At 62.5% G+C, this 226,007-nt stretch carries 206 protein-coding genes and 8 tRNA genes (1 of these 214 cut by a window edge); 127 read left to right on the forward strand and 87 right to left on the reverse strand.

Annotated features, from left to right (window positions below):
• Positions 1 to 86 precede the first annotated feature (86 nt).
• The 7 genes from fabD (at position 87) to gmk (ending at position 7,259) form a co-directional block, all read left to right on the forward strand.
• A complete protein-coding gene (gene fabD, locus CN933_RS08950) occupies positions 87 to 1,031 on the forward strand; it encodes an ACP S-malonyltransferase (protein ID WP_018094660.1) in 945 nt (314 codons plus the stop codon).
• A gap of 24 nt (positions 1,032 to 1,055) precedes the next feature.
• Positions 1,056 to 1,793, forward strand: a complete 738-nt coding sequence (gene fabG, locus CN933_RS08955) for a 3-oxoacyl-[acyl-carrier-protein] reductase (protein WP_018094661.1) — start codon at positions 1,056 to 1,058, stop codon at positions 1,791 to 1,793.
• A 336-nt stretch (positions 1,794 to 2,129) separates the two neighbouring features.
• A complete protein-coding gene (locus tag CN933_RS08960; protein WP_003531676.1) occupies positions 2,130 to 2,366 on the forward strand; it encodes an acyl carrier protein in 237 nt (78 codons plus the stop codon).
• 305 nt (positions 2,367 to 2,671) lie between these two features.
• Positions 2,672 to 3,937, forward strand: a complete 1,266-nt coding sequence (gene fabF / locus CN933_RS08965) for a beta-ketoacyl-ACP synthase II (protein WP_102761408.1) — start codon at positions 2,672 to 2,674, stop codon at positions 3,935 to 3,937.
• A gap of 324 nt (positions 3,938 to 4,261) precedes the next feature.
• On the forward strand, positions 4,262 to 5,461 hold the full coding sequence (gene mltG, locus CN933_RS08970) for an endolytic transglycosylase MltG (RefSeq protein WP_018094663.1): 1,200 nt from the start codon (positions 4,262 to 4,264) through the stop codon (positions 5,459 to 5,461).
• 244 nt (positions 5,462 to 5,705) lie between these two features.
• A complete protein-coding gene (locus CN933_RS08975) occupies positions 5,706 to 6,596 on the forward strand; it encodes a YicC/YloC family endoribonuclease (protein WP_018094664.1) in 891 nt (296 codons plus the stop codon).
• A 3-nt stretch (positions 6,597 to 6,599) separates the two neighbouring features.
• The gene (gene gmk, locus CN933_RS08980) at positions 6,600 to 7,259 is read left to right on the forward strand and encodes a guanylate kinase (protein WP_018094665.1); all 660 of its coding nucleotides are present in this window, start codon (positions 6,600 to 6,602) and stop codon (positions 7,257 to 7,259) included.
• Between the two features lie 114 nt (positions 7,260 to 7,373).
• On the opposite strand, the gene rsmA is transcribed toward gmk, so the two are convergent.
• From rsmA to lptF, 6 genes are all read right to left on the reverse strand, one after another.
• Entirely contained in the window at positions 7,374 to 8,198 is an 825-nt protein-coding gene (gene rsmA, locus CN933_RS08985) for a 16S rRNA (adenine(1518)-N(6)/adenine(1519)-N(6))-dimethyltransferase RsmA (protein WP_018094666.1), read from the reverse strand.
• Positions 8,198 to 9,226, reverse strand: coding sequence for a 4-hydroxythreonine-4-phosphate dehydrogenase PdxA (gene pdxA / locus CN933_RS08990; RefSeq protein ID WP_018094667.1), 1,029 nt, complete (start codon positions 9,224 to 9,226; stop codon positions 8,198 to 8,200). The genes rsmA and pdxA overlap by 1 nt, the downstream gene beginning before the upstream one ends.
• A gap of 9 nt (positions 9,227 to 9,235) precedes the next feature.
• Entirely contained in the window at positions 9,236 to 10,186 is a 951-nt protein-coding gene (locus CN933_RS08995; RefSeq protein ID WP_018094668.1) for a SurA N-terminal domain-containing protein, read from the reverse strand.
• Positions 10,187 to 10,542: 356 nt separating this feature from the next.
• Complete coding sequence (locus CN933_RS09000) at positions 10,543 to 12,888, reverse strand: LPS-assembly protein LptD (RefSeq protein WP_018094669.1); 2,346 nt, start codon at positions 12,886 to 12,888, stop codon at positions 10,543 to 10,545.
• Complete coding sequence (gene lptG, locus CN933_RS09005) at positions 12,888 to 13,970, reverse strand: LPS export ABC transporter permease LptG (protein ID WP_018094670.1); 1,083 nt, start codon at positions 13,968 to 13,970, stop codon at positions 12,888 to 12,890. Before lptG ends, CN933_RS09000 begins: the two co-directional genes overlap by 1 nt.
• On the reverse strand, positions 13,967 to 15,139 hold the full coding sequence (lptF, locus tag CN933_RS09010; protein WP_018094671.1) for an LPS export ABC transporter permease LptF: 1,173 nt from the start codon (positions 15,137 to 15,139) through the stop codon (positions 13,967 to 13,969). The genes lptG and lptF overlap by 4 nt, the downstream gene beginning before the upstream one ends.
• A 313-nt stretch (positions 15,140 to 15,452) precedes the next feature.
• On the opposite strand from lptF, the gene CN933_RS09020 reads away from it, so the two are divergent.
• Together CN933_RS09020 and CN933_RS09025 are read left to right on the forward strand one after the other, a co-directional pair.
• A complete protein-coding gene (locus CN933_RS09020; protein WP_018094673.1) occupies positions 15,453 to 16,946 on the forward strand; it encodes a leucyl aminopeptidase in 1,494 nt (497 codons plus the stop codon).
• A gap of 19 nt (positions 16,947 to 16,965) precedes the next feature.
• Positions 16,966 to 17,415 carry a DNA polymerase III subunit chi gene (locus tag CN933_RS09025; protein ID WP_018094674.1) on the forward strand — a complete coding sequence of 150 codons (450 nt, stop codon included), beginning with the start codon at positions 16,966 to 16,968 and terminating at the stop codon, positions 17,413 to 17,415.
• A 170-nt stretch (positions 17,416 to 17,585) separates the two neighbouring features.
• Here CN933_RS09025 and CN933_RS09030 read toward each other — a convergent pair whose 3' ends face one another.
• Positions 17,586 to 18,512, reverse strand: coding sequence for a Gfo/Idh/MocA family protein (locus tag CN933_RS09030; RefSeq protein ID WP_018094675.1), 927 nt, complete (start codon positions 18,510 to 18,512; stop codon positions 17,586 to 17,588).
• 181 nt (positions 18,513 to 18,693) lie between these two features.
• On the opposite strand from CN933_RS09030, the gene CN933_RS09035 reads away from it, so the two are divergent.
• The gene (locus tag CN933_RS09035) at positions 18,694 to 19,533 is read left to right on the forward strand and encodes a GNAT family N-acetyltransferase (protein ID WP_018094676.1); all 840 of its coding nucleotides are present in this window, start codon (positions 18,694 to 18,696) and stop codon (positions 19,531 to 19,533) included.
• Positions 19,534 to 19,621: 88 nt separating this feature from the next.
• Here CN933_RS09035 and CN933_RS09040 read toward each other — a convergent pair whose 3' ends face one another.
• Entirely contained in the window at positions 19,622 to 21,511 is a 1,890-nt protein-coding gene (locus CN933_RS09040) for an ABC-F family ATP-binding cassette domain-containing protein (RefSeq protein ID WP_018094677.1), read from the reverse strand.
• A 310-nt stretch (positions 21,512 to 21,821) separates the two neighbouring features.
• Between CN933_RS09040 and CN933_RS09045 the strand changes: the two genes are divergently transcribed.
• Together CN933_RS09045 and CN933_RS09050 are read left to right on the forward strand one after the other, a co-directional pair.
• Positions 21,822 to 22,103, forward strand: a complete 282-nt coding sequence (locus CN933_RS09045) for a hypothetical protein (RefSeq protein ID WP_003531620.1) — start codon at positions 21,822 to 21,824, stop codon at positions 22,101 to 22,103.
• A gap of 233 nt (positions 22,104 to 22,336) precedes the next feature.
• Complete coding sequence (locus tag CN933_RS09050) at positions 22,337 to 24,988, forward strand: non-ribosomal peptide synthetase (RefSeq protein ID WP_018094679.1); 2,652 nt, start codon at positions 22,337 to 22,339, stop codon at positions 24,986 to 24,988.
• Here the strand turns inward: CN933_RS09050 and CN933_RS09055 are convergent.
• Positions 24,929 to 25,441 (reverse strand): DinB family protein, encoded by a 513-nt coding sequence (locus CN933_RS09055; protein WP_018094680.1) that lies wholly within the window; start codon positions 25,439 to 25,441, stop codon positions 24,929 to 24,931. The two genes, CN933_RS09050 and CN933_RS09055, sit on opposite strands and share 60 nt — an antisense overlap.
• Positions 25,442 to 25,593: 152 nt before the next feature.
• Between CN933_RS09055 and CN933_RS09060 the strand changes: the two genes are divergently transcribed.
• Positions 25,594 to 26,283 (forward strand): glutathione S-transferase family protein, encoded by a 690-nt coding sequence (locus CN933_RS09060; protein WP_018094681.1) that lies wholly within the window; start codon positions 25,594 to 25,596, stop codon positions 26,281 to 26,283.
• Positions 26,284 to 26,385: 102 nt separating this feature from the next.
• The gene (gene ndk, locus CN933_RS09065; protein WP_003531616.1) at positions 26,386 to 26,808 is read left to right on the forward strand and encodes a nucleoside-diphosphate kinase; all 423 of its coding nucleotides are present in this window, start codon (positions 26,386 to 26,388) and stop codon (positions 26,806 to 26,808) included.
• Positions 26,809 to 26,860: 52 nt separating this feature from the next.
• On the opposite strand, the gene CN933_RS09070 is transcribed toward ndk, so the two are convergent.
• Positions 26,861 to 27,364 (reverse strand): hypothetical protein, encoded by a 504-nt coding sequence (locus tag CN933_RS09070; protein WP_018094682.1) that lies wholly within the window; start codon positions 27,362 to 27,364, stop codon positions 26,861 to 26,863.
• Positions 27,361 to 27,921 (reverse strand): CGNR zinc finger domain-containing protein, encoded by a 561-nt coding sequence (locus CN933_RS09075; protein WP_018094683.1) that lies wholly within the window; start codon positions 27,919 to 27,921, stop codon positions 27,361 to 27,363. The genes CN933_RS09070 and CN933_RS09075 overlap by 4 nt, the downstream gene beginning before the upstream one ends.
• A 68-nt stretch (positions 27,922 to 27,989) precedes the next feature.
• Between CN933_RS09075 and CN933_RS09080 the strand changes: the two genes are divergently transcribed.
• Complete coding sequence (locus CN933_RS09080; protein ID WP_018094684.1) at positions 27,990 to 28,886, forward strand: branched-chain amino acid ABC transporter permease; 897 nt, start codon at positions 27,990 to 27,992, stop codon at positions 28,884 to 28,886.
• A gap of 18 nt (positions 28,887 to 28,904) precedes the next feature.
• Here CN933_RS09080 and CN933_RS09085 read toward each other — a convergent pair whose 3' ends face one another.
• The 5 genes from CN933_RS09085 to CN933_RS09105 all read right to left on the reverse strand — a co-directional run bounded on the left by CN933_RS09085 (position 28,905) and on the right by CN933_RS09105 (position 33,241).
• Positions 28,905 to 29,372, reverse strand: coding sequence for a molybdenum cofactor biosynthesis protein MoaE (locus tag CN933_RS09085; RefSeq protein ID WP_018094685.1), 468 nt, complete (start codon positions 29,370 to 29,372; stop codon positions 28,905 to 28,907).
• 4 nt (positions 29,373 to 29,376) lie between these two features.
• On the reverse strand, positions 29,377 to 29,637 hold the full coding sequence (moaD, locus tag CN933_RS09090; protein WP_018094686.1) for a molybdopterin converting factor subunit 1: 261 nt from the start codon (positions 29,635 to 29,637) through the stop codon (positions 29,377 to 29,379).
• The gene (pgsA, locus tag CN933_RS09095; RefSeq protein WP_003531610.1) at positions 29,634 to 30,221 is read right to left on the reverse strand and encodes a CDP-diacylglycerol--glycerol-3-phosphate 3-phosphatidyltransferase; all 588 of its coding nucleotides are present in this window, start codon (positions 30,219 to 30,221) and stop codon (positions 29,634 to 29,636) included. The genes moaD and pgsA overlap by 4 nt, the downstream gene beginning before the upstream one ends.
• A gap of 234 nt (positions 30,222 to 30,455) precedes the next feature.
• A complete protein-coding gene (gene uvrC / locus CN933_RS09100) occupies positions 30,456 to 32,480 on the reverse strand; it encodes an excinuclease ABC subunit UvrC (RefSeq protein WP_018094687.1) in 2,025 nt (674 codons plus the stop codon).
• Complete coding sequence (locus CN933_RS09105) at positions 32,477 to 33,241, reverse strand: SDR family oxidoreductase (RefSeq protein ID WP_018094688.1); 765 nt, start codon at positions 33,239 to 33,241, stop codon at positions 32,477 to 32,479. Before CN933_RS09105 ends, uvrC begins: the two co-directional genes overlap by 4 nt.
• Positions 33,242 to 33,603: 362 nt before the next feature.
• Between CN933_RS09105 and CN933_RS09110 the strand changes: the two genes are divergently transcribed.
• Positions 33,604 to 34,242, forward strand: a complete 639-nt coding sequence (locus CN933_RS09110) for an outer membrane protein (protein ID WP_018094689.1) — start codon at positions 33,604 to 33,606, stop codon at positions 34,240 to 34,242.
• A gap of 163 nt (positions 34,243 to 34,405) precedes the next feature.
• Here the strand turns inward: CN933_RS09110 and CN933_RS09115 are convergent, their stop codons facing one another.
• Genes CN933_RS09115 through CN933_RS09130 form a run of 4 tightly spaced genes read right to left on the reverse strand, consistent with a single transcriptional unit; the run spans position 34,406 to position 37,189 of the window.
• The gene (locus CN933_RS09115; RefSeq protein WP_018094690.1) at positions 34,406 to 34,996 is read right to left on the reverse strand and encodes a glutathione S-transferase; all 591 of its coding nucleotides are present in this window, start codon (positions 34,994 to 34,996) and stop codon (positions 34,406 to 34,408) included.
• A 14-nt stretch (positions 34,997 to 35,010) separates the two neighbouring features.
• Positions 35,011 to 35,769, reverse strand: coding sequence for a ribonuclease T2 family protein (locus tag CN933_RS09120; protein WP_080636456.1), 759 nt, complete (start codon positions 35,767 to 35,769; stop codon positions 35,011 to 35,013).
• Between the two features lie 55 nt (positions 35,770 to 35,824).
• Positions 35,825 to 36,268 carry a hypothetical protein gene (locus CN933_RS09125; RefSeq protein ID WP_018094692.1) on the reverse strand — a complete coding sequence of 148 codons (444 nt, stop codon included), beginning with the start codon at positions 36,266 to 36,268 and terminating at the stop codon, positions 35,825 to 35,827.
• Positions 36,269 to 36,319: 51 nt separating this feature from the next.
• On the reverse strand, positions 36,320 to 37,189 hold the full coding sequence (locus CN933_RS09130) for a 23S rRNA (adenine(2030)-N(6))-methyltransferase RlmJ (RefSeq protein ID WP_018094693.1): 870 nt from the start codon (positions 37,187 to 37,189) through the stop codon (positions 36,320 to 36,322).
• Positions 37,190 to 37,257: 68 nt separating this feature from the next.
• Here CN933_RS09130 and CN933_RS09135 point away from each other — a divergent pair, with 68 nt between their 5' ends.
• The 4 genes from CN933_RS09135 (at position 37,258) to CN933_RS09150 (ending at position 44,206) form a co-directional block, all read left to right on the forward strand.
• On the forward strand, positions 37,258 to 39,390 hold the full coding sequence (locus CN933_RS09135) for a molybdopterin-containing oxidoreductase family protein (protein WP_018094694.1): 2,133 nt from the start codon (positions 37,258 to 37,260) through the stop codon (positions 39,388 to 39,390).
• A 129-nt stretch (positions 39,391 to 39,519) separates the two neighbouring features.
• Complete coding sequence (locus CN933_RS09140; protein ID WP_018094695.1) at positions 39,520 to 40,116, forward strand: NUDIX domain-containing protein; 597 nt, start codon at positions 39,520 to 39,522, stop codon at positions 40,114 to 40,116.
• A 104-nt stretch (positions 40,117 to 40,220) separates the two neighbouring features.
• A complete protein-coding gene (mprF, locus tag CN933_RS09145; protein WP_018094696.1) occupies positions 40,221 to 42,827 on the forward strand; it encodes a bifunctional lysylphosphatidylglycerol flippase/synthetase MprF in 2,607 nt (868 codons plus the stop codon).
• Entirely contained in the window at positions 42,824 to 44,206 is a 1,383-nt protein-coding gene (locus CN933_RS09150) for a virulence factor (protein WP_018094697.1), read from the forward strand. Before mprF ends, CN933_RS09150 begins: the two co-directional genes overlap by 4 nt.
• A 10-nt stretch (positions 44,207 to 44,216) precedes the next feature.
• Here the strand turns inward: CN933_RS09150 and purN are convergent, their stop codons facing one another.
• A complete protein-coding gene (gene purN / locus CN933_RS09155) occupies positions 44,217 to 44,879 on the reverse strand; it encodes a phosphoribosylglycinamide formyltransferase (protein ID WP_018094698.1) in 663 nt (220 codons plus the stop codon).
• Positions 44,876 to 45,946, reverse strand: coding sequence for a phosphoribosylformylglycinamidine cyclo-ligase (gene purM / locus CN933_RS09160; protein ID WP_018094699.1), 1,071 nt, complete (start codon positions 45,944 to 45,946; stop codon positions 44,876 to 44,878). Before purM ends, purN begins: the two co-directional genes overlap by 4 nt.
• Positions 45,947 to 46,191: 245 nt before the next feature.
• Between purM and CN933_RS09165 the strand changes: the two genes are divergently transcribed.
• The 4 genes from CN933_RS09165 to ppx all read left to right on the forward strand — a co-directional run bounded on the left by CN933_RS09165 (position 46,192) and on the right by ppx (position 51,879).
• Positions 46,192 to 47,307, forward strand: a complete 1,116-nt coding sequence (locus CN933_RS09165) for an AI-2E family transporter (RefSeq protein ID WP_033047220.1) — start codon at positions 46,192 to 46,194, stop codon at positions 47,305 to 47,307.
• A gap of 73 nt (positions 47,308 to 47,380) precedes the next feature.
• Positions 47,381 to 48,070 carry a DnaA regulatory inactivator HdaA gene (hdaA, locus tag CN933_RS09170; protein ID WP_018094701.1) on the forward strand — a complete coding sequence of 230 codons (690 nt, stop codon included), beginning with the start codon at positions 47,381 to 47,383 and terminating at the stop codon, positions 48,068 to 48,070.
• A 63-nt stretch (positions 48,071 to 48,133) separates the two neighbouring features.
• Positions 48,134 to 50,344, forward strand: coding sequence for an RNA degradosome polyphosphate kinase (locus tag CN933_RS09175; RefSeq protein WP_018094702.1), 2,211 nt, complete (start codon positions 48,134 to 48,136; stop codon positions 50,342 to 50,344).
• A gap of 11 nt (positions 50,345 to 50,355) precedes the next feature.
• Complete coding sequence (gene ppx, locus CN933_RS09180; RefSeq protein WP_018094703.1) at positions 50,356 to 51,879, forward strand: exopolyphosphatase; 1,524 nt, start codon at positions 50,356 to 50,358, stop codon at positions 51,877 to 51,879.
• A 67-nt stretch (positions 51,880 to 51,946) separates the two neighbouring features.
• Here the strand turns inward: ppx and CN933_RS09185 are convergent, their stop codons facing one another.
• The 5 genes from CN933_RS09185 to CN933_RS09205 form a co-directional block, all read right to left on the reverse strand.
• The gene (locus tag CN933_RS09185) at positions 51,947 to 53,305 is read right to left on the reverse strand and encodes an esterase-like activity of phytase family protein (protein ID WP_018094704.1); all 1,359 of its coding nucleotides are present in this window, start codon (positions 53,303 to 53,305) and stop codon (positions 51,947 to 51,949) included.
• A gap of 70 nt (positions 53,306 to 53,375) precedes the next feature.
• Positions 53,376 to 54,467, reverse strand: coding sequence for an adenylate cyclase Cya2 (cya2, locus tag CN933_RS09190; RefSeq protein ID WP_018094705.1), 1,092 nt, complete (start codon positions 54,465 to 54,467; stop codon positions 53,376 to 53,378).
• Between the two features lie 245 nt (positions 54,468 to 54,712).
• Positions 54,713 to 55,864 carry a ribonuclease D gene (rnd, locus tag CN933_RS09195; protein ID WP_018094706.1) on the reverse strand — a complete coding sequence of 384 codons (1,152 nt, stop codon included), beginning with the start codon at positions 55,862 to 55,864 and terminating at the stop codon, positions 54,713 to 54,715.
• 81 nt (positions 55,865 to 55,945) lie between these two features.
• On the reverse strand, positions 55,946 to 57,394 hold the full coding sequence (locus tag CN933_RS09200; RefSeq protein ID WP_018094707.1) for a multicopper oxidase family protein: 1,449 nt from the start codon (positions 57,392 to 57,394) through the stop codon (positions 55,946 to 55,948).
• Positions 57,395 to 57,527: 133 nt separating this feature from the next.
• Complete coding sequence (locus CN933_RS09205) at positions 57,528 to 58,763, reverse strand: MFS transporter (RefSeq protein ID WP_018094708.1); 1,236 nt, start codon at positions 58,761 to 58,763, stop codon at positions 57,528 to 57,530.
• A gap of 302 nt (positions 58,764 to 59,065) precedes the next feature.
• Between CN933_RS09205 and aspS the strand changes: the two genes are divergently transcribed.
• On the forward strand, positions 59,066 to 60,853 hold the full coding sequence (gene aspS, locus CN933_RS09210; protein WP_018094709.1) for an aspartate--tRNA ligase: 1,788 nt from the start codon (positions 59,066 to 59,068) through the stop codon (positions 60,851 to 60,853).
• A gap of 175 nt (positions 60,854 to 61,028) precedes the next feature.
• The gene (locus CN933_RS09215) at positions 61,029 to 61,409 is read left to right on the forward strand and encodes a rhodanese-like domain-containing protein (protein WP_018094711.1); all 381 of its coding nucleotides are present in this window, start codon (positions 61,029 to 61,031) and stop codon (positions 61,407 to 61,409) included.
• A gap of 124 nt (positions 61,410 to 61,533) precedes the next feature.
• On the opposite strand, the gene groL is transcribed toward CN933_RS09215, so the two are convergent.
• The 3 genes from groL to CN933_RS09230 all read right to left on the reverse strand — a co-directional run bounded on the left by groL (position 61,534) and on the right by CN933_RS09230 (position 64,872).
• Positions 61,534 to 63,162, reverse strand: coding sequence for a chaperonin GroEL (gene groL / locus CN933_RS09220; RefSeq protein WP_018094712.1), 1,629 nt, complete (start codon positions 63,160 to 63,162; stop codon positions 61,534 to 61,536).
• 127 nt (positions 63,163 to 63,289) lie between these two features.
• Positions 63,290 to 63,508, reverse strand: coding sequence for a hypothetical protein (locus CN933_RS09225; protein WP_018094713.1), 219 nt, complete (start codon positions 63,506 to 63,508; stop codon positions 63,290 to 63,292).
• A 173-nt stretch (positions 63,509 to 63,681) separates the two neighbouring features.
• Entirely contained in the window at positions 63,682 to 64,872 is a 1,191-nt protein-coding gene (locus CN933_RS09230) for an aq_1923 C-terminal domain (protein WP_018094714.1), read from the reverse strand.
• Positions 64,873 to 65,055: 183 nt separating this feature from the next.
• Between CN933_RS09230 and parC the strand changes: the two genes are divergently transcribed.
• Positions 65,056 to 67,332, forward strand: a complete 2,277-nt coding sequence (gene parC, locus CN933_RS09235) for a DNA topoisomerase IV subunit A (RefSeq protein WP_018094715.1) — start codon at positions 65,056 to 65,058, stop codon at positions 67,330 to 67,332.
• Positions 67,333 to 67,490: 158 nt separating this feature from the next.
• Positions 67,491 to 67,829 (forward strand): ArsR/SmtB family transcription factor, encoded by a 339-nt coding sequence (locus tag CN933_RS09240; RefSeq protein WP_018094716.1) that lies wholly within the window; start codon positions 67,491 to 67,493, stop codon positions 67,827 to 67,829.
• 83 nt (positions 67,830 to 67,912) lie between these two features.
• On the opposite strand, the gene CN933_RS09245 is transcribed toward CN933_RS09240, so the two are convergent.
• From CN933_RS09245 to hemB, 4 genes are all read right to left on the reverse strand, one after another.
• Positions 67,913 to 68,818, reverse strand: a complete 906-nt coding sequence (locus CN933_RS09245) for a DMT family transporter (protein ID WP_018094717.1) — start codon at positions 68,816 to 68,818, stop codon at positions 67,913 to 67,915.
• Between the two features lie 3 nt (positions 68,819 to 68,821).
• Entirely contained in the window at positions 68,822 to 69,601 is a 780-nt protein-coding gene (locus CN933_RS09250) for an arginyltransferase (protein ID WP_018094718.1), read from the reverse strand.
• Between the two features lie 95 nt (positions 69,602 to 69,696).
• Positions 69,697 to 70,161 (reverse strand): RDD family protein, encoded by a 465-nt coding sequence (locus CN933_RS09255; protein ID WP_003529322.1) that lies wholly within the window; start codon positions 70,159 to 70,161, stop codon positions 69,697 to 69,699.
• 83 nt (positions 70,162 to 70,244) lie between these two features.
• Complete coding sequence (gene hemB, locus CN933_RS09260; protein ID WP_026168572.1) at positions 70,245 to 71,258, reverse strand: porphobilinogen synthase; 1,014 nt, start codon at positions 71,256 to 71,258, stop codon at positions 70,245 to 70,247.
• A 180-nt stretch (positions 71,259 to 71,438) separates the two neighbouring features.
• On the opposite strand from hemB, the gene CN933_RS09265 reads away from it, so the two are divergent.
• From CN933_RS09265 to CN933_RS09300, 7 genes are all read left to right on the forward strand, one after another.
• On the forward strand, positions 71,439 to 71,876 hold the full coding sequence (locus tag CN933_RS09265; protein WP_033047253.1) for a DUF6163 family protein: 438 nt from the start codon (positions 71,439 to 71,441) through the stop codon (positions 71,874 to 71,876).
• Positions 71,877 to 72,006: 130 nt separating this feature from the next.
• Positions 72,007 to 72,519, forward strand: a complete 513-nt coding sequence (gene ldtR / locus CN933_RS09270) for a transcriptional regulator LdtR (RefSeq protein ID WP_018094721.1) — start codon at positions 72,007 to 72,009, stop codon at positions 72,517 to 72,519.
• Positions 72,520 to 72,942: 423 nt separating this feature from the next.
• Positions 72,943 to 74,274, forward strand: coding sequence for a L,D-transpeptidase family protein (locus CN933_RS09275; RefSeq protein WP_018094722.1), 1,332 nt, complete (start codon positions 72,943 to 72,945; stop codon positions 74,272 to 74,274).
• Between the two features lie 184 nt (positions 74,275 to 74,458).
• Positions 74,459 to 75,754 (forward strand): serine hydroxymethyltransferase, encoded by a 1,296-nt coding sequence (gene glyA, locus CN933_RS09285; protein ID WP_018094723.1) that lies wholly within the window; start codon positions 74,459 to 74,461, stop codon positions 75,752 to 75,754.
• Between the two features lie 12 nt (positions 75,755 to 75,766).
• Complete coding sequence (gene nrdR / locus CN933_RS09290; protein ID WP_003529310.1) at positions 75,767 to 76,240, forward strand: transcriptional regulator NrdR; 474 nt, start codon at positions 75,767 to 75,769, stop codon at positions 76,238 to 76,240.
• Positions 76,241 to 76,257: 17 nt separating this feature from the next.
• Entirely contained in the window at positions 76,258 to 77,442 is a 1,185-nt protein-coding gene (ribD, locus tag CN933_RS09295) for a bifunctional diaminohydroxyphosphoribosylaminopyrimidine deaminase/5-amino-6-(5-phosphoribosylamino)uracil reductase RibD (RefSeq protein WP_018094724.1), read from the forward strand.
• On the forward strand, positions 77,443 to 78,063 hold the full coding sequence (locus tag CN933_RS09300) for a riboflavin synthase (protein ID WP_018094725.1): 621 nt from the start codon (positions 77,443 to 77,445) through the stop codon (positions 78,061 to 78,063). It abuts the gene before it with no gap.
• A gap of 85 nt (positions 78,064 to 78,148) precedes the next feature.
• On the opposite strand, the gene CN933_RS09305 is transcribed toward CN933_RS09300, so the two are convergent.
• From CN933_RS09305 to CN933_RS09315, 3 genes are all read right to left on the reverse strand, one after another.
• The gene (locus tag CN933_RS09305) at positions 78,149 to 78,499 is read right to left on the reverse strand and encodes a hypothetical protein (RefSeq protein WP_018094726.1); all 351 of its coding nucleotides are present in this window, start codon (positions 78,497 to 78,499) and stop codon (positions 78,149 to 78,151) included.
• A gap of 559 nt (positions 78,500 to 79,058) precedes the next feature.
• The gene (locus CN933_RS09310) at positions 79,059 to 79,598 is read right to left on the reverse strand and encodes a GNAT family N-acetyltransferase (RefSeq protein ID WP_018094727.1); all 540 of its coding nucleotides are present in this window, start codon (positions 79,596 to 79,598) and stop codon (positions 79,059 to 79,061) included.
• A gap of 40 nt (positions 79,599 to 79,638) precedes the next feature.
• Positions 79,639 to 80,142: a cupin domain-containing protein gene (locus CN933_RS09315; RefSeq protein ID WP_018094728.1), complete on the reverse strand. Its 504-nt coding sequence runs from the start codon at positions 80,140 to 80,142 to the stop codon at positions 79,639 to 79,641.
• A gap of 250 nt (positions 80,143 to 80,392) precedes the next feature.
• On the opposite strand from CN933_RS09315, the gene ribH reads away from it, so the two are divergent.
• The 4 genes from ribH to CN933_RS09335 all read left to right on the forward strand — a co-directional run bounded on the left by ribH (position 80,393) and on the right by CN933_RS09335 (position 84,898).
• Complete coding sequence (ribH, locus tag CN933_RS09320) at positions 80,393 to 80,854, forward strand: 6,7-dimethyl-8-ribityllumazine synthase (RefSeq protein WP_018094729.1); 462 nt, start codon at positions 80,393 to 80,395, stop codon at positions 80,852 to 80,854.
• Positions 80,851 to 81,333: a transcription antitermination factor NusB gene (gene nusB / locus CN933_RS09325; RefSeq protein ID WP_003529296.1), complete on the forward strand. Its 483-nt coding sequence runs from the start codon at positions 80,851 to 80,853 to the stop codon at positions 81,331 to 81,333. The genes ribH and nusB overlap by 4 nt, the downstream gene beginning before the upstream one ends.
• A 4-nt stretch (positions 81,334 to 81,337) precedes the next feature.
• Positions 81,338 to 82,564: an MFS transporter gene (locus tag CN933_RS09330; RefSeq protein ID WP_102761410.1), complete on the forward strand. Its 1,227-nt coding sequence runs from the start codon at positions 81,338 to 81,340 to the stop codon at positions 82,562 to 82,564.
• Between the two features lie 198 nt (positions 82,565 to 82,762).
• Entirely contained in the window at positions 82,763 to 84,898 is a 2,136-nt protein-coding gene (locus tag CN933_RS09335) for a sodium-translocating pyrophosphatase (RefSeq protein ID WP_018094731.1), read from the forward strand.
• A 73-nt stretch (positions 84,899 to 84,971) separates the two neighbouring features.
• On the opposite strand, the gene CN933_RS09340 is transcribed toward CN933_RS09335, so the two are convergent.
• Positions 84,972 to 85,478 (reverse strand): outer membrane protein assembly factor BamE, encoded by a 507-nt coding sequence (locus CN933_RS09340; protein ID WP_018094732.1) that lies wholly within the window; start codon positions 85,476 to 85,478, stop codon positions 84,972 to 84,974.
• Between the two features lie 137 nt (positions 85,479 to 85,615).
• Here CN933_RS09340 and CN933_RS09345 point away from each other — a divergent pair, with 137 nt between their 5' ends.
• The 6 genes from CN933_RS09345 to CN933_RS09370 all read left to right on the forward strand — a co-directional run bounded on the left by CN933_RS09345 (position 85,616) and on the right by CN933_RS09370 (position 90,313).
• Positions 85,616 to 86,152 carry a ubiquinol-cytochrome C chaperone family protein gene (locus tag CN933_RS09345; protein ID WP_018094733.1) on the forward strand — a complete coding sequence of 179 codons (537 nt, stop codon included), beginning with the start codon at positions 85,616 to 85,618 and terminating at the stop codon, positions 86,150 to 86,152.
• Positions 86,153 to 86,235: 83 nt separating this feature from the next.
• Complete coding sequence (locus CN933_RS09350; protein WP_018094734.1) at positions 86,236 to 86,787, forward strand: YceD family protein; 552 nt, start codon at positions 86,236 to 86,238, stop codon at positions 86,785 to 86,787.
• A 194-nt stretch (positions 86,788 to 86,981) separates the two neighbouring features.
• Positions 86,982 to 88,025, forward strand: coding sequence for a phosphate acyltransferase PlsX (gene plsX, locus CN933_RS09355; RefSeq protein WP_018094735.1), 1,044 nt, complete (start codon positions 86,982 to 86,984; stop codon positions 88,023 to 88,025).
• An 18-nt stretch (positions 88,026 to 88,043) separates the two neighbouring features.
• Entirely contained in the window at positions 88,044 to 89,015 is a 972-nt protein-coding gene (locus CN933_RS09360; RefSeq protein WP_018094736.1) for a beta-ketoacyl-ACP synthase III, read from the forward strand.
• 93 nt (positions 89,016 to 89,108) lie between these two features.
• Positions 89,109 to 89,447 (forward strand): integration host factor subunit alpha, encoded by a 339-nt coding sequence (locus CN933_RS09365; RefSeq protein ID WP_003529278.1) that lies wholly within the window; start codon positions 89,109 to 89,111, stop codon positions 89,445 to 89,447.
• A 335-nt stretch (positions 89,448 to 89,782) separates the two neighbouring features.
• Positions 89,783 to 90,313, forward strand: coding sequence for a MerR family transcriptional regulator (locus CN933_RS09370; protein WP_018094737.1), 531 nt, complete (start codon positions 89,783 to 89,785; stop codon positions 90,311 to 90,313).
• A 63-nt stretch (positions 90,314 to 90,376) separates the two neighbouring features.
• On the opposite strand, the gene CN933_RS09375 is transcribed toward CN933_RS09370, so the two are convergent.
• Positions 90,377 to 90,592: a hypothetical protein gene (locus tag CN933_RS09375; protein WP_018094738.1), complete on the reverse strand. Its 216-nt coding sequence runs from the start codon at positions 90,590 to 90,592 to the stop codon at positions 90,377 to 90,379.
• Between the two features lie 183 nt (positions 90,593 to 90,775).
• On the opposite strand from CN933_RS09375, the gene CN933_RS09385 reads away from it, so the two are divergent.
• Positions 90,776 to 90,852: transfer RNA gene (locus tag CN933_RS09385), tRNA-Pro, on the forward strand.
• A 354-nt stretch (positions 90,853 to 91,206) separates the two neighbouring features.
• Here the strand turns inward: CN933_RS09385 and CN933_RS32525 are convergent.
• The 9 genes from CN933_RS32525 to CN933_RS09430 all read right to left on the reverse strand — a co-directional run bounded on the left by CN933_RS32525 (position 91,207) and on the right by CN933_RS09430 (position 98,690).
• Positions 91,207 to 91,392 carry a hypothetical protein gene (locus tag CN933_RS32525; RefSeq protein ID WP_020487472.1) on the reverse strand — a complete coding sequence of 62 codons (186 nt, stop codon included), beginning with the start codon at positions 91,390 to 91,392 and terminating at the stop codon, positions 91,207 to 91,209.
• Between the two features lie 403 nt (positions 91,393 to 91,795).
• Positions 91,796 to 92,104 (reverse strand): hypothetical protein, encoded by a 309-nt coding sequence (locus CN933_RS09395; RefSeq protein WP_127709325.1) that lies wholly within the window; start codon positions 92,102 to 92,104, stop codon positions 91,796 to 91,798.
• A 23-nt stretch (positions 92,105 to 92,127) separates the two neighbouring features.
• A complete protein-coding gene (locus CN933_RS31800) occupies positions 92,128 to 92,406 on the reverse strand; it encodes a hypothetical protein (protein ID WP_018094812.1) in 279 nt (92 codons plus the stop codon).
• A gap of 193 nt (positions 92,407 to 92,599) precedes the next feature.
• Complete coding sequence (locus CN933_RS31805; RefSeq protein WP_018094813.1) at positions 92,600 to 92,809, reverse strand: hypothetical protein; 210 nt, start codon at positions 92,807 to 92,809, stop codon at positions 92,600 to 92,602.
• A 96-nt stretch (positions 92,810 to 92,905) separates the two neighbouring features.
• The gene (locus CN933_RS09410; protein WP_018094814.1) at positions 92,906 to 94,081 is read right to left on the reverse strand and encodes a glycosyltransferase family 4 protein; all 1,176 of its coding nucleotides are present in this window, start codon (positions 94,079 to 94,081) and stop codon (positions 92,906 to 92,908) included.
• Positions 94,078 to 95,322 (reverse strand): O-antigen ligase family protein, encoded by a 1,245-nt coding sequence (locus CN933_RS09415; protein WP_018094815.1) that lies wholly within the window; start codon positions 95,320 to 95,322, stop codon positions 94,078 to 94,080. Before CN933_RS09415 ends, CN933_RS09410 begins: the two co-directional genes overlap by 4 nt.
• Positions 95,319 to 96,881 (reverse strand): undecaprenyl-phosphate glucose phosphotransferase, encoded by a 1,563-nt coding sequence (locus tag CN933_RS09420; RefSeq protein WP_018094816.1) that lies wholly within the window; start codon positions 96,879 to 96,881, stop codon positions 95,319 to 95,321. The genes CN933_RS09415 and CN933_RS09420 overlap by 4 nt, the downstream gene beginning before the upstream one ends.
• A gap of 58 nt (positions 96,882 to 96,939) precedes the next feature.
• A complete protein-coding gene (locus CN933_RS09425; protein WP_018094817.1) occupies positions 96,940 to 98,109 on the reverse strand; it encodes a glycosyltransferase family 4 protein in 1,170 nt (389 codons plus the stop codon).
• A gap of 5 nt (positions 98,110 to 98,114) precedes the next feature.
• The gene (locus tag CN933_RS09430) at positions 98,115 to 98,690 is read right to left on the reverse strand and encodes a polysaccharide biosynthesis/export family protein (RefSeq protein ID WP_018094818.1); all 576 of its coding nucleotides are present in this window, start codon (positions 98,688 to 98,690) and stop codon (positions 98,115 to 98,117) included.
• Between the two features lie 208 nt (positions 98,691 to 98,898).
• On the opposite strand from CN933_RS09430, the gene CN933_RS09435 reads away from it, so the two are divergent.
• Entirely contained in the window at positions 98,899 to 101,037 is a 2,139-nt protein-coding gene (locus CN933_RS09435; protein ID WP_102761411.1) for a GumC family protein, read from the forward strand.
• A gap of 2 nt (positions 101,038 to 101,039) precedes the next feature.
• Here the strand turns inward: CN933_RS09435 and CN933_RS09440 are convergent, their stop codons facing one another.
• The 3 genes from CN933_RS09440 to CN933_RS09450 form a co-directional block, all read right to left on the reverse strand.
• Positions 101,040 to 102,287: a GNAT family N-acetyltransferase gene (locus CN933_RS09440; RefSeq protein WP_018094820.1), complete on the reverse strand. Its 1,248-nt coding sequence runs from the start codon at positions 102,285 to 102,287 to the stop codon at positions 101,040 to 101,042.
• A gap of 157 nt (positions 102,288 to 102,444) precedes the next feature.
• Positions 102,445 to 103,185 carry a metallophosphoesterase family protein gene (locus tag CN933_RS09445; protein WP_018094821.1) on the reverse strand — a complete coding sequence of 247 codons (741 nt, stop codon included), beginning with the start codon at positions 103,183 to 103,185 and terminating at the stop codon, positions 102,445 to 102,447.
• Between the two features lie 11 nt (positions 103,186 to 103,196).
• Positions 103,197 to 103,409, reverse strand: coding sequence for a DUF2842 domain-containing protein (locus CN933_RS09450; RefSeq protein WP_003529239.1), 213 nt, complete (start codon positions 103,407 to 103,409; stop codon positions 103,197 to 103,199).
• A 174-nt stretch (positions 103,410 to 103,583) separates the two neighbouring features.
• Between CN933_RS09450 and CN933_RS09455 the strand changes: the two genes are divergently transcribed.
• A complete protein-coding gene (locus CN933_RS09455; protein WP_018094822.1) occupies positions 103,584 to 104,687 on the forward strand; it encodes a COX15/CtaA family protein in 1,104 nt (367 codons plus the stop codon).
• Between the two features lie 70 nt (positions 104,688 to 104,757).
• On the opposite strand, the gene argC is transcribed toward CN933_RS09455, so the two are convergent.
• The 5 genes from argC to CN933_RS09485 all read right to left on the reverse strand — a co-directional run bounded on the left by argC (position 104,758) and on the right by CN933_RS09485 (position 108,475).
• Complete coding sequence (gene argC / locus CN933_RS09460; protein ID WP_018094823.1) at positions 104,758 to 105,690, reverse strand: N-acetyl-gamma-glutamyl-phosphate reductase; 933 nt, start codon at positions 105,688 to 105,690, stop codon at positions 104,758 to 104,760.
• 91 nt (positions 105,691 to 105,781) lie between these two features.
• Positions 105,782 to 106,738, reverse strand: coding sequence for an agmatinase (gene speB / locus CN933_RS09465; protein ID WP_102761412.1), 957 nt, complete (start codon positions 106,736 to 106,738; stop codon positions 105,782 to 105,784).
• Between the two features lie 151 nt (positions 106,739 to 106,889).
• Positions 106,890 to 107,357 carry a 30S ribosomal protein S9 gene (rpsI, locus tag CN933_RS09470; protein WP_003529231.1) on the reverse strand — a complete coding sequence of 156 codons (468 nt, stop codon included), beginning with the start codon at positions 107,355 to 107,357 and terminating at the stop codon, positions 106,890 to 106,892.
• Positions 107,358 to 107,359: 2 nt separating this feature from the next.
• Entirely contained in the window at positions 107,360 to 107,824 is a 465-nt protein-coding gene (gene rplM / locus CN933_RS09475; RefSeq protein ID WP_018094825.1) for a 50S ribosomal protein L13, read from the reverse strand.
• Positions 107,825 to 108,043: 219 nt separating this feature from the next.
• Positions 108,044 to 108,475, reverse strand: coding sequence for a PaaI family thioesterase (locus CN933_RS09485; RefSeq protein WP_018094826.1), 432 nt, complete (start codon positions 108,473 to 108,475; stop codon positions 108,044 to 108,046).
• Positions 108,476 to 108,647: 172 nt separating this feature from the next.
• On the opposite strand from CN933_RS09485, the gene CN933_RS09490 reads away from it, so the two are divergent.
• Complete coding sequence (locus CN933_RS09490; RefSeq protein WP_018094827.1) at positions 108,648 to 109,469, forward strand: enoyl-CoA hydratase; 822 nt, start codon at positions 108,648 to 108,650, stop codon at positions 109,467 to 109,469.
• Between the two features lie 82 nt (positions 109,470 to 109,551).
• On the opposite strand, the gene CN933_RS09495 is transcribed toward CN933_RS09490, so the two are convergent.
• Positions 109,552 to 110,388 carry an EamA family transporter gene (locus CN933_RS09495; RefSeq protein WP_018094828.1) on the reverse strand — a complete coding sequence of 279 codons (837 nt, stop codon included), beginning with the start codon at positions 110,386 to 110,388 and terminating at the stop codon, positions 109,552 to 109,554.
• Positions 110,389 to 110,578: 190 nt separating this feature from the next.
• Here CN933_RS09495 and CN933_RS09500 point away from each other — a divergent pair, with 190 nt between their 5' ends.
• Genes CN933_RS09500 through CN933_RS09510 form a run of 3 tightly spaced genes read left to right on the forward strand, consistent with a single transcriptional unit; the run spans position 110,579 to position 112,685 of the window.
• Positions 110,579 to 111,007, forward strand: a complete 429-nt coding sequence (locus tag CN933_RS09500; protein WP_018094829.1) for a CoA-binding protein — start codon at positions 110,579 to 110,581, stop codon at positions 111,005 to 111,007.
• 27 nt (positions 111,008 to 111,034) lie between these two features.
• On the forward strand, positions 111,035 to 112,315 hold the full coding sequence (locus CN933_RS09505; protein WP_018094830.1) for an O-acetylhomoserine aminocarboxypropyltransferase: 1,281 nt from the start codon (positions 111,035 to 111,037) through the stop codon (positions 112,313 to 112,315).
• Between the two features lie 28 nt (positions 112,316 to 112,343).
• A complete protein-coding gene (locus tag CN933_RS09510; RefSeq protein ID WP_018094831.1) occupies positions 112,344 to 112,685 on the forward strand; it encodes a cupin domain-containing protein in 342 nt (113 codons plus the stop codon).
• A 6-nt stretch (positions 112,686 to 112,691) separates the two neighbouring features.
• On the opposite strand, the gene CN933_RS09515 is transcribed toward CN933_RS09510, so the two are convergent.
• Entirely contained in the window at positions 112,692 to 113,939 is a 1,248-nt protein-coding gene (locus tag CN933_RS09515) for a cytochrome P450 (RefSeq protein WP_018094832.1), read from the reverse strand.
• A gap of 172 nt (positions 113,940 to 114,111) precedes the next feature.
• Between CN933_RS09515 and CN933_RS09520 the strand changes: the two genes are divergently transcribed.
• The 7 genes from CN933_RS09520 (at position 114,112) to CN933_RS09555 (ending at position 124,918) form a co-directional block, all read left to right on the forward strand.
• On the forward strand, positions 114,112 to 114,969 hold the full coding sequence (locus CN933_RS09520) for an endonuclease/exonuclease/phosphatase family protein (protein ID WP_018094833.1): 858 nt from the start codon (positions 114,112 to 114,114) through the stop codon (positions 114,967 to 114,969).
• 107 nt (positions 114,970 to 115,076) lie between these two features.
• Positions 115,077 to 116,633, forward strand: coding sequence for a phospholipase D family protein (locus tag CN933_RS09525; protein WP_018094834.1), 1,557 nt, complete (start codon positions 115,077 to 115,079; stop codon positions 116,631 to 116,633).
• Between the two features lie 276 nt (positions 116,634 to 116,909).
• Positions 116,910 to 117,536: an ATP-dependent Clp endopeptidase proteolytic subunit ClpP gene (clpP, locus tag CN933_RS09535; protein WP_003531805.1), complete on the forward strand. Its 627-nt coding sequence runs from the start codon at positions 116,910 to 116,912 to the stop codon at positions 117,534 to 117,536.
• 294 nt (positions 117,537 to 117,830) lie between these two features.
• On the forward strand, positions 117,831 to 119,108 hold the full coding sequence (clpX, locus tag CN933_RS09540) for an ATP-dependent Clp protease ATP-binding subunit ClpX (protein ID WP_003531807.1): 1,278 nt from the start codon (positions 117,831 to 117,833) through the stop codon (positions 119,106 to 119,108).
• Between the two features lie 471 nt (positions 119,109 to 119,579).
• A complete protein-coding gene (gene lon, locus CN933_RS09545; protein ID WP_018094835.1) occupies positions 119,580 to 122,000 on the forward strand; it encodes an endopeptidase La in 2,421 nt (806 codons plus the stop codon).
• A gap of 221 nt (positions 122,001 to 122,221) precedes the next feature.
• Positions 122,222 to 122,494 (forward strand): DNA-binding protein HupB, encoded by a 273-nt coding sequence (gene hupB, locus CN933_RS09550; protein ID WP_003531811.1) that lies wholly within the window; start codon positions 122,222 to 122,224, stop codon positions 122,492 to 122,494.
• A 231-nt stretch (positions 122,495 to 122,725) separates the two neighbouring features.
• Positions 122,726 to 124,918, forward strand: coding sequence for an esterase-like activity of phytase family protein (locus CN933_RS09555; RefSeq protein WP_018094836.1), 2,193 nt, complete (start codon positions 122,726 to 122,728; stop codon positions 124,916 to 124,918).
• Between the two features lie 69 nt (positions 124,919 to 124,987).
• On the opposite strand, the gene CN933_RS09560 is transcribed toward CN933_RS09555, so the two are convergent.
• Positions 124,988 to 125,461, reverse strand: coding sequence for a MarR family winged helix-turn-helix transcriptional regulator (locus tag CN933_RS09560; protein ID WP_018094837.1), 474 nt, complete (start codon positions 125,459 to 125,461; stop codon positions 124,988 to 124,990).
• A 252-nt stretch (positions 125,462 to 125,713) separates the two neighbouring features.
• Between CN933_RS09560 and CN933_RS09565 the strand changes: the two genes are divergently transcribed.
• From CN933_RS09565 to CN933_RS09575, 3 genes are all read left to right on the forward strand, one after another.
• Complete coding sequence (locus CN933_RS09565; protein ID WP_018094839.1) at positions 125,714 to 127,006, forward strand: metallophosphoesterase family protein; 1,293 nt, start codon at positions 125,714 to 125,716, stop codon at positions 127,004 to 127,006.
• Complete coding sequence (locus CN933_RS09570; RefSeq protein ID WP_018094840.1) at positions 127,006 to 130,467, forward strand: ATP-binding protein; 3,462 nt, start codon at positions 127,006 to 127,008, stop codon at positions 130,465 to 130,467. Before CN933_RS09565 ends, CN933_RS09570 begins: the two co-directional genes overlap by 1 nt.
• A gap of 88 nt (positions 130,468 to 130,555) precedes the next feature.
• Positions 130,556 to 130,954: a (R)-mandelonitrile lyase gene (locus tag CN933_RS09575; RefSeq protein WP_018094841.1), complete on the forward strand. Its 399-nt coding sequence runs from the start codon at positions 130,556 to 130,558 to the stop codon at positions 130,952 to 130,954.
• Between the two features lie 296 nt (positions 130,955 to 131,250).
• On the opposite strand, the gene CN933_RS09580 is transcribed toward CN933_RS09575, so the two are convergent.
• A tRNA-Val gene (locus CN933_RS09580) sits at positions 131,251 to 131,326 on the reverse strand.
• Between the two features lie 441 nt (positions 131,327 to 131,767).
• On the opposite strand from CN933_RS09580, the gene CN933_RS09585 reads away from it, so the two are divergent.
• From CN933_RS09585 to dnaE, 32 genes are all read left to right on the forward strand, one after another.
• A tRNA-Asp gene (locus CN933_RS09585) sits at positions 131,768 to 131,844 on the forward strand.
• Between the two features lie 69 nt (positions 131,845 to 131,913).
• Positions 131,914 to 131,990, forward strand: a tRNA-Asp gene (locus CN933_RS09590).
• 301 nt (positions 131,991 to 132,291) lie between these two features.
• Positions 132,292 to 132,657, forward strand: coding sequence for an NADH-quinone oxidoreductase subunit A (locus CN933_RS09595; RefSeq protein ID WP_018094842.1), 366 nt, complete (start codon positions 132,292 to 132,294; stop codon positions 132,655 to 132,657).
• Positions 132,648 to 133,226, forward strand: coding sequence for a NuoB/complex I 20 kDa subunit family protein (locus tag CN933_RS09600; protein WP_003531828.1), 579 nt, complete (start codon positions 132,648 to 132,650; stop codon positions 133,224 to 133,226). Before CN933_RS09595 ends, CN933_RS09600 begins: the two co-directional genes overlap by 10 nt.
• Positions 133,227 to 133,243: 17 nt before the next feature.
• Positions 133,244 to 133,849, forward strand: coding sequence for an NADH-quinone oxidoreductase subunit C (locus CN933_RS09605; RefSeq protein ID WP_018094843.1), 606 nt, complete (start codon positions 133,244 to 133,246; stop codon positions 133,847 to 133,849).
• Positions 133,850 to 133,905: 56 nt separating this feature from the next.
• The gene (locus CN933_RS09610) at positions 133,906 to 135,096 is read left to right on the forward strand and encodes an NADH-quinone oxidoreductase subunit D (RefSeq protein WP_018094844.1); all 1,191 of its coding nucleotides are present in this window, start codon (positions 133,906 to 133,908) and stop codon (positions 135,094 to 135,096) included.
• Positions 135,096 to 135,350 carry a hypothetical protein gene (locus tag CN933_RS09615; protein WP_018094845.1) on the forward strand — a complete coding sequence of 85 codons (255 nt, stop codon included), beginning with the start codon at positions 135,096 to 135,098 and terminating at the stop codon, positions 135,348 to 135,350. The genes CN933_RS09610 and CN933_RS09615 overlap by 1 nt, the downstream gene beginning before the upstream one ends.
• A gap of 16 nt (positions 135,351 to 135,366) precedes the next feature.
• Positions 135,367 to 136,185, forward strand: coding sequence for an NADH-quinone oxidoreductase subunit NuoE (gene nuoE / locus CN933_RS09620; RefSeq protein WP_018094846.1), 819 nt, complete (start codon positions 135,367 to 135,369; stop codon positions 136,183 to 136,185).
• Positions 136,186 to 136,199: 14 nt separating this feature from the next.
• The gene (nuoF, locus tag CN933_RS09625) at positions 136,200 to 137,504 is read left to right on the forward strand and encodes an NADH-quinone oxidoreductase subunit NuoF (RefSeq protein WP_018094847.1); all 1,305 of its coding nucleotides are present in this window, start codon (positions 136,200 to 136,202) and stop codon (positions 137,502 to 137,504) included.
• A 6-nt stretch (positions 137,505 to 137,510) separates the two neighbouring features.
• Entirely contained in the window at positions 137,511 to 138,152 is a 642-nt protein-coding gene (locus CN933_RS09630; RefSeq protein WP_018094848.1) for a helix-hairpin-helix domain-containing protein, read from the forward strand.
• Positions 138,153 to 138,352: 200 nt separating this feature from the next.
• A complete protein-coding gene (gene nuoG / locus CN933_RS09635; protein WP_018094849.1) occupies positions 138,353 to 140,434 on the forward strand; it encodes an NADH-quinone oxidoreductase subunit NuoG in 2,082 nt (693 codons plus the stop codon).
• A 20-nt stretch (positions 140,435 to 140,454) separates the two neighbouring features.
• Positions 140,455 to 141,498 (forward strand): NADH-quinone oxidoreductase subunit NuoH, encoded by a 1,044-nt coding sequence (gene nuoH, locus CN933_RS09640; protein ID WP_018094850.1) that lies wholly within the window; start codon positions 140,455 to 140,457, stop codon positions 141,496 to 141,498.
• 64 nt (positions 141,499 to 141,562) lie between these two features.
• On the forward strand, positions 141,563 to 142,054 hold the full coding sequence (gene nuoI, locus CN933_RS09645; RefSeq protein WP_003531850.1) for an NADH-quinone oxidoreductase subunit NuoI: 492 nt from the start codon (positions 141,563 to 141,565) through the stop codon (positions 142,052 to 142,054).
• 151 nt (positions 142,055 to 142,205) lie between these two features.
• Positions 142,206 to 142,820: an NADH-quinone oxidoreductase subunit J gene (locus tag CN933_RS09650; RefSeq protein ID WP_102761413.1), complete on the forward strand. Its 615-nt coding sequence runs from the start codon at positions 142,206 to 142,208 to the stop codon at positions 142,818 to 142,820.
• Positions 142,821 to 142,848: 28 nt separating this feature from the next.
• Positions 142,849 to 143,157: an NADH-quinone oxidoreductase subunit NuoK gene (gene nuoK, locus CN933_RS09655; RefSeq protein WP_003531854.1), complete on the forward strand. Its 309-nt coding sequence runs from the start codon at positions 142,849 to 142,851 to the stop codon at positions 143,155 to 143,157.
• Positions 143,158 to 143,164: 7 nt separating this feature from the next.
• Positions 143,165 to 145,159 carry an NADH-quinone oxidoreductase subunit L gene (gene nuoL / locus CN933_RS09660; RefSeq protein ID WP_018094852.1) on the forward strand — a complete coding sequence of 665 codons (1,995 nt, stop codon included), beginning with the start codon at positions 143,165 to 143,167 and terminating at the stop codon, positions 145,157 to 145,159.
• On the forward strand, positions 145,159 to 146,670 hold the full coding sequence (locus CN933_RS09665; RefSeq protein ID WP_018094853.1) for an NADH-quinone oxidoreductase subunit M: 1,512 nt from the start codon (positions 145,159 to 145,161) through the stop codon (positions 146,668 to 146,670). The genes nuoL and CN933_RS09665 overlap by 1 nt, the downstream gene beginning before the upstream one ends.
• Before the next feature lie 19 nt (positions 146,671 to 146,689).
• The gene (gene nuoN / locus CN933_RS09670) at positions 146,690 to 148,132 is read left to right on the forward strand and encodes an NADH-quinone oxidoreductase subunit NuoN (protein ID WP_003531859.1); all 1,443 of its coding nucleotides are present in this window, start codon (positions 146,690 to 146,692) and stop codon (positions 148,130 to 148,132) included.
• The gene (locus tag CN933_RS09675; protein ID WP_018094854.1) at positions 148,129 to 148,896 is read left to right on the forward strand and encodes a biotin--[acetyl-CoA-carboxylase] ligase; all 768 of its coding nucleotides are present in this window, start codon (positions 148,129 to 148,131) and stop codon (positions 148,894 to 148,896) included. The genes nuoN and CN933_RS09675 overlap by 4 nt, the downstream gene beginning before the upstream one ends.
• A 27-nt stretch (positions 148,897 to 148,923) precedes the next feature.
• Positions 148,924 to 150,591, forward strand: a complete 1,668-nt coding sequence (locus CN933_RS09680; RefSeq protein WP_018094855.1) for a ribonuclease J — start codon at positions 148,924 to 148,926, stop codon at positions 150,589 to 150,591.
• Positions 150,592 to 150,644: 53 nt separating this feature from the next.
• A complete protein-coding gene (gene mce, locus CN933_RS09685; RefSeq protein ID WP_018094856.1) occupies positions 150,645 to 151,049 on the forward strand; it encodes a methylmalonyl-CoA epimerase in 405 nt (134 codons plus the stop codon).
• An 82-nt stretch (positions 151,050 to 151,131) separates the two neighbouring features.
• Positions 151,132 to 151,401, forward strand: a complete 270-nt coding sequence (locus CN933_RS09690; RefSeq protein ID WP_018094857.1) for a DUF1467 family protein — start codon at positions 151,132 to 151,134, stop codon at positions 151,399 to 151,401.
• Positions 151,402 to 151,470: 69 nt separating this feature from the next.
• A complete protein-coding gene (locus CN933_RS09695; protein ID WP_146032661.1) occupies positions 151,471 to 151,845 on the forward strand; it encodes a hypothetical protein in 375 nt (124 codons plus the stop codon).
• A gap of 218 nt (positions 151,846 to 152,063) precedes the next feature.
• Entirely contained in the window at positions 152,064 to 152,984 is a 921-nt protein-coding gene (locus tag CN933_RS09700) for a WD40/YVTN/BNR-like repeat-containing protein (RefSeq protein WP_018094859.1), read from the forward strand.
• Between the two features lie 12 nt (positions 152,985 to 152,996).
• A complete protein-coding gene (locus CN933_RS09705; protein ID WP_018094860.1) occupies positions 152,997 to 153,419 on the forward strand; it encodes a DUF411 domain-containing protein in 423 nt (140 codons plus the stop codon).
• Between the two features lie 36 nt (positions 153,420 to 153,455).
• Entirely contained in the window at positions 153,456 to 153,944 is a 489-nt protein-coding gene (locus CN933_RS09710) for a c-type cytochrome (RefSeq protein WP_201446024.1), read from the forward strand.
• Complete coding sequence (locus tag CN933_RS09715) at positions 153,937 to 154,200, forward strand: hypothetical protein (protein WP_201446023.1); 264 nt, start codon at positions 153,937 to 153,939, stop codon at positions 154,198 to 154,200. Before CN933_RS09710 ends, CN933_RS09715 begins: the two co-directional genes overlap by 8 nt.
• A gap of 21 nt (positions 154,201 to 154,221) precedes the next feature.
• Positions 154,222 to 154,518, forward strand: coding sequence for a hypothetical protein (locus tag CN933_RS09720; RefSeq protein ID WP_018094863.1), 297 nt, complete (start codon positions 154,222 to 154,224; stop codon positions 154,516 to 154,518).
• 741 nt (positions 154,519 to 155,259) lie between these two features.
• On the forward strand, positions 155,260 to 156,588 hold the full coding sequence (gene proS / locus CN933_RS09730; protein WP_018094864.1) for a proline--tRNA ligase: 1,329 nt from the start codon (positions 155,260 to 155,262) through the stop codon (positions 156,586 to 156,588).
• A 15-nt stretch (positions 156,589 to 156,603) separates the two neighbouring features.
• Positions 156,604 to 157,917 carry a lipoprotein-releasing ABC transporter permease subunit gene (locus tag CN933_RS09735; protein ID WP_018094865.1) on the forward strand — a complete coding sequence of 438 codons (1,314 nt, stop codon included), beginning with the start codon at positions 156,604 to 156,606 and terminating at the stop codon, positions 157,915 to 157,917.
• Positions 157,918 to 157,934: 17 nt separating this feature from the next.
• Entirely contained in the window at positions 157,935 to 158,621 is a 687-nt protein-coding gene (locus CN933_RS09740) for an ABC transporter ATP-binding protein (RefSeq protein ID WP_010969157.1), read from the forward strand.
• 478 nt (positions 158,622 to 159,099) lie between these two features.
• Entirely contained in the window at positions 159,100 to 162,609 is a 3,510-nt protein-coding gene (gene dnaE / locus CN933_RS09745) for a DNA polymerase III subunit alpha (RefSeq protein ID WP_018094866.1), read from the forward strand.
• Positions 162,610 to 163,070: 461 nt separating this feature from the next.
• On the opposite strand, the gene CN933_RS09750 is transcribed toward dnaE, so the two are convergent.
• The 3 genes from CN933_RS09750 to CN933_RS09760 form a co-directional block, all read right to left on the reverse strand.
• Positions 163,071 to 164,288 (reverse strand): L,D-transpeptidase family protein, encoded by a 1,218-nt coding sequence (locus CN933_RS09750; RefSeq protein ID WP_018094867.1) that lies wholly within the window; start codon positions 164,286 to 164,288, stop codon positions 163,071 to 163,073.
• 129 nt (positions 164,289 to 164,417) lie between these two features.
• On the reverse strand, positions 164,418 to 165,710 hold the full coding sequence (locus tag CN933_RS09755) for a DNA polymerase IV (RefSeq protein WP_018094868.1): 1,293 nt from the start codon (positions 165,708 to 165,710) through the stop codon (positions 164,418 to 164,420).
• A gap of 206 nt (positions 165,711 to 165,916) precedes the next feature.
• The gene (locus CN933_RS09760; protein WP_026168581.1) at positions 165,917 to 166,189 is read right to left on the reverse strand and encodes a DUF3572 domain-containing protein; all 273 of its coding nucleotides are present in this window, start codon (positions 166,187 to 166,189) and stop codon (positions 165,917 to 165,919) included.
• A gap of 156 nt (positions 166,190 to 166,345) precedes the next feature.
• On the opposite strand from CN933_RS09760, the gene CN933_RS09765 reads away from it, so the two are divergent.
• Complete coding sequence (locus tag CN933_RS09765) at positions 166,346 to 166,717, forward strand: response regulator (protein ID WP_003537642.1); 372 nt, start codon at positions 166,346 to 166,348, stop codon at positions 166,715 to 166,717.
• Positions 166,718 to 166,734: 17 nt separating this feature from the next.
• Entirely contained in the window at positions 166,735 to 168,102 is a 1,368-nt protein-coding gene (locus CN933_RS09770) for a PleD family two-component system response regulator (RefSeq protein ID WP_018094870.1), read from the forward strand.
• 444 nt (positions 168,103 to 168,546) lie between these two features.
• On the opposite strand, the gene rpmG is transcribed toward CN933_RS09770, so the two are convergent.
• The 10 genes from rpmG to CN933_RS09820 form a co-directional block, all read right to left on the reverse strand.
• On the reverse strand, positions 168,547 to 168,714 hold the full coding sequence (gene rpmG, locus CN933_RS09775) for a 50S ribosomal protein L33 (RefSeq protein WP_003537640.1): 168 nt from the start codon (positions 168,712 to 168,714) through the stop codon (positions 168,547 to 168,549).
• A gap of 94 nt (positions 168,715 to 168,808) precedes the next feature.
• A complete protein-coding gene (locus tag CN933_RS09780) occupies positions 168,809 to 169,993 on the reverse strand; it encodes an MFS transporter (protein WP_018094871.1) in 1,185 nt (394 codons plus the stop codon).
• 12 nt (positions 169,994 to 170,005) lie between these two features.
• Positions 170,006 to 170,722: an NUDIX hydrolase gene (locus tag CN933_RS09785; protein ID WP_018094872.1), complete on the reverse strand. Its 717-nt coding sequence runs from the start codon at positions 170,720 to 170,722 to the stop codon at positions 170,006 to 170,008.
• Entirely contained in the window at positions 170,719 to 171,174 is a 456-nt protein-coding gene (locus CN933_RS09790) for a DUF983 domain-containing protein (RefSeq protein ID WP_018094873.1), read from the reverse strand. Before CN933_RS09790 ends, CN933_RS09785 begins: the two co-directional genes overlap by 4 nt.
• A gap of 36 nt (positions 171,175 to 171,210) precedes the next feature.
• Complete coding sequence (gene rnr / locus CN933_RS09795) at positions 171,211 to 173,580, reverse strand: ribonuclease R (protein ID WP_018094874.1); 2,370 nt, start codon at positions 173,578 to 173,580, stop codon at positions 171,211 to 171,213.
• A 2-nt stretch (positions 173,581 to 173,582) separates the two neighbouring features.
• Positions 173,583 to 176,267 carry a type I DNA topoisomerase gene (gene topA, locus CN933_RS09800; RefSeq protein WP_020487473.1) on the reverse strand — a complete coding sequence of 895 codons (2,685 nt, stop codon included), beginning with the start codon at positions 176,265 to 176,267 and terminating at the stop codon, positions 173,583 to 173,585.
• Between the two features lie 210 nt (positions 176,268 to 176,477).
• Positions 176,478 to 177,626 carry a DNA-processing protein DprA gene (gene dprA, locus CN933_RS09805; protein ID WP_018094876.1) on the reverse strand — a complete coding sequence of 383 codons (1,149 nt, stop codon included), beginning with the start codon at positions 177,624 to 177,626 and terminating at the stop codon, positions 176,478 to 176,480.
• A complete protein-coding gene (gene plsY / locus CN933_RS09810) occupies positions 177,626 to 178,237 on the reverse strand; it encodes a glycerol-3-phosphate 1-O-acyltransferase PlsY (protein ID WP_080636427.1) in 612 nt (203 codons plus the stop codon). Before plsY ends, dprA begins: the two co-directional genes overlap by 1 nt.
• A 29-nt stretch (positions 178,238 to 178,266) precedes the next feature.
• Positions 178,267 to 179,559: a dihydroorotase gene (locus CN933_RS09815; RefSeq protein ID WP_018094878.1), complete on the reverse strand. Its 1,293-nt coding sequence runs from the start codon at positions 179,557 to 179,559 to the stop codon at positions 178,267 to 178,269.
• On the reverse strand, positions 179,556 to 180,497 hold the full coding sequence (locus tag CN933_RS09820) for an aspartate carbamoyltransferase catalytic subunit (RefSeq protein WP_003533035.1): 942 nt from the start codon (positions 180,495 to 180,497) through the stop codon (positions 179,556 to 179,558). Before CN933_RS09820 ends, CN933_RS09815 begins: the two co-directional genes overlap by 4 nt.
• Positions 180,498 to 180,639: 142 nt before the next feature.
• On the opposite strand from CN933_RS09820, the gene CN933_RS09825 reads away from it, so the two are divergent.
• On the forward strand, positions 180,640 to 182,292 hold the full coding sequence (locus CN933_RS09825; RefSeq protein WP_018094879.1) for an acyl-CoA dehydrogenase family protein: 1,653 nt from the start codon (positions 180,640 to 180,642) through the stop codon (positions 182,290 to 182,292).
• Here the strand turns inward: CN933_RS09825 and CN933_RS09830 are convergent.
• Complete coding sequence (locus tag CN933_RS09830) at positions 182,274 to 183,209, reverse strand: AEC family transporter (RefSeq protein WP_026168582.1); 936 nt, start codon at positions 183,207 to 183,209, stop codon at positions 182,274 to 182,276. The genes CN933_RS09825 and CN933_RS09830 overlap by 19 nt on opposite strands.
• Positions 183,210 to 183,410: 201 nt before the next feature.
• On the opposite strand from CN933_RS09830, the gene CN933_RS09840 reads away from it, so the two are divergent.
• Together CN933_RS09840 and CN933_RS09845 are read left to right on the forward strand one after the other, a co-directional pair.
• Positions 183,411 to 183,566, forward strand: coding sequence for a hypothetical protein (locus tag CN933_RS09840; protein ID WP_080636428.1), 156 nt, complete (start codon positions 183,411 to 183,413; stop codon positions 183,564 to 183,566).
• A complete protein-coding gene (locus CN933_RS09845) occupies positions 183,563 to 183,898 on the forward strand; it encodes a DUF6105 family protein (RefSeq protein ID WP_018094880.1) in 336 nt (111 codons plus the stop codon). The genes CN933_RS09840 and CN933_RS09845 overlap by 4 nt, the downstream gene beginning before the upstream one ends.
• Here the strand turns inward: CN933_RS09845 and ruvX are convergent.
• Positions 183,832 to 184,329, reverse strand: coding sequence for a Holliday junction resolvase RuvX (gene ruvX, locus CN933_RS09850; protein ID WP_018094881.1), 498 nt, complete (start codon positions 184,327 to 184,329; stop codon positions 183,832 to 183,834). The genes CN933_RS09845 and ruvX overlap by 67 nt on opposite strands.
• 123 nt (positions 184,330 to 184,452) lie before the next feature.
• Here ruvX and CN933_RS09855 point away from each other — a divergent pair, with 123 nt between their 5' ends.
• From CN933_RS09855 to gatA, 3 genes are all read left to right on the forward strand, one after another.
• Positions 184,453 to 185,157: a metal-dependent hydrolase gene (locus tag CN933_RS09855; protein ID WP_018094882.1), complete on the forward strand. Its 705-nt coding sequence runs from the start codon at positions 184,453 to 184,455 to the stop codon at positions 185,155 to 185,157.
• 104 nt (positions 185,158 to 185,261) lie between these two features.
• Positions 185,262 to 185,549 (forward strand): Asp-tRNA(Asn)/Glu-tRNA(Gln) amidotransferase subunit GatC, encoded by a 288-nt coding sequence (gene gatC, locus CN933_RS09860; protein ID WP_003533050.1) that lies wholly within the window; start codon positions 185,262 to 185,264, stop codon positions 185,547 to 185,549.
• Positions 185,550 to 185,598: 49 nt separating this feature from the next.
• Positions 185,599 to 187,080 carry an Asp-tRNA(Asn)/Glu-tRNA(Gln) amidotransferase subunit GatA gene (gene gatA, locus CN933_RS09865; RefSeq protein ID WP_026168584.1) on the forward strand — a complete coding sequence of 494 codons (1,482 nt, stop codon included), beginning with the start codon at positions 185,599 to 185,601 and terminating at the stop codon, positions 187,078 to 187,080.
• Positions 187,081 to 187,182: 102 nt separating this feature from the next.
• On the opposite strand, the gene CN933_RS09870 is transcribed toward gatA, so the two are convergent.
• On the reverse strand, positions 187,183 to 187,437 hold the full coding sequence (locus CN933_RS09870; protein ID WP_018094884.1) for a YjhX family toxin: 255 nt from the start codon (positions 187,435 to 187,437) through the stop codon (positions 187,183 to 187,185).
• Between the two features lie 331 nt (positions 187,438 to 187,768).
• Between CN933_RS09870 and gatB the strand changes: the two genes are divergently transcribed.
• The 4 genes from gatB (at position 187,769) to CN933_RS09890 (ending at position 190,911) form a co-directional block, all read left to right on the forward strand.
• On the forward strand, positions 187,769 to 189,271 hold the full coding sequence (gatB, locus tag CN933_RS09875) for an Asp-tRNA(Asn)/Glu-tRNA(Gln) amidotransferase subunit GatB (RefSeq protein ID WP_018094885.1): 1,503 nt from the start codon (positions 187,769 to 187,771) through the stop codon (positions 189,269 to 189,271).
• Positions 189,272 to 189,273: 2 nt separating this feature from the next.
• Positions 189,274 to 189,771 (forward strand): GNAT family N-acetyltransferase, encoded by a 498-nt coding sequence (locus tag CN933_RS09880; RefSeq protein ID WP_018094886.1) that lies wholly within the window; start codon positions 189,274 to 189,276, stop codon positions 189,769 to 189,771.
• A 172-nt stretch (positions 189,772 to 189,943) separates the two neighbouring features.
• Positions 189,944 to 190,339 carry an NADH:ubiquinone oxidoreductase subunit NDUFA12 gene (locus CN933_RS09885; protein WP_018094887.1) on the forward strand — a complete coding sequence of 132 codons (396 nt, stop codon included), beginning with the start codon at positions 189,944 to 189,946 and terminating at the stop codon, positions 190,337 to 190,339.
• A 119-nt stretch (positions 190,340 to 190,458) separates the two neighbouring features.
• Positions 190,459 to 190,911: a DUF2155 domain-containing protein gene (locus CN933_RS09890; RefSeq protein WP_018094888.1), complete on the forward strand. Its 453-nt coding sequence runs from the start codon at positions 190,459 to 190,461 to the stop codon at positions 190,909 to 190,911.
• 97 nt (positions 190,912 to 191,008) lie between these two features.
• Here CN933_RS09890 and aat read toward each other — a convergent pair whose 3' ends face one another.
• The 5 genes from aat to CN933_RS09915 all read right to left on the reverse strand — a co-directional run bounded on the left by aat (position 191,009) and on the right by CN933_RS09915 (position 194,832).
• The gene (aat, locus tag CN933_RS09895; protein WP_018094889.1) at positions 191,009 to 191,623 is read right to left on the reverse strand and encodes a leucyl/phenylalanyl-tRNA--protein transferase; all 615 of its coding nucleotides are present in this window, start codon (positions 191,621 to 191,623) and stop codon (positions 191,009 to 191,011) included.
• A 9-nt stretch (positions 191,624 to 191,632) separates the two neighbouring features.
• Complete coding sequence (accC, locus tag CN933_RS09900) at positions 191,633 to 192,976, reverse strand: acetyl-CoA carboxylase biotin carboxylase subunit (RefSeq protein WP_018094890.1); 1,344 nt, start codon at positions 192,974 to 192,976, stop codon at positions 191,633 to 191,635.
• A gap of 12 nt (positions 192,977 to 192,988) precedes the next feature.
• The gene (gene accB / locus CN933_RS09905) at positions 192,989 to 193,465 is read right to left on the reverse strand and encodes an acetyl-CoA carboxylase biotin carboxyl carrier protein (protein WP_003533074.1); all 477 of its coding nucleotides are present in this window, start codon (positions 193,463 to 193,465) and stop codon (positions 192,989 to 192,991) included.
• 23 nt (positions 193,466 to 193,488) lie between these two features.
• Positions 193,489 to 193,935: a type II 3-dehydroquinate dehydratase gene (gene aroQ, locus CN933_RS09910; protein ID WP_018094891.1), complete on the reverse strand. Its 447-nt coding sequence runs from the start codon at positions 193,933 to 193,935 to the stop codon at positions 193,489 to 193,491.
• Between the two features lie 129 nt (positions 193,936 to 194,064).
• Complete coding sequence (locus CN933_RS09915) at positions 194,065 to 194,832, reverse strand: DsbA family protein (protein WP_018094892.1); 768 nt, start codon at positions 194,830 to 194,832, stop codon at positions 194,065 to 194,067.
• A gap of 228 nt (positions 194,833 to 195,060) precedes the next feature.
• Here CN933_RS09915 and CN933_RS09925 point away from each other — a divergent pair, with 228 nt between their 5' ends.
• On the forward strand, positions 195,061 to 196,218 hold the full coding sequence (locus CN933_RS09925) for a pyridoxal phosphate-dependent aminotransferase (protein WP_018094894.1): 1,158 nt from the start codon (positions 195,061 to 195,063) through the stop codon (positions 196,216 to 196,218).
• 34 nt (positions 196,219 to 196,252) lie between these two features.
• Here the strand turns inward: CN933_RS09925 and CN933_RS09930 are convergent, their stop codons facing one another.
• Together CN933_RS09930 and CN933_RS09935 are read right to left on the reverse strand one after the other, a co-directional pair.
• Complete coding sequence (locus tag CN933_RS09930) at positions 196,253 to 196,468, reverse strand: hypothetical protein (RefSeq protein ID WP_018094895.1); 216 nt, start codon at positions 196,466 to 196,468, stop codon at positions 196,253 to 196,255.
• 163 nt (positions 196,469 to 196,631) lie between these two features.
• Positions 196,632 to 199,415: an Rne/Rng family ribonuclease gene (locus CN933_RS09935; RefSeq protein WP_018094896.1), complete on the reverse strand. Its 2,784-nt coding sequence runs from the start codon at positions 199,413 to 199,415 to the stop codon at positions 196,632 to 196,634.
• A gap of 759 nt (positions 199,416 to 200,174) precedes the next feature.
• On the opposite strand from CN933_RS09935, the gene CN933_RS09945 reads away from it, so the two are divergent.
• The 3 genes from CN933_RS09945 to prfB all read left to right on the forward strand — a co-directional run bounded on the left by CN933_RS09945 (position 200,175) and on the right by prfB (position 205,454).
• Positions 200,175 to 201,407 (forward strand): N-acetylmuramoyl-L-alanine amidase, encoded by a 1,233-nt coding sequence (locus tag CN933_RS09945; protein WP_018094897.1) that lies wholly within the window; start codon positions 200,175 to 200,177, stop codon positions 201,405 to 201,407.
• 364 nt (positions 201,408 to 201,771) lie between these two features.
• Positions 201,772 to 204,225: a penicillin-binding protein 1A gene (locus tag CN933_RS09950; RefSeq protein ID WP_102761415.1), complete on the forward strand. Its 2,454-nt coding sequence runs from the start codon at positions 201,772 to 201,774 to the stop codon at positions 204,223 to 204,225.
• Positions 204,226 to 204,322: 97 nt separating this feature from the next.
• A protein-coding gene (prfB, locus tag CN933_RS09955; RefSeq protein ID WP_100672234.1) for a peptide chain release factor 2 occupies positions 204,323 to 205,454 on the forward strand; the annotation gives its coding sequence in 2 pieces (ribosomal slippage) (positions 204,323 to 204,391 and positions 204,393 to 205,454; 1,131 coding nt in all).
• 244 nt (positions 205,455 to 205,698) lie between these two features.
• Here prfB and CN933_RS09960 read toward each other — a convergent pair.
• Positions 205,699 to 206,199: a hypothetical protein gene (locus CN933_RS09960; RefSeq protein WP_018094899.1), complete on the reverse strand. Its 501-nt coding sequence runs from the start codon at positions 206,197 to 206,199 to the stop codon at positions 205,699 to 205,701.
• An 87-nt stretch (positions 206,200 to 206,286) separates the two neighbouring features.
• The gene (locus CN933_RS09965; protein ID WP_018094900.1) at positions 206,287 to 207,060 is read right to left on the reverse strand and encodes an NAD kinase; all 774 of its coding nucleotides are present in this window, start codon (positions 207,058 to 207,060) and stop codon (positions 206,287 to 206,289) included.
• A gap of 194 nt (positions 207,061 to 207,254) precedes the next feature.
• Between CN933_RS09965 and CN933_RS09970 the strand changes: the two genes are divergently transcribed.
• Positions 207,255 to 207,330 (forward strand) — tRNA-Thr (locus CN933_RS09970).
• 105 nt (positions 207,331 to 207,435) lie between these two features.
• On the opposite strand, the gene CN933_RS09975 is transcribed toward CN933_RS09970, so the two are convergent.
• The gene (locus CN933_RS09975) at positions 207,436 to 208,377 is read right to left on the reverse strand and encodes a LysR family transcriptional regulator (protein ID WP_018094901.1); all 942 of its coding nucleotides are present in this window, start codon (positions 208,375 to 208,377) and stop codon (positions 207,436 to 207,438) included.
• Between the two features lie 206 nt (positions 208,378 to 208,583).
• Between CN933_RS09975 and CN933_RS09980 the strand changes: the two genes are divergently transcribed.
• Positions 208,584 to 209,204, forward strand: coding sequence for an FMN-dependent NADH-azoreductase (locus CN933_RS09980; protein ID WP_018094902.1), 621 nt, complete (start codon positions 208,584 to 208,586; stop codon positions 209,202 to 209,204).
• 107 nt (positions 209,205 to 209,311) lie between these two features.
• A complete protein-coding gene (locus tag CN933_RS09985; protein ID WP_018094903.1) occupies positions 209,312 to 209,596 on the forward strand; it encodes a hypothetical protein in 285 nt (94 codons plus the stop codon).
• Here CN933_RS09985 and CN933_RS09990 read toward each other — a convergent pair.
• On the reverse strand, positions 209,586 to 210,461 hold the full coding sequence (locus CN933_RS09990; protein ID WP_018094904.1) for a TrmH family RNA methyltransferase: 876 nt from the start codon (positions 210,459 to 210,461) through the stop codon (positions 209,586 to 209,588). The two genes, CN933_RS09985 and CN933_RS09990, sit on opposite strands and share 11 nt — an antisense overlap.
• Before the next feature lie 215 nt (positions 210,462 to 210,676).
• Between CN933_RS09990 and CN933_RS09995 the strand changes: the two genes are divergently transcribed.
• The 14 genes from CN933_RS09995 to rpoC all read left to right on the forward strand — a co-directional run.
• Positions 210,677 to 210,761, forward strand: a tRNA-Tyr gene (locus CN933_RS09995).
• A 23-nt stretch (positions 210,762 to 210,784) separates the two neighbouring features.
• Positions 210,785 to 210,858 (forward strand) — tRNA-Gly (locus CN933_RS10000).
• Between the two features lie 260 nt (positions 210,859 to 211,118).
• Positions 211,119 to 212,294: an elongation factor Tu gene (gene tuf, locus CN933_RS10005; RefSeq protein ID WP_102761416.1), complete on the forward strand. Its 1,176-nt coding sequence runs from the start codon at positions 211,119 to 211,121 to the stop codon at positions 212,292 to 212,294.
• A 326-nt stretch (positions 212,295 to 212,620) separates the two neighbouring features.
• Positions 212,621 to 213,286, forward strand: coding sequence for a hypothetical protein (locus tag CN933_RS10010; protein ID WP_020487529.1), 666 nt, complete (start codon positions 212,621 to 212,623; stop codon positions 213,284 to 213,286).
• A 124-nt stretch (positions 213,287 to 213,410) separates the two neighbouring features.
• The gene (locus tag CN933_RS10015) at positions 213,411 to 214,304 is read left to right on the forward strand and encodes an NAD-dependent epimerase/dehydratase family protein (RefSeq protein WP_018099702.1); all 894 of its coding nucleotides are present in this window, start codon (positions 213,411 to 213,413) and stop codon (positions 214,302 to 214,304) included.
• A 224-nt stretch (positions 214,305 to 214,528) separates the two neighbouring features.
• Positions 214,529 to 214,604 (forward strand) — tRNA-Trp (locus CN933_RS10020).
• A 183-nt stretch (positions 214,605 to 214,787) separates the two neighbouring features.
• The gene (secE, locus tag CN933_RS10025; protein WP_003536180.1) at positions 214,788 to 214,988 is read left to right on the forward strand and encodes a preprotein translocase subunit SecE; all 201 of its coding nucleotides are present in this window, start codon (positions 214,788 to 214,790) and stop codon (positions 214,986 to 214,988) included.
• A gap of 16 nt (positions 214,989 to 215,004) precedes the next feature.
• A complete protein-coding gene (gene nusG, locus CN933_RS10030) occupies positions 215,005 to 215,535 on the forward strand; it encodes a transcription termination/antitermination protein NusG (RefSeq protein WP_003536182.1) in 531 nt (176 codons plus the stop codon).
• 215 nt (positions 215,536 to 215,750) lie between these two features.
• Complete coding sequence (gene rplK / locus CN933_RS10035; RefSeq protein WP_018099703.1) at positions 215,751 to 216,179, forward strand: 50S ribosomal protein L11; 429 nt, start codon at positions 215,751 to 215,753, stop codon at positions 216,177 to 216,179.
• A 4-nt stretch (positions 216,180 to 216,183) separates the two neighbouring features.
• The gene (gene rplA, locus CN933_RS10040) at positions 216,184 to 216,882 is read left to right on the forward strand and encodes a 50S ribosomal protein L1 (RefSeq protein ID WP_018099704.1); all 699 of its coding nucleotides are present in this window, start codon (positions 216,184 to 216,186) and stop codon (positions 216,880 to 216,882) included.
• 332 nt (positions 216,883 to 217,214) lie between these two features.
• Entirely contained in the window at positions 217,215 to 217,733 is a 519-nt protein-coding gene (rplJ, locus tag CN933_RS10045) for a 50S ribosomal protein L10 (RefSeq protein WP_026169172.1), read from the forward strand.
• 58 nt (positions 217,734 to 217,791) lie between these two features.
• Complete coding sequence (rplL, locus tag CN933_RS10050; protein WP_014328058.1) at positions 217,792 to 218,172, forward strand: 50S ribosomal protein L7/L12; 381 nt, start codon at positions 217,792 to 217,794, stop codon at positions 218,170 to 218,172.
• A gap of 265 nt (positions 218,173 to 218,437) precedes the next feature.
• The gene (rpoB, locus tag CN933_RS10055; protein WP_018099706.1) at positions 218,438 to 222,580 is read left to right on the forward strand and encodes a DNA-directed RNA polymerase subunit beta; all 4,143 of its coding nucleotides are present in this window, start codon (positions 218,438 to 218,440) and stop codon (positions 222,578 to 222,580) included.
• Between the two features lie 184 nt (positions 222,581 to 222,764).
• Positions 222,765 to 226,007: the 5' portion of a DNA-directed RNA polymerase subunit beta' gene (rpoC, locus tag CN933_RS10060; protein WP_018099707.1), read on the forward strand. Its footprint extends 963 nt past the window's final position; only the first 3,243 of its 4,206 coding nucleotides appear in the window; it begins with the start codon at positions 222,765 to 222,767; its stop codon lies beyond the right edge, outside the window.

Consider the following 226,007-nt stretch of genomic DNA (forward strand, 5'->3'; position numbering starts at 1 on the left):
TCATCTGCACCCGCCCGCGCAACTGAAACGGTCACGGTTATTGGCTTGCTCCGAATCAGCCGCGACCCATGAAAGGGGCACTCTTGATGAGCACCGCATTCACGTTCCCCGGTCAGGGCAGCCAGGCCGTCGGCATGGGCAAGGATCTGGCCGAGGCCTTTCCGGAGGCTGCCGCCGTCTTCGCCGAAGTCGACGAGGCGCTCGGCGAAAAGCTTTCCGACATCATGTGGAACGGCCCTGAGGACACGCTGACGCTGACGGCGAATGCGCAACCGGCGCTGATGGCGGTGTCCATGGCGGTCATCCGCGTGCTCGAGGCCAAGGGCGTCGATCTAAAGGGCAAGGTTTCCTTCGTTGCGGGCCACTCGCTCGGGGAGTATTCGGCGCTCTGTGCGGCCGGTACCTTCTCGCTCGCCGACACGGCGCGTCTTCTGCGCATTCGCGGCGATGCCATGCAGGCGGCCGTGCCCGTCGGCAAGGGCGCGATGGCGGCGATCATCGGTCTGGAGCATGACGATGTCGAAGCGATCTGCCGCGACGCCGCATCGCTCGGCTCGTGCCAGATCGCCAACGACAACGGCGGCGGCCAGCTGGTGATCTCGGGCGAGAAGCCGGCTGTGGAGAAGGCCGCGGCTCTTGCATCGCAGAAGGGTGCCAAACGCGCGCTGATGCTGCCCGTGTCCGCCCCCTTCCATTCCGCGTTGATGACACCGGCGGCAGAAGCCATGCGCCAGGCGCTCGCAACGGTCGAGAAGCGCGATCCCGTGGTCCCGGTCGTCGCGAACGTGCTTGCCACGCCGGTAAGCGATGCGGGCGACATCGCACGCCTGCTTGTAGAGCAGGTGACCGGGCAGGTGCGCTGGCGCGAGACGGTCGAGTGGTTTGCGTCCCATGACGTAACGACGCTTTACGAGATCGGCTCGGGCAAGGTCCTGACGGGACTTGCCCGGAGGATCGACAAGACCGTCACCGGCATCGCCGTCAATTCGCCCGCCGATATCGATGCGGCGCTTGCCGTCCTCTTGGCCTGAGCGCCCTACTATAAGGAGAAATCCATGTTCGATCTTTCAGGCCGCAAGGCTCTCGTTACCGGCGCTTCCGGTGGTATCGGCGAGGAAATCGCCCGCATGCTGCATGCTCAGGGCGCCGTCGTCGGACTGCATGGTACCCGCGTCGAGAAGCTCGAAGCTCTTGCCAACACCCTCGGCGAACGGGTTCAGATATTCCCGGCAAATCTCTCCGACCGGGCGGAAGTCAAGGCGCTCGGTGAAAAGGCGGAAGCCGATCTCGGCGGCGTCGACATCCTCGTCAACAATGCCGGCATTACCAAGGACGGGCTCTTCGTCCGCATGAGCGACGAAGACTGGGACAACGTCATCGAAGTCAATCTCACGGCCGTCTTCCGGCTGACGCGCGAGCTCACGCATCCGATGATGCGCCGTCGCTTCGGCCGCATCGTGAACATAACCTCGGTGGTCGGCGTCACCGGCAATCCGGGGCAGGCGAATTACTGTGCCTCGAAGGCCGGCATGATCGGCTTCTCCAAGTCGCTTGCACAGGAAATCGCCACCCGCAACGTCACGGTCAACTGCGTCGCGCCGGGCTTCATCGAAAGCGCGATGACCGGCAAGCTGAACGACAAGCAAAAGGAAGGGATCATGTCTGCGATCCCGATGCGGCGGATGGGAAGCGGAGCCGAGGTCGCCTCCGCCGTCGCCTATCTCGCTTCGAACGAAGCGGGATACGTCACCGGTCAGACGATCCACGTCAACGGCGGCATGGCGATGATCTGACGAGGCGATGGAGTGTGCGGTACCTTGGTCTTCGGCCTGTGCCGCGAGCTCCGATCTGCCTCTTCGTTTGTTTGTGCCAAATGCCTGAAAATCAATGTTGACCAAGGGAATATCGGGCATTTTCGCACTTTGCGGCAGGCATAAACCGTGTTAATCGGGCCATGACTGCGCGCAGTCGACCGTTCCGGCCAGGTGTCCGGCAGCTCTTGTTGCCCTAGGTTTCCGCGGTTTCGGTTGGATGGATTGCCCGTTGGACCAACTTGGTCTATCAGGCGTGATAGAGTGCCGGTGCCGGTAACAGCGCCGTAGAGAAACATAAGGTCGAGGAACTCCGACATGAGCGATATCGCAGAACGCGTGAAGAAAATTGTTATTGATCATCTTGGCGTCGACGCCGAAAAGGTCAGCGAAGGCGCAAGCTTTATCGATGACCTCGGCGCGGACTCGCTCGACACCGTCGAACTGGTCATGGCATTCGAAGAAGAATTCGGTGTCGAAATCCCGGACGACGCTGCAGATTCGATCCTCACCGTCGGCGACGCCGTCAAGTTCATCGAGAAGGCCCAGGCCTGACCTTCTGGCTTGAGTCATTGGCGGGCCGCACTCGCGGCCCGTTCAGCCCTGGGGCAGTGGGCTGGCCTGCATTCACTGCGGGTTGCGATCGGTAAAGCGTCCCGCCTTTCCCTCTGGTCGTCACTACTGCATGTCTCCTGATTGGAGTCCGTCCAGGGACAAGAACATGCAAGGAACCATAAGGTCACAGCGACCTTTGCGCGTCTTCACGACGCTGTAACGAGATTTGCAATGCATGCGCGGGTCGCGATCGTCGCGTGGTCCGGTCCGGCGGTTGAATTGAACAGTCAGGGTGGGTCACGGGTATGAGACGTGTCGTTATCACCGGTACCGGCATGGTATCTCCTCTGGGTTGCGGAACCGAAGTCAGCTGGGCGCGTCTTCTGGCCGGCGACAACGCAGCCCGCAAGGTCACCGAGTTCGAGGTCGAGGACCTTCCCGCCAAGATTGCCTGCCGCATTCCCTTCGGCGATGGCAGCAACGGCACGTTCAATGCCGACGACTGGATGGAGCCCAAGGAACAGCGCAAGGTCGATCCCTTCATCGTCTATGCGATGGCCGCTGCCGATATGGCGCTGGCGGATGCCGGCTGGAAACCCGAAAGCGACGAAGACCAGATTTCGACCGGCGTCCTGATCGGCTCCGGCATCGGCGGACTGGAAGGTATCGTCGATGCGGGTTACACCCTGCGCGACAGGGGTCCGCGGCGTATTTCCCCGTTCTTCATTCCCGGCCGGCTGATCAATCTCGCAGCCGGTCAGGTTTCCATCCGCCACAAGCTGCGCGGTCCCAACCATTCCGTCGTGACGGCCTGCTCGACCGGCGCGCATGCGATCGGCGACGCCAGCCGGCTGATCGCGCTCGGGGATGCGGACGTGATGGTTGCCGGTGGTACGGAATCTCCGATCTGTCGGATATCGCTCGCAGGCTTCGCCGCCTGCAAGGCGCTTTCGACCCAGCACAACGACAATCCTGAGAAGGCCTCGCGGCCCTATGACGCCGATCGTGACGGCTTCGTCATGGGCGAGGGTGCGGGCGTCGTCGTTCTGGAAGAACTGGAGCACGCAAAGGCGCGCGGTGCCAAGATCTACGCCGAAGTGATCGGATACGGCCTGTCCGGCGACGCCTTCCACATCACCGCTCCGTCCGAAGACGGCGAAGGCGCTTACCGCTGCATGCAGATGGCGTTGAAGCGCGCGGGCGTCACGGCTGCGGACATCGACTATATCAACGCCCACGGAACATCGACGATGGCCGACACGATCGAGCTCGGCGCGGTCGAACGGCTGGTCGGAGACAGTGCTTCGAGGATCTCCATGTCCTCGACGAAATCGGCCATCGGGCATCTGCTCGGAGCGGCCGGCGCGGTCGAGGCCATCTTCTCGGCGCTCGCAATTCGCGACAATGTCGCCCCGCCGACGCTCAACCTCGACAATCCTTCCGTCGAGACGAAGATCGATCTGGTGCCGCATGTCGCGCGCAAGCGCGAGATCAATGTGGCCCTGTCGAACTCGTTCGGTTTCGGCGGCACCAACGCGTCGCTGATTCTGCGCCGTTACACCGGCCATTGATCCCTCGAGCGGGCGTGTTGCGAAACGGGTTGCCAGGGTAAGCGGAATTCGGGCAGATCTTCCGATCTGCATCGACCCGCGATCCCGCTTTTTGCCGCAATGCTCGCTACAAGCTGTCGCTGGAGTGGCGACGACTCGGGGCCGCCGCCAAGGGCTATGTTCGCGCAAGCCACATCTGGTAATTGTAGGATATTCATCGCAGGGCAGGCCGCTCTTTCACCAGAGCCGCAGAGGCCGCCGTAACATTCACTGGTCGCCGGTCTAATCCGAAATTCGCACCGGCGGCGGTTTGAAAAGGTTGCGAATTTCGGAATCGGGACAATCGTGAGCGACTCAAACGATAACAGCGCGGTGCAATTCGGCCGCAATGAAACCGGGAGCAACGGGCCGATCATTCCGAAGTCGGCCAACGAAGCGCTGCGTCCCGAAAGAGTTCCCCACCCGCCGAAGCGTTCACGCAAGGCGCGCAGCCAAGTCGTCATCTTTCTCAACTTCGTCATGACCGTGGTCGTCTTCGTGGCACTCGCGGCCGCCGGGGCCGTCTATTATGCCATGCACGAATATGAGAAGCCGGGTCCCTTGGAGGCGAACAAGAACTTCATCGTTCGCAGCGGCGCGGGCATCAGCGAGATTGCCAGCAACCTGGAGCGCAACGAGATCATTACCGACAGCCGCGTATTCCGGTTCGTTTCGGAAGCCTATCTGAGCAATGACACGCTCAAGGCCGGCGAGTATGAAATCAAGGCGCATGCATCGATGCAGGAGATCATGGAGCTTCTGAAATCCGGCAAGTCGATCCTCTACTCCGTCTCGCTGCCCGAGGGTTTGACCGTGAAGCAGATGTTCCACAGGCTTGCCGACGATCCGGTTCTTGTCGGCGATCTGCCGGCGGAGCTGCCGCCTGAAGGCTCCCTGAAGCCGGACACCTACAAGTTCACCCGCGGAACCGACCGTAACGAGATCATCAAGCAGATGACCGCTGCCCAGAAGGCGCTGGTGCAGCAGATCTGGGAGAAGCGGGATCCGGATCTTCCCGTGTCGACCATAGAGGAATTCGTAACTCTTGCGTCGATCGTGGAGAAGGAGACCGGCCGCGCGGACGAGCGACCGCGGGTCGCTTCCGTGTTCATCAATCGCCTGGAAAAGGGCATGAGGCTGCAGTCGGATCCGACGATCATCTACGGCATCTTCGGGGGCGAAGGCAAACCCGCCGACCGGGCGATCCTGAGGTCCGACCTCGACAAGCAGACGCCGTACAACACCTATCTCATCAAAGGTCTGCCGCCGACGCCGATCGCAAATCCGGGCCGGGCGGCGCTCGAAGCCGTCGCCAATCCGTCGCGCACGCCCGAACTCTACTTCGTCGCCGACGGCACCGGTGGACACGTCTTTGCGGAGACGCTCGACGAGCACAATGCCAATGTGCGGCGCTGGCGCAAGATCGAGGCGGAGAGGGCAGCGGAGGCGGCGAAGGCCACCGAGGCGGCACAGGATGCCGTCACGCAGACCGGGACCCAGCAATAATACACGTCGCCAAAGCCGCGCAGCGGTTTGGGATAACGACATGCACGAAAGCAAAACCTGAGGCGCGCCGCATGAAATAAATGCGGCGCGCCTCAGCCTCATGTGGACGGGCTCGCCGCCGCGCGGATATTTCTTGCGGAGTTCGGCGCTGTCGCCATAGTGCTTCCCTCAACGACAATGTCGTGCCTCCCTCGGAGGTACAGAAATCGTTGTCACTAACGAATCACTGCCAACGGAGGAAACGATGCCGCTCCAATCGATGACCGGCTTTGCCAGGAGAGAAGGGAGCACCGGACGGTATCGCTGGGCCTGGGAACTCCGTTCGGTCAACGGCAAAGGTCTCGTCGACATGCGGCTTCGCCTGCCGCCGGGACTGGAACGTATCGAACCCGACTGCCGACGTCTCGCCTCGCAATATTTCTCGCGAGGGAACCTGCAGGTCGGCCTTTCGCTGAGCGGTACTGAAGTTTCGGCGGAGGCAGTTCTCAACGAGGAAGCGCTCGCCGCTGTCCTGAAGCTTCGCGAACGATTGGGCGATGTCGTCGATCCGGCGCCGCTCAAACTCGATACGCTGCTTTCCATTCGCGGCATCGTCGACTTCCGCGAGCCGGAGGAGAGCGAGAACGAGCGCGCGGAACGCGACGCGGAGATACTCGCCGGCCTGGAAGGCGCGCTCGCCGATCTGCGGACGATGCGGGAAGACGAGGGCAAGGCGCTCGGGCAGGTGCTGCTCGCCCAGGTGGAGCGCATCGAGAAGCTGACCGCGGTAGTCGAAAACGATCCGTCCCGCAGCCTGCAGGCGATCGCCGACAGGCTGGCGCAGCAGGTTTCGGTGATCATGGCCAACGCGTCCGGCATCGACCGCGAAAGGCTGCATGCGGAGGTCGCGCTGCTTGCGACGAAGGCCGATCTTCGGGAGGAACTCGATCGGCTGAGTTCCCATATCGGCGCTGCCCGCGACCTCCTGACAAAGGGCGGGCCGGTCGGACGCAAGCTCGATTTCCTTGCACAGGAATTTAACCGAGAATCGAATACCATCTGTTCGAAATCGAATGCCGCTGCCGTGTCTGCCGCCGGTATCGAATTGAAGGTCGTGATCGACCAGTTCCGCGAACAGGTTCAGAATCTGGAGTAGGATATGAAACCGGCGACCGTTTCGCCCATCAAGATCGCTCGCCGCGGGCTGATGCTCGTGATTTCATCGCCCTCAGGTGCGGGGAAGTCTACGATCGCGCGCAATCTGCTCGAAGCCGATCCGGACTTGAGCATTTCAGTTAGCGTGACGACGCGTTCGCGGCGGCCGAGCGAGATCGAGGGGCGGCACTATTTTTTCAAGTCGATCCGAGAGTTCGAGGCACTGAGGGCAACGGACTCGCTGCTCGAATGGGCCGAAGTGCACGGCAACTACTACGGCACGCCGCGTGACGCCGTCGAGAAGGCGATGGGCGAAGGGCGAGACATGCTCTTCGACATCGACTGGCAGGGCGCCCAGCAGCTGCAGGAAAAAATGGCGGGCGACGTGGTATCGATCTTCATCCTGCCGCCGTCCATGGCGGAGCTGCAGTCGCGGCTCCATCGGCGCGCCGAGGATAGTGAAGAGGTCATCGCGACGCGGCTGGCCAATTCGCGCGCCGAAATCGAGCACTGGCGCGAATACGACTACATCGTGGTCAACGACGATCTCGACCGGGCCTTCTCCGCCGTCAGGGCGATCGTCGAAGCCGAGCGCCTTCGCCGCGACCGGCGCCCCGGCCTCTTCGAATTCGTCAACGGACTGCTGACGGAAAATCCACTCTGAGCGCGCCGCTTGTCCCTTCGCCCGCCTCGCGGGAAGAGGGGGCCGGCAGGCGTATGAGGGGGAAGACAACCGGCGGCTGCGGGCTCGTTCCTGCGCTGTCGCAAGCGCCCGACTCTACAGACAATTGGCCAGTCGGCAAAATTCTTCCACAGTCAGGGTTTCCGCGCGACGTTGCGGATCGATGCCCGCCTTTGCAAGCAGCGCCTCGCCACCGAGGGGTTTCAGGCTCTGGCGGAGCATCTTGCGCCGTTGGCCGAAGGCTGCCTGGGTGACCTTCTCCAGGACCGCGGGCGAGCAGGGGATCGGAGCTTCGACAGGCTCGAGATGGACGACCGTCGACGTCACTTTGGGCGGCGGTGTGAAGGCCTGCGGCGGCACGTCGAATGCCAGACGCGCCTTTGTGCGCCAGCCGCAGAGGACGCCGAGCCTGCCGTAGTGATCGTCATCGGCGCCGGCGACGATCCTCAGGCCGACCTCGCGCTGGAACATCAGTGTCAGGGATTGCCAGAAGGGCGGCCAGTGCCCTGGCAGCAGCCAATTGACGAGAAGCTGTGTGCCGACGTTGTAGGGTAGATTGGCGATGATGCGCACCGGGCCGTCGGCAAGCGATTCGAAGTCCACCTTCAATGCGTCGCCCTCGATGATGTCGAGCCGCCCCGGATAATGGGCGCCGATCTCGGCGAGTGCCGGCAGGCAGCGCGAATCGCGCTCGATCGCAACGACCTTCTTGGCCCCCAGAGCGAGGATCGCCCGTGTAAGGCCGCCGGGACCCGGACCGACTTCGATCACCGTCGCGTCCTCAAGCGGACCGGCGGTGCGCGCGATCTTCTGGGTAAGGTTGAGATCGAGGAGGAAATTCTGACCGAGCGCCTTCTTCGCGTCGAGACCGTGGCGCTGGATGACGTCGCGTAGCGGCGGCAGACCGTCGAGAGCCGCCATCAGCGCTTCGTCCTGCCGGCGTTGCGGGCAAGTTCTTCTGCAAGCCGCAGTGCCGCAAGAAGGCTTTCCTCGCGCGCGATCCCTTTCCCCGCGAGACTGAAGGCGGTTCCGTGATCCGGAGAGGTTCTGATGAAGGGCAGGCCCAGCGTGACATTGACGCTGTCGTCGAAACCGAGCGCCTTGGCCGGGATCAATGCCTGATCGTGATACATGCAGATGGCGACGTCGTAGCTTTCTCTCGCGCGATCGTGAAACATGGTGTCTGCCGGCAGGGGGCCGACGACGTCCAGCCCCTCGGCGCGCAGCCGATCGATGACGGGGCGGATGACGGCATCGTCCTCGCGGCCGAGCGCGCCGCCTTCGCCCGCATGCGGATTGAGACCGGCAATCGCCAGGCGCGGCGCCGGCAGACCGAAACGGCTCCTGAGGTCGGCCGCGGTGATCGTGCAGGTCTCGTAAATCAAGTCCGGCGTCAGCGCGGCTGGAACGTCCTTGAGCGGAATATGGATCGTGACCGGGACCGCGCGCAGCTTTGGCCCGGCGAGCATCATCACCGGCAGGGCGGCAACGCCCGTTGCACGCGCGGCGAGATCCGCGAGATATTCGGTGTGGCCCGGGAAGCGGAACCCCGCCTCGTAGAGCACTGCCTTGGCAATCGGATTGGTGGCGATGGCGGACGCCTCTCCCGCCAGCACGAGCCGGACGGCGGTGTCGATCGCATCGGTTACGGCGGAAGCATTCGCCGCATCGGGATTACCGGGAACGACGGGGGCAGGGGAGCGGACCGGCCAAACGGGGAGCGCCTGCCGGAAAGCGGCGACGGCCCCGTGACAATCGGTCTCGCATATCGGCACGGTCAGACCCAGGAGCTTGGCACGGGCGGCGAGTACCGCCGGATCGCCCACATAAAGAAACGGCGGTGTCGCCCGATCGGCCCGCTTCGCCCATACGGAGAGGCTGATGTCCGGGCCGATCCCGGCCGGATCGCCCATGGTCAGGGCGACCGGCCCGATGCTCGTCTCGCTCATACCGGCTCGTTACTTGTTGGCGATCTGCGCCTTCGAGCGCAGTTCTTCAAGATATTTGGCGCTGTTCGGGTCTTCCCCCTCGGCCCTCTTCTTACCGAGATCCTCGGCGCGGAAGACGATCTCGGCGGCGGCGTCGTCGTTGACCTGACGCTTCTTGCAGATTGCCAGATATTCGACGCCTTTTTCGGTAACGCGCGTACCCGTCGTCATGCCGTCGCCGGCCTTTTCGACGAGCGGCTTCCAATCTTCGGGCAGCTGCTGTGCCAGAATCCGGCCGAGGCTGCGGATCGAAACGTCGCGATAGTTCGCCGCGAAGGCCTTTGAGGTGTCGCAACCTGGAAACTGCGAGCGCGAGGCATTGGCTTCAGCCTGCCGCTTCGCCGTAATGGCGCCGCGCTTCGATTCGGGAATGACGAAGATGACCTGCTGCAGGAAATATTCCGTCGTGACCGGCTTGTTGCCGCCGCCCTGCATCATGCGCTTGACGAGGTCGCCGCCGGAAAGGCGGCTGGCACTGCCGTAGCGGAAGTTGACGACACGCGGCCAGCTCATCTGGACTGCGATATACTGCTTGAAATGGTCGATGCCGACGCCGGCCTGGTCAAGGATCTTGCCGAGCTGCTCCGGCGAAAGCTTGTTCCCGGCGGCGAAACGCGCGAAGGCGGCATCGACCTCCTCCGTGCTGACGGACTGCTGAACGCGCGCGATCTCGGCGCGCTTCAGTACCTCGTCGACGAGCTGCTGCTTGGCTTCGGCCGCGCCGCCGCTTTGCCGCTGAAGCCGAAGGAAAGCGACCCGCTTGGCTACGTCGCCTGAGGTGATCACGGTGCCGTTGACGACCACCTCGACGGTACTCGCCGCCATTACCGTGGTAGCCGTACCCGCTGCGACACTCAGCGCACCCGCCAGTGCAACCGCCGAAAGCAACCTCACGATCGCGTTTTTCCCGCCCATCATCATTCCCCTGTTCGTTCTGCCTCCCGTTGCCGGCGGCTTCAGTTGCCACACTGCCGACCTTGCTACGGCGAGCTCTGCGCGCTCCGCAAGTCGCGGGGCGTCATAGGTGTCAATGCGAGGGAAATGCATAATACATGCGGCCAAACAATGACAAGACCGCATGATCGATTCACGCCGGAGCGCCGTGCGTCCGAGCGGACGCCGGAAGGACGCTTCAACTTATGGAACCGACGCATCGTCCTTTGCGAAAGTCGATTCCGATCGGGCCGATGCGGCAAGGGCGGAACATGGCCACTTCAGAGCACTTCCAGGAAAAACGTGGAACGGTTTCCATCCGGAAGTGCGCCGTTTCAAACGCTCTAGAAGTAGTCCAGCTCGTCGAACTTGGTGTCGCCGACATAGACGTCACCGAGCGTGCGGAAGCTGATGCGGGCGCCGATCGACCAATCGTTCGCAAGCGAACTGTCGGTGTCCCGCTCCTGCTTGTAGACGATCGAGAACAGCGTGTCCTGGTCGTCATAGGTGATGCCGAGGCCGTTGCGGGAGACGACGCCCGCGTCGATATCGTAGGTCACCGCGCCGAAAACGGACCAATATTCGTGGAACCGGTAGGCGGCAGCGGTCTGGATTTCGTCCTGATCGAACGGTGAGCCATAGGTCGGCTGCGCTTCGATCCGCGTATAGGTGAGAGCGGCCTGCCAGTTCAGCCCGAGATAGCCGACCGTTGCATCGGCCCGGCGCAGCGAGAAGTCGCTTTCGTCCAGCCGTCCGGAGAGGCTCGCCATCAGACCCGACGGGGCATCGATACCCAACATGGCGACATAGTCGGAACTGTCGGTTTCCAGGCCCGAATCCGCCCCGGCTTTGACGAGATCGTCCGTCGCGAAGGAATTCAGGCCACCAAGGTGAAACGACTGGCCGGCTATGGCGCGCAGGCCGAAGCCGCTGTCGAAGCTTCCAGTATAGCGCAGACCGATATTCGCGCGCGTGCCGCCCTCGATGCGATCGTAACCGGAGAATTTGTCGCGATCGAAGAGGTTGGTCGCATCGAAGACGAAACTCTGCGCGTCTTCGTTCGGCAGTCCGCCCGCATATTGCTCGTCCGGACGCGCATATAGCTGCCCGATCGGCTCGAGAACGTGGGTGCTCGTCTCTCCAGCGAAGAGGATCGGATAGCGCGCCTCGAGACCGGCGGTCAACATTCTACGGGTCTCGGCATCGCTGCTGCTGAAGTTGCCGGTATAACCGACCGGGTCATCCACATTCATGCCGAGGGCATCGCCGCGTGCCGCGAGCAGCGGTGTCAGCACAAGTCCGCCGGGCGCAATGAAGGTCCGCTTCCATTCGAGTTCGCCGGTGAGCCTGTGCGAGGTACCCTCGAGGCCGCGGAAGCGCTCGACCCCCAACACGTTTATCCTGTCGAGCCGGTTGCGCTTGATGTTGGTAAGGTTGAAATCGGCGTTGAGTTCGCCGCCCAGGATCGGCTCCGGTGCAGTGTAGGAATAGTCGAGGACCTGCGCGATAGGCTGCTTGTTTTCGTCGAGGCTGTTTGGGTCGGCATCCTGGATGTCGAAATAGAAGGCCCGCAGGTCGAAATAATTGCGTTTTCCAAGGCCCGTGAGATAGGCCTGGTTCACATAGGTCGTGCCGTCGAAGGTCGACAGATCGTAGGTCTTGGCGAAGTTGTTGTCCGACTGGACGAGGACGTTCCAGCCGAAGCTCCAGCGCGGATTGATCTCGAACTTGCCCCGCGAAGCGATCATGCCGCGATTGGTTTCCAGCGCGTCCACGGTTCCCGGTGTGAATTGCTCCCTGTCCAGCTGGCTGATGCCGGCGACGTTCAGCGTATGCAGGCCGTTGTGGAACTGCTGCCGGAACTCACCTTCAAGGAGAAAACCCTGGCGGGTCAGCCCGGTGCCGGTGATCGTCGCGTCCATGTAGGGCGAGATCGCCCAGTAGTAGGGCACTCCTACGCCGGCGCCGAGCTTTTGCGTGTAGCGGAACTGCGGGAACAGGAAGCCACTCTTGCGCTTGACCGTATGGTCCGGGATTTCCATCACCGGAATGTAGGCGATCGGCTTGCCGAAGAGCTCGAAATAGGCGTGCTCGAGCCGAATGGTACGGGTGCGTCCGTTCTGAATGATTCGCTGGGCCTTGATGTGCCACAGAGAGCGATGTTCCGGCTTGGTGTTGCACGGCGTGCATGCGGTGTAGACAGCCTTGTTGAGGATGAATTCCTCGCCATTGCGTCTCTCGCCGGTTTCCGCCGCCAGGCGCGTCAGATCCGTCGTTTCGATCCTGAGGGCCTGGACGAAGCCGTTGCCGAAGTCGTCGGTGACGTCCATTCTGTCGGCATAAACGATGTTGCCGCCCGGCTCGATGAGCTGGATGTCGCCGGTCGCGAGGATGCGGCCGGATTTCTGGTCGTAATCGACCTGCCGGGCCACCATCTTGTAGCCGCCGTATTCGATCTGCACATTGCCGCGTACGGTCACCTTTTCCGTGTCGCGATTGTAGACGAGCTCATTGGCGGTCAGCAGCAGCTTGGCGTCGGCAGGAATATTCGGCTGCAGTTCGTCGATTCGCGTCCCTGCGTCCTGCGCCTTGGCTGGCGCATTCATTCCGATGGCAAGCATATGCAGCGCCACGCCTGCAAGCAGGGCAGCGTTGGTAAGCTTCATGCGTTTGCGGTTGCCTGCCGCCACTAGCCATCCTCCTGATGCAGTAGAATCGTCGAGCCCAGCGCCATTGCTACAACAACCGGCAGCCAGGCTGCAACGAACGGAGGCACAATGCCGCTGCTCCCGAATGCTTTGACAAGCACGGTGACGACATAAAGCACGAAGCCCGACAGGATTCCACCGAGAATCACCGATCGAGATTGGTTGAACCGGCTAAATTTTAACGAGACGCAGGCGGCGATCAGCGTCATGGCGACGAGCAGCAGCGGCAGCGACATGAGAGAGTGAAATTGCGTTTCCAGGCCGTTGGTGGAAAAGCCGAAGGACCGCGCCACTTCGATTTTCCGCGGAAGGTCAAAAAACTGAATGGAATCAGCCTTCGCCAGACGTTCCTGGACGAAATCCGGCTTCAGATTGGTGCGGAGCTGTGCCGTTTCCATACGACGCGGCAGGCGCCCGACCTCCGTCTCGACGACGCCGTTAAGAAGCCAGTAACCATCTTCGAGTTTCGCCGACTTCGCATCCTGCCGGAGCGTGATTGCGCCCTGTGGATCGAAGTGGATAACGGTCACGTTGATCAGCTCGGTGCCGCCGTTCTGGACGGAGCGTGCGCCGATGATCGTGTCGGTGCCGTCGTAGATCTGCCGGAGCCAGGGAATCGAGTTCGCGGCGGCCGAACGGGTGGAGCCCCACTCCGCCTCCAGCGCTTCCGCCTTCTTGGTTCCCCAGGCGGCAAGCGGGTTGATCACGACCACTGCAAGCACGCCGAAGAGCAGGGCGCCGACGACGAACGGACGCAGGAATTGCCAGACCGAAATGCCCGCCGCCCGGGTTACGACGAGTTCATAGCGCCGGTTAAGGGAGATCAACGCAGCCATCGCCGCGAAAAGCGCGACGAAGGGCACCGTTTGCTGCAGAATCGTCGGAATGCGGAACGCAGTCATCAGCAGCGCGCCCGATACCGTGTAATGTGGCAGGTTCGACATGCGGCTGGTCAGTTCGCTGAAGTCGATGATGAAGATCAGCGCGAAAATGCCGACGAGGAACCAAAACGTGGTGCGTGCATAACGTTTGAAGAAATAGCGTCCGAGCGTGTTGAAAATCATGAGGGCTGCTCCCCGTCGGCGCCCGCCGGCCGCACGAGCCGTAGCCTGACCATGAGGTCCGTGAGCTTTTCCTGCCAGGTCATGGGGATGTCGAGGCGCCGGTTGCTGGCAAGCTGCTGTATGGCAAGCGCTCCCGTCACCAGCGGGATCAGATACATGAGCGGCACGAACCATACCGAATCTTCGGCGCTGTTGGCCGCGTAGAACGTCATCCACCGGATGACCAGAGCCGCTCCAAGGGCGCTGACCATCGGGTGCACGCGTGCTTCGCGATGCGACCGGGCATCGCTGCTGACGACCAGTGCAATGAGGCCGAAGAGCAGCGGAAAGGTCCATTCGGTGAAGCGCCGGTGCAGCTCCGCCGCAAAGGCGCGCGGAGCTCTCTTGTAGGCTTCGTCGTCGGGATCGGGGTCAAGCAGATAGAAGAGATCGCGGTCCTTGGCGCGGATATTGGCCTCTCCCGCCATCCTGGTCAGGTCGGTCAGATCGAAGGCGTAGGAGTCGAACTTGATGATGGAAACGTCGCCGTCCGGCAGTTTGCGGTGGACCTCTCCGTCCTTCATCACCAGCGCGGAGCGTTCCTCGTCGACGGCTCCTTCGCGCGCATAGTAGACGAGTTCGAAATTCGGATCGCGCGCATCGGCGACGAAGATGCCCTGCAGCACGCCGCCGCTGCGGCGGGCGCCGACCTGAACGTAAAGCCCGTCGGCAATCTTGCGGAATGCGTTCTCCTGGACGACGGAGGCAAGCAGATCCGCATGGGCCGTCGCGATCATCTTGCGTACCGCAACGCGCGAATAAGGCTCGACGAAATTGTCGATGGCGAAGGAGAGGACGCTCAGTCCTGCCGCGAGAAACATCACCGGCCGGATGATGGACATGCGCGAACTGCCGGCGGCACTGAGCACCGTAAGCTCTGAATCGGTGTTCATCGCGCTCAGCGTCTGCGTCACGCCGATCACCAAGGCAAAGGGCAGGATGATCGGCACGACCGACGGCAGAATCAGCGTCGCGAGCTTCAGGAAAGCGATGATCGACTGACCGCTGTCGGTAACGAGGTTGACATTGGTGAGCGCCTGCGTGGTCCACACGATGCCCATCAACGGCAGGAGCGTCGCCAGGAACATGATCGTGGCGCGCCGGAATATGTAGCGTTCGATGAGCTTCATAGCCGTATCCGGTCCAAGGTCCTGCTCAATTTCGTATGCCGTTCGGTTGCGGACGAGCGCGCAATTTCTTGCCGGCCGAGGTGGCCGTCTTCGTCCCCGTGCCGCGAATCGGAATATGCGACAACAGGGAAAATATAAGCCGAAGAATTTCGGTTAACCGCATGTAAACATGTGCGAGCATCTTGCCAAGCGCCTGAAAAGCGAGAAGGGTGCGGCCCACAGCTTCGATCACCGCCGACGTCGCGAATGTCGGTCACTGTAGCCGTCCGGTAACAGGCCGGGCGCCACCGTCAGAAAGTGCCTGGAGTCCTGCATGCCGATGAAATTCGAGTTTTCTTTCAGCAAATCCCACCGCCCGGCCGGCGGCGTCGCGATACTCCTGCAGGTTGCGGGAGCCAAGGAAGCGGCCGGGGCGGCTGTCGTCGATCCGGAGGGCGTCCTGCCGAAGGCGGCGAAGATCGGGAAGTTCACGGGCAAGGCGCTCTCGACTCTCGACGTCATTGCGCCGCACGGCTCGCCGGCCGATCGGATTGTCCTGCTCGGCCTCGGGGACGCGGGCGGCGTCGGCGATCACGACTGGCTGAAGGCCGGTGGCGCCGCGGCTGCGAAATCGCGGTCTGCCGAAAAGATCACGGTTTTCCTCGATGCGCCGGGGCTCGAAGTCACCGGCAAGGCAGCTGCGGATTTCGCCCTTGGCATGGAAATGAATGCCTACGGCTTCGAGAGCTACAAGACCCGGAAATCGGATGACGAGCCGAAGGCGGCGCAGAAACCGGTCAAGGTCACCATCGTCACCGGCACGGTGATCGCAGCGAAAAAGGCCTTTATGACGGCGCAGGCGGTCGGTGAAGGCGTGTTTCTGGCGCGCGATCTCGTCAACGAGCCCGCCAACGTGCTGGGCCCCGTCGAGTTCGCGGCGCGCGCGAAGGAACTGGAAAAACTCGGCGTGGATGTCGAGATCCTGACCGAGCGGGAGATGAAGAAGCTCGGCATGGGCGCACTCCTCGGCGTGGCGCAAGGCTCGTCCCGTCCGCCGCGGCTGGTGGTCATGCAGTGGAAGGGCGGAAAGGCCAAGGAAAGGCCGGTCGCCTTCATCGGCAAGGGGGTCGTCTTCGACACCGGCGGCATTTCGATCAAGCCCGCTTCCGGCATGGAGGAAATGAAGGGCGATATGGGCGGAGCGGCGGCAGTGACCGGCCTCATGCATGTCCTTGCCGCGCGCAAGGCAGCCGTCAATGCCATAGGTATCATCGGGCTCGTGGAGAACATGCCGGACGGAAGTGCCCAGCGGCCGGGCGACATCGTGACGTCCATGTCCGGGCAGACGATCGAGGTGATCAACACCGACGCCGAAGGCAGGCTCGTCCTCGGCGATGCCCTCTGGTACTGCAATGATCGCTTCAAGCCGCAGCTGATGATCGATCTGGCAACGCTGACCGGCGCGATCATGGTAGCGCTCAGCAATCATTACGCGGGGCTGTTTTCGAACGACGACCGGCTGGCAGAGCAGTTGCTCGCCGCCGGTTTGGCGACGCAGGAACGACTGTGGCGGATGCCGCTCGGCAAGGAATACGACAAGATGATCGACAGCAAGTTCGCCGATATGAAGAACACCGGCGGCCGGCACGGCGGCTCTGTCACCGCGGCGCAGTTCCTGAAACGCTTCGTCAAGGACACCCCCTGGGCGCATCTCGACATCGCCGGCACCGCCATGGGCTCGCCGACCGACGAGATCAATCAGTCATGGGGCTCGGGCTTCGGCGTTCGTCTCCTCGACCAGTTGGTGCGCGCGAACTACGAATCGTGACCGTTGGCCCGAGATCGGAATGACCGAGATCCTTTTTTACCACCTGACGGAATCGAAGCTCGAAGACGCCCTGCCTCCGCTGCTCGACAAGAGCATCGAGCGCGGCTGGCGGGTGGTCGTGCAGACGATCGGCGCCGAAAGGCGTGATGCGCTGGATACGCATCTATGGGTCTATCGGGACGACAGCTTCCTGCCGCACGGGACGGACGCCGGCGATTTCGCGGCGGAGCAACCGATTCTCGTCGTCGCCGATGAAGGCAACCGGAATGCCGCGACTGTGCGCTTTGTCGTCGACGGCGCCGAGCCGCCGCCGGTTTCGGAATATGAGCGGGTTGTTTTCATGTTCGACGGCTACGACCAGCAGCAGCTCGAGGCGGCGCGCGATCAGTGGAAGCGGCTAAAGGGCGAGGGGCACAATCTCACCTACTGGCAGCAGAACCGTGACGGAAGATGGGAAAAGAAGGCGTGATCGACGCGAATCAGGCCGGAACCGGTTGCCCCGCATCCGGCCTGCCTTCCACCTTCTCCCCGCAGGCGGTGCGAAAGAGACTCGCGGCAGCGTCGTACTCGTCCCCTCGGGTTTAACCGGGGAGAGGGGCATCAGCGGCGGCGACAGCAGCATGTCCGCACACGCCACACTTAGTCGTGGAATGCCTCGACGAATTTGCGGCGGCCGAGCATGAAGGCGTCGGCCACGTGCCGGAGCGGCGCCAGGTCGACATCCGATCTGCCGGCTTTGATGATCTCGGCGAAACGCCGATAGAGCATGGGGTACTCCTGCTCGGGCTCCTCGTGGACGATCTTGCCGTCGATCGCGAGTTTGGCGCCGCCCTCGGAGAGGACCATTTCGCCCGCATCGGATTCAGCGACGATGTCCCAGCTCTGCTTGCCTGTCTGGCGCCAATCGAACTCGGCAGCGACATCGAGCTTTTCGGCATCGCTGAAGGCGATCGTGGCGGCGATCGGCGCGTCGCGGTTTTCGGGAAATTCGAGCGTCGCGGAGGTGATGAAGACCGGCCGGGGCAGGATGTGGGTCATGATCGAGAGCGCATTGATGCCGGGGTCGAAGACGCCCAGACCGCCGGCTGCCCAGATCCACTCCTGATTCGGATGCCAGTGGCGAACATCTTCCTTCCAGATGATCCGGACGTTGCGGATCGCGGTCGACGCCAGAAACGTCTTTGCCGCCTCCACCGCCGGCGCATAGCGCGAGTGCCAGCTCGCGAAAAGCGAAACGCCTTTCTCGTCCGCCAGCGCCTCCAGGTCCGCGACCTCGCTCAAAGTCGCGCCCGGCGGCTTTTCGAGGAAGACATGCTTGCCGGCGGCAAGTGCGGTACGCGCCGCCTCGTAGCGGTATTGCGGCGGCATGCAAAGCGAAACCGCCTCGACCCCCGGCACGGCCTCGAGCATGGCCTCGATCGACTTGAAATTGTCGATGCCGTCCACCGTTCCATGGCGGCTCGCGGCTGCGATCAGGCGGTAGTCCGCGTTCTTCGCAAGCGCCGGCAGATGTTGATCGCGCACGATCTTGCCGACGCCAACGATGGCAATGTTGATTGGGGACATGGTGTTTTCCGCCCTGATTAGTATGATTTATTCCGCACCCTTTTAGCAGATTGGGAAATGCCGACAAGCCGGCATCCAGTTGCAAAAATTAGCCTAGCCGCTTGGGTGGACAAGATGGAACCCAAATCTATCTTGTCCGTCTTCTTGCCTCTCGAGGGGGTCTCCGAAGTCAGGATTTCAGATGCCACATATTCGTCTTGCGACACGGGCCGAGCTCGACACGATCATCGACTGGGCCGCCAGGGAGGGATGGAATCCCGGTACTGACGACGGCAATGCTTTCTGGGCCGCCGATCCAGAAGGCTACTGGGTCGCGGTCGAGGAAGAGCGGCTTGCCGCTGCCATTTCGCTCGTGCGCTATGGCAGCGGTTACGCGTTTCTCGGCTTTTTCATCGCCGACGAGGCGTATCGGGGCAGGGGCATCGGCCTCGATCTCTGGAAGTGGGCGATTGCAAGGGCCGAGGGGCGGACCATCGGCCTCGACGGGGTCGTGGGCCAGCAGGGAAACTATCGGAAATCGGGTTTCGGCTGGGCGCACGCGAACATACGCTACGGCGGCGTGGTGAACGTGACCGAGCCGCCCGGCACCGAGCTTGTCGACGTGGCGCCGGTGCATTCGGCGACGCTGATCGATTATGACATGAGGTTCAATCCAACGCGGCGCGAGGCGTTTCTGCGCGAATGGACCAAGCAGTTGCAGACGCGCAGAAGCGTGGTCCTGCTGCGAGACGGCGCAATCACCGGGTACGGAACGATCCGCAAGTGCCGCGAAGGCTACAAGATCGGTCCGCTGCTCGCCGACAGCGAGACCGGTGCGGATCTCCTGTTTCGCAAGCTCGCAACCGGCACCGGCGGGGAACGGATCTATTTGGACGTTCCCGAGCCGAATGCGTCCGCCCGAGCACTTTGCACGCGCTACAACATGAAGCCGGTTTTCGAGACCGCCCGCATGTATCGCGGACCGGCACCGGATCTGCCGCTTGCACGGATTTACGGGATCACGACCTTCGAGCTCGGTTAGAGCGGGATGAGGAAAACTGTGCCATTTCCGCCGATATCTTTAGGTCGACCCGACCTAAAAACATCGTGATCGAGAGCAGCCGGGCTGATTATCCCGCCATCGCTTCCTCGTATTCCGCCGACAGCTCCAGCCATTGCTCTTCCGCAGCAGCAAGTTTCTCGACGGCATCGGCGCGCTCCTTGGCGCGCTGAGCCGCTTTTGCCGGGGCCTTCTCGTAAAGCGCGGGATCTGCAAGCTCCGTATCAAGGGCCTGAATCACTTTCTCCAGTTTGGCCGTCAAGGACTCGATCTCATTGATCTTTTTCCTGAGCGGTGCCAGTGAGGCTCGCCTGTCCGCATTGGCCTTTCGCTGGTCTGCCTTGGAGAGCGCCTCATCCGATCCGTTCACCCTGGGCTTGTCGTCCCTGGGCTTCGGCCCGCCGACGATCAGCCCGCGATAGTCCTCGAGGTCGCCGTCGTAGTTCGTGACGGTTCCTTCGCGCACCAGCCACAGCCGGTCGGCCGTCGCTTCGATCAGGTGACGATCATGCGAAATGAGGATGACCGCGCCGGAGAAGTCGTTGAGGGCGGCGATCAGTGCATTGCGGCTGTCGATGTCGAGATGGTTGGTGGGCTCGTCAAGGATAAGCAGACTTGGCGCCTCGAAGGCGGCAAGGCCCATAAGAAGCCGCGCCTTTTCGCCACCGGAGAGATCCTTGGCCGCGGTGTCCATCTTCTCGGTTGCAAGTCCCATCTGCGCCACGCGGGAGCGCACCTTCGCTTCCGGCGCTTCCGGCATGCGGCGGCGGACGTGCTCCACGGCACTCTGCGTCGGCACGAGGTCGTCGAGCTGGTGCTGGGCGAAGAAGCCCACCTTCAGCCCCGGGGCGATCCGCACCTCGCCGCTTTGCGCCGGGAGGCGCCCGGCGATGAACTTCGCAAAAGTGGACTTGCCGTTGCCGTTGGACCCGAGAAGCGCGATCCGGTCGTCCGCATCGATGCGCAGATTGAGCCTCTTCAGGATAGGCTTGCCCGGTTCGTAGCCGACCGCGCCGCCCTGGATGGCGACGATGGGCGAGGCCACCTGCTTCTCCGGGTCCGGAAAGGTGAAGCCCTGGACATGGTCTTCGATCACGGCTGCAACGGTGCCCATCCGCTCCAATGCCTTGATGCGGCTCTGGGCCTGACGGGCCTTGGAAGCCTTGGCCTTGAAGCGATCGATGAAGCTCTGCAGATGCTTGCGGGCCGCCTCGTTCTTGGCTTTCGCCTTCATCTGCAGTTCGTCCGCTTCCGCCTTCTGCCGCTCGAACTGATCGTAGGAGCCGCGGTAGAAGGTGAGCTTCTTCTGATCGAGGTGAACGATCGCGTTCACCGCGGTGTTCAGGAGGTCGCGATCGTGGCTGATGATGATCACCGTGTGCGGATAACGGCGAATATAGTCCTCGAGCCACAGCGTTCCTTCGAGGTCGAGATAGTTGGTCGGCTCGTCGAGGAGCAGCAGATCGGGCTCCGAAAAAAGGACCGCGGCAAGCGCCACGCGCATGCGCCAGCCACCGGAAAAGGAGGAGGCGGGGCGTTTCTGCGCCTCGTGGTCGAAGCCGAGACCGGCGAGAATGCTTGCCGCGCGCGCTTCCGCCGAATGGGCGCCGATGTCGGCGAGCCGCGTCTGGATCTCGGCGATCCTGTGCGGGTCGATCGCCGTCTCCGACTCCGCGATGAGCGCGGTGCGTTCCCTGTCGGCGTTGAGCACGATTTCGATCAGAGGCTCTTCCGTCCCCGGCGCTTCCTGTGCGACCTGCCCGATCCGCGCGTTCTTCGGCAAGAAAACACCGCCGGCTTCCGCCGCAAGCTCGCCGGTGATGACCCGAAACAGTGTGGACTTGCCGGCGCCGTTGCGCCCGACGAGCCCGGCCTTCGTGCCCGCCGGGAGCGTCACGGAAGCGTTGTCGATAAGCAGACGGCCCGCAATGCGGGCGGAGAGGCCGGATATCTGGATCATCCGGGCCTTTTGCCCGGACTTTTTCGGGAAGGCAAGAGGCTCGCGCCACTGCTCTCGCGATCGCTCGAATAAGGATGCCGAAGGCATTTTCAAGTAAGGATTGTTATGGATTCATGGACAACGTGTTCCGATAATCAATACTTCCCATCCTCATCATGAGGCCCCACATCTTCGGACGGAGAGCACGAGAATGCTCTTCTGACCCTTTGATCGGACCGGGCGCCATCGGCGAGGCCACCGCGTCCGGAATGGTGCCGATCAAGGCGGTCGCGACGAAACCTTCGTTCAAGCGAACGACCGATCAGGAGTGATGATCATGAGGAACGCAATCCATACTGCTCTCGCCGCCACCCTCGTTGCCACAGCCGTTCTCGGCGGTGCATCCGCAGCCTTTGCCGGCGGCAGCTATTATCAGGGTGTCAGCGACAAGCCGCTCTACACCGAACGCGCAGCGCGAGCCGGTGACCAGACGGCCGTTCGCCGTGCCGACGGCTCCCTCGACCGTACGTCCACCGGTTCGGTCGGCTATGCTCCGCAGCCGAAGGTCGTTTCCGGCGGTGAAGGCGAATATTACCAGGGCCTCAGCCGCTAAGGCCACAGCCGACGAGTCATGGAGCGGGCGCGGCCTCCCACGCGCCTCTGGCTCCGCCCGAACGAAAGGCCCGGTTCCCCCGAACCGGGTCTTTCGTGCTCCGGGGTGGCCTTTTCAAACGGCGCACTCCGCGCGCAAAACCGTTTCGCACAACGTCCTCTCTCCGCTTCGCCCTTTATACTTGACGATGGGAGTCAGCAATAATATGCCGCCGTGCTAAAATGGAGGTGGTTTTGGGCGGCTCAGGCGAAGTTTCGGTGTCCCCGTTCGGTGTTGCAAGTCTTGCTGCGCGGGGCGACCGGCCGGCGCTGCTTTTGCGCGGCGGGCGGATCGTGAGTTACAGCGAACTTGCCGAGCGCATCGACCGGCTCGCTTCTCGGTGGCGCGGCGATCGCGGCCTGGTCATAATCGAGGCCGATCTTTCCGAACACGCTATCGTCGCTTATCTCGCAGCACTCGAGGCGGGCCACGCGGTCGCCCTGTGCGGCACCGCTTCCATGGCCGAGGATCGCGACGTCTTCAAGCCGGAATATTGCTACCGCCGCTTCGGCGGTCGCTGGCGCATGGAGCGGCTGGCGGGAGATGCGATCACACCGCATCCCGAACTTGCCGTCCTGCTCTCGACGTCCGGCAGCACCGGGCAAGGAAAATGGGTGCGGCTGTCGCACATGAATATCCAGTCCAATGCGCGGTCAATCGCGGAATATCTCGGTTTGACGGCAGCGGACCGAGGCTGCCTCATCCTGCCGCTTCACTATTCCTACGGGCTTTCCGTCCTTAACGCCCACCTCGCCGTGGGCGCGAGCGTCTACATGCCGGGCTGTTCCATCCTCGACGAGGGCTTCCTCGATGAACTTGCGCAGAGCGGCAGCTCCAATTTTGCCGGAGTCCCCTATTCCTACGACCTCCTGGAAATGGCGGGATTCCGGGAGCGGGACTTTCCGGCGCTGCGCTTCATGACTGTGGCCGGCGGACGTTTGGCGCCGGAACTCGTTCGCCGCTACAATGAGCATCTCTCCGCGCGCAACGCGTGCCTTTTCGTGATGTACGGCCAGACAGAGGCAACCGCTCGCATGGCCTATATGCCGCCGGACCGTCTCCGGGGCAGGGAAGACCGGATCGGCATCGCCATCCCGGGCGGCAGCCTGACGCTAGAGGACGACGGTGGAAGGATAATCTCCAGCGCCGATCAGCCCGGCGAGCTTGTCTATCGCGGGCCGAATGTGATGATGGGCTACGCTTCGTCACGCGCCGATCTCGCGCGAGGGGCCGAGTTGTCGGAATTGCGGACCGGCGATCTGGCCGTAAGAGATGCGGACGGGCTCTTCCGGATCGTCGGACGAACAAAGCGGATATCGAAGATTGCCGGCCTCCGAATAGGTCACGACGGTCTGGAGGCGGCCCTGGAGCGGCACGGAGTCGCCGCGGCCGTGGTCGGCAGCGACACCGAAATCCATGCCTATTATGTGGGAAACCGCGATCCGGATGAAGTTCGCCGCCTGCTCGTCGAGGCGAGCGGCTTGACCTTGATGCATGTAGGGGCTTCCCGCCTCGACAAGTTGCCGAGATTGACATCCGGCAAGATCGATTACCCGGCCCTTCGCAAGCGGCCGGCCGCGGCAACGTGCGGCAGTTCGGAAGAGGGGGACGTCGAGGCGCTTTTTGCCCAGCTCTTCTATCCGAAGAAGGTTCGACGGGAGGACAGCTTTCTGTCGCTCGGTGGCGATTCGCTCCGTTTCGTCCAGCTTTCGATCGGCCTCGAGAGGAGGCTCGGAGAACTGCCGGAGGCCTGGGAAAAGCTCTCGATCGGCGAACTCGCCGCCCTCGGCAGCCGCGAGCGAAAGAGCCGCCGGATCGGCGCGGATCTCCTGATCCGGGCGCTGGCGATCCTGCTGGTCGTGGTCCACCACGAGACGCTTTGGCCGATTCCGGGAGGATCGGCTGCCATGGTCATTCTCGCCGGCTTCGGTCTAGCGCGCTTCCAGAGCGGCGCACTGCTCTCCGGCGCGATAGACAAGCTGCTGCGGCCGCTCGTCCAGATTCTCGTCCCCTATTATCTGATCGTGGCGGGCTACACGCTCGCCTGGGGCCAGATACCCTGGGCGTCGGTCTTTCTCGTCGGGAATTTCGGCTTTGCCGACCCCGGGCGCCACGGCATGGTGCCCTATCTCTACTGGTTCATCGAAGCCTATTGTCAGATGCTGCTGGTGTTTGGCGCTCTGTTTGCCGTTCCGGTCGTCCGGCGCGCCGCGGCCAGAAGACCTCTTGCCGTGGGCATGGCGTTGTTTGCCGCGGCCTTCGCTGCGCGGATGGCGTTTCCGCTTCTCGTCGATATCGGCAACCGCCAGATATTCACCCTTCCATGGATCTTCTACATGGCGGTGCTCGGCTGGTGTGCGGCAGTTGCCGAAACGTGGAAAGAACGCTCGATGGTAATGCTGGCAGGAACAGGCGTTTTCCTGTTCCTCGGACTTTATGAGGGCGTCTGGATCGGGACGAAAGTCAAATATCTGCTGCAGATCGCCGTCCTGGCGGCGCTGCTCTTCCTGCCGCGCATTCGCATGCCGCAATGGGGTACGCGGCTGATCCTGCCGCTTTCCGCAGCGGGCTTTCATATCTACATCCTGCACCGCTTCGTGCCGGAGTTGCTGTTGCTGCCGATCCGGCCGTTGCTGTCGCCGCTGGCGTTTGCCTTCTGCTCAATCCTGGGGGGCATCGCGCTCGGCATTGCCGCCTGGCTGGGGCAGGGTCGACTTATCGCGTGGCTCGCCGGTGCCCGAGACAGGCGCATCTCGCTTGCAACGGAGGGCGGCTCCGGCCTCGCTTCAATCGGCCCACTTCTTGCCCTCGGTCCGCAGGAAGAAAACCAGGTCCAGCGTCAGTGAGGGCTGCCTAAGCGCGGTCAAGGTCGCATGCGCCTGGCCGCGATGATGGGTCTGATGGTTGAAGAAGTGAGCGAGCGTCCGTGCGAGCCGTTCCGTGACCTCGACCGGATTGGTGAGCGGAGAGTAGGTGAAGTGCCCGGCAAGGCGCGCCTCGTCGAGGCTGTCGACCCAGGCAATGATGCGGTCGTCCTCGGCCGCCCGCGCCGCCGCCAGTCCGGTGAAATCTTCGTGTAGAATGGCGTCGAGTTGCGACGGCGCCTCGCCCTCTTTCGTAAACCGCTTCATCCAGATCCGGTCCGCCGCGAGGATATGGTTCAGCGTCCCGTGCAGCGAGCCGAAGAAGGCTCCCTTGTCCTCCCGGTATTCCGAATCCGATAGTTCCGAGACGGCAGCGTAGACACGCCGGTTCGCCCAGCGATTGTAGTCGGCAAACATCCGGTAGTGGTCGAGCATCGGCAATCTCCTCGTGTGGTCGGCTCCTCGTGTGGTCGGCAACCTATCGCGAATCCGTATCAGGGTGTCGAATGCTACTGATGAAATTAAGTGATTTGATCCGCAAGCGGTGCTCCCCTTATGTGCCTCAGTAGCGAAATACAGGAGCCTGAATGACACGCAAACTCTATGCACTCTCCGGAACCGACAGGAGCCGCCCCTTTTCGCCGCATGTGTGGAAGACGAAGCTATCGCTCGCGCACAAGGGCCTAGCCTTCGACATCGCGCCCGTCGGCTTCACCGAGATTCCGAGGCTGGAGCAGGGGGCGACGAAGATCGTTCCCCTGCTGCGCGACGGGGAGAAACTCGTCAGCGACAGCTTCGATATCGCTCTCTATCTCGAAGAGGCCTATCCCGATCGTCCCCCGCTGTTTTCCGGCGAAGGCGGAAAGGCCATGGCTCGCTTCGTCGAGGGCTGGTCGCAAACGGTTTTGCATCCCGCGATCGGACGTATCGCGATCATGGACATTCATGACAGCCTCGACCCGATCAACCGGGCTTATTTCCGGGCGAGCCGCGAGGAGCGCTTCGGAAGGCCGCTGGAGGCGGTTGCCGAGGCCGGGCGTGGAGACCTCGAAAGCTTCTCGGCGAAGCTCGAACCGCTCCGCCACATGCTGAAGTTTCAGCCGTTCCTCGGCGGCGACGGGCCGCTATTTGCCGATTATATCGTCTTTGGCGCGCTGCAATGGGCGCGTATCGCTTCGCCACGCCGCCTGCTTGCCGCAGGCGACGTCGTCACCGACTGGTTCGAGCGCTGCCTCGACCTTCACGACGGCTTGGGCCGCAGCGTGACAGCGGCGTGAAACTACAGCGCGAGGGGGCGAATCATCGCCGCGCCCCCTTGTTTTGCGCGGAATTGGCGGCTAATGAACCGCCACTTCTCAAGAGCAAGGGAAATTGAGCCAATGGCGATTGAACGTACCTTTTCGATGATCAAGCCGGATGCGACGAAGCGCAACCTGACCGGCGCCATCACCAAGATGCTGGAGGATGCCGGCCTTCGCGTCGTCGCCTCGAAGCGCGTCTGGATGAGCCGCCGCGAAGCCGAAGGCTTCTATGCCGTCCACAAGGAGCGCCCGTTCTTCGGCGAGCTCGTCGAATTCATGTCCTCCGGCCCGACCGTGGTCCAGGTTCTCGAAGGCGAGAACGCCATTGCCAAGAACCGTGAAGTCATGGGCGCTACCAACCCGGCTAACGCCGCCGAGGGCACGATCCGCAAGGTCCACGCTCTTTCGATCGGCGAAAACTCGGTTCACGGTTCCGATGCCCCGGAGACGGCTGCCGAGGAAATCGCCTACTGGTTCTCCGGCACCGAGATCGTCGGCTGAGCGATAAAGCAGAGACGTGATTTTCGAGCCGGGGCGGCGACGCTCCGGCTTTTTACGTCGGGCAACTGGCGGTCTCGAAGCGCGCCGGCGCCTTGCCGTCCTTGAAGACCTCCGGGTTCTTGTCGTAGGCCGGACCTTCGACAAGGGGTTTCGCCGGCATCACGTCCTGATCGATGTCCGAAATGACAGTCGTCTCCAATCTCTGAAGCGATGTCCCGTCCGGCCCTTTGACCTCGATGGTCACGGCATAGGGTCTCTGCTTCTTCACGCAGGTGATGTCCGGACTTTCCAGCACCACCTTGTTCAGCTTCGGGAAAAGCCGCCGTTCAAGGGTCAGCGGATTGCCGCCGGCAGGGTTTTCGAAGGTTGCGACGACAGTGCTCCCATCCGGAACCGGCTCCGTCTTGTTGAGGGTGACCATATAGGTCGCATAGGCCAGCCGATAGTTGAACACGAACATCTTGCCGGTCAGTTCGAGCGGATCCCTGCCGCTTTCGCGTTGACAGCCGGCAGCGACCGCTGCGGCGAGCAGAGCGGATATCATGGCTCTCTTCATGGCTTCGGTTCCTCCCTGCTGCGGCGATAATGACGCCTGGCCTTCGTGCGGTTGCCGCAAACCGCCATGTCGCACCACGTCCGGCTTCGGTTGCGGCTGCGGTCGAGAAACAGCCACGCGCAGTTGGGGCAGATTTTGAGGCGTTCCCTCTCCGGTCCGGCAATGAGACCAAGTGCCGAATGCGCCGTGGCCACATCGAGCGGCGTGCCTTTGCCCGTGTCCGCGGGTTGACGCAGGACGGTGGCGATCGCCTCGAGCAGATCGGCCAGGAGGTCCGGCCGATCCTCAGTCCGCACCAGCGCGCGGAAATGGCGGTCGGTCGCCTCGCGCAGTCCAATGAATGCGTTTCGGCGCACTGATTTTGCCGGGACGAGCGTGCCGAAACGGCTCCGTTCGGCGCCGTAGAGATTTGCGGCCTCGGCGAAGCTGTCGATCGCCGCCGGATCGTCGAAGCGATCGATCCGGCGCTCCGCGTCGAAGCGCAGGACCACGGAATTGGCGACGTCCAGTGCGAGCGCGCCGCCGGAGAATCGATGTGCGGTCCAGGTGAAGCTCATGCGAAAAGTCCTAACTGGTAAAAGCTATTTTACCAGTTATAGTACGCTTGTCATCACGCGGATGTGCCATGGCCTATTTCCTGCAGCAGATCGCCAATGCCGTGCCCGTGGCCGCGCTTTATGCGGCGCTCGCCTTCGGATACGCCATCGCCTTTGCCGTCACACGCCGGGCGGATCTGACCTATGGCGCACTCTTCGCCTTTGCAGGGCAAATCTTCGTGCTCTTCGCCGATGTCGGCTGGAGCCGGCTGTGGCTGGTACTGCCGGCGGCGCTCGCGCTGGGGGCGGCAGCGGCGCTCGCATTCGGGCTCGGCGCCGGCCTTGTTGCCGGCCGCTACGTCATGAGGCCCCTGGCTTTTTCCTCCGCCAACGCGGTGGTCGTCGCCTCGCTCGGAAGCCTGCTGGTGTTGATGGAAACAGCCCGGCTCGCCTCCGACACCAGAAGCCTCTGGCTGCCGCCCTTCCTGAACGACGTGGTGGTGTTCTGGCCCAATCCCGCCTTTCCGGTCGCGCTGACGGTCGTACAACTCGTCAATACCGCGCTCATGGTGGCCCTTGTCGGCGGCGGCCATTGGCTGTTGACCCGTTCCTACGCCGGCCGCTACTGGCGTGCCGTTTCCGAGGATCGCAAGGCCGCCGCGCTTTGCGGTATCGATCCCGGCGTGGTCTATGTCGCCGCCTACGGCGTGGCGTCGCTGATCGCTGCGTTCTGCGGGATTCTCGCTGCTTCCTATTACGGCAACATGGATTTCGGCACCGGCCTGACCTTCGGGGTCAAGGTCCTGTTCATCGCGGCCATCGGCGGGCAGGCTTCGCCGCTATTCGCGGCACTGGGCGCAGCCGGCATCGGCCTCATGGAGACCTTGTGGAGCGCCTATGGACCCATCCTCTGGCGGGACTTCGCCATATTCGGCTTTCTGGTGATCGTGCTCGTGATCACGCGCCGGGAAAAGATCATTCCATGAACCGCAGGCGGTGTGAGATCAGCGACGCGTCCAGCGATCGCGCGCCGCGTCGTCCGCATCCTTCGCGCTGACCCAATCGCCTGCGCTGCCGTCGGTGCGATGTTCCTTCTTCCAGAAGGGGGCCGAGGTCTTCAGGAAATCCATGATGAAATTCGCGCCATCGAATGCCGCCTGCCGGTGCGGCGAGGCGGTTACCACCAGGACGATGTTCGCTCCCGGCTCCATGCGGCCGAAGCGATGGATGGCGGTTGCGGCCTGCAGGCCGAAGCGCTCGACCGCTTCCTGGCATATCCGTTCGATCTCCGCCTCCGCCATGCCGGGATAGTGCTCGAGCTCGAGGGCGCCGAGGGCTCCGGCCTCGTCCCGGCACAGCCCCGAAAACGTGACCACCGCACCGATGTCAGTCCGCCCACGGCAAAGCGCCGAGACTTCGGCGGCGATGTCGAAGTCGTCGCGCTGGACGCGCACGGTGACCGGGGCAGCCATGATCTCAGCCGCCCGTCATCGGTGGGAAGAGGGCGATCTCGCGGGCGCCGGCGATCGGCTCGCCGTGCTCCACATGTTCCTGGTTGATCGCCGCGCGGATGACGTTCGCGTGCTCGAACACCGCGGCATACTCCTCGCCGCGGGTCCTCAGATGGCCAAGCAGATCGGCGATCGTGACGACATCCTCCGGCAGGTCCAGTGTTTCTTCAGGCCTGCCGATGCGTTCGCGAACCCAGGAGAAATAGACGAGGTTTACCGTGCTCATTCGTTGACAACATGTTTCAGGCCGGCGCGGAAATAGTCGTAGCCGGTATAGAGTGTGATGGCCGCGGCGATCCACAGAAGCAGGATACCGGCTTCCGTCACATAGGGCACGATCTTGTCGCCGGCCGGACCGGCGAGCAGGAACGCGATCGCCACCATCTGGATCGTCGTCTTCCATTTGGCAACCCGCGTCACCGGAACGCTGACCTTGAGAGCTGCAAGATATTCGCGCAGACCGGAAACCAGTATCTCGCGGCAGAGGATGATGATGGCAGCCCAGATCGACCAGCCGGCGATCGTCCCGTCGGCGGCCACGAGCAGCAGGATCGAGGCGACCAGCAGCTTGTCCGCGATCGGGTCGAGCATGCGGCCGATATTGGAGGTCTGCTTCCATATGCGGGCGAGATAGCCGTCGAAAAAGTCGGTGATCGAAGCCGCGACAAAGAGAATAAGCGCGGTCCAGCGCGCGAAGTCCGAGCTGTGAAGCCGGCCCTCGATGAAGAAGCAGAAGACGATCAGCGGCACGATCAGGATGCGGAAATAGGTCAGCAGATTCGGGATGCTATAGGCTATGGGCGTTGGCATGGATTCGGTTTCTCTGGACACGACAGTCCTCATTTCCCGCCATCTGGGGTCTCGGCGCGATCGATTCTAGTGGTCGAAGCGGGATGCGGGCGGAAACGCCGAATGCCTTTCCTCATCCCCTCCGGGTTCAGCTGTACAGAATGACTTTGCGACCATAAGGTCAACAGATCATTGCGTGACGCCTGTCATAATTGGCGGATTTCGCCTGAATGCAGGCTGAACCGCGCCGCGCCGTCATTTGGCGGCGTCTTCGTGGAAATGCTCGTAGACGATACGGGCGACCGTTTCGGAAATGCCGTTTACCGACATCAGGTCGTTGATGCCGGCGCGGGAGACTGCCTTGGCGGTTCCGAAATGGGTGAGGAGCGCGCGTTTGCGTGTCGGGCCGATTCCGGCGATCTCGTCGAGCGGATTCTTGACCATTTCCTTTTTCCGGCGAGCCCGATGCGAGCCGATCGCGAAGCGGTGCGCTTCGTCGCGCAGGCGCTGGATGAAATAGAGGACCGGGTCGCGCGGCGGCAGAGTAAAGCTTTCCCGGCCTTCGGCGAAGAAACGTTCGCGGCCGGCGTCGCGGTCGACGCCCTTGGCCACGCCGATCGCCGTCACGCTATCCTCTATGCCGAGTTCCTTGAGAATCGCACGAACCGCCGTCATCTGCCCTTGGCCGCCATCGATCAGGATGACGTCGGGCCACGCGGGGAAACCGGCATCCTCACCCGGCTCTGCGGACCGATCCGGCTTGCCCTCCTCTTTCAGGAGTCGGGAGAAGCGCCGCGTCATGACCTCGCGCATCATGCCGAAATCGTCGCCCGGCGTGATGTCGGTCGATTTGATGTTGAACTTTCGGTACTGGCCTTTGACGAAGCCCTCCGGGCCGGCGACCACCATGCCGCCCACCGCATTGGTGCCCATGATATGCGAGTTGTCGTAGATCTCGATGCGGCGCGGCACGTAAGGGAGTTGGAAGGTTGCGGCAAAACCTTCGAGCAGGCGCCCCTGCGAAGCGGTTTCGGCGAGCTTGCGGCCATGCGCCTCGCGGGCGTTTGCGAGCGCATGCTCGACGAGATCCTTCTTCTCTCCGCGCTGCGGCACGAGGATCGAGACCTTGTAGCCGGATTTCTCGCTGAGCGCCTGTGCAAGCAGTTCCTGTTCCTCCACGGGGGCGCAGAGCAGGACCTGCCGCGGACAGGGCTTGTCGTCATAGAACTGTGCAAGAAACGCGCTGAGCACCTCGGCGGGGGGAATCGAAGGGTCGGCTTTCGGAAAATAGGCGCGATTGCCCCAGTTCTGCCCCGTCCGGAAGAAGAACACCTGGATGCAGGAGATGCCGCCTTCGTGATGAATGGCGAAGACGTCCGCTTCCTCGACGCCGGCCGGATTGATGCCCTGGTGGCTCTGGACGTGGCTCAGCGCGGCCAGCCGGTCGCGGTAAAGCGCGGCACGTTCGAAATCCAGGTTTTCCGAAGCCTCGGCCATGGCGGAGGCAATGGTCGCCTTCACCGCCTGGCTCTTGCCGGAGAGAAAGTCCTTGGCTTCGCTGACCAGTTCCGCGTAGTCCGCATCGCTGATCTCGTTCGTGCACGGCGCGGAACAACGCTTGATCTGGTAAAGCAGACAGGGGCGCGTGCGTGTTTCGAAGACACTGTCCGTGCAGGTTCTGAGAAGAAAGGCGCGTTGCAGCGAATTGATCGTGCGTCCGACTGCTCCGGCCGAGGCGAAGGGGCCGAAATAGTCGCCTTTGCGGCTGCGCGCGCCGCGATGCTTGTAGAGCGCCGGCGCACGCGTATCGCCGGTGACGACGATATAGGGGAAGGACTTGTCGTCGCGCAGAAGCACGTTGAAGCGCGGGCGCAGGCGCTTGATGAGGTTCGCTTCGAGCAGCAGCGCCTCGATCTCCGTCCGCGTCGTCACGAATTCCATATGTGCGGTCTCGCGAACCATGCGCGCGATGCGGTTGGAGTGGCCGCGCCCCTGCGCATAGTTGCTCACCCGCTTCTTCAGGCTGCGGGCCTTGCCGACATAGAGCACGTCGCCGGCCTCGTTGAGCATCCGGTAGACGCCGGGCCCGTTCGGCAGGCGCTTGACGAAGGCCTGGATGAGTTCGGCTCCCTTGAGGCCTGCCGCTTCCGGCAGGCTCTCCGCCCATCCTATTGCCGGCGCCAGCCGTTCGGGCTCGGTCACTTCGACCAGATCGTCTTCGTCGTCCGTCTCCGTGGCGTCGTAAAGGATGCCGCCATCGGTGGGCGTCTGCCCGTTCATTCCACTATCTCCCGAATATCCGGCGTCTCCCAGGCAAGGTGCTGGCCGCCGTCGAGTGCAATCATCTGTCCGGTAACCGACGGCGTGTCGAAAAGGAAGCGGATCGCACGTCCGAATTCATCGAGCGCCGGACCGCGCCTGAGAATCAGCGCCTCGACCTGCGCCTCGAAATCACGCGGATCCTGTCGCTCGTTCGGCAGCGTCGGCCCGGGTCCGATGCCGTTGACGCGAATGTCGGGGGCGAGCGCCTGGGCCATCGTCTGAGTTGCCGTCCACAGCGCCGACTTCGACAACATATAGGAATAAAAGCGCGGATTTGGAGACCAGACGCGCTGATCGATCACATTGACGATGAGACCGGAGACGTCGGCCGGCCGCTGCAGGGCAAAATCGCGGGCGAGCAGGGAGGGGGCTTTGACATGCAGCGCGAAGTGCCGCTCCCATACCGCTTCGTCGAACTCGGCGAGGCTGTCCTTGTTGAACACCGAGGCGTTGTTGACGAGGAGATCCAGCGGACCGAGCAGGGCCGTTGCCTCGGCGATGAGCCCGGAGGCGGCGCCGGCTTCGGTAAGATCGGCTCTGAGTGCGACCGCCCTCGCGCCGGTTTGTCCCAGCTTCCCGGCGAGCGCCTCCGCTTCTGCGAACGATCCGTTCGCGTGAATGGCGAGCGCGAAACCGTGCGCCGCCAGATCCTCGACTATTGCCCTGCCGATGCGTCGGGCGCCGCCGGTAACGAGCGCCGCCTTGAGTGTCCTTTTCAACGTTTCGTCCCGTTCTTCGAATCCTGATGCCGAGTGGCAGAAGATATAGACTGGAAACGCTCGCCGAAACTCTCGCCGGAGGATTCATTTCTGAAAAATTAACGTGGAAGCCGTAATTTGCATTAGTTTGTATTGCTGTAGTATATCTTTCGTTAATCTTGAATCATGGTTAATAAAACTCCTGTGTCTGCGCTGCAACATCGCTTTTCGGTCGCGTTGCCGCCACTAAAATTTCACATTTTGGCTCTTGAGATTCCTCATTTCCTGATCAATTTCGGGTCAACCGGGCGGGTTAATTGCAGATGTCCGGTGTTCCGCCGGGAAACACCTAAAACGGAACGCCGGTTCGAAAGGAGAATAGTATGCGTACGCTCACCACCACCCTCATGGCCTCGGCCATGGCCCTCGTTGCTTTCCAGGCCGCCCACGCCGCTGACGTGGTCGACGAAGTTCCGGCTGCTCCGGCTGCCGAATATACCGAACCGGCGGTGCGCAACTGGTCCGGCGCCTATGTCGGCGGCACCATCGACTGGCACCATGGCGAGGCCGATGCAACCGGCAACAATAAGTCGGTCGGTTTCGGCGGCGGTCTCTATGGCGGCTACAACGTTCAGGACGGTCAGATGGTTTATGGCGGTGAAGCCGACGTAAACTACACCGGCAACGACGCCCGCTCCAGCGGCCGCCGCGTCAAGCAGGGTGTCAACGGCTCGGTCCGCGGTCGCGTCGGTGTCGACCTGAACCCGGTTCTCGTATACGGCACGGCCGGTGTCGCACTCGGCAATGCCAAGCTTTCGACTCCGGCAGGCTCCGACGACAAGACTCTTGTCGGCTGGACCGCAGGCGTCGGCGCCGAAACCTTCGTCACCGACAACATCACCGCGCGTGCCGAATACCGCTACACGGATTACGGCTCCAAGGACTTCCGCGCCGGCGGTTCGACGATCTCGTCCGGCTACGACGAGCACAGCGTCAAACTCGGTATGGGCGTCAAGTTCTGATCCGTCCAACGCGATCGAAAAAGGCCGGGCTAACCCCGGCCTTTTTTGTTTTGAGCCGCATCCTGCGGCGCGCGCCACGAGTCACCTTCGACCCGCTTGCGGGGAGAAGGTGGCCGGCAGGCCGGATGAGGGGCGACGCAAGCAAGAGCAAGCTTCGCGATGCTCAAGCCTTGAACTTCGAATAATCCGGGAAGTGCTTCTCGAATTTGGCAGGCCAGTTCTTGAGCTTGGGCCGGCCCTTCTGCCATTCGCCGGCGAAGCGCAGTTCGATGTAGCGCAGCGTGGCGGCGAGTGCGAAATGACCGGCATTGAGCTTCCCTCCGGTCTTGGGCAGATTTGCTTCGAGGTAGTCGAGGCCCCGTTCCACCTTTTCCCACTGCCGGTCGATCCAGGGCTGGTGCACCTTTTCAGGCGGATGGAAGCGTTTCTCGTAGACGATCGCGAGCAGGCTGTCGCATATGCCGTCGCAAAGTGCCTCGAAGATCTCGATCCTCGTACGCTTCTCGTGATTCTTCGGATAGAGCTTGCCCCCGGTTTCGCGATCGATGAAATGCATGATCGCGCGGCTGTCGTAGATTGCCTGGCCGTCGTCGGTGATCAGCGTCGGAATCTTTCCGAGCGGATTGTTGTCGATCAGCTGCGGCGGATTGGCATTGGTTTCCGTGAGAACGCTTTCCGCCGCGATTCCGGCATGATGAGCCGCCATGCGGACCTTGTTCGAATAGGGGGAGGCGGGCGAGTAGAGTATCTTCATGCGATGTCTTTCCATCATGGTGCTGGAGGCAACGAGACGGTGTCTCGTCTGCAGGCCTGTCGGTCGACTTGAGGGCAAGCCCTGAATTTCAGTTCCTTGTCGAAGCAGATCCTGATTTCTTCGAGTAACCTTCCTTCGCAGGTAACAGCGATCGACTCGCTCGTCATCCCGGAATTCTTCTTCTTGAAGGCCGCTTCGATCGCCTGGACGGAGAGGTTCTCGGCGCCGTCCACAGCCGTTAATTCCGAAGGAATGGCGAGCCTCTCATGCGCGGCCCGCGTGACCGCGAAATAATCCCTCTGGCTGAGGCCGGAACAGGTGCCGTGCTTGCGCCACTGGTGGCCGATAAGGCCCATCGAGGGGATGAGGTCGAAATATTGCCGTCCGAGCGATTCGGGCACGCGATCCGAGTGCCGCGTCCGGCAATATTCCGGATAGCTGCCTTCGTTCTGCGGCCAGAGTCCGTGTACGATCAGGCCATGTCCGCGGCCGGTTTCGCACTGGTCGGACTTGCCTTTCGGATCGTTGGCGTCGCACCAGGTCGGCGACCAGGAGAGGGAAAGCACATAGAAGTCGAACCCAGTGCCGACGGGCACAGGCGCCATTGACGCACGTCTCGCCAAATCATTCGAGGCGTTCGGGGCAGTCTGGCTGCCTTCTTCACCGCTACAGCCGAGAAGCGTGCCAAGGACGACGATTGCCGGCAGCAGGCTGAAAGGCGTCGCATTCGATCGAGTTCGTGAGATGCGCTTCAGCTTTTCGTACCGATGCATGTCGTTGTCCCAAAACCGCTGCGCACTTTTGGGCGACATGCGTTAGGTGCTGCGATCACCGAAGCGAAGCGCAGTTGGCGCCGTAGACATACCATGGGTCGAGACCCCCGACGCAGAACTCGATATTGGACCCGACGCCGGCAAAGCCCCATGGCCGTTCGATCAGATACCACATCGGGCGCCGAACGCCGTCCGTCGTCACCGCGGTCGCGTAGCAATATTCGCGTTCCACCAGATGGGTGTAATCGCGCGGTTCGAAGCGGCTCTGACCCATTTCGCGAATCTCGGCGATGGCGATGTTGGCGCGCAGATAGTTCGCCGCCTTGTAGTCGAAGCGCCGGGTAATGAAACCCAGGACGGAGGGGTTGCCGCAAACGCCGACGTCGTAGGTATGCCGGGCAACGGGAACTTCCGCAAAGTCTGCGGCGGCCGCGCTGCTGGTCACGCCGGCAACGAGGGAAAGCGAGGTGAGAAGCATTGCGGCAAGCTTGCAAGTCATGGCTACCTCCCTGAGTCGTCGTAAGAGATTGAAGCCACAGAACCTTATCCGTCAAGGCCCTCGATCGAGCGGCGCCTCGCCGCGCAGCCAGAAGCAACGCCCCGAAGCGAAACGATCCTGGGCGAGTTGTGTCTTCAGATAGGGTAGGAGAATGTCGAGTTCGCCTTTCAACGTGAAGGGCGGGTTGACGATGATGAGGCCGGATCCCGCGAGTCCCGTGGTAACGCGATCGCTGCGCACCGACAGTTCGGCGCAAAGCATTTTCGGGATTTCCAAAGCCTTGAGCGACTCGTGAAAATCCCTGATCGGCGCGCCCTTCTTCAGCGGATACCAGAGACAGTAGATGCCGCCGGTGAAGCGGCGGTATGCCTTGGCCAGCCCGTCCACCAGCCGCTCATACTCGCCTTCGGCTTCGAAGGGAGGATCGACGAGAACGAGGCCGCGCTTTTCCTTCGGCGGCAGATGTGCGCCCAGCGCCAGCCAGCCGTCGAGCCGGGTGATGCGGCTCTGGAAATCACCTTCGAAGAGCCGGTGCAGCGCCTCGTGATCCTCCGGATGAAGTTCCATGGCCGACAGCCGGTCCTGCGGGCGAAACAACATGCGAGCGAGCTTCGGCGACCCCGGATAATGCATGAGGCCGCCCCCGGGGTTAAGGTCGCGAACGGCGGAAAGATACGGTTCGAGAATGGCGGCGACCGGGGCGGGAAGCTCTGCCTCGATCAGCCTTCCGATGCCCTCGCGCCATTCGCCGGTCTTCTGCGCTTCCTCGCTCGAAAGGTCGTAAACGCCGATCCCCGCATGGGTGTCCAGCACGCGGAAGGCCTTGTCCTTCTGCTTCAGATAGGTGACGAGCCGTGCCAGCACCGCGTGCTTCAGGACATCGGCGAAGTTGCCCGCGTGGTAGATGTGCCGGTAGTTCATAAGCGTTGCCGATGGCCGCGATCAATTGTTTCGATGAATGGCGAATGGGGCTTTGAGCGTCCCTGGCCATGCCATATAGAAAAGCCATGAACGTTGCGACCCCTATCAGACAAGAAAAAACCATCGGCCATTCGGTCTGTCCGCACGACTGTCCCTCGGCTTGCGCTCTGGAGGTCGACCTCACCGCCGACGGCCGGATCGGCCGCGTACGCGGAGCGGCGGAAAACACCTATACGGCGGGGGTGATCTGCGCCAAGGTCGCCCGCTATGCAGAGCGCATCTATCATCCCGGCCGGCTGATGGTGCCGCAACGCCGGGTCGGTGCGAAGGGCGACGGGCGTTGGCAGGAGATTTCCTGGGAGACGGCCCTGGACGAGATTGCCAACCAGTTCGTCAAAGCCGAGCAGAGACACGGCTCGGAGGCGGTTTGGCCCTATTTCTATGCCGGCACGATGGGGCAGGTGCAACGCGACTCCATCGAGCGGCTGCGCCACGCCAAGCGCTATTCCGGCTTCTTCGGGTCCATCTGCACCAACATGGCCTGGACCGGCTACACCATGGCGACCGGTACCCTGCGCGGGCCGGACCCAAGAGAGATGGCCAAGTCCGATTGCGTCGTGATCTGGGGCACCAATGCGGTTGCGACGCAGGTCAACGTGATGACCCACGCGGTCAAGGCGCGAAAGGAGCGCGGCGCCAAGATCGTCGTCATCGACGTCTACGACAACCCGACGATCAAGCAGGCCGATATGGGGCTGGTCCTGAAGCCGGGCACCGACGCGGCGCTCGCCTGCGCCGTCATGCACGTCGCCTTCCGCGACGGTCATGCGGACCGCGCCTATATGGCTGAATTCGCCGACGATCCCGCGGGGCTCGAAGCGCATCTGAAGACGCGCGGACCGGAATGGGCTTCCGCGATCACCGGGCTTTCGGTGGAGGAGATCGAAGCTTTCGCGAGACTCGTCGGGACGACGCCGCGGACCTATTTCCGTCTCGGCTACGGCTTCACCCGCCAGCGCAACGGTTCCGTCGCGATCCATGCCGCAGCCTCCGTTGCCACGGTGCTCGGCTCCTGGAAGCACGAGGGCGGCGGTGCCTTCCATTCGAACAACGACATTTTCCGGCTGGACAAGCGCGAGCTCGTCGGCAGCACCCTTCACGATCCGGATGTGCGCATGCTCGACCAGTCGCAGATCGGCCGCGTGCTGACCGGAGACGCCGAGGCGCTTCGCCATCGCGGTCCCGTGACGGCATTGCTCATCCAGAACACCAATCCGGTCAATGTCGCGCCGGAGCAGCGGCTGGTGAAGCGCGGCTTTCTGCGCGACGACGTCTTCGTCGCCGTGCACGAGCAATTCATGACGGACACCGCGCAACTCGCGGACATCGTCCTGCCGGCCACCATGTTCCTCGAGCACGACGACCTTTATCGCGGTGGCGGACACCAGCATGTTCTGCTCGGGCCGAAAGTCGTCGAGCCGCCGCCGACCGTGCGCACCAATCTTTTCGTCATCGAAGAGCTGGCAAAGCGTCTCGGCGTCGCAGACTGTCCCGGCTTCGGGATGACGGAACGCCAGCATATCGATCGATTGCTCGCCAATTACGGCATCGGCTACGACGAGATGAAGGAGCGGAAATGGCTCGATTGCCAGCCGGCATTCGAGGAGGCGCATTTCCTCAACGGTTTCGCGCATCCGGACGGCAGGTTCCGCTTCAAGTCGGATTGGACCGGTACGCCCGCGCCGAACCGGCCACCGAAGGCGATGGGGGTTCAGGGGCCGCACGGTGAACTTCCCGAGTTCCCAGATCATGTCGACCTCATCGAGGTAGCCGACGAGCGGCATCCGTTCCGGCTGGCGACGTCGCCGGCGCGGTCCTTCCTCAATTCCACCTTTGCCGAAACCCCGTCCTCGATCCAGAAGGAAGGCCGGCCGGAAGTCATGATCCATGCGGAGGATGCGGCCGAACTCGGTATCGCCGAGGGCGACGTCGTGAGGCTTGGCAACGGGCGTGGTGAAATTCGCCTGCACGCGAAGATCGGAGGGGGTGCCCGTCGCGGCGTCGTCATCGCCGAAGGGCTTTGGCCCAATGGCGCCCACCTGGACGGGGAGGGGATCAACGTCTTGACCGGTGCCGATGCCGTGGCACCCTATGGCGGCGCTGCATTCCACGACAACCGGGTCTGGATGCGGCGGACCTGACCGCCGCTCTCCAGATCACGATGACTTTATGCCCCCTCGTCTGCGGGGCGGGCAGAGTTAATTCAGCCCAAGGACTTGGTCCGGCTGGATCCCTGTGACGAGCACAGGGCGATCGAACAAGGATTTCTTATGATCAAAAACGCAGACCCGCGCTTCCGGATCATCGATCGCAAGACGGTCTGGGATGGCTTCATCAATCTCGAGCAAATCACGATCGAGCAGGAAATGTCCGACGGCAGCACCGCGCGCCTCGTGCGTGAAGTCCACGACCACGGTCGCGCCGCAACGATCCTCCTCTTCGACCCGGAGCGGCAGGTGGTGGTTCTCGTCCGCCAGCTGCGCCTGCCGGTTTTCCTGCAGGGGGAAAAGGGATATCTCCTCGAAGCGCCGGCGGGCCTCCTCGACGGCGAAGCGCCGGAGGTCGCCATTTGCCGCGAGGCGATGGAGGAAACCGGCTACCGCATCGAGACGGCTATGCATCTCTTCGATGCCTATATGAGCCCCGGCTCCATTACGGAGCGCACGAGCTTCTTCCTCGGTCTCATCGATATATCGAAGAAGGTGGCGGCGGGCGGCGGGCTTGCGCATGAAGGCGAGGACATCGAGGTGTTGGAAATTTCCTTCGACGAAGCCGTCGCGGGGATCGGCACCGGCGAGATCTGCGACGCGAAAACCATCATGCTTCTGCAGTGGGCTATGCTCAACCGTGCCTCTCTGGCCAAGTAATCGCCTGATACTCTGCAATATTCTACATTACCGATATTTCACTGTTTGATCGCGCTGCGCTGCGGTAAGTCCTTGTCGTCTCCTTCAACGACACGGGCGATCCAATGGCGTCCTCCTCTGAAGAGTTTGAAGAGAAAGACCAGCGGCCGCGGGGCGCATGGATGCTCTTTCTGAAGCGCAACCAGCGCTATCTCTCCGCGCTAGGCACACTCCTCGTGATCGCGTTCTTCGGGGCGGCGATCTTTCACCTGACGGCCGAGGTGCAATATGACGATGTCGTGTCGGCGCTGTCGGATACGAGCCGGCGATCGGTGGCAACGGCGATCCTGTTCACGGGCCTGAGCTTCCTCGCACTCACCTTCTATGACGTCAGCGCGCTCGACTACATCGAACGCAAGCTCCCTTATCCCGCCGTCGCGCTCACCGCCGCCTGCGCCTATGCGGTCGGCAACACGGCGGGCTTCGGTCCGCTGAGCGGCGGCGCAATCCGCTATCGGTCCTATTCGCGCCTTGGACTGGAACCGGAGGAGATCGCCCGTATCATCGCCTTCGTCACGCTCGCCTTCGGATTGGGGCTCGCGGCAGTCACATGCCTGAGCCTGCTTGCCGTTGGCGAATACGTGGCGCCGTTGACCGGGATCGATGCGGCATGGCTGCGGGCAATCGCCGCCTTCGTCCTTGCCGGCTTGCTGGCGGTGCTGGTCGCCGCCCGCAGCGGTCGCGAGGTCCGCATCGGCCGCCTCGTCCTGCGTCTGCCGGACTCACGGACATCTTCGCGCCAGTTCCTCGTGACGGCACTCGATCTCGCTGCGTCGGCGAGCGTCCTCTATGTCCTTTTGCCCGCCGGAACGGTGGGCTGGCCCGCCTTCCTGGCGATCTACGCCGTGGCGGTCGGCCTCGGCGTGCTCAGCCACGTGCCGGCGGGGCTCGGTGTTTTTGAAGCGGTGATCGTTGCGAGCCTGGGCCGCGCAGCCGGCGTCGACGCGGTGCTCGGTGCACTCGTCCTCTACCGCGTCATCTACCACCTATTGCCCTTGCTCATCGCCATCGTCGTGATGATAGGCATCGAACTCCGCCAGTTGGCGGGCCATCCTGCGGCCTCCAGCCTTCGCCGCGCCGGCGGCCGGATGACGCCGCTTCTGCTTGCCACGCTGGCGCTCGTCCTCGCCCTGATGCTGGTGCTCTCGGGCGTGACGCCGACGCCGGACGAGAATTTGGACTTTCTTGCGAATTACGTGCCCCTTCCGATCATTGAAGGGGCGCATTTCCTGGCGAGCCTGTTGGGGCTGGCGCTGTTCATCGTCGCGCGGGGGCTGGCGCTGCGTCTCGACGGCGCCTGGTGGGCATCGATCGCGATCGCGCTGGCCGCAATCCTGCTTTCCCTGGTGAAGGCGGTGGCGCTCGGGGAAGCCGGCATGCTCGCCTTCCTCCTTGTCGGGCTGCTCGCGAGTCGGCGGCTCTTCAACCGTCCCGCCTCGCTTTTCGGACAGGCGCTGACGCTGCCGTGGCTTACCGCGCTCGGCGTGATCTGTTTCGGCGCATTCGTCGTCCTGCTCTTCGTCTATCGCGACGTCGCATATAGCCATGAGCTCTGGTGGCAGTTCGAATTCTCCGCCGAGGCGCCGCGCGGGCTCCGCGCCCTTCTGGGAGTGACGATCGGCGCAAGTGCTGTAGCGACCTGGAGCCTGATGCGCCCGGCCGCTGCGGCGGTTGCCCCCGCCTGCAGGCAGGAGGTGGAACGGGCGATCGCCATCGTCGACGCGCAGGACATGTCCGATGCCAACCTCGTGCGCATGGGCGACAAGAGCATCATGTTCTCCGCCGACGGCCGGGCCTTCATCATGTATGGCCGCTGGGCGCGTTCCTGGATTGCGTTGTTCGATCCGGTCGGGCCCGTGGATGCCTGGCCGGACCTGATCTGGCAGTTCATCGAGGCGGCGCGCTCCAATGGTTGCCGGGCCGTCTTCTACCAGGTCTCGGCCCGCGGGCTTGCCTATTACGCGGATGCGGGCTTGAGAGCCTTCCGCCTCGGCGAACTTGCCGAGGTCGATCTCACGCGCTTCGAGATGAAGGGCGGCAAATGGGCAAACCTGCGTCAGCAGGTGAGCCGTGGCCTTCGCGACGGGCTGGAGTTCTCGGTCGTCGCGCCTGCGGAGGTATCGGCGATCCTTCCGGAGCTCGAGGCGGTTTCCGATGCTTGGCTCGCCCACCACAATGCGCGGGAAAAGGGCTTTTCCCTCGGCGCCTTCGATCCGCGATATCTGACGGCGCAGCCTGTTGCGATCCTCAAATGGCAGGGTCGCATCGTGGCCTTCTCCAATATTCTGATCACCGGCACGAAGGAGGAGGGCTCGGTCGACCTAATGCGTTTCTCGCCCGAGGCGCCGAAAGGGGCGATGGATTTCCTGTTCGCGCAACTGATGGAATATCTGAAGAACGAAGGCTATCGGCGTTTCAATCTCGGAATGGCGCCGCTGTCGGGAATGTCGGAGCGGCGGCTGGCGCCCGTATGGGACCGCGCCGGCCGGGCATTTTACGAGCACGGCGAGCGCTTCTACAACTTCAAGGGACTGCGTGCCTTCAAGTCCAAGTTTCACCCGCAGTGGCAACCGCGCTACCTAGTGGCGAGCGGCGGCTTCAACCCGATCCTGGCGCTGATGGATGCGACATTCCTGATCGGCGGCGGTCTGAAGGGAGTGATCGGGAAATGACCCCCATTAAAAGGATATTGAAACGTGCAGCCCTGGCGGTCCTGATTGCCGGCACTGCATCCCTTCCGTCCTTTGCCGAAGACTCGGCAAAGTTCGACACCGGCATGATCCCCGCACCGCACATCCTGTTCCCGAAAGAGGCGCCTTCCGGCGCCGTGGTGCTGCTTTCGGACGCCGGCGGCTGGACTGAGAGGGAGGATGCCGTGGCCCGAAAGCTTTCGAGCGAGAAAGCGCTCGTCATCGGCATCGACCTCAAGGCCTATCTGGCAGCCCTTGCAAGGGATGACGGGGACTGCGTCTACACCGTTTCGGACATCGAATCCTTGAGTCAGCAGGTGCAGCGCGCGGCCGGCAGCGGCGCCTATCGGCCGCCGATCGTCGCCGGCGTCGGCGCCGGCGGCGCCATGGCGCTGGCAATCGCCGCACAGTCGCCCGCAGCGACCATCGGCCGGACGCTCGCGGTCGATCCCGAAGAGGGTATCGCCCTGACGAAGCAGCTCTGCACTCCGGCCGAAAAAATTCGAAAAGGCGACCGCATGGTCTACGGCCTGACCGATGGCGCCTTACCCGACCCGGTAACCGTAATCTTTTCGCCGTCCGCGTCGCCCGCCGGGCGCGAGCACGTTGCCGCTCTCGCAGCCAAGCATCCGGACGTCGAAGTCCAGGCGAGCGACGAAGACGTCTATGCCGCACTCTCCGGCACGCTCGCCGGGTACATCCAGCAGGAGGACGACGGGAACAACCCGTTCGGGCTCCCCCTGACCGTTCTCGATGCGAAGCCAACGCGCGATACCATGGCGGTGATCTATTCCGGCGATGGTGGCTGGCGCGACATCGACAAGGAGGTCGGCAATGCCCTGCAGCAGCAGGGCGTGCCCGTCGTCGGGGTGGATTCGCTGCGCTATTTCTGGTCGGAGCGACAGCCGCAGGCGACGGCGGACGATCTCGCCCGTGTCATCACCTATTACGGCAAGCGGTGGAACGTCCGCAACGTAGTGCTGATCGGCTATTCCTTCGGCGCCGACATCCTGCCGCGCACATACAACCTGCTTGCGCCCGCGACCCGCGCACGCATACGGCAGGTCACGCTCATGGCACTGTCGCATCGCGCCGACTACAAGATCTCCGTCCTCGGCTGGCTCGGCGCCGACGGGGAGGGGAATGCCGGCGACCCGGTCGACGACATCAAGGCGATCGAGCCGCCACTCGTTCAGTGCATCTACGGCACCGACGAGGAGGACGACGCTTGCCCGGATCTGAAATCCTCCGGTATCGAGGTGGTTCCCATCGAGGGAGGCCATCATTTCGACGGCGATTATGCCGCTTTGACACGACGCGTGCTTGATGCGCTCGACCGGCGGCTGGCGATGGGAAGATGACCCGCTTGCGTCAGATGACGGGGGAAATGAGCGTACCCGTTGCCTCGTCGACGGCATGGCTTACCACCCGGCCGGCTTCCATCCGCACCTTGCCTTCAGCCACGAGCCGAAGCGCCATCGGATAGATCTTGTGCTCGACGGTAAGAACGCGGGCGGCGAGCGTATCCGCCGTGTCGCCGGAAACGACCGGTACGGCCGCCTGGGCGACGATCGGCCCGTCGTCCATACCCTCCGTCACGAAGTGCACGGTGCAGCCCGCGATCCTCATCCCGGCGTCGATCGCCCTGCGGTGCGTGTGAAGTCCTGGGAAGAGCGGCAGCAGTGACGGGTGGATGTTGAGGATCCGGCCCTCGTAGCGCTGGATGAAGGCCGCAGAAAGAAGGCGCATATAGCCCGCGAGACAGATCACGTCCGGCTGGAGGCGGTCGAGCTCGGCCAGGATTGCTCCCTCGTGCGCTTCTTTGCTGGCAAAATCCTTGCGAACGAAGGCGAAGGTCGGAATGCCGAGCCCGGCCGCCTTGTCGAGGCCACCTGCATCCGCCTTGTCGGCGATCACCGCAATGATCTCGGCCGGAAAATCCGGCGCGGCGGCAGCCTTCGCCAGCGCGATCATGTTGGAGCCGCCGCCGGAAATGAACACGACGACCTTCTTCTTGCCGGTCATCAAGCTCATATGGCGAGATTGCCCTTGTAGATCGTGCCGGGTGTGCCCTCGGCGCGTGCGACCATGCGGCCGAGCGTGAAGACCGTTTCGCCTTCGCCGGCAAGCACGGCCGCAACTTTTTCCGCTTCGCTCGCCGGAACCACGGCGATCATGCCGACGCCGCAATTGAAGGTGCGCAGCATCTCGTTGGCGGCAACGCCGCCGGTCTTTGCGAGCCACGAGAAGACAGCCGGCGGCTTGATGGCGCCGAGGTCGATCTCGGCGGCAAGGTGTTTCGGCAGCACCCGCGGAATATTCTCGGGGAAGCCGCCGCCGGTGATGTGGGCCAGCGCCTTGATCGCACCCGTCCCGCGGATCGCCTTCAAGAGCGGTTTCACATAGATGCGCGTCGGAGTCATCAGGAGGTCGGCGAGGGTGCCTTCGCCGAAAGGTGCCGGAGCATCCCAGGCAAGGCCCGAGAGCGAAACGATCTTGCGCACCAGCGAATAGCCGTTCGAGTGCACGCCCGAGGAGGCAAGCCCGAGGATGACGTCGCCTTCGGCGATGTCGCCGGCAGGCAGAAGCTGCCCGCGCTCGGCTGCGCCGACGGCAAAGCCGGCAAGATCGTAGTCGCCGCCGGAATACATGCCCGGCATCTCGGCCGTCTCGCCGCCGATCAACGCGCAGCCGGCCTCGCGGCAGCCGGCGGCAATTCCCGCGACAATCGCGGCGCCCTGGTCGGGATCGAGCTTGCCGGTCGCGAAGTAGTCGAGGAAGAACAGCGGTTCGGCGCCCTGCACCACGAGATCGTTCACGCACATGGCGACGAGGTCGATGCCGACCGTGTCGTGCTTGTCGGCGTCGATCGCGATCTTGAGCTTCGTGCCGACGCCGTCATTGGCGGCGACGAGGACCGGATCGCTGAAACCGGCGGCCTTCAGGTCGAAAAGGCCGCCGAACCCGCCGATCTCGCCATCGGCGCCGGGGCGCCGGGTCGAGCGGACATGCGGCTTGATCTTCTCGACCAGCAGGTTGCCGGCATCGATATCGACACCTGCGTCGCTGTAGGTGAGGCCGTTCTTTCCCGACTGGCTCATGCTCGCTCTCCAAGGCTCGTCGCTGATTGCGGATGCGATTGGCACGGAGAAGCGAGGAGTGCAAGCGCAGAGGCGCGCCCGATCCTGCTTTTTTCGTGAATCTGCCTGTGGTCAGCGCCTTCTGCCGGTCACAGGCCGTTTGTCCCGTGAGCGCCGCCGGACTTGACCTTGGCGCGCCCCAAGCCCTATCTCGTGCGAACGAACGACGCGGAAGGTGCGGTGTGCCGCGCGCAACGGGGGCCGTCATGGGCGATCGGGTCAGCAGTATGGGACTTCAGCGCCAGATCTTTTTCTGGCTGCTGGTGCTTGTCGGCTTCATCGCCTTCCTGCTGGTGTTCAGCTCCATCCTTCTGCCCTTTCTCGCCGGCATGGCGCTCGCCTATTTTCTCGATCCTGTAGCCGATCGCCTGGAGCGGCTCGGTCTGAGCCGGCTGATGGCGACGATCGCCATCCTGGTCGCCTTCGTCGTCGTGCTGGCGCTGTCGCTGATGATCATCGTTCCGCTGGTCGTCACGCAGGCTGCCGAATTCATTCAGAAAATGCCGGGTTACATCACCAGGCTTCAGGAGTTCCTGACCGACAGCCAGTCGACACTGTTGCCGGACTGGCTCGCCGGCCAGATGACGACCATCAAGCAGAACTCGGCCAAGCTCTTGGAGCAAGGCGCAAGCTTCCTCGGCACGCTGTTCCAGCAGATCTGGAACTCCGGCCTGGCACTTCTCAATATTCTGTCCCTATTCGTCATCACCCCTGTCGTCGCCTTCTATCTGCTGCTCGACTGGGACCGTATGGTCGACAGAGTCGACAGCTGGATACCGCGCGATTACGTCGAGGTCGTGCGGCAGATCGCTCGCGACATGAATACGACCATTGCCGGGTTCGTACGCGGCCAGGGCTCTCTCTGCGTGATCCTCGGTCTCTACTACGGGATCGGGCTGAGCATGGTCGGGCTAAATTTCGGCCTCCTGATCGGCCTCTTCGCCGGCATGATCAGTTTCATCCCCTATGTGGGATCGCTGGTCGGTCTCGTGCTTGCGCTCGGCGTCGCGCTCGTTCAGTTCTGGCCGGACTATGTCTGGATCCTTGTGGTTCTCGCCGTTTTCTTCAGCGGCCAGTTTCTCGAAGGCAATATTCTGCAGCCGAAACTGGTCGGCAAAAGCGTCGGGCTGCACCCGGTCTGGCTGATGTTCGCCCTGCTTGCGTTCGGCGCGCTCTTCGGCTTCGTCGGCCTGCTCGTGGCGGTGCCCGCGGCGGCCGCGATCGGTGTGCTTGTCCGCTTCGGCATCCAGCGGTACCTTGATAGCGATCTCTATCACGGGCATAGAACAGCCGTTCACAAGGAGCCGGAGAGCAACGGCTAGAGCACTTCCAGTGCATAGCGGTTTTCCGTGCGGACGTGCGTAGCTGCAAAAGGTGAATGCTCACGGGTAATGCATGAAGAGACATCTGTCCGAACAATTGCCTTTGGTCTTCGGCCATGCGCCCGCAACCGGTCGCGACGACCTGCTCGTCTCGGACCGGTTGAGCGCGGCCATTTCCATCGTCGATCACTGGCCCGTCTGGCCGTCGCCGGTGGTCATCATTTGCGGGCCGGTCGGTTCCGGCAAATCGCATCTTGCGGGCATCTGGCGCGAAAAGGCGAGGGCGGAGCCGATACATCCCTTTGCCGGCTCGAACGCCGCCGATATCGCCGCGGAAAAGCCGGTCCTGTTCGAGGATGCCGACCGCCAGGGCTTCGACGATACGGCTCTCTTCCATGTCATCAACAGCGTGCGACAGAACGGTACGGCGCTTTTGATGACGTCTCGGCTATGGCCGATGTCATGGCCGGTGCGGCTTCCTGACCTCAAGTCGCGCCTCAAGGCTGCCACCGTGGTCGAAATCGGGGAGCCCGACGACGAATTGCTCGCGCAGGTGCTCACCAAGCTTTTTGCCGACCGCCAGCTCCTCGTGGACGAGCGCCTGGTCGGCTACGTCGTCGCGCGCATGGAACGCTCGCTGGAGGCGGCGCAGACCATCGTCGAGCGGATAGACCATCTGGCGCTTGCGCGTGGAACGCGGCCGACCCGTGCGCTCGCCGCGGAAGTTCTGGAAGAGCTTGCAAATACAAGCCTCTCCGATTGACTGTCACAGTTCCGTCGTCAAACTGGGGTAGCTCGTCGTTCGGAGTAATGGGGCTTTACAGGCATGGACAGCGCAACGTCTGCAATCACGGAACACGAGGCATCTGCTGAGCAGAAGCGTGAGGCGCCGGCCGAAGCGCTGGACCTTCTCAAGAGCCCCGAGCGCTTCGTCAACCGCGAGTTCTCCTGGCTTCAGTTCAACCGCCGGGTCCTCGAGGAGACGCTGAACACGGCGCACCCCCTTCTGGAGCGCGTCCGTTTTCTGTCGATCTCCGCCGCCAATCTCGATGAATTCTTCATGGTTCGCGTCGCGGGTCTGGAGGGCCAGGTCCGTTCCGGGCTTTCGCTGCGTAGCCCGGACGGCCTGACGCCGGCGGAAACGCTCGAGAGCATTCTGACGGAAGTCGACAATCTGCAGATGGAGCAGCAGGCATCGCTTGCCGTCCTGCAGCAATATCTCGCCAAGGAAGATATCCTCATCGTCCGTCCGGCTTCGCTTTCCGCGCAGGATCGCAGCTGGCTCGCGAACGAATTCGACCAGGCGATCTTCCCCGTGTTGACGCCGCTCTCGATCGATCCGGCGCACCCGTTCCCGTTCATTCCGAATCTCGGCTTCTCCATCGGTCTGCAGCTCGTCAGCAAGACCGGGCGCGATCCGATGACGGCACTGCTGCGCCTGCCGGTGGCGCTCGATCGCTTCATTCGCCTGCCGGATGTCAAGAACGTCATCCGCTACATCACCCTCGAAGATGTCGTCAGCCAGTTCATCGACCGGCTTTTCCCGGGCTACGAGGTGAAGGGGTCGGGCACGTTCCGCATCATTCGAGACAGCGATATCGAAGTCGAGGAGGAAGCCGAAGACCTCGTGCGTCTTTTCGAGACGGCCCTCAAGCGCCGCCGTCGCGGATCGGTGATCCGGATCGAGACCGATTCGGAGATGCCGGCTTCGCTGCGCCAGTTCGTCGTGCAGGAGCTCGGTGTCCCGGAAAATCGCGTCGCGGTCCTGCCGGGCCTGTTGGCGCTGAACACGCTTTCGGAGATCACCAAGGCGCCGCGCGAGGATCTGCGCTTCGAGCCCTACAATCCGCGCTTCCCGGAGCGTGTGCGCGAACATGCGGGCGACTGTCTTGCCGCCATCCGTGAAAAGGACATGGTGGTCCACCACCCCTACGAATCCTTCGATGTCGTCGTGCAGTTCCTGCTGCAGGCTGCGCGCGATCCGGACGTGCTCGCGATCAAGCAGACGCTTTACCGAACCTCGAACGACAGCCCGATCGTGCGCGCGCTGATCGATGCCGCCGAGGCCGGCAAGTCGGTGACGGCGCTTGTCGAGCTCAAGGCGCGGTTCGACGAGGAGGCGAATATCCGCTGGGCGCGCGACCTCGAGCGCGCCGGCGTCCAGGTGGTTTTCGGCTTCATCGAGTTGAAGACCCACGCCAAGATGTCGATGGTCGTGCGCCGTGAGGAGGGCAAGCTCAGGACCTATTGCCATCTCGGCACCGGAAACTACCACCCGGTCACGGCGAAAATCTACACCGACCTGTCGTTTTTCACCTGCAACCCGGTGATCGCCCACGACATGGCGAACATCTTCAACTTCATCACCGGCTACGGCGAGCCGGAAGGGGGCATGAAACTCGCAGTGTCACCGCATACGCTGCGTCCGCGCATCCTCAAGCACATCGAGGAGGAGATCGTCCACGCGCAAGCCGGGCGGCCGGCGTCGATCTGGATGAAGATGAACTCCCTGGTGGACCCGGAAATCATCGATGCGCTCTACAAGGCAAGCTGCGCAGGCGTCGAGATCGATCTCGTCGTGCGCGGCATCTGCTGTCTGCGGCCGCAGGTGCCCGGGCTCTCCGACAATATCCGCGTCAAGTCCATCGTCGGTCGCTTCCTGGAGCATTCAAGAATTTTCTGCTTCGGCAACGGACATGGACTTCCATCGGAGAATGCGCTTGTCTATATCGGCTCGGCGGATATGATGCCGCGCAATCTGGATAGGCGGGTGGAGACGCTCGTTCCTCTCATCAACCGCACTGTGCACGAACAGGTTCTTTCGCAGATCATGCTGGGCAATCTCATCGACAACCAGCAGAGCTACGAGATTCTTCCGGACGGCACCTCGCGCCGCATGGAAGTCGGCAAGGACGCCGAGCCGTTCAACGCTCAGCATTATTTCATGACCAATCCGAGCCTTTCGGGCCGGGGTGAGGCTCTGAAATCCAGTGCACCGAAGCTGATCGCCGGCTGGAAGAGCGGCTGGCACAAGTAAACTGGAATTGCATGGTCGAATCTGAAGCGCAGGGACGTCTGCCCGGTATCCGCCCGGTCTCCGTTGTGGATATCGGCTCCAACTCCATTCGTCTCGTCGTCTATGAAGGGCTGAGCCGTTCGCCGGCAATGCTTTTCAACGAGAAGGTGATGTGCGGCCTCGGCAAGGGCATCGATGCCACCGGCCGCATGGAGGAGGAAAGCGTGGCCAGGGCGCTGAGGGCGCTGCACCGCTTTCGTGCGCTCTCCGACCAGGCGCGCGCGACCGAGATGTATGTGATCGCGACCGCTGCGGCGCGGGAGGCCACCAACGGAGCGGCCTTCATCGAAAGGGCGGAAGCCATCCTCGGGCAAAGGGTGAAGATCCTGAGCGGGGAGGAGGAGGCCCATTACTCGGCGATGGGCATCGTCAGCAGCTACTATGAGCCGGATGGCGTCGTCGGCGATCTCGGCGGCGGCTCGCTTGAGCTTGTTGATGTAGACGGCAAGCGGATCGGCAAGGGCATAACGCTGCCTCTGGGCGGCATCCGCCTCTTCGAGCATTCGAGCGGCTCGCTCAGCAAGGCGCGGACCTGGGTGCGCAAAGTCATGAAAGACGCCGAGGTTCTGAAGAAGGGGACCGGACGCACGTTCTACGCCGTGGGCGGAACCTGGCGAGCCATCGCCAAACTGCACATGGAGATGCACAATTACCCGCTGCACATGATGCAGGGTTACGAGATCTCCTATGACGAGGCGCTGGCGATCCTTGCCGAAGTGATGGAGCCGAAGAATATCAAGCCCTCCGCCTATGCGACGATTTCCAAGAGCCGCCGGAGCCTGTTGCCCTTCGGTGCGGTGACGATGCAAGAGGCAATCTCCATCATGAAGCCCGAGCGCATCTCGTTTTCCGCGCTCGGCGTGCGCGAAGGGTATCTCTTTTCGCTGCTTTCCAGTGAGGAACGCCAGCAGGACCCGCTGCTGACGGCTGCCAACGAACTCGCCATCCTTCGGGCCCGTTCGCCCGAGCATGCGCGAGAGCTCGCCGAATGGACCGGCCGCCTCGTGCCGTTCTTCGGCATCGAAGAAACGGAAGAGGAGAGGCGCTACCGTCAGGCCGCCTGTCTGCTGGCGGACATCAGCTGGCGGGCGCATCCGGACTATCGCGGTCTGCAGGCGCTGAACATCATTGCGCACTCGGCGTTCACCGGCATCACGCATGCGGGACGGGCCTATATCGCGCTCGCGAATTACTACCGCTTCGAGGGGCTTAACGACGACGGCGCCACGAGCCCGCTCGCAGGCATCACGACGCCGCGCCTGCTCGAGCTGGCGAAGCTCCTGGGCGGATTGTTGCGCGTCGCCTATCTCTTTTCGGCCTCCATGCCGGGTGTGGCGCGCCACCTCACGCTCCGGCGATCTTCGAAGCCCGACATCGATCTCGAATTCGTCGTCCCGGCAGCCTATGCCGACTTCGAGGGCGAACGCCTCGACGGCCGGCTCCAGCAACTCGGCAAGCTTACCGGCAAGAAGCTCGTCTTCTCCTTCGAGCGCTGAACCCTTTCCGGCTCGTTCCTGCCACAGCAGGGTGCCGCGCATCTGACGATGCGCGGCCCTGCGCCACTTATTCGGCCTCCAGGAATTCGCCGACTTCGAGCAGCACGAATTCATTGTCGTCCGCCCTGTCGAGCGAACGCCCGGCGGAGAATGGCAGGTTGTTGTCGTTGCCGACGATGATATGCGTTTCGTCCACGCGATCGACATTCTCGATGGTGACGAAGGGCATGTCGTAATAGCCCTCGCCGCCGCCCTGGCGCTTGCGGTTGTCCGGATCGGCGATTTTCAGCAGGTCGACATAGCCGATCTTGCGCACGGCCTTGCCGACGTTTTCGTCGCTCATGGCGATCTTGTAGACACGCTTCAGCTTCGATCCGACGGCGAAGCAATCCGGCTGCGGGTTCTTGGGATCCGCGCAGGCCTTGTCTACGGTGCCGGCGCCGTTGTCGCGCTCGATCACCAGCGCGGTCTTCTCGTCGAGCATGTTGAAATCGCCGATCGCTTCGCCGCCTTCGGCGAGTGGATACAGCCAGCTTCGCCCGGTCCAGGCCTTGCTGCCGGCGTCAAGCTCGACGATCCGCAGCGCCGGCCGGCCTTCCGCCTCTTCCACCGATTCGCTGTCCGCCCAGAGCGGGCCTTCGAGCAGTCCGTAGAGCTTCGCGCCGTCCTTCGAAAGTGCCAGCCCCTCGTAACCGCCGGAGCGCTTCAGGTTGAAGTCCGGTGCCTTCTTGGAGGGGTCTCCCTGCAGCGTCAGTGCCGGGTTGTCCGGCGAGAGTACGGGCTTGCCGTCGACGACGGTCGCAATGACATCGGTGAGCTTGCCGTCAAGGTCGAACTTCAGGATGTAGGGTCCGAATTCCTCACCGACCCAGAAGCCGTCGGCCACCGGCTGGATCGATTCGACGTCGAAATCGCCGCCCGTGAGATAGCGGGTGGCCGAGCCTTCCATGACGATGGGGAAGGGTGCCTTGCGCTCTGGGTCGGACAGGAACAGGGTCTTCAACGCCTCGACCTTGCCGGCGTCCCAGTCGATCCTGAGGTGGTGGAGCATCAGCATTGCGTCGGTCGAGTTGAGCTTGTTGCCGAAGCCGTTGTCCGAAAGGCTCCAGAAAGTGCCGTCCTCCATCGCCTTGATGCCGGAGAAGCCCTGCATCGGCTGGCCGTTGAAGGGAAGCGACAGACCGGTCGAGCGAACGCCATCCTTGCCCGCGACGCTGCCGAGTTCGGCGGCGCGCTTGCGGTCGGCGGTCGAGAACTTGCCCGAGGTCTTGAGGTACTCCGCGGCATCCGCCGGCGCGGCGATAATGGTGTTTGCGGGAAGGATCGCATGCGCCTCGAGCGTTGCGGGAAAGGCCTTTTCCTCGGCAAGCGCGGCGCTCGACGCCAGAAGGGTTAACGCCATGGCGGCAAGGATGGGTTTCGTCATAAGTTCACCTCGGGTTGGAGTGCAGGTGAACCCGATAGGCGGCTTCGATGACAGCTGTTTGAAGTTTGTCTTACAGCGAGGTGAATGCCCCGGCGGCCGGACTGCTAACGGGCTTCCCGTCTGGGTCCATGGCGCCCTCGCCGCTGAGCGAACCGGCCGTGAGCGACAGAACCGCGAGCTTCTGGCCCCGACCTTTGACCTCATGCTCGCCGAGATCCTCGGCGCGCACGAAGACCGGCGGGCGCAAGCGCCGCAGCAGATCGGCTGAGATCAAGACCTGACGGTCGAGCGTTCGGCACAGGCCCTCCAGGCGTGCCGTCGTGTTCACGGTGTCGCCAAAATAGGTGATCTTGTGTTTGTCGACGCCGATCTCCGCGGCAACGATCGTGCCGCCATGCAGAGCGGCACGCAGGCGCGGCACCTCGCCGTAGTCTTTTCGCCAGCGACGGGCGTCCGCTTCGATCTGTTCCAGAATGTCGAACACGCAGCGGATGCAGGCTGCATCCGCGACGGCGCGATCGTAAGGCCAGGTGATCACGGCAGCGTCGCCGACATAGTCGTCGATGGATCCGCCATAGCGCAGCACGGGATCAGCCATGGCTGCAAACAGCTTTCCCAAATATTCCTGCATGCGCAGGTCACCGAAGCGCTCGGCAAGCGATGTCGATCCGGCGAGATCGATGAAAAGGAACACGCGTTCCTCCTGCACCGGCTTGCGGTATCGTCCAGTCAGGAGGCTCAGGAAAATATCGCGGCCGAGCAATTCGCGTACCCTGAGCACGAAGATGATCGGACCGGAGGTCGCGAGTGCGTACACCAGCACATTGAGCGATGGCAGCATCGCGTCCGTCCTGCTTTCACGCATGACGCCGGCGACGTGCAAAAGCAGCCCGGCGGCTGCATATCCGACGTTGACGAATATGAAGTAGACGGCGAGGGACGAGAGAAGAAACGCCGGCGTCGGCGATCCGTGGATCCTCCGGTAAAGGCGCCGGAAGATGATGTGCCGTTCAAAGGCGAGAATCGGCATGCACATGAAGAGCGCATAGGTTGCGCCGATCAGACCGCCGCCGCCGTAGACGACCCACGCATAGGCCATGCCGCTGCCGGCGACGACGAGCAGCAACAGGATGATCTCGAGCGTGGAAAATCTCCAGCGCATGTGACAGCCTCGAAAACGAGAATAGACAGCGCCGCACGTGTTATCAGGCACGCAAAGGTCGCTGGAGCAAGTGGAATTGCTACATGTTTTGTCCTCAAAGGACACATGCAGTTGAAGCATGCGGGGCCGGGCGGTCCCGCTCGGCATGTAGAAACGGCTGATCGGCGCGTTTTGCCGCGATCAGCCGTCGCAACGTCTCGGCTAAGCTCAGATTCGGGCGGAAAATTGTCGTCGAGCGGCGGTTTTCAACCGCCGATTTCCATGGCCTCGACCTTTTTGTCGACAAAGCGCAATGCCACCTCGCCATTGATGAGTTTCAGCGCCGTCATGCCGAAGAGCTCACGCCGCCAGCCTTTTAGGGCGGCGACGTCGGCGCCTTCGCCCTCTGCCGCGATCCGGTCGAGATCGTCGCTGTTGGCGATGATCTTGGCCGCGACTCCCTCCTTTTCGGAGATGAGTTTCAGCAGCACCTTGAGCAGCTCGCTCGCTGCCGCAGCGCCCTCGGGTGCATGGTTCTGGCGCGGCAGGCGCGGCAGCTCGCCCCTCGGGATCGCCAAGGCTTCGCCGACGGCCTCGATGAGGGCCGTCCCCGCGCTCGAGCGTTCCCAGCCCTTGGGAATGGTCCTGAGGCGTCCGAGCGCCTCGGCATCCTTCGGCTGCTGCTGCGCGATTTCATAAATCGCATCATCCTTGATAATCCGCCCGCGCGGCACGTTGCGGGCCCGCGCCTCGCGTTCGCGCCACGCCGCCACCTTCTGCAGGACGGCGAGCTCGATGGGCTTCTTCACCCGCATCTTCAGCCGCTGCCAGGCATTGTCCGGGTGGAGGTCGTAGGTTTCCCGGCTTTCGAGGATCGCCATTTCCTCCGCAAGCCAGGAGGAGCGTCCCTCGCGATCCAGTTCCTTGGTGAGGTACTGGTAGATATCCCTCAGATGCGTCACGTCCGCCAGCGCATAGTCGAGCTGCTTGTCGGTGAGCGGTCTGCGACTCCAATCGGTGAAGCGAGACGACTTGTCGATCTGCTCGTTCTTGATGCGGTTGACGAGTTGATCATAGGAAACGCTGTCACCGAAGCCGCAAACCATCGCGGCCACCTGCGTATCGAAGATCGGATGAGGAATGAGGTTTCCGAGATGATGGATGATCTCGATGTCCTGCCTGGCGGCGTGGAACACCTTCACGACATCCGGGTTGCTCATGAGCGCGAAGAACGGGGCGAGGTCGATGCCGGGTGCCATCGGATCGACGATCACTGCCATATCCGGGCTTGCCATCTGGATGAGGCACAGCACCGGCCAGAACGTGGTTTCGCGCAGGAACTCCGTATCGATCGTAATATAGCTTGAACGGGCCAGCTCTTGGCAGGCGGCCTCAAGATCTGCTGTCGTTTGAATCATCGGGCTTTAATCACTGTGGCAAAAATGCGGCTTTGAGTTTCCCCGTGTACCGTTTCACGGCACCTGTCACAATGGAAATTGTCAGGCGACCCGGAAATAAGCCGACATCCCGGTCTTTTGATGTTCGATGATATGGCAATGGAACACCCAGTCGCCGGGATTGTCCGCGACCAGTGCGAGCTGCGCCTGCTCGTCCGGCAAGAGCAGGATCGTGTCGGTCGGCGGCGGCAACAGGCTCCGCTTGTTCGAGGCGAGAACGCGGAAGCTCAGCCCATGCAGATGGATCGGATGGGCATGCGGCGTGCGGTTGGCGATCTCCAGCACATAGCTTTTCCCGAATTTGAGTTCATCGATCGGGGCGACCGGATCGGGCGTGTCACCGGGCCAAGGTACCTTGTTGATCGCCCAGAAAGTATAACCGAGCGAGCCGCAGATCGAGGCGGCCGGCTCGTGCTCGGCCGTTGCAGTCAGTTCGATCGGGATGCGCCTGGCCGTGGAAATGTCGGCTTCGGCAATGGGGTTTGCGGGCAGGGGTGCGACATCCCGGAGGTCCCGCTTCAGCGAAGTGCCGACTGCCCGGAAGGCTGCGATCGTCCAGGGGTTGGAGCCGCGAAAATTGCCAAGCCTTGCCCGTTGGCCCTCGCTTTGCGGCATGCGAAGCGCAAGGTCGGCGCGCTGGCCGGGGCCGAGGTCGAGCCGGTCGAGCGCGAAGGGGATTTCGACCGGGTTGCCGTCCAGGGCGATCACCCTGGCCTCTGCGCCTTCGAGCCCGATCGTGTAGATGCGCGTGACGTCAGTTGCGGCGATCCTCACGCGGACGAGCCCGCCGGCGGGAGCGTCGTAGACCGGCTCGCGCTGCCAGTTTGCGGTTCTCACCGTTCCATAGGTCCCGCCGCGCGCCGCATCCCGCGGTTTGAAAGGGGCGATGAACGCGCCGCCGGCGCCGAGCCGCCAATCCCTGAGGTTGAGAACGATCTCGGAATCGAAGGTCGGGTCCTCCGGGTTCTCGACGACGATCACGCCGGTCAGGCCGCTCCCCATCTGCATCAGCGTGTTGCAGTGCGGGTGGTACCAGAAGGTGCCGGCGTCCGGCGGTGTGAAGAGATAGTCGAACCCGTCGCCGGGATAGACATAGGGCTGCGTCATTTCCGGCACTCCGTCCATCGCATTGGCGATCCTCAGACCATGCCAATGAACGGTCGTCGGTTCGTCGAGACGGTTGACCAGTCTCGCTGCGAAGGGTTCGCCCTTGCGCATCCTCAAGACGGGCGGCATGGCGGCGGTTGCCGGGTTGCCGGGATCATGCAGGATGACCCGGGGATCATGCGCGATATCATGCGCCGTGACCCGGGGATCATAGGTCATGACCCGGGGGGTGATGCCGCCGGCCGCTATCTGTGCCTCGGTGAAACGCGCCGTCAGGATCTGCGGATCGGGCGCTGCGCCCGCTCGCGCGGCAAGACCGGCGCCGAGCGCGAAGGCGCCGCCAAGTGCGGCTGAACCCTGGAGAAACATTCGGCGATCGAGCATCTGTATCTTGCTTGTCTGTTCCGGAAGAAGGGGCAAAGCCGATCGGCCCCCGAAAAATGATCCGGCCCGTTATTAAACCTGATTTTCAGTTTCAGCAATTCGGCAGCCCGCGCCTCGTTGCGGCCCTGTTGGGTCAAGGCTCTTTCCGCGTCTGGCCGCCCGCAAGCTTGTTGAAGAAGGACGATGTGCGCAGAAGGCTGCGAAACCGCATCGACCTTTCCTCGGTTGGAACGGGTTTGCGCGCAGTCATGCGCCGGATCGTATAGGCCATGAAGAGCGCCAGGATTGCTGCCGTATACATGAAGAGCACCGGCGGTTCGAAGATCTCGAGCAGGAAGGATGCGAGGAGCGGCCCGATGATGGCTCCGAGCGACCAGAAGAAGAGCATCCCGGCGGAAACCAGCGCATGCTGGCCTTCGGCCGCATGGTCGTTGGCATGCGCGGAGCAGAGCGAGAAGAGCGGCATCGCGAATGCGCCGAAGGCGAAGATGCCGGCGAAGTTCAACCACTCGTCGTTCCCGGCGATGAAGGCGAGGAAGAGCCCCGCGAGAAGGGAGCCGAAGGTGGCGATCAGGATGATCAGCCTGCGGTCGATCCGGTCGGAGTAATACCCCAGCGGATATTGAAGCACGACGCCGCCGATGATGCCGGCGCTCATGAAGGTCGCGATCGCCGTCACCGAAAGGCCGATCTCCTGCGCATAGATAGGGCCGAGCGAGCGGAACGCGGCATTGGTGAGGCCGACGACGATGCAGCCGATAGTGGCCAGCGGCGAGATGTTCCAGAGCGCCTTCACGTCGAAGCGTATCGCTTCCGGTGCAACCGGGCTCGACCGGTCGGCAAAGGAGATCGGCACGAGCGAAAGCGTCAGCGCCATCGAGATGATGGCGAAAAGCTCGAAGCCGCCGATTCCGATGCCGGGAATTGCATATTGTGCAGCCGTCACCGAGCCGAGATCGACGAGGCGATAGATCGAAAGGGTGCGCGCGCGGTTGCCGTTGGTGACGCTGGCATTCAACCAGCTCTCGACCGTAGCGAAGAGGCTCGCGAAGCAGATGCCGGCGACGAGCCGCATCAGGAACCAGAACCACGGATCGATGACCAGCACCATGGCGATCGCAGCGGCGGAAGCGATGGCCGCCATCGCCGAAAAGGTGCGGATATGGCCGATCGACCTCAGAATGCGGGTGACGTAGACGCAGCCGATTGCAAAGCCGACATTGTAGCCGGCGCCGATCACACCGATCAGCGAGGTCGAGAAGCCTTCTTCGAGCGCTCTCAAGGAAATGAACGTGCCCTGCAACCCGTTGCCGCCGATCAGAATGCCTGCGGTGACGAGCAGCGGGATGAGCGGGCGAATCTGGGACATGGAACAGAAGGCATCCGATTGCGGCCGCGACTCGCGCGATACGCGACCCTTGCCCCTGTTTAACCGTGGCTGACGCGCGGGAACAGTAGCAATTTGTGACCACTCGTGTCCAAATTTGCGCGGTACCCCTCGCGGCCGTGGTCGACGCGGGCAACTTGCAAGGCCGGGCCGGCGCTCCTGCCGCCGGCGCGCCGCGGCCTTGACAAAACCGGCGCATCATGCGCTTTTCCGCCCGACTTTGACCTGCCGCCCTGCGCCGTTCTGCGAGCTGCGCGGCCTTTAAGCAATTCCGGGACTATACGATGCACCGTTACCGCAGCCACACCTGTGCCGCCCTCCGCAAGTCGGATGTCGGCTCCACCGTTCGCCTTTCCGGCTGGGTTCACCGCGTCCGCGATCACGGCGGTGTGCTCTTCATCGACCTGCGCGACCATTATGGCATGACCCAGGTCGTCGCCGATCCGGATTCGCCGGCCTTCAAGACCGCCGAGACCGTGCGCGGCGAATGGGTCATTCGCGTCGACGGTGCCGTCAAGGCGCGCACCGACGATACGGTCAACAAGAACATGCCCACCGGCGAGGTCGAACTCTATGCCCGCGAGATCGAGGTTCTCTCGGCCGCCAAGGAACTGCCGCTGCCGGTTTTCGGCGAGCCGGACTATCCGGAAGACGTGCGCCTGAAATACCGTTTCCTGGATCTCCGCCGCGAGACGCTGCACAAGAACATCGTCAGGCGCACCGAGATCATCGCCGCCATGCGCCGGCGGATGGGCGACATCGGCTTCACCGAATATACGACGCCGATCCTGACGGCCTCTTCGCCGGAAGGTGCGCGTGACTTCCTGGTGCCGAGCCGCATCCACCCGGGCAACTTCTATGCGCTGCCGCAGGCGCCGCAGCAGTACAAGCAGCTTCTGATGGTCGCCGGCTTCGACCGTTACTTTCAGATCGCGCCCTGTTTCCGCGACGAGGATCCGCGCGCCGACCGGCTGCCCGGCGAGTTCTACCAGCTCGACCTCGAAATGAGCTTCGTCGAGCAGGAAGACGTCTGGGACGCCATGGAGCCGATGATCCGGGCGATCTTCTCGGACTTCGCCGGCGGCAAGCCGGTGACCGACAAGTTCCCGCGCATTCCCTACGACACGGCGATCCGCAAATACGGTTCCGACAAGCCGGATCTGCGCAACCCCATCGAGATGCAGGAAGTCACGCAGCATTTCGCCGGATCCGGCTTCAAGGTCTTCGCCAACATGATCGCCTCCAATCCGAAGGTGGAGATCTGGGCCATTCCCGCCAAGACCGGCGGCTCCCGCGCATTCTGCGATCGTATGAACGCCTGGGCCCAGAGCCAGGGTCAGCCGGGTCTCGGCTACATCTTCTGGCGCAAGGAGGGCGAGAAGCTCGAAGGCGCCGGTCCGCTGGCCAAGAATATCGGCGAGGAACGAACCGACGCGATCCGCACGCAGCTCGGCCTCGAAGATGGCGACGCCTGCTTCTTCGTGGCCGGCGAGCCCGCGAAGTTCTACAAATTCGCCGGCGAGGCTCGCACCAGGGCCGGCGAGGAACTGAACCTCGTCGACCGAGATCGCTACGAGCTGTGCTGGATCGTGGACTTCCCGTTCTATGAATGGAACGAGGAGGAAAAGCGTGTCGACTTCGCCCACAACCCCTTCTCGATGCCGCAGGGCGGTCTGACCGCGCTTTCGAGCGACGATCTCCTGTCGATCAAGGCGTTCCAGTACGACATGGTCTGCAACGGCTTCGAGATCGCCTCGGGCTCGATCCGTAACCAGTCGCCGGAACTGATGGTCAAGGCTTTCGAGAATGTGGGCCTGAGCCAGGCCGACGTCGAAGAGCGGTTCGGCGGTCTCTACCGTGCGTTCCAGTACGGTGCCCCGCCGCATGGCGGCATGGCCTTCGGCATCGACCGCATCGTCATGCTGCTCGTCGGCGCCAAGAACCTGCGCGAGATTTCGCTGTTCCCCATGAACCAGCAGGCCCAGGATCTGCTGATGGGCGCGCCTTCTCAGGCGACGCCTGCACAACTCAGGGAACTCTCGATCCGACCGATCCCTCAGAAGAAGGATTGATCTTCTTCGAGACCGAACGACCCGGCGATGATCTCGCCGGGTTTTTCTTTGGTCCGGTTCCTTGTTTCGAAGCGCGGGAGGAGAGTGTCCCCGAACGCGACCCGTGACGCTCGCCTTGACAGCGGATGTTTCGAGGCGTTTCCTTTCCGTGCAAACCATCGGTTGGAGGGGAACAATGATCAAGACCGTCAAGGATCTGCTCGCGGAAGCAAACGGTGCAGTCCCGAAATTGTCTCCCGCCGAGGCGGCCGAGAAGATGCGCGCCGGTGATGTGTTGATCGTGGACGTCCGTGATCCGACAGAAGTCCAGCAAACCGGCAGGATCAAGGGGGCGGTAAACGTCTCGCGGGGCATGCTGGAGTTTCGGGCAGACCCGGAAAGCCAGTACCACAATCCGGTCTTTCAGAAGGACAAGACCATCCTTCTGCATTGTGCCTCCGGCGGCCGTTCCGCTCTTGCGGGCAAGACCCTGCAGGACATGGGATATTCGGACGTCTACAACATCGGCGGCTTCAAGGATCTGGCCGAGGCGGGCATCGATACAGAACCGGCGTGAGCGCGCACATCGAGCCGAACTTCGCCCCTCGTAGGCCTCGCAAGTAGGCGAAGGCGCCTCGCGGGGCGCTCCGCCTTCGGCATCCGTTGCTGGCGCTCGCCGCCTGCGTCGCCGTGGACGCTTCTCAGAAGTCCATTCCGCCGCCAGGCGGCATCTGCGGCTGCGCGTCCTTCTGCGGTTTCTCGGCGATCATCGCTTCCGTCGTCACGAGGAGACCGGCGATGGAGGCAGCGTCCTGAAGCGCGGCGCGCACGACCTTCGCGGGATCGATCACGCCCATTTGGAAGAGATCGCCGAATTCCCCGGTCTGTGCGTTCCAGCCAAAGGCGAAATCCTGTTTCTCGCGGAGCTTCCCGACGATGATCGATCCCTCGGCGCCGGCGTTTTCGGCGATCTGACGCGCGGGTGCCTCGATCGCGCGCCGGACGATCTCGATGCCCACGCGCTGGTCGTCATTGGCGGTCGCAAGACCGTTGAGCGCACTCACGACCCGCAGCAGCGCTACTCCGCCGCCGGGCAGAATGCCTTCCTCGACCGCCGCGCGCGTTGCATGCAGCGCATCGTCGACCCGGTCCTTCTTCTCCTTGACCTCGACTTCGGTCGAGCCGCCGACGCGGATGACGGCGACGCCGCCCGCGAGCTTGGCAAGCCGCTCCTGCAGCTTCTCCCGATCATAGTCCGAGGTCGTGTCCTCGATCTGCGCCTTGATCTGGGCGACGCGGCCGCCGATGTCCTCCTTCGATCCGGCGCCGTCGACGATTGTCGTCGTCTCCTTTTCCACCATGATGCGTTTCGCACGGCCGAGGGTGTCCATCGTGGCGTTTTCGAGCTTGATCCCGAGCTCCTCGGAAATCACGGTGCCGCCGGTCAGGATCGCGATATCTTCCAGCATGGACTTGCGACGGTCGCCGAAGCCCGGGGCCTTGACCGCAGCGATCTTCAGTCCGCCGCGAAGCTTGTTGACGACCAGGGTGGCGAGCGCCTCTCCCTCGACATCTTCGGCAATGATCAGGAGCGGCTTGCCGGATTGGACGACGGATTCGAGAATCGGGATCATCGCCTGAAGGTTGGAGAGCTTCTTCTCGTGAAGCAGGATATAGGCGTCTTCCAGCTCCACCCTCATCTTTTCCTGATTGGTGATGAAATAGGGGGACAGATATCCCCGATCGAATTCCATTCCCTCGACGACTTCGAGTTCGATCTCGGCGGTCTTGGCCTCCTCGACGGTGATCACGCCCTCATTGCCGACCTTTTCCATTGCTTCGGCCAGGTAACGGCCGATCTCGGCATCGCCATTGGCCGAAATCGTCGCCACCTGGGCGATTTCGGCATTTTTGGAGACCTTGCGGGCATTGTTCCTGAGTTCCTTGACGATAGCCTCGACGGCAAGATCGATGCCGCGCTTCAGATCCATCGGGTTCATTCCCGATGCGACGGCCTTGGCGCCCTCCCTGACGATAGCCTGCGCGAGTACGGTGGCCGTGGTGGTGCCGTCACCGGCGATGTCGCTGGTGCGCGACGCCACTTCGCGCAGCATCTGCGCGCCCATGTTCTCGAACTTGTCCTCAAGCTCGATTTCCTTGGCGACCGAAACCCCGTCCTTGGTGATCCGCGGTGCGCCGAAGGACCTGTCGATGACGACGTTCCGTCCCTTCGGTCCCAGAGTCACGCGCACCGCGTTGGCCATGATGTCGACCCCGCGCAGCATCCGATCGCGGGCATCGCTGGTGAATTTGACTTCCTTGGCAGCCATTTATGCCTCCCTCCACACCGAATTCCCGAATGTCTTCGTGCCTCTTTCGCGTTCCGCCGGCACGCTCCTCCTGGAGCGCCGCGTGTCGGCGGGGAGCAGGGCATGCCGTGCTCCCCGCCGATTGCATTCACTCCTCGTCGTCGGCGGGCATCAGGATATCGATCAGCGCCGCAACGCGGCCGGCCGGAAGGTGGCGGCCTTCGCCGATCAGCGCCTCGTCGTTGTTGACCCATGCTATTGCTTCGGCAAGTTCACTCGCGGTCGCGCCCGTCGCGAGAAGTTCAGCCATCAGCGTTTCGTCGACAGGGCCGAGGATGGCGGTGATATCCGAATGCTTCAGTCCCATGGCGTCCTCCTTCCGCTTGGTCGGTCGGGAATGCGCAAACTGTCGGCACGCAAAAAATAGATAGGCGATCGCGTGCGAGCATCAAGCATGCATCATATCATCGATCGGGCGGATGAAAAAAACCCCGGCGACAAGGCCGCCGGGGTCAGCATGTGGCCGCGCCATAAGCGCGATCAGTCGTTCGCCGTCACCTTGACCCCGAGCACGGACGGGACGGTGTTTGGAGCCCCCATTGCAGCACCCATGATCATCGGGAACGGCACGGGCTTTTCCGGCTCAGCGCTGATCGTCAGGCTCTTCGGATTGTCGAGAAAGGCGCTGACGGCGCTGGAGACCTGGTTCTGCAGCTCCGGGATATTGAGCTGCGCCATCATGATCGGCACGAGCCCCTTCAGCGATTGCGCCAACTGTTCGCCGGTGACGCCCTGCTGGCTGCCGGCGTAGTCGAGCGCCTTTTTCGTGATCGATGCATCGTCGAAGCGGATCGAGGCGCTATTGAAGGTAAGCTGCTGCATCAGGCCGAGCATCGCCAGTGCCATCGCCTGATCGGCTTCCTTCTTGTTCGGGTTGGCCTCAGCCGCTTGGGCTGCCTCCTGCAACGACTTCATGAATTGCAGCGTATAGCCGGACAAGTCCATGGCGATATTCAGCCGGCCGACATTCTTGAAGTCCAGCGCGTATTCGTCGAGGGCAAGGTTGCCGGTTTCCAATTCCCAACTGCCCTTCATCGTGACTCCGCCATCGAGCGTCGTCAGCCCAAGCTTCTCGACCGCCTCCTTGGTCTTGGCATCCTCGATTTGCGACAGATCCGCCTTGATTCCGGCAAGCGTCGCGTCGAAGTCGAAGCCCGCGTCGTTTTCCTGCCGCGTCAGATTGGTTTCCGTGCTTTCGGCGGTGAAGACGTTCTTGCCTTTGACGTTTACGGTCATAGGGCCGGTGCCGGCTGTTTCGTAAAGCAGGATGTCATCGATCGTGGTACCGGCCGCGTTGCCCGGAATGGACAGGCCGCCGATAGAGATGTCCTTGACCGAGAAGCTTGAATCCTTGTCACTGACAGCGATATCCGGGAAGGAGACGGTTTCGGCATAGTAGCCGCCGTCCTTTTCCTCGACGCCTTCGAACGTCACTTCGCCTATGTCGATGGACGTGCCGGGCTTTGCCACCACCTGCAGCTTCATGCCGGTGACCGTCACCACGTCGCCGTCGGCCTCCGCCTTGTCGTAGGTCACCGAAGTGCCGTTGGGCGACGTCGCCGCATTGAGCTTTTGCATCATGTCCGCGCCGTCCAGGGCCATGGCCGGTCCGGCGAGGGTAAGGAGGGCGGCGCTGGCCAGCATCAGGCGGACTTTGCGCGTATGCATCATCGGAGTTCCTTGTGAGATTGTTCTGATTGCGTCGATCATGCCGGGACGATACGCAAGCGCCGTTCTGCCGCCAAGTGCAAACTCGTGCGGGGGCGGGGCAGGGATCACCCGCCGGTGACGTTCTCCACAGTGGCATAGCCCGGAATTCTTGCCGTCCCGCGCCTGTTGAGGTAGCAAGGACATATGGGACAAAGCCTTTTGCCGCCGTCTGGCGGGGACGACAACATTCAGCCGGTTGACCTGAAGGCGGCGCTGGAAGAGCGTTATCTCGCCTATGCGCTGTCGACCATCATGCACCGCGCGCTGCCGGACGTTCGCGACGGCCTGAAGCCGGTCCATCGCCGGATCATTCATGCCATGAGCGAGATGGGCCTGCGGCCCAATTCCTCGTTCAAGAAATGCGCCCGTATCGTCGGCGACGTCATCGGTAAGTTCCACCCGCATGGCGACCAGTCGGTCTATGATGCGCTGGTGCGCCTCGCGCAGGACTTCTCCCAGCGCTATCCGGTCGTCGACGGCCAGGGCAACTTCGGCAATATCGACGGCGATAACGCTGCCGCCTACCGTTACACCGAAGCGAAAATGACCGAGGTCGCAGCCCTCCTCCTGGAGGGGATCGACCAGGACGCGGTCGATTTCCGCCCGACCTACAACGAGGAGGACCAGGAGCCGACCGTGCTTCCCGGTGCCTTCCCGAATCTGCTCGCCAACGGCGCGTCCGGTATCGCCGTCGGCATGGCGACCTCCATCCCGCCGCACAATGCGCATGAACTCTGCGACGCGGCGCTCCATCTCATCAAGCATCCGGATGCGACGGTGGAGGATCTGCTGTTCGATCCGGCCAATCCGCAGCGCGGCGGCATCGAAGGGCCGGATTTCCCGACCGGGGGCGTGATCGTCGAGAGCCGCGCCAGCATGGCCGAGTCCTACCGGACCGGCCGCGGCGGTTTTCGGGTCCGGGCACGCTGGGCGGTAGAGGATCTTGGGCGCGGTGGCTTCCAGATCGTCGTCACCGAAATTCCCTATCAGGTCCAGAAGTCCCGCCTGATCGAAAAGATCGCCGAACTGCTCATAGCGCGCAAACTGCCGCTTCTCGAGGACATCCGGGACGAATCGGCCGAGGACGTCCGCGTCGTGCTGGTGCCGAAGAGCCGCTCGGTCGATGCCAATATCCTGATGGAATCGCTCTTCAAGCTTACCGAACTCGAGAGCCGCATTCCGCTGAACATGAATGTGCTGTCGATGGGCCGCGTACCGCGCGTCATGGCGCTCAACGAGGTGCTCAGCGAATGGCTGGGGCACCGCCGGGAGGTCCTGCAGCGGCGCTCGCGCCACCGGCTCGCCGCAATCGATCGGCGGCTCGAGATTCTCGGCGGCTATCTCATCGCTTATCTCAACATCGACGAGGTCATCCGCATCATCCGCGAGGAGGATGAGCCGAAGGCCGTGATGATCGAGCGCTTCGGGCTCACCGATGTCCAGGCCGAAGCGATCCTCAACATGCGGCTGCGATCGTTGCGCAAGCTCGAAGAATTCGAGATCCGCACCGAATTCGACGCGCTGTCGAAAGAGAAGGCGGAAATCGAGGCGTTGCTCGCCTCTGGTGACAAGCAGTGGCAGGCGGTCGCCTGGGAGATCGGCGAGGTCAAGAAGAAATTCGCCAAGGCGACCGAACTCGGCAAGCGCCGCAGCACCTTCGCCGACGCGCCCGACGCGGATGTCGAAGCCATTCAGCAGGCGATGATCGAAAAGGAGCCGATCACCGTCGTCATCTCGGAGAAAGGCTGGATCCGGGCCTTGAAGGGGCACATCGCCGATACGTCTTCGCTCCAGTTCAAGGATGGCGATGGCCTGAAGGTTTCGTTTCCCGCGCAGACGACGGACAAGATCCTCATCTTCACGACGGGCGGGAAGGCCTATACGCTTGGCGGCGACAAGCTGCCCGGCGGGCGGGGCCACGGAGAACCCTTGCGCATCATGGTCGATATGGAGAACGACCAGGACGTGCTGACGGCCTTCGTGCACGATCCGGCACGCAAGCTCATCGTCTCTTCCACGGCCGGCAATGGCTTCGTCGTTACCGAGAGCGATATCGTGGCCAATACGCGCAAGGGCAAGCAGGTGATGAACGTCACCATGCCCGACGAGGCCAAGCTCGTCGTTCCGGTCAAGGGCGATCATCTCGCCGTCGTCGGCGAGAACCGCAAGATGCTCGTCTTCCCGCTGGTCCAGGTTCCCGAAATGGCGCGCGGCAAGGGCGTGCGTCTCCAGCGCTACAAGGATGGCGGTGTTTCCGATATCCGTTCTTTCGCAATCGCCGAAGGGCTTAGCTGGGAAGACAGCGCCGGCCGTGTCTTCACCAAGACCAGGGACGAATTGATCGAATGGATGGGTGATCGCGCCGGCGCCGGCAGGGTCGTCCCGAAGGGCTTCCCACGGAGCGGCAAGTTCAGCGGCTAGATCGGTAACACCGGGCTTGCAAGGGCGGAGCGTTCGTGGATCAATGTTGGTGGATAGCGCGGGCCGGTGTCCTCGCTATCCCGAATGTCGCTGTAATTCCTTGATCTCCTGCATGTCCCTTAGATCGACTCCGATTCGAGCAACCATGCGGCGGCGAGATGAACGCGATGACCTCGGCTCTTGACGATACATTGCTGGCGCTGGCCGATCCGATGCGCCGCCGCATATTCGAAGTCCTGTTTGCCGGCGAGACGCCTGCGGCGAGTATCGCTGCGGCCATCGGCATCGGGCAGGACGTCCTTTCGGGGCATCTGGCCGTTCTGGAGACAGCCGGGTTGGTTGCCCGGCGGTGGAAGGGCGGGAAAGAATTCGTCAAGGCCGATCCTGCGCCGCTCGAGATTGCCGCGGAGTGGATCGACACCAATCGCGAGCTCTGGGCGATGCAGTCGCAGATGCAGGAATCCTCCAGAGATGAAGGGTCGCCCGAACAGCGATAGGAGCCCGGACAGCGACGTAAAGTCGTCGCTTCGCATCCTCGGTGCAAAGCGCCTCTCCTCCGGCAGGCGGATGAGGCGCTATCCTATCCCGCAATTTCCACGCAGGCGATGCGCGCCCTGGCCGCCTTGATCCGCATCTGCCAAAACGAATGGCCGAGCAAAGCGAGAATGAGGATCGTGCCGCCGAGGAGCGTTCGGTTCGTCGGCGTCTCGGCAAAGACGATCCATACCCAGATCGGCGCCAGAATGGTCTCCAGCAGGTAGAACATGCCGACTTCCGGCGCGGAAAGGTAGCGCGGCCCCGTCGCCAGACAGAAGAAGGCAAGCGGGATCATCACCAGTCCGTTGAAGAGGATGTAGGCGGGTTCGGCGATCGTGAGGCCGCCGGACGGCAAAAGCATGAAGCCGGCGATCGCCGGGAAGATCGCCGTCGTCAGCGGCACGAGCGACATGTCGCGGCCGCTGGCGCGGCTGATGGTGATCGCGCTTGCGAGCAGGAAGGCCGAGGATGCCGCCATCGCGTCGCCGAAGAGATGCCCGCTTTCGAGTCCGTCGCTGACGATTACACCGACGCCGACGAGCATGACCGCCATCGTCAGGAAGGTGGCGTTGGAGGGGCGCTCCCCAAGGAATATCCAGGAGAGGATCGCCGCGAACATTGAAGTGAACGCCAGGATGAAAACGACGTTCGCGGTCGACGTATTGAATACGGCGAGCAGGAAAGTGAAGGAGTTGATGCCGTAGAAGAGACCGGCGATCAGGCCGGCCTTTCCCGGGATCAGGGCGACACGGCGGCCGAGCAGGCGGTTGATCACCACCCATGTGGCGAGCGCGGCGAGGAAGGTCGAGAGGCTGCGCACGGCAAGGATCGACCAGACCTCGCCATCTGCCGACCGGATCAGCGGAATGTCGAAGGAGAGCGCAAGGCCGCCGAGGCCGGTGATGGCAAGGCCGCGCCGGTGCCGGGCGGCGTCAGTGGATGGGGTCAATTTTCAATCCGTGGCGGGTTTCGTGGAATCGTGCTCGCCAGAATAGCGCTCCCAGCCGCGGGCCATAAGGTGCTCTTGCGGCAAAAACTTTGTCTTATACCCCATTTTGCGCGATCCCTTGACCCAGTAGCCGAGATAGACATGCGGCAGACCGCGTTCCTTCGCCCGGCGGATATGATCCAGAATCATGTAGGTGCCGAGGGAGCGCTCGGAGAGAGCCGGATCGAAGAAGGAATAGACCATGGAGAGACCGTCGCTCATCCGGTCTGTGAGCGCCGTGGCGACCAGGGGGCCTCGCGCCTTGTCGTTGATGCCGTCGCCTTCGACCCGCAACCGATACTCGATGATCTTCGTGTGCACATGGGTATCCTCCACCATCATCGCATAGTCGAGCACCGACATGTCGGACATGCCGCCTTTCTGATGGCGACAGTCGAGATAGCGCCGGAAGAGATTGTACTGCTCGCTCGATGGCTCGGCCGGATATTCCGCGGATACGATGTCGCCATTGGTCGCAAGCACGCGCCGCATGGATCGCGTCGGCGCGAATTCGTTGGCGAGTATGCGCACGGAAATGCACGCCCGGCAGGTCTCGCAGGCGGGGCGGTAGGCGATGTTCTGCGAGCGGCGGAAGCCGCCCTGCGTCAGCAGGTCGTTGAGCTCCGGCGCCCGCTCTCCCACCATATGCGTGAATACCTTCCGTTCCATCTGGTTCGGCAGATAGGGACAGGCTGCCGGTGCGGTCAGGTAGAATTGAGGAGACGGTGCGGTCTGCGTGTTCATCGAGCGGGCGGATCACTCTTCGTGCGGTTGCTCATCGTAATAGCATGGCCGAAGAATGGAAAACGTCAACACACTCGTTCGGCGTAACGGTCCCGTCAGTACATGTCGCGCCGAACGGCCACGGTGCCGATCAGCAGGTCGTGCAACAGCCGGCCACGGTCGGTGAAGAGGCCGATCAGCAGGATGAGCGGCGTCAGCAGCGCATTGGCGATCCAGAATATCGCCAGATGGACGATTGCCGTCAGGAAATCCATTGGCCGACCGTCCGTCCGGGCGATCGCCACGCCCATGATCCTCATACCGGGTGATGCCTGCTCGCGGCCGCCGACGGTCAGTCCGAAATAGAGCATCGCCACCAAAGCGAAGAGGACCGGGTAGAGGAGAAAGCCGAGGCCGAGCGTCAGTATGCCGAGGAAAAAGACCACGACGGCCGCCGGTATCCACAGCAGCGCGACGATCAGGTAATCGATGATGAAAGCGAATATCCTGCGTGACAATACGCCCTGGTAGGCGCGCCAGTCCTCGCTCGGAAGCCTCAGTTCTTCATTATGCATGCTCATGCGCGTGCCCCAAAATTGCTATCCACCCAAGATATGGGGAGCGAATGCGGTAAAACAATGCACTGGCCGGTCTGCTGCCGGCGTCAGCGTTTCGCAAGGATGCGAGCCACGTCGACGGCAAAGTAGCTGAGGATACCGTCGCAACCGGCTCGCTTGAAGGCGAGCAGCGTCTCAAGCATCACCCGCTCCCCGTCGATCCAGCCATTGGCGGCGGCTGCCTTGATCTGCGCGTATTCGCCGGAAACCTGATAGGCGAAGACGGGCAGGCCGAAGGCTTCCTTCATCCGCCAACAGATATCGAGATAGGGCAGACCGGGCTTCACCATCAGCATGTCCGCGCCTTCCTCCACATCGAGTGCCGCATCGCGGATCGCCTCCGTGCCGTTCGACGGATCGATGTAATAGGTCTTCTTGTCGCCCTTGAGCAGACCGCCCGTGCCGATCGCCTCTCGATAAGGGCCATAGAAGGCGGAGGCGAATTTCGTCGCATAGGACATGATCCCGACATTCTGGTGGCCGGCGGCGTCGAGCGCCTCGCGGATCGCGCCGATCCGCCCGTCCATCATGTCCGAGGGCGCGATGATGTCGGAGCCGGCGTCGGCCTGAATGACCGCCGCCCTGGCGATCGCCTCCACCGTCTCGTCGTTGACGATCTCGCCGCCCCGCAGGATGCCGTCGTGCCCGTGGCTGGTGAACGGATCGAGCGCGACATCGGTGATGATCCCGATGTCGGGTACGGCCTTTTTGATCGCCCGCGTCGCCTGATTGATCAGATTGTCGGCATTGAGGCTGTCGGAACCGGTCTCGTCGCGAAGCGCCATGTCGATATTGGGGAAGGTGGCGATAGCCGGGATGCCGAGGCCGGCCGCCTCCTTGGCCGCTTCGACCGCCTTGTCGACGCTCATGCGGTTGACGCCCGGCATCGCCGCGATCGGCTCGGCGATGCCGCTGCCGGGCACGACGAAGATCGGCCAGATCAGGTCGTCCACCGTCAGGCTGCTCTCCCGGACCAGCCGGCGTGTCCAATCCGCCTTGCGGTTGCGGCGCATGCGGCGGTGTCCGGTGATCCTGTCCACAAGATTTGTCCTGTCGTTCATCGCGCCGCGTCCCTCTTTCCTGATCGTGCGTGAAGGCGGTTTATCACGCGCCTTCAGGGGTTGAAAACCCGCATCGCCCGCCATTGGCCTGCGGCATTTCTTCCGCCCGTCGAGTACATCGCGGCGCATTCCCGTCCTTCGCGCTGGTGGTTCGCAGGCGCCCGGCCTATCTTGCCGGGCATGCTTCATGATTCTGTTCACGTGCCCAAACCGTCGCTCACCGAGGTGCTCTTCGCCTGGTTCCTGCGCCTGGTCGGCGCGTCCTGCTTCTGGTTCGCATTGAGCTATTGGGCCATGCTGATCGGCTTTTCCCATAGCGGCGCGGGCCGTTTCGATCTTCTGTCGCCGGAGTGGCGCGCGGCCGCCACGGCCCTTGCAGTCGTCTACCCGGTCGCCGCCATCGGGCTCTGGCTTCTGGTCTCCTGGGGGCCGGTCGTCTGGGTGGTTGCCGCCGCGACGGAGATCGCCATGGACAAGTTCTATCCCGGCATCCTCGGCCACCGTCCGTTGCTGATCGTGCTCCACGGATCGGTCGCCGTCACCTTCGTGCTCTTCCGCGCGGCACTGCTCTATCAGCGGCTGCGCCAGGTGCGGAAGGTAAGGGTTGATTCACCCTGAGACAGGCTCGGTCGGCGGTAAGTTCATGTTAAGGCTGCGGTTTAAGTAGAATTTTATACGTATTCGATAGGGTCTCACTCAAGGCGGGAAGACAAAGAGACACCGCCAAACGAAACAGTGAGGCACGAAAATGAACACCAAGATGAAGCCGCAGGTTGTTGCGCCCAGAGACCCGCAGGAAGAAACCATCCGTGGTCTCTACATGGAATCCCTCCACCTCGTCGAGCGCCTGCATCGCCGCCTGCTCGACGTCATCAAGGACGAGTTCGACCGGCAGGGCCGCAGCGACGTCAATGCCGTCCAGGCTCTGCTGCTGTTCAACATCGGCAACTCCGAACTGACCGCCGGCGAACTTCGCTCCCGCGGTTACTATCTGGGCTCGAACGTTTCCTACAACGTCAAGAAACTCGTCGATCTCGGTCTGATCAACCACCAACGCTCGCGTGTCGACCGCCGTTCGGTTCGCATCAGCCTCACGGAAGACGGGCAGGAGATCGCCGAAACCGTCGCCAAGCTTTATGAGCGCCACATCGGTTCGATCCAGAAGGTCGGCGGGATCGGCAGCGACGAGTTCACCCAGATGAATAAGCTCCTGCAGCGTCTCGACCGCTTCTGGAACGATCAAATCCTCTATCGCCTTTAATCGGGCGTACCCCCTCCAGTCTCAAGGGTCGGGCGCAATCCCTGCGTGTCCGACCTTTGCTGCATTTCACGCCATGAAGTTGCAGCGCTACGCCCCGCCGACGGCGCGGAGACACGAATTGGCCATATTGCTGTGACAGCGACGCTTGGATGCGGCAGGTGCGCAAATGCGTCCATATGACGGAAGTCGGTTGCGCGGCTCGCCTGCCGGGGCGGCTCTTGTTCGCGGGAACGTGAAGCGATTTGAGGGCCGGGTGGCACGCGGGTTTACCTTTGTTAACCATAGCCGTGCTAATGCATGTCGCCCAGAAGCGCACATCGGTTTTGGGACGCGACTTGCATGAATGCAAAGACGTAAAGCGCATCGCGTAATGCGCTTTAGGGCTCGGGCAGCGCGCTTCTGGCGCATTGAGACGGTGGGACTATGTCGAAAAAGAACGGAATTGATGCTTTCTCGCGCCGCGCATTTCTGCGCTCGGCCGCAACCTTCGGTGCCGCCGCATGGGCAGGCGCCGCCGGCGCCCAGGATGCGCTGAACGAAATCATCAATTCGCCGCGCCGCGGCTCCTGGGACGACCAGTTCGATGCGAAGGCGTCGCGAACGGCTACTGCGGTCCTCTCCAACACGCCGGTTTTCGGCCCTGAAACGATCGCACATTTGCAGCAGGCGATCTTCGATTATCAGCAGATCGCATCCGCCGGAGGCTGGCCGATGGTCACGCCTGCGAGCACCCAAAGGCTCGAAATCGGCGTTACCGATCCTTCCGTCCGGCAGTTGCGTCAGCGCCTGATGATCTCCGGCGATCTGCCGCAGTCTGCCGGCATTTCCTCTTCCTTCGACTCCTACGTCGACGGCGCGGTCAAGCGCTTCCAGGCGCGCCACGGCCTTCCAGCCGACGGCGTGATCGGCGAATATTCCCTGAAGGCCATGAACGTCGACGCCTCGACCCGGCTCGCCCAGCTCGAAACAAACCTCGTACGGCTCCAGTCGATGTCCGGCGACCTCGGACGGCGTTACGTCATGGTCAACATCCCTGCGGCCTATATCGAAGCAGTGGAGAACGGCCGCGTCGCATTGCGCCATACGGCCATCGTCGGCAAGATCGACCGCCAGTCGCCGATCCTCAATTCAAAGATCTACGAGGTCATCCTCAACCCCTACTGGACGGCGCCGCGCTCGATCATCCAGAAGGACATCATGCCGCTGATGCGCAAGGATCCGACCTATCTCGAGCGCAACGCGATCCGCCTTCTCGACGGCAACGGCAACGAAGTGTCGCCGGAAACCATCGACTGGCAGGCCGAGAAGGCGCCGAATCTGATGTTCCGCCAGGACCCCGGCAAGATCAACGCTATGTCCTCGACGAAGATCAACTTCCACAACGAGCACGCCGTCTACATGCACGACACGCCGCAGCAGGGCCTGTTCAACAAGCTGATGCGCTTCGAATCGTCCGGCTGCGTACGCGTCCAGAACGTGCGCGACCTCTCCACCTGGCTGCTCAAGGAAACGCCCGGCTGGGCGCGTCAGCAGATCGAGGCGACGATCAAGTCCGGCGTCAACACGCCGATCAAGCTTGCCGAAGAGGTCCCGGTCTACTTCACCTATATAACCGCCTGGTCGGCAAAAGACCGTGTCGTCCAGTTCCGCGACGATATCTACCAGCGTGACGGTGCGGCCGAACTCGCGCTGCAAACGACGACGGGGATCGAGCAATCTGCCGGTCCCATCGACGCAGACGCCCTGCCGCAATAAGCAGAGAAGCCGCATTCCTCATCACAAGCCGCGCGTTCCACGAACGCGCGGCTTTTTCAATTGGAGACGGCTGTGCGAACCCGGCGCGGCGGATGGCGGAAATGACGCAATCCGCATAGCGGATATTGCTCTCCGCGTGCGAGGAAGCTAAAGAACAGCCACCCTTCAGAGGAGCCTCGAGCCGATGCTTTCACAGACCAACGACGCTTTCTTCACCCGCTCTCTCGCCGACAGCGATCCGGAGATCTTCGGTGCGATCGAGAAGGAGCTGGGTCGCCAGCGCCATGAGATCGAGCTGATCGCCTCCGAGAACATCGTTTCACGGGCCGTGCTCGAGGCGCAGGGCTCGATCATGACCAACAAATACGCCGAGGGTTACCCGGGCAAGCGCTATTACGGCGGCTGCCAGTATGTCGATATCGCCGAGGAACTCGCGATCGAGCGCGCCAAGAAGCTCTTCGGCGTCAACTTCGCCAACGTTCAGCCGAATTCGGGCTCGCAGATGAACCAGGCGGTCTTCCTGGCGCTGCTGCAGCCGGGCGACACCTTCATGGGCCTCGACCTCAATTCCGGCGGCCACCTGACGCATGGGTCCCCGGTGAACATGTCGGGCAAATGGTTCAACGTCGTTTCCTACGGCGTGCGTCAAGACGATCACCTTCTCGACATGGACGAGGTCGCCAAGAAGGCGCGCGAGCAAAAGCCGAAGCTGATCATCGCCGGCGGAACGGCCTATTCCCGCATCTGGGACTGGAAGCGCTTCCGGGAGATCGCCGACGAGGTGGGCGCGTGGCTGATGGTCGACATGGCGCACATTGCCGGTCTCGTGGCCGGTGGCCAGCATCCGTCGCCGTTCCCGCATTGCCACGTTGCGACGACCACCACGCACAAGTCCCTGCGCGGGCCCCGCGGCGGCATGATCCTTACCAATGACGAGGAAATCGCCAAGAAGATCAATTCCGCGGTCTTCCCCGGCCTCCAGGGTGGTCCGCTGATGCACGTGATTGCCGCCAAGGCAGTCGCGCTTGGCGAGGCGCTGCAGCCCTCCTTCAAGGATTATGCGGCCCAGGTCGTCAAGAACGCCCGCACCCTTGCCGAAACCTTGAAGGCCAACGGACTCGACATCGTCTCGGGCGGTACCGACAACCACCTGATGCTGGTCGACCTGCGCAAGAAGAACGCGACCGGCAAGCGTGCCGAAGCTGCTCTCGGCCGTGCCTACGTCACCTGCAACAAGAACGGCATTCCCTTCGACCCCGAAAAGCCCTTCGTCACCTCCGGCGTGCGCCTCGGTGCACCGGCCGGTACGACGCGCGGCTTCAAGGAGGCGGAGTTCAAGGAGATCGGCGAACTGATCGTCGAGGTGCTCGACGGTCTCAAGGTCGCCAATTCCGACGAGGGCAATGCCGCAGTCGAGGCTGGCGTGCGCGAGAAGGTGATCAAGCTCACCGACCGCTTCCCGATGTACGGCTATATGTGATCGGACGGCTGCATGCGCTGCCCCTATTGCGGTTCCGAAGACAGTCAGGTGAAGGATTCCCGTCCGGCAGAGGACGGGAACGCCATTCGCCGCCGCCGCATCTGCCCGGATTGCGGCGGCCGCTTCACGACCTTCGAGCGGGTGCAGCTGCGTGAGCTGATGATCATCAAGAAGACCGGTCGGAAGGTTCCTTTCGATCGGGATAAGCTGCTGCGCTCCTTCGAGATCGCGCTTCGCAAGCGCCCGGTGGATCGCGACCGGATCGAACGGGCGGTGTCGGGCATCGTCCGCCGGCTCGAAAGCTCGGGCGAAACCGAAATTCCCTCGGAGGAAATCGGCCTTCAGGTGCTCGAGGCGTTGAAGAGCCTCGACGACGTTGCCTTCGTGCGCTACGCGTCTGTCTATCGCGATTTCTCCCATGCGGAAGATTTCGAAAAGGTGATTGCCGAGATAAGCGCCAAGATTGCCCGCGACCCGGGCGAATAGGCCGGAGACCACGGGGTATGGGCGAGCCGACACGTGAAGACGAACGTTTCATGGCGGCGGCGCTGCGGCTTGCAAGGCGCAATCTCGGCCTGACTTCCACCAATCCCTCGGTCGGCTGCATCATTGTCAACGAAGGGACGATCGTCGGCCGCGCCGTGACCGCCCCGGGCGGGCGTCCGCATGCGGAAACACAGGCGCTTGCGGAGGCCGGCGAACAGGCGAGGGGAGCCACCGCCTATGTCACCCTCGAACCCTGTTCGCATCATGGCAAGACCCCGCCCTGCGCGGATGCGCTGATCGCTTCGGGGATCGCCCGTGTCGTCGTTTCCATCCTCGATCCCGACGAACGCGTTGCCGGCCGCGGGGTGGTGATGCTTCGCGATGCGGGGATCGCCGTCGACATCGGCACGCTCCATGAAGAGGGCGGGCGCGTGCTCGAGGCCTACCTTATGCGTCAGCGGAAGAAACGTCCGCATGTGACTCTGAAACTTGCGGTTTCCGCCGATGGCATGATCGGCCGGAGAGGCGAGGGGCAGGTGAGGATTTCCGGTGCCGTCGCTCGCGCGCAGGTGCAGATATTGCGAGCCGAGACGGACGCGATTCTTGTGGGTATCGGTACGGCCGTTGCCGACGATCCGCAACTCACGGTGCGGCTCCCGGGACTGGAGGAGCGCTCTCCGATCCGGATCGTGCTCGACCGCCGTCTCGATCTGCCGCTTGAGTCGAAATTGGTCCGCACGGCGCGCGACGTTCCGCTGATTGTGGTTGCGGGTGATGCAGGATTCCCTTCTCCCCGCATATGGGGAGAAGGTACCCGAAGGGCGGATGAGGGGCAGCCAGGCGGCGCGCAGATGCCTCTCTCTGCGCTCGCGGAGAGAGAGGTCGATTACGACGCCAGGCGAGCTGGCCTCGAAGCGGCAGGAGCCGAGCTGCTGAACGCCGATACCATCCCCGACCTCCTGGCCGCACTTGCGTCCCGGGGCATTTCCTCCCTGCTCGTGGAGGGTGGGGCCCGGGCGGCGCGTTCGTTTCTCGATGCGGATCTGGTGGACCGAATCCTGCTCTTCACCTGCCCGCCGGCGATTGGCGCAGGCGGCATTCCATCCCCATTTCAGAGGACGTCGGTGCCGGGGGGTTTCTCGCTTCGCCGCACGGCGCGCTACGGCGACGATCTGTTCGAGGACTATGAGAGAGAAAGCTGAATGTTCACAGGCATCATCACCGATATCGGCACGGTCGAGAAAGCTTCACCCCTAAAGGAAGGCATCAAGCTTCGTGTCGCCACCAATTACGACCCTCAGACCATCGATCTGGGCGCCTCCATCGCCCATGCCGGGATCTGCCTGACCGTCACGTCACTGCCGGAAGCGGGCAGCAACGAGCGCTGGTTCGAGGTCGAGGCATGGGAGGAAGCGCTGAGGCTGACGACGATCGCCGACTGGCGGGAGGGGACGCGCATCAATCTCGAGCGCTCGCTGAAGATCGGCGACGAACTGGGCGGCCACATCGTGTCCGGCCATGTCGACGGCAAAGCGGAGATCCTCGCAGTCGAAGCGGAGGGGGAAGCCGTGCGCTTCCGCCTCAGGGCACCCGAACATCTCGCGAAATTCGTCGCGCCCAAGGGCTCGGTGGCGCTCGACGGAACGTCGCTCACCGTGAACAAGGTGGATGGCGTCGAGTTCGACGTATTGCTGATCCGTCATTCGCTCGAAGTGACGACCTGGGGCGAACGCAAGTCCGGCGATCTCGTCAATTTCGAGGTGGACACGATGGCGCGCTACGCGGCGCGATTGGCGGAATTCCCGGCTCCCAAGGAGGAATAACGTCCGGCCGAAAGAAATCGCCCGTCAAAAGAGCCCGCCCCCGAAAATGGGGGCGGACGAGATTGTCGGCAGCCGGCCGAAAACGTCAGCGCAGATAGATCGTCAGTCCGCCATCGGCCGCCTGCGTCGCCGCGGCGACGTTGTCGATTTCGACATTGCGTGCCCTGAGCGAAGCGAGCAGCGGTCTGTTGGCTTCGACGGCGGCTCGCAATGCGGCCCGCTGCCCCGGTGTCGCCTCGTCGACCCGCATACGGGTCTGATTCAGACGGCTCAACGTGTCGACATCGACGACGCGGAAATTGTCGCCCTTGAAGGTGCGCACGGTCTGGTCGATCCGGTCCGGCCAGTTCATTTCGACGCTCGCCGCCTGGGAGATACCGGCGAAGGTAAGGGCGGAGAGGGTGGCGATGACGGAGATTTTCGCAATGCTGTTCATTGTCATGCTCCTTTGGTTTTGCGGCTGGCCCCGGTGACGATCGATCCGTAGATCTGCCACGGCCTTTTGCTTCTCTGAGGCGCAGCCTGCAGGCGAGCACGGGTCGTTTACGGGTGATGTCACCCGCAGCGAAGAAGCTGGACCGTTTCGACTGGTTGGTACTGCGCCTTGTTGCGTCCGACTGGGATCTCGCGCCGTGCCAACGGTCATGAAAGTGGACCGGAATGTGGCCGTTTCGGTGGCGTAAACGGCTGAAAATAATTAAGAATTGTTCATCTTTCCGTTTGGCCATCCGCGTGGCAGGAAGCTTTTCCTGCAAGTGCTTTAACGCCAGTTGAGATTCCGTCCACCCGCCGCCGCTTGTTTGATTACCTCATTCCTGTGCTTGTCACAGGAATCCAGCCAGACCAAGTCCCCGGGCTGAAAGAACTCTTCCCGCGCCGCGGACGCGGCGCTGCTCTCATCCCTGTGACGAGCACAGGATGAGGAAGAGGAGAGGTTGCAGTCCTCCGAAAAGCTTCCTTCAGCGGGCGGAAAACCCCGCACACTTTTTCCCGGTCTAAGCCTCCGATCCCCTCGGCCGCCTTTCGAACATGACCATCGGCCGGCCGTTATAGGTCGTGCGCCAGAATTCCTTGAAACCGTGTTTGAGGGCGACATTGATCGAAGCCTGGTTGCCCGGTTCGATGATGCAGGTCTTCCTCAGCACGGGAAACTGACGGTCGGCCCAGGCGAGGGCGGCGGTCACCGCTTCCGTCGCCAGTCCGCGGCCGTGGTTTTTCGGTGAAATCGCCCAGCCCGTCTCCATCGTTCCCTCCAGCGAGGGGGTGATCTGGCGATGCGCTTCGTGGAAGCCGGCCTCTCCGATAAAGGCGCCGCTTTGCTTGTCCTGGATCGCGAAGAAGCCGAAGCCGAAGTAGTGCCACATGCCGACCTGGCGCAGGAATCGCGTCCAGGACTGTTCGCGGGTGTACGGCACGCCGCCGGTATAGCGGGTCACTTCCTCGTCGCCGAAGAGTGCGCAATAGGAAGGAAAGTCGTCGCGCCGGTAGGGGCGCAGGAATAGCCGCTCGGTCTCGATCGTGGGGACGCTGTGCATTGTCGCTCCGCTTGTTCTGACAGGGGAAGGAGTAGAGTTCTCAGATGCCCGGTTCACCGTCCCAATAGTCGGCCGCCGAGGGCGCGCGGCCGATGAAGTCGAACGACGCCTGGCTTTCACCGGGACGCCGGGTCCGGGCAAGGAACTTGCCGGAGTCCGGATATTCGCAGATTTCGGTCGCTGCGATGGTGGAAATGGACAGGTATTTGAGCGGCACGGTGCCGGTATTGATGAGGTGATGCGCGGTCTCCTGGCCGCCAGCGGGGGCTCCGAGTACGTCGCCTGGCCCGACCGCATGGCGTTCGCTGCCGAAACGGTAGGTACCTTGCCCCTCGAGGATGATGAACAGCTCTTCTTCGACATGGTGATTATGGAACGGACACCCGGATTTGCCGGGCGGAACCTCGCCGTAGCCTATGCCGATATCCTTGAGGCCGAGAAGCGACCCGAAAGAGACGTCGCTGGATTCGAAGAACGAACCACGGCGCCAGTGGTCGAGCTTCAGGTTCTTCGGATTGACGATGGGCCTTTGCGCGTCCGTCATCGCAGTCGTCCTCCTGGTCGCTTCGCATGCCCGGCTCGACCTCGCGGAATCGGGCTGGGCGCGGTTAAGGATTAGAGACAGTTGGCGCCGTTACAAGCGGGTTTGCTGTTCGGCTCCACCAATATCGAAGATTGCGGTAGGGCAAATGCCCTTCGGTTAACGGAATTTACTTGCCATTCCGTGCCGGGCATGGTTTGACCGCCGCCTGCACCGGCCAAGTCCGGTCCGAATTTTTCAAGACAGGTGATCCATGGCGAAGATCAAGCCCGTCCACATCCTGATTGTGGAAGCGCGTTTCTATGACGATATGGCCGACGCGCTCCTCGATGGAGCGAAACATGCGCTGGATGCGGCCGGCGCCACTTATGATATTGTGACGGTTCCGGGGGCACTGGAAATTCCCGCGGCGATCGCCATGGCGCTCGACGGCGCCGACGAAGGCGGGGCGGAATATGACGGCTTCGTTGCGCTCGGCATGGTGATCCGCGGCGAGACCTACCATTTCGACATCGTCGCCAACGAGTCCGCGCGCGCGCTGATGGATCTCGCCGTCAGCGAGAGCCTGGCACTCGGCAACGGCATTCTGACGGTCGAAAACGACGATCAGGCCTGGGCACGGGCCCGTCGTACGGAAGGCGACAAGGGCGGATTCGCCGCGCGCGCCGCCCTGACCATGATTGAACTGAAGCAAAGATTGGGCGCAGAGAAGTGACGAACACCCCTTCGGATCAGCCGCTGAAACAGGTCAACCAGCGGGGCGCCGCGCGCCTTGCAGCCGTTCAGGCGCTTTATCAGATGGATGTCGGCGGGACCGGCGTCCTGGAGATCGTCGCCGAATACGAGGAACATCGCCTCGGCAAGGAACTGGACGGTGACACCTATCTCAGGGCAGACGCGTCCTGGTTTCGCTCGATCGTTGCGGGCGTCGTGCGCGACCAGCGCAAGCTCGATCCGTTGATCGGCTCGGCGCTACAGGACGATTGGGCGCTTTCCCGGCTCGATTCCACCGTTCGTGCAATCCTGCGCGCCGGCACCTTCGAGATACTGGAGCGAAAGGACGTGCCGGTTCCGGTGATCGTGACCGAATATGTCGAGATCGCCAAGGCCTTCTTCCAGGACGAAGAGCCGAAGCTCGTCAACGCCGTCCTCGACCGGATCGCCAAACAAGTTCGCGGCGACCAGAGAAAGTAAGCGGATGGCCACCGAGCCGGCAGAAATCGGAACGGTCCTCCGCGAGGCGCGTCGCAACGTGCAGTTGCTTACCGTGGCCCAGGCACTGCTCGGCGTTGTCGGGCCGATCAGTTTTGCCGTCGGTGGGGTTGCCGGCCACCAGTTGCTCGGCGAAGACAAATCGCTCGCGACGGCACCGCTCACCGCCTACAATCTCGGCATGGCGCTCGGCGTCGTGCTCGTTGCGGTGTTGTCGCGACTCGTTGGCCGGCGCCTCGCCTTCATCGCCGGTGCGTCGATCGCTGCGCTCGGCGGCGTGCTCGCCATGGCTGCACTGTTCCGGGAGAGTTTCTGGTTCTTCGCCTGCGGCCTCGCCGTGCTCGGCGCTTCCAACGGCTTTACGCAGAAGCTCCGCTTTGCCGCAGCCGACGCCTCGCCCTCCTTCTACAAGGCCAAGGCGATTTCCTGGATCCTGGGAGGCGGCATCGTCTCGGCGATCCTCGGACCGCAGATCGTCATCTTCGCGGGCGATTACTTTGCGCCCGTGTGGTTCGCGGGCGCCTTCGTCGCTCTCGTACCGGTCTGCATCGTCGCACTCTTCTTCTTCGTGCCGCTGCGGCTGCCGGACCACACATCGGCATCGGCCCATCATGAGCAGCCTCCCGCGCGTCCGCTGCGCGAGATTGCGGGCAGCCAGCGTTTCATGACGGGAATGATCTGCGGGATTTCCAGCTATGTCCTGATGACCTTCATGATGACGGGCGCGCCCGTCGCCATGGTTGTCGGCTGCGGCTTTTCGAGCGATCTCGCGACGCTCGGAATCCAATGGCACGTACTTGCGATGTTCGCTCGGAGTTTCGTGACGGGTTGGCTGATCAGCCGCTTCGGCGCCGAACGCATCGTCGCATGCGGTCTCCTCCTGCTGATGGCCTGCGCTGCCGTGGCTCACCTCGGTGTCGCACTCTGGAATTTCTGGGGGGCGTTGTCGCTGCTCGGCCTCGGCTGGAATTTCGGTTTCATCGGCTCCACGGCGATCGTCGCGCAGAGTTACCGGCCGCATGAGGCAGACAAGGTCCAGGGCTTTCACGACATCGTTCTCTTCTCAGCCGTCGCTTGTTCTTCCTTCGCGTCCGGCAAGGTGCTTTCCGCCTATGGTTGGGACATGCTGAGCGCGGTTGTCTGGCCAGTGGCCGGTTTTTGCCTTCTTCTCCTTCTCCCGCTCATGCGCGCGGGCAAGCAAGCCACCGCCTGAAAGCCGGTTTTATCCGAATGCCTCCCGGACCCTGAAAAGGCCGGCATGCGGGCAATTTCAGGGGCTTGACGATCCACATCGGCAACAGCACTCTGGCCGCGCCGCGAAAACGCGTCGCTTGAGGAGGCGGCGTGTGATTCGCGGAGAGGGGCCTGCGGCAGGGATGAGCCCGCAGGTTGTAACGGAGGAAAGTGCGAAATGACCATATTGTTGGGCGTTATCGCATGCGGGTTGCTTTCGGTGGTCTATGCCATCTGGGCGACAAGGTCGGTGCTTGCCGCCGACCAGGGGAATGCCCGCATGCAAGAAATCGCAGGTTTTATCAGAGAGGGGGCGCAGGCCTACCTCACGCGTCAGTACACAACCATCGCCATCGTCGGCGTCGTCGTTTTCATCGCCGCATGGGTCCTGTTGTCGGGTGCAGCCGCCATCGGCTTCCTTATCGGTGCGGTGCTCTCGGGGGCCGCGGGCTTCATCGGCATGCATGTTTCGGTCAGGGCCAACGTCCGTACGGCCCAGGCCGCCTCGGTCAGCCTCGCCTCCGGTCTCGACATCGCGTTCAAATCCGGTGCAATCACCGGCATGCTGGTGGCCGGCCTCGCCCTCCTGGGCGTCTCGGTCTACTATCTCATACTCACCGCAGGCCTGGGGCATGAGCCGGCCGCGCGCGAGGTCATCGATGCGCTTGTCGCGCTCGGCTTCGGGGCGTCGCTGATTTCGATCTTTGCCCGTCTCGGCGGCGGCATCTTCACGAAAGGCGCCGATGTCGGCGGCGACCTCGTCGGCAAGGTGGAAGCGGGTATCCCCGAGGACGATCCGCGCAACCCGGCGACGATCGCCGACAACGTCGGCGACAATGTCGGCGATTGCGCCGGCATGGCCGCCGACCTGTTCGAGACCTATGCGGTTTCCGTCGTTGCGACGATGGTGCTTGCATCGATCTTCTTCGCAGGGACCCCGATGCTCGCAACCGTCATGACTTATCCTCTGGCGATCTGCGCGGCCTGCATCATCACCTCGATCATCGGCACCTTCTTCGTCAAGCTCGGCGCCAACGCCTCGATCATGGGCGCGCTTTATCGCGGGCTGATCGTTACGGGCGCTCTGTCGATCCTCGGCCTTGGCGCGGCGACATCGCTGACGATCGGATGGGGTTCGATCGGAACGGTCGCGGGCATGGACATCACCGGCTGGAATCTGTTTCTCTGCGGCATCATCGGCCTTATCGTCACCGCGCTGATCGTCGTGATCACCGAATATTATACGGGGACGAACAAGCGGCCTGTGAACTCGATCGCGCAGGCCTCGGTCACCGGCCACGGCACCAACGTGATCCAGGGTCTCGCCGTGTCCCTCGAATCGACGGCCTTGCCGGCAATCGTCATCGTCGGCGGCATCATCGCGACCTACCAGTTCGCCGGCCTCTTCGGGACGGCCATCGCCGTGACCGCCATGCTCGGTCTTGCCGGCATGATCGTAGCGCTCGACGCCTTCGGTCCCGTGACCGACAATGCCGGCGGGATTGCCGAGATGTCGCATCTGCCGCCCGAGGTGCGCAAGTCGACCGACGCGTTGGACGCCGTCGGCAACACCACCAAGGCCGTGACCAAGGGTTATGCGATCGGTTCGGCGGGCCTTGGTGCCCTGGTACTCTTCGCGGCCTATTCCAACGATCTTGCCTATTTCGCCGCCAATGGCGACAAGCATCCCTATTTCGCCGACGTGGGGACGATCTCCTTCGATCTGTCCAATCCTTACGTCGTCGCCGGGCTGATCTTCGGCGGTCTCATCCCGTATCTCTTCGGCGGCATCGCAATGACCGCCGTCGGCCGTGCCGGGAGCGCCGTCGTCGAGGAGGTTCGTCGTCAGTTCAAGGAAAAGCCCGGCATCATGGAAGGCAAGGATCGGCCGGACTATGGCCGGGCCGTCGACATGCTGACGAAGGCGGCGATCCGCGAAATGATCATCCCGTCGCTGCTGCCGGTGCTGGCGCCGATCGTCGTTTATTTCGGCGTGCTGCTGATCTCCGGCTCGAAGGCGTCCGCCTTCGCGGCGCTCGGTGCCTCGCTCCTCGGCGTGATCGTCAACGGCCTTTTCGTGGCCATCTCGATGACGTCCGGCGGCGGTGCCTGGGACAATGCCAAGAAGAGCTTCGAAGACGGCTTCGTCGACCGCAACGGCACGCGCCACATGAAGGGATCCGAAGCGCACAAGGCCTCGGTGACGGGTGACACCGTCGGCGATCCCTACAAGGATACCGCCGGTCCGGCGGTCAACCCCGCGATCAAGATCACCAATATCGTGGCCCTTCTCCTGCTCGCCGTCCTGGCCTGACGCAGGCGTCTTGAAAAACAGAAGGCCCGCGGGACATGGTCCCGCGGGCCTTTTTCGATCCGTTGCGGCTCGGTTACTTGCCGAAGTCCTTGAACAGGTTGCGCGCCGCGGCCTGTCCGGCGCCGGGGCCGCTCAGGAGCTGGCCGAGGAAGCTCGATTCCTTGCCGCCGGTCGGCGTCGTTCGCGACAGCATGTCGAAGACCTTCCCGTCCTTCAACGTGTAGTGCGCGAGCTGGCTGACGGTGCCTTCCTTGTCGAAATAGACGGCGAGGATCGACTGATCGATGATCTTCGGCTTCATGAAGGCGACCGGCCGCTTGCGGGTCTGGGAGATGTAGTAGAACACCTCATTGTCGAATGTCGCGGTGGTCGAAGGCGTGCCGAGCGAAAGCAGCACCTGCTCGCGGCTCGATCCGACCGGCACGAGTGCCAGCGTCTCCTGGTCGACGACATAGCCCTGATGCAGGACTTCACCCACATTCGCGGACATGCAGGCGGAAAGGGCGGTAGTACACAGGGAAGCCACGAGCACGGCACGGCCCAGGACTTTGAGGTTTGTCGTCAAATACCGCTTCGTCAAGGACTGCTCCCCTGGAGTAACGATTGGCAGATCGGCCATTGCAATTCGTGCCCGCTTCGGTAAACCAGCTTCGGCTATCATGCAACATGATCATGGGCGCTTGCCCCTGATTTCGAGAAAGCCAGCCGGCCTCTGTGATGATTTTTGGACTGTTCAAGAAAAAAAGCGGCAATATTGCGATTGTGAAGCGCCAATATGCGGCACTGACCGCGGCGGCGCGCCAACCGTTTCTCTATACCGACCTCGATGTGCCCGACACGGTCATGGGGCGCTTCGAGATGTTGTCGGCGATTCTGATCCTTTATTTCCGCCGCACGCGCAGCTCGGCGCGAGCCGGCCAGGAGATCGCGCAGGAGATTGTCGACGCCTTCTTCGAGGATGTCGACCATTCCATCCGCGAGCTCGGCGTCGGCGACATGAGCGTGCCGAAGAAGATGAAGAAACTTGCCGGCATGTTCTACGGCCGCCTCGAATCCTACGCGGCGGCCCTTGAAGGACGCGACGCCGGCGCACTGGCGGCCGCATTGCGGCGCAATTTTCACGCCGACGTAGAGGACGCGCCGTCGATGCGGGGCCTCGCCTCCTACCTCCTTGCGGTCGAGTCCGTACTCTCGGATACCACGGAAGAGGCCGTCGAGACGGGTCAGTTGCGCATCCCCCCGGCCGGAACGTAAAAGCGCCGCGATCGTTCGTCGATCAAATGGCAGCGTGCCGACCGCCGCCCTGCAGCGGTGCCGGCGCGAGGAAGGGTCTGAACATGAAGCAAGAGAGCAAACCGGCATTCTCCTACCCGGTGAAGGTGGGGCATATTTCGGCAAATCCTGTGACCGTGCATATGTCGGCGAACGATGGCGAACTGCGGGCTCTTGCCGAGCTTTGGCGCGTGGAAGGCGTCTCTTCCCTTGCCGCCGACCTGCAGATTGCGCGCTGGAAAAAGGACGGTGTGAAGATCAAGGGCGAGGTTCGCGCGCATATCGTCCAGTCGTGCGTCGTGACGCTCGAGCCGGTCGAATCTGATATCCGCGAACCGGTGGAGGCGATCCTCGTACCCGAGGGATCACGTCTCGCGCGGCAGGCCGACGCCGACGGCGGCGAGATGATCGTCGATCCGGACGGACCCGACCTGCCCGATACCTTCACAGGCGATACGATCGATGCCGGCGTGGTCGTCAGCGAGCACGTCGCGCTCGCCATCGATCCCTATCCGCGCAAGCCGGGCGCCGCTTTCGGCGAACGCATCGAAAGCTCCGCAGCGGACGACGAACGGCCGAACCCGTTCGCGGTGCTGAAGGACTGGAAAAAGGATTGAAACGGCTGAGCCCCGGCTTACAATTCGGTTGTCACGCCGACGAAAAGCAGTATTTTGGCCCGACTCCAGCCAAGGGGGCCGCTACGCCGAGACATTGCATGCCGGCCCCACTATCAGAAGGAACATGGATCGCCGCCGCTTGATGCTTGAGGGGCGAAACATGTTGCGTGGCGGGAAAAAAGGATAAGACACGCGTGGTCAGAATTTCACTTGACGTGATGGGAGGCGACTATGGTCCTGAAGTCGTCATCCCGGGCGCAGCGAGAGCGCTCGAACGTCACCCGGACATAAAGTTCGTTCTTTTTGGCCAGGAAGCGCGGTGCGTGGAACTGCTCGCCAAGCACCCGAAGCTCAAGGCGAGCAGCACGTTCCATGATTGCGAGATTGCCGTCGGCATGGACGAAAAGCCGAGCCAGGCGCTTCGGCGCGGACGCGGCAAATCGAGCATGTGGAAGGCGATCGACGCGATCAACGCCGACGAAGCGGATGTGGTTGTCTCGGCCGGAAACACCGGCGCCCTGATGGCGATGTCGGTTTTCTGTCTGAGGACGATGCAGGGCATTCAGCGGCCGGCGATCGCCGCCATCTGGCCGACGCTGAAGGGCGAAAGCATCGTTCTCGACGTCGGCGCTACGATCGGCGCGGACGCGCAGCAACTCATGGATTTCGCCCTGATGGGCGGCGCAATGGCCCGGGCGCTCTTCGAAGTAGAGCGTCCTTCCGTCGGCCTTCTAAATGTCGGGGTGGAGGAGATCAAGGGCCAGGAAGAGGTAAAGGAGGCCGGGCGCCTGATCCGTGAGGCCGACGTCGAGGGGATCGAATATTACGGCTTCGTCGAAGGCGACGATATCGGCCGCGGCACCGTCGATGTCGTAGTCACCGAGGGCTTTTCCGGTAATATCGCGCTGAAGGCAGCAGAGGGGACGGCGCGTCAGATCGCCGAATATCTGCGCGCCGCGATGTCGCGCACGCTTCTTGCAAGGGTCGGCTATGTCTTCGCCAAGGGAGCCTTCGACCGGCTCCGCGAGAAGATGGATCCGCGAAAAGTCAATGGCGGGGTTTTCCTCGGTCTCAACGGCATCGTTATCAAGAGCCATGGTGGCGCGGATGCCGAGGGCTTCGCCGCGGCCATCGACGTCGGATACGATATGGTGAAGAACGGCCTGAAGGCGAAGATCGAGGCCGATCTGGCACGGTATCATGGCGCCCAGCCGTCCGAAGCCCTTCCGCGGGCATGAATGATGAGGTTTGAGTAGATGATCCGTTCTGTCGTGCGCGGCTTCGGGGCAGCACTGCCGAAGCGAGTGATGACCAACAAGGAACTCGAATCCAGGGTCGACACGTCCGACGAATGGATCGTGCAGCGGACCGGCATCCGCCAGCGCTATATCGCAGGCGAGGAGGAGACGAGCGCCTCTCTCGGCGAGGCGGCGGCGCGTGCGGCGCTCGCGAGAGCCGAGCTGACGCCGGACGACATCGATCTGATCATCGTCGCGACCTCCACTCCGGACAACACCTTTCCTGCAACCGCGGTGAACATCCAGAACCGTCTCGGCATGCGGCACGGTGCGGCGTTCGATATGCAGGCGGTCTGTTCCGGCTTCGTCTACGCGGTCGCGACGGCTGACGCCTATATTCGCGGCGGTCTCTCCAAACGCGCGCTGGTCATTGGCGCTGAGACCTTCTCGCGACTTCTGGACTGGACCGACCGGACGACCTGTGTGCTCTTCGGCGACGGCGCCGGTGCGATCGTCCTGGAGGCGCAGGAGGGAACCGGCACGAAGGCTGATCGAGGCGTTCTGACGGCGCAATTGCGCTCTGACGGCGCCCACCGCGACAAGCTCTATGTCGACGGCGGGCCGTCCACGACGGGCACTGTCGGCCATCTCCGGATGGAAGGGCGCGAGGTCTTCAAGCATGCGGTGGGCATGATCACCGACGTGATCGAGGCGGCTTTCGAGGCAACCGGGACGACCGCCGACGACATCGATTGGCTGGTTCCGCACCAGGCCAACCGCCGCATTATTGACGGCTCGGCCAAGAAGCTCGGCATCCCTCTCGAAAAGGTTGTGGTTACCGTCGACCTGCATGGCAACACCTCCGCGGCGTCGATTCCGCTTGCCCTTGATGCCGCCGCCTCCGACGGCCGGATCAAGAAGGGTGATCTCGTAATGCTCGAAGCGATGGGCGGGGGCTTCACCTGGGGCTCCGTTCTTCTTCGCTGGTAAGAAAATAATGAATTACGGCAGGCGCTTGACCGGAAAAGACAAGGGCAATAGTCTTCAATCGCTGATCGGCATGCCAGACATCGGTGGGGGAAGATGAGCGGAAAAACAGTAACGCGGGCAGACTTGGCTGAATCGGTTTTTCGCAAGGTGGGTCTGTCTCGCACGGAGTCCGCCGAACTCGTAGAAACTGTCATCGACGAGATATGCAACGCAATCGTGCGTGGCGAGAGCGTGAAGCTGTCTTCCTTCGCAACGTTCCAGGTGCGCGACAAGAACGAGCGCATCGGTCGGAACCCGAAAACCGGCGAGGAAGTGCCGATTTCTCCGCGCCGGGTGATGACCTTCAAGGCTTCGAATGTCCTGAAGCAGCGGGTCCTGAAGGCGCATCTGAGCCGCAAGTCCAAGTTGAAGCCGTCCAATCCGGCCGGCTGAAGCGCCGTCGACCACCACAAATGTGGTTGAAAACCCATCCATAAGCCATTGAAATAGGCATGATTCGTGTAATCATCGCCTGACGATCCGTGCGTCGCGTAGCCGATCTTGCGCGGCGAGCAAGTGCCGCCCGAAGCATTGCCCGGAAAAGTGCTTAGCGGTTTTCCGTGCGGAAGTGCGGAGCTTCAAGGACTTAGAAGGTTTCAGTCTTTCCATGAAACCCTGAAAGCTCCGGTCCGCGCAGCGGTTTGATGGCGGATACGCAGACAGAGGACGTAAAACACGTCGCAGGAATCGGTTCAGATCCCGACGCGCCTTATGGAGATGGGGACCACATGGAGAAAAGCCCGGATGCTTTCCGCACCATCAGCGAGGTTGCGGACGAACTCGATCTCCCCCAACACGTGCTTCGTTTCTGGGAAACCCGGTTCCAGCAGATCAAGCCGATGAAGCGCGGTGGCGGGCGCCGCTATTATCGCCCCGAGGATGTCGACCTGCTCAAGGGCATCCGCCACCTCCTCTACGATCACGGCTATACGATCAAGGGTGTGCAGAAGCTTTTGAAAGCCAACGGCAACAAATTCGTCGCCGCCATCGCGAGCGGGGATCTTGCGACCGTCGAGGCGCTTGCCGCTTCCAGCAACGAAGAGCCGGCGCCGCCCAAGGCGGGCGTGGCGGAGGAGGACCAGATCGTCGGCCGTCCGAAGGCACCGGCGAGCCGGCGTTTCTTCACTTTCGGCACCGGAGGCGACGATGCCGAGATAACCGTCGGCAAGACGTCGGTCGGCAAGGAAGACAGGGCGCTGCTGCAGGAAGCGCTCTACGACCTCCTCGAATGCAAGCGTCTGCTCGATCAGGTTCGGTAGCAGGGAAGGGACGGGAAGGGGGCCTCGAAAGCAGTGCCGAGGCCCAACTCGGTCGTTATCGACTTATTCGGCCGCTTCTTCCGTCGACTGCTGTGCATGCTTCTGTTTCAGGAGGAGATCGTCAGAGGTCGACTGCTCGGCCTTTGCCACGCTCGCGGTCGTGATCTCCTTGTCGACTTTGTCGATCGATGCCGTGGTATTGGAATGGCCCAGGCAATCGGCTGACGCTGCCGTCGCCGATAAAGCGAAGGCGGCTGCAAGTACGAGGATGCTCTTCATCGGGCTTCTCCTGTGGTTTGCAGGCGCAGTTTATCCAGCACGGGACATCGATCCAAATCACAAAACTGTTGTCTTGCCGCTTCCGATACAATCGGCGGCCGCCTGTGATGGGCGAGCTCCATTTTCCCCCTTGCGCCGGGCGTGTGTTCCGACTAATGAGAGCGGGCTTGTAACCAAGCGGGTCGGAGCGTAGCGCAGCCCGGTAGCGCACTTGACTGGGGGTCAAGGGGTCGTGGGTTCGAATCCCGCCGCTCCGACCATTTTCCGTTTTGGTTTCAACGCGATATGATAGGCGCCCTCGCGGAATCCCGGACCTTGGCTTTCGCCCTGATTCGCTTCCGCTGCATCTTGAGCCCGCTATAGGTGATCGGATACCGGTCGCCCTTCTTCCTCCCCATCTCCTTCGAGACGGCGCTCGGTTGCGGCGTTGATCGAGCTGCGCCAGCGTTTGCTCAAAGTTGCCCGGAAGTGGCAGCATCCTCGGGGCGAGGGAGGAGATGAGGACGCTGCCGCTCCGTCCGGAGACGGGCTTTAACGGTCGGCCGCACAGATGGTTCCGACTGGCGCTTTGTGTTTTTGCTTCGGGGAGAGTAAGCCCGCTTGCTCTCACTCCGTCATCGATGTGACAACCACCTTCTGCCGAGATACTCCAAGGCCTTCAAGCGACTCTGATCGGCTCCGCGGTTCACTCCCACTGACTTCCGCCGCTGTGCCATCGTTTTCTTTGGAGTGTCAGAATCCTTGTTCTCGTCGCGTGAGACACTTTGCTCCGGCAACGCGTAGTCGTCTTTGTCTTGCATCAATCGATTCCTAATGCGCTGTAGGGAGCGGGAGCCTCAGAGCTGCGGAGAAGGGACAATCTTTACAGCTCTGAGGTCATCACTCACCCAAGCGGCTGGGGGCCGCTCGACGGTGACAACTCCAATTCGGTCTGAAAGGTTTCGCTCGGCGGCGTGGCTAAGACCTTTGCCATCGATAAACCCGACCAAGGTCCGATATGCCGTCGGCGGGAAGCGCTGGCACGGCTATCGGAACATCGCCCTCGGGCCATGGGGCGAGTGCCATTCCCGGCCTTAAAAAGTGTGAGCCCCGGCCCTGGCAAAACAGGCGCTTTCCCTTGATTCCTGTTCTGCTGAGAGTACAATATGCCTAAGCGACGTTCGAAGCGGTTCCCTTGAATGGAACAGGGCAAATGCGCCCCAGCTAGAAGATGACACGTCGCGACCGGAGCTGCAGCAAGTCCCCCGCTGCAGCTCTATTTGTGTCGGGCCATTTTTCGGTTTGGAGGAGCGGGCTGCCGCCGTCGCCTCGATCATCGTCCGGCCACCAACCCTGCCGATCGTCACCGATTGCGTCCTTCGCCTGCTGATCGTGGCGCTGCATCAACAGCCGTTGCAGCGGCTGGTGCTCCGTGATGCCGCTTCCGTGGCTGGTCTCGGCGATCGGATGACCCAGGCAAATCTGGGGCCTTCGAAGGCTGTAGCAGGTGACGAGACCCGCCTGAGCGTTCATCCTTGAATGCTGGAGGCTGCACATTATTTGCCGGGTTTGGCTTTCCCTTTTGCGTTGTTTCCGCCCTTGCCGCCCTTTATGCCATTGGCGCCCTTGCCGCCCTTTGCAGTATTCCCGCCTCCGTCGCCCTTTCCCAGGTTCGAGCTGCCGCTGCCGGATGCAGCGATTGCATCCGAGGTGAGGCTGGCAGAAAGAAGCATCGTCACAGCAGGTGGCGTGACTGCCGCGAATCGGCCGCAAGCTTTTAGAAACTCGCGTCTGTCTTCGTCGCTCTGAGGCAGTTCGGCCCGAGGTTTCTCCATCTCTGTGCCCTCCCGTTGGCGAGGGCTATTTTAAAGACATCTCAAATGTATTGCGATATAGCGATTGATATAGGCTCGCCGCGTTTGAGAATTCATCGAAATCTGCTCCCGCGTCGGCAACGGCTCATCTGGCCCCGATCCAATTTCCGTTGTCGAGCATGCACCGCAGGTCCTCCGGTGCGTCGTAGGACGCCTAGATGCTCCTGTTCGCCACTGAAAGCTCGCATCGCCATTTTTTGACGCTGAGAGCTGGGTGCTGTCCCGACCAGTTGCTGACATACATTGCGGAGCGGAACGTGCACTGCATCAACGTTTCCTGGATCTCCAGGTGCAGGCGCTCCTCACGGCATTTTTCGGGCGCCGAAATAAGGCACACCGTTAGTACCAGTGTTACCGGTCCCATGATTGCCCCCATCCAATACAAATAGAATTATAAATGCCTAATAAAGTGCAATGGAATGTACGGAACGTCTGTGGCTAAATCTGGGCTGGTTCGATCCTATGGCTGCTGTCGGCGCCGCTGCGCTGCCATTCGCCGGTAAACCTCTTCCGTCTCGTCGAGCATGCGTTTCAGTGTAAAACGGTCCCGGCGTGCCGAAGCCGCGCTGGCAAGGCGCCGAAACATATCCGGGTCGGCCGCCGCTATCATCGCTTTTGCAAGCGGTGAGGCGTCCTCGCTGTTCGGAACGACGTAGCCGTTCTCTCCGTGATCGACGGCCGTTCTGGCTCCGCCGACGTCGGAAATGATGATCGGCCGGCCGGCGGCGGCGGCTTCGAGCATCACATAGGACATTGCCTCGTAGCGGCTCGGCATGACGAGGAGATCGAATGCGGGCACCGCCTGAGGGCCCGTAAAGGCCGAGGTCAGATGGATGCGGTTCTGCAAACCGCTTGCGGCGATCGCGGCGCGGACCTCTTCCTCCAATTCTCCCGATCCGACCATCACAAGGTGACTGTTCCTGATCGCCGACGCGGCCTTGCCGAAGGCATTGATGAGACGCTCGGGGGCCTTCTGCGCAGAGAGCCGGCCGATGAAGCCGAAAACGAAGGCGTCAGGTGGAATGCCGAAGCTGGCGCGCACCGTCTGCGCCATGCCGGTCGAGGGGGTCTCGACGCCGTTGACGATGACGGACATGCCCTGTTTCGAAATGCCGATCGACAGCGCATGGGCGAGTTCGTCACCGGAGACGGTGACGAGATGATCGGTGAAGAAACGGGCGAGAAGCGCCTCGATGGCCCCGTATATCACCCGGCCGCTGCGGCCGAGCGTCGGATCCATCGTCCTGAAGGCATGCGGCGTGTAGACGCGCGGCACGTGCCTTCCCGGCAGGCGCAGGCGCGTCAGGGCTCCGGCCTTGGAACTGTGCCCGTGAACGACGTCGAACGGCCCGGCAGTGCGGATGATGCGATTTATGGCGCGAAAGCAGGACCAGTCGGAGGGGGCGGGCGCCCGGCACATGCCGACGGCGTGAATGGCGGGAAGGCCGAGTGCCTGGAGTTCGCGCACGAAACCGTCTTCGGCCCGAACAGGAGAATAGATCGCTTCGACATGATGACCGCGCGCATGCATGCCGCGGCAGAGATCGAGAAAGTGGCGTCCGGACCCGCCGCCGCTGGGTTCCAGTACCTCGAGCAGGCGCAGAGGGGCGTCGAGCGGCTTGCTACCCGTGGTCATGCGGTCGTTCCGGAACGGATCTGCCTTTTATGGCGATATTCGAGCGCGGCGCACCCCCAGAGGATGCCGAGAAGCAGATAGAAATGGCGCCAGTGGTCGGTGTCGATCACGTTGCCGATACCGACATGGCCGATAAGCGTGATCCAGGCGATCATCATATATGGTTGCCACGGCCTCTGGAGCAGCAGAAACCGAAAGCCGAGCGACAGCGTCCAGAGGATGAGCGTGACATAGGCGACGAAGCCGAGCCATCCATAGGATGTCAGGCTCTTCAGAAGCACGTTGTGCTCGTCTTCAGGAAACATGGTGCTGAACACCATGGGGCCGATGCCGAGCGGCTTTTCCATGGCCATCAGAAAGCCGATCCGGTGCCGGTCGAAACGCCCGAGATGTCCGCCGTCATAATCCTGAACGAGCTGCGTGCGGCTCGAGAAGAGAGAGGCAACCTGGTCCGACTGCAGGGCGACCACGAGTGCTGCCACCACGAACAGGGCGCCGGAGAGGGTCAGCACGAGAATCCGGAGGCGGAAGAGACCGCTGCGCTGCTTGAGCAGCATGACGAAGACGAGAGCGACGACGCAGAAGAGGTCGAGAGCCCAGGCCGCCCGCGAGAAGGAGAGGAACACGCCGAGCGTGAGCACCAGCAGCCCGGCGACTTTCAGGGGCGCCCGGCTGATCGGCTGCGTCAGCAGGCCGTGAAGGAGGTAGAGGGTGGGGGCTACGAGAAACGGTCCGAAGACATTCGGGTCCTGAAACGCTCCCTTTGCCCGATCATACAGCGTGAAGTTCGCCGCGCCCGGTATCGCGCCGAAATAGCCGAGGATGCCGAGGAGGGCGGTGATGACTGCGGCTGCCACCCAGGCGTTGAGGATGAGCGGCAGGCGCCGGTAGCTCTCTTCGATGATGGCCGCAAAAAACACCGCCGTGAGGCAGAGGAAGCCGGTAACGGCCATATACATCGGACCGGTCCCAAGGTCGGCCATCACCGTCAGCGACAGGATGCCGCCGATCATGAACAGGGCGAGAAGGACCGTGAGCGGAGCCGTGGCACGGGAGATCCTGAGGCCGAAAAGCGCCCAGAGGCCGATGAGCCCCGCCATGAAGATCTCGTAGGGCGCGGGCTCGGCGATGACGAACCCGGACAGGAAGACGCCGATCGTCACCAGGCAGGAGCCGACGAGCGAAATCGCGGCAAGCTGCGGGCGAAGGATAGCCGGCCGCGATGCGGTGACGGCGGTCAATAGGCGTTTTCCGTGTTCAGCAGCCGAAACGGCGTGAGGATGAGAATCTTCAGGTCGAGCAGCAGCGACCAGTTCTCGATATAGTAGAGGTCGAATGCCGTTCGGAACCGGATCTTTTCGTCGTTGTCGATCTCACCGCGCCAGCCGTTGATCTGAGCCCAGCCGGTCACTCCCGGCTTGACGCGGTGGCGGGCAAAATAGCCTTCGACGACATCGGAATAGGTGCGGTCCTTCGTCTGCGCGAGCACGGCGTGGGGACGCGGCCCGACGAGCGAGAGCTCGCCTTTCAGGACATTGAAGAACTGAGGCAACTCGTCGATCGAAGACTTGCGCAGGAAGCGTCCGACGGGGGTTACGCGAGGGTCGTTCTTGGTTACGGCGTTGCGCGCGGTCGGGTCGCTCATATGCGTGTACATCGAGCGGAACTTGTAGACCTCTATGGTCTCGTTGTTGAAGCCGTGGCGGTGTTGCTTGAAGATGATCGGACCGGGCGAGGTGACCTTCACCGCGACGGCGGCAGCGAGCATGACGGGCCAGAGCAAAGCGAGCGCCACGAGACTGAAAAAGATATCGAAGCAGCGCTTGGCGACGGAATCCCAGTCTGCGATCGGCTTGTCGAAGATGTCGAGCATCGGGACCTGCCCGACATGCGAATAGCTGCGTGGGCGGAAACGGAGATTGTTGGCGTGCGCCGCGAGCCGAATGTCGACCGGAAGCACCCACAGCTTTCTGAGGAGTGCGAGGATGCGCTTTTCCGCAGTCAGCGGCAGCGAGATGATCAGCATGTCGATGCGGGCGAGACGGGCGAATTCGACCAGTTCGTCCACCGTCCCGAGTTTCGGATAGCCGGCAATCACATTCGGGGACCGGCGCTCGTCTCGATCGTCGAAGATCCCGCAGATGCGGATGTCGTTGTCCGGCTGATGCTCGATCTGCCGGATCAGGTCCTTCGCGGGCTGCCCGCCACCGACGATGACGGCTCGCCGTTCCATGGTGCCGTTTCTCGACCAGTGACGGATCGAATAGGCGATGAATGCGCGCTCCGCGACGAGGAAAAACCCGCCGGCGAGGAACCATGCGCCGATCCAGAACCGAGAATAGAGGTGGCCCGATTTCAGAAAGAAGAGGCCAAGCGCAATCACGCCGAACGCAGCCGTCCAGGCACCGAGGACGCGCGGCGTCATCCTCAGCCAGGCGCGCAGTGCCGGCACCTGGTAGGCGTCGGCGACCTGCATGGCGGCAACGGCGAGCGCCGGCCCCCCGGCGAGGATAAGGAGATAGACCGGCAGTTGATCCAGCGTCGGCGCGACATATTGTGCATTGATGCCGTAGCCGATGGCAAAAAGTGCGCAGAAGTCGAGAAGCCGGATAAGTCCGGTGATCATCGCCGGTGTGTAGGTGTCTGCACGGAACTGAAGGGCGATCTGCTTCGCCAGCGGGTTGAGCCCCGCATTTCCCCCTGTCCCGTTTTTTTGTTCGGTGGTGGTCTTGCGGATCTCGGCGACCTTCTTGCGAAGCGCTTCGGGGTCGAAGGTCTCTGGCCTGTCAAACTGGTTCATGGTCGCTTTCCGGCGCTGAAGTCCTCCGCCCGGATAGCAGAAAGCCACTAAGAAACGCTTACGTTGTACGCAGCCGCCCCTGCGGCACAAGCGATTCCTCGGTGAGGTCTCGATAAAGCTGCATCACGTGTCTGGTCATCACCGATGCGGCGAAGCGGGATTTGAACTGGTCCGCGTCGGGCATCGTCCGGGCAGCCCAGCCGGCGTCCAGGATGGCGTCTGCCATGAGACGGGCAAGCGCCCCCGCATCGCCGGGTTGGACGAGCGCCTCGCTATCGGTCCCGAGAACCTCCGGGATGCCGCCGACGCGGGTGGCGATTACGGGCTTTCCGGCGGCGAGCGCTTCCAGCAGGATATACGGCATGGATTCCGCGCGGGAGGGAATGACGACCGTGCGGGCCAGAGCGAAAGCCTCGCGCGCCCTCATTGCCGGCAGCAGCCGGACGCGATCGGCGAGACCCATGCGCAGGGTCATTTCTTCGTATTGCCGCTGCTGCGGGCCATCTCCGACCATCAAGGCGGAAAGCCTGCGGCCGGCGATCTCTTCGGCTGCGGCAAATCCTTCGATAAAAAGATCGGGACCCTTCAGGTCCCGCATCATGCCGATATAGAGGAAATCGACAGCGCCCGGGCCCGTCTCGACCGGTTCGAATTCCGCATCGTCGATGCCGTTATAGATCAGCTCGTTGCGCGCCAGTGGAGGGCCGACCCTGGCGCCGTAGGTGCGGCGTTCGTATTCACAGACGAAGACGAGGGCGTCGGTCAGGCGTTCCTGCAGGCGCTCGACGCGCAGAATGAGCGAACCAGCCAGGGACCGGCGCTCGAAGTGAAGGCTGCCCCCATGGGGCGAATAGAGGCGGGCTACGCGATACTTGTTGACCCGCAGGGCTGAACCGACGATGCGCGCCAGCACGCCGCCCTTGGCGCCGTGGCCGTGCAATACATCCGGTTGCAAACTTCTGATTTCCTTGTAGCCGCGCCAAAGCGCCGCGGCGTCCGATGTCCCGATCGAACGATGGATTGGAACACGGATGATGCCGAGCGCCAGATGCGGGCGAACCTCTTCGAAGAGCGCGTCCTCGTGGGCCCCGCCGGTGGTGCTGTCGCAAAGGATTCCGACCTGATGTCCGGCATCCGCATGCGCTTCGGCAAGGTCGCGCACGTGCCGGAATATGCCGCCGACCGGGGATCTGAAGCAATGAAGAATGCGCAGGGGGCGTTCGCTCATGGCGATCAGAACAGACGTTCGCGTATATAGACGGTGTCGCCGGCGAGAACCGGGTCGGTCACCGGAACGCGTCCGGTGATGATGCGGCCGTTGATCTTGCGGGTGATGTCGGCGGTCGCCTGGTTGGCGCGTGGCGTGAAGCCGCCTGCGACGGCGATCGCATTCTGTACTGTCATCCCCGGAACGTAGGCGTATTGGCCGGCTTGTCCCACTTCGCCCATGATGAACACGGAGCGGTAGCGGTCGACCTCGATCGTGACGTCCGGATCCTTGAGGAAGCCCTGGCGCAGCTTCGCCGCGATCATCCCCTCCAGTTCCGGAAGCGTATGCCCGCGCGACGGAACGGCCCCGATCAGCGGGAAGGCGACATAGCCGGCCTGATCGACCGTATAGCTGCCGCTGAGGCTTGCCTGTTCGAAGACGTTGATGCGCAAGCGATCGCCGCTGTCCAGCCGATAGGGCTGCACCGTGGCCTGGCTGAAGCCTTTGGGGGCGGGCTGGTAGTTCGTGCAACCGCCGACGAGCGCCGACAGGATCGCCACGGCGAAGACGCTTGTTCTCTTGTTGGCTGCGGTCGACATGCGGTCAGGGGCTCCGGAAACGATCACCGTTGGCCGATGTTATCGATCCGTTAGGGTTAATGGCCGGTAAATCCGTCACGAGAATTTCGGCATCGAATGCCCTTCCCGTTCATGGAGCATGCCACTCTCTGGTTGCAGCGGAAATTAACCCTTGGGTTACCATGTTCGTTTACCTTCCCGCGAAACGAGAAAGCATTGGAGTGCAGGCATGTCGGGCATCGGCGGACAGCAGGATGTGGATATCGATCTCGGCGGGCTTTTTCGCGCCATCTGGCAACGCCGCGTGCGGGTGCTGCTCGCCACGGTCGGGGTCGCTGCCGTCGCCTTCGCGGCTGCCAAGATGGTCGATCCCGATTACGAGGGCGAAACGCGCGTTCTGATAGAGTCGCGTGAACCCGAGTTCAGCGGCACCAATCAAGTTTCGCAGAATGGCTCCGACCGGATGTTCGACGAGTCGGGCATCCTCAGCCAGGTGCAGGTCCTGCGCTCGGCGGACCTTATCAAACAGGTCGCGCGCAACATGAAGCTTCACGAACTCGACGAGTTCGATCCCTCGGCACGGCCTTCTGCCGCGTCCGATCTCCTGGTGATGCTGGGTCTGAAGAAGAATCCTCTCGATTTGCCGCCGGAAGAACGGGTGCTGACGGAGTTCGAAGAGAAGCTGCAGGTCTATCAGGTCGAAAAATCGCGTGTGATCGCCATCGCCTTCACCTCGAAGGACCCGAAGCTCGCAGCCGCCATTCCGAACGAAATGGCCAATGTCTATCTTTCGTTGCAGAGCGGAGCCAAGCTCGACTCGAACTCCGAGGCGAGCCGCTGGCTTGAGCCGGAGATCGCCAACCTGCGCGAGAAGGTGCGCGAGGCGGAGGCGAAGGTCGCAGGTTACCGCGCCGAGTCGGGCCTGCTTCCGACCGGCGAGACGCAGAATTTTGCCACGCGCCAGCTTACCGACATTTCGACGGAGCTTGCACGGGTGCGGTCGGAGCGGGCGAACACGGCTGCGCGCGCCGAGGGTATGCGGACGGCGCTCGCCGACGGCCGTCCGGCGGACACGCTTGCCGACATCGTCGGCTCGCCGATGATCCAGCGTCTCAAGGAGAACCGCGCCAACGTCCAGGCGCAGATCGCCGATCTGTCGACGGCACTGCTCGACGGCCATCCGCGGTTGAAGGGGCTCAAATCCCAGCTCGAAGGGATCGAGGGGCAGATCCGGTCGGAGACGCGGAAGATTCTTGCGAGCCTCGAAAATGAGGCGAAGGTCGGCCAACTGCGCGAGCAGCAGCTCGTTCAGCAAATGAACACGCTCAAGGCGCAATCGGCGCAGGCGGGCGAGGAGGAAGTCGGGCTCCGCGCGCTCGAGCGCGAGGCGACGGCGCAGCGCCAACTGCTCGAAACCTATCTCGCCCGATACCGCGAGGCGACGTCGCGTACCGTTGCGAACGCAACTCCGGCCGATGCACGCGTGATTTCGCGCGCCGTGGTCCCGACCGCCCAGAGCTTTCCGAAGGTGCTGCCGATCACGATCGTCGCTGCCTTTGCCAGCCTCCTGGTCAGTTGCGTCGTCGTCATGCTTGGCGAACTTTTCAGCGGCCGGGCGCTAAGGCCGGTCTCGCTCCCCGAAGCACCGGCCGCGGGTCAGCCCGCAGAAATGCCTTCAGTCGCTGGCGTGATCGAAGAAATTCCCGCACCTGTCCTCGTCGCGGCGGAACCTGCGCCTGAGGAGAACGGCGGCGATGGAAATGCGGCATCGAAGCACGACTTTTCGATCGAGTCGGTGGCCGAACATCTTCGTGCCAATGGCGTGCGGATTGCGGTCTCGGTATCGCCGGGCGGCGACGAGGGATCGACGGCCACAGTGATGCTGGCGCGCGTTCTGGCCGAGGACGAGCAGAAAGTCGTGCTGATCGACCTTTCCGGTTCGGCCTGTCCGACGCGGCTCATGGCACAATCGCAGGACCTTGCCGGGGTTACGAATCTGCTCATGGGCGAAGTCGCCTTCTCCGAGTCGATTCATTCGGACAGGTTGTCCCAAGCACATATCGTACCCCATGGCGACGCCGATCCTCATGCGGCGATGCGCGGCATCGACCGGCTGCAGATCATCATCGACGCGCTCGCCAACGCCTACGATCTCGTCCTGATCGAATGCGGGTCGGCCGATGCGGAGGCCGTCGCCAAGGTGGCACGGCACGAGGGCACCGAGATCATTCTGTCGGCACCGTCGATCAGCGACGACCAGATCGTCGAGATGCTGTTGAGTTTCGGGGAAGCCGGATATCGCGACGTCGTGCTGATGACCGGGAAGGGGCAGGACGGCCCCGATTTTCCCGACCGCCGCGCTGCATAACGTCACGGTTCATCCGCGCTTGAAGCCGATGTCTGCCGTCGCTGCCGCTGCCGTTGAATGAAGGCATAAAGCGTTTCGTTGGCCTTGACCAACCGTTTCGCCCCGGCGATCGCCCGGAAACCGCCGGCGGCCAGCCGACCGCGGAACGTGAGGGGCAGAACGATGTCGCGCAACGGGGTTTCCACCGTGCACCACGACCGCTTGTAAGGCTGGTCGCCGATGCCGAAGTCGAAGACGGCGACGCCTTCCGCGCAAAGGCGCTCGATCATTCTGTAGAACAGCAACTCGCCCGGGCTGGCGTCCGCGGCGATTTCCTCGTCGATCGAACCGAACTGGCAGATGACGTGGTCGCCCTTGCGTGAGAGACCGGCGACCGCGAGAATTCGGCCGGCATATTCGCCCCTCAGTCTTATCGCATTGAGTTCGAGGAGGGGCTCGGGCGCCCGGGCATCGATCAGCGCATGGAAAAAGGCGCGCGTCTCGGCATCACGAAAGGCATCCGGCAGGCCGAGTGTCTCGAAGCGGGCGGCTTTCTGGCGGAAGAAGGTCTCGAGCAGGGCGTGGGCCTCCTGCGTTTCGCGAGCGATCACATAATCATAGCCGCCGATCTCGGCGAGGCGCCTTTCGGATATGCGCATCTTCTTGCGCCGCCGCTTGGCATTGATCTGGGCGAGTGTGTGCTCGATGGTGCCGAGAAGCGGCAACTGGAACGATGCGTTCGGGTTCTCGATGCCGGCCAGAGCGGCGAGGGGGTGCGGCGCGCCGCGCCAGATCTGCGGCGTCCGGTCGAATACGATCACGTCCGCGAAACGGCGGAGCTGGCGACCGATGCCGCCGGTGAGCGCTGCCGTGAGCTCCGCAGCGGGCGCATTGTCGATGCCGGGGCCGAACAGGCCGGTGTTGAGATTGCTGTGCTCCGAGCCGATCAGGCGCGCCGCGCGGAAAAGCCGGCCGCGTTCGATCTCGAACGGGAGGAGAAAAAGCGGCTCCCTGCCAGCCGCGCCACGGACGATCAGCAGTTCGCTGCCATGGGTCTTTGTCCAGGCCGCACACCAGTCGAAGCTCTGGTGCAGCGAATTGCCGCTGCTTCCGTCGAGCGCGCGCCATTCCGCTTCGATCTCGTCCATGTCCGCGTGGACGGAGATGGTGATCCGGCCGGCAGCGCTGCCTCCACGGGCGACGCTCCCGGCCGAAAGATACCGCCCGGCGCTGGCTTCCGGCGAAAGGGTGAAATCGGAACTTGCCATCATTGTCGATCCGCATGCGTGATGCAGCCATTGAAGCGGGAATTCTGATAGATCTGATTAATCCGGCAGGCACGCGCCTGCCCGGCAGACAACAGGGTTAGGGGAATATGAAGCCGGAACAGGCGGCCGCTGGAAATGCCGGCGAGGCGGCCGGTAGAATTCAGTCGAGGAATCCGGTCGCGAGCGCCGTTGCCCATTCCTCGCGGCCGCGTTCGGCCGCGAGGAGCGACGCCGCCATGTGATCGTAGCCGACACAGCGGAAGGTGACGTTCCAGTCGCCGGATGCCATCTCGACGATGGCGTAGCGGGCATCCGGCGAACCCGTTTCGACCTTGTGCGCGACTGGCCGGTCGTCGCCATAGGCCGGGCATCCGACACTGCCCGGATTGACCAGGAGCCGCCCGCCCGAAAGCCGCAGGGCACGTTGAACATGCGTGTGGCCGCAGAGGATTACGGGGTGCTCGATGTCGTCGGCAAAGCGCTCGATCTCCGCGCGCCGCGCCATGTGAACGATGCCATCGCCCGTCAGCGCTTCCATCCAGTAGGCCTCGTCGCTAGCCGGCGTGCCATGGCAGAGAAAGAGAGCGTCCCGGTAGACAAGGGTCGCCGGCAGAGCGGCCAGCCAGTCGAGGTGGCGCTCATCGAGCTCTTCATGGGCGGAGCGGTCGGACAATCCCATGCGGGCAGGGTCGAGCGTGAGAAGATAGCGGTCGTGATTGCCGCGTATCGCAGCGGTACGGCGGCGGATCAGGATCTCCGCTGTCCGCGCGGCATTCAGCGGGCCGCTCAGATGATCGCCAAGATTGACGATCTCGTCGATGCCCTGTGCATCGATGTCGGCAAGCACGGCCTCGAGCGCGAGATCGTTGCCGTGAACATCGGAAATCACCGCGATTCTCATGCCCGGAAACCTCAGTGATCGGCGGCGGGTTTTTCCATCCATTTGATGATCAGCATGGCGGGAAGGACCCACAGCAGGCCGGTGAAGAAGAAATAAAGCAGATGCACCCACCACGGAGACGCGCCGAGCAGCAGGGAAGCGAAGGTAACGGCCGCAAGTGCGTAGACGACGACGAGGATGATGAGCAGGACGGTACCGATCAGTTTTCGGAGGCGTACGGGCATTTTTCGATCTTTCGGTGGCGGCAGCGTTGGCACTCGGGCGGCCCGCGACGGCATGCCGCAAAGGGTTCGGCCTTGTTTTGCACGGCACTCTGGTGCAAATCAACGGCTTTGAGACCGTCCTGACCGGCAATGCCGGCATAGCGGTACCGTTTCCGCGACAGATGAGGAAGTGCCATGGCCCACGCCGAATTGGCAACAGAACAGATGCTGCTCAAAGAGATCGGCAGAACCGAGCGCAACCGCCGGCAGATCCGCGGCTGGCTTGCCGCCGTTCTCTTCGCTCTGTTTGCGCTGGTGCTCGTCGGAGGGGCTACGCGACTGACCGAATCCGGCTTGTCGATCACCGAGTGGAAACCCGTCCACGGCGTCATACCGCCGCTCTCCGCGGAGGAATGGGAGGAGGAATTCCGCCTCTACCAGCGCATTCCGCAATATGAGCAGATCAACAAAGGCATGACGGTGGACGAGTTCAAGACCATCTTCTGGTGGGAATGGGCGCACCGGCTGCTCGCGCGCGGCATCGGGGTGATCTTCGCTTTGCCGTTCTTCTTCTTCTGGATCACGGGGCGGATCGAGCGGCGTCTGCGGCTGCCGCTTCTCGGAATCCTGGCGCTCGGCGGTTTTCAGGGATTCATCGGCTGGTGGATGGTATCCTCCGGTCTGGCGGAACGGACTGCAGTCAGCCAGTACCGGCTTGCCACGCATCTGACCATCGCCTGCCTGATCTTTGCCGCCTGCATGTGGATTTACCGGGGGCTGTGTCCGCATTCCGACGACGCGCATCCGACGAAAAGGTCGCAAGGCATGGCGGCGGTCATCGCGATCATGAGCCTCTTCCAGATCTATCTGGGCGCGATCGTCGCGGGTCTCGATGCGGGTCTGAGCTACAACACCTGGCCGCTGATGGACGGGGCGATCGTGCCGGGCGGTCTGTTCGTGCAGCAGCCCGCCTGGATCAATCTCTTCGAAAATCCGAAGACGGTGCAGTTCGTCCACCGTCTCGGCGCCTATCTGCTGTTCGCATTGGCGCTTTGGCACATGATCGCGTCCCTCCGCGCCGCGCCGGAGACGACACATGCCCGCCGCTCGGTGCTCCTGTTCGCGCTGGTGACGGTGCAGGCGGCAATCGGCATCACGACGTTGCTACTGCAGGTACCGATCGGCTGGGGCGTATTGCATCAGGGCGGCGCCCTCGCCGTGCTCGGCTTCGCGATCGCCCATTGGCGCGGTTTCGTCGGCACCTATCCGACAGACACGGCGATAGAAATGCGCGACTGATTTGCCTGCGATCGAACGAACCAAAACCCCGGCAGGAACGCTGCCGGGGTTTTCGTCTTGACTGGCCGTGTCAGGCGGACAGCATCAGGTCCATGTTCTGGACGGCGGCGCCCGAGGCGCCCTTGCCGAGATTGTCGAGCAGCGCGACCAGATTGACATGCGCTCCACCCTGGGTGCCGAAGACGAAAAGCTTCATGGCGTCGCTGCCGGCGAGCTCCGTCGCGTCGATCCGGGCGTGCTTGGCGCTCTCTTCAAGCGGCACGACTTCGACGATCGACTGTCCCGCATAATGGTCGACGAGGGCCCGATGGATCGTTTCCAGCGTTGCACCGGCCGCCAGGTCCTCGAGATAGAGCGGCACCTGCACGATCATCCCCTGCGCGAACTTGCCGACGGAAGGGCTGAAGACCGGCGCGCGCTCCAGAAGCCCGTGCATCTTCATTTCCGGCACATGCTTGTGCTTCAGTGTAAGCCCGTAGAGGAAATGCGGCGCGTCGATGTGGTCCGGATTCCTGTCGTCCTCCATCTGCGCGATCATCTGCTTGCCGCCGCCGGTATAGCCGGAAACCGCATTGACGGTGACGGGATAGCCGTCCGGCAGGATACCCGCCTGACGCAGAGGGCGAATCAGGGCGATCGCTCCGGTCGGGTAGCAGCCGGGATTGGCGACATGGCGTGCGTCGCGGATCCGCTGGGGCTGCGCCTTGTCCATTTCGGCAAAGCCATAGGCCCAGTCGGGCGCGACGCGATGCGCGGTCGACGTATCAATGATGCGCACGCGATTGTTTCCGGCAACCATGGCAACGGCCTCCCGCGAGGCGTCGTCCGGCAGGCATAGGATGGCGATATCGGCGCTGTTCAGAAGATCCTCGCGCATCGCTGCATTGCGTCGCTCCGCTTCCGGAATGGACAGGAGTTCGAGATCCGTACGGCCGGCCATGCGCACACGGATCTGCAGGCCCGTCGTGCCGTGTTCGCCATCGATAAAGATCTTCGGTTTCATGATTTTCCTGCTCCTGCAGTCCGTTAGCGGCGTTTCCGGAATCAGTCTGGCATAGAATTGAATCAATTTCTTGGGCGCGCCGCCGCTTCGATCAGCCGCGCCTCTCCGCCAGCCAATCGGCACGCAGGCCCAGCATATACATGGCGATGGTCGAGCCAGCAATGGCGGTAAGGTCCGCGTGGTCGTAGGCAGGCGCCACCTCGACCACGTCGCTCCCGGCGATATGAAGCGCGCCGAGTTTGCGCAGGACCGACAGCATCTTTGCGCTTGACGGGCCGCCGGCCACGGGCGTGCCGGTGCCGGGCGCAAAGGCCGGGTCAAGGCAATCGATGTCGAAGGTCAGATAGGCGGGGCGGCTGTCGACATGGCGGATGATGGTATCGGCGATCTCCTCGGCGCGCATCTCCTCGAGCTCGTAGCCGTAGACGATCCGAAGGCCGCAATCCTCCGGAGCATGCGTCCGGATGCCGATCTGGATCGAGCGGTCCACGTCGATCAGTCCCTCGCGTGCCGCGCGGCCGACGAAGGAGCCATGATCGATGCGGCCTTTCTCGTCCGGCCAGGTGTCCTGATGGGCGTCGAACTGGACGAGGGCGAGGGGCCCGTGCAGGGCTGCATGGGCCCTGAGGATGGGATAGGTGACGAAGTGGTCGCCGCCGAGCGTCAGCAGGTAGGCGCCGGACTTCAGGATTTTCGACGCCTCGCGCTCGATCGTCTGGGGAGTCTTCGAATGGTTGCCGTAGTCGAGCAGGCAATCGCCGTAATCGATCGTCGCCATGTCGGCAAACAGGTCGCGCTGGAACGGATATTGCGGATCGTTGTCGAAGATCGCCGATGCGCGTCGGATCGCCTGTGGCCCGAAGCGCGCGCCGGGGCGGTTCGACGTGGCCGCATCGAACGGGATTCCCCAGACGACCGCCTCCACACCCTTGAGCTCTTTGGTGTATTTCCGCCGCATGAAGGAAAGGATGCCGGCATGCGTCGGATCGGAGGCCGCCGCCGTCAGTGATTTTGCAGTGATCGCGTGGTCGATCGACTTGTTGGCCATGCTGTTCTCCCGACAGATGTGCGGGACGTTGGCCAATCGATCGGGGCAAGGCAAGAGCCCGGCGTCAAAATCATGTGCACGGGGACGCTATGGATGCACATGAAAAAAGGCCGGGACGAGCCCGGCCTTCGAAAGTGCAGTCTGCAAGCGATTAGCGCTTGGAGAACTGGAACGAACGACGTGCCTTGGCACGACCGTACTTCTTGCGCTCGACCACGCGGCTGTCGCGGGTGAGGAAGCCGCCGCGCTTCAGAACGGGGCGCAGGCCCGGTTCGAAGTAGGTGAGGGCCTTGGAAATGCCGTGACGAACGGCACCGGCCTGGCCGGAAAGGCCGCCGCCGGCGACGGTCGCGTCGATGTCGAACTGGCCGTCACGGGCTGCCGCGACGACCGGCTGCTGCAGGATCATCTGCAGAACCGGACGGGCGAAGTAGTCCGAGAAAGGCTTGCCGTTGATGGTGATCTTGCCGGAACCGGCCTTGATCCAAACGCGGGCGACGGCGTCCTTGCGCTTGCCGGTCGCATAGGAGCGGCCCTGGGCGTCGACTTTCTTGACGTGAACCGGAGCAGCCGGTTCCGCGGTCGTGGCGATTTCCTTGAGAGCGGAAAGGTCAGCCATTATCAGGCGCTCCTTGTGTTCTTGCTGTTCAGCTTGGCGACGTCGAGGACGGCCGGCTGCTGTGCTTCATGCGGGTGGTTCGAGCCGGCGTAGACACGCAGGTTCTTCATCTGGCGACGGCCGAGCGGGCCGCGCGGAACCATGCGCTCGACGGCCTTCTCGATGACGCGCTCCGGGAAGCGACCTTCGATGATCTGGCGCGCGGTGCGCTCCTTGATGCCGCCGGGGTAACCGGTGTGCCAGTAGTACTTCTTGTCGGTGTACTTCTTGCCGGTGAGGACGGCCTTCTCTGCATTGATGACGATGACGTTGTCGCCGTCGTCGACATGCGGCGTGTAGGTGGCTTTATGCTTGCCGCGCAGGCGGTTTGCGATAAGGGAAGCGAGGCGACCGACAACGAGGCCTTCGGCGTCGATGATGATCCACTTCTTCTCCACCTCTGCAGGCTTCTGAACGAAGGTTGCCATATCTAAACTCTTTCGTTTGGACCCGGAACGAAGCCGGGCGTTTCTTGTTGCTTGCTTTGACCTCGATGAGGGCAAAAAAGAAGGCGGCCCAGTCGGACCGCGATCTGGGGCAGCTTATAAGGAAGCTCGCCATCAAGGTCAAGGCCGTCTTTCCGTGCGCCGTGAAAGAAGATGAAGCAAATTCAGATAGTTACCAGTGTGGTATAATTATACCACACTTCAACGGGGCGGAATCGAATAGGTCGCCGTCGCATGCGCGATCAAATCGGGACTTGCTACCGTCTTTATCGAGGCGTCGAGAACGGCCAGCCGTTTGCCGAGTTTGAGAATCCGGCAGGTGCATTCCAGTGGTTCCGGTTCCGGCTTGCGCAGGAAGTTGATGTTGAGGCTGGTGGTGACGGCAAGCGCGACCGGACCGATATGCGCGATAAGCGCGATATAGGCCGACACGTCCGCCAGCGCGAAGAGCGTCGGGCCCGAGACCGTACCGCCCGGACGGATGTGGCGCTCGTTCGGGTCGAGCCGCATCGTGGCGAAGCCCGGTCCGGTCTCGGTCACCGCGAAGACCTTTCCGTCGGTGTGGACCTGCGGAAAATCGGTGTCGAGAAAGCGGTTGAGCTCCTCGACGGTCATGACCGGCTGCAGGGTCATCGCGTTCTCTCCCGTGTTACTTGCCTCGGTTGCACCCGTTACAAAACGTCCTGGAGCGCGCCGTGCAAGCGGGAAATTGGTCGTAGGCAGTCATAGGTCAGTCGGGAGCGCGGGGTTGAAAGAGCGGCGACGGCGGCGTACCACGACACGAACTTCGATATGGGAGAGAGCCATGGCGGACGTCGTTTCATTCAGGAAAGAAGAGTCGAACGGACCCTTGCTGCGCGAGTTCGATGGCCCGGTCCTGCGGCTTACCCTCAACAATCCCCCGGCAAATGTGCTTTCGATCGCCCTGATGGAAGCACTGCTGGCGGCACTCGAAGAAGCGGCCGTCTCGAAGGAGATCAAGGTCGTCGTCATCGCGGCGACCGGGAAGCTCTTCTCCGCCGGCCACGATCTCAAGGAAATGACCGCCCACAGGGCCGACGCCGACGGCGGCCGGGCGTTCTTCGAGCGAACGATTCGCCTCGCAGCCGAAGTCATGCTGGCGATCACCAGGCTGCCGCAGGCGGTCATCGCCGAAATCGACGGCCTCGCGACCGCCGCCGGTTGCCAGCTGGTCGCCAGTTGCGACCTGGCGATCTGCACCGACACGTCGACCTTCTGCACCCCCGGCGTGAATATCGGCCTTTTCTGTTCTACGCCGATGGTCGCCCTGACGCGCGCCGCCCATCGCAAACAGGCGATGGAGATGCTTTTGACCGGTGAGACGATCGATGCCGGGACAGCGAAGGAGTTCGGTCTCGTCAACCGCATCGTCCCACGGCAATATCTGCGCCAGGTCATCGACAAATATGCGTCGATCATTGCCTCGAAGTCGCCGCAGGCGCTGAAGATCGGCAAGGAGGCTTTCTACCGTCAGACAGAAATGCCGCTTGCCGACGCCTACGACTTCGCTGTCGGCGTGATGGTCGAGAACATGCTCGCCCGCGATGCCGAGGAAGGTATCGGTGCCTTTCTCGGCAAGCGCATGCCGGAATGGAAAGAGGAATAGTGCATGTCGCCCAAAAGTGTGCAGCGGTTTTGGGATAACGACATGCATGGTAACGAGCGCGACGCGCTTTAGGTCCTGGGCCTCAGGCGAGCCTGAGGAGCAAGGCACCGAGCGCAATGATGCAGGCGGCGATGATGCGCCAGGCGCTGACGCGCTCTCCGAGGAACACGACGGAGATGACGACGGCGAACAGGATCGCCGTTTCGCGGAGGGCCGCGACGGTGGCGACCGGGGCTTTCGTCATCGCCCAGAGCGCAAGGCCATAGGAGCCGATCGATCCGGCGCCGCCGACAAGCCCGCGCCACCAGTGACGGCTCACATGCCGCGCGACCGGCTTGACGCCGCGCCGCGCGAAGGCCCAGCCGAAGAGCAGGACCGGCGGCAGCAATGCCATCCAGAGCGTGTAGGATATGGCATTGCCGGAAATGCGGGCGCCTATCCCGTCGACATAGGTATAGCTCGCGATCACGCAGGCATTGAGCAGTGCCAGAACGATGGCGTGCCTGCCGCCCTTGCGGGATTCGAAGGCGAGCGTGAGCACGCCCGCGGAGATCGTCATGATGCCGGCCATCGCGCCGCCGCTCAGTTTCTCGCCGATGACGAGGCTGCTCGTCGCCGCGACGAGAAGAGGAGCGACGCCGCGCATCAAGGGATAGACCAGCCCGATGTCGCCTGCGCGGTAAGCGGCTGCGACCAGCTGGAAATAGGCGAACTGGAAAAGTGCCGAAACCAGAATGTAGGGCACGGCCTCGGAACCGGGCATCGGGAGGAAGGGCAGGAAGGGGAGCGCCACGACCGCGCCGCCAAGCGACACCATGGCGGCGTCGAGCGATTTTTCCGTGCCGGCCTTGACGAGCGCGTTCCAGGTCGCGTGCAGCAGCGCTCCGAGAAGTACGAGCGCAATGACGTCCGGCGGCAAGATGAACCTCGGCGGGGTGATTGGGCGGGAAAGCCGGTTGTGGGCTCGCATTTGCCGAAATGCAACCGGAATTACAGATCGATCGCAACGAAACGGTGCAAATGCATGGCCGGGGAAGGTGCCTTGGTTGACTCGCGGCCGCTCCACGCCAACTATCGCTCCGCATGATAAACATGCGCGGACAACAAGCATGCACCACGATGCCTACCCGGATTATTATCTTGCCGACATCCTGCGCGAGACGAAGACCATCGCGCTCGTCGGCGCTTCGCCGAAGCCGGAGCGGCCGAGCTATCGCGTCATGGCCTTTCTTCTGCGCAAGGGATACCGCGTCATTCCGGTCAATCCCGGCCATGCGGGCGGTGCGATTCTCGACCAGCCGGTTGTAGCGCGCCTCGCGGATATAGGGGAGGCAATCGACATGGTCGACGTCTTCCGTGCGGCTTCGGCCTTGCCCGCGCTCGTCGACGAGATCCTGTCGCTGCCGGCCCTACCCAAGGTTATCTGGGGACAACTGTCCGTCCGCGACGATGCGGCTGCGGCCAAGGCCGAGGCCGCAGGCATCAAGATCGTCATGGACCGCTGCCCGGCAATCGAATATCCGCGACTGATCGGTTGATCGTTAATAAATGAGGGAGGAACGACGATGAAATCCGGACCCGGGTTCAGCACGCTTGCAATCCACGCCGGGGCCCAGCCGGACCCGACGACCGGCGCGCGGGCGACGCCGATCTACCAGACGACCAGCTTCGTCTTCAACGATACGGATCATGCGGCGGCACTTTTCGGCCTTCAGCAATTCGGCAATATCTATACCCGCATCATGAACCCGACCCAGGCGGTACTGGAGGAGCGGATCGCGGCGCTCGAAGGCGGGACCGCCGGCCTGGCCGTTTCCTCGGGGCATGCGGCCCAGCTGCTGGTTTTCCATACGATCATGAGGCCGGGTGACAATTTCGTTTCCGCCAGACAGCTTTACGGCGGGTCGGCAAATCAGTTCGGCCATGCCTTCAAGGCCTTCGACTGGCAGGTCCGTTGGGCCGATGCGGCGGAGCCCGAAAGCTTCGATGCGCAGATCGACGAACGCACCAAGGCGATCTTCATCGAAAGCCTCGCCAATCCGGGCGGCACCTTCGTCGATATAGCCGCGATCGCAGACGTCGCGCGGCGGCATGGACTGCCGCTTATCGTCGACAATACGATGGCGACGCCCTATCTGATGCGGCCGCTCGAACACGGCGCCGATATCGTCGTCCATTCGCTCACCAAGTTCATCGGCGGTCATGGCAATTCGATGGGCGGGATCATCGTCGACGGCGGTACGTTCGACTGGTCGAAATCCGGCAAGTATCCGCTGCTGTCGGAGCCCAGGCCGGAATATGGCGGCATCGTCCTGCACCAGGTCTTCGGCAACTTCGCCTTCGCCATCGCCGCACGGGTACTGGGTCTGAGGGATTTCGGTCCGGCGATTTCGCCCTTCAACGCCTTCCTTATCCAGACCGGCGTCGAGACGCTGCCGCTGAGGATGCAGCGCCATTGCGACAACGCGCTGGAGGTCGCCAAATGGCTGAAGGGGCATGAGAAGGTGTCCTGGGTCCGCTATTCCGGGCTCGAAGGCGATCCGAACCACGCGCTGCAGCAGCGCTACTCGCCGAAGGGGGCGGGAGCCGTATTCACTTTCGGGCTCGCGGGCGGATACGAGGCGGGAAAGCGCTTTGTCGAGGCACTGGAAATGTTCTCCCATCTTGCCAATATCGGCGACACGCGTTCGCTCGTGATCCACCCCGCCTCGACCACGCACCGGCAGCTCACGCCGGAGCAGCAGGTCGCCGCAGGCGCCGGACCCGACGTCATCCGGTTGTCGGTCGGCATCGAGGACGTGGCCGACATCATTGCCGATCTGGAACAGGCGCTGGGGAAGGCCTGAGAGGCACGGCAGGACGTGGAGGCTTCTTATGGGCCATATGCTGAAATTCGATCCGTCTTGCGTCGAGGCTGAGATCGGGGCGCCGGCGCCCGACAGGCTGATTTCTGGAAATCCGGAATTTCGCACCTGGAATATCGAGGAGGCCGGCGGGCTCTATGCGGGCATATGGGAAGCCACGCCCGGCAAGTGGCGGATCGTCTATGACGAGTGGGAATATTTCCACATCCTTTCCGGTCATTCCATCGTGACCGAAGAGGGCGGGGAGCCCCTTCATCTCGAAGCCGGCGACAGCCTGGTGTTGAGACCCGGCTTCAAGGGAACCTGGGAAGTCGTTGAAACGACTCGCAAGGACTACGTGATCCGCGTCTGACGCCGCTCACCAGACCAGATCGAGCCGCTCCAGACCATGAAAGTGGAACGCGTCCTTGACCGGCGGCTCGTTCCTGAGCCGCATTCCGGGAAGCCGCCGGAACAGGATCGGCAGGGAAATCTGCAGCTCCAGCCGTGCCAGCGGTGCGCCGATGCAGAAATGCAGGCCGGCGCCGAACGAGACGTTGGCGCCTTCGTTGCGATCCGGCCTGAACGTATCGGGAGAGGAGAATTTGCGCGGATCGACGTTCGCCGCCCCCAGCATCAGGCCGATCTTGTCCCCCTTCCTGAGGGCGATGCCGTCCTCCAGCTCGATATCCATGAGCGCGTAGCGCTGAAAGATATGCAAGGGCGCGGCGAAGCGCAGACACTCTTCCACGGTGCGCTCCGTCGTCTTCTCGTCCGAAAAAAGCTCGGTGGGGGAGAGGCCGGACTGCAGGATCGTGTGCACGGCATTGCCGATCTGATGAACCGTCGCCTCGTGGCCCGCATTCAGAAGGAGGACCGTGGTCGAAATCAGCTCCGCATCCGACAGGCGCTCGCCGTCTTTCTCCGAGGTGATCATATGCGTGAGCAGGTCGTCGGCGGGGTTTGCCCGCTTCTCCGCTATGATTCCCTTCAGGTAGTCGGCGAACTCCGCCGATGCTTGGTTGGCGTCGAACTCCGTTTCCAGGCTGGGATTGAACACGTACATCTTCACCATGCGGTGCGACCAGTCGAGCAGACGCGGCGCCGCTTCGACCGGGATGCCGAGCATCCGCGCGATGATGGTGACCGGGATCGTCTCGGCATAGGTCTTCAACAGCTCGGTCTGGCCATCCTTCTCGAAGCCGTCGATCACCGCATGCGAGAGCGCCTCGATTTCCGGCCTGAGCTGTTCGATCTGACGGGAGACGAAGGCGCGATTGACGAGCGTGCGCAGCCGCGTATGGGCCGGCGGCTCCAGTTCGAGCAGCGAGTGTTCCTCCAGCGCATCGAAAGCCTTCAGATGCGGTTTCGGTTCCGGCATGCCGAGTTCTTCCCGGGTGGCGACATGCAGGATCTGCCGGCCGAAGCGCCGGTCGCGCAATAGACTGTTCACCTGCTCGTAGCCCGCAAAGAACCACTGCTGCGGCTCCTCCCAGAAAAAGGCCGGACATTGCGCATGAAGCGCCGCGTAGGCCGGCAGCGGATTGCGGAAGAAGCGGGGGTTGCGGACGTCCAGGGAGACGCGCCGGGCGGGGCCGTCGATGGTGATACCGGGGGCGATGGACATGATATCGACTCTTCGAATGCTGCGATCGGATGGCGATCCGCATCTCTATTGCGCCATGAGGGCTGACTGCAAGTGCCTTCGGCACCGGAAGGAACAACATCGCCGCTAGCTACTTTTCCGGTAGCACCGCCCGACCTATTTGAGCATGATGCGGCAGCAAGCAGGGAGCGGCATGGCAAAGACGCAAGGCAATCTATCCGCGGGCATCATGGCAGCGATACGAAAGCGGCGGCCGACGGTCGTCAACCGTGATGCCGCCGTGAACCGCGGCGACATCGTGATCGCTTCCTATAATATCCACAAATGCGTGGGCACCGACGGGCGCTTCGACCCGCCGCGAATTGCGCAGGTCATCGCCGAGATCGGTGCGGATATCGTCGCGCTTCAGGAGGCCGACCAGAGATTCGGCGAGCGCGCGGGGCTCCTCGATCTCGAGCACCTGCGCCGTGAGGCGCATCTTGTCTCCGTTCCGATCTCGCCTTTCAGCGAGAAGGGCCACGGATGGCATGGCAACGTCCTGCTTATCCGTGAGGGCGCGGTTTCCGACGTGCGGCAGCTGAAATTGCCGGGCGTCGAGCCGCGCGGCGCCCTCGTCGTCGATCTCGACCTGAAGGCGGGTCCCTTGCGGGTGATCGCCGCCCACCTTGGCCTGCTGCGTCATTCCCGGGCGCGCCAGGCGGAATCGCTTTTGAAGGCGACGGCGGACGGCGCCGGCCGTCCGACGCTGCTGATCGGCGACCTCAACGAATGGCGCATGGGCAAACGCTCCTCGCTCAGCTTCCTCAGTCCTATATTCGACCCGTCGCATTCAGCCGTTGCCAGCTTCCCCTCGCGTTTTCCGCTGCTGCCGCTCGACCGGGTGCTCGGCAATCCGCATCATCTCGTAACCTCGGTGGCCGTGCACGACACGCCCCTGGCGCGAGTGGCTTCGGACCATCTGCCCGTCAAGGCCTCGATCGATCTCAAGGTCGTCCAGAAGGACGGCCCCGAAGGTGAGGAAGCCCGATTGGCCGATGCGGGGCAGGGATAGCGGTGTCGCACGCGCCATGGAGGGCGCAGTGGTCGCCGTCGTACTTTGGTTTCCGCATGTTTCATCCTTGATCGGCTCCGGTGAAACTTGCGGCAGGGCAGCGTCTGATGTTGTCGTGGATTGCACTTTTTCTCGTAGCGCTCTGCGGGCTCTTCCTGGTCGCGGTCCTCTACGTTTACGGCTGGTTTGGTCGCAGGCCGCGGATCGAACCATCATTCGCGCTCCCCATCGGCGGAGACGAGACGCGCATCGATCTGCATCTCGGCCCGCTGCTGGGTGCCGCCCAACCCGGCGAGAGCGTGGTCGCGCTCATTTCCGATAACATCGAAGCCTTCGTTGCGCGGGCGCTTTCGGCCCGCCGGGCGGGGCGCAGCCTGGACCTGCAATACTACTACTGGAAGGACGACCTGACGGGGTTTCTGCTGACGCGCGAGATCATCCGGGCGGCCGACCGCGGCGTTCGCGTCCGCCTGCTGCTCGATGATATCAATGCGGGCATCCATGACCGTCTCTGCATTTCGCTCGACGCACATCCGAATGTCGACGTACGGCTCTTCAATCCAAGCCGGGCACGAACGGACCGCTTCCGCCGCGGGTTCGAAATGGCGATACGGGCCTTCAGTGCGACGCGCCGGATGCACAACAAGCTGTGGGTCGCCGATGGCCGGCTGGCGATATCCGGTGGGCGCAATATCGGCGATGCCTATTTCGACGCGGCCGAACTGTCGAACTTCCGTGACCTCGACGTCTGGATGGCGGGGCCGGTCGTCGACCAGGCGACGGCCATGTTCGATCTCTACTGGAACAGCACGTCGGTGCTGCCGATCGCCGCGCTCAGGACGCCGCGCAAGCAGTACCTTCCGGCGCTGAGAGAGGCGCTGGACGCGCTGGCGTGCACGGCGGCCGCGCGCTTCTACCTCGAAAGGGTCGCAGACGCGGGTCCCGGCCCCTATTGGGGGAGCCGGACCCTCCATCGCAGCGCGGATATGCGCATGGCGTTCGACCCGCCGGAAAAGGCGCTGATGCAGAAGCGGCAGAACTGGCTGTTGCGCGAACTGTTCCCGCTGATCAAGGGCGCCAGGCGTGATCTGCGGATCATCTCGCCTTACTTCGTCCCCGGCGCAGCGGGGACGCGCGTGCTGGCGCTGCTCGCGGGAAAGGGCGCTAGGGTGGCGGTGCTGACGAATTCGCTTGCCGCAACCGACGTCGCGGCGGTGCATGGCGGCTACGTGAAGTATCGCAAAGGCCTGCTTGACGGCGGTGTCGAGCTTTACGAGCTCAAGGAGCGCGGCGATTTCTTCGATCGTCACCGTATGTCGCTGTTCGGAGCGCGAAACGCGAGCCTCCACACCAAGGCCTTCGTCGTCGACGGCCTGTGCGGCTATGTTGGCTCCATGAATTTCGATCCGCGTTCCGCGTCGCTCAACACCGAGATGGGCATCGTCTTCTCCGACGAGGCGCTCGCCGCCGAGCTTCAGTCGATCTTCGACGAGGAAACGGCGCCGGAGCGAAGCTATCGCCTTATGCTTAAGGACGGCCGGCCCGCGTGGCGGGACCGGACGAACGGCTCCCTGCGGCTGCTGCGGCGCGAGCCGGACGCAAGCATCCTCCGCCGGCTTATCGCCGGCGTGATCCGCTTTCTGCCGTTGGAGTCCCAGCTTTGAAACGCGTCGGAATTTACCAGTCGTTTACCGCGCTCCTGCGAATGCCTGTGAGGAAGGCGCCCGGGGGCATGCGCGACGGCATCAAGAATTGGAAAATTGTTCTACCGCCAATCCGCCACGCCGATAAAAAGGTCTGGACCCCGGGCCTGCGACTATTCAGTTTATCGAATGTTCGCGTCTTGAAGTGAAGGGCATTGACACTCTATGTAAGGTCTGAGGCTTATCCGATGATTCCGGTCCGCGAAGGGATGCGGTCCCGATTGATGAAGGTTCGATATGAGAAATCCAGTTGATACGGCCATGGCGCTGGTGCCGATGGTTGTTGAGCAGACCAATCGCGGCGAGCGATCCTACGATATCTATTCGCGACTGCTCAAGGAGCGCATCATCTTCCTGACGGGGCCTGTCGAAGACCACATGGCGACGCTGGTCTGCGCACAGTTGCTGTTCCTCGAGGCGGAAAACCCGAAGAAGGAAGTCGCTCTCTACATCAACTCTCCGGGCGGTGTCGTGACAGCGGGCATGGCGATCTACGACACCATGCAGTTCATCAAGCCGGCGGTCTCGACGCTCTGCATCGGTCAGGCGGCGTCGATGGGCTCGCTGCTGCTTGCCGCCGGTCACAAGGACATGCGCTTCGCAACGCCCAATTCGCGGATAATGGTCCACCAGCCCTCCGGCGGGTTCCAGGGTCAGGCGTCCGACATCGAACGGCATGCACGCGACATTCTCAAGATGAAGCGCCGGTTGAACGAGGTTTACGTCAAGCATTGCGGCCGCACCTACGAAGAAGTCGAGCAGACGCTCGACCGCGATCATTTCATGAGTGCGGACGAGGCGCTCGACTGGGGTTTGATCGACAAGGTGATCACGTCGCGCGATGCGGTCGAGGGCATGGAATAGGTTCGAACACGGGCTTTTGTGTCGCCACAGATGTAATTGTGACACATTTGTAATGGCGAAGGGGCTTTATCCAAGGGGCAAAGCCGTTAATATGAATCCTTAATGCTATGTTGGAACAAGGAGCATAGCATTCGGATTTGATGGGGAGAGTCGTTGCAACCGGTGATCGGGCCTCCGCCCGGGACGGTGAGTACTCCCAAGAGCCTTGGGCGGCGCCTGGAGCCGACGTGCAAGGCGAACTGAGTGTCCGTGATATCTTTCCGAAGGTGTCCGGCGTGCTGGAAGGAAGTGGAAATGAGCAAGGTCAGCGGTAGCAACGGCGGTGACTCGAAGAATACTCTCTATTGTTCGTTTTGCGGCAAGAGCCAGCATGAAGTCCGCAAGCTGATTGCCGGACCGACCGTGTTCATCTGCGATGAATGCGTCGAACTCTGCATGGACATCATCCGCGAAGAGAACAAGACCTCGATGGTCAAGTCCCGCGACGGCGTTCCGACGCCGCAGGAGATCATCAAGGTCCTCGACGAATACGTCATCGGCCAGCAACAGGCCAAGCGTATCCTGTCGGTCGCCGTGCATAACCACTACAAGCGCCTAGCCCATGCGGCAAAGAGCAGCGACGTGGAGCTTGCGAAGTCGAACATCATGCTGGTCGGGCCGACCGGCTGCGGCAAGACCTATCTGGCGCAGACGCTCGCTCGCATCATCGACGTTCCCTTCACGATGGCGGACGCGACGACGCTGACCGAGGCCGGCTATGTCGGTGAGGACGTCGAGAACATCATCCTCAAGCTCCTGCAGGCGGCCGATTACAACGTCGAGCGCGCCCAGCGCGGCATCGTCTACATCGATGAGGTCGACAAGATTTCCCGTAAGTCCGACAACCCGTCGATCACGCGCGACGTTTCGGGCGAGGGCGTGCAGCAGGCGCTTCTGAAGATCATGGAAGGTACCGTCGCATCGGTCCCGCCCCAGGGCGGCCGCAAGCATCCGCAGCAGGAGTTCCTGCAGGTGGACACGACGAATATCCTCTTCATCTGCGGCGGCGCTTTTGCGGGCCTCGACAAGATCATCTCCGCCCGCGGCGAGAAGACGTCGATCGGCTTCGGCGCGACGGTGCGCGCTCCGGAAGACCGGCGCGTCGGCGAGGTGCTGCGCGAGCTCGAACCGGAAGATCTGGTGAAGTTCGGCCTGATCCCGGAATTCATCGGGCGCTTGCCGGTTCTGGCGACGCTCGAGGATCTCGACGAGGATGCGCTGATCCAGATCCTGTCGGAGCCGAAGAACGCTCTGGTGAAGCAGTATCAGCGGCTTTTCGAAATGGAAGACGTCGAACTGAACTTCCACGAGGACGCGCTGCGTGAGATCGCCCGCCGTGCCATCGTCCGCAAGACCGGCGCACGCGGCCTGCGTTCGATCATGGAGAAGATCCTGCTCGACACCATGTTCGAACTGCCGACGCTGGAAGGCGTTCGCGAAGTCGTCATTTCGGACGAGGTCGTCAAGGGAACGGCGCGGCCGCTCTATATCTACTCGGAGCGTTCCGAGGAGAAGACCAACGTTTCGGCTTGAGCCTCAAGCGCAGCGCGTCTTATCGGGCGCGCTCGCCGCTCACGATTGTTTGAAGAGCCCCCCGCGTGGGGGCTTTTTCATGTGACGCCGTTGCGATCGTGCCGGCGAAGCGGTCCGGAACCGGCATTTTCGAGGACGGCTCTGCAGCCGCCGTTCGGGCCCGTTCCCTCGAATGTTTCAGTTCAAAATCATGGTGATCGCACCAATCGATTGTTGCTAAAGTGCCGCAACAACGCGATGATGCGCAGATTCAATGGATGCGTATTTGCAGGCCGCGATATCCGGGCAGGTCGCAAGGTCTGCAACAGCATCCGAGCTTAAAGGTCGGGGATTATCCATGAAGGCGGGGATTGCGCCGTACCTTGAAAAGGCCTCTCTTGCACTCCACTTTCATGTACGAAATGTGACAGCCGGGAGTGCCGCAGAGGCTCCCGGAAACGGGCCCGAACTTCGGGACGGAAAGGAAATGATATGACGAACAAAACGTCTCCGGCGACTGAAAGCGCGACCTATCCGGTTCTGCCGCTGCGTGACATCGTGGTCTTCCCCCACATGATCGTGCCGCTCTTCGTCGGCCGGGAGAAGTCGATCCGTGCACTCGAAGAGGTCATGGGTACCGACAAGCAGATCATGCTCGTGACCCAGATCAACGCTACGGATGACGATCCGGAACCCGCCGCCATTTACAAGGTCGGCACGATTGCGAACGTGCTGCAGCTTCTGAAGCTCCCCGACGGAACCGTGAAGGTGCTGGTCGAAGGGCGGTCGCGTGCCGAGATCGAGCGCTATACGCCGCGTGACGATTTCTACGAGGCCGTCGCCCATGCGCTGCCCGAACCGGACGAGGATCCGGTCGAGATCGAGGCGCTGAGCCGTTCGGTCGTTTCCGAATTCGAAAGCTATGTGAAGCTCAACAAGAAGATTTCGCCGGAAGTCGTCGGCGTCGCGAGCCAGATCGAAGACTACTCGAAGCTCGCCGACACCGTCGCATCGCATCTGTCGATCAAGATCGTCGAAAAGCAGGAAATGCTGGAGACGACGAGCGTGAAGATGCGCCTCGAAAAGGCGCTCGGCTTCATGGAAGGCGAGATCTCGGTTCTTCAGGTCGAAAAGCGCATCCGTTCGCGCGTCAAGCGCCAGATGGAGAAGACGCAGCGCGAGTACTACCTGAATGAGCAGATGAAGGCGATTCAGAAGGAGCTCGGCGACAGCGAGGACGGCCGTGACGAGATGGCCGAACTCGAAGAGCGCATCTCCAAGACCAAGCTCTCCAAGGAAGCCCGTGAAAAGGCCGATGCGGAGCTGAAGAAGCTGCGCCAGATGAGCCCGATGTCGGCGGAAGCGACGGTCGTGCGCAACTATCTCGACTGGCTGCTGGGCCTGCCCTGGGGCAAGAAGTCGAAGATCAAGACCGATCTGAACCATGCCGAAAAGGTGCTGGATACCGATCACTTCGGTCTGGACAAGGTAAAGGAACGTATCGTCGAATACCTGGCGGTGCAGGCCCGTTCGTCCAAGATCAAGGGGCCGATCCTGTGCCTCGTCGGCCCTCCCGGCGTCGGCAAGACGTCGCTCGCCAAGTCGATCGCAAAGGCGACTGGCCGCGAATATATCCGCATGGCGCTGGGCGGCGTTCGGGACGAGGCCGAAATTCGCGGCCATCGCCGGACCTATATCGGCTCCATGCCGGGTAAGGTCGTCCAGTCGATGAAGAAGGCGAAGAAGTCCAACCCGCTCTTCCTGCTCGACGAGATCGACAAGATGGGCCAGGACTTCCGTGGCGATCCGTCTTCGGCGCTTCTGGAGGTGCTCGATCCGGAACAGAATTCGACGTTCATGGATCACTACCTGGAGGTGGAATACGACCTCTCCAACGTGATGTTCATCACCACGGCGAACACGCTCAACATTCCGCCGCCGCTGATGGACCGCATGGAAGTCATCCGCATTGCCGGCTATACCGAAGACGAAAAGCGGGAGATTGCCAAGCGGCACCTGCTGCCGAAGGCGATCCGCGACCATGCGCTCCAGACGAACGAGTTCTCCGTCACGGATGGCGCTCTTATGGCGGTCATCCAGAACTACACGCGAGAAGCGGGCGTCCGCAACTTCGAGCGCGAGCTGATGAAGCTGGCGCGCAAGGCGGTGACGGAGATCCTCAAGGGCAAGACCAAGAAGGTCGAAGTGACGGCCGAGAACATCCACGACTATCTCGGTGTGCCGCGCTTCCGCCACGGCGAAGCCGAGCGTGACGATCAGGTCGGGGTGGTCACCGGTCTTGCCTGGACTGAGGTCGGCGGCGAATTGCTGACGATCGAGGGCGTGATGATGCCCGGCAAGGGCCGCATGACGGTTACCGGTAACCTGCGTGACGTGATGAAGGAATCCATTTCGGCGGCGGCATCCTATGTCCGCTCGCGCGCGATCGATTTCGGCATCGAGCCCCCGCTGTTCGACAAGCGCGACATTCACGTCCACGTGCCGGAGGGCGCGACCCCGAAGGACGGCCCGTCCGCCGGTGTCGCCATGGCGACGGCGATCGTGTCGGTGATGACCGGTATCCCCATCTCCAAGGACGTGGCGATGACCGGTGAAATCACCCTGCGTGGACGCGTGCTGCCGATCGGCGGTTTGAAGGAGAAGTTGCTGGCAGCTCTGCGCGGCGGCATCAAGAAGGTGCTGATCCCCGAGGAGAACGCCAAGGACCTCGCCGACATCCCTGACAACGTCAAGAACAGCCTCGAAATCATCCCCGTTTCGCGGATGGGCGAGGTGATCGAGCACGCGTTGCTGCGGCTTCCGGAGCCCATCGAATGGGACCCGGCAAGCCAGCCGGCCGCCCTGCCGTCCGTTGATTCGCAGGACGAAGCGGGCACTTCGATTGCCCACTGAGGCAGTGCAGATAGGGTGACAAGTGTGTCCCGCTTGCGCCCTTCGGCCAGAAAAACAAGGAAGACCGGCGTTCTGCCGGTCTTTTTTGTTGTAAAAGCACGCTGCAACCCTTGCATTCCAAGGGATTAGGCGCAATTGGGAATGGCAAGACGTGGGCATTGCTTTCGCAGCCCCGCCTTAAGAAGACAGTCGTTTCGAACCAGCATGAAAGGGGTGGAAACATGAACAAAAATGAGCTCGTGGCTGCCGTAGCCGACAAGGCCGGACTCTCGAAGGCAGATGCGTCTTCTGCCGTTGATGCAGTTTTTGAGACCATTCAGGGCGAACTGAAGAACGGCGGCGACATCCGCCTCGTCGGATTCGGCAATTTCTCCGTATCGCGCCGCGAAGCCAGCAAGGGCCGCAACCCGTCGACGGGTGCGGAAGTTGACATCCCGGCACGCAACGTGCCGAAGTTCACGGCCGGCAAGGGCCTCAAGGACGCCGTCAACTAATTTACCGATGGAGCGGCGGGTGCCTCCGTCCGCTACTGGTTCATGTTCCATCTGTCGCGATACCGCCCAGGCGGCATTCGGCAGGTTGATTGGGGCCCGGGTCATCCGGGCCTCTTTTCATTCCGGCTTTCCCTGTCATCCGGCTGTTACAGGACAGTTGCAAAAGCCTCCCGTCCGACGTTTTCGGACGCACGCGGTAGCGCAACGGCGTGCCGCGACAAGGAGGGACAGATGAAAGCGATTTCCATCACCACGGCATTGGCCGCGGCACTTGCCGCATCGACGGCGTCGGTCGTTCAGGCCGAACAGGTATTCAATCGCATCGCATCCTTTGCGGTGGCCACGAATTTGCCCGAGGGAGCCGAGCGGAACGCCCCGACATCGGCCGAAATCATCACCGCAAGCGAAGACGGCAATACGCTGATCTATTCCGACAGTCCCGGCAAACGCATCGGTTTCATCGACATCACCGACGCCAGGGCGCCTGAGGCAGGCGGTATCGTCTCGTTCGACGGGGAGCCGACTTCGGTGGCGGTAGCCGGTGCCAAAGCGCTCGTTGCCGTCAACACGAGCGAAAGCTTTACCAAGCCGTCCGGCGTGCTCGCCGTGGTCGACATTGCCGGCAGGGAGGTGGATGCCACCTGCGATCTCGGTGGCCAGCCGGACTCGGTGGCCGTGAACAAGGATCGGACGCTTGCCGCAATCGCGATCGAGAACGAGCGCGACGAGGACGTCAATGACGGGCAGATCCCTCAGATGCCTGCAGGCGATCTCGTGATCCTGTCGCTGAAGGACGGGGCGGCCGATTGCGCGACCATCAAGCATGTGACGCTGACCGGTCTCGCCGAGGTCGCCGGCGACGATCCCGAGCCGGAATTCGTAGCCTTCAACGGCCGGGACGAGATTGCGCTCACCCTCCAGGAGAACAACCACATCGTCATCATCGACGGTAAGTCCGCAACCGTGAAGACGCATTTCCCTGCGGGCACGGTCGATCTCCAAGGTATCGACACAAAGCGCGACGGCTCCATCGCCTTTACCGGCGAGCAGGCGGGCCGCAAGCGCGAGCCCGATGCGATCAAGTGGCTCGACGACGATCGCCTGGTCGTCGCCAATGAGGGCGATTATGAGGGCGGGAGCCGCGGCTTCACGATCTTCGACACGACCGGGAAGGTCCTCTACGAGTCGGGAGCAGCCTTCGAACACCCTATCGCGTCGATCGGCCACTATCCGGAAAAGCGTTCTTCGGCGAAGGGCGTCGAACCGGAAGGGCTTGAAATGGCGCAATTCGGCGAGGACAAGCTTTTCTTCGTTCTTTCGGAACGCGCCTCGATCGTCGGCGTCTACAAGGATACGGGCGGCGAACCGGAGCTCGTGCAGCTTCTGCCCTCCGGCGTTTCCCCCGAGGGCGCTGTCGCCATTCCCGGGCGCAACCTGTTTGCGACCGCCAACGAGGTCGATCTCGTCGAAGACGGCGGGGCGCGGGCGCATGTCATGATCTACGAGCGCGGGGAAGGGGAGGCTGCCTATCCGCAGATCCGTTCCGTGGAGAAGGACGGGCTGCCCATCGGCTTCGGGGCGCTTTCCGGCCTTGCCGCTGCCGACAAGCCCGGCTTCCTGCATGCGGTCAATGATTCAGTCTACTCGTCGCAGCCGACCATCTTCACGATCGACGCTACGCAGAAGCCCGCTTTGATCACGGAAGCCCTGCCGGTCACCCGTGACGGCGCTCCCGCCCAGAAGCTCGACGTCGAAGGCATCGCCAATGACGGCGAAGGCGGCTTCTGGCTCGCTTCGGAAGGCAACTCCGACAAGCTCTACAGCCATGCGCTGCTGCATGTGAACAAGAAGGGCGAGATCAAGCAGGAGATCGCACTACCGGAGGAGTTGCGCGCCAGCGAGATCCGCTACGGCTTCGAAGGCATAGCGGTCGTGGGCGAAGGGGACGATCAGGTTCTCTGGATGGCTGTGCAGCGCGAATGGAAGGATGACGAGAAGGGCTTCGTCAAGCTCGTCTCCTACAAGCCGTCGAGCAAGGAATGGGGCGCCGTGCGCTATCCGCTTGAAAAGGCGGAGGAAGGCTGGGTCGGCCTGTCGGAAATTTCCGTTCATGGAGCCTACGCCTATATCGTCGAGCGTGACAATCTGGTCGGCGAAGCCGCCAAGCTCAAGAAGCTCTACCGCGTCGCGCTTGCGGACCTGAAACCCGCGGCACTCGGCGGGGCACTGCCTGTCGTGAACAAGGAAGAGGTGCGCGACCTCATTCCGGACCTGCAGTCGCTGAACGGCTATGTCGTCGACAAGGTCGAAGGCTTTGCAATCGACGCGGCCGGCAACGGCTATGTCGTCACCGACAATGACGGCGTCGACGACTCCTCCGGCGAAACGCTGTTCTTCTCCATAGGCGCGATGGACGCCATGTAAGCGTACGATACGGAGAAAACGAAGGAGGCCGGGACATGATGTCCCGGCCTCCTGATTCCTGAACGGCGTTCAGCGCGCGACGGCAATCTCAGTCGCTTCCGCTTCTTCCTTGCGCTTGCGGATATCGTCGGTTTTCTCGACGAGTTTGCTGACGATATCGTACAACTGGTCCAGTTGCTCGTCATCGAGCGCCGAAAAGATCTCTTCGATGAGCTGCTTGCGCGGATGTTCTGCAGCCTGAAGAACGGCCCGGCCGGTCTCTGTTATGGAGACGATCTTTGCGCGGCGATCCTCGGGGTCGGGTTTTCTCATGACCAGACGGTCGCGTTCCAGTCCGTCGATCGCCTCGGTCACTGTTCGCGGAGCGAAATTCAGCGCACAGGCTATGTCGGTAGACCGACAGGGTCCGAGCTTGCTCAGGAAGAACAGGAACTTGCTCCTGGCAAGCGATACGCCTTCCTCCGTCATGGACTCGTTCACCAGACGATGAACGCGATGGTAGAGCTCGAACAGCTTATCGGAAACCTCGAATGTCTTCTTCATGACCTTATGAGTTATTATGAGGGGCCATGTGAAATGGCAGTGACATTATTGATAGTCACAATTGCCGCATTTGTCGACCAAAACCACCTAAAACTTGGGAATGACCGGCGGCGACAAGAAACGCTCCCTCGTCGCGATGCCGTTGTTTGCGAAGCGAAGAGTTGTCGCCGGCGCGTCGTAACGCTGCCCGCGTTCAAGCATTCCGTGGATACCCGGTCCTGCTGCCATTGACGAAAGCGGCGGCGCCGGGTCATGGTCCGCCCGGCCATGCCCTTCAGATTTGTTCACACCGCAGACCTCCATCTCGATTCGCCCTTGCGCAGCCTGGCACTCCGGAATGCGGAGCTTGCCGGCCTCGTTCGAAGCGCGACGCGCGATGCGCTCGTCCGCATCGTCGACCTCTGCATTGCCGAAAGCGTCGATGCGCTTTTGATCGCGGGCGATCTCTATGACGGCAGCCAGACCTCGATGAACACGGCGCTCTTCCTGGCGGCCGAGCTTCGGCGGCTCGACGAGGCCGGCATCCGGACGTTCATCATTCGCGGCAATCACGATTCCCAGTCGCAGGTGACGCGCGAACTCACCCTGCCGTCTTCGGTGCATGTATTTGCCGGCCGGAGCAGGGCGGTTCATGTCAAGACGCTTGCGAACGGCCGCACGGTGCACATCCACGGCGTGAGCTTTGCCGATCCGCACGCGCCGGAAAGCCTGCTGCCCCAGTTCCATCCGCCGGTCGCCGGCGGCATCAATATCGGCATGCTGCATACCAGCCTCTCCGGATCCGCGGCCCACGACCCTTACGCGCCCTGCAGCGTCGCCGAGCTTCAGCGGCACGGTTTCGATTATTGGGCGCTCGGTCATGTCCATCAGCGGCAGGTGCACTGCGAAAAGCCCTCAATCGTCATGCCCGGCATGCCGCAGGGCCGAGACATCAACGAAGCGGGGACGAAGGGCGTCACGATCGTGACGATCGACGATGAGGGGCTGGTTGCGCTGGATGACCGGCCGACCGGCACCGCCGCGTTCGAGCGACATGAGATCGACGTGAGCGGGATTGCGGACTGGCGCGACATGCTGGATGCGGTGGGCCGTGAATTGATCCACCTTCGAAAGAACATGGCGGCGGACAATCTGATCCTGCGCTTGACGCTGAACGGCGCGACGCCGCTTGCCTGGCGCCTCAGGCGCGACGCGGATCTCCTGGAAGCGGAGATCGTCAACATCGCGGCCGGGATCGGCGGATGCTGGATCGAGAAGACGGAACTGAGCTGCCAGGCAATCGGCAATGCGGAGCAAAGTGCGGCCGACCCGGTCGGCGAACTGGCGGCACTCGTCGAAAACGACGTTCTGCCCTCCTTCGGCTTTCGCGGCGAGCTGAGCGCAGTTGCCAAGGAGCTCCTGCAGCAATTGCCGCCTGAACTCAGGCATGTGCTGGCGAGCGACGAGGAGGCGCTGGAGCGGCTGGCGCTGGAGGCAGCACTTGCGGGGAGTGCGGATGTGCTGGCGCATCTTCACGGCCGTGCCGGCGCCGGAGGCATCGACTGATGCGGCTTCAGCGACTGGAGCTCGTCCGCTACGGAAAATTCACGGAGCGGCATCTCGATTTCGGCGAGGCGAGACTGGGCGAGCCGGATTTTCACCTCATCTACGGCCCGAACGAAGCCGGCAAGTCGACCCTCTTTTCCGGCTTCCTCGATCTCGTGTTCGGCATCGAACGTTCGAGCCCCTACGGCTTCCTGCATCCCTATCAGACGATGCGGATCGGCGGCATCGTCGCGGCCGGTAACCGCCTGCATCACGCCTACCGCATCAAGCGCAACGCCAACAGCCTGATCGGCCCCGACGAGCAGCCGCTGCCCGATGGCCTGTTTTCCACAGCCCTCGGCTCGATCGACCGGGCAACCTACAGCACGATGTTCTCGCTCGACGACGACAGCATCGAAGAGGGCGGGGAAGCCATACTGAAGAGCGAGGGCGAGCTGGGGTCTCTCCTGTTTTCCGCGAGTTCCGGTTTGCCGGACAGCGCCGCCGTGCTTGCCGGGCTTCGAGCCGAAGCGGATTCTTTCTTCCGCCCGCAGGCGCGCAAGCACCAGCTCGCCGAACTGAAGGCGGAGCTCGACGCGCTGAAGGCGGAGCGGAACGCGGTCGACGTGAATGCACGCGAATATGCAGCACTCCGCAAGGCCCTGGCGAGCATGCGCGCACGCCACGAGGCAGCGGCGAGACAGCGCAACGAGTTGCGTGCCGACCGGGACCGGATGCGGGCTCAGCGCGACGCCCTGCCGCTTCTCGCGCGGCTTCGCGGCGTTCGGCAGGAGCTTGCCGGGCGGGACCCGTTGCCGGTGCCGCCGGCCGAGTGGCAGGAGGAATTGCCGGTTCTTCGCCGCAGCGATGCGGAAATCGCGGCGCGGCTCCGGCAATTGCACGAGGAACTCACCCGGCGGCGCGAAGAGCTTGCCGGGCTGCCTCGCGACGAGCAGGCGCTGGCGATCGCGGAACGGTTCGGGGCTCTGCGCGAAAGCGCACTCGAAGCCCGCTATCTCACGGCGGACCGCGACATGCCGGCTCGTCTGGAGGAACTGGCGAAGACGGCCGCCGAGATCGATGCCTGTCTGATCCGCCTCGGCGAGGCGGGCAATCCCGACCTGGCCTCGCTCCTGCTGCCGGCGGCGCGCGCCGTCCGACTGCAGGATCTGGTGCGCCGGCACGCAAGCCTTTCGGAAAGGCTGGCAGCGGCGCGAGAGGAGATGGAAACCGCGGAAGGGAACCACGGCGACGCCGAGCGCGAAGTTGCCCGGCTGAAGGAGGGGACGGCCGACCCGGCGTTCCTCGCCGAACGCGTGCATCTCCTCCGGCAGAGCGACTGCCTTTTGCGCCAGCAGTCATCGGCAAGGGAGATCGACCGGATCGATGCCGCCATATGCGACCGGCTGGATGAATTGCGGCCTTTCGCCGGCACGATCGACGATCTGGCCGCGCTTCCCGCTCCGGCACCGCCCGTCGTGGAAGCGTGGCGGGCCGAGGACCACGCCGAGGCGGAGCGGCGCTTGCGCCTCGGCGACAGGATCGCCGACGAAAGCGAACGCCAGGCCGGAGACGAGGCGCGCCTTGCCGCCATTGCGGCCAATGGCGGCGTCGTGGACGACGCGACCGTTTGCGAACTGAGGCGCCGCCGCAATACTGCCTGGCAGCGGCATCGTGCCGGTCTGGACGAGCAGACGGCGATCGCATTCGAGACGGCACTGCACGAGCATGATGCAACCACGGCGCTTCGGCTTGCCCAGGCGGAGCGCGTGGCCGAGATACGCAACCTGACGCTGGCCGTGACCGAGCGGCGCGCCCGCCTGCAGTCGCTGGACATGCAAAGGAAAGCCGCGGAGGAGCGGCGGCAGAGGCTGAACGCCGAGATCGGCGCCGCCGCACGCGCCTGTGGCTTGCCTTGCATAACGGGGCTGCCCCAGTTGGAGGCGTGGCTTGCCGCCCGCGCATCCGCGCTCGAATTGCGCATGGAACTTCGCACTGCGCTGAAGGAGCGCGACCGGGCGGTCGCCGAAGAGAAGGCGGCGGTCTGCAGTCTTCGGGCGGAGCTGGCGCGGCTCGGGATGACCGATGCGCTGCCGGAGCGCCTCGACGCCTTGCTCGCGGTAGCGGAACTTGTCTCCTCCCGAGCGGAGGCCGCATCCACTGCTTTCCGGAATGCCGTGGCGCAGCTCCAACGCGCCTCGGAGGCGCTCGAAAAGCGACGGGCTGCTTTTGCGGCCGCGGAGGCTGCGATGGCATCCTGGTGCGGGGAATGGGACGAGGCGCTCGCCGGCACGTGGCTTTCCCGGCAGGTGGAGCGCCCGCTGCCGCAGGAAATCGGTCCCGTGCTCGCCGTGCTTCAGAACCTCGACAAGCTGATGCAGAAGAAAGCGGAGCTCGATCATCGCGTGGCGGGGATGCGCAGGGATCAGGCGGCCTTCACGGAAAACGTCGTCGGCGTGGCCGCCGCACTGGGCGAAGAACGGGCCGGCGATGTCCTCACGCTCTTTTCCGCGGTGCGCGACCGCGTTGCCGCCGCACTTCAGAAGGAGGAGCGCCGTCTGGCGCTTCAAGGCAATATCGAGCGCATGGAGGAGAGCCTCGACTCGCTGCGCGCCGAGGAGCGACTTCACGGCGCCAACAGGCAGAGGGTCCTCGACTTCTTCGGCTGCGGGACTCTCGACGAAGCGGCCGCCTGCCTGGAAGCCACCCGCGAAGCGCAGCGGCTGCGACAGCGATGCTCGGAAATGGAAAGCGATCTGGCCGCGCGGCTCGGCGTCGCGAGCGCCGCCGAGGCCGAAGCGCTGCTCGCCGAGCTCGACGACCGGGAACTCGGGCTGGAACTGGCGCGGCTGGAGGAGGCGATCGAGGCGGCCGACCGGGATGTCAGCGAGCTGCACGCCGATGTCAGGACCCGGGAGAGGGCGCTTGCCGCCGTCGAGGGCGGCGACCGGGTGGCGGAGCTCGAACAGCGGCGCCGCACGCTGCTTCTCGACATCGAGAACAAGGCGATCGGCTATCTCCGGCTGCGCGCGGGCGTGATCGCCGCCGAACAGGCGCTCAGGCTGTTTCGCGAGCGCCACCGCAGCGCCATGATGCAACGCGCCTCGCGAACCTTCATGCATATCAGCGGCGGCGAATATTCCGGTCTCTCGACGCAAGCCGACAAGGGCCAGGAATTCCTCATAGCAAATACCGCCGCCGGCGGATCGAAGCTCGCCCGCGATCTTTCCAAGGGCACGCGCTTCCAGCTCTATCTCGCGCTCAGGATCGCCGGCTACCACGAGGTCGCGGCGACGCGGGAAACGCTGCCCTTCATCGCCGACGATATCATGGAGACCTTCGACGACGGCCGCGCCGGCCGCGCCTTCGAGCTGATGGCGGAAATGGCCGATGTCGGACAGGTGATCTATCTGACCCACCACGAGCACCTTTGCGACATTGCGCGGAGCGCCTGCCCGGGCGTGACGATCCACCGGTTGTAGCCGCTTGCCGGAAAGAGGTAAGCTGCATGCGCCTTGCCCCTGCATCACCCGTCGGCTGGCCCGGCGAAGTCCCTCAAAGGAGGCTCCAATGGATATCTTCGAATGCGGATCGAGACCCTCGGTGCATGGCCCGGCCGAGTATTTCACCGGCTCCGTTCGCGTGGACCCGGCCTTCGAGGCGCCGTCACCCGCACGGGTACGCGGCGCGACCGTGACTTTCGAGCCCGGCGCGCGCACCGCCTGGCACACGCACCCGCTCGGCCAGACCCTGATCGTCACCGCAGGCCGCGGCCTCGCGCAGAGCTGGGGCGGGGAGCCGCGCGAGATCCGCGCCGGCGACGTCGTCTGGTTCCCGCCGGGAGAAAAGCACTGGCATGGCGCCGCGCCGGAAACGGGAATGACGCATATCGCAATTCAGGAGGCGCTCGACGGCAAGGCGGTGGACTGGCTCGAGCATGTGACGGAGGAGCAGTATCGGGGCGGGTAAGCTTGCGCGGCTCCGAATGACTGGAGCGTTCAGTGCTGCATTGATGACTGACGGCGCCGTCGTCTCCTCATGCCTGTGCTCGTTACAGCAATCCGGAAGCGCCGCGCCCTCGGCGCGGTAGAGTTTTTCAGCCCAGGACTGGCCTGGCTGGATTCTAGTTGCTGGTGCAGAAATGACGGTCGAAGGGCGTGCGCTAGGCAGGCAGCGCGGCGTCTGGCATCGCTGTGGCTCAACAAAGCGGTGAGGCGGCTCGCAAGAGAAACCTGCGCAAAACACTGCCTGTCATAGGGAAGAAATGGTGGGCGATGAGAGACTCGAACTCCCGACATCCTCGGTGTAAACGAGGCGCTCTACCAACTGAGCTAATCGCCCTATCGCGTTGCCGGACGAGTGTCCGCCGCGTCGGTGGGCGTGATCTATGCGTAACCGGCGAAAACCGCAAGAGCGTTCGAGCGATTTTTTCGAATTTTTTATCGCGGACCGGGGCACCCGTCAGGAAGTCTGTGGACAATTGGGGGGCGAAGGGAGGCGGCTGGCGAGGCAGGCGGCGCATTGTTGGTCGCTCCGCTGCGCCCGCATATAAAGGAAGGGCGAGCCCCCGATGGGGTGAGGGGGTGCTCACCTTTGGTGCGCGGCTTTCACAGGCGGCAAAATCCTTGCCTGAAGCCATGCTGTGGACCAAAAAACGTTCCGTCACGGATTTGTTTTCAATCGCGCTTGACACCCCAAAGCGAACCGCTTAGTTAGCCGCTCATCGAACGGCAAGGCCGCTTCGGGCAGGGGCGCGCGAGCGCGTCTGGAAGGTCAAGAGATGCGGGTGTAGCTCAGTCGGTTAGAGTGCCGGCCTGTCACGCCGGAGGTCGCGGGTTCGAGCCCCGTCACTCGCGCCACTCTTGAAAGAATGCGGCATTCTCAAAAAGTGCCGATGATGAGATAATGGCCAGCGATGGCCATAATGCGCGGGTGTAGCTCAGTCGGTTAGAGTGCCGGCCTGTCACGCCGGAGGTCGCGGGTTCGAGCCCCGTCACTCGCGCCATTCTCTTCTCAAGTGGCCGTCTCCCCCTAATTGTGCTTCCTTTTTTGCATTGCGGCAAAGTGTCTCGCCGCGGAATTCCCGGCGCCGGGAGGCCCGGCTTCCCGCGATTGCGCGCCTTGCCGCGCATCCTGCGGTGGGCGCATCCCCGCTATGCGCTGCGAACCGGTTTAAATGCCCCTTCGAGGCTTGCGCCCGGGCGCCGCCTGCGCTAACCACTCTGGCGTTGCAACATGCTTTTCGGCCTGCGGCATTCTTCGTTGAAGCGCTTTCATGGCGCCCTCCGCAGGCAGGGACGGATAAAATGACAGAACTTCTCGGTTCCTACGTACCGATCGCGATTTTCATTGGGATCGCGCTGGTGATCGGCCTCGCACTTCTGGTCGCTCCTTTCGCCGTCGCCTTCAAGGCGCCTGATTCGGAAAAACTGTCGGCTTACGAGTGCGGCTTCAATGCGTTCGACGATGCCCGCATGAAGTTCGACGTCCGCTTCTATCTCGTGTCGATCCTTTTCATCATCTTCGATCTCGAGGTCGCCTTCCTCTTCCCCTGGGCGGTTTCGTTCAAGGAGTTGGGCTGGTTCGGCTTCTGGTCGATGATGGTCTTCCTTCTGGTCCTGACGGTCGGCTTTATCTATGAATGGAAGAAGGGAGCGCTGGAATGGAATTAGCATCCGGCACCACGCTCGTTGCGCCGCAGCCCAAGGGTATCCTCGATCCCGCGACCGGCAAGCCGATCGGCAGCAATGACGCGTTCTTCGGCGAGATCAACAACGAGCTCGCCGACAAGGGCTTTCTCGTCACCTCGACCGACGAGCTGATCAACTGGGCCCGCACCGGTTCGCTGATGTGGATGACTTTCGGTCTCGCCTGCTGCGCGGTCGAAATGATGCAGATGTCGATGCCGCGTTACGATGCCGAACGCTTCGGTTTTGCGCCCCGTGCCTCGCCGCGTCAGTCCGACGTCATGATCGTCGCCGGCACGCTGACCAACAAGATGGCGCCGGCCTTGCGCAAGGTCTATGACCAGATGCCCGAGCCGCGTTACGTGATCTCGATGGGATCCTGCGCCAATGGCGGCGGCTACTATCACTATTCCTATTCGGTTGTGCGCGGCTGCGACCGCGTCGTGCCCGTCGACATCTATGTGCCAGGCTGTCCTCCCACGGCAGAAGCGCTGCTTTACGGCGTGCTTCTGCTGCAGAAGAAGATCCGCCGGACCGGCACGATCGAGCGCTAAGGGCAGGGGAACTTAAGATGAGTGAAGCCCTGAACGAGCTTGCCTCCTATCTTCGCGAGGCGCGTGGCGCGCTGATCGCCGATGCGGAGGTCAAATACGGCGAACTGACGCTGACGGCGAAAGCCGAGAACCTCGTCGCGCTCCTGACTTTCCTGCGCGACGACGTCCAGTGTGGTTTCGTCAGCTTCATCGATGTCTGCGGGGTCGATTATCCGCAGCGCCCGGACCGCTTCGATGTCGTTTATCATCTTCTCTCGCCGCGCCAGAACCAGCGCGTCCGCGTGAAGGTTGCGACCGGCGAGAACGAGCCTGTCCCCTCGGCGACGTCGGTCTATCCCGGCGCCGATTGGTTCGAGCGCGAAGCCTACGACATGTACGGCATCCTCTTCACCGGTCACCCGGATCTGAGGCGCATTCTGACGGACTACGGCTTCGAAGGCTATCCGCTGCGCAAGGACTTCCCGCTGACCGGTTTCGTCGAGGTGCGTTACGACAACGAGGCCAAGCGCGTCGTCTACGAACCCGTCGAGCTGAAGCAGGAATTCCGCAATTTCGACTTTCTTTCGCCCTGGGAAGGCACGGAATACGTGCTGCCCGGCGACGAAAAGGCGAGACCACGCTGAATTAAGTCGGCCCGCGGCGATCCGCGAAGGACGCCATCCGGCCTGGAGCAATCGGTATGACCGAACATAACGTCCGCAACTTCAACATCAACTTCGGCCCGCAGCATCCGGCGGCGCACGGCGTTCTGCGTCTGGTGCTGGAGCTTGACGGCGAGATCGTCGAGCGCGTCGATCCGCATATCGGCCTCCTGCATCGCGGCACCGAAAAGCTGATCGAGGCCAAGACCTATCTGCAGGCGATACCCTATTTCGACCGGCTCGACTATGTCGCGCCGATGAACCAGGAGCACGCCTTCGCGCTTGCGGTCGAAAGATTGACCGGCACGCAGGTGCCGGTCCGCGGCCAGCTGATCCGCGTTCTCTATTCCGAGATCGGCCGGATCCTGTCGCATCTCCTCAACGTGACGACTCAAGCCATGGATGTCGGCGCGCTCACGCCGCCGCTCTGGGGCTTCGAGGAGCGCGAGAAGCTGATGGTCTTTTACGAGCGGGCCTGCGGCGCGCGCATGCACGCGGCCTATTTCCGTCCGGGCGGCGTGCATCAGGACCTGCCGCACCAGCTGGTCGAAGATATCGGCAACTGGATCGACCCGTTCCTCAAGACCGTCGACGATATCGACGAGCTTCTGACCGGCAACCGCATTTTCAAGCAGCGCAACGTCGATATCGGCGTCGTCAGCCTCGAGGACGCCTGGGCCTGGGGTTTCTCGGGCGTGATGGTGCGCGGCTCGGGGGCGGCCTGGGATCTGCGCCGTTCGCAGCCCTATGAATGCTATTCCGACCTGGAGTTCGACATTCCGATCGGCAAGAACGGCGACTGCTTCGACCGCTATCTGATCCGCATGATCGAGATGCGCCAGTCGGCGCGTATCATGCGCCAGTGCGTCGACCGTCTGCTCGGCGATGCCAAAATCGGTCCGGTCTCCTCGCTCGACGGCAAGATCGTGCCTCCGAAGCGCGGCGAGATGAAGCGGTCGATGGAGGCGCTGATCCATCACTTCAAGCTCTATACCGAGGGCTATCACGTGCCGGCCGGGGAGGTCTACGCCGCGGTCGAGGCGCCCAAGGGCGAGTTCGGCGTCTATCTGGTCTCCGACGGCACCAACAAGCCGTATCGCTGCAAGATCCGCGCTCCGGGTTATGCGCATCTTCAGGCGATGGACTTCCTCTGTCGCGGACACCAGCTTGCCGACGTTTCGGCCGTGCTGGGCTCCCTCGATATCGTTTTCGGCGAGGTGGATCGCTGATGCGTCTGGTGCCGCTCGTCGCCGTCGGACTTCTTGCGCTCGCCTCCGGGGCCTCGGCCCAGGAGGACGTCGGCAGCGAGTCATCCGCAGCGCTCAGGGGCGGCACCATGCCGGCGCTCCTGTCGAGGGGTTACGAGATCAAGGCAGCCGTCAACAACGGCGCGCGCTACATCGTGTTTTTGCAGAAAGACCAGTCAGCCTATGCCTGCGAATTTGTCTCGCTGACGAAATCGCGGTGCGGTTCGATTAACTGATAAGGTGTCCACTAGAATGTCCGTTCGTCGACTAGCCGAAGACACAGTCCAGCCAGCGGCCTTCGCGTTCAGCAAGGAAAACGCTGCCTGGGCCGAGGCAACGATCAAGAAATATCCCGAGGGCCGCGAGCAGTCGGCGGTCATCCCCCTGCTGATGCGTGCTCAGGAGCAGGATGGCTGGGTGACGAGGGCGGCGATCGAGTCGGTCGCCGACATGCTCGGCATGGCCTATATCCGTGTTCTCGAAGTCGCCACCTTCTATACGCAATTCCAGCTGCAGCCGGTCGGAACGCGTGCCCATGTCCAGGTCTGCGGCACCACGCCCTGCATGCTGCGCGGCGCCGAAGACCTGATCAGGGTCTGCAAGAAGAAGATCGCCAGCGAACCGTTCACCCTCAACGAGGGCGGCACGCTTTCCTGGGAAGAGGTCGAATGTCAGGGCGCCTGCGTCAACGCGCCGATGGTCATGATCTTCAAGGACACGTTCGAGGATCTGACGCCGGAGCGGCTCGAGGAGATCATCGACAGCTTCGAGGCAGGCAAGGGAGCGGAAGTCGTGCCGGGTCCGCAGATCGACCGCATCTATTCCGCGCCGATCGGCGGCCTGACGACGCTGCAGGCGCCGGTCGAAGAGAAGAAGAAATCGGTCCGCAAGTCGAAGGACGAACAGGCGGTGAGCGTGCCTCCGTCGAATGCGGCAAAGCCTTCGACCGCGACGGACGTTACCAATCCGACCTTGAAGACGCCGGCCACCGCCAGGAAGGCGGCGGCGAAGAACGTTAAGGTCGAGGGCGAAACGGTCGATAAGTCGAAGCCCGCGAAGAAGCCGCGGTGAAGAGGTGATACCCCATGCTTAGAGATGAAGATCGCATCTTTACCAACATCTACGGCCTCAAGGACAAGTCGCTGAGGGGCGCGATGGCGCGCGGCCATTGGGACGGCACGAAGCAGTTCCTCGAAAAGGGCCGCGACTGGATCATCAACGAGGTGAAGGCCTCCGGCCTGCGCGGCCGCGGCGGCGCCGGCTTCCCGACCGGTCTCAAATGGTCCTTCATGCCGAAGGAAAGCGACGGGCGCCCGCATTACCTCGTCGTCAATGCCGATGAGTCCGAGCCCGGCACCTGCAAGGACCGCGACATCATGCGCCACGATCCGCACACGCTGATCGAAGGCTGCGTGATTGCGAGCTTCGCCATGGGTGCGCATGCCGCCTATATCTACGTGCGCGGGGAGTTCATCCGCGAGCGCGAAGCGCTGCAGGCAGCGATCGACGAATGCTACGAATACGGCCTGCTCGGCCGGAACAACAAGCTCGGCTACGACATCGACATTTACGTGCATCACGGTGCCGGCGCCTATATCTGCGGCGAAGAGACGGCGCTGCTCGAAAGCCTCGAAGGCAAGAAGGGCCAGCCGCGCCTGAAGCCGCCTTTCCCGGCGAATATGGGCCTTTATGGCTGCCCGACGACGGTCAACAATGTCGAGTCGATCGCGGTGACGCCGACCATCCTGCGCCGCGGCGCCGGCTGGTATACGAGCTTCGGCCGCCCCAACAACCACGGCACCAAGCTCTATTCGGTTTCCGGCCACGTCAATCGCCCGTGCACGGTCGAGGACGCGATGTCGATCCCGTTCCACGAGCTGATCGAGAAGCACTGCGGCGGCATTCGCGGCGGCTGGGACAACCTGCTGGCGGTCATCCCCGGCGGCTCGTCGGTTCCCTGCGTGCCCGGCGCGCAGATGAAGGACGCGATCATGGATTATGACGGCCTGCGCGAGCTCGGCTCGGGCCTGGGCACGGCTGCCGTCATCGTCATGGACAAGTCGACCGACATCATCAAGGCGATCTGGCGGCTGTCGGCCTTCTACAAGCACGAGAGCTGCGGCCAGTGCACGCCCTGCCGCGAAGGCACGGGCTGGATGATGCGCGTCATGGAGCGCATGGTGCAGGGCCGCGCCCAGAAGCGCGAGATCGACATGCTCTTCGACGTGACGAAGCAGGTCGAGGGCCACACGATCTGCGCGCTCGGCGATGCGGCGGCATGGCCGATCCAGGGCCTTATCAAGCATTTCCGTCCGGAAATGGAGAAGCGGATCGACGAATACACGCGCAATGCGACCTCGCATGGCGCCGTGTTGGAGGCGGCGGAGTAAGAAACCATGGCTGGGGCGCGCAAGGACGGACAGGAGAGGACAGCCGCGAGCGCGGCCGGTTCATTCGCATGGCCTCAGGGCGCCGACCCGGCCGATCCGTTCGGCATGGGCGAATGGATGAAGAACCTGTCGAACGCCGGCTTGCCGAGCGTCGGATTGCATCCGTTGATGGCGCATCCGGCGGCGGCCGTCGCGGCAGCGACGGCTCTTGGCTTCGGTCTGTCCAGTCACATCGCCGGCATGATGTTCGGCGCGATGCAGGGGGCGGCCAGCACGCTTAAGAAGAGCGTCTCCGCGCCCGATCAGGCGGAGATCTCCAAGCCTGCTCCGGTCGCAAGGCCGCAAAAGGCAGCGTTTCGGAAAGCTCCGGTCTCCGCGGGCGAGACGCTCAAACCGCGCGGATCCGTCAAGCGGGCTGCGGCACCGGCGGCAGGCCTCGCAAACGACGACCTGAAGCGTATCTCCGGCATCGGCCCCAAGCTCGAGCAGGTGCTGAACGGCAGGGGCATATTCCGCTTCGCCGACATCGCCGCCCTGAGCAAGGCCGACATCGAGCGACTGGATAGCGAACTCGGCCTTGCCGGCCGCGGCGTCCGCGACGATTGGATCGGGCAGGCAAAGGCGCTCACGGGAGCGCGAGAGAAATAACGTGACGACCGTGCGGTGGTCACGGCAAGCGGCGAGACCGTGAAGGAATTGTCCGTTGCCTACTGCATGTTTCCTTTAATCGTAGCCGATTAAAGGAAACGCGCAGCAAACCAAAGTGCTGCAGCGGCCCTTGCGCGCCAGATCAAGACGCGCGGCGCTGTAGAAGAGCAGACGGACTGAAGACAGGATTGAGTACGAAGATGGCAAAGCTGAAAGTCGACGGAAAAGAGATCGAGGTCCCGGATCATTTCACGCTGCTTCAGGCATGCGAGGAGGCCGGCGCCGAGGTTCCGCGCTTCTGTTTCCATGAGCGGCTTTCGGTTGCCGGCAACTGCCGCATGTGTCTGATCGAGGTCAAGGGCGGCCCCCCCAAGCCGGCGGCCTCCTGCGCCATGGGCGTGCGCGACCTTCGTCCCGGTCCGAACGGCGAGGTGCCGGAAGTCTTCACGACCACGCCGATGGTCAAGAAGGCGCGCGAAGGCGTCATGGAGTTCCTGCTCATCAATCACCCGCTCGACTGCCCGATCTGCGACCAAGGCGGCGAGTGCGACCTGCAGGACCAGGCGATGGCCTTCGGCATCGACAGCTCGCGCTATCAGGAAAACAAGCGCGCGGTCGAGGACAAGTATATCGGTCCGCTCGTCAAGACGGTGATGAACCGCTGCATTCACTGCACGCGCTGCGTCAGGTTCACGACGGAAGTCGCCGGCATCGCCGAACTCGGCCTGATCGGCCGCGGCGAGGATGCCGAGATCACCACTTATCTCGAACAGGCGATGACCTCGGAACTGCAGGGCAACGTCGTCGACCTGTGCCCGGTCGGCGCGCTGACCTCCAAGCCCTTCTCCTTCACCGCGCGCCCGTGGGAGCTCGGCAAGACCGAATCGATCGATGTCATGGACGCGGTCGGCTCTGCCATCCGCGTCGATACGCGCGGCCGCGAAGTCATGCGGATCATGCCGCGCGTCAACGAGGAGATCAACGAAGAGTGGATCTCCGACAAGACGCGCTTCATCTGGGACGGGCTGAAGACGCAGCGCCTGGATCGCCCCTATGTCAAGAAGGATGGACGCCTGCAGCCGGCAAGCTGGGGCGAAGCCTTCCAGGCGATCAAGACCGCCGTTGCCGGCACGTCGGGCGACAGGATCGGCGCGATCGCCGGCGATCTCGCTTCGGTCGAGGAAATGTACGCGCTGAAGGAGCTCGTCTCCTCGCTCGGCTCGGCGAACCTCGACTGCCGACAGGACGGCGCAGCGCTCGATCCGTCGTTCGGCCGTTCGAGCTACATCTTCAACCCGACGATCCAGGGCATCGAAAGCGCCGATGCACTGCTCATCATCGGCTCGAATCCGCGCTTCGAGGCGTCGGTCCTCAATGCCCGCATCCGCAAGCGCTACCGCATGGCCAACTTCCCGATCGGTGTGATCGGCGAGGCTGGTGAGCTGCGTTACGAATACGAATATCTGGGTGCGGGTACCGACACGCTCGCCGAACTCGTTTCCGGCAAGGGGACGTTCTTCGCAACGCTGGAAAAGGCCGCGCGTCCGCTGATCATCGTCGGCCAGGGCGCCTTGGCAGGGGAGGGCGGTGCGGCCGTGCTCGCCAATGCGGCGAAGCTCGCCGTTGCCGTTGGTGCGGTGAACGCCGAGTGGAACGGTTTTGCCGTGCTTCACAGCGCGGCCGCCCGCGTCGGCGGTCTCGATCTCGGCTTCGTGCCCGGTCAGGGCGGCAAGTCGGCAGGCGAAATGGTCGACGCCATGGATGTCCTTTTCCTGCTGGGTGCCGACGAAATCGATCTCTCGGCCAAGAAGGCCGGCTTCACCGTTTACATCGGCTCGCACGGCGACAACGGCGCGCATGCGGCGGATGTCATTCTTCCCGGCGCGACCTACACGGAAAAGTCCGGCACCTGGGTCAATACCGAAGGGCGCGTCCAGATGGGCAACCGCGCCGCTTTCGCGCCGGGTGAAGCCCGCGAGGACTGGGCGATCATCCGCGCGCTTTCCGACGTGCTCGGCAGGAAGCTGCCTTTCGACTCGCTCGGCGAATTGCGCGCGAAGCTCTATGCGGCCCATCCGCATTTCGCCGCAGTCGACGAGATCGCCGCAGGCCGCAGCGACGAAATTGCCGCACTTGCACAAAAAGCCGGTGCGATGGCGAAATCCGTGTTTGCGTCTCCGGTCAAAGACTTCTATTTGACGAACCCGATAGCGCGCGCATCCGCCGTCATGGCCGAATGCTCGGCCCTGGCGCGCAACAATTTCAAAGCTGCCGCGGAATGAGCGCGAGGGAATAGAGCATCATGGACGCTTTCTTTTCGACCTATGTCTGGCCCACGGCCATCATGATCGGCCAGTCGCTCCTGCTTCTGGTCGCGCTGCTGCTTTTCATCGCCTATATCCTGCTCGCCGACCGCAAGATCTGGGCGGCCGTGCAGCTTCGCCGCGGACCTAACGTCGTCGGCCCCTGGGGGCTGTTCCAGTCCTTCGCCGACCTTTTGAAATTCGTCTTCAAGGAGCCGGTCATTCCGGCCGGCGCCAACAAGACGATCTTTCTGCTCGCCCCGCTCGTTTCCGTGACGCTGGCGCTCGCCGCCTGGGCGGTCATTCCGCTCAATGCGAACTGGGTGATCGCGAACATCAATGTCGGCATCCTCTTCGTCTTCGCCATATCTTCTCTCGAGGTTTATGGCATCATCATGGGCGGTTGGGCGTCGAACTCGAAATATCCCTTCCTCGGCGCATTGCGCTCCGCGGCGCAGATGGTGTCCTACGAGGTCTCGATCGGCTTCGTCATCGTCACCGTGCTGCTCTGCGTCGGCTCGCTCAATCTGACGGACATCGTAAACGCGCAGAATGACGGCGTCGGCACCATGCTCGGCCTGCCTGCCTCGTTCCTCGACTGGCACTGGCTGTCGCTCTTCCCGATGTTCATCATCTTCTTCATCTCGGCGCTCGCCGAGACGAACCGTCCGCCCTTCGACCTTCCGGAAGCCGAATCGGAACTCGTCGCCGGCTTCATGGTCGAATACGGCTCGACCCCGTACATGATGTTCATGCTCGGCGAATACGCGGCGATCTGCCTGATGTGCGCGCTGACGACGATTCTGTTCCTCGGCGGCTGGCTGCCTCCGGTCGACATCTGGCTCCTGAACTGGGTCCCGGGCATCATCTGGTTCGTGCTGAAGGCGTCGCTGGTGTTCTTCATGTTCGCCATGGTGAAAGCCTTCGTCCCGCGCTATCGCTACGACCAGCTGATGCGCCTCGGCTGGAAGGTCTTCCTGCCGCTTTCGCTGGCGATGGTCGTCATCGTCGCATTCGTTCTGAAGCTGACGGGCTGGGCATGATGGCCGCTCGAGCTTCGCTGCATACCGCCGGTCTCTCCGCGACCGGCAAGTTTGGAGGTTAATGATGGCAGGTCTTTCGAACGCCGTCAGCTCGCTGTTCCTCAAGGAATTCGTCGGCGCATTCCTTCTGTCGATGCGCTATTTCTTCCGTCCGAAGGCGACCTTGAACTATCCCTTCGAGAAGGGGCCCGTCAGCCCGCGCTTCCGCGGCGAGCACGCGCTGCGCCGTTATCCCAACGGCGAAGAGCGGTGCATCGCCTGCAAGCTGTGCGAGGCGATCTGTCCTGCGCAGGCCATCACCATCGAGGCCGGGCCGCGCCGCAACGACGGCACGCGCCGCACGGTGCGTTACGACATCGACATGGTGAAGTGCATCTATTGCGGCTTCTGCCAGGAAGCCTGCCCGGTCGATGCGATCGTGGAGGGGCCGAACTTCGAGTTCTCCACCGAGACGCGCGAAGAGCTCTACTACGACAAGGAGAAGCTGCTCGCCAACGGCGACCGGTGGGAGCGGGAAATCGCGCGCAACATTGCGATGGACTCGCCCTACCGCTGAGGCCATTCGCGCAACGCAGCATCGCGCCGCTTGATCGAAGACGGTGCATGCAAAACGGGTTTGGGCATCGGCCGGACAGGTGGTCCGGCTTTGCCTCATGGAGTGTGGGCCTGAGTGCCTTCACGCCAGCAAGACGAAAAAGGCACCGATCATGGGTCTGCAGGCTCTTTTTTTCTATCTTTTTGCCTTCATCGCCGTGGCGTCGGCATTCATGGTCATCGCGGCCAGGAATCCGGTCTATTCGGTTCTGTTCCTGATCCTGACCTTCTTCAATGCGGCCGGGCTCTTCCTGCTGACCGGTGCCGAGTTCCTGGCGATGATCCTGCTGGTGGTCTATGTCGGGGCCGTCGCGGTTCTCTTCCTCTTCGTGGTCATGATGCTCGACATCGACTTTGCCGAGCTTCGCGCCGGCGTGCTCGAATACGCGCCGATCGGCGCGCTGATCGGGCTGATCCTTGCCGCCGAACTGATCGTCGTTGTCGGCGGCTCGGCTTTCTCGCCTGAAATCGCCAAGGGCATCTCAATGCCGATACCGGCGCCGAGCGACCGCACCAACACCGCCGCGCTCGGCGATGTCCTCTATACCCATTACGTCTACTTCTTCCAGATCGCGGGGCTCGTGCTGCTCGTCGCCATGATCGGCGCCATCGTGCTGACCCTGCGTCACCGTCAGAACATCAAGCGTCAGAGCATTGCGCAGCAGGTTGCCCGCACCCCCGAAACCGCCGTCGAGGTGGTTACGGTCAAGCCGGGGCAGGGCATCTAATCGGACGCGAGGTCGAGGGACTACACTTATGGAAATCGGAATTTCCCACTATCTGACCGTCAGCGCCATTCTGTTCACGCTCGGCGTCTTCGGCATCTTCCTCAACAGGAAGAACGTCATCATCATCCTCATGTCGGTGGAGCTCATCCTGCTGGCCGTCAACATCAACATGGTGGCGTTCTCGGCCTTCCTGAACGACATCACCGGCCAGGTGTTCGCGCTGTTCATCCTGACCGTTGCGGCGGCCGAAGCCGCCATCGGACTTGCAATTCTTGTCGTCTTCTACCGCAACCGCGGCTCGATCGCCGTCGAAGACGTCAACATGATGAAGGGCTGACAGGGCTATGGATACCATCGTCAAGGCTATCGTCTTCCTGCCTCTGATCGGCTTCCTGATCGCCGGCCTTCTCGGCACGCAGATCGGCGCCAAAGCATCCGAATATGTGACCAGCGGCCTGATGATCGTCACCGCAGCGCTCTCCTGGTTCGTCTTCTTCCACGTCGCCCTCGGCGAAGAGGAGATGATCAAGGTCTCGGTGCTGCGCTGGATCCAGTCCGGAAGCTTCGATGTCGAATGGGCTTTCCGCGTCGACACGCTGACGGCCGTCATGTTCGTCGTCGTCAACACCGTCTCGACCCTGGTGCACATCTATTCGATCGGATACATGCACCACGATCCGAACCGGCCGCGTTTCTTCGCCTATCTGTCGCTCTTCACCTTCGCGATGCTGATGCTCATCACGTCGGACAATCTGCTGCAGATGTTCTTCGGCTGGGAAGGCGTGGGTCTCGCGTCATACCTGCTGATCGGCTTCTGGTACAAGAAGCCGTCCGCCAATGCGGCGGCGATGAAGGCCTTCATCGTCAACCGCGTCGGCGACTTCGGCTTCTCGCTCGGCATCTTCTGCGTCTTCGTCCTCTTCGGCTCGATCAATTTCGAGACCATCTTCGCCGCCGCGCAGAACTACTTGCCGGCCGAGGGAGCTGCGGCAGGGGACGCGGTCATCAATCTCTTCGGAATGCAGCTCGACAAGGGGCATGCCCTGACGGCCACCTGCCTGCTGCTCTTCATGGGCGCGATGGGCAAGTCGGCGCAGTTCCTGCTGCACACCTGGCTGCCGGACGCCATGGAAGGCCCGACCCCGGTTTCGGCCCTTATCCATGCCGCAACCATGGTGACCGCGGGCGTCTTCCTCGTCGCCCGCATGTCGCCGCTCTTCGAGCTTTCGCCGGACGCCCTGACGGTCGTCACCCTGATCGGCGCGATCACCGCATTCTTTGCGGCGACCGTCGGTCTCGTCCAGAACGACATCAAGCGCGTCATCGCCTATTCGACCTGCTCTCAGCTCGGCTACATGTTCGTCGCGCTCGGCGTCGGTGCCTATGGCGCGGCGATCTTCCACCTCTTCACGCACGCCTTCTTCAAGGCGCTCCTGTTCCTGGGCGCGGGCTCGGTCATCCACGCCGTCGACGGCGAGCAGGACATGCGTTACATGGGCGGACTGCGTACGCATATTCCGGTCACCTACTGGATGATGTTCATCGGTACGATCGCGCTCACCGGCGTCGGCATTCCCGGTACGGTCATCGGCACGGCGGGCTTCTTCTCGAAGGACGCGATCATCGAATCCACCTTCGCGTCGCATAGCGTCGTTTCCGGTCTGGCCTTCGCGCTGCTGGTCATCGCGGCGCTCTTCACCAGCTTCTATTCCTGGCGCCTGACCTTCATGACGTTCCACGGCAAGCCACGCGCTTCCTCCGACGTCATGCATCACGTCCACGAGTCGCCGCAGGTCATGCTGGTGCCCCTCTACATCCTGGCCGCCGGCGCCCTCGTCGCGGGCTTCCTGTTCCACGATTATTTCTTCGGTCACCACTACGCCGAGTTCTGGCAGGGCGCTCTGTTCACGTCCGCCGAAAACGAGCTTCTCGAGGAGTATCACCACGTTCCTCTATGGGTGAAATGGAGCCCGTTCGCGGCCATGGCGCTCGGTCTCTTCACGGCCTGGTACATGTACATCCGTTCGCCGGAGACGCCGAAATATCTCGCCGAGCAGCATCGCGGGCTTTACCAGTTCCTGCTCAACAAGTGGTATTTCGACGAACTCTACGATTTCCTGTTCGTCCGCAGCGCCAAGCGCCTGGGTACCCTCCTCTGGAAGGAGGGTGACGGACGGGTGATCGACGGGTACGGCCCGAACGGGATCGCTGCGCGCGTTCTCGACGTGACCGACCGGGTGGTCCGCCTGCAGACCGGATACCTCTACCACTACGCGTTCGCCATGCTGATCGGTATTGCAGCGCTCGTTACATGGATGATGCTCGGGAGTTCCTTCTGATGACCGATTGGCCCGTACTTTCCGCGGTCACCTTCATGCCGCTCGTCGGCGTTCTGCTTCTCCTGCTCACAAGGGAAGACAGCGCCTACGGCCGCCGCAACATCCTGAACGTCTCGCTGCTGACGACGGTCTTCACCTTCCTCGTGTCGCTCTACATCTGGTACCAGTTCGACCCGTCGAACCCGGGCTTCCAGATGGTCGAGAAGCGGGAGTGGCTCGGCACCGGCATTTCCTATCATCTGGGCGTCGACGGCATTTCCATACTCTTCGTCCCGCTGACGGCGTTCCTGATGCCGTTCTGCGTGCTGGCAAGCTGGGTGACGATCGAGAAGCGCCTGAAGGAATACATGATCGCGTTTCTGATCCTGGAAACGCTGATGCTTGGCGTCTTCGTGTCGCTCGACATCATCCTTTTCTACGTCTTCTTCGAGGCGGGCCTCATCCCGATGTTCATCATCATCGGCGTGTGGGGCGGCAAGGAGCGCGTCTACGCAAGCTACAAGTTCTTCCTCTATACGCTGCTCGGTTCCGTTCTGATGCTGCTTGCCATGATGGCGATGTATTGGCAGGCGGGCACCACCGACATCACGCAGTTGCTCGCCTATCAGTTCCCGCGCGAAATGCAGACCTGGCTCTGGCTTGCCTTCTTCGCTTCCTTCGCGGTGAAGATGCCCATGTGGCCGGTGCACACCTGGCTTCCCGATGCGCACGTGCAGGCGCCGACGGCAGGCTCGGTCATCCTGGCCGGCATCCTCCTGAAGCTCGGCGGCTACGGCTTCCTGCGCTTCTCCCTGCCGATGTTCCCGCTGGCGTCCGACTTCTTCGCGCCGTTCGTCTTCACCCTGTCGATCATTGCGATCATCTACACCTCGCTGGTCGCGATGATGCAGACCGACATCAAGAAGCTCATCGCCTATTCATCGGTGGCGCATATGGGCTACGTGACGATGGGAACCTTCGCGGCGAATGTTCAGGGTGTCCAGGGTGCGATTTTCCAGATGCTGTCGCACGGCATCGTCTCGGGCGCGCTCTTCCTCTGCGTCGGCGTCGTCTATGACCGGCTGCATACGCGCGAGATCGCGGCCTATGGCGGCCTCGTCAACAACATGCCGAAATATGCCGTCGCCTTCATGGTCTTCACCATGGCCAATGTGGGCCTTCCGGGAACGTCGGGCTTCGTCGGCGAAGTGCTGACGCTGGTGGGCGCCTTCCGCGCCAACACCTGGGTCGCCCTGTTCGCGACGACCGGCGTCATTCTGTCGGCGGCTTACGCGCTCTGGCTCTACCGCCGGGTGATTTTCGGTGCGCTGGAAAAGGAAAGCTTGAAGGCGCTGCTCGATCTGTCGGGGCGCGAGAAACTCATTCTTTATCCGCTGGTGATCCTGACCATCTTCTTCGGTGTCTATCCGGCACCGGTCTTCGACGCGACCGCGGCCTCCGTGGACTTGCTCGTCAACAACTACGCCGCCGCCCTGCAGGCAGCGCAAGACGTTGCGCTTTCGGTGCAATGATCAAGGGACGTGATGTGACATGACTGCTGAAACCCTTATCGCCAGCCTGCAACTTTCGATGCCCGAGCTGATCCTTGCGGTCGGCGCGATGGCTCTCCTGATGATCGGCGTCTTTTCGGGCGAAAGAGCCACACCGACCGTGACCGGGCTTGCGGTCGCTGTGCTCATCATCGCCGGGCTGTGGCTCGTCCTGAAGACGGGCGAGGGGGAGGCCTATGGCGGCGCCTTCCTGTCGGATCCCTTCGCCAAATTCATGAAGGTGCTCGCCCTGATCGGCTCGATCACCGTGATGGTGATGACCGTCGGCCACGCGCGTTCGGCTCAGATCGACCGGTTCGAGTTCCCCGTGCTTCTGGTTCTGGCCACCCTCGGCATGCTGCTGATGATATCGGCCAACGATCTCATCTCGCTCTATCTGTCGTTGGAGCTGCAGTCACTCGCCCTTTACGTCGTGGCGGCAATCAACCGCGACAGCGTCCGGTCGACGGAGGCGGGCCTGAAGTATTTCGTTCTCGGCGCGCTGTCTTCGGGCATGATGCTTTACGGCATGTCGCTCGTCTACGGCTTCACCGGACATACCGGCTTCGACGAGATCGCGGCGGCGCTCACGGCCGAGGGCCGGTCGCTGGGCCTCGTCTTCGGGCTGGTGTTCATTCTTGCAGGCCTCGCCTTCAAGATCTCCGCCGTCCCCTTCCATATGTGGACGCCGGACGTCTACGAAGGCGCCCCGACGCCGGTGACGGCATTCTTCGCCGCAGGACCGAAGGTCGCGGCCATATCGATCCTCGTGCGCATCGTCATCAACGCCTTCGAGCCGGTGGTCGCCGATTGGCAGCAGATCGTCGTCTTCATCTCGATCGCATCGATGCTGCTCGGCTCCTTCGCCGCGATCGGCCAGCGCAACATCAAGCGGCTGATGGCCTATTCCTCGATCGGCCACATGGGCTATGCGCTCGTCGGTCTGGCGGCCGGCTCGATGGCCGGCGTACGCGGCGTGATCCTCTACATGCTGATCTACATGGTCATGACGCTGGGCACTTTCGCCTGCATCCTTGCCATGCGCCGGCGGGAAGGCGAGCATGTCGAAGGTATCGACGATCTTGCCGGCCTTTCGCAGACCAACCCGTTCATGGCGACGGTGCTGACGATCCTCATGTTCTCGCTCGCCGGCATCCCTCCGCTGGCAGGTTTCTTCGCCAAGTACTTCGTCTTCGTTGCGGCGATCGAGGCGCAGCTCTATGGCCTGGCAATCATCGGCGTGCTCGCTTCCGTCGTCGGCGCCTACTACTATCTGCGGGTCATCAAGGTGATGTGGTTCGAGGAGCCGAGAGGCGAGTTTGCCCGAACGGCGGGCGAGCTTAGGCTGGTGTTCGGTCTGTCCGGCCTCTTCGTGCTCGGCTACGTGCTCATCGGCGGTCCGCTCGGAACCGCTGCCGAAGCCGCGGCGCGGACATTCTTTTGACCGGCGGACGAAGCGGCGGCCGGAGTTCGCCTGAAGATTTCCGGCACGTCGCGCTCGCCGAAACGGTCTCGACCAACAACGAGTGCCTTCTGCGGGCGCGCGAGGGTGATCCCGGCAATCTCTGGATTACCGCGGTGCGCCAGACCGGAGGCAGGGGCAGGCGTGGCCGCGCCTGGTTCTCGGAGCCGGGGAACCTCTACGCATCCCTGCTGCTCATCGATCCGGCGCCGGTGGACAGGCTGCATGCGATGCCGCTCGCCGCAGCGGTCGCGGTCCATCGGGCCATCCGCCGGGTGATGCCACCGGGCGGAGCCGAGGCCGCGATCAAGTGGCCGAACGACATTCTTATCGACGGGCGGAAGACCTGCGGCATTCTTCTCGAAGGCGAGGTTCTGGCCGACGGACGGCGGGCCCTGGTGATTGGCTGCGGCATCAACGTCGCCGTCATGCCCGAAGACGCACTTTACCCCGTCACATCGCTTCGGCGGGAGGGCGCGACAACCTCTCCCGAGGAGCTGTTCGCGCATCTTTTCGTAACCATGGCCGAAACGCTCGCCGTATGGGACCGTGGCGCGGGCGTCGCCGCAATCATCGATCAGTGGCGCGCCGCGGCCAAGGGCATCGGCGAGGCGATCACGGTCAACCTGCCGGACCGCTCGCTTTCCGGCCGCTTTGCAGGTATCGATCGGGACGGCCGACTTCTACTCGACACGGGTTCCGGCCCGCCGCAAACCATTGCAGCGGGCGACGTATTTTTTGGATGATTGAAAAAAGCAAAGGCGCATCACGACATGGCGCATGATGAAGAATTGGTGTTCTTGCCGCTCGGCGGCGTCGGCGAAATAGGCATGAATCTCGGCCTTTATGGCTATGGAAGGCCAGGTCACCGCCAATGGATCATGGTCGATTGCGGAGTGACCTTCCCCGGCCCGGAATTGCCCGGCGTTGATCTGGTTCTGCCCGATATCGCCTTTCTGGCCGAACAGCGCCGCAACCTGAAGGCGATCATCATCACGCATGCCCATGAGGACCATTACGGGGCCCTGAACGATCTGTGGCCCGGCCTGAACGTTCCCGTCTACGCCTCGCCTTTCACCGCGGGCATGCTGGAGGCCAAGCGCGCATTCGAAAAGTCCCGCAGCGAGATCCCGATCACGACCTTCAAGCAGGGCGACCGCATCAATGTCGGACCTTTCAGCGTCGAAGCCGTGGGGGTCAATCATTCGATCCCCGAGCCGATGGCGCTCGTCATTCGCACGCAACTCGGCACGGTCGTGCACACGGGCGACTGGAAGATCGACCTCGAGCCTTCGCTCGGGCCGCTGACCGACGAGTCCCGGTTTCGCCAGATCGGTGAGGAAGGCGTCCTCGCTCTCGTCTGCGATTCGACCAATGCCCTGCGCGAAGGGGTGTCGCCGTCCGAACAGCAAGTCTCCGAGAGTCTCGCCAAGATCATTGCCGATGCCGAGGGCCGGGTCGGGATCACCACCTTCTCCTCCAATGTCGGGCGCATCCGCTCTGTTGCCGAAGCGGCGGAGGCTGCCGGGCGGGAGGTGCTTCTACTCGGCAGTTCGATGAAGCGCGTCGTCGACGTTGCGCGCGATGTCGGGCTCATGGAAGGCGTGAAGCCGTTCCTGGCAGAAGACGAGTTCGGCTATGTCCCGCGCGACAAGGTCGTGGTCATCTTGACGGGCAGCCAGGGCGAGCCGCGCGCCGCCCTTGCCAAGATCGCTCGCGACGAGATGCGCAACGTGGCTTTTTCGGCCGGCGACACGATCGTCTTTTCGTCGCGTACCATCCCCGGCAACGAAAAGGCGATCAACGACATCAAGAACGGGCTTATCGAGCAAGGCATCCACATCGTCACGGACAGCGAGGCGCTGGTGCATGTTTCCGGCCACCCGCGGCGCACCGAGCTCCAGCAGATGTACCAGTGGGTGAAGCCGCAGATCCTCGTGCCGGTGCATGGCGAGGCGGCGCATCTGACGGCGCATGCGGAGCTTGGACTGCAATCGGGTATCCCGAGCGTGCCGCGGCTGCGCAATGGCGAAATGCTGCGGCTTGCGCCCGGACCCGCGGAAGTCATTGACGAGGCGCCGCACGGCCGCATCTACAAGGACGGCACCCTCATCGGCGATTTCGAGGAGATGGGGATCGGCGAACGCCGCAAGCTTTCCTTCGCCGGCCACGTCTCCGTCAGTGTCGTCCTCGACAGCCGTTACGACTTTCTGGGCGACCCGGACGTCGTGCCGATCGGCCTTCCGGAATACGACGACGAAGGCGAGGCGATGGAGGACACGCTCTATGATGCGGTGCTCGGCGCCGTAGAGAGCATTCCGCGGGCAAAGCGGAAGGACCTCGCGATGCTGCAGGAAGCCGTTCGCCGCGCCGTGCGCAGCACTACGAACCAGGTCTGGGGCAAGAAGCCGGTCGTCACGGTGTTCATCACCAAGGTCTGATCCGGCGGCACCCTCCGAAATCGTGAACTACGGGGCAGGGAGAGAAGCATCGGATGCTGGGAAAAGTGAATCACGTGGCGATCGCCGTGCCCGACCTTGCAGTCGCCATCGAAAGCTATCGCGCCACGCTCGGGGCGCCGGTCTCCGAGCCGCAGGCTCTGCCTGAACACGGCGTGACCGTCGTCTTCGTGACGCTGCCCAATACCAAGGTCGAATTGCTCGAGCCGCTCGGCGACACATCGCCGATCTCCGCCTTCCTCGAGAAAAACCCGGCCGGCGGCATGCACCATATCTGCTATGAGGTGGAAGACATCATCGCCGCGCGCGACCGGCTGAGGCAGGCGGGAGCGCGTGTCCTCGGCGACGGCAACCCGAAAATCGGCGCGCACGGCAAGCCGGTCCTGTTTCTTCACCCCAAGGACTTTCAGGGCACCTTGATCGAGCTCGAAGAGGTGTGACAGTCGGGCGCGGGGAAGGGGTTTGCCGGTTGAGCCGTGCAGGGTTATAACGCGGCCGAACGCTCCACCGCAGAGATTTTTGATGCCTCTCTTCTCTACCTTTGCAATCTACTTCATCATCTGGTGGATCACGCTTTTCGTCGTGCTGCCGCTCGGTGTGCGTACGCAAGCCGAAGAGAATGACGTCGTCCCCGGCTCCGTCGAGAGTGCTCCAGCCCGTTTCCGCGCCCTCAGGGTCGTACTGCTGACGACGGTCATTGCCGCCGTCATCCATCTCGGCTGGTACATTGTTTCGGTGAAGCTCGGCTACGACATCGATGCAATCCCACGCTTCGCGCCGGAATTCTACTGACGCCGTTTCGCAACGTTCCCGGCGCCGATGAATCAAGCCGGCGCGCCGGGAACGCAGCGACACGGTTTCGTGAATCGACAGCCACTCGCCCGCCGGCTAATAAAGGGCATGCTGTATTTTGCCCGCCTCCTCCTGTGCCTTTGGCTCGCCGCCTTTGCCGCGAGTACCGTTGCGCAGGCGGCAGGTAGCACGGCGATGATGATCGCCATGGCAGCCGAGGCCGGCTCGCAGATGGCAGGCTGCCCGGATTGCGATGATGAGCCTGCCGACGCTGACGGCTTTGCCTGCAACGTCGACTGCACCTCCCTCGGGTCGGGCCTGCCCGTCGATTATCCCGGATACCGACCGATCGTCCCGTCGAAAGACTTCGGCCCCGCTGCGGCTGAAGATCGGCCTGGCCGTATCGGACCGCCGGACCCTCTTCCCCCAAAACATTTCGCCTGATCTGACGCGCAATGCCTGAGAGGCGCGTGGAACGGTCAGTTTCCGTGCCACGGCGACCGTCGCCGAAGCAAGGTTTCAGCCGTCCCCCGTCGCTTTGATAGGCGCTGGCGGCCCGGGCACGCGGCCAGGCCAGACATGCGCCATCTCAGCCACGTCGTTCCGATGCCGGCCTTCAGGCAGGACGATAGCTGCAATCGAAATCGTTTATGAGGAAGATAATGATCTTTTCCACGGCCGCATGCGCCGGCCTATCCCGGCGAAGTGTTGTCGGCTTGCTTGCCACCGGCGCCGGCTTCGTCCTGTTGCCATACAGGATCGGGGCAGCGACCTCTGTCCCGCGCGCGATCGCTTTCGATGGCGATGCGCTCGTAACTGCGATCGAAGGAGAGATCCGACGGTTCGCTCCCGTTATCGGCTGGCAGGTCCTGAAGTCACCCGGTTTCGTGACGGCGCTCGCCAGCCTCCCCGCGCGGCCGGGCGAGATCGTCGCCGGTCTGGCGGGGGGCGGCATCGCACGTTCTTCGGATGGCGGCAGCAGCTGGCAATTCCCGGGAAAGGGACTGCCGGGGGCGCCCGTAACCGCATTGGCCGCATCCGCCGCAGTGCCCGACACGCTCTACGCCGCCGTTGCAGGTGACGGTCTCTGGCACAGCACAGACAAAGGGGCGGTCTGGAGCCTCGCAATGGACCGGCCCTGGATCGGGGACGGGGAACGCGAGATCGTCGGGCTCGCCTCGGTGAACACCGCCTCGGGCATGGGGGGCATCTGGATCTATGCCGCAACCGAGGCCGGCTTGATCCGGGTGCCCGACTGCTTCTGCCGCTGGCAGGCGATCGTAGCGGGCGACGCGATGGACGCTTTGGTTGCCGGCGGCCCGCAAAAACCGGAAGCACCCTTGCCCAAGGGGGAGGCGGTCCGCGCGCTCGTCTCCTGCCTCGCGGAATCCGAGAGGCTGTTCGCCGCGATGCCTTCCGGTCTTTGGACTTCCGCAGATGCGGGCGTGAACTGGTCCCGCAGCTCGGAGCTGAATGCGCTCGCCCTGGCATCGCATCCACAAAACCCCGAACAGCTTGCCGCCGTCACGAAAGATGCGGTCGTAGTCAGCCGCGATGGCGGCACAAACTGGACGAAGCTCTGAAGGAGAACTCTCTTGCGAAATAAACTTTCCCTGGCCGTTTTTCTCGCCTTGGCGACCCCGGCCCTTGCCGAAAAACCGATGACGGTCTGGCGCGATCCGGATTGCGGCTGCTGCGACGCCTACGTCGATTACCTGCGCTCCGAGAACTTCGAGGTTCACGTGATCGATGACCGGGACTTCGTCAACCGTTCGGTGGCGGCGGGGGTGCCGGAGCGTGGCATGGGTTGCCACCTGGCGGAAATCGACGGCTATACCCTGAGCGGCCTGATACCGGCCGATATCATCCGGCGTTTGCTCCATGAACGCCCCGCCGTCACGGGTATCACGCTGCCGGGCATGCCGGCGAATGCGCCGGGTATGGCTTCCAAAAAGACGGGGTCGTTGCGCATCTTTTCTTTCGGTCCCGACGGCCCGGCGGTCTATTCCGATGAGTGAGCAGCGGAGGCGGGGCCGATGCGTGTGCGCAAACTCATGACGGCCTTTGTCGCGGCGGGCATCGGCGCTGCGGGCTGGTTTGCCGCCGCTGCGCAGCGGCCGGTGGCCAACGGCGTGACCTTTCTAGGGGAGGCCGTCACGTCCGAACAGATCGACCTTGGACGGGCGATCTACCAGGACCATTGCGCCTCTTGCCACGGGGTGCGGCTGGAAGGAGAGCCTGACTGGCGACGGAGAAAAGCGAGCGGCCGCATGCCCGCGCCGCCGCATGATGCAACCGGACATACCTGGCATCATTCGGATCAGGAGCTGTTCACCTTCACCAAATTGGGTCTCGGCGCGGTTCTACCGGACTATGAAAGCGATATGCCCGCTTTTGGGGGGCTGCTGACCGATGCCGAGATCACTGCGGTTCTGGGGTTCATCAAGAGCAGGTGGCCGGAGCGCCAGCGCAAAATACAGACCCGGATCACCGCGGGCGACGGGCAGAGCCATGAGAACAACGGGAGACTCGAAAATGAGTGAAATCGTAAAAACCGCCAGCACAAGGCAAGTAGCTGGCCTGCGGATGCCGTTCGGCCGCCGCGGCTGGATCCTTGTCGGACTGGGCGTTGCCGGAACCGGCCTGGCCGCAAATTGGGACTGGCTCGCAGCGGCGGGTGTGGCCCCCATTCTCTTGAGCCTCGCGCCCTGCGCGGTGATGTGTGCCACCGGATATTGCGTCATGTGCCGAAGCAAGAAGCCGGCCGATGCACCGGGCACCGATGAACGAACCAAGTAACCAGAAAAAGGAGAGACCAGGATGAATACCATTACGAAGCTAACGCTTTCGGCAGCACTGCTCATTGCGACCGCCGCCTATGCGAACGATAGCGCGTCCCCCGTCGCGAAGGACGAGGCGGTTAAAGGCGGCATGGATATGATGGGTGGCGACATGTCCGGAATGAAGGGCATGATGGACATGATGCGCGCCATGGGGCCGATGATGGAGGCATGCGCGGGGATGATGAAGCAGATGGCTCATCATCATCCGCTGCACGGCGACGAAGCGGCTCCGGCCACCGAAGGGGAAGCAAAGCCATTGCCGCAGGACGGCTGACGCAATTCCGTAGGATATGAAACGAGGGCGGTCTCTCGCAGGACCAACGGGACCGCCTTCAACTCTCTTTCACCCCTAAATTATGAAGGAGCAGAACCGGGGGCGGGAAGCCATGCAGGCCGGCCGGCGCGTTGGCGCACTTGACAGACAGATTATTGACGTTTTCTCGCGCCTGCTTCGCCAGGAGGGGGTGATGAAAAACCAAAAAAAAACAAGGCCAAAGCCTTGTTTTCTAAGTGTCGCGTGATCTCTAATCCGTTTCCGGCGGCAGCGAACGAGCGCGCCTAAGATCTTATCCTCCCAAGACTTGACCGCGAATTTCGGCAAGAATTTGGTCTTCCTGCCTGTTTTGTGAGCCGAAATTAGCTCAAACCTTGGGCGCTGTCATCTGCTTTTTTTGCATTTTTGCTACAGTCGGGTAAAATTTTTCCGTTGACACCAACTGTCTTCGTCCTGTTACTAGCGTGCTCTTTTGCCGCAGGGGCGGGACCGGTTTTCTCATCCGGGTTATGCGTCGACGCAGCGATAGCCGGCCCTAAGGCAGGGTTCCCTTCCGCGCGCGAAGCGGCTATGAACGCTGAACTCGAAAGGTTCCCGTCGATGCGTCGCCGGGAAAATCAAGAGCCCTGTTAGAATGGCAACAGCTGCCTACCCTGATCTCAGGCGAAGGAGCGGCCGAAGCACAACGTCATTTTGCCTGAATCCGTCGATAGTGCGAATTCACCAGTTCTGGAACCCGTCATGCGCCTGTCCCGCTTTTTCATGCCCATCTTAAAGGAAAATCCGAAGGAAGCGGAAATCGTTTCCCATCGACTGATGCTGAGGACAGGCATGGTCCGCCAGCAGTCCGCGGGCATCTATACATGGCTGCCGCTCGGCAAGCGCGTGCTGGACAAGGTGAATGCGATCATTCGCGAAGAGCAGAACCGTTCCGGCGCCATCGAACTGCTGATGCCGACGCTGCAGTCGGCGGAGCTCTGGCAGGAGAGCGGGCGCTATGACGCCTACGGCAAGGAGATGCTGCGCATCAAAGACCGGCAGGACCGGCCGATGCTCTACGGACCGACGAACGAGGAGATGATCACCGACATCTTCCGCTCCTACGTCAAGTCCTACCGCCATCTGCCGCTGAACCTCTACCATATCCAGCTGAAGTTCCGTGACGAGATCCGTCCGCGCTTCGGCACCATGCGTTCGCGCGAGTTTCTGATGAAGGACGCCTATTCCTTCGATCTCGACCGGGCAGGGGCGGAGCACGCCTATAACAAGATGTTTGCCGCCTATCTCCGCACCTTCGACCGGATGGGCCTGCGCGCCATACCGATGCGTGCCGACACGGGCCCGATCGGCGGGAATCTCAGCCATGAGTTCATCATCCTTGCCGACACGGGCGAGTCCGAGGTGTTCTGCCACAAGGACTTCCTCGGCTTCGACATTCCGGGCGAGGATACGAATTTCGACGACGTCGCGGGCCTGAGGACGATCTTCGACAAGTGGACGTCGCGCTATGCGGCGACCTCGGAAATGCATGACGAGGCCGCCTTCGGCGCCATCCCCGAAGGCGAGCGCCTGTCCGCGCGCGGCATCGAGGTGGGTCACATCTTCTATTTCGGCACCAAATATTCCGAGGCGATGGGTGCGAAAGTGCTCGGGCCGGACGGCAAGGAACACACGGTGCACATGGGCTCCTATGGTATCGGTCCGACTCGCCTGGTGCCGGCGATCATCGAAGCTTCGCATGACGACAACGGTATCATCTGGCCGAAAGCGATCGCTCCGTTCGACGTCGTCGTCATCAACATGAAAACGGGCGATGACGCTTGCGATGCGGCTTGCGGCAGGGTCTACTCCGATCTCGGCAAGGCTGGATTCGACGTTCTTCTTGACGACACCGACGAGCGCGCCGGCGGGAAGTTCGCGACCGCCGACCTTATCGGCGTGCCGGTGCAGGTGATCGTCGGACCGCGTTCGATCGCGAACGGCGAAGTCGAAGTGAAGGACCGCAGGACCGGCGCGCGGGAGACGATGACCGTCGAAGCGGCGATCAACAAACTGGTCGCGGCGAGATAACAGACGAAGGGATCGATGATGACCGCGGCGACGGATGAGCAAGTGCAGGCTGCCGCTCCATCCAGCAAATCTTCCAGCCGTCCCTTCTCCGCCTTCGAGCGTATGGTCGCCTGGCGCTACCTGCGTTCGCGGCGCAAGGAAGCGTTCATCTCGGTCATTGCCGGCTTTTCCTTCATAGGGATCATGCTTGGGGTGGGAACGCTGATCATCGTCATGGCGGTGATGAACGGCTTCCGAACCGAGCTCATTTCGCGCATTCTCGGCATGAACGGCCACATGATCGTCCAGCCTCTGGACGGCCCGCTCACCAATTATGCCGATCTGGCCACCAATTTCTCCGCCGTTCCGGGCGTGACCATGGCCATTCCGATCGTCGAGGGCCAGGTTCTCGCGCAAGGCCTGGGCGATGCGTCGACGGGTGCGCTCGTTCGCGGGATACGCGCCGACGACCTCACCAAGCTGAAGTCGATCTCGGGAAATATTCAGTCCGGCGACCTCGTCGGCTTCGCCTCGGGCAGCGGCGTCGCCATCGGCTCGCGCATGGCCGAGCAGCTGGGCATCCGGGTGGGTGGGACGATCACGCTCACCTCACCCAACGGCGACGTCACGCCGATGGGCATGAATCCGAGGGTCAAGGCCTATACCGTCTCGGCCATCTTCGAGATGGGCATGTCGGAATACGACGCGACCATCATCTTCATGCCGCTCGAGGAAGCGCAGCTCTACTTCAATGCCGAAGGCCTCGTCCAGTCGATCGAGATATTCGCCGAGCATCCGGACGCGGTCGACGAGCTTCGCAAGCCGGTGGAGGATGCCGCCGGCCGGCAGATATTCATTACGGACTGGCGCGAACGCAACAGAACATTCTTTTCCGCGCTCGAGGTGGAACGGAACGTGATGTTCATGATCCTGACGCTGATCGTGCTGGTCGCGGCGCTGAACATCATCTCCGGCCTGATCATGCTGGTAAAGGACAAGGGCAGCGATATCGCGATCCTCAGGACGATGGGCGCGACCTCCGGCTCGGTGATGCGCATCTTCTTCATGACGGGCGCCGCAATCGGGGTCACGGGAACCATCGCGGGCGTCGTCCTCGGGGTCGTCGTCTGCCTCAACATCGAGTCGATCCGCCAGTTCTTCTCCTGGGTGTCCGGCGCCACGCTCTTCGATCCGGAGCTCTATTTCCTCAGCCAGCTTCCGGCCGATATGAACGCCGATGAGACCGTCACCGTCGTCGTCATGGCGCTTGCGCTTTCCTTCCTTGCCACGATCTTCCCGGCCTGGCGCGCCTCGCGCCTCGATCCGGTGCAGGCCCTGCGGTACGAATAACAAGGACAACAGCTCAAATGAATGCGCGCGTGGCACTGCAGCTCTCCGGCATCGAGCGGCACTATGGCGAGGGCGACACGTTTCTGCCGATCCTCAAGGGAGCCGACCTGACGTTGCGAAGCGGCGAGACGGTCGCCCTCGTGGCCCCATCCGGTACCGGAAAGTCGACATTGCTTCATATCGCAGGGCTGCTCGAACACCCGGACGAGGGCGAGGTGCTCGTGAACGGCACCTCATGCAACGGGCTCAGCGACGACCGGCGAACCGCCATCCGCCGCAACGAGATCGGCTTCGTCTACCAGTTCCATCATCTCCTGCCGGAATTCTCGGCGCTGGAGAACATCATGATGCCGCAACTGATCGCCGGATTGCCCAAGGCCGAGGCGGCGGAGCGGGCATCGGCCCTCCTGGACTATATGCGCATCGGCCATCGCGGCAGCCACCGCCCGACCGAGCTTTCCGGCGGCGAGCAGCAGCGCGTCGCCATCGCCAGGGCGGTCGCCAATGCGCCGCTCATCCTTCTGGCGGACGAGCCGACCGGCAACCTCGACCCCGAGACGGCCGGCTATGTGTTCGAGGCGCTGGAAGCCCTCGCTCGCCAGTCCGGGCTCGCGGCGCTGATCGCCACCCACAATCACGAACTCGCTTCGCTCATGGATCGCCGCGTGACCATCGAGGACGGCAAGGTCGTCGAACTGAAATAGTTCGGCCGCGGCTGCGCCTACTTGGCTCCGACCTCGCTCGAGGCCGCGGTCACCCGCCTCGGGCTGCGCTCCTTGCATGTTCCATTCGAGGCGTGTCGCCCCTCGGAAGGGCATGCACGAATGCGGGCCGCCGGTGCACGTTAACCATAGCCACTGAATAGCGGGTCTTCTATGCAGACTTCCTTGACTATCGAACAAAATTAGAACAAAAAGGGAACAGTAGCGGAAAGGAGACAAGTTATGGCTGATTTCGTACGTGATCTTGCTGCCTTCGCCTCGATGAGCCTTTTCATCGTGAGCATCTCGGTAATCGCTCTCGGCCTGTGACCGGGATTTATCGAGCGTGCTCCGCGTTCCTGTCGAGCGCGCACTAAACACCGCACGCCGGGCAAAAACCCCGGCGGCCCGTCCTTGAGACTGGACAGTTGGGACGGGAAACAGGATATCCTCGACGCCGGACAAGAATCGGAGTGCGGCGATGACAGGCAACCAGAGTATCGGGCAGAGTATCGGGCACGGCACAGGGGCTGCGGCGGATCCGCAGTTCGTTCACCTGCGGGTGCATTCCGCCTATTCGTTGCTGGAAGGCGCCCTGCCTTTGAAGAAGATCATCGGCAAGGCGGTCGCCGACGATCAGCCGGCGATCGGCATCGCCGACACCAATAATCTGTTCGCTGCGCTCGAATTCTCGCAGAAGGCCGCGGACGACGGATTGCAACCGATCATCGGCTGCCAACTCTCCATCGATATGGAGGACGAAGCGGAGGGCGAGCGGCGTGGGAACGCCCATCAGTTCGTCAAACTTCCCGCGATCGTGCTGATCGCGGCGACCGATGACGGTTACGCTCGCCTGGTAGAGCTCGTCAGCCGCGCCTATCTCGAAGGCGAGGGACACCAGCAGGCGCGAATAAGCCGCTCCTGGCTCGCCGCAGGCGGTACGTCCGGGCTGATCGCGCTCACCGGGGCGGGAGCCGGCCCGGTCGACATGGCGCTGAAGTCGGGTTCGCCGGCACTGGCCGAGGCACGCCTGAAAGTCTTGATCGAGCTTTTCGGCGATCGCCTCTATGTCGAACTGCAGCGGCACGGGAATTACGACCGGCGTCACGAGAACCGCATGATCGATCTCGCCTACCGGTTCGACGTTCCGCTCGTCGCCACCAACGAGGCGTTTTTCCCGTCGCCGTCCGACTATGACGCCCACGATGCGCTGATGGCCGTCGCTCACAATGCGATGGTGTCCGACGATAGCCGGTTCCGTCTGACTCCGGATCATTATCTGAAGGGCCGCAAGGAGATGGCGGCGCTCTTCGCGGATCTGCCCGAGGCATTGGAGAATACGATCGAGGTCGCGCGGCGCTGCTCCTTCATGTTGAAGACCCGCGGACCGATCCTGCCGCGCTTTACCGGGGCTTCGGATGATCCGGAGGAGGCCGAACGCGCGGAGGTGGCGGAGCTGCGCCGGCAGGCGGAGGAGGGGCTGGAGGGCCGCCTCGCCAAACTCGGCATGGCGCCCGGCTACAAGGAAGAGGACTATCGGGAACGGCTGGCCTTCGAACTCGGCGTCATCGAGCGGATGAAGTTTCCGGGCTACTTCCTCATCGTTGCGGACTTCATCAAATGGGCCAAGCAGCATGACATTCCGGTCGGGCCGGGCCGCGGCTCGGGTGCCGGCTCGCTGGTCGCCTATGCCCTGACGATCACCGACGTCGACCCGATGCGCTTCTCTCTGCTTTTCGAGCGCTTCCTCAATCCCGAACGCGTGTCGATGCCCGATTTCGACATCGATTTCTGCCAGGACCGGCGCGAGGAGGTCATCCGCTACGTGCAGCAGAAATACGGCCGCGAGCAGGTGGCGCAGATCATTACCTTCGGTTCGCTGCAGGCGCGCGCAGCACTGCGCGACGTCGGCCGCGTGCTGGAAATGCCCTACGGCCAGGTCGACAAGATCTGCAAGCTGGTGCCGAACAATCCCGCCAACCCGACGCCGCTTTCCAAGGCGATCGAGGAGGAACCGCGCCTGCAGGAGGAGGCGGAGAAGGAGCCGGTCGTTGCCCGCCTCCTCGACATTGCGCAGAAGATCGAGGGGCTTTACCGCCATGCCTCGACGCACGCAGCCGGCATCGTCATCGGCGACAGGCCGCTCTCGCAGCTCGTGCCGATGTACCGTGATCCGCGCTCCGACATGCCGGTCACCCAGTTCAACATGAAATGGGTCGAGCAGGCGGGTCTCGTAAAGTTCGACTTCCTTGGCCTGAAGACGCTGACGGTTTTGAAGACGGCCGTCGACTTCGTCGGCAAGCGCGGCATCCACATCGACCTGGCAAGCATTCCGCTCGACGATCTGAAGACCTACGAGACCCTTTCGCGCGGCGAGACGGTCGGCGTGTTCCAGGTGGAAAGCGCCGGCATGCGAAAGGCGCTGATCGGCATGCGCCCGGACTGCATCGAGGACATCATCGCGCTTGTGGCGCTCTATCGCCCGGGACCGATGGAGAACATCCCGGTCTACAACGCCCGCAAGCACGGCGAGGAAGAGATCGAATCGATCCATCCGAAGATCGATTACCTGCTCAAGGAGACGCAGGGCGTCATTGTCTACCAGGAGCAGGTGATGCAGATCGCCCAGGTGCTCTCGGGCTATTCGCTCGGCGAGGCCGACCTTTTGCGCCGCGCCATGGGCAAGAAGATCAAGGCGGAGATGGACAAGCAACGCGCCCGCTTCGTTGACGGTGCCGTCAAGAATGGCGTCTCGAAGCCGCAGGCCGACCTGATCTTCGACCTTCTCGCCAAGTTCGCCAATTACGGCTTCAACAAGTCGCACGCAGCCGCCTACGCCATCGTCTCCTACCAGACCGCCTACATGAAGGCGCATTATCCGGTCGAGTTCCTCGCAGCGTCGATGACGCTCGACATGTCGAACACCGACAAGATCAACGATTTCCGCCAGGACGCGATGCGCCTCGGCATCCAGGTGGTCGCGCCGTCCGTGCAGACCTCCCACCGCCACTTCGAAACCGGCGACAACCGCATCTATTATTCGCTCGCCGCCCTCAAAGGCGTCGGCGAGTCTGCCGTCGACCACATCGTCGCCGTACGCGGCGATCGGCCTTTCGCAAGTCTCGAAGATTTCTGCCTGAGGATCGATCCCAAGCTCTTGAACCGGCGTGTTTTCGAAAGCCTGATCGCCGCCGGTGCTTTCGACTGCTTCGGCTACGACCGGGCGGAGCTCGTCGGCGGCCTCGATCGTATCCTCGGTTTCGCCCAGCGCGCCCAGGAAAACAAGGTGAGCGGCCAGAGCGACATGTTCGGCGCGGGCGCCGCAACCGGGCCCGAGAAGATCGCCCTCCCGCCCTATACGCCGTGGCTCGCCTCGGAGAAGCTGCATCGCGAGTTCCAGGTTCTGGGCTTCTATCTCTCCGCCCATCCACTCGACACCTACAACAATCTGCTCGCCAAGATGCGCGTGCAGACATTTGCGGATTTCTCGGCAGCCGTAAAACAGGGAGCGGCGGCGGGCCGCCTCGCCGGGACGGTGACGTCGAAGCAGGAACGCAAGACGCGCACCGGCAACAAGATGGGGATCGTCGCCTTCTCGGACGCTTCGGGCCAATTCGAGGCCGTACTCTTCTCCGAAATGCTGAACCAGTATCGCGACCTTCTGGAGCCCGGCAAATCGCTGGTGATGACGGTCGACGCCGAAGAGCGGCCGGAAGGGATCGGCCTTCGCATCCGAACCCTGCGTTCGCTCGAGGAAGAATCGCTGCAGATGCAGAAGGCCTTGCGCGTCTATGTCCGCGACTGCGGACCGCTGCGCTCCATCGCCTCGCATCTGAACGCCAAGGGGGACGGCCTGGTTTCCTTCATCGTCATCAAGGACAACGGGCAGCGGGAGATCGAAGTCGAGCTCAACGAGAAATACCGGATCTCACCCGAGATCGCCGCCGCCCTTCGCTCCGCTCCCGGGGTGGTGGACGTCGAGCTGGTTTAGGGCCCGTCGAGATTCATTTCGCGTCTCGTAAGACGCGCGGCCGCTGTAGGGAACTTTTCGGAGGGCTGCATCTCTCCTCATCCTCATCTCTGTGCTCGTCACAGGGATGAGAGCAGCGCCGCGTCTGCGGCGCGGAAGACCCTTTCCAGCCCAAGGACTTGGTCTGAAAGAACTTTTCCCGCGCCGCGTATGCGGCGCTGCTGGATCTCTTTGACAAGCACAGAAAGAGATGAGGATGAGAGAGCGCAGCTCTCCGAAAAGTTTCCTACAGCGCCGCCGCGTCTATCAGACACGCAAAGGTCGCTGCAGCACTTTGAGCTGCTCTATGTCTTGTCCATTGACAGGCTACCATATCACCCCCTCGAAGAGCGGGCCTTTGCCGCTTTTCTCTTCGCCCCGCTTGCCGGGAGAAGGCAGGGCGACAAGGGGCAAACCAGGGTGCGGAAATCACCCCATGCCTTTCACCCGCGCCGCTCCCTCGTCACGGTGATGAAATCCGTTCCCTTGCCCGTCTCCAGTCCCGATTCGGTATCGGTGATCGAGAGTGACGAGCCGTTTGCAAGGAGGCCGGCGAGGCGTTCGCGAACGTCTTCGGGCACCGTGATGCGGCTCAGCGTCCTCTCCAGCGTGTCGGGCTCGCCTTCCTCTGTGATGCCAAGTCGCTTCTTGGTCGTTTTCGGCAGCTTGTTCTCGAGCGACATGCCGAACCATTTGCCCTGTCCGGTTTTCGTATCGAGATCCTGGAACTGCAGCAGATGTGTCCCGAGCGCCATTTCCGGCTCTGCGATGGCAATCTCGGCTTCGAAAAGCGGCTGGAATTGCCGGCGCACGCGCAACACGCCATTCAACGGTGTACTGCGGCCCGCCTTGCGAAAGACGGCTTCGATCAGCTCCGGCGTTATCTTGCCATCGACGGGCAGAGCTTCGGCCCTTTGGAACGCTTCGATCGCGGCGGCCGTTGCCGGACCGCTGAAGCCATCCGGCAGACCTGCATCGTAGCCGAGCGTATTGAGGAGCGTCTGGAGGTCGCGCACGCTCTCTTGCGTACCGCGCCGGGTAATCAGAATACGTATCGGGGCCTTCGCCTCGTCGGATGCGACGGGCGAGGGGCGTTTGTCGGTCATGGCGACTTCAACTGCGCTCCGGTTGAACTCCCCGATCGCCGGCCGCAGGGGGACGTCCGACAGGGCAGGTCCCTGCGGCCGCGACTGGCTCGGCTGGAAAAGCATTTCGTGCGCGATCTCGACCGGGGCGATCTGCCGATCCGATATGACCACATGCATGCCGTAGCCCGTCATCTTGAACAGGCTCGCCGCGAATTTGCTCGGCAGCCGCACGCAACCGTGCGAAGCCGGATAATCCGGTACATGGTTTGAGCCATGCAGGGCAATGCCGGACCAGGTAAGCCGCTGCATGAACGGCATCGGCGCATTCGAATAGATGTTCGACTCATGACGTCGGCGCTTCTCCAGGATCGAGAAAATGCCCGTCGGCGTCGCGTGCCCGGCCTTGCCGGTTGACACTTTCGACGTGGCGACCACCGTGTCGCCGTCATAGACGACGAGGGACTGCTGCTCCCTCGATACGACGATCTGCAACGGCGCCTTGGCGCCGGCCGCAAGCGCGGACGGCGACGCCATGACGAAAACCGCGAATCCCATCCGGAGAGCGAAACGCAACACCTACCCTCATTCAGACAGTGGCGGCACCGCAAACGGACGACGGAGCCGTGGAAGCAGGCTAGCGTTCAATATTTAAGGAATTGCCCCATACGATGCGTCAGCCGTCCGGTCGGGCAACCGTGACGGCTATTGCCGGCGCCGCCCCTTGCCGAACGTATAGCCGGTCTCGACGCTCGTCCTGCCGAACTTGTCGCGCAGCTTGTTGATCGCGTCCTCGGCGGCGGCACGCCGGGATGCCTGCGGATCGACAAGATCCGGCGGATCGGCGAGGTCGGGATCGACCAGATCGCTGACGCCGATCCCGATCAGCCGGTATTTCGTGCCGTCGACCTCCTTCTCGAGCAGCTGCAGGCCGGTGCGGAAGATGCGGTCGGCAAGGCGGGTGGGGCTTTCCAGCCTGCGGTTGCGCGTGCGGGTCTTGAAGTCCGCGGTCTTGAGCTTCAGCACCACCGTCTGTCCGGCGAGGTCGGATTTTCGCAAGCGGAATGCCACTTGTTCGCTGAGGCCCCTCAGATGCGTTACGAGGTCTTCCTGGCGTGCCAGGTCGTCGTTGAAGGTTGTCTCGGAGGAGACGCTCTTCGCTTCGCCTTCGATCTCCACGGATCTTTCGTCCAGGCCGCGCGAGAGCCTGTAGAGCCGCCGGCCCATCGTGCCGTAGCGGCGCATGAGGTCCGCCTCTTCCATCGTCTGGAGCTGCCCGATCGCGCGGATTCCGTCTCTTTCGAGCGTGGCGGCGAAGGCCTTGCCGACGCCCCAGATGAGAGTAACGGGTTTGGCCTTCAGGAAGTCGATGGCTTCGGCCTGGCCGATGACCGAAAAGCCGCGCGGCTTCTGAAGGTCCGAGGCGACCTTGGCCAGGAATTTGCAGTAGGAGAGCCCGACGGAGACGGTGATGCCGATTTCCTGCTCCACACGCCTGGCGAAGCGGGCAAGCGTTCGGGCGGGCGGATCGTGATGAAGCCGCTCGGTGCCGCTCAGATCGAGAAAGGCCTCATCTATCGACAGCGGCTGCACGAGAGGCGTCAGCTCCTGCATCATCGCTCTGACCTCCCGCCCGACGCGCACATATTTCTCCATGTCGGGCCTGATCACCACGGCCTGCGGACAGGCTTCGAGGGCCTTGAACATAGGCATGGCGGAGCGCACGCCGTTGATGCGGGCAATGTAGCAGGCCGTGGAGACGACGCCACGCTTACCGCCGCCGATGATCACGGGCTTGTCGGCGAGCTCCGGATTGTCGCGCTTCTCGACCGAGGCATAGAAGGCATCGCAGTCGATGTGCGCCAGGGTCAGCCGGTAGAGTTCGGGGTGCCGGAGGAGCCGCGGACTGCCGCAGGCGAGGCACCGCGGTGCCTGGGCGGCTTGCTCCTTGAGGCAATCACGGCAGAAGCCGGAGGGTGGGGCGGCGCTGTCGATCATATCCGGAACAAATGTTGAACGCGGCGACTTTACGCTCTACGCTGCTGAGTCTCAAGGCGGCGGCTGGAGGCTGTTTTGGATATCGCAGTTAAATTTGAGACGGTGCCGGCCGATCGCCGGCCGGACTTCGGGATGCCCTTTAGTCGGCACGGTGCACTCGGCACCGGGCGGTGCACCGCGCTGCGCACGCCGCGTGCCGGCAGCATTCAGCCTTCCTCGAAATCGCGCGGGCCGGAGAGGGCATGGTGCGCCCGGACGACCTCGTCCGGCGAGGTTTGCGTTTCGTTGCAGAAGGCCATCAGCGTCGGCTCGTGCTCCATCAGGAACGCAACGATGCCCCCCATGAAGCCCGGCTCGCCGACGGCGCCGCGCAGGGAGGCAGGGTCGGTGCCGGTGAGCGCCAGAAAGCGCGACATCAGCTCAGGCTCGTTCGCGAGCCAGGTCAGGATGGCGATCGCCGTATCCTCAGCGTTCTTCATGATATCCGCTCTCTTCTCGTTTGCCGGCCGCAATTACCTATTTTTCAACCAAATCGCGCTAGCCTGGCGATCGACGAAAAGGGTCGAGTCGCCGTTGTTGCAACTTAAATCTCTCCCGGAGACTTGCAAGGCGGCGGCAGACAGCAAGGGATCGACATGCCCAAACAGGTGATGATTGTTGAGGATAACGAGCTGAATATGAAGCTCTTCCGCGACCTGATTGAGGCTTCGGGCTACGCGACGATCCAGACGCGCAACGGCATGGAAGCTCTCGAACTCGCGCGCAAGCACCGTCCCGACCTGATTCTGATGGACATCCAGCTGCCGGAGGTTTCCGGCCTCGAGGTCACGAAATGGCTCAAGGAAGACGATGAGCTTCACGTGATTCCGGTCATCGCCGTAACCGCTTTTGCCATGAAGGGCGACGAGGAGCGCATCCGCCAAGGGGGATGCGAGGCCTATGTCTCCAAGCCGATTTCCGTACCAAAATTCATTGAGACCATCAAAACATATCTGGGCGATGCCTGACTGCCGGAAAGATCGATATGACTGCGCGCATCCTCGTCGTTGATGACGTACCAGCCAATGTGAAGCTCCTGGAAGCGCGGCTGGTGGCCGAATATTTCGACGTGCTGACGGCACCGGACGGGAATGCCGCCTTGGCGACATGCGAAAAGACGCCGGTGGATCTGGTCCTGCTAGATGTCATGATGCCGGGGATGGACGGTTTCGAGGTCTGTGAAAGATTGAAGGCGAACAGCCGGACCGCGCATATTCCGGTGGTGATGATAACGGCGCTCGACCAGCCGTCCGATCGCGTGCGCGGGCTGAAGGCCGGCGCGGACGACTTCCTGACCAAGCCCGTGAACGATCTGCAGCTCATGTCGCGCGTGAAAAGTCTCGTACGCCTGAAGAACGTCAGCGACGAGCTGCGTCTCAGAGCCCAGACGGCACAAACGATCGCGCTGCAGGAGACGGGCCGCGTCGATCGGCCGGACGAGCCCGGCAGCGTTCTGCTCGTCGATGGCCGTGCTTCCTCACAGGAGCGGCTGACGCGTGCCCTGAAGCCGATCGCCGATGTCGCCGTCATATCGGACCCGCAGGCCGCCCTGTTCGAGGCTGCCGAAAGCAGTTTCGACCTGATCATCGTCAACGCGAATTTCGACGATTACGACCCCTTGCGTCTGTGTTCGCAATTGCGGTCGCTCGAGCGGACCCGCTTCATTCCGATCCTGCTGGTAACCGAGCAGGGAAACGATGAGAGAATCGTCCGCGCACTCGAACTGGGCGTGACGGACTACATCATGCGTCCGGTCGATCCGAACGAACTTGTCGCCCGTTCCCTAACGCAGATCCGGCGCAAGCATTGCAACGATCGCCTGCGCGCCAGTGTACAACAGACGATCGAATTGGCCGTGACCGATGATCTCACCGGGCTCCACAACAGGCGCTATCTGGAAAGCCACCTGAAGCTGCTGATCGATCGCGCGACCACAAGGGGGCGTCCCCTGTCGATCTGCATCACGGATATCGATCGCTTCAAGCGTGTGAACGATACCTACGGTCATGACGCCGGTGACGATGTACTGCGCGAATTTGCCAACCGCGTTCGCGCCACCGTGCGCGGCGCGGATCTCGCCTGCCGTTTCGGCGGGGAGGAGTTCGTGGTCGTCATGCCGGATACGACGCCCGAAATGGCGGCGATCGTTGCGGAGAGACTCCGACTGGCGGTCGAGAGCCGTGGCTTCGACATTCCGCAGGCCGCGACGGTCCTGAACGTGACGGCGTCGCTCGGCATTGCAACCCTGAGGCCGGATGGCGATACGGCCGAGGCTTTGCTGAAGCGCGCCGACATGGCGCTCTATCAGGCGAAGAACGGCGGACGGAACCGGGTTGTCGCTGCCGCAGCCTGATCCGCCGCACATGCTGTGCTATTCAGGGCCTCGCGCGCCGGCTCTTCCAGGTTGCGCGGCCGTGCCGGAGTAAGCACATCCGCAGGCGACACTGTCCGATTTTGGAACAGAATTAACCAAACGCCGAGCAACCCCCGCTCCGCGATTAAGAATGCGTTGATTTTTTTTTAGTTTCAGGCAATGCTGATAAGCGAGGAAGGAAACTTCCACAGAATTCGGTTACCCCATGATGCTCAGGTCCGCCGCATCTCCTGGGTCGTGGGGTCGGTCGGCTGGCCTCGGATTTGCGGATTCCTCGTGCTGCAACCGGACCAGTCGACCCCCATTCGAAAACGCCGCTCCGAAAGAGGCGGCGTTTTTGCTTTATCCGTCCCCTCCGGAGAAGGGCAAAGAAAAAGCGCCGGCCCTGCGGGCGGCGCTTCTGGATCGAAGAAAGCGGCGACCTTACTTGATCTTGGCTTCCTTGAATTCGACGTGCTTCTTCGCGACCGGATCGTATTTCGTCTTCGTCATCTTGTCGGTCATCGTGCGGCTGTTCTTGGTGGTGACGTAGAAGTAACCGGTGTCGGCCGTCGACAGCAGCTTGATCTTGATGGTGGTAGCTTTCGCCATGGTCGTCCTGCCTTTATCAAAAATTGAAAGCCGTGGACAACCTGTTGCGGGCCACGGTCAAGTTGCCGCGAAACTACAAATCACGATCGAAAAGTCAAGGCCGTTTTGGTTTCAAAACGATGCGGACCAGGGAAAGTACGACATAAAGCCCGAAGAAGCCGGCGATTGCCCAGGCAAATCCGTCATTGCCCGTCACATCCATGGCCGCCCCGATCACCTGCGGACCCGCTACCGTACCGACGGCGTAGGAAAACACGAAGGCGGCATTGGCGGCCGCAAGATCCGCTCCCTGGAGACGGGAGCCGAGGTGGCTGAGGCCGACCGTATAGAGACCGGAGACGCATCCGCCCCAGAACAGAAGAACAAGCGCCATCAGGAACCAGTTTTCGACCAGCATAGGCAGGAACAGGGCGCCCACGAACCCGATCAGGGTCAGCGCCGACAGGATCGTACGGCGGTCCTTCACGCGGTCGGAAAGCATGCCGAGGGGGATTTGGAAGATGAAATTGCCGACGCCCATGACCGTCAGCAGCAGCGCTGCCTGCGATTCGCTGAAGCCCGCGCGTGTCCCGAAGATTGGAAACAGGGAAAGGCCGCCATATTCCACTGCACCGAAGATAAAGACGGCGGCCGTCGCGGTCGGCACCAGCAAGACATAACGCATGAAATGGCGTTTCGGCTTTTCGTTCAGCACCGGACTTTCATTGCGCGCGAGAAAGATCGGAATCGCGGAAAGCAGGATGACGCCCGCGCCGACCGCGAAGGGCAGGAAGCCTTCGCTGCCCAGGATCGAGAAGAGCAGGGGACCGCTCGCGAAACCGAGCGAGAGTACCGTGCCGTAGATCCCGAGCACGAAGCCGCGCCTGTTGGGGGGCGCGGTGGCGTTGATCCAGAACTCCGAAAGGATGAAGAGGACAGTGATCGCGCCGTGAAAGACGATGCGCAGGGGAAACCAGAGCCAGAAATTCGTGAGGTAGTAGAAACCGAGCGAGCTCGCCGCCGCAAACACTATTGCCAGCAGCATGGTCGGAGCGACGCCGTGACGATGGGCGAATTTCATGGTGAACGGCGCGGCGGCCATCGATGCGAGGCCGGCCATTGCCGCATTCAGCCCGTTCAGCGTGGGCGCTATGCCCCGCTTTTCCATGATGACGCTGAGCAGCGGGAGCCCCAGGCCGATCGCGATGCCGACGGCAGTGATCGACGCGAGCGCGGCGATCAATGAAGGCCAGTGGATTTCGTCAACCGGTCCTGACGTACCGGGCGGCGGCTTCGACATGCGACAGGGCCCTCAGAGAAGCGTACGGTGAAAGCGCCCATGGCGCGTAAAATAAAATGGAACGGTTCTTTCAGGCGGGAGCGAAGGATCCGATTCGAGACCGTTTCTCAGATCCGAGAGGATGATCGCGGTGATCTCCGGCACGCGAAGCGCGGAAAAGTCGTTGACATCGATCCATTGCAAATCCTGAAGCTCCCGGCTTTCCGCCACCAGTGAGGGATCGATCTCGGCCTCGTCCGCGAAAACGGCAAAGAACCGCGTGTCAAATCGCCTCGGCAGTCCCGGAGGAGTAATGGCCCGCGCCATATAGCGCAAATTCGAAAGATCGGGAAGAAACGGAAGCGCCGAGCCTTGGCGCTCTTGCGTCCGGCCGAGGCTTATTCCGGCTTCTTCGTAGAGTTCCCTCGCGGCCGCAAGTGCTAGCGCGCGTGCGCGAGCCACCGTGATCGCCCGCCCTTCGCCTGCCCTGAGGGATCGCAGAACCGCCGGATGAAGATCGCCGTCAAATCTCAGGCGGTGGTCGCCGGGATCGCGGCGTCCACCCGGGAAGACGTAAAGGTCCGGCATGAAGACGTGGGCGCTGTGGCGTTTGCCCATCAACACGCGAATGCCCTTGCCCGATCTGTCGAGAAGCATGATGGAGGCCGCATCGCGCGTCCTGACCGTCGGACAACTCTCCGCTTCGGCGTCGAGTGCGAAAGCGCGGCCGCCAAGCCGCTCCGGGGTCATGCCGAAGGATCTCGCGGCGGAAGCACGTCTTCAGGCAGATCGTCGTGACCGCCGAAACCGTGCATTCTCAAAGCCCACTGCAGGCCGATGACCGCGCCCTTGACCGGCTGCATCAGGGCGAGCGAACTGGCAAGCGTAACCGGCGCCCATATCGCGAGATGCTGCCATGTCGTAAGCGGCAGCACGAGATCGGTCATCATATAACCGCCGAGCACGGCATGGCCGACGATCGTGACGACGATATAGGGCGGGAAATCGTCGGCGCGGTGGTGATCCATGCGTTCGCCGCAAGCGTCGCAGGCGTCCACCGATTTAAGGAAGGCGCGGAACAGCCGGCCGCGGCCGCAGGCCGGACAGGATCCGAAAAGGCCACGCTTGATCGAGCGGCCGACAGGCCTTTTGTCGCCCTCCGCTCCGCCGAGCTGAAGCATGTCTGTCGCCGTTGCCTTCATGTCCAATCCTCGTGCCGGACGTCGCGCGTCCGGCTGTCAGTGCCTGCCGCGGGGCGGCCGCGTCCCCGGCCGTTTGCGCGCGCCCGTCCGGTCGCGGCGGCCGGCCTTGTGGAAGGAGCGCATTGCCGTCGGCATCTTTCGTCCCTCGCTCAGCATTTCGAAACGGAGTGCACCGGCCAACGGCACCGCTTCTACAAGCTTGACCTGCACCGGGTCTCCGAGACGGTAGCCCAGCCCGGACTTCTCGCCGGAAAGGGCCTGATGCGCTTCATCATAGATGAAATAGTCGCGCCCGAGCGTAGATATAGGGATGAATCCGTCGGCGCCATAGGCGGGGAGAGTGACAAATAGTCCCGCCTTGGTGACGCCGGAAACCCGTCCGTCGAACTCCTCGCCCACGCGGCCGTTCAGATGATGGGCGATCAGGCGATCGACGGTATCGCGTTCAGCCGCCATGGCACGCCGCTCGAAGGTCGAGATTTCGGCGGCGATATCGTCGAGCGTCGCTTCTTCCTCGGGCATGATGCCGCCTTCGCCGAGCCCGAGCGCGGAAACGAGCGCGCGGTGTACGATCAGATCCGCGTAGCGCCGGATCGGCGAGGTGAAGTGGGCGTAGCGCAACAGGTTCAGGCCGAAATGACCGATATTTTCCGGGCTGTAGATCGCCTGGCTTTGCGAGCGCAGCACCATCTGGTTCACGATCGTCTCGTAAGGTTTTCCGTCGGCCTTGGCGAGAATCCCGTTGAAATGGTTCGCCCGCATGTTGCCACCTTTGGCGAGCGCGATCTCGAGTGTCGCCAGGAATTCGCGAAGGCTCTCCTGCTTGGCGAGCGAGGGTTGGTCGTGGACACGATAGATCAGAACCTGACGTTTCTGTTCCAGCGTCTCGGCGGCGGCGACATTCGCCTGTATCATCATCTCTTCGATGAGCTTGTGCGCATCGAGGCGTTCCGGCACGAACACCCGATCGACCGTTCCGTCCGGTTTCAGGATGATCTTGCGCTCCGGCACGTCGAGTTCGAGCGGCTGACGGCGCTCCCTTCCGCGTGTGAGGATACGATAGGCGTCCCAGAGCGGTTTGAGGATCGTATCCAGTATGGGGCCGGTCTTGTCGTCGGGAGCACCGTCGATCGCTGTCTGCGCCTGTTGGTACGAGAGCTTGGCCGCGCTTCGCATCATGATGCGGTGGAACGTATGGCCGGCCTTGCGGCCTTCCTTGGAAAAGCGCATCCGGACCGCAAGCGCCGGGCGGTCGACGCCTTCCTTCAGCGAGCAGAGGTCGTTGGATATGCGCTCGGGCAGCATCGGTACGACCCGGTCCGGAAAATAGACCGAGTTGCCGCGTTTCAACGCCTCGAGATCGAGTGCCGAGCGTGCCCGGACGTACCAGGAGACGTCGGCGATCGCGACGGTGACGATGACGCCGCCGGGATTGTCCGGCGACGGATCCGGCTCCGCGTAGACCGCGTCGTCGTGATCCTTGGCGTCTGCCGGGTCTATGGTGATGAGCGGCAGGGTGCGCCAATCCTCGCGATGGGCCATTGTTGCGGGACGCGCGGCTTCCGCCTCCTGCAACACCTTCTCCGGAAAGACGTGCGGGATACCATGCGCATGGATGGCGATCATCGAGATCGCCTTTTCGGATGCGACCGAGCCGATGACGTTCTGCACCTGCGCGCGCGGCAGACCGTAGCGGCCGATCCGCGAGAGATGCGCTTCGACGAGATCGCCTTCCTTGGCGTCGCCGGTGAAGTCCGGATCGATGAGGAGTTCCTCGCCCCGCTTGTCGATCGGCATCAGTCGGCCGCCACCGCCCGGCGTGGCGCGGAAGACGCCGAGCACCGCGTCCTTGCGCTTGTCGAGCACCTTGATGATACGCGCAGTATAGGCGGGGCCGCCGCGTTCCTTGGCCGGGAAAATCTTTGCGAGCACCCGGTCGCCGAGACCGCCTACCGGCGTCTTGCCCTTGGCCCTGGCGACGCTTGATTGCTTGATCAGGACTGCGGGCGCGACGCCGTCGTCGTCGAGCCACTCGGCCGGGCGGCCGATCAGGTCGCCATCGACATCGCGAATGGTAATGTCAAGAACGGTGACGGGCGGGAGCCCGCCGGGGCGAACGAGCGACTTGCGCTTCTTCTCGAGGAGTCCGTCCTCCTCGAGCGAGCGCAGCAATCCCTTGAGTTCTACCCGTGCTTCGCCCTTCAGGCCAAACGCCTTGGCGATATCGCGCTTCGAGGCGTGTTGCGGGTTCTCGGCGATGAAGCGCATCAGCACCTCGCGGGAAGGAACGACGCCGTGAACGATCGTCTCCTTTTCTCCGGCCGGTGCCGTCCTGGCCGCGCGGCCGGACTTCTTGCCTGCGCCCTTTGCGGGCGTTTCGGTCGGGTCGCGCGGAATCCTGGTCAAAGTCAGTCCTTCTTGGCCTTCGCGGCCGCTTTCGTTTTCGTCTTCGTTGCTGATTTCGGCTTCTCCGCTTTCGCGGTTCCGGCCGATGCAGCCTTGGCAGACTTCGCTCCTGCCGATTTTCCTGCGGCCGATTTTCCCTTTGCCGCCTTGCCCTTGGTCACGCCGCCCTTCGCTTCGCGTTCGGCGATGAGCGCAAGCGCTTCCTCGACCGTCACCGATTGCGGGTCCTTGCCCCTCGGCAGCGTGGCATTCACCTTGCCCCAGTTGACATAGGGTCCGAAGCGTCCGTCGCGAACAGTAATCGCGCCGCCGTCCGGATGTTCCCCAAGCTCCTTGAGGGCCGCCGCGGCAGTGCGACCGCCGCCGGCGCCCTTGGACTGCTTGTCGGCGAGGACGGAAATCGCGCGGTTCAGACCGATCGAGAAGACGTCTTCGACCGACTCCAGATTGGCATAGGTACCGTTGTGAAGCACGAAGGGGCCATAACGGCCGATGCCGGTGGAGATCATCTTTCCACTTTCCGGATGCGGCCCGATGTCGCGCGGCAAGGAGAGAAGAGCCAGGGCCTTCTCATGATCGATCGTTGCAGGCGTCCAGCCCTTCGGCAGGCTGGCACGCTTCGCCTCCTTGCCGTCGCCGCGCTGGACATAGGGGCCGAAGCGGCCGTTGCGCAGCGTGATCTCCTCGCCGGTATGCGGATCCTTGCCGAGGCTTTGCGGCTCGTTCGCTGCGGCTGCTTCGGCGTCACCGCTGCTGTCGGAGGAGAGTTGCCGCGTGTAGTTGCATTCCGGGTAGTTGGAGCATCCGACGAAAGCGCCGTACTTTCCGAGTTTCAGGGACAGTTTGCCGGTGCCGCAGACCTGACAAAGGCGCGGGTCGCCGCCATCTTCCCGCTTCGGGAACACGAGCGGTGCCAGTTCCTCGTTGAGCGCATCGAGCACGTTGGTGACGCGCAGTTCCTTGGTGTCCTCGATCTGGGAGAAGAAGTCCTTCCAGAAGTCGCGCAGCACGTCCTTCCAGTTGAGCTCGCCCGCCGAAATCTGGTCCAGTTTCTCCTCGAGCGATGCGGTGAAGTCATATTCGACATAGCGGGTGAAGAAGCTTTCGAGGAACGCCGTGACCAGACGGCCCTTCGCCTGCGGCACCAGCTTGCGCTTGTCGATTTCCACATAGTCGCGGTCGATGAGGGTCGTGACGGTCGCCGCATAGGTGGACGGACGGCCGATGCCGAGCTCTTCCATCTTCTTGATGAGCGTCGCTTCCGAATAGCGCGGCGGCGGCTCGGTGAAGTGCTGGCTGGCGTTGATCTTCTGCTTGGCAAGATTTTCGCGCGCGTTGATTTCCGGAAGGCGGCCGCCCTCGTCGCCGTCATCCGACTGCTCGCCGTCTTCCTTCATGTCGGTATAGGCTGCGATGAAGCCGTCGAAGCGGATGACCGAACCGGTTGCCCTGAGGCCCGCCTTCTTGCCGGCATTGTCGGCAACGATCTCGGCGGTGGTGCGCTCGATCTCCGCAGATGCCATCTGGCTCGCGATGCCGCGCTTCCAGACGAGATCGTAGAGTCTGAGCATGTCGCCGTCGAGGAAGCGCCGAACCTGGTCCGGCGTGCGGTCGAAATCCGTCGGGCGAATGGCCTCGTGCGCTTCCTGGGCGTTCTTTGCCTTGGTGGAATAGAAGCGCGGCTTTTCCGGAAGATAGCGCTCTCCGAACTGGCTGCCGATCGCCTGGCGCGCGGCGGCGATCGCTTCCGGCGCCATCTGCACGCCGTCCGTACGCATATAGGTGATGAGACCTACGGTTTCTCCGCCGATATCGACGCCTTCATAGAGCTTCTGCGCAACCTGCATGGTGCGCGATGCCGAGAAGCCGAGTTTCGAGGAGGCGGCCTGCTGCAGCGTCGAAGTGGTGAAGGGCGGGGAGGGGTTGCGCTTGACCGGCTTTGCCTCGACGCTCTCCACGACGTAGCTCGCGCCGTCGAGCAGGGACTTCAACCGGTTGGCTTCCTCGCCATTGCCGATCGCCTTCGGCGGCAGCCGCTTGCCGTCGGCCGAAACGAGGCGCGCTTCGAATTCGTCGCCGCGCGGCGTCTTCAGAAGCGCCGAGATGTTCCAGTATTCTTCGGTGACGAAGCGCTCGATTTCCGCCTCGCGGTCACAGACGAGGCGCAGCGCCACCGATTGCACGCGGCCCGCGGAGCGTGCGCCCGGCAGCTTGCGCCAGAGCACGGGGGAAAGATTGAAGCCGACGAGGTAGTCGAGAGCGCGGCGTGCGAGATATGCGTCGACCAGCGAGGCATCGATGTCGCGGGGTTCGGCCATCGCATCGAGCACGGCCTTCTTGGTGATCGCATTGAAGACGACGCGCTTGACCGGTTTGTCGCCGATGACCTTCTTCTTCCTGAGAAGGTCGAGCACATGCCAGGAGATCGCCTCGCCCTCGCGGTCGGGGTCGGTTGCGAGAATGAGACCGTCGGACGATTTCACCGCATCGGCGATGTCCTTCATCCGCTTGGCGGAGGCGCCGTCGACCTCCCAGGACATCTCGAAGTCTTCGTCGGGGCGAACCGATCCGTCCTTGGCAGGCAGGTCACGCACATGGCCGAACGAGGCAAGCACCTTGTAGCCTGGGCCCAGGTACTTGTTGATCGTCTTGGCCTTGGAAGGCGATTCCACCACTACAACATTCATCGACATTCTCTGAGACAACTTGTTTGGCGACCCTGCGCGCCAATACCGACGCCACGACATGGACAGGGATTCGGGCGCGGTCAAGGGGTTTGATCGAAAATAGCTATATCGCGCTCGACCGCAACCAAGCGGCAACATTCGATTCGGCTCAACCGGTGGTCGTCTTTCTTGCCGTTGTCTTTGGCGCGGCGGAGCGGCGGATCCTGGCCGTCATTCGGCGGTCGCAAGCGATACGAGATTGCCTCCGTGCCGGCAGAGCTGACCGGCAAGATCCAGTTCGACGAGCACCATATGGATCTGCGGTGCGGCAAGCCCCGTATATCGAATGAGATCGTCGATCTCGACTGGGGTCGGCCCGAGAGCCTGGACGACGCGCGCGCGATCGGTGTCGTCCGGGGCCGGCGGCGTCGATCGCGGTTCCTCGATACTCGGTTCCTTCAGGTCCAGCCGCGAGAAAAGATCGTCGCGGCTGAGAGGCGCCAGTGCCTCGATCACGTCCGCCGAAGAGGTCGTGATGGTCGCGCCCTGTTTCAAGAGATCGTTCGTGCCGTGACAGCGCGGATCGAGAGGCGACCCGGGCACGGCAAAGACCAGCCGGCCGAAATCGGCCGCGTAACGCGCAGTGATCAGTGACCCTGAGCGGCTCGCGGCTTCGACGATCGCAACACCGAGGCTGATGCCCGCGACGAGCCGGTTCCGCCTCGGGAAGTCCCGGGCGCGCGGTTCCCAGCCGAAGGGCATCTCGCTGACCGCCAGCCCCTCGCCGGAGACGATTTCCTGCAGCAGGCCGAGATTCTCCGGCGGGTAGGGGCGGTCGAGGCCACCCGCGAGCACGGCGATCGTGCCTGTCCGCAGACTGGCGCGGTGGGCGGCGGTGTCGATGCCGCGGGCGAGCCCTGATGTAATGACATAGCCGGCAGCTCCGGCGTCGCGGGCGATCATCGCCGCGAACTTCGCGCCGCTGACCGAGGCATTGCGTGAACCGACGATCCCAAGCGAGGGGCGGGCCGCCGCCTTCAAATTGCCCTTCGTCGCGAGAAGCGGCGGGGCGCCGTCGATCTGTCTGAGCGCATCCGGGTAATCGGGCTCGCCAATGCCCACGAACACGGCGCCGAACCGGTGTGCGGCCTCGAGTTCTCGCTCGGCTTCGTCCACCGTGGCGACGCGGAAGGACCGGTCCACCCCGCCACGACGCGAAAGTTCCGGCAGCGCCTCGAGCGCCGCCTCTGCAGTGCCGAAATGGCTGATCAGATCGCGGAAGGTTGCGGGGCCGACATTGTCGCTTCGGATCAGCCGCAACCATGCGATTTTCTGCCGTTCGCTCAGCGCCATCCCGGCACGTCGAGCGCCCGGCGGCATCAGCCCTTTTCTCCGATCCGGCTTTCGGTGCCGCTCAGAAGGCGCTGGATGTTGGCGCGGTGCTTGATCCAGGCGATGGCCGTCATGACCGCGAAGAGCACGGCCACCTTGCCGTGGCCGGCTGCATAGAGCGCGATGGGGACGACAGCGGTAGCGACGAGCGCCGACAGGGATGAGTAGCGCGTGATCTTTGCCATTGCCAGCCAGATGACGGCGAAGAGGAGCACCATCACCGGCACGAGGCCGAGCAGCACGCCGATATAGGTGGCAACGCCCTTGCCGCCCCGGAACGAAAGCCAGACCGGAAACAAGTGCCCGATAAAGGCGGCAAAACCGGCGGCGATGCCCGCTTCGACACCCCAGTAGGATGCGACCGCCGCGGCAGCCGTGCCCTTCAGGGCATCCAGCAGCAGCGTCGTGGCGGCAAGCTTCTTGTTGCCGGTTCTGAGCACGTTCGTCGCGCCGATATTGCCGGAGCCGATCTTGCGTACGTCACCGAGGCCGGCCATCCGCGTCAGGATGAGGCCGAACGGGATCGAGCCCAGCAGATAACCGAAAACAAGGCATGTGAGCGTCGAAGGCAGCCCCAACTGCCAGGAAAACATGTCCACCGGTCCCCCCTTCCGCTGACCCGCGCCGGTTATGCCGAATGCACGAGTTCGCCCGCAACATAGGTTTGGACGACCCGTCCGGTAAAGCGTGCATTTTCGAAAGGCGTGTTCTTGGAGCGTGAGACGAGTGTCTCCTTGTGGAGAACCCAAGGCTCGTCAAGGTCGATGACGGCGATGTCGGCCCGGGCGCCGGGCTTCAGCGTGCCGGCATCCAGGCCGAAGATCACGGCCGGGCGGGTGGACAGAGCATCGATCAGCCGCATCAGCGGCACTTCGCCGCTGTGGTAGAGCCGCAGAGCCGCTGCCGCCAGTGTTTCGAGACCGATCGCCCCGTCCGCGGCATCCGCGAAGGGCAGGCGCTTGGTGTCGACATCCTGGGGATCATGGGACGAGACGATGATATCGATCGTTCCGTCGGCCAGCGCCTCGACCATTGCGACGCGATCGTCCTCGGTGCGCAAAGGCGGCGAGAGCTTGAAGAAAGTCCTGTACTCGCCGATGTCGTTCTCGTTCAGGGTTAGGTGGTTGATCGAGATCCCACAGGTGACGTTGGTGCCGTTCTCGCGGGCGATGCGAATGGTCTTCGCCGATTCGGGAACGGAGATTTCGGCTGCGTGATAGGCCGCACGCGTCAGGCCGGCGATGCGCAGGTCGCGTTCGAGCGGAATGATCTCGGCTTCGCGCGGCACGCCGGGAAGGCCGAGCCAACTCGCCAGCAGCCCTTCATTCATGACGCCGTTGGCGCCGAGATACTTATCTCGGGTCTCGAGCGCGACGACGGCACCGAACTCGCGCGCGTAGGTCATCGCGCGGCGAAGCACGAGCGTATCGTGCACCGGCTGTCGCCCATTGGTGAAGCAGACGGCGCCCGCATCGCGAAGCAGCCCGATCTCGGTCATCTCCTGGCCGAGCAGTCCCTTGGTCAGGGCCGCCGCCGGATGGACGTTGACGAGCGCCTTGTCGCGCGCGGTCTTCTGCACGAATTCGACCAGCGCCATATCGTCGATCACCGGATCGGTGTCCGGCATGACGATGAAAGAAGTGACGCCGCCGGTCGCGGCGGCACGCGAGGCCGACTCGATCGTCTCGCGATGTTCGCTGCCCGGTTCGCCGACGAAGACGCGCGCATCGACCAGGCCCGGAACGGCGGTGAGACCGGCGCAGTCCTTGACGAAGGCGTCCGCAGGTATGCCCTGGTTCTGCGCATCCTTCCCCGCCGCGAGGATACGTCCGTCGTCCCCGACGATGACGGTGCCGGTTTCGTCGAGGTTCCGCGAAGGATCGACGATGCGGAGGTTCTGCAGAACGAGTGGTCTGGTCATAGGCGCGGCCCCTGGTTCTGGGAGAGAAGCAATGTTTCCATCACGGCCATGCGCACGGCGACGCCCATCTCGACCTGCTGTTCGATCACGCTTTGCGGCCCGTCTGCGATCTCCGAGGCGATCTCGACGCCGCGGTTCATCGGCCCCGGGTGCATGACGAGCGCGTCGTCCTTCGCGACCTTGAGCTTCTCGGCGTCCAGCCCGTAGTAATGAAAGTATTCGCGCACCGAAGGCACGAATGAGCCGGCCATGCGCTCGCGCTGGAGCCTCAGCATCATCACCACGTCCGCATCCTTGAGGCCCTCGGCCATGGAGTGGTAGACCTCGGCGCCCATCTCGGCGATGCCGGCGGGAAGCAGCGTCGCCGGCGCGACGACCCGCACGCGGGCGCCCATCTGGTTCAAAAGCAGGATGTTGGAGCGGGCGACGCGCGAGTGGAGAACGTCGCCGCAGATCGCCACGATGATCCGCGAGAGCTTGCCTTTGGCGCGCCGGATCGTCAGCGCGTCGAGCAGCGCCTGAGTCGGGTGTTCGTGCTGGCCGTCGCCGGCGTTGACGACCGAGCAGGAGACCTTCTGGGCAAGCAGCGAGGCAGCCCCGGCCGACGAGTGGCGAACGACCAGCACGTCCGGGTGCATGGCGTTCAGCGTCATCGCCGTATCGATCAGCGTCTCGCCTTTCTTCACCGAGGAATTGCCGACGGACATGTTCATGACGTCGGCGCCGAGCCGCTTTCCGGCGAGCTCGAATGAAGACTGGGTCCGGGTCGAGGCTTCGAAGAACAGATTGATCTGCGTGAGCCCGCGCAGCGAGGAGGTCTTTTTCTCCCTCTGTCGAGAGATCTTGACGGCCTCGTCGGCGCGATCGAGCAGGAGCGTGATATCCTGTTCCGTCAGCCCCTTGATGCCGAGCAGGTGGCGATGCGGGAAGGTGATCATGGGCCGCCCTTGCATTTCTGGAATTCGGTCGCTCTATAGAACGTGGACCCCGGCGCGGCAAGCGGCGCGCCGCCCGTTCCGAAGAAAACTTGGGCCGACAGAATTGTTTCCATTTAGACAGGAAAGGCTCTAAAACCGGCCCATGAATCAGATGAACCGGACAGAACAGAAACTTGCAGAACTGAACCAGCCAAAGCCCTGGTCCGGTGTCAACGCCTTTCGCTCCGACCCGCTGGTGGTCGACATCACGTCCAGCATGCCGAAGACGCTGCGCGACGAGTTCGATGGGCTTGGGCGCTATGTGACTTCGCCCGAGGCGCAGGAACTGGCCCGGATGGCCAATGAAGGCGTGCCGAAGCTGAAGACGCACGGGCCGCGCGGCGAGCGCCTCGACGTCGTCGAGTTCCATCCCGCCTGGCATGCGCTGATGCGCCGATCCATGACGACCGGCCTGCATTCTTCCGCCTGGGAGAACCTGCCCGATGAGCGTGGCCGCTCGCACAAGGTAAGGGCGATCCGCTTCTATCTGACCGCGCAGCTCGAATGCGGCCATCTCTGCCCGCTGACGATGACGAGTGCCTCGGTCGCGGCGATTACCGCTTCCCCCGCCGTTCAGAAGGAATGGGCGCCGAAGATACTCTCGCGCAAATATGATTCGTCCAATCGGCCGTGGATGCAGAAATCCGCGGTCACGATCGGCATGGGCATGACCGAGAAGCAGGGCGGCACGGACGTGCGCGCCAATACCTCCACGGCCGAACGGGTGGGGGAGGGCATTTATCGCCTCACCGGACACAAATGGTTCATGTCCGCGCCGATGAGCGACGCTTTCGTGATGCTGGCACAGACCCGGGAGGGGCTCGGCTGCTTCCTGGTCCCACGGCTGCTGGAGGACGGTGGGGCCAACGGCCTGCGTTTCCAGCGCCTGAAGGACAAGCTGGGCAACCGTTCCAATGCGTCCTCCGAGGTCGAGTTTTCCGACACTTTCGGTTTCCTGCTCGGTACGCCGGATGCCGGTATCCGTACGATTCTGGACATGGTGACGCTGACCCGGCTCGACTGCGCGCTGGCCTCGGCCGGCATGATGCGCGCATCGCTCGCCGAAGCCGTCCATCATACCCGCGGCCGCAAGGTTTTCGGCAAAGCGCTTGTCAGCCAGCCGATGATGACCAGAGTGCTCGCCGACATGGCCCTGGATGTCGCGGCCGCAAGCGCGCTGTCGTTCCGCCTGGCGGAAGCCTTCGATAATGCCCATGGCAGCGCCGAGGATGCCGCTTACGCCCGCATCATGACGCCGGTCGCGAAATACTGGTGCTGCAAGATCGCCCCCGCGCTGATCTACGAGGCCATGGAGTGCATGGGCGGCAACGGCTATGTCGAGGAGAGGGCGCTTGCGCGTCACTACCGCGAAGCGCCGGTCAATGCGATCTGGGAAGGCTCCGGCAACGTTATGGCGCTCGACGTCCTGCGGGTGCTCGGGCGCCGCAAGGAACTGTTCGAGCAGCTCTTCGCAACGATCGGCCGCGATCTGGGTCCCGCCGGGCGCAAGACGATCGAGGTTCTGCGTGCCGCCATGTCGCTCTGCGAGCGCGACGAGGGCGCGGCACGCATGCTGGTCGAGCAACTGGCGCTGGCGGCGGCGGCTGCCGAACTCTACAGGCTCGGGGCCGGGCGCATCGCCGATGCGTTCCTGGAATCGCGCCTGGCCGCCGGCTGGCGCTCGACTTACGGCATGCTCGATTCGCGCTTCGATTCGGCCTATGTCCTGGACCTGCTCTATCCGGCGGCGACATAGCCCGTAACGAAGAGCACGAGCGGTATCGTCAGGAAGGAGGCCGCCGTCTGGATCGTGGCGACGGAGGCGTAAAGCTCCGCGTCACCCCCCATCTGTTTGGCCAGAAGATAGCCGTTCATGGCGGTGGGGACGGCCGCACCCACGGCGATGACGAGCAGGGCATCCCCCCGGATGCCGAGAAGCGCGCTGCCGCCCACCATGAACACCGGCATGACGATCAGCTTGAGCACGACCGCGAACAGGGCTGGGATGCTCGGGCTCAGGGCGTCGGCGACCTTGAGGCCGGCCCCGACCAGGATCAGGCCAAGCCCGAGCGAAGCGCTCGCCAGCATGTCGACCGCCGTCATCACCGGCTCATAGAGTTCGATGCCCGTCAAGTTGAACAATATCCCGAGCGCCGACGAGATGATCAGGGGATTGGTGATGATCTTCAAAAAGAAAAAGCCGATGCCACGGCTGCCGCCGCCGAACCAGGTCAGAACGGCGATATTGTAGAAATTGATCGGGATGATGAGCAGTGCCATGACGAGGGCCGTCAGGCTGAGTCCAACCGCGCCGAAGAGTTTTTCAGCGACCGCCAGTGCAATGAAGGCATTCCATCGCGTGGCCGTCTGGAAGACCGACGTGAAGGTGGGGCCCGAAATGCCGCTTCGACGCAGCAGAGGCCAGGCCGAGAGGAGGGCGGCCGACATCAATGTCACGCTGCCGACCGTAGCGACGGCCGTCGCATCGGCCTCGAGTCCGGCCAAGTCCGCCTTCGCCAGCGTCGAGAAGAGCAGCGCGGGAAAGAGAAAATAATAGCCGAACTGCTCGAGCCCGATCCATAGCCCCTGGTCGACAAGCGTAGAGCGCCGGAGCGCGACACCAAGGAGCACGAGCAGGAAGACGGGCAGAGTGCTTTCGAAGACGATGGTCATCAGGGCTCCAGGCAGGTTCAAGCACGTAGCGCCGCGCGTTCTTATGAGGTGCGCAGAACTCGCTGTAGGCCGCTGGACCGCCGGCCGCAAGCCGGCGTTTACCGTGAATATTAACCTTAACAAATGGTTTACGTTGCACTTCTGCCTCAGAGGCGGAGATACTGACGGTGCGATTTTTTCAAGGATGGAACGGAGCGGCCGGTGAGAGCTGCCTTGCTGATCATCATGGTGATGTTTTTTGCCGGCCTGGCGCTCGATATAGCGAGCCTCGCGGCCGTCCTGACCACATTCGTCCTGCTTGATCGTGCGATCAGCTCGCTTCTGCGCGGCCATCAGCCGGAGAGGGGCGCCTCATGAAGTGGTTGCTGATCTTCTGGGGCGGTCCCGTGATGCTGCTTACGGGCTGGTACGGGCTCTCCTACTACGACATGAGCTTCGGCGTCTTCATGCTGACGCGGGAGGCGCATGAGCTCGTCTTCCGGGTTTACGGGAATATCCTGGGAATGCCGCCGGAAACCATTCCGCCGCTCGTCGCCCGGGCCATGATCGTCGACAGCCTGATCGTGTTCGGCCTTGTCGCGCTCAGGAAGCGGCGGCAGATCGCGGCCTGGTATCGGCGCCGTTACGGTGCGTCACGATCGCCGGAAGCGCCTCTCGCCAGCGATGCCAATCTATCCAGCGCTCCCTGAAGAATGAAGGAAGCGGCTGCCGAGTCGATACGTTCGGCCCGCTTTTTACGCGATACGTCCATTTCGATCAGTACCCGCTCGGCTGCCACCGTCGACAGGCGTTCGTCCCATAGGACGAAGGGGATATCCGTCTTTTCCCCCATATTGCGCACGAAGGCCCGCGTCGCCTGGCAGCGCGGCCCCTCGGATCCGTCCATGTTCACCGGCAAGCCGATGATGAAGGCCGCGATCCCTTCCTTCTCCGCAAAGGCCAGGAGCGCCTGCGCGTCGGCGCCGAACTTGACGCGGCGGATCACATCGCGCGGCGTCGCAAAGCGCCGCCCCAGATCGGAAACCGAAAGGCCGATCGTTTTCGTCCCGAGATCCAGGCCGGCCACCGACCGATAGGGCGGCAGCCGCTCCGCGAGTTCCTCCATCGTGAGAATTGCCATGGGATTTACCGATTCGATCTTTCCAGTGCGCTGGTCTGATCCATATGCTTGTCCTAGACATAAATCGAACGATTTTATCGCCCGACTCGTCCGGGGTGCCGCGCGCGATCTGAGGAGAACATCATGAACATCAAATGGCTGGGACATTCCGCCTTCCACATCGAAACGGCGAAAGCCAAAATCCTGATAGATCCGTTTTTCACCGGCAATCCCGCCTTTCGGGACGAGGAGCGCAAGGCCGCAACGGCGGGGCTGACCCACATTCTGCTCACCCACGGCCACGGCGACCACGTCGGCGACACCGTTGCCATAGCCAAGGAAACGGGCGCGACGGTCCTTGCCAATTTCGACCTCTGCATGTGGCTCGGCCGGCAAGGCATTTCGAAGCTGGAGCCGGGCAATACGGGCGGAACCATTCAGCTCGGGAGCTTCACCGCCACATTCGTCAACGCGCTGCACTCGTCGGCGCAGATCACCGACGACGGCGTTTCGCATTCGCTCGGCAACGCCAATGGCCTTGTTCTCCATTTCGACGACGAGCCGACGCTCTATCACATGGGCGACACGGACATCTTCTCCGACATGGCGCTCGTGCAGGAACTGCACGAGCCGGAAATCGGCATCGTGCCGATCGGCGACCGTTTCACTATGGGCGGTGCCGTGGCCGCGCTCGCATGCCAGCGTTACTTCAAGTTCAACACGGCGATCCCTTGCCACTATGGCTCCTTCCCGATCATCGACCAGACGCCGGAGACCTTCGTTGCGGGCATGGACGGTGCCTCGACATTGGTCGCCATCCCCGAGGTCGGTGGCGCAGTAACCCTCTGAAGAGGAGCGCAGCCCAGCCGGAAACCGGTCGGCGCTATTCGCGAGTTGCACGTTGTGCAACTCGCCTTTATAGCGGGGGAAACTTTGCGATACCGGAGACGATCATGTCCGTAGACCTTGCCACCGTGAAGCGCGTCGCGCGCCTTGCCCGCATCGCCGTCAGCGATGAGGAAGCCGAGCGGATGACCGGCGAACTCAACGGTATCCTGGGCTTCGTCGAGCAGCTCTCCGAAGTGGATGTCGACGGAGTCGAGCCGATGACGTCGGTGATGCCGATGAAGATGAAAAAGCGCGACGACATCGTCGCGGATGGTGACAAGGCGGACGACATTGTCGCCAACGCGCCGAACTCGGATCGCAACTTCTTCCTCGTTCCGAAGGTGGTCGAATAACCACTCGCCGTCCGCCCCGCCGTTTTGAATGCGAAAGTCCGATTGCACCATGACCGACCTTACGAGCCTCACGATCGCCGAAGCCCGCGCGAAGCTTTCCGCCAAGGAGATCACCGCGGTCGAGTTGACCGACGCCTATCTTGCCGCGATCGAGGCAGCCAACCAGACGATCAACGCCTATGTCGCCGTCACGCCGGAAAAGGCGCGCGAGATGGCGAAGGCATCGGACGCCCGCATCGCGGCCGGTAAGGCCGGCGCGCTCGAGGGCATCCCGCTTGGTATCAAGGATCTCTTCGGCACGGAGGGCATCCACACGCAGGCATGCAGCCACATACTCGACGGCTTCGAGCCGCGCTACGAGTCGACCGTGACCCAGAACCTCTGGAACGACGGCGCCGTCATGCTCGGCAAGCTTAACATGGACGAGTTCGCCATGGGCTCGTCTAACGAGACCTCCTATTACGGACCGGTCAAGAACCCGTGGCGCGCTAAAGGCTCGAATCTGGACCTGGTTCCGGGCGGCTCTTCCGGCGGGTCTGCGGCCGCAGTCGCGGCGCGTCTTTGCGCCGGCGCCACCGCGACCGATACCGGCGGCTCGATTCGCCAGCCGGCGGCGTTCACCGGCACCGTCGGCATCAAGCCGACCTATGGCCGCTGCTCGCGCTGGGGCGTCGTCGCCTTCGCCTCGTCGCTCGACCAGGCGGGCCCGATCGCCCGCGACGTGCGCGATGCGGCGATCCTGTTGAAGTCGATGGCGAGCATCGATCCGAGGGACACGACCTCCGTCGATCTGCCGGTGCCGGACTACGAGGCCTCGATCGGCCAGTCGATCAAGGGCATGCGGATCGGCATTCCGAAGGAATACCGCGTCGACGGCATGCCGGAGGATATCGAGGCGCTCTGGCAGCAGGGCATCGCCTGGCTCAGGGACGCCGGCGCCGAAATCGTCGATATCTCGCTGCCGCATACGAAATACGCGCTGCCCGCTTACTACATCGTCGCTCCGGCCGAAGCGTCGTCCAACCTCGCGCGTTACGACGGCGTTCGCTACGGCCTGCGCGTCGACGGCAAGGACATCATCGACATGTATGAAAAGACGCGCGCCGCCGGCTTCGGCCAGGAGGTGAAGCGCCGTATCATGATCGGTACCTATGTGCTTTCCGCCGGCTATTATGATGCCTATTACCTGCGCGCGCAGAAGGTCCGGACTTTGATCAAGCGCGACTTCGAGCTCGCCTTCCAGGCGGGGGCCGATGCGATCCTGACGCCGGCCACGCCGTCCTCCGCCTTCGGCATTGCCGACGAGGACCTCGCAGCCGATCCGGTGAAGATGTACCTGAACGACATCTTCACCGTGACGGTGAACATGGCCGGCCTTCCGGGCATTGCGGTGCCGGGCGGGCTCGACCGCAAGGGGCTGCCGCTCGGTCTGCAGCTCATCGGCAAGCCCTTCGAAGAAGAAACGCTGTTCAAGACGGCCCACGTCATCGAACAGGCCGCCGGCCGCTTCACGCCGTCCAAGTGGTGGTGACGGCGTAAAGAGGCGTAATCCGTCGAAATCGCGGCAACACCGACCGCACCGGATGCCGGAGACGATATCTCCGGCATCCGGTGCAATTCGGATCGCCGGCGCTCAACGGTTGTTGAGCTCCGATCTGACCAGATGCAGTCCGCGTTCGGTGATGCGATAGGGCTTACCGGCCGACGACTTGATCGCTCTCTTTCGTTTCAGCTTACGGAAAAGCTCGAGATCGACACCGGGATAGACCCAGCCGTCTCTCGTAAAGCAGCGAACGTCTGCGATCGCCTTGCCTTCGCGGGTGATTTCAATGCGGCCGCCCTGGGCCAAATGGTGAAGAATGCGCTGTTCGGCGCGTGAAATGTCCATCGTTGGAGTGTTCCGGAATGGCGTTCGTCAGAACGCAGGAAAACGTTCCGTTCTTCGTGAGAAGAGCGGGGTTTACGTTTCCGGCCCATGCGCGCTTTTCAGTGGAAGCGGGCAGGGCCCTTAGGGGACTCAGACTGATGGAACATAAAGACTCCTGTCGGATATCGCGCTTTCTAGGAGATCGCCGCGCAATCGTCAAGGTTGCAATGACCGGCTGCGAGAGCGGGCATTGTCCAGTGCCCCATGTGCGGCCGCGCCTTACAAGCTTGCACCGTGGGATCAATTGCTCTACCGAGAAACCACGAATTCAGGCTTCAAAGAAGAGCATGACATGAGCATCGTCGACGTCCGCACTCCTGATCCGAAACGCTTCATTCCAGGCGCCACCGGCGACTGGGAGGTCATCATCGGCATGGAAGTCCATGCGCAGGTGCTGAGCAATTCGAAGCTGTTCTCCAGTGCGTCGACCGAGTTCGGGTCGGAGCCGAACGCCAATGTGTCGCTGGTCGATGCCGCAATGCCCGGCATGCTTCCGGTCATCAACGAGGAATGCGTCAAGCAGGCCGTGCGCACCGGCCTCGGCTTGAAGGCAAAGATCAACAATCGCTCGATCTTCGACCGGAAGAACTATTTCTATCCGGACCTGCCGCAGGGCTATCAGATCTCGCAATACAAGGATCCGATCGTCGGCGAGGGCAAAATCATCATTTCCGTCGGTCCGGATCGCCAGGGGCAGTTCGAAGACGTCGAGATCGGCATCGAGCGCCTGCATCTGGAGCAGGATGCCGGCAAGTCGATGCACGACCAGCATCCCGCCATGTCCTATGTCGACCTCAACCGGTCGGGCGTCGCGCTGATGGAGATCGTCTCGAAGCCGGACCTGCGTTCGTCGGACGAGGCGAAAGCCTATCTCACCAAGCTCCGCTCGATCCTGCGTTATCTCGGCACGTGCGACGGCAATATGGACGAGGGCTCGATGCGCGCGGACGTCAACGTCTCGGTTCGCCGCCCGGGCGAAGCTTTCGGCACGCGCTGCGAAATCAAGAACGTCAACTCGATCCGCTTCGTCGGCCAGTCGATCGAATACGAGGCCCGTCGCCAGATCGCCATCCTCGAGGACGGCGGCGCGATCGACCAGGAGACCCGTCTCTTCGATGCCAACAAGGGCGAGACCCGCTCGATGCGTTCGAAAGAAGAGGCGCACGACTACCGCTACTTCCCCGATCCGGATCTCCTGCCGCTCGAGTTCGACGATGCCTTCGTGGAAGCGCTCAAGGCCGATCTTCCCGAATTGCCGGACGACAAGAAGGAACGCTTCGTTCGCGATCTCGGTCTGTCCGTTTACGATGCGTCCGTTCTCGTCTCGGAAAAGGCGATTGCCGATTACTTCGAAGCCGTGGCCGAAGGCCGTGACGGCAAGGCGGCGGCGAACTGGGTGATCAACGATCTTCTCGGCGCGCTGAACAAGGCCGGAAAGACCATCGAGGAAACGCCGGTCTCGCCGGCGCAGCTCGGCGGTATCATCGATCTCATCAAGGACGGCACCATTTCCGGCAAGCTCGCAAAGGATCTCTTCGAAATCCTCTGGAGCGAGGGAGGCGATCCGGCCGAGATCGTCGAGAGCCGCGGTATGAAGCAGGTAACCGACACCGGTGCGATCGAGAAGGCGGTCGACGAGATCATCGCCGCCAATCCCGACCAGGTTGAAAAAGCCAAGGCGAAGCCGTCGCTGGCCGGCTGGTTCGTCGGGCAGGTGATGAAGGCGACCGGCGGCAAGGCCAATCCGCAGGCGGTGCAGGCCCTCGTAAAATCCAAGCTCGGCATCGAGGAGTGACGATGTTCTTCGTCCGTACCGCGAGCGAGCGCGACCTCGAAAAGGTTCGCGCTCTGCTTGCCGAGACGTGGCACGCGACCTACGATACGTTCTACGGTGTCGAAAAGGTCAATGAACTGACGGCGAGGTGGCATTCCGTCGAGGCCCTTCGCGCGCGGTTGCAGCGCAAGCACTCCGAGTTTGTCGTCGCCGACAACGGCAGCGAGCTTGCCGGGATGGGCTATGCCGCCATGTCCGAGTCGCTGGAAAAGACAGCCGTGTTGCACCAGCTCTATGTGCTGCCGAAGTATCAACGCCATGGCGTCGGTCGCGACATGTTCGCGGAGCTCGAGACCTGCTTCCCGGATGCGGAACGCATGCGGGTGGAGGTGGAGCCGCAGAACCTGCACGCGCTCGCCTTTTATCGCGCGCATGGATTTGTGGAAGTCGCAAAAACATCCAGTTGCGGCGACGAGCAGTCCGGCATACCGGCGCTCATCCTCGAAAAGCGTCTATCCTGACCTTTGACGCCGCTCGCATCGATGCGACACAGCCGCCTCGGCCTCGAGATGCAGGTGAATTGCCCCGCAGCCAAGAGCGGAATCACTGGACAAGCCGGAAGCGGCGCGGCATAAGCGGGGGCGAGATTTTGACATCCGGCTGGCTCCCATCGGCCGGTAAAGGACGATGCCTATGAAGCTCCTGCTGCAGATTTTCACCTGGTGGAACGGACAGACGATCGGTACCCGGTTTCACACCTGGCGCCATGGCCAGCGCGTCGGGGAAGACGAGTTCGGCAACGTCTACTATCAGGGCGGCACGGACTCCGAGGGCCGGACGCGGCGTTGGGTGATCTACAACGGCCCTGCCGAGGCGTCTGCGATCCCGCCGGGCTGGCATGGTTGGATGCATCACCGCACCGACGTCTCCCCCGCCGACGAGAAATATGTCGTCCGCGAGTGGCAGAAGCCCCACCGCGCCAACCCGACCGGCACGCCCGGTGCCTACCGGCCGAAGGGGTCGATTGCCGGCGCCGGCAAGCGCCCGCGTGTGACCGGCGACTACGACGCCTGGACGCCGCGCTCCTGAGCCTGGGCTCTTCGGGTATCATCCCGCGACATGCGGGACGATCACGGCGCAGCCACATTTCGGGTTTAGCGCCTGAAGTCCATCCGGGACTAACAGCAATGTGCGGGGGATTGGCGGTAATGGCGGGTTTCTGTCTGCGGGATTTGATTGGCCGGGGAGGGCGGTTTGCTGCCATTGCCCTTCTCCTTGCCGCTCCGGTGACGTCTGCCGTCGAAACCGCGCAGGCGGCGCGCCTTTCCAACGCCGTCGCGGTCTTCTCCGGCATCGACAAGATTACCGGCCGCATCACCAGTTTTGACGTCTATATCGGCGAAACGGTGCAATTCGGTGCGCTGCAGGTAACGCCGCGCGTTTGCCACAGCCGCGACGAAACGGAAGCGCCGAAGACGACCACTTTTGTGGAGGTGGACGAAATCACGCTCGACCGGAAGATCCGCCGCATCTTCACCGGCTGGATGTTTGCCGACAGCCCGGGGCTCAATGCGGTCGAGCACCCCGTCTATGACGTTTGGCTGCAGTCCTGCAAGACCTCGTCGGACGTCCCCCCGCCGGACACGGCGGCAAAGCAATAGAGCACTTGGCAAGGCGCCTCCTGCGATCCTTCTCTCTTTGCCTGCCACTCACCGGAGCGACGCAAAGCGTAAGCCTTTCCTTGAGAAGGCATGATCCTCAGAATTCGAGATTTGGCGAAGCTATGGCTTTCGCGAGCAGAACTTCGTACTGAGCCTTGGGCACGTCGACTGCGCCGAAGGACTTCAGGTGTTCGGTCGTGAATTGCGTGTCGAGGAGCCGAAATCCCTTGGACCTCAATCGCTCGACCAGATGGACGAGGCAGATCTTCGATGCGTCGGTGCGCCGCGAGAACATGCTCTCGCCGAAAAAGGCTGCGCCGAGTGAAACGCCGTAGAGCCCGCCGACGAGTACGTCTCCCTCCCATGCCTCGACGCTGTGCGCATGGCCCATTTGGTGCAGGGCCGCATAGAGGGAGCGGATCGTGTCGTTGATCCAGGTCGTCGGCCTGTCCCGTGCGGGCTGAGCGCACCCCTCCATGACTTCAGCGAAGGCCGTATCGAAGCGAATGTCGAAGGGACGTCTGCGGATCGCCTTGGCGAGGCTGCGCGAGACGTGAAACCGGTCCAGCGGGATGATGCCGCGGATCTCGGGCTCGACCCAGAAAAGTTCAGGATCGTCGGCCGAGTCGGCCATGGGGAAGAGGCCGATCGAGTAGGCGCGCAACAACATGTCCGGCGTGATATCCGGTTGTTTGCTGCGCGTCTCCTTCAATGTCGTATCCTATGCGGATGTTGTGGCCAGATGGTGCTCCAGCCAATGGATATCATAATCGCCGTTTGCGATATCCTGATTGTTGATCAGGTCCTGAAAAAGGGGAAGAGTCGTCTTGATGCCGTCGATGACAAATTCGTCGAGTACGCGGCGCAGCCGCATCATGCATTCGACGCGCGTCCGGCCGTGGACGATCAGCTTACCGATCAGGCTGTCATAGTAGGGGGGGATGCGGTAACCCTGATAGGCGCCGCTGTCGACGCGCACACCGAGGCCACCCGGGGCGTGGAAATGCGTGATCGTGCCCGGAGAAGGGACGAAGGTGCGCGGATCTTCGGCATTGATGCGGCATTCGATGGCGTGACCGGAGAAGACGATATCTTCCTGCTTGGCAGAGAGGCCGGCTCCGGACGCCACGCGAATCTGCTCGTGCACGAGGTCGATCCCGGTGATCGCTTCGGTAATCGGGTGTTCGACCTGCAGGCGCGTGTTCATCTCGATGAAGTAGAACTCGCCGTTCTCGTAGAGGAACTCGATCGTGCCGGCGCCGCGATATTTCAACTTCTTCATCGCGTCGGCGCAGATTTGACCGATCTTCATGCGCTGTTCGACGTTCAGGGCCGGGGAGTTGGCTTCTTCCCAGACCTTCTGATGGCGGCGCTGCAGCGAGCAGTCGCGTTCGCCGAGATGGATCGCATTGCCTTCGCCATCCCCGACGACCTGGATTTCGATATGGCGCGGCTTGCCGAGAAACTTCTCCATGTAGACCGCGTCGTTGCCGAATGCGGCCGCCGCTTCGGAACGTGCCGTCGCAACCGCGTTTTCGAGTTCCTCCTCGGTGCGGGCGACCTTCATGCCGCGGCCACCGCCACCCGCCGTCGCCTTGATCAGCACGGGGAATCCGATCTGGCGGGCGATCTCCAGTGCGTTCTCCGGCTTCACTTCGCCATCGGAGCCCGGAACCACCGGAATGCCGAGTTCTTCCGCCGTCTTCTTGGCGGTGATCTTGTCGCCCATGAGGCGGATGTGCTCGGCAGTCGGTCCGATGAATGTGATGCCGTGCGCATCGAGGATATCGGCGAACTTGGCGTTCTCCGAGAGGAAGCCGTAACCCGGATGCACCGCATCCGCACCGGTGATCTCACAGGCGGCAACGATCTGATGGATGTTCAGATAGCTCTCGCGCGAAGGCGGCGGGCCGATGCAGACGCTCTCGTCAGCGAGCCGGACATGCATGGCGTCGCTGTCCGCCGTCGAGTGCACGGCCACGGTCGCGATGCCGAGCTCCTTGCAGGCACGCAGGACGCGCAGAGCAATTTCGCCGCGATTGGCAATGAGGATTTTCGAGATCATCGCCACCGTGCCCTATTCGATCACGATCAGGGGTTCGCCATATTCGACCGGGGCGGCGTCCTGCACGAGAATTTCCGTCACCTTGCCGGAGCGGGGGGCCGGAATCTGGTTCATCGTCTTCATTGCCTCGATGATCAGGATGGTCTGACCTTCCTTCACCACCGCACCGACTTCGATGAAGGGGCGGGAGCCCGGAGCCGGGGCGAGATAGGCGGTGCCGACCATGGGGGCCGTCACTGCGTTCTTGGCATTGTGACCGCCTTCGGCGGCACCCTGGGGCGCACCAGCCGGCTGACCAGCGGCGATGGCGGGCGGCACCTGGTAGGCGGGCATCGCCGGCATGGACATGGCAACAGGCGTGCCGTTCCGCGAAACGCGGATGCGCAGATCGTCCTGCTCCACTTCGATCTCGGTGAGGTCGGTATCGTTAAGGATATTGGCGAGATCACGGATCAGCGCCTGATCGATACCCGGTTTCTTTTCAGCCATGGGATATGAGCCTCGTGTTCTTCTTATTTGGATTTTTCCGTCAGGTTCTTTAGCGCATGCAGCGCCAGAATGTAACTCTGTGCGCCGAAACCGCAGATAACGCCTTTGACGGCTGGCGCGATCATCGACTTGTGCCGGAATTCTTCGCGCGCATGAATATTGGAAAGATGCAGCTCCACCACGGGGACGGTGATCGCCCGAATGGCATCGTGCATGGCGATGGAGGTGTGTCCGTAGGCGGCGGGATTGATGGCGATGCCGACTGCCTTTTCGCCAGCCTCGTGTAACCAGTCGACCAACGTGCCTTCATGGTTCGACTGCCGGAAGTCGACGTCGAAGCCGAGGTGTCTGGCCTCCTCCTTGCACATCGCTTCGATGTCGGCAAGCGTCTTGCCGCCATAGATACCCGGTTCGCGTTTGCCGAGCGCGTTCAGGTTTGGGCCGTTCAGCACAAAGATAGTCGAAGGCATAAGGGAATCCGGTCCGGTGATGGAGGGTTACCTATAGACTGATGGTTCCCCGAGGAAAAGCCCCCTGGGTACCAGCGGGCTTTGTCCACAAGTCGTGCTGTTCCTATAGGGGCGGTGGCCGGCCGGCCGTCAGCAGACGGTCTTGCCGCACGCACGCATGTTGGCGACTTTCTGTTCGATCTCTGGCGCCCCGACAGCGCCGAAGACCGCCTCGTTGCCGACGACGTAGGATGGCGTTCCCGTGATGCCGAGCTCGTTGGCGAGCGTATAGGCTTCGCGCATCGAGGCATCATACGGCCCGTCATCCATCTTTTCGCGCAACTGCGCTTCCGTCACGCCGAGCTTGGCCGCAACGGCGATCGCGGTTTCCTCCGTCGCGCGCTCCTCTCCCCCGAGCAGGGCGCGATGGAAATCGCCGTATTTCTCTGGTGCGACCACGCGGAAGGCGGCGCTGACCTTGTGGGCCGCGAGCGAGTCCGGTCCGAGAATTGGGAGCTCCTTGAGAACGAAGCGGACATTCTTGTCCTTGGCGAGGATGTCGTCCATGTCGGACAGAGCCCGTTTGCAATAGCCGCAGTTGTAATCGAAGAACTCGACGATCGTCACATCGCCTTCCGGATTGCCGAGGGCAATGTCGTAGGCAGAGTTGAAGATCGCCTTCTTGTTGTCGGCGATTGCCGCCTGGGCGGTTTCCTGCTGCTTGGCCCGCTGCTTGGAGGTGAGGGCTTCCTGCACTTCCAGCATGATCTCCGGATTGGCGAGCAGGTACTCCTTGATGAAGGCGCCGAATTCCTCCTTCTGCTTGGCATCGAGCGCAGCCGCGGGACCGGGCAGGGCGACGCCGGCAGCAAGCGCGATCAGGGATGCTGCGGCAATCATCTTCATCTTGAGCGTCATTCTTTCCTCGTGGTCTGCTGTTCTATGTCGGTCGTAGGCTCCGCACGCTTGCGTCAATGCGCCAGTTTGAAGACGACGGCAAGTCCCGGCTTGCGCCGACTGGTTGAAGCATAGGGCGTGGCGGGGGGAAACGAAACGGCAAAATCGGCCGAATTGCGGCGTTCGCGGACTTGTGAAGCCGCGAGCGATGGGGCAAAGGGCATTGAGAAACTTGCGAGGACCGTACTTTTGGCACAGATGTCGAAACGCAGCGCAGTCGAGCCGTTCCACGCCATGGATGTGCTGGCCGAGGCCACGCGGCGGCGCGATTCCGGTCACCCGGTCATATCCATGGCGGTCGGTCAGCCCGCGCATCCGGCGCCGAAAGCGGCACTCGATGCAGCAAGGCGTGCGCTCGATCACGGTCGGCTCGGCTATACGGACGCTCTTGGCACACTCTCCCTGAAGAGGGCGATTGCCGCTCACTATCACAACCGACACGGCATCACGCTCGATCCGCAGCGGATTGCGGTGACGACCGGATCGTCGGCCGGGTTCAATCTCGCCTTTCTCGCCCTGTTCGATCCGGGCGATCGCGTGGCCATCGCCCGCCCGGGCTATCCCGCCTATCGCAACATCATGGCCGCGCTCGGGCTCGAAGTGGTCGAGATCGAAGCCAATGCCGATGCCGGCTTCACTTTGACCCCGGACAGCCTCGAGCGCGCCGCGGCACGTGGCGGAAAACCGTTGAAGGGCGTGCTTCTCGCAAGTCCGGCGAACCCGACGGGAACGGTGACCGGAAAGGCGCAGCTGAAGGCGCTCGCCGACTATTGCCGGGACCACTCGATCGCCTTCATCTCCGATGAGATCTATCACGGCCTTACTTTCGCCGGTGAGGAGACGACGGCGCTTGAAGTCGCCGACGACGCCGTCGTGATCAACTCCTTCTCCAAATACTACTGTATGACCGGTTGGCGCATCGGCTGGATGGTTCTGCCCGAGGCGCGGGTGCGTGCCTTCGAGCGCATCGCGCAGAGCCTCTATATTTCGCCGCCGGAGCTGTCACAGATTGCCGCGGAGGCGGCTCTCGGCGCGCATGAGGAGCTCGACGGCTACAAGCGTGCCTATGCCGCGAACCGGGCACTGCTGCTCGAACGGCTGCCGCAGATCGGCTTTTCGATCGCCTCGCCGATGGACGGCGCATTTTACGCCTATGCGGATGTCAGCCGCTTCACCAATGACAGCATGGCCTTCGCCCGTCGGATGCTGGCCGAGATCGACGTCGCGGCAACGCCCGGCTTCGACTTCGATCCCGTCGAAGGGCATCGCACCATGCGCTTTTCCTATGCGGGCGCGGCTACCGAGATGGAGGAGGCGATGAACCGCATCGCGCGCTGGTTGGCCTAAGGCCTGTTGAGATTCGGGCCGCCCGCGCCGGGTTTTACCAGTTGCCGGGGTCTGCGGTGTGATCGACACTGGCAAACTCATCTGCCTCTTTCCGGTCCAGTGTCAGGTTGGTTGCGATCTTCGTTTCATCCGTGACCGAATAATGCAAAGGGGCCGGCCCGTTGGTCAGTTGCTGATACATGAGCAAGGCAGCCTCCTCGGCAGTGTCGGCTTCGAACTCTTCCGTAACGATGACTGTGAACTTGTGCATGGCCTCGTCCTCCCTCTGGAAAGTATAGAGCGGGATAAGGAAAACTATGTGCGGCTTTCCGTCCGGAAAGGGCGGAGTTTTTCAAAGGGGAAGCTCACACCTGAGCCGCCACCCATCCCAGCCATGAAAAAGCCCGGATCGCTCCGGGCTATTTCTTTGCTTCTTAGAAGAAACCGCGGCGCTGCCACCAGCCGCCCTTTTTAGGTTTTGCCGGCTCCTCTTCGCCCTCGCTTTTGCTGGACGTCACGACCGGCTCGGTAGCGATCGCCGACAGATCCCGGTTTGCGCGCGCGGGCTTTGCGCCTTCCAGATCGGCAACAGCTTCCTCCACCGCCTCAGGGGCGGCTTCGGGAGCTTCGGGTTGGGACTCGACGGCCTTCTCGGCTCCTTCATCGACACTCTCGGCCGGCTCCTCGGCCTTGACTGCTTTCTTGCGGCTGCGCCGGGGTTTTGCCGGTTTCGGCTCCTGCGCTGCTGCCTCGACGGCAGCGGCTGCCGCGATATCCGGCGACGTCTCCTCGGCTGCCGCGGCTGGGGGGACTTCCGCCTCTGAGGCGTCAACGGCCGCTTCGCCGGCTTCTGCAGCCACGCCGGCCTCGCCCTCGGCTTCAGCCAGTTCATCCTGACGACTGCGGCGGCCGCCACGCTTGCCCCGGCGGCGACGCTTGCGCTTCTGCTCGCTATCGCCATTCAGGGCATCCGTGGCGTCGCCTTCATCCTCGGCATCGTCCACTGCGCCTTCATCGCCGGTCTCGTCCTCAGCCGCGTCGGCTGCCTCAGCGAAGGCTTCGTCCGCTCCCTGACCCGCACCCTTGCCGCGCCGGCGGCGACGACGCTTGCGCTTGCGGCCGCCTTGTTCGTCGGTCTGCGCCTTTTTCTGGTCCTGACGGTCGGCAGCAATCTCTTCCGCTTCCTCTTCGTCGGACTCCTCCTCGATGAGGACCTCTTCTTCGTCTTCCGGCTCCGGCTCGAACTGCAGGATCTGGTCGATCCTCACCGGATTTTCGACCGGTTCACCGCGATCGATCGCGAAGTGCTGCGCACCGACCTGGGCGTCCGCTTCGATGAAGATGGAAACACCGAAGCGCTGTTCGTAGTCCGTGATCGAACTGCGCTTCTGATTGAGCAGATAGAGCGCGATATCGGGTGTCGTGCGCACGCTGATGTCGTGCGTGGTGTTCTTGAGCAGATGTTCCTCGATGCCGCGCAGGACATGCAGGGCAACGGAGGATTGCGAACGGATATGGCCCGTACCGTTACAGTGCGGGCAGGTCTGCATCGTGCTTTCCAGCACCGAGGCGCGGATGCGCTGGCGAGACATTTCGAGCAGGCCGAAATGCGAGATGCGGCCGACCTGGATACGGGCCCGATCGTTCTTCAGGCAATCCTTGAGCTTCTTCTCGACGGAGCGGTTGTTCCGCTTCTCTTCCATGTCGATGAAGTCGATCACGATCAGGCCGGCAAGGTCGCGAAGGCGCAATTGCCGCGCTACTTCCTCGGCTGCCTCGAGATTCGTCTGGAGAGCCGTATCCTCGATCGAGTGTTCGCGCGTCGAACGACCGGAGTTCACATCGATGGAAACCAGAGCTTCGGTCTGGTTGATGATGATGTAGCCGCCAGACTTCAGCGTCACCTGCGGCTGCAGCATGCGATCGAGCTGCGCTTCGATGCCGGAGCGAGAGAAGATCGGATGCACGTCGCGATAGGGCTGCACGACCTTTGCGTGGCTCGGCATCAGCATCTTCATGAAGCCCTTGGCTTCCTTGTAGCCTTCCTCGCCCGAAACGACGATCTCGCTGATGTCCTTGTTGTAGAGATCGCGGATCGATCGCTTGATAAGGCTGCCCTCTTCGTAGACGAGGCAGGGGGCAGTCGAGTTCAGCGTCAGCGTGCGGACGTTCTCCCACAGCCGCATGAGGTATTCGAAGTCGCGCTTGATCTCGACTTTCGTGCGATTGGCTCCGGCGGTGCGCAGGATCACACCCATTCCCTGCGGCACGTCGAGACCGCGGGCGATTTCCTTCAGACGCTTGCGGTCCTGCAGGTTGGTGATCTTGCGCGAAATACCGCCGCCGCGCGCCGTGTTCGGCATGAGAACGGAGTAGCGGCCTGCGAGCGAAAGATAGGTCGTGAGTGCCGCACCCTTGTTGCCGCGCTCTTCCTTTGCGACCTGAACCAGCAGGATCTGCCGGCGCTTGATCACTTCCTGAATGCGGTATTGCTTGCGCGGCTTGCGGATATGACGATCCGCCACCTCTTCCATGGCATCTTCGGCGCCGACGGATTCGATGATTTCCTTTTCGCCGTCGTGATTGTCGTCGTCATCGTCGTCGTCACGCTGACGACGCGCGTCGATATCCTCGGAGATCGAATCGGTATCGACCACCGCGGCCATTTCGTTCTTGTCGCCTTCTCCGTCTTCCGACGGGCCGCCCTCAGGCGCTACGGGCTCTTCGCCGGCCTTCGGCTTTGCGCGGCGGGTACGCTTCGGCTTGGCCTTGGCCTTGGGCTTCTCCGCAGCGGCCTCGGCGGCCTCGGCGGCTTCTCCGGCTGCCTCGGCGGCTTCGGCCTGTGCCACGACTTCGGCAACCGTATCGCCGGCCGGCGCGGACTTCTGTTCCGCCACGGTGTCGTTCGGCTCGTCATCGTCGCGGCGGGCCTCTTCGGCTTCCGCCTTCAACAGGGCCTGACGATCGGCGAGGGGGATCTGGTAGTAGTCGGGATGGATTTCGGCGAAGGCCAGAAACCCGTGGCGATTGCCGCCGTAATCGACGAAGGCCGCCTGGAGCGACGGCTCCACTCTGGTTACCTTCGCCAGGTAGATATTGCCGCGGATCTGCTTCTTATGTTCCGATTCGAAATCGAACTCTTCTATGCGGTTCCCGCGTACGACAACGACGCGCGTCTCCTCTGAGTGAGACGCATCGATAAGCATTTTCTCTGCCATCTAAGCTGTGCTCCTCGGCGCGGCGGGACGACAGACAGAGTGCCTTTTTCAAGAAGGCTGTCCAAGACGTCGGAGGCTGCGCCGGATATGAAAGGTCCTGTTTGGCGCAAGCGATGGTGCAGCAGCCAGACGGCAGCCGGAACGCTGGGGTCCCGGGGCCGCTCTACTTCTGACCGATACTGCTGAGTCACATCAAAGACCAAACAAGAATGCCAATGTCCTGGACCTCTGGAAGAGGCCCGATGAATGCGCCCGCTTGCGGGCATCCGGTGAAATTCACCATCAAGAACTCCGGCCACCGCCGGAAATTTGCGAACCAGTATACGGAGGAGGAAATGCGGCGACGGCGGATGAATTCCTGCGGCCGCGGAAGCTTGATACGGTTGCAACCGGTTGTTCCGGCTCGATCACTCCCTGGCGCCAAGCTCGTCTAAAAGCTCCGGCTGCCCGGCCGACGATTCTATCCCGTCAACACTTTCTCCTTGTGACGCTTTTATGTTTTCCATGTCACATTGGCAAGGGAAAAGCCTTTGCCGCCACAATATTGATCGATTCGCTTGCGCGGGTGTAACCGGACCTTCAGGAGAAGACAGCGCCGGCTGACGGGCGGTGCGACGGCCTCCGCGTCAAGCTTTGGTTAACCCTGAGGGTTCATTGGTTGAGGGGCGGATAAGGGGGTGGCGGGGAGACCTTCGCCGGCACATTTATTGGATGGATGTGGGGTTTCAGGTGAAGCGTTCGGCGACTAGGCTGTGTTCCATGGAGGCGATCGGGCGTCGTCGCGGTATGCGCGCGCTCGTCGCTGCCTTTGGTGCCGTTTTGCTTCTCCTGTCGCCCGTGGCGGGCCTGCGCGCCGGCGAGCCGGTGCCTCTCCTCGCCTATGCCGCGCGGATTGCCGGCGACGATGCCCGCACGCGCCTGGTCATCGAGTTCGATCGCGAGCCGGCCTTCTCCATCCACTACGTCGCCAATCCCGTTCGCGTCATCGTCGATCTGCCGGAAACCTCGTTCGGGCTGAAACCGGAGAGCCTGGAGCCTCGCGGCTTGTTCGACGCCATCCGTTATGGCGGAATGGGGGCAGGGGCCTCGCGGCTTGTGCTCTCCGCCAAGGGGCCGACGGAGGTGACCCACGCGGAAGTGAAGCCGGTGGAGGACGGGAAGGGCTTTCGCCTCGTGCTCGATGCGGAGAGGATCGGCCAGGACCGCTTCGACACGCTCCTGGCCGAGCAGCAGTGGACCGGCACGGTGCCCTCCGCCAAGACCGACCGGCCGGCCGCCGCGCCGCCCCCGAAGGCCGGGGCCTTCGTGGTTGCGATAGATGCCGGCCATGGGGGAATCGATACCGGTGCAATCGGCGGCGTCACGAAAACCGAAGAGAAACACGTGACCCTGGCCTTCGCGAAGGAGCTGGTGGAACGGCTCAATCACGAACCCGGCATCGAGGCGTTTCTGACGCGGGAACGCGACGAATTTCTCTCCCTTCCTCAACGCGTGCAGATTGCACGCCAGCGAGGCTCCAACCTGTTCATTTCGGTTCACGCCGACACATTACGGCAGAAGGATATTCGGGGCGCTACGGTCTACACGATCTCCGACAAGGCGTCCGACCACCTCGCGGCCGATCTTGCCGCACGCGAGAATCTCTCCGACGAGATTGCCGGGATTCCGCTCGAAAGCGAGCCGGCCGAAGTCGCGGATATTCTCATCGATCTCACCCGCCGCGAAACTCAGGCTTTCTCGGTCAACCTCGCCCGAAGCGTCATTTCCTCGTTCGAAGGGCAGATCAAGCTGATCAACAATCCGCACCGCCATGCGGGGTTCCGGGTCCTGCAGGCGCCGGACGTGCCCTCGGTGCTGCTCGAGCTCGGCTTCCTGTCGAACAAGGAAGATGAGAAGCAACTGCTCGATGCGGAATGGAGGAAGAAGGTATCCGCGCTGCTTGCCGACGCCGTTCAGCGCTACCGGAACACCGCGGTTGCAAACGGCGGTTGAATGTGCAGGGCATTCCGGGATCGCTGATCTCGTCCCAGCCCGGTGCCACGGAATGGGGATGTGATTTGTGTCGAGCCGGTAACAGCGATATGCTTTTCAGCGGATGCGCACTGTATAATCCGGTAACAGCCCTATTTTACTCACAATCCAGGCCCCTTAGGGGGAGGGCGTCCCGATTTGTGGGAAACGGTGTTGATGCTTCAGGTTCCTGGCCATATGAGGGAGCCCAAACGCGTGTAACTGAAAATGCCGGACGTTTTCTTTGGAAGAGTTTGGCGACGTCGGCCTCCTTTCGCGGAAAACGAGCGTTCGGGCACTCGGCGACCTCGCAATAGGACGATAATTAGATACCGGTACCTGACTGATGATCAGACTGATTGGATATTTTTTTGGCATTGGTGCGTTTCTGCTGCTTGGCACAGCCGCGGCCGTCGCGATCTATCTCGGCGGCATCACCAAGGACCTGCCCGACTATGAGGTGCTGGCCAATTATGCGCCGCCGGTGACGACCCGCTTCCATGCGGGTAACGGCGCGCTGATGGCCGAATATGCGCGCGAGCGCCGGCTGTATCTGCCCATTCAGGCGATACCCGATCGCGTCAAGGCCGCATTCATCTCGGCGGAAGACAAGAATTTCTACCGGCATCCGGGTGTCGACGTGACGGGCCTTGCGCGCGCCATCGTGGTCAATGTGCAGAATTTCGGCTCCGGCCGGCGCCCGGTCGGCGCGTCGACGATCACCCAGCAGGTCGCCAAGAATTTCCTTTTGAGCTCCGACCAGACGCTCGATCGCAAGATCAAGGAAGCGATCCTCTCCTTCCGCATCGAACAGGCCTACAGCAAGGACCGCATTCTCGAGCTCTATCTCAACGAGATTTTCTTCGGGCTGAATTCCTACGGCATCGCCGGCGCGGCGCTGACCTATTTCGACAAGTCGGTGACGGAACTGACAATTGCCGAGACCGCCTATCTTGCGGCCCTGCCCAAGGGGCCGGCCAATTACCACCCGTTCCGCCAGGTCGAGGCTGCGATCGAGCGCCGCAACTGGGTGATCGATCGGATGGTCGAGAATGGTTACGTCACCAAGGCTGACGGTGAGGAGGCAAAGCAACAACCGCTCGGCGTCAAGCCGCGGCGGGGCGGCGCGCACCTCTTCGCCTCCGATTTCTTCGCCGAAGAAGTGCGTCGTCAGATCATCCAGAAATACGGTGACAAGGCGCTTTACGAGGGCGGGCTTTCCGTACGTACGTCGCTGGATCCGCGGCTGCAGATTGCGGCGCGCAAGGCGCTTCAGGACGGGCTTTTGAACTACGACGAGCGGCGGGGCTTTCACGGTCCGGTGAAAACAATCGAGATCGGCGGCGACTGGGGCGAGCCGCTGAGCAAGATCCCCACGCTCAGCGACGTGCCGGAATGGAAACTGGCAGTCGTGCTCTCGGTAGATAGCGAAGGCGCCGAAATCGGCGTCCAGCCGGAAAAGGAAGTCTCGGGCAAGATCGTGCCTGAACGGGTGACCGGGCGGATTGCCGCCAAGAACATGCAGTGGGCCTATCGCTCCGCGGGCGGAAAGCGCAAGAACGCCAAGTCGCCGGAGGGGGTCCTCGGGCCGGGCGACGTCGTCTATGTCGAGCCGTTGCAAGAGGCCGGCGAATATCGGCTGCGCCAGCCGCCGAAGGTTCAGGGCGGATTGGTCGCGATGGACCCGCATACCGGCCGCGTGCTGGCGATGGTCGGCGGGTTTTCCTACGGACAGTCCGAGTTCAACCGCGCGACTCAGGCGATGCGCCAGCCCGGTTCCGCCTTCAAGCCCTTCGTCTACGCGGCCGCCCTCGACAACGGCTATACGCCGGCATCGGTCATTCTGGATGCGCCTATCGAGATCGTCGCGGGCGGTCAGGTCTGGCGGCCCGAAAACTACGGCGGCGGCTCTGCCGGACCGTCGACGCTCCGCCTCGGCATCGAAAAATCGCGCAACCTGATGACGGTCCGGCTTGCCAACGACCTGGGCATGAACATCGTCGCCGAATATGCCGAGCGTTTCGGGATCTACGACAAGATGGCGCCGCTTCTTGCGATGTCGCTCGGTTCCGGCGAAACGACTGTGCTGCGTCTCGTGTCCGCCTATGCCGTCATCGCCAATGGCGGCAAGCAGATCAAGCCGTCGCTGATCGACCGGATTCAGGACCGTTACGGCAAGACCATCTTCCGCCATGAGGACCGGGCCTGCGAGAATTGCAATGCCGATCATTGGGAAGCTCAGGAAGAGCCGGTGCTGATCGACAATCGCGAGCAGGTCCTCGATCCGATGACCTCCTATCAGATCACCTCCATGATGGAAGGCGTCGTCGCGCGGGGAACCGCGGCAGGCAAGATCAAACTCGATCGCCCTGTCGCAGGCAAGACCGGCACGACCAATGACGAGAAGGACGCCTGGTTCGTGGGTTACACTCCCGACCTCGTCGCGGGGCTCTATCTCGGCTTCGACGACCCGGCACCGCTCGGGCGCGGGTCGACCGGCGGCGGCTTGTCGGCGCCGATCTTCAACGCCTTCATGCAGAAGGCGGTGGAGGGTACCCGTCCCGGCAAGTTCGTGGTGCCGGAAGGCATGAGCCTTATTCCCGTCAACCGCAAAACCGGCATGGCGGCCGTCGAGGGCGAGCCGGACACGATCATCGAAGCCTTCAAGCCGGGCACCGGCCCTGCGGACACCTTCTCGGTCATCGGCGACCTCGACGAATATGCGCCGCCGGAAGAAATATTGAGAACCTCTCCGCAGGCCAACCAGGCGGTAACCTCCGGCTCCAACGGACTGTTCTGACCCTTTCCATTGCACGCGGTGCCCGTCGCCTTTACATCGGCGGCGGGCACCGCTATTTGACCGTCACGTTGGAAAAGTCACCTGAAGAAGCAGGATCATGCGCAGCGAAATCGAGAACATCGTCGACGAAATCAAGCAGGCCATAAGCCTGCTGAGGAGGCATCTTTGACTGGGATCAGGCGGTAAGACGACTGGACTGGTTGAACAACAAGGCGGAAGATCCGTCGCTCTGGAACGATGCGGCCGAGGCGCAGAAACTGATGCGCGAGCGCCAGCAGCTCGACGATGGCATCAATGGCCTGCGCCGCTTCGAGCAGCAGCTCAACGACAACATCGAGCTCATCGAACTCGGTGAAGAGGAGGGCGATTCGGCGATCGTATCCGAGGCCGAGGAAGCGCTTCGCCAATTGCGCGGCGAGGCGGCGAAGAAGCAGGTCGAGGCCATGCTTTCGGGCGAGGCCGACCAGAACGACACTTATCTCGAAGTCCATTCGGGCGCCGGCGGCACGGAAAGCCAGGACTGGGCGAACATGCTGCTTCGCATGTATACGCGATGGGCCGAACGCCAGGGCTACAAGGTCGAGCTCATGGAAATCCAGGACGGGGAAGAAGCAGGCATCAAATCCGCTACGCTTCTCGTCAAGGGGCACAATGCCTATGGCTGGCTGAAGACGGAATCGGGCGTGCATCGCCTCGTCCGCATTTCTCCCTATGACAGCAACGCTCGCCGCCATACGTCCTTTTCGTCCATCTGGGTCTATCCCGTCGTGGACGAATCGATCCAGATCGACATCAACGAAAGCGATTGCCGGATCGATACCTACCGCTCCTCGGGCGCCGGCGGTCAGCACGTCAATACGACCGATTCGGCCGTGCGCATCACCCATATGCCGAGCGGCATCGTGGTGCAGTGCCAGCAGGAACGCTCGCAGCACAAGAACCGCGCCAAGGCATGGGACATGCTTCGCGCGCGGCTCTACGAGGCTGAACTGAAGAAGCGCGAGGAGGCCGCCAACGTCGAGGCGGCGTCGAAGACCGATATAGGCTGGGGTCACCAGATCCGCTCCTACGTCCTTCAGCCCTATCAGTTGGTGAAGGATTTGAGGACGGGCGTCGAAAGCACCAGCCCGGGCGACGTGCTCGACGGTGAACTGAACGAGTTCATGGAGGCAGCCCTTGCGCATCGCGTCAGCGGTGGCGCGGATGCGGCCGTCGACGACCTGAGCTGATTGCCGTTGCCCCGGTGTTGAGGGGGCGAGGGGAAATTCCTTTCGGCATGCGCGGCATGCGGTCTGCGCTGAAAGCCGCCCCTCATCCGGCCTGCCGGCCACCTTCTCCCCGCAAGCGGGGCGAAGGGGACTCGCGGCAGGCCCCAGTCCCCTTCGCCACCGCATCCACAAGCATGGCGGATTCGGTTAATGACAAGTTATAAAGGTGCTGGCAGGCGGATGAGGGGGCGAAGTTCGGTGCCCCTCAATTCGTCGCGCGCTCGATCTTGATGTCGCCGAGCTCGTCGATGAGGACCGTCCAGGTCTCGGGCTCGGTCGCGCCCGCTTCGGTCTTCAGATAAACCGTCGCGAACATTCCCGGCTGCGGCGTGATCCCTGTCGAGGTTTCGGGGCGAATATCGGTGACATAGGGTTTCAGCGCCGTGAATTCCTCCAGTTCCGCGGAGGAAACCACCTCGGGACCGGTCGGAGTGGAGGCGATCTGCTGCAGATGGACCTGCGCGGTGCCGTCCTCCTGTCGAACGGCAATCAGTTTATAATAGCCGCGCCGCCCACCGGGCGCCGCAGTCTTCGCACCCTTTTCGCCATCCCTGCTTTCGTCCGGCTGCGGCGCGCCGCCGCTCTCCTCCCAAAAGCCCGTGCTCGTCACGAAGATGACGTTCGAGGGCAGGAGGCCATTGTCCTGGGCGAAAAGCGCGCCTGAGGGCAGGGTCAGGCAGAGCGCTATCAGCAGGGCCTTGTGCATTGTGGATATCCTTCGCAACCGAATGCCGGGACTGCGAGGCACGCTACCGCCCGTGATCATACCATATCGGCCTTGCAACGTGTGATTTCAATTGGAAAACTGCTCGGCGAGAATGCGATCGGACCAGGAATGGTCCGGATCCGAAAGGATCCGCGCCGTGAGTTTTTCCGATTCGGCGATGCGGACATGCACGACGGACTTGACTTCCTGGTGGTCTGCCACGGCGTTGACCGGGCGCTTGTCGGCCTCGAGAATTTCGATGTCCACCGTCACGTGATTCGGCAACAGCGCCCCGCGCCAGCGCCGCGGCCGGAATGGGCTGACGGGCGTCAACGCCAGAAGCGGCGCTTCCAACGGCAGGATCGGCCCGTGCGCAGAAAGATTATAGGCGGTGGAGCCCGCAGGTGTCGCCAGAAGCAGCCCGTCGCAGGTCAGTTCGTCGAGCCGCGTCTTTCCGTCTACGATGACCTTCAACTTTGCGGCCTGGTAGGACTGGCGGAAAAGGTAGACCTCGTTGATGGCAAGCGCGGTGAACTTGTCGCCGTTGACGTCCGTGGTGCGCATCTCGAGCGGATGAAATGCATTTTCGTCCGCATTGGCGATGCGCTGATGCAGGTTCTCGGTGCTGTAGCGGTTCATCAGGAACCCGACCGAGCCGCGGTTCATCCCGTAGACGAGCTTGCCGGTATTCATCGTCCTGTGGAGCGTATGCAGCATGAAGCCGTCGCCGCCGAGCGCGACGATCACTTCGGCCTTGTCCGCATCATGATCTCCATAGAGGGCCCGGAGATCCTCGGCCGCCTTCTGCGCTTCCTCTGCCGGCGATGCGATGAAGGCGAGGGAGTTGAACTTGCGGGCCATGAACTCAGTCCGTCTGTCATTGCGGGGGCAGGGGCGCTTCCGCTTGTTTTCGCGTCAATTTAGGCGGGCGGCGCTATAGACGCCACGGTCGCTTTTTCTGGCACGGCCTCGGCACGAACGCATCCGAAAAATTGCGAGAAGCCGCATTTTTGCTTTACACCGGGAGAGAATATGGTAACTCCCAGCCCTAACGTGCCCTTATAGCTCAGTTGGTAGAGCGGCTGATTTGTAATCAGTAGGTCGGGAGTTCGAGTCTCTCTGGGGGCACCAGAAAACCCTGAAAACAATGCGTCGCCCACGCTTCCTTCCGGTTGCCCCCTTCGCTCCGGCAAGGTTTCATCGGCATCGAAGTGGCGCAGCCATCCAACCGTCGCATCAAATCTCGAACGACGCGGCCGGCCTCGGGTCGACCTCGCGGCAGCGCTCCAGCGCCTTGATCAGATTTTCCGCCAGAAAGTCGATGAGGGCGCGGGTCGCGGGCAGCAGGCCGTGGCGCGAGGGGAAGACGAGGTGAACCATGACGTTGCCGGAGGTCCACTCCGGCAGGACCGGAACGAGGGCGCCGGTTCGGAAGGCGCGCTCGCAAATGTGGTCGGGCAGAAGCGCTATGCCCATGCCTTCGATGGCCGCGCGTTCGAGGATGAGAAAATCGCTGCAGCCGACGACGGGCCGGTGAGCGATCTCGATCGCTCCCCCGGTTGCGTGTACGAGCCGCCAGACATCATTGGGGTGCTGCTCGTTCATCGACAGCGTCGGCATTTGCGAAAGATTGTCGGTCGTGATCTCACCGAGGCGCGCGAGAAGCGTCGGACTGGCGGCGAGGCGTTGGCGCACTTCGCCGAATTTGCGGACGATCAGCTGGCTGTCGGTGTCGAGCTGGTCGCGTGCGCGCAAGGCCACGTCGATCCGTTCCTCGATGAGATCGATCCGCCGGTTGGAGGCGGTGATCAACAGGCGGACACCCGGATATCGGCGGTGAAAGGCGGGCAGGATGTCGGCGAGCATCGGTGTGAAGCCGATGGGACAGGCGAGCCGGACGACGCCCGTCGGCTCGGCGCGCACTGCGGCGATCTCGGCTTCGGCGGCGGCCACGCCGTCGAGCAGCCCCTGGGCGTGCTCGTAAAAGACACGGCCGATTTCGGTCATTCGAAGCTTGCGCGTCGAGCGCTCGAGCAGACGCACGCCCAATTGCTCCTCCAGGCGTGCGACATGTTTGCTGAGCTTGGATTTCGGCACGTTCAGGTCGCGCGCGGCGGCGCTGAAGCCATTGTGTTTGACGACTGCGGCAAAGAGCGCGATATCGTTGAGATCCTGCATGAGTGCCTCCCATCAAAGGCGGTATCGACGTTCGGTGCGGCTCCCCGTCGATTGGAGGGTGACGATTGGAGCTCAGGGGGCCATCTGCCGCGATATATGCCGAATTGTTTCCCTGGGGAAACGGAATGTCAAATATTCGCTGACTTATCGAATGATTGTTTGCAGATCATATGTGATGCACCGCAACGTAAGCAAAGGTGCTTCCCATGAAAATCCTTCATATCGACTCCGGCATTCTCGGCGAACACTCCGTCTCCCGCCGCCTGACATCGGCAATCGTGTCGCAGCTCAAGGCCGACCAGCCCGATGCGGAGATCACCTATCGGGATCTCGCATCCGAACGCGTTCCGCACCTGACCGGCGCACAGATCATGGCGCCTGCAGACCTCGATGGTGTCGATGCCGCTCTGGCCGCCGATGTGCGCATCGGCCGCCAGATGCTCGAGGAATTCCTGGCTGCCGACACGGTCGTCGTCGGTGCGCCGATGTATAACTTCTCGATCCCGAGCCAGCTCAAGGCGTGGATCGACCGTCTGGCCGTTGCCGGCAAAACCTTCCGCTATACCGAAGCAGGACCGGAAGGCCTCGCCAAGGGCAAGAAGGTGATCGTCGCCTCCACCCGTGGCGGTCATTATTCGGTCGCCCCGGCTTCCGCCATGGACCACCAGGAAACCTATCTGCGGTCGGTCTTCGGTTTCTTCGGCATAACGGACATCGAGTTTATCCGCGCTGAGGGCCTGAATCTCGGCCCCGACCAGAAGCAGTTCGCCATAGCCGAAGCCGAAAAGACGATTGCTCAGGGCAACGTTCTGAAGCTCGCAAGCTAATCATTCGGCCGGCGCCGTGGCGCCGGTTCGTTGCGGAGGATGCCGGCCGAGCAATCAGCCGGCATTCTCCGTTTCTGATCGGGTCGAACTGCGCTATTCTGTCGGGCATGAAATGCGTGCGCGCCCTGCGGTTTCTGGCGTTGTCGCTCGCGGCCGTCGCCCTGGTGGCCGGAAGTGTTTCCGCGTCTGCGCCGGGCGGGCGGTGCACCTGCCGTCACCGCGATGGGGGCAAATACGAACTCGGCCAGACTGCGTGCATCCGCATCGGCGACGTCTCCTATCTCGCGCGCTGCGAAATGAACCTCAACGTCACGACCTGGAAGAGATTGCAGGACGGCTGCCCGACGGCGGGGCTCGCCGTGACGATCGTCCCGCCGGCTCCTACCCCCTAAGATGATGTCTTGCCGCGTACATCGCGATGGCGGCGGCATTCGACACGTTCAGCGACTTGATCGCGCCGGGCATATCGAGCCGTGCGAGCGCCTTGACCGTCTGCCGGGTCTTCTGGCGCAGGCCCTTACCCTCCGAACCGAGCACCAGCGCGATTTTGTCGCCGGCGAATGTGCCTTCGAGCGGCTGCGGCCCCTCGGAATCGAGGCCTATCGTCATGAAGCCGAGTGCGTGGAGCTCTTCGAGGGTGTCGGCGAGATTGGTGATCTGGATATAAGGAATGAGTTCCAGCGCACCCGAGGCCGATTTCGCCAGCACACCTGATTCGGTTGGACTGTGGCGCATCGTCGTAATGAGCGCGCCTGCGTCGAAGGCGACCGCCGAGCGCATGATCGCTCCGACATTGTGGGGATCGGTCACCTGATCGAGAACGAGAATCAAGGGGCAGTCGCGAAGAGCCTCGAGCTTGCGGTGCGGCAGAGGCTGCGTCTCCAGCATCACGCCCTGGTGAATGGCATCGGGCCCGAGCATGCGGTCGAGCTCCTGCGGTGTTACAGTCTCGGCCGGGAAGGGGAGCGCCGAAAGATCGCCGAGCTCCAGGCGCGCGGCGGCGTTCTGCGTTACCGAGAGGCGGATGATGCGGCGTTCCGGATTGTCGAGGGCGGCGCGGACCGTGTGCAGGCCGTAGAGAAGCACCTGGTCCGGGGCGAGTGCCGGCGGCTTCCAGTCGGCGGGCAGCTTTCCGCGCTTGTCCTGGCGTGGAGTCGGAATCTCCCCGCGTTCGCGCCGGGCGTCCCGATGCGCACGGCGCAGATTTGCATAGTGGGTGTCTTTGGCGCTCTTGTCGCCGGTCTTGTCCTTGCTCATGCCGGTCTTATAGTGAGCTTCGCCTCCGGTTGAAACTGATTTCGGAAATCGCCGCTGTGGTCGGCAGTGGAGAAATTCTGAGAATTTGCATTTCGCCGTGTTGACAGGACGAATGCAGGCGGTCATATACCCGGCGCAGATCGCGGGGCGGCGACAAACGACGCCGGTTCTTACGCGATCTCAAATGCTTGGTCGATTGATCCCGACAGAAAAATGGAGGGATGCCCGAGTGGTTAAAGGGGACGGACTGTAAATCCGTTGGCTCAGCCTACGTTGGTTCAAATCCAACTCCCTCCACCATTCTGCTTCAGGATCGAAGGCCCGCGGGTATAGCTCAATGGTAGAGCAGCAGCCTTCCAAGCTGAATACGCGGGTTCGATTCCCGCTACCCGCTCCAGCTTCTTTTTCAAAGCACCAAAAAATCCGCTGCACTTCAGGTTTGTGCCGCACGCGCTTGTTTACGTTCTATTTTCCAGCCTGAGGCGTAGCGCTTTGGGTACTTCTGCCGCCGCTTGCCGCTGCCTTTCTGAAGAGGCGAGACCTTGCCGTTCCGGCGCACGCAATTAAGTCTTGCGCAAATGCGACGAAACCCTTAAACGGCTCGACAAACCGGCCCCGCCGGCTGATCCATCCGATTTGACCACAGGAAGCGTACCCATGGCAAAGAGCAAATTTGAGCGCAATAAGCCGCACGTCAACATTGGCACGATTGGCCACGTTGACCATGGCAAGACGTCGCTGACGGCAGCGATCACGAAGTATTTCGGCGAGTTCAAGGCGTATGACCAGATCGACGCTGCGCCGGAAGAAAAGGCGCGCGGCATCACCATTTCGACGGCGCACGTCGAATACGAGACGCCGAACCGTCACTATGCGCACGTCGACTGCCCCGGCCACGCCGACTACGTCAAGAACATGATCACCGGTGCGGCGCAGATGGACGGCGCGATCCTGGTTGTTTCGGCCGCTGACGGCCCGATGCCGCAGACGCGCGAGCACATCCTGCTCGCCCGCCAGGTCGGCGTTCCGGCGATCGTGGTGTTCCTGAACAAGGTCGACCAGGTCGACGACGCGGAACTGCTCGAGCTGGTCGAGCTGGAAGTGCGCGAACTGCTGTCGTCCTACGAATTCCCGGGCGACGACATTCCGATCATCAAGGGTTCGGCTCTGGCCGCGCTTGAGGGTTCGGACAAGAAGATCGGCGAAGACGCGATCCGCGAGCTGATGGCTGCGGTTGACGCCTACATCCCGACGCCTGAGCGTCCGATCGACCAGCCGTTCCTGATGCCGATCGAAGACGTGTTCTCGATCTCGGGCCGCGGTACGGTCGTGACCGGTCGCGTCGAGCGCGGCATCGTCAAGGTCGGTGAGGAAATCGAGATCGTCGGCATCCGTCCGACGACGAAGACGACCTGCACGGGCGTTGAAATGTTCCGCAAGCTGCTCGACCAGGGCCAGGCCGGCGACAACATCGGCGCGCTGCTTCGCGGTGTCGACCGCAACGGCGTCGAGCGCGGCCAGATTCTGTGCAAGCCGGGTTCGGTCAAGCCGCACCGCAAGTTCAAGGCCGAAGCCTACATCCTGACGAAGGAAGAGGGTGGCCGTCACACGCCGTTCTTCACCAACTACCGTCCGCAGTTCTACTTCCGCACGACGGACGTGACCGGCATCGTGACGCTTCCGGAAGGCACGGAAATGGTCATGCCGGGCGACAACGTCACGGTTGACGTCGAGCTGATCGTGCCGATCGCGATGGAAGAAAAGCTGCGCTTCGCTATCCGCGAAGGCGGCCGCACCGTCGGCGCAGGCATCGTCGCCTCCATCGTCGAGTAATTCCGGTCGGACCGGACTTCGAACCCCGCGGGCAACCGCGGGGTTTTTCTTTTTGGCCGTTTACCAATCAACTTTTGAAACGCGAGGCGATCTCTTTCGCGTGTGATGTCTGCAACAGTGCTTGCATAGTCCCGCACGCATCGCCCGAATATCACGGGACCTTGCCGCCGGTCCGTGTTACCTTCCGGTCCTGACGATTTGCCGAATGCGACCTACGGCGCCGCGCGTTTTAGGGCGCGCAAAGACCGCTTAAGCGCTTGAATTGAAGCATGTTTGTCCATCAATCGGCTCCGATTGGCGGAAATATGCAGCAGGATCGGAAGCCAATGAAAAAACGTATTCCCACGCGGCTTGCCGCGGCTGGCATCGTTTTGATCTGCGTCGGGAAGTCCCCGCAATTTGCCTCGGCCGCCGATGACCGCCCGCTTATCTGGTCGCCTTCCAAGACCGGAGCCAACGCCTACAAGTTCCGGTTCGGCGTTCGCCGGACGGGCCGGTGGAACACGTCCGCCGGTGCCGAAGTCTCGATGGACGCCACACGCTCTGGCAAGATCAATCCACCCGGCGCGCCGGTCCGCCTCTGGGGAACGGCTTCGCGCGGAAGCGGGCGAGGGGCGGCCACGCGTTCCTCTCAGGTCAGCGTGGACTACAATGCTTTGGGAGGGGCCGGCAACTTCGGCGCCGGTACCGCGCGCAGTTGGATCGTCACGCCCACGCTCGATGCGGAGGTCCACCGGAGCATCGCTATCCAATGCAACGTCTATGAGAGCCGGTGCAGCGAACCGAGGCTCACTCAATCCGCCAAGCTCGTGTCTCCCGCAAGCCGAACGTCGCTCACCGTGCAGAGCCAGGTATCGCGTGACGGCGTCAGCGGTGTGAGCCGGATTGGGGTGGAACAGAATTTCGGAAATCTGCGCCTCGGCGCGGCCGTCGCCGATCCGTTGATGGCGCCGCGCAGCGTGGTCGATGTCCGCTACAGTCTGAAGTGGTGAATCGGAAGGAACACTCGGCGCCACGCACGATCGATCTTGCGCAAGGGCGCAAAGTACCTAACCTACAGAGCGGCGCATACAGCAAAGTCGCTGCAGCACGTCTTCTTCTGCGTGGGGATATATCATGAAAAAGCGAATTCTGTTTACCGGCGGCTCGGGAAAGGCCGGGCGGCACGCCGTACCCTACCTCATCGAGGCCGGCTATGAGGTGCACAACGTCGATCTCGTGCCGCTCGACAGCCCCGGCGTCACCAATCTGATCGCCGACATCACCGACAGCGGCCAGATGTTCAATGCGCTGTCGATGCACCGGGACTTCCCCGATCTCGACCAGGGCATGCAGCCCTTCGATGCCGTTGTGCATTTCGCGGCCATTCCGCGCATTCTCATCAAGCCCGACAACGAAACCTTCCGGGTCAACGTGATGGGTACCTACAACGTCATCGAGGCGGCGGTGAAGCTCGGTATCCGAAAGATCATCGTCGCTTCCAGCGAGACGACCTATGGCGTCTGCTTTGCGGAGGGGCACCGAGACTTCCATCATTTTCCTCTCGAAGAGGATTACGACGTCGATCCGATGGATTCCTACGGGCTCTCCAAGGTGGTGAACGAGAAGACGGCGAGGGCCTTCGCCGAGCGCTCCGGCTTCGATATTTACGCTTTGCGCATCGGCAACGTGATCGAGCCGCATGAATATGCGGACTTCCCGCATTATTTTGCCCATCCGGAGATCCGCAAAAGGATCGCCTGGAGCTATATCGATGCCCGTGACCTCGGCCAGATCGTGAAGCTTTGCGTTGAGAAGGACGGTCTCGGCTTCGCGATATTCAACGCCGCGAATGACACGGTATCGGCCAACACGCCTTCGCGCGAACTGGCCAGGCAGTTCTATCCAAATGTTCCCTTCACGCGCGAGATCGGCGAGTTCGAAGGGCTGCTTTCCAATCGCAAGATCCGCGAGGTACTCGGTTTCAAGGAAGAGCACGATTGGCGGAGATATGTACGGCTGAACGAGTAGATCACGATGAGTTGAGGCGCGTGTAGCGGGCGGACTGCCGCTCACGCTTTCCTCGTCCTTCCAGCCTCGTCGCAGCATCCGTTCGGGCACCCGCGGAGAGGGCGGCTGAAATTTTGTTGATTCTTTTTTCTCTTTTGCTGCGAATGCGCTTGAAAGCGTCCGGCAAACTGAATATTAAGCCGCTGACTTGGGATGCAGCCGGTTCGGTTGCGTCGCGGCACCGTAGGGGTATAGCTCAGTTGGTAGAGCGGCGGTCTCCAAAACCGCAGGTCGGGGGTTCGAGCCCCTCTGCCCCTGCCATTCTCCCGATCCTGCCGTGTTGGGATGCGTGGGGAAGGCGGCATTGCCGTCTTTGTATATTCACAAAAAAGGCTGATTGGCTCTTGTGGTTTTCGCAATCGGTCTTTATGTAGGGTCCAAACAGACACGCGGTGCGTGGGGCTGACATGTCGGCTTTACGCGCCGTAATGGCGTGAGCATTATATGGCATCCAAAACAAATCCATTTGCGTTTCTGCAGCAGGTGCGCGCTGAAACGTCGAAAGTGACTTGGCCTTCGCGGCGCGAGACGACGATCTCGACGCTGATGGTTTTCGTCATGGTCTCTTTTGCCGCCGCCTTTTTCTTTGGTGCGGACCAGTTGCTGGGTTGGGTAATGAGCCTGATCCTCAACGTTGGCGCTTGATTGGGTGGAGAGTAGCATGGCTGCGCGCTGGTATATTGTTCACGCCTATTCGAATTTTGAAAAGAAGGTCGCCGAATCGATCGAGGAGAAGGCCAAGCAGAAGGGCCTCACCCATCTCTTCGAGAAGATTCTCGTCCCGACCGAGAAGGTGGTCGAGGTACGTCGCGGGCGCAAGGTCGATGCGGAGCGGAAGTTCTTTCCGGGTTATGTCCTCGTTCGCGCCGATCTGACCGACGAGGCCTATCACCTTATCAAGAACACGCCGAAAGTGACCGGTTTCCTTGGCACGGACAGCAAGCCGGTGCCGATTCCGGATCACGAGGCCGACCGTATTCTCGGTCAGGTGCAGGACGGAGTCGAGCGCCCGAAGCCTTCGGTCTCCTTCGAGATCGGCGAGCAGGTCCGCGTTTCCGACGGCCCGTTCGCATCGTTCAACGGCACCGTTCAGGATGTCGATGAAGAGCGGTCGCGCTTGAAGGTCGAGGTGTCGATCTTTGGCCGCGCGACGCCTGTCGAGCTGGAATACGGCCAGGTCGAAAAGGTCTGATTAGCGTAAGCGAATACGAATGGGCAGGCCGATTTATCGGCTTGTTCGGCGGAGCGATCCGCATCGCGTGGGAGGTTTCCGACCTTAAGCCGGGTCGGTTCATCCGCACCACGCAACCGCAGCCGCCGGTCGATCGATCGGCAAATGGCCGGGCAACCGGCTGATGAGCTCCCTTTTCGGCCTCGCCGCAAGGGAGCAGTGAAAGGCAGAGAGAAATGGCTAAGAAAGTTGCAGGCCAGCTCAAGCTGCAGGTAAAGGCCGGCTCGGCGAATCCGTCGCCGCCGATCGGTCCTGCGCTTGGTCAGCGTGGCATTAACATCATGGAATTCTGCAAGGCGTTCAACGCCGCCACGCAGGAAATGGAAAAGGGTATGCCGATCCCGGTCGTCATCACCTATTACCAGGACAAGTCCTTCACATTCGTCATGAAGCAGCCGCCTGTCAGCTACTTCCTGAAGCGCGAAGCGAAGGTCCAGGCGGGCTCCAAGACTCCGGGCAAGGCCAAGGCCGGCTCGATCTCCAAGGCTCAGATCCGCACGATCGCAGAGGCCAAGATGAAGGACCTCAACGCGGCCGATATCGAAGGCGCAATGGCGATGGTTGAGGGCTCGGCCCGCTCCATGGGCCTGGAAGTGACGGGCTAAGACCATGGCGAAGATTGCAAAGCGTGTACAGAAGTCCCGCGAGGGCATCGATCCGGCGAAGCTCTACGGCCTTACCGAAGCCGTAACGCTGGTCAAGGAGCGTGCGACGGCCAAGTTCGACGAAACGATCGAAGTCGCTATGAACCTCGGCGTCGATCCGCGCCATGCCGACCAGATGGTCCGCGGCGTGGTCAATCTGCCGAACGGCACCGGCCGGTCGGTTCGCGTCGCCGTTTTCGCCCGTGGCGCGAAGGCTGACGAAGCCAAGGCTGCCGGCGCCGACGTCGTCGGCGCGGAAGAGCTCGTCGAAATCGTACAGGGCGGCAAGATCGACTTCGATCGCTGCATCGCGACCCCCGACATGATGCCGCTCGTCGGCCGTCTGGGTAAGGTTCTCGGCCCGCGTGGCATGATGCCGAACCCGAAGGTCGGCACCGTCACCATGGACGTCGCCGGAGCAGTCAAGGCTTCGAAGGGCGGCGCCGTCGAGTTCCGCGTTGAGAAGGCGGGTATCGTTCACGCCGGCATCGGCAAGGCTTCTTTCGATGCCAAGGCGCTCGAAGAAAACATCCGTGCCTTCGCAGATGCCGTGATCAAGGCAAAGCCGACCGGCGCCAAGGGCAACTACGTCAAGCGCGTGGCTGTTTCTTCGACGATGGGCCCCGGCCTCAAGGTCGACCCGGCAACGATCAGCGCTGCCTGATTGATGATTTGACGGGCTGCGGCCCGTAACCAGATTTCCGGCCTTTCGGGGCCGGAAATTCCGGGCCTACCGCCCGGAACTCCTGTCCGAGATTGCGGGTGGTTTTACCTTAATCACCTAGCCCGCATGAGACGGGTAAGATCTGAATTTCATGAAGACGCGGACGCGTCGGAATTCGGTTCGAACCTCGCTTGCCTTGTGTCAGACCCGGCTTTCCGGGAACGCCAAGGGACAGGATCCTCAAGCGTTGCTTGGGATCGAGAATGATCCCGGGTGACAAAGGCAAACCCGGCAGGGCTGCGATGAGCAACCCTGCCAACTGGAGACAGACAGTGGAAAGAGCGGAAAAACGCGAATTCGTCACGGAGCTGAACGAAGTCTTCAAGGCTTCCGGTTCGGTTGTCGTGGCCCACTATGCTGGTGTCACAGTCGCGCAGATGAACGACTTCCGTTCGAAGATGCGCGCTGCTGGCGGCACCGTCAGAGTCGCGAAAAACCGCCTGGCCAAGATCGCTCTTCAGGGCACGGAGTCTGAAGGGATGATCGATCTCTTCAAGGGTCAGACGCTGATCGCTTTCAGCGAAGACCCCGTAACGGCTCCGAAGGTCGTCGTGGATTTCGCCAAGACCAACGACAAGCTCGTTGTTCTGGGCGGCGCCATGGGGGCAACCACGCTCAACGCTGAAGGTGTCAAGTCGCTTGCGACCCTGCCTTCTCTCGACGAGCTGCGCGCGAAGCTGCTGGGCCTTCTCAACGCCCCGGCAACCCGCGTCGCGACGGTTGTCGCAGCACCGGCAAGCCAGCTTGCCCGCGTGTTCTCGGCCTATGCCAAGAAGGACGAAGCCGCCTGAGGCGGAATTTCGCTGTTGTATTTAAAACCAGTTCGAACCGAACAAAAGGAAAAGTAAAATGGCTGATCTCGCAAAGATCGTTGAAGACCTCTCCTCGCTGACCGTCCTGGAAGCTGCTGAGCTTTCCAAGCTTCTCGAAGAAAAGTGGGGCGTTTCCGCCGCTGCTCCGGTAGCCGTTGCTGCTGCCGGTGGCGCTGCTGGCGCTGCTGCTCCGGCTGAAGAAGAAAAGACCGAGTTCGACGTCATCTTGACAGATGCCGGCGCGAACAAGATCAACGTCATCAAGGAAGTCCGCGCCATCACCGGCCTCGGCCTCAAGGAAGCCAAGGACCTCGTCGAAGGCGCTCCGAAGGCTGTCAAGGAAGCCGTTTCCAAGGCGGAAGCTGCTGACCTCAAGAAGAAGCTCGAAGACGCTGGCGCGAAGGTCGACGTCAAGTAATTCGACGAAATGCGAAAGGGAGGTGGCCTTCGTGGCCGCCTCTCTTTGACCGTTTTTAGAACATATTACCCAAAAGCCTGTCGAAAACGGCTTTTGGGTAATGGGTTCTTCAAGAGGATGGTCTCCATCGAAGGACAGCACAGCATTCCGCGCTGGCGTCTTTCGAATGCTGGACGAGATTGAACTACCCATTGATTGACGGGGTCGACTGGCCATCGGTTCCCGTCCGTTGCAGGCCCGGATGCAAGATTGACAAGGAGCGACGATGGCTCAGACCCTTTCGTTTAACGGTCGTAGGCGCGTACGCAAGTTTTTTGGTAAAATTCCCGAAGTCGCGGAGATGCCGAACCTCATCGAGGTTCAGAAGGCGTCTTACGACCAGTTCCTCATGGTCGACGAGCCCCAAGGCGGGCGGCCGGATGAGGGGCTTCAAGCCGTTTTCAAATCGGTATTTCCGATCAAGGATTTTTCCGGCGCTTCGATGCTTGAATTCGTTTCCTACGAATTCGAGGCACCGAAGTTCGACGTCGAGGAGTGCCGTCAGCGCGACCTGACCTATGCGGCGCCGCTCAAGGTGACGCTGCGGCTGATCGTGTTCGATATCGACGAGGACACCGGCGCCAAGTCCATCAAGGATATCAAGGAACAGAACGTCTATATGGGCGACATGCCGCTCATGACGGACAACGGTACCTTCATCGTCAACGGCACGGAGCGCGTCATCGTCTCGCAGATGCACCGTTCGCCGGGTGTCTTCTTCGACCATGACAAGGGCAAGAGCCACTCGTCCGGCAAGCTGCTCTTCGCCGCGCGCGTGATCCCCTATCGCGGCTCGTGGCTCGACATCGAATTCGACGCCAAGGACATCGTCCATGCGCGCATCGACCGCCGCCGCAAGATTCCGGTGACCTCGCTTCTGATGGCGCTGGGAATGGACGGCGAGGAAATCCTCGACACCTTCTACACGAAGTCGCTCTACCAGCGCGACGGCGAGGGCTGGCGTGTGCCGTTCCAGCCGGATGCGCTCAAGGGCCAGAAGACTCTGTCAGACATGATCGACGCCGATACCGGCGAGGTCGTCGTCGAGAGCGGCAAGAAGCTGACCCCGCGCCTGCTCCGGCAGTTGCAGGAAAAGGGCCTGAAGGCACTCAAGGCGACCGACGACGATCTCTACGGCAACTATCTTGCCGAGGACGTCGTCAACTTCGAGACCGGCGAGATCTATCTCGAGGCCGGTGACGAGATCGACGAGAAGACGCTTCCGGTCATCCTTTCCGCCGGCTTTGATGAGATCCCGGTGCTCGACATCGACCACATCAATATCGGCGCCTATATCCGCAACACGCTTTCAGCCGACAAGAACGAGAACCGTCAGGACGCGCTGTTCGACATCTACCGCGTCATGCGTCCGGGTGAGCCGCCGACCATGGATTCGGCCGAAGCCATGTTCAATGCGCTCTTCTTCGATGCGGAGCGCTACGACCTCTCGGCCGTCGGCCGCGTGAAGATGAACATGCGCCTCGATCTGGACGTTCCGGACACGGTTCGCACGCTGCGCAAGGAAGACATCCTGGCCGTGGTCAAGATGCTCGTGGAGCTGCGTGACGGCAAGGGCGAGATCGACGACATCGACAATCTCGGCAACCGTCGCGTCCGCTCGGTCGGCGAGTTGATGGAGAACCAGTATCGCCTGGGTCTCCTGCGCATGGAACGTGCGATCAAGGAACGCATGTCCTCGATCGAGATCGACACCGTGATGCCGCAGGACCTGATCAACGCGAAGCCGGCTGCCGCGGCCGTTCGCGAATTCTTCGGCTCCTCGCAGCTGTCGCAGTTCATGGACCAGGTGAACCCGCTTTCGGAAATCACCCATAAGCGCCGTCTTTCGGCACTGGGTCCGGGCGGTCTGACCCGCGAGCGCGCCGGCTTCGAAGTGCGCGACGTGCATCCGACGCATTACGGCCGTATCTGCCCGATCGAGACGCCGGAAGGCCCGAACATCGGTCTGATCAACTCGCTTGCGACCTTCGCCCGCGTCAACAAGTACGGCTTCATCGAGAGCCCGTACCGCAAGATCGTGGACGGCAAGGTGACGAACGACGTCGTCTATCTGTCGGCGATGGAAGAAGCCAAGTATCACGTTGCACAGGCAAACTCGGTTCTGGACGACGACGGCTCCTTCTCCGAAGAATTCGTCGTTTGCCGCCACGCCGGCGAAGTCATGCTGGCACCGCGCGACAATATCAACCTGATGGACGTTTCGCCGAAGCAGCTCGTCTCGGTCGCGGCCGCGCTCATTCCGTTCCTCGAGAACGATGACGCCAACCGCGCGCTGATGGGCTCGAACATGCAGCGTCAGGCCGTGCCGCTGCTGCGTGCGGAAGCTCCCTTCGTCGGTACCGGCATGGAGCCGGTCGTCGCGCGCGACTCCGGTGCTGCGATCGCTGCCCGCCGCGGCGGTATCGTCGACCAGGTGGACGCGACCCGTATCGTTATCCGCGCCACCGAAGACCTGGATCCGTCCAAGTCGGGCGTCGATATCTACCGCCTGCAGAAGTTCCAGCGCTCCAACCAGAACACCTGCGTCAACCAGCGCCCGCTCGTCACTGTCGGTGACGTGATCAACAAGGGCGATATCATCGCGGACGGTCCGTCGACGGACCTCGGCGATCTGGCGCTCGGCCGCAACGCGCTCGTCGCGTTCATGCCGTGGAACGGCTACAACTACGAAGACTCGATCCTGCTCTCCGAGCGGATCGTGCGTGACGACGTCTTCACCTCGATCCACATCGAGGAATTCGAAGTGATGGCGCGCGACACCAAGCTTGGTCCGGAAGAAATCACCCGCGACATTCCGAACGTTTCGGAAGAAGCGCTGAAGAACCTGGACGAAGCCGGTATCGTGTACATCGGCGCCGAAGTTCAGCCGGGCGACATCCTCGTCGGCAAGATCACGCCGAAGGGCGAGAGCCCGATGACGCCGGAAGAAAAGCTTCTGCGCGCCATCTTCGGCGAGAAGGCGTCGGACGTTCGCGACACGTCGATGCGCATGCCGCCGGGCACCTTCGGCACGGTCGTAGAAGTGCGCGTCTTCAACCGCCATGGCGTCGAGAAGGACGAGCGCGCGATGGCGATCGAGCGCGAGGAAATCGAGCGGCTTGCGAAGGACCGCGACGACGAACAGGCGATCCTCGACCGCAACGTCTATGCGCGTCTGGTCGACATGCTTCGCGGCCACGTCGCCGTTGCCGGTCCGAAGGGCTTCAAGAAGGGCACCGAGCTCTCCAACGTCGTCATCAGTGAATATCCCCGCTCGCAGTGGTGGATGTTCGCTATCGAGGACGAGAAGGCTCAGGGCGAGATCGAAGCACTTCGCGCACAGTACGACGAATCCAAGTCGCGCCTTGAACAGCGCTTCATGGACAAGGTCGAGAAGGTTCAGCGCGGCGATGAGATGCCTCCGGGCGTCATGAAGATGGTCAAGGTCTTCGTCGCCGTGAAGCGCAAGATCCAGCCGGGTGACAAGATGGCCGGCCGCCACGGCAACAAGGGTGTCGTGTCGCGGATCGTCCCGATCGAAGACATGCCGTTCCTCGAAGACGGTACGCATGTCGACGTGGTTCTGAACCCGCTGGGCGTGCCGTCGCGCATGAATGTCGGCCAGATCCTCGAGACCCATCTCGGTTGGGCTTGCGCCGGCATGGGCAAGAAGATCGGAGCGATGCTCGATGCATATAAGGCGGGCGCTGACATTCAGCCGCTGCGCGATACCATCGACAGCGTCATCGGATCTGGCCCGAAGGGCGAGCCGATCAAGCAGTACGACGATGAATCGATCGTTCGGCTTGCCGAGCAGACCCGCCGCGGCGTTTCGATCGCGACACCGGTCTTCGACGGTGCTGTCGAAGCGGACGTCAACGAGATGCTGGAGCAGGCTGGCCTGAAGGTAACCGGTCAGTCGACGCTCTACGACGGCCGTACCGGCGAGACTTTCGATCGCCAGGTGACCGTGGGCTACATCTACATGCTGAAGCTCAACCACCTGGTCGACGACAAGATCCACGCCCGTTCGATCGGTCCTTACTCGCTCGTTACCCAGCAGCCGCTGGGCGGCAAGGCGCAGTTCGGCGGTCAGCGCTTCGGCGAAATGGAGGTCTGGGCTCTGGAAGCCTATGGTGCCGCCTACACGCTGCAGGAAATGCTGACGGTCAAGTCGGACGACGTCGCCGGCCGCACCAAGGTCTACGAGGCGATCGTCCGCGGCGACGATACCTTCGAAGCGGGTATTCCGGAGAGCTTCAACGTTCTCGTCAAGGAAATGCGCTCGCTGGGCCTTTCGGTCGAGCTGGAGAATTCCAAGGTCGATGACGTCGGTAGCACGGCGCAACTGCCGGACGCGGCGGAGTAAGAGTCATCAGGTGCGTGCCGCTAAGCGGCGCGCACCGTTTCCGCCGTCGGGCACCTGATTGTCCGCGGCAGGAAAAGGGCCGCACCCGATGCGGTTTTAGCTGTTTATGGGGCAGGGGCCGGCGCCCGGGATTGCCGGCACCCTCGCCAAGCTCAGGGCTTAAATGCCCGCAAAGGAGACAGGCATGAACCAAGAGGTCATGAATCTTTTCAATCCGCAGGTGCCTGCACAGACCTTCGATTCCATCCGGATTTCGATAGCGTCCCCGGAGAAGATTCTTTCCTGGTCTTACGGTGAGATCAAGAAGCCGGAGACGATTAACTACCGTACCTTCAAGCCGGAACGCGACGGTCTTTTCTGCGCCCGCATCTTTGGTCCGATCAAGGACTACGAGTGCCTGTGCGGCAAGTACAAGCGCATGAAGTACAAGGGCATCATCTGCGAAAAGTGCGGCGTCGAAGTCACGCTGTCGCGCGTTCGCCGCGAGCGCATGGGCCATATCGAGCTCGCCGCGCCGGTTGCTCACATCTGGTTCCTGAAGTCGCTGCCGAGCCGCATCGCAACGCTGCTCGACATGACGCTCAAGGATATCGAACGCGTTCTCTATTTCGAGAACTACATCGTCACCGAGCCGGGTCTGACGTCGCTCAAGGAAAATCAGCTCCTGAGCGAAGAAGAATACATGATCGCGGTCGACGAGTTCGGTGAGGACCAGTTCACCGCAATGATCGGCGCCGAAGCGATCTACGAGATGCTCGCATCGATGAATCTCGAGAAGATCGCGGGTGATCTGCGTTCGGAGATGGCCGAGACGACGTCCGATCTGAAGCAGAAGAAGCTGATGAAGCGGCTGAAGATCGTCGAGAACTTCATGGAATCCGGCAATCGTCCGGAATGGATGATCATGAAGGTGGTTCCGGTGATCCCGCCGGACCTGCGTCCGCTCGTGCCGCTTGACGGCGGCCGGTTCGCGACGTCCGACCTCAACGATCTCTATCGCCGCGTCATCAACCGCAACAACCGCCTGAAGCGGCTGATCGAGCTGCGTGCGCCGGGCATCATCATCCGCAACGAAAAGCGGATGCTGCAGGAATCCGTGGACGCGCTGTTCGACAACGGCCGCCGCGGCCGCGTCATCACGGGTGCGAACAAGCGTCCGCTGAAGTCGCTCTCCGACATGCTCAAGGGCAAGCAGGGCCGCTTCCGTCAGAACCTGCTCGGCAAGCGCGTCGACTATTCCGGCCGTTCGGTCATCGTGACCGGTCCGGAACTCAAGCTGCACCAGTGCGGCCTGCCCAAGAAGATGGCGCTCGAGCTCTTCAAGCCGTTCATCTACGCCCGCCTCGACGCCAAGGGTTACTCCTCGACCGTCAAGCAGGCGAAGAAGCTGGTCGAGAAGGAAAAGCCGGAAGTCTGGGATATCCTCGACGAGGTCATCCGCGAGCACCCGGTCCTTCTGAACCGCGCGCCGACCCTGCACCGCCTGGGCATCCAGGCCTTCGAGCCGATCCTGGTCGAAGGCAAGGCGATCCAGCTGCACCCGCTCGTCTGCACGGCCTTCAACGCCGACTTCGACGGCGACCAGATGGCCGTTCACGTGCCGCTGTCGCTCGAAGCACAGCTCGAAGCACGCGTGCTGATGATGTCGACGAACAACATCCTGCATCCGGCAAACGGTGCCCCGATCATCGTGCCGTCGCAGGACATGGTTCTCGGCCTCTATTATCTGTCGATCATGAACCAGAACGAGCCGGGCGAAGGCATGGCCTTCTCCGACATGGGCGAATTGCACCATGCGCTGGAGACCAAGGCCGTCACCCTGCACGCCAAGATCCGTGGCCGTTACAAGACCGTCGATGCCGAGGGCAACCCGGTTTCGAAGATCTATGAAACGACGCCTGGCCGCATGATCATCGGCGAACTCCTGCCGAAGAACCCGAACGTCCCCTTCGAAATCTGCAACCAGGAAATGACCAAGAAGAACATCTCCAAGATGATCGACACGGTCTATCGCCATTGCGGTCAGAAGGACACGGTCATCTTCTGCGACCGGATCATGCAGCTCGGCTTCTCGCATGCCTGCCGCGCCGGCATTTCGTTCGGCAAGGACGACATGGTCATTCCGGACACGAAGGTGAAGATCGTCGGCGACACCGAAGCGCTCGTGAAGGAATACGAGCAGCAGTACAATGACGGCCTCATCACCCAGGGCGAAAAGTACAACAAGGTCGTCGACGCCTGGGGCAAGGCGACCGAGAAGGTCGCCGAAGAGATGATGGCGCGCATCAAGGCCGTCGAGTTCGACGACAGCGGCCGCCAGAAGCCGATGAACTCGATCTACATGATGTCGCACTCGGGCGCCCGCGGTTCGCCGAACCAGATGCGTCAGCTTGGCGGCATGCGCGGCCTCATGGCAAAGCCCTCGGGCGAGATCATCGAAACGCCGATCATCTCGAACTTCAAGGAAGGCCTGACCGTGAACGAGTACTTCAACTCGACGCACGGTGCCCGTAAGGGTCTCGCCGACACCGCCTTGAAGACTGCGAACTCCGGTTACCTGACCCGTCGTCTCGTCGACGTGGCACAGGACTGCATCGTCACGCATACGGATTGCGGCACCGACAAGGGCCTCACCATGACTGCGATCGTCGATGCCGGTCAGGTCGTGGCTTCGATCGGCCAGCGTATCCTCGGCCGTACGGCGCTCGACAACATCGACAACCCGGTCACCGGTGAACGCATCGTCGATGCCGGCAAGATGATTCTCGAGCCGGACGTCGTCGCGATCGAAAAGGCCGGTATCCAGTCCGTCCGCATTCGTTCGGCACTGACCTGCGAGATCCAGACCGGCGTCTGCGGCGTTTGCTACGGCCGGGACCTCGCCCGCGGTACGCCTGTCAACATGGGCGAAGCCGTCGGCGTCATCGCGGCTCAGTCGATCGGCGAGCCGGGCACGCAGCTGACCATGCGTACGTTCCACCTTGGTGGTACGGCAACGGTGGTCGACCAGTCGTTCCTGGAAGCCTCTTATGAGGGCACGGTTCAGATCAAGAACCGCAACATGCTGCGCAACTCCGATGGCGTACTCGTCGCCATGGGCCGCAACATGGCGATCCAGATCCTCGACGAACGCGGTGTCGAGCGCTCCTCGCAGCGCGTTGCCTACGGTTCGAAGATCTTCGTCGACGATGGCGACAAGGTGAAGCGCGGACAGCGTTTCGCCGAATGGGATCCCTACACCCGTCCGATGATGACGGAAGTGGAAGGTACCGTTCACTTCGAAGACGTGGTCGACGGCATCTCGGTTCTGGAATCGACCGACGAGTCGACCGGCATCACCAAGCGTCAGGTTATCGACTGGCGTTCGACGCCACGCGGTACCGACCTGAAGCCGGCGATCGTCATCAAGGACAAGAATGGCAATATC

This window comes from Sinorhizobium sp. M4_45, assembly GCF_002885915.1.
Taxonomy (GTDB): domain Bacteria; phylum Pseudomonadota; class Alphaproteobacteria; order Rhizobiales; family Rhizobiaceae; genus Sinorhizobium; species Sinorhizobium meliloti_A.

What these genes read in the sequence shown, in the direction of transcription:
- fabD (WP_018094660.1), top strand. Translation starts at nt 87, where the DNA reads ATGAGCACCGCATTCACGTTCCCCGGTCAGGGCAGCCAGGCCGTCGGC.
- fabG (WP_018094661.1), top strand. Translation starts at nt 1,056, where the DNA reads ATGTTCGATCTTTCAGGCCGCAAGGCTCTCGTTACCGGCGCTTCCGGT.
- CN933_RS08960 (WP_003531676.1), top strand. Translation starts at nt 2,130, where the DNA reads ATGAGCGATATCGCAGAACGCGTGAAGAAAATTGTTATTGATCATCTT.
- fabF (WP_102761408.1), top strand. Translation starts at nt 2,672, where the DNA reads ATGAGACGTGTCGTTATCACCGGTACCGGCATGGTATCTCCTCTGGGT.
- CN933_RS08975 (WP_018094664.1), top strand. Translation starts at nt 5,706, where the DNA reads ATGCCGCTCCAATCGATGACCGGCTTTGCCAGGAGAGAAGGGAGCACC.
- gmk (WP_018094665.1), top strand. Translation starts at nt 6,600, where the DNA reads ATGAAACCGGCGACCGTTTCGCCCATCAAGATCGCTCGCCGCGGGCTG.
- rsmA (WP_018094666.1), bottom strand. Translation starts at nt 8,198, where the DNA reads ATGGCGGCTCTCGACGGTCTGCCGCCGCTACGCGACGTCATCCAGCGC.
- pdxA (WP_018094667.1), bottom strand. Translation starts at nt 9,226, where the DNA reads ATGAGCGAGACGAGCATCGGGCCGGTCGCCCTGACCATGGGCGATCCG.
- CN933_RS08995 (WP_018094668.1), bottom strand. Translation starts at nt 10,186, where the DNA reads ATGATGATGGGCGGGAAAAACGCGATCGTGAGGTTGCTTTCGGCGGTT.
- lptG (WP_018094670.1), bottom strand. Translation starts at nt 13,970, where the DNA reads ATGATTTTCAACACGCTCGGACGCTATTTCTTCAAACGTTATGCACGC.
- lptF (WP_018094671.1), bottom strand. Translation starts at nt 15,139, where the DNA reads ATGAAGCTCATCGAACGCTACATATTCCGGCGCGCCACGATCATGTTC.
- CN933_RS09020 (WP_018094673.1), top strand. Translation starts at nt 15,453, where the DNA reads ATGCCGATGAAATTCGAGTTTTCTTTCAGCAAATCCCACCGCCCGGCC.
- CN933_RS09025 (WP_018094674.1), top strand. Translation starts at nt 16,966, where the DNA reads ATGACCGAGATCCTTTTTTACCACCTGACGGAATCGAAGCTCGAAGAC.
- CN933_RS09030 (WP_018094675.1), bottom strand. Translation starts at nt 18,512, where the DNA reads ATGTCCCCAATCAACATTGCCATCGTTGGCGTCGGCAAGATCGTGCGC.
- CN933_RS09035 (WP_018094676.1), top strand. Translation starts at nt 18,694, where the DNA reads ATGCCACATATTCGTCTTGCGACACGGGCCGAGCTCGACACGATCATC.
- CN933_RS09040 (WP_018094677.1), bottom strand. Translation starts at nt 21,511, where the DNA reads ATGATCCAGATATCCGGCCTCTCCGCCCGCATTGCGGGCCGTCTGCTT.
- CN933_RS09045 (WP_003531620.1), top strand. Translation starts at nt 21,822, where the DNA reads ATGATCATGAGGAACGCAATCCATACTGCTCTCGCCGCCACCCTCGTT.
- CN933_RS09055 (WP_018094680.1), bottom strand. Translation starts at nt 25,441, where the DNA reads ATGCTCGACCACTACCGGATGTTTGCCGACTACAATCGCTGGGCGAAC.
- CN933_RS09060 (WP_018094681.1), top strand. Translation starts at nt 25,594, where the DNA reads ATGACACGCAAACTCTATGCACTCTCCGGAACCGACAGGAGCCGCCCC.
- ndk (WP_003531616.1), top strand. Translation starts at nt 26,386, where the DNA reads ATGGCGATTGAACGTACCTTTTCGATGATCAAGCCGGATGCGACGAAG.
- CN933_RS09070 (WP_018094682.1), bottom strand. Translation starts at nt 27,364, where the DNA reads ATGAAGAGAGCCATGATATCCGCTCTGCTCGCCGCAGCGGTCGCTGCC.
- CN933_RS09075 (WP_018094683.1), bottom strand. Translation starts at nt 27,921, where the DNA reads ATGAGCTTCACCTGGACCGCACATCGATTCTCCGGCGGCGCGCTCGCA.
- CN933_RS09080 (WP_018094684.1), top strand. Translation starts at nt 27,990, where the DNA reads ATGGCCTATTTCCTGCAGCAGATCGCCAATGCCGTGCCCGTGGCCGCG.
- CN933_RS09085 (WP_018094685.1), bottom strand. Translation starts at nt 29,372, where the DNA reads ATGGCTGCCCCGGTCACCGTGCGCGTCCAGCGCGACGACTTCGACATC.
- moaD (WP_018094686.1), bottom strand. Translation starts at nt 29,637, where the DNA reads ATGAGCACGGTAAACCTCGTCTATTTCTCCTGGGTTCGCGAACGCATC.
- pgsA (WP_003531610.1), bottom strand. Translation starts at nt 30,221, where the DNA reads ATGCCAACGCCCATAGCCTATAGCATCCCGAATCTGCTGACCTATTTC.
- uvrC (WP_018094687.1), bottom strand. Translation starts at nt 32,480, where the DNA reads ATGAACGGGCAGACGCCCACCGATGGCGGCATCCTTTACGACGCCACG.
- CN933_RS09110 (WP_018094689.1), top strand. Translation starts at nt 33,604, where the DNA reads ATGCGTACGCTCACCACCACCCTCATGGCCTCGGCCATGGCCCTCGTT.
- CN933_RS09115 (WP_018094690.1), bottom strand. Translation starts at nt 34,996, where the DNA reads ATGAAGATACTCTACTCGCCCGCCTCCCCCTATTCGAACAAGGTCCGC.
- CN933_RS09120 (WP_080636456.1), bottom strand. Translation starts at nt 35,769, where the DNA reads ATGCATCGGTACGAAAAGCTGAAGCGCATCTCACGAACTCGATCGAAT.
- CN933_RS09125 (WP_018094692.1), bottom strand. Translation starts at nt 36,268, where the DNA reads ATGACTTGCAAGCTTGCCGCAATGCTTCTCACCTCGCTTTCCCTCGTT.
- CN933_RS09130 (WP_018094693.1), bottom strand. Translation starts at nt 37,189, where the DNA reads ATGAACTACCGGCACATCTACCACGCGGGCAACTTCGCCGATGTCCTG.
- CN933_RS09135 (WP_018094694.1), top strand. Translation starts at nt 37,258, where the DNA reads ATGCCATATAGAAAAGCCATGAACGTTGCGACCCCTATCAGACAAGAA.
- CN933_RS09140 (WP_018094695.1), top strand. Translation starts at nt 39,520, where the DNA reads ATGATCAAAAACGCAGACCCGCGCTTCCGGATCATCGATCGCAAGACG.
- mprF (WP_018094696.1), top strand. Translation starts at nt 40,221, where the DNA reads ATGGCGTCCTCCTCTGAAGAGTTTGAAGAGAAAGACCAGCGGCCGCGG.
- CN933_RS09150 (WP_018094697.1), top strand. Translation starts at nt 42,824, where the DNA reads ATGACCCCCATTAAAAGGATATTGAAACGTGCAGCCCTGGCGGTCCTG.
- purN (WP_018094698.1), bottom strand. Translation starts at nt 44,879, where the DNA reads ATGAGCTTGATGACCGGCAAGAAGAAGGTCGTCGTGTTCATTTCCGGC.
- purM (WP_018094699.1), bottom strand. Translation starts at nt 45,946, where the DNA reads ATGAGCCAGTCGGGAAAGAACGGCCTCACCTACAGCGACGCAGGTGTC.
- CN933_RS09165 (WP_033047220.1), top strand. Translation starts at nt 46,192, where the DNA reads ATGGGCGATCGGGTCAGCAGTATGGGACTTCAGCGCCAGATCTTTTTC.
- hdaA (WP_018094701.1), top strand. Translation starts at nt 47,381, where the DNA reads ATGAAGAGACATCTGTCCGAACAATTGCCTTTGGTCTTCGGCCATGCG.
- CN933_RS09175 (WP_018094702.1), top strand. Translation starts at nt 48,134, where the DNA reads ATGGACAGCGCAACGTCTGCAATCACGGAACACGAGGCATCTGCTGAG.
- ppx (WP_018094703.1), top strand. Translation starts at nt 50,356, where the DNA reads ATGGTCGAATCTGAAGCGCAGGGACGTCTGCCCGGTATCCGCCCGGTC.
- CN933_RS09185 (WP_018094704.1), bottom strand. Translation starts at nt 53,305, where the DNA reads ATGACGAAACCCATCCTTGCCGCCATGGCGTTAACCCTTCTGGCGTCG.
- cya2 (WP_018094705.1), bottom strand. Translation starts at nt 54,467, where the DNA reads ATGCGCTGGAGATTTTCCACGCTCGAGATCATCCTGTTGCTGCTCGTC.
- rnd (WP_018094706.1), bottom strand. Translation starts at nt 55,864, where the DNA reads ATGATTCAAACGACAGCAGATCTTGAGGCCGCCTGCCAAGAGCTGGCC.
- CN933_RS09200 (WP_018094707.1), bottom strand. Translation starts at nt 57,394, where the DNA reads ATGCTCGATCGCCGAATGTTTCTCCAGGGTTCAGCCGCACTTGGCGGC.
- CN933_RS09205 (WP_018094708.1), bottom strand. Translation starts at nt 58,763, where the DNA reads ATGTCCCAGATTCGCCCGCTCATCCCGCTGCTCGTCACCGCAGGCATT.
- aspS (WP_018094709.1), top strand. Translation starts at nt 59,066, where the DNA reads ATGCACCGTTACCGCAGCCACACCTGTGCCGCCCTCCGCAAGTCGGAT.
- CN933_RS09215 (WP_018094711.1), top strand. Translation starts at nt 61,029, where the DNA reads ATGATCAAGACCGTCAAGGATCTGCTCGCGGAAGCAAACGGTGCAGTC.
- groL (WP_018094712.1), bottom strand. Translation starts at nt 63,162, where the DNA reads ATGGCTGCCAAGGAAGTCAAATTCACCAGCGATGCCCGCGATCGGATG.
- CN933_RS09225 (WP_018094713.1), bottom strand. Translation starts at nt 63,508, where the DNA reads ATGGGACTGAAGCATTCGGATATCACCGCCATCCTCGGCCCTGTCGAC.
- CN933_RS09230 (WP_018094714.1), bottom strand. Translation starts at nt 64,872, where the DNA reads ATGATGCATACGCGCAAAGTCCGCCTGATGCTGGCCAGCGCCGCCCTC.
- parC (WP_018094715.1), top strand. Translation starts at nt 65,056, where the DNA reads ATGGGACAAAGCCTTTTGCCGCCGTCTGGCGGGGACGACAACATTCAG.
- CN933_RS09240 (WP_018094716.1), top strand. Translation starts at nt 67,491, where the DNA reads ATGAACGCGATGACCTCGGCTCTTGACGATACATTGCTGGCGCTGGCC.
- CN933_RS09250 (WP_018094718.1), bottom strand. Translation starts at nt 69,601, where the DNA reads ATGAACACGCAGACCGCACCGTCTCCTCAATTCTACCTGACCGCACCG.
- CN933_RS09255 (WP_003529322.1), bottom strand. Translation starts at nt 70,161, where the DNA reads ATGAGCATGCATAATGAAGAACTGAGGCTTCCGAGCGAGGACTGGCGC.
- hemB (WP_026168572.1), bottom strand. Translation starts at nt 71,258, where the DNA reads ATGAACGACAGGACAAATCTTGTGGACAGGATCACCGGACACCGCCGC.
- CN933_RS09265 (WP_033047253.1), top strand. Translation starts at nt 71,439, where the DNA reads ATGCTTCATGATTCTGTTCACGTGCCCAAACCGTCGCTCACCGAGGTG.
- ldtR (WP_018094721.1), top strand. Translation starts at nt 72,007, where the DNA reads ATGAACACCAAGATGAAGCCGCAGGTTGTTGCGCCCAGAGACCCGCAG.
- CN933_RS09275 (WP_018094722.1), top strand. Translation starts at nt 72,943, where the DNA reads ATGTCGAAAAAGAACGGAATTGATGCTTTCTCGCGCCGCGCATTTCTG.
- glyA (WP_018094723.1), top strand. Translation starts at nt 74,459, where the DNA reads ATGCTTTCACAGACCAACGACGCTTTCTTCACCCGCTCTCTCGCCGAC.
- nrdR (WP_003529310.1), top strand. Translation starts at nt 75,767, where the DNA reads ATGCGCTGCCCCTATTGCGGTTCCGAAGACAGTCAGGTGAAGGATTCC.
- ribD (WP_018094724.1), top strand. Translation starts at nt 76,258, where the DNA reads ATGGGCGAGCCGACACGTGAAGACGAACGTTTCATGGCGGCGGCGCTG.
- CN933_RS09300 (WP_018094725.1), top strand. Translation starts at nt 77,443, where the DNA reads ATGTTCACAGGCATCATCACCGATATCGGCACGGTCGAGAAAGCTTCA.
- CN933_RS09305 (WP_018094726.1), bottom strand. Translation starts at nt 78,499, where the DNA reads ATGAACAGCATTGCGAAAATCTCCGTCATCGCCACCCTCTCCGCCCTT.
- CN933_RS09310 (WP_018094727.1), bottom strand. Translation starts at nt 79,598, where the DNA reads ATGCACAGCGTCCCCACGATCGAGACCGAGCGGCTATTCCTGCGCCCC.
- CN933_RS09315 (WP_018094728.1), bottom strand. Translation starts at nt 80,142, where the DNA reads ATGACGGACGCGCAAAGGCCCATCGTCAATCCGAAGAACCTGAAGCTC.
- ribH (WP_018094729.1), top strand. Translation starts at nt 80,393, where the DNA reads ATGGCGAAGATCAAGCCCGTCCACATCCTGATTGTGGAAGCGCGTTTC.
- CN933_RS09330 (WP_102761410.1), top strand. Translation starts at nt 81,338, where the DNA reads ATGGCCACCGAGCCGGCAGAAATCGGAACGGTCCTCCGCGAGGCGCGT.
- CN933_RS09335 (WP_018094731.1), top strand. Translation starts at nt 82,763, where the DNA reads ATGACCATATTGTTGGGCGTTATCGCATGCGGGTTGCTTTCGGTGGTC.
- CN933_RS09345 (WP_018094733.1), top strand. Translation starts at nt 85,616, where the DNA reads ATGATTTTTGGACTGTTCAAGAAAAAAAGCGGCAATATTGCGATTGTG.
- CN933_RS09350 (WP_018094734.1), top strand. Translation starts at nt 86,236, where the DNA reads ATGAAGCAAGAGAGCAAACCGGCATTCTCCTACCCGGTGAAGGTGGGG.
- CN933_RS09360 (WP_018094736.1), top strand. Translation starts at nt 88,044, where the DNA reads ATGATCCGTTCTGTCGTGCGCGGCTTCGGGGCAGCACTGCCGAAGCGA.
- CN933_RS09365 (WP_003529278.1), top strand. Translation starts at nt 89,109, where the DNA reads ATGAGCGGAAAAACAGTAACGCGGGCAGACTTGGCTGAATCGGTTTTT.
- CN933_RS09370 (WP_018094737.1), top strand. Translation starts at nt 89,783, where the DNA reads ATGGAGAAAAGCCCGGATGCTTTCCGCACCATCAGCGAGGTTGCGGAC.
- CN933_RS09375 (WP_018094738.1), bottom strand. Translation starts at nt 90,592, where the DNA reads ATGAAGAGCATCCTCGTACTTGCAGCCGCCTTCGCTTTATCGGCGACG.
- CN933_RS32525 (WP_020487472.1), bottom strand. Translation starts at nt 91,392, where the DNA reads ATGCAAGACAAAGACGACTACGCGTTGCCGGAGCAAAGTGTCTCACGC.
- CN933_RS09395 (WP_127709325.1), bottom strand. Translation starts at nt 92,104, where the DNA reads ATGAACGCTCAGGCGGGTCTCGTCACCTGCTACAGCCTTCGAAGGCCC.
- CN933_RS31800 (WP_018094812.1), bottom strand. Translation starts at nt 92,406, where the DNA reads ATGGAGAAACCTCGGGCCGAACTGCCTCAGAGCGACGAAGACAGACGC.
- CN933_RS31805 (WP_018094813.1), bottom strand. Translation starts at nt 92,809, where the DNA reads ATGGGACCGGTAACACTGGTACTAACGGTGTGCCTTATTTCGGCGCCC.
- CN933_RS09410 (WP_018094814.1), bottom strand. Translation starts at nt 94,081, where the DNA reads ATGACCACGGGTAGCAAGCCGCTCGACGCCCCTCTGCGCCTGCTCGAG.
- CN933_RS09420 (WP_018094816.1), bottom strand. Translation starts at nt 96,881, where the DNA reads ATGAACCAGTTTGACAGGCCAGAGACCTTCGACCCCGAAGCGCTTCGC.
- CN933_RS09425 (WP_018094817.1), bottom strand. Translation starts at nt 98,109, where the DNA reads ATGAGCGAACGCCCCCTGCGCATTCTTCATTGCTTCAGATCCCCGGTC.
- CN933_RS09430 (WP_018094818.1), bottom strand. Translation starts at nt 98,690, where the DNA reads ATGTCGACCGCAGCCAACAAGAGAACAAGCGTCTTCGCCGTGGCGATC.
- CN933_RS09435 (WP_102761411.1), top strand. Translation starts at nt 98,899, where the DNA reads ATGTCGGGCATCGGCGGACAGCAGGATGTGGATATCGATCTCGGCGGG.
- CN933_RS09440 (WP_018094820.1), bottom strand. Translation starts at nt 102,287, where the DNA reads ATGATGGCAAGTTCCGATTTCACCCTTTCGCCGGAAGCCAGCGCCGGG.
- CN933_RS09445 (WP_018094821.1), bottom strand. Translation starts at nt 103,185, where the DNA reads ATGAGAATCGCGGTGATTTCCGATGTTCACGGCAACGATCTCGCGCTC.
- CN933_RS09450 (WP_003529239.1), bottom strand. Translation starts at nt 103,409, where the DNA reads ATGCCCGTACGCCTCCGAAAACTGATCGGTACCGTCCTGCTCATCATC.
- CN933_RS09455 (WP_018094822.1), top strand. Translation starts at nt 103,584, where the DNA reads ATGGCCCACGCCGAATTGGCAACAGAACAGATGCTGCTCAAAGAGATC.
- argC (WP_018094823.1), bottom strand. Translation starts at nt 105,690, where the DNA reads ATGAAACCGAAGATCTTTATCGATGGCGAACACGGCACGACGGGCCTG.
- speB (WP_102761412.1), bottom strand. Translation starts at nt 106,738, where the DNA reads ATGGCCAACAAGTCGATCGACCACGCGATCACTGCAAAATCACTGACG.
- rpsI (WP_003529231.1), bottom strand. Translation starts at nt 107,357, where the DNA reads ATGGCTGACCTTTCCGCTCTCAAGGAAATCGCCACGACCGCGGAACCG.
- rplM (WP_018094825.1), bottom strand. Translation starts at nt 107,824, where the DNA reads ATGGCAACCTTCGTTCAGAAGCCTGCAGAGGTGGAGAAGAAGTGGATC.
- CN933_RS09485 (WP_018094826.1), bottom strand. Translation starts at nt 108,475, where the DNA reads ATGACCCTGCAGCCGGTCATGACCGTCGAGGAGCTCAACCGCTTTCTC.
- CN933_RS09490 (WP_018094827.1), top strand. Translation starts at nt 108,648, where the DNA reads ATGGCGGACGTCGTTTCATTCAGGAAAGAAGAGTCGAACGGACCCTTG.
- CN933_RS09500 (WP_018094829.1), top strand. Translation starts at nt 110,579, where the DNA reads ATGCACCACGATGCCTACCCGGATTATTATCTTGCCGACATCCTGCGC.
- CN933_RS09505 (WP_018094830.1), top strand. Translation starts at nt 111,035, where the DNA reads ATGAAATCCGGACCCGGGTTCAGCACGCTTGCAATCCACGCCGGGGCC.
- CN933_RS09510 (WP_018094831.1), top strand. Translation starts at nt 112,344, where the DNA reads ATGGGCCATATGCTGAAATTCGATCCGTCTTGCGTCGAGGCTGAGATC.
- CN933_RS09515 (WP_018094832.1), bottom strand. Translation starts at nt 113,939, where the DNA reads ATGTCCATCGCCCCCGGTATCACCATCGACGGCCCCGCCCGGCGCGTC.
- CN933_RS09520 (WP_018094833.1), top strand. Translation starts at nt 114,112, where the DNA reads ATGGCAAAGACGCAAGGCAATCTATCCGCGGGCATCATGGCAGCGATA.
- CN933_RS09525 (WP_018094834.1), top strand. Translation starts at nt 115,077, where the DNA reads ATGTTGTCGTGGATTGCACTTTTTCTCGTAGCGCTCTGCGGGCTCTTC.
- clpP (WP_003531805.1), top strand. Translation starts at nt 116,910, where the DNA reads ATGAGAAATCCAGTTGATACGGCCATGGCGCTGGTGCCGATGGTTGTT.
- clpX (WP_003531807.1), top strand. Translation starts at nt 117,831, where the DNA reads ATGAGCAAGGTCAGCGGTAGCAACGGCGGTGACTCGAAGAATACTCTC.
- lon (WP_018094835.1), top strand. Translation starts at nt 119,580, where the DNA reads ATGACGAACAAAACGTCTCCGGCGACTGAAAGCGCGACCTATCCGGTT.
- hupB (WP_003531811.1), top strand. Translation starts at nt 122,222, where the DNA reads ATGAACAAAAATGAGCTCGTGGCTGCCGTAGCCGACAAGGCCGGACTC.
- CN933_RS09555 (WP_018094836.1), top strand. Translation starts at nt 122,726, where the DNA reads ATGAAAGCGATTTCCATCACCACGGCATTGGCCGCGGCACTTGCCGCA.
- CN933_RS09560 (WP_018094837.1), bottom strand. Translation starts at nt 125,461, where the DNA reads ATGAAGAAGACATTCGAGGTTTCCGATAAGCTGTTCGAGCTCTACCAT.
- CN933_RS09565 (WP_018094839.1), top strand. Translation starts at nt 125,714, where the DNA reads ATGGTCCGCCCGGCCATGCCCTTCAGATTTGTTCACACCGCAGACCTC.
- CN933_RS09570 (WP_018094840.1), top strand. Translation starts at nt 127,006, where the DNA reads ATGCGGCTTCAGCGACTGGAGCTCGTCCGCTACGGAAAATTCACGGAG.
- CN933_RS09575 (WP_018094841.1), top strand. Translation starts at nt 130,556, where the DNA reads ATGGATATCTTCGAATGCGGATCGAGACCCTCGGTGCATGGCCCGGCC.
- CN933_RS09595 (WP_018094842.1), top strand. Translation starts at nt 132,292, where the DNA reads ATGACAGAACTTCTCGGTTCCTACGTACCGATCGCGATTTTCATTGGG.
- CN933_RS09600 (WP_003531828.1), top strand. Translation starts at nt 132,648, where the DNA reads ATGGAATTAGCATCCGGCACCACGCTCGTTGCGCCGCAGCCCAAGGGT.
- CN933_RS09605 (WP_018094843.1), top strand. Translation starts at nt 133,244, where the DNA reads ATGAGTGAAGCCCTGAACGAGCTTGCCTCCTATCTTCGCGAGGCGCGT.
- CN933_RS09610 (WP_018094844.1), top strand. Translation starts at nt 133,906, where the DNA reads ATGACCGAACATAACGTCCGCAACTTCAACATCAACTTCGGCCCGCAG.
- CN933_RS09615 (WP_018094845.1), top strand. Translation starts at nt 135,096, where the DNA reads ATGCGTCTGGTGCCGCTCGTCGCCGTCGGACTTCTTGCGCTCGCCTCC.
- nuoE (WP_018094846.1), top strand. Translation starts at nt 135,367, where the DNA reads ATGTCCGTTCGTCGACTAGCCGAAGACACAGTCCAGCCAGCGGCCTTC.
- nuoF (WP_018094847.1), top strand. Translation starts at nt 136,200, where the DNA reads ATGCTTAGAGATGAAGATCGCATCTTTACCAACATCTACGGCCTCAAG.
- CN933_RS09630 (WP_018094848.1), top strand. Translation starts at nt 137,511, where the DNA reads ATGGCTGGGGCGCGCAAGGACGGACAGGAGAGGACAGCCGCGAGCGCG.
- nuoG (WP_018094849.1), top strand. Translation starts at nt 138,353, where the DNA reads ATGGCAAAGCTGAAAGTCGACGGAAAAGAGATCGAGGTCCCGGATCAT.
- nuoH (WP_018094850.1), top strand. Translation starts at nt 140,455, where the DNA reads ATGGACGCTTTCTTTTCGACCTATGTCTGGCCCACGGCCATCATGATC.
- nuoI (WP_003531850.1), top strand. Translation starts at nt 141,563, where the DNA reads ATGGCAGGTCTTTCGAACGCCGTCAGCTCGCTGTTCCTCAAGGAATTC.
- CN933_RS09650 (WP_102761413.1), top strand. Translation starts at nt 142,206, where the DNA reads ATGGGTCTGCAGGCTCTTTTTTTCTATCTTTTTGCCTTCATCGCCGTG.
- nuoK (WP_003531854.1), top strand. Translation starts at nt 142,849, where the DNA reads ATGGAAATCGGAATTTCCCACTATCTGACCGTCAGCGCCATTCTGTTC.
- nuoL (WP_018094852.1), top strand. Translation starts at nt 143,165, where the DNA reads ATGGATACCATCGTCAAGGCTATCGTCTTCCTGCCTCTGATCGGCTTC.
- CN933_RS09665 (WP_018094853.1), top strand. Translation starts at nt 145,159, where the DNA reads ATGACCGATTGGCCCGTACTTTCCGCGGTCACCTTCATGCCGCTCGTC.
- nuoN (WP_003531859.1), top strand. Translation starts at nt 146,690, where the DNA reads ATGACTGCTGAAACCCTTATCGCCAGCCTGCAACTTTCGATGCCCGAG.
- CN933_RS09680 (WP_018094855.1), top strand. Translation starts at nt 148,924, where the DNA reads ATGGCGCATGATGAAGAATTGGTGTTCTTGCCGCTCGGCGGCGTCGGC.
- mce (WP_018094856.1), top strand. Translation starts at nt 150,645, where the DNA reads ATGCTGGGAAAAGTGAATCACGTGGCGATCGCCGTGCCCGACCTTGCA.
- CN933_RS09690 (WP_018094857.1), top strand. Translation starts at nt 151,132, where the DNA reads ATGCCTCTCTTCTCTACCTTTGCAATCTACTTCATCATCTGGTGGATC.
- CN933_RS09700 (WP_018094859.1), top strand. Translation starts at nt 152,064, where the DNA reads ATGATCTTTTCCACGGCCGCATGCGCCGGCCTATCCCGGCGAAGTGTT.
- CN933_RS09710 (WP_201446024.1), top strand. Translation starts at nt 153,456, where the DNA reads ATGACGGCCTTTGTCGCGGCGGGCATCGGCGCTGCGGGCTGGTTTGCC.
- CN933_RS09715 (WP_201446023.1), top strand. Translation starts at nt 153,937, where the DNA reads ATGAGTGAAATCGTAAAAACCGCCAGCACAAGGCAAGTAGCTGGCCTG.
- CN933_RS09720 (WP_018094863.1), top strand. Translation starts at nt 154,222, where the DNA reads ATGAATACCATTACGAAGCTAACGCTTTCGGCAGCACTGCTCATTGCG.
- proS (WP_018094864.1), top strand. Translation starts at nt 155,260, where the DNA reads ATGCGCCTGTCCCGCTTTTTCATGCCCATCTTAAAGGAAAATCCGAAG.
- CN933_RS09735 (WP_018094865.1), top strand. Translation starts at nt 156,604, where the DNA reads ATGATGACCGCGGCGACGGATGAGCAAGTGCAGGCTGCCGCTCCATCC.
- CN933_RS09740 (WP_010969157.1), top strand. Translation starts at nt 157,935, where the DNA reads ATGAATGCGCGCGTGGCACTGCAGCTCTCCGGCATCGAGCGGCACTAT.
- dnaE (WP_018094866.1), top strand. Translation starts at nt 159,100, where the DNA reads ATGACAGGCAACCAGAGTATCGGGCAGAGTATCGGGCACGGCACAGGG.
- CN933_RS09755 (WP_018094868.1), bottom strand. Translation starts at nt 165,710, where the DNA reads ATGATCGACAGCGCCGCCCCACCCTCCGGCTTCTGCCGTGATTGCCTC.
- CN933_RS09760 (WP_026168581.1), bottom strand. Translation starts at nt 166,189, where the DNA reads ATGAAGAACGCTGAGGATACGGCGATCGCCATCCTGACCTGGCTCGCG.
- CN933_RS09765 (WP_003537642.1), top strand. Translation starts at nt 166,346, where the DNA reads ATGCCCAAACAGGTGATGATTGTTGAGGATAACGAGCTGAATATGAAG.
- CN933_RS09770 (WP_018094870.1), top strand. Translation starts at nt 166,735, where the DNA reads ATGACTGCGCGCATCCTCGTCGTTGATGACGTACCAGCCAATGTGAAG.
- rpmG (WP_003537640.1), bottom strand. Translation starts at nt 168,714, where the DNA reads ATGGCGAAAGCTACCACCATCAAGATCAAGCTGCTGTCGACGGCCGAC.
- CN933_RS09780 (WP_018094871.1), bottom strand. Translation starts at nt 169,993, where the DNA reads ATGTCGAAGCCGCCGCCCGGTACGTCAGGACCGGTTGACGAAATCCAC.
- CN933_RS09785 (WP_018094872.1), bottom strand. Translation starts at nt 170,722, where the DNA reads ATGACCCCGGAGCGGCTTGGCGGCCGCGCTTTCGCACTCGACGCCGAA.
- CN933_RS09790 (WP_018094873.1), bottom strand. Translation starts at nt 171,174, where the DNA reads ATGAAGGCAACGGCGACAGACATGCTTCAGCTCGGCGGAGCGGAGGGC.
- topA (WP_020487473.1), bottom strand. Translation starts at nt 176,267, where the DNA reads ATGAATGTTGTAGTGGTGGAATCGCCTTCCAAGGCCAAGACGATCAAC.
- dprA (WP_018094876.1), bottom strand. Translation starts at nt 177,626, where the DNA reads ATGCCGCCGGGCGCTCGACGTGCCGGGATGGCGCTGAGCGAACGGCAG.
- CN933_RS09815 (WP_018094878.1), bottom strand. Translation starts at nt 179,559, where the DNA reads ATGACCAGACCACTCGTTCTGCAGAACCTCCGCATCGTCGATCCTTCG.
- CN933_RS09820 (WP_003533035.1), bottom strand. Translation starts at nt 180,497, where the DNA reads ATGATCACCTTCCCGCATCGCCACCTGCTCGGCATCAAGGGGCTGACG.
- CN933_RS09825 (WP_018094879.1), top strand. Translation starts at nt 180,640, where the DNA reads ATGAATCAGATGAACCGGACAGAACAGAAACTTGCAGAACTGAACCAG.
- CN933_RS09830 (WP_026168582.1), bottom strand. Translation starts at nt 183,209, where the DNA reads ATGACCATCGTCTTCGAAAGCACTCTGCCCGTCTTCCTGCTCGTGCTC.
- CN933_RS09845 (WP_018094880.1), top strand. Translation starts at nt 183,563, where the DNA reads ATGAAGTGGTTGCTGATCTTCTGGGGCGGTCCCGTGATGCTGCTTACG.
- ruvX (WP_018094881.1), bottom strand. Translation starts at nt 184,329, where the DNA reads ATGGCAATTCTCACGATGGAGGAACTCGCGGAGCGGCTGCCGCCCTAT.
- CN933_RS09855 (WP_018094882.1), top strand. Translation starts at nt 184,453, where the DNA reads ATGAACATCAAATGGCTGGGACATTCCGCCTTCCACATCGAAACGGCG.
- gatC (WP_003533050.1), top strand. Translation starts at nt 185,262, where the DNA reads ATGTCCGTAGACCTTGCCACCGTGAAGCGCGTCGCGCGCCTTGCCCGC.
- gatA (WP_026168584.1), top strand. Translation starts at nt 185,599, where the DNA reads ATGACCGACCTTACGAGCCTCACGATCGCCGAAGCCCGCGCGAAGCTT.
- CN933_RS09870 (WP_018094884.1), bottom strand. Translation starts at nt 187,437, where the DNA reads ATGGACATTTCACGCGCCGAACAGCGCATTCTTCACCATTTGGCCCAG.
- gatB (WP_018094885.1), top strand. Translation starts at nt 187,769, where the DNA reads ATGAGCATCGTCGACGTCCGCACTCCTGATCCGAAACGCTTCATTCCA.
- CN933_RS09880 (WP_018094886.1), top strand. Translation starts at nt 189,274, where the DNA reads ATGTTCTTCGTCCGTACCGCGAGCGAGCGCGACCTCGAAAAGGTTCGC.
- CN933_RS09885 (WP_018094887.1), top strand. Translation starts at nt 189,944, where the DNA reads ATGAAGCTCCTGCTGCAGATTTTCACCTGGTGGAACGGACAGACGATC.
- CN933_RS09890 (WP_018094888.1), top strand. Translation starts at nt 190,459, where the DNA reads ATGGCGGGTTTCTGTCTGCGGGATTTGATTGGCCGGGGAGGGCGGTTT.
- accC (WP_018094890.1), bottom strand. Translation starts at nt 192,976, where the DNA reads ATGATCTCGAAAATCCTCATTGCCAATCGCGGCGAAATTGCTCTGCGC.
- accB (WP_003533074.1), bottom strand. Translation starts at nt 193,465, where the DNA reads ATGGCTGAAAAGAAACCGGGTATCGATCAGGCGCTGATCCGTGATCTC.
- aroQ (WP_018094891.1), bottom strand. Translation starts at nt 193,935, where the DNA reads ATGCCTTCGACTATCTTTGTGCTGAACGGCCCAAACCTGAACGCGCTC.
- CN933_RS09915 (WP_018094892.1), bottom strand. Translation starts at nt 194,832, where the DNA reads ATGACGCTCAAGATGAAGATGATTGCCGCAGCATCCCTGATCGCGCTT.
- CN933_RS09930 (WP_018094895.1), bottom strand. Translation starts at nt 196,468, where the DNA reads ATGCACAAGTTCACAGTCATCGTTACGGAAGAGTTCGAAGCCGACACT.
- CN933_RS09935 (WP_018094896.1), bottom strand. Translation starts at nt 199,415, where the DNA reads ATGGCAGAGAAAATGCTTATCGATGCGTCTCACTCAGAGGAGACGCGC.
- CN933_RS09945 (WP_018094897.1), top strand. Translation starts at nt 200,175, where the DNA reads ATGGAGGCGATCGGGCGTCGTCGCGGTATGCGCGCGCTCGTCGCTGCC.
- CN933_RS09950 (WP_102761415.1), top strand. Translation starts at nt 201,772, where the DNA reads ATGATCAGACTGATTGGATATTTTTTTGGCATTGGTGCGTTTCTGCTG.
- CN933_RS09960 (WP_018094899.1), bottom strand. Translation starts at nt 206,199, where the DNA reads ATGCACAAGGCCCTGCTGATAGCGCTCTGCCTGACCCTGCCCTCAGGC.
- CN933_RS09965 (WP_018094900.1), bottom strand. Translation starts at nt 207,060, where the DNA reads ATGGCCCGCAAGTTCAACTCCCTCGCCTTCATCGCATCGCCGGCAGAG.
- CN933_RS09975 (WP_018094901.1), bottom strand. Translation starts at nt 208,377, where the DNA reads ATGCAGGATCTCAACGATATCGCGCTCTTTGCCGCAGTCGTCAAACAC.
- CN933_RS09980 (WP_018094902.1), top strand. Translation starts at nt 208,584, where the DNA reads ATGAAAATCCTTCATATCGACTCCGGCATTCTCGGCGAACACTCCGTC.
- CN933_RS09985 (WP_018094903.1), top strand. Translation starts at nt 209,312, where the DNA reads ATGAAATGCGTGCGCGCCCTGCGGTTTCTGGCGTTGTCGCTCGCGGCC.
- CN933_RS09990 (WP_018094904.1), bottom strand. Translation starts at nt 210,461, where the DNA reads ATGAGCAAGGACAAGACCGGCGACAAGAGCGCCAAAGACACCCACTAT.
- tuf (WP_102761416.1), top strand. Translation starts at nt 211,119, where the DNA reads ATGGCAAAGAGCAAATTTGAGCGCAATAAGCCGCACGTCAACATTGGC.
- CN933_RS10010 (WP_020487529.1), top strand. Translation starts at nt 212,621, where the DNA reads ATGAAAAAACGTATTCCCACGCGGCTTGCCGCGGCTGGCATCGTTTTG.
- CN933_RS10015 (WP_018099702.1), top strand. Translation starts at nt 213,411, where the DNA reads ATGAAAAAGCGAATTCTGTTTACCGGCGGCTCGGGAAAGGCCGGGCGG.
- secE (WP_003536180.1), top strand. Translation starts at nt 214,788, where the DNA reads ATGGCATCCAAAACAAATCCATTTGCGTTTCTGCAGCAGGTGCGCGCT.
- nusG (WP_003536182.1), top strand. Translation starts at nt 215,005, where the DNA reads ATGGCTGCGCGCTGGTATATTGTTCACGCCTATTCGAATTTTGAAAAG.
- rplK (WP_018099703.1), top strand. Translation starts at nt 215,751, where the DNA reads ATGGCTAAGAAAGTTGCAGGCCAGCTCAAGCTGCAGGTAAAGGCCGGC.
- rplA (WP_018099704.1), top strand. Translation starts at nt 216,184, where the DNA reads ATGGCGAAGATTGCAAAGCGTGTACAGAAGTCCCGCGAGGGCATCGAT.
- rplL (WP_014328058.1), top strand. Translation starts at nt 217,792, where the DNA reads ATGGCTGATCTCGCAAAGATCGTTGAAGACCTCTCCTCGCTGACCGTC.
- rpoB (WP_018099706.1), top strand. Translation starts at nt 218,438, where the DNA reads ATGGCTCAGACCCTTTCGTTTAACGGTCGTAGGCGCGTACGCAAGTTT.